123 protein-coding genes, 1 tRNA gene and 3 pseudogenes (1 of these 127 cut by a window edge) are annotated in these 184,022 nt (G+C 45.4%); 99 read left to right on the top strand and 28 right to left on the bottom strand.

The annotated features are described in order from the left end of the window. The 5 genes from FGT79_RS08485 to FGT79_RS08465 form a co-directional block, all read left to right on the top strand. A partial coding sequence (locus FGT79_RS08485) for an S-layer homology domain-containing protein (RefSeq protein ID WP_171056132.1) occupies window positions 1-1,788 on the top strand: 1,788 nt, incomplete at its 5' end. A gap of 132 nt (window positions 1,789-1,920) precedes the next feature. Then, window positions 1,921-1,995, top strand: a tRNA-Ala gene (locus FGT79_RS08480). A 320-nt stretch (window positions 1,996-2,315) separates the two neighbouring features. Continuing rightward, complete coding sequence (locus FGT79_RS08475; protein ID WP_138752252.1) at window positions 2,316-3,470, top strand: response regulator; 1,155 nt, start codon at window positions 2,316-2,318, stop codon at window positions 3,468-3,470. After that, window positions 3,470-6,523, top strand: a complete 3,054-nt coding sequence (locus FGT79_RS08470) for an ATP-binding protein (protein WP_138752251.1) — start codon at window positions 3,470-3,472, stop codon at window positions 6,521-6,523. The genes FGT79_RS08475 and FGT79_RS08470 overlap by 1 nt, the downstream gene beginning before the upstream one ends. 181 nt (window positions 6,524-6,704) lie before the next feature. Then, a complete protein-coding gene (locus tag FGT79_RS08465; protein WP_171056131.1) occupies window positions 6,705-10,070 on the top strand; it encodes an S-layer homology domain-containing protein in 3,366 nt (1,121 codons plus the stop codon). Between the two features lie 258 nt (window positions 10,071-10,328). Here the strand turns inward: FGT79_RS08465 and FGT79_RS08460 are convergent, their stop codons facing one another. Continuing rightward, window positions 10,329-10,553, bottom strand: a complete 225-nt coding sequence (locus FGT79_RS08460) for a substrate-binding domain-containing protein (RefSeq protein ID WP_425465010.1) — start codon at window positions 10,551-10,553, stop codon at window positions 10,329-10,331. 67 nt (window positions 10,554-10,620) lie between these two features. Here FGT79_RS08460 and FGT79_RS31615 point away from each other — a divergent pair. Beyond that, window positions 10,621-10,794: pseudogene (locus FGT79_RS31615) on the top strand (apiosidase-like domain-containing protein); the annotation flags it as partial. A 72-nt stretch (window positions 10,795-10,866) separates the two neighbouring features. Here the strand turns inward: FGT79_RS31615 and FGT79_RS08450 are convergent. Continuing rightward, window positions 10,867-11,691: a helix-turn-helix domain-containing protein gene (locus tag FGT79_RS08450; RefSeq protein ID WP_138752248.1), complete on the bottom strand. Its 825-nt coding sequence runs from the start codon at window positions 11,689-11,691 to the stop codon at window positions 10,867-10,869. A 113-nt stretch (window positions 11,692-11,804) separates the two neighbouring features. Here FGT79_RS08450 and FGT79_RS08445 point away from each other — a divergent pair, with 113 nt between their 5' ends. Then, the gene (locus FGT79_RS08445) at window positions 11,805-14,054 is read left to right on the top strand and encodes an FAD-dependent oxidoreductase (protein WP_138752247.1); all 2,250 of its coding nucleotides are present in this window, start codon (window positions 11,805-11,807) and stop codon (window positions 14,052-14,054) included. Window positions 14,055-14,089: 35 nt separating this feature from the next. Continuing rightward, window positions 14,090-15,556, top strand: coding sequence for a sialate O-acetylesterase (locus FGT79_RS08440; RefSeq protein ID WP_138752246.1), 1,467 nt, complete (start codon window positions 14,090-14,092; stop codon window positions 15,554-15,556). A gap of 93 nt (window positions 15,557-15,649) precedes the next feature. Here the strand turns inward: FGT79_RS08440 and FGT79_RS08435 are convergent, their stop codons facing one another. Continuing rightward, window positions 15,650-16,672 carry an SGNH/GDSL hydrolase family protein gene (locus FGT79_RS08435; RefSeq protein ID WP_138752245.1) on the bottom strand — a complete coding sequence of 341 codons (1,023 nt, stop codon included), beginning with the start codon at window positions 16,670-16,672 and terminating at the stop codon, window positions 15,650-15,652. A gap of 349 nt (window positions 16,673-17,021) precedes the next feature. Between FGT79_RS08435 and FGT79_RS08430 the strand changes: the two genes are divergently transcribed. The 22 genes and pseudogenes from FGT79_RS08430 to FGT79_RS08330 all read left to right on the top strand — a co-directional run bounded on the left by FGT79_RS08430 (window position 17,022) and on the right by FGT79_RS08330 (window position 53,815). After that, window positions 17,022-17,882 carry an ABC transporter permease gene (locus tag FGT79_RS08430; RefSeq protein WP_246096338.1) on the top strand — a complete coding sequence of 287 codons (861 nt, stop codon included), beginning with the start codon at window positions 17,022-17,024 and terminating at the stop codon, window positions 17,880-17,882. Further along, window positions 17,876-18,736, top strand: a complete 861-nt coding sequence (locus FGT79_RS08425; RefSeq protein WP_138752243.1) for a carbohydrate ABC transporter permease — start codon at window positions 17,876-17,878, stop codon at window positions 18,734-18,736. Before FGT79_RS08430 ends, FGT79_RS08425 begins: the two co-directional genes overlap by 7 nt. Before the next feature lie 50 nt (window positions 18,737-18,786). Then, window positions 18,787-20,340 carry an extracellular solute-binding protein gene (locus tag FGT79_RS08420; RefSeq protein ID WP_138752242.1) on the top strand — a complete coding sequence of 518 codons (1,554 nt, stop codon included), beginning with the start codon at window positions 18,787-18,789 and terminating at the stop codon, window positions 20,338-20,340. 113 nt (window positions 20,341-20,453) lie between these two features. Further along, complete coding sequence (locus FGT79_RS08415) at window positions 20,454-21,473, top strand: SGNH/GDSL hydrolase family protein (RefSeq protein ID WP_138752241.1); 1,020 nt, start codon at window positions 20,454-20,456, stop codon at window positions 21,471-21,473. A gap of 71 nt (window positions 21,474-21,544) precedes the next feature. Further along, window positions 21,545-27,364 (top strand): sugar-binding protein, encoded by a 5,820-nt coding sequence (locus tag FGT79_RS31815; RefSeq protein WP_138752240.1) that lies wholly within the window; start codon window positions 21,545-21,547, stop codon window positions 27,362-27,364. A 256-nt stretch (window positions 27,365-27,620) separates the two neighbouring features. Beyond that, window positions 27,621-29,456, top strand: a complete 1,836-nt coding sequence (locus FGT79_RS08405; RefSeq protein ID WP_138752239.1) for a sensor histidine kinase — start codon at window positions 27,621-27,623, stop codon at window positions 29,454-29,456. Further along, a complete protein-coding gene (locus FGT79_RS08400) occupies window positions 29,434-30,903 on the top strand; it encodes a response regulator transcription factor (protein WP_138752238.1) in 1,470 nt (489 codons plus the stop codon). Before FGT79_RS08405 ends, FGT79_RS08400 begins: the two co-directional genes overlap by 23 nt. Before the next feature lie 73 nt (window positions 30,904-30,976). Continuing rightward, a complete protein-coding gene (locus FGT79_RS08395; protein WP_138752237.1) occupies window positions 30,977-31,939 on the top strand; it encodes a zinc-dependent alcohol dehydrogenase in 963 nt (320 codons plus the stop codon). Between the two features lie 611 nt (window positions 31,940-32,550). Next, window positions 32,551-33,717 (top strand): Gfo/Idh/MocA family protein, encoded by a 1,167-nt coding sequence (locus FGT79_RS08390; RefSeq protein WP_138752236.1) that lies wholly within the window; start codon window positions 32,551-32,553, stop codon window positions 33,715-33,717. A gap of 135 nt (window positions 33,718-33,852) precedes the next feature. Further along, entirely contained in the window at window positions 33,853-34,758 is a 906-nt protein-coding gene (locus FGT79_RS08385; protein WP_138752235.1) for a glycoside hydrolase family 43 protein, read from the top strand. Between the two features lie 267 nt (window positions 34,759-35,025). Next, entirely contained in the window at window positions 35,026-35,340 is a 315-nt protein-coding gene (locus FGT79_RS08380) for an FAD-binding oxidoreductase (protein ID WP_246096221.1), read from the top strand. Beyond that, window positions 35,334-35,489 (top strand): FAD-linked oxidase C-terminal domain-containing protein, encoded by a 156-nt coding sequence (locus tag FGT79_RS32540; RefSeq protein ID WP_138752234.1) that lies wholly within the window; start codon window positions 35,334-35,336, stop codon window positions 35,487-35,489. Before FGT79_RS08380 ends, FGT79_RS32540 begins: the two co-directional genes overlap by 7 nt. 52 nt (window positions 35,490-35,541) lie before the next feature. Continuing rightward, window positions 35,542-35,708 (top strand): annotated as a pseudogene (locus tag FGT79_RS08370) (4Fe-4S dicluster domain-containing protein); the annotation flags it as partial. Next, window positions 35,700-35,969, top strand: coding sequence for a hypothetical protein (locus FGT79_RS31600; RefSeq protein ID WP_212758566.1), 270 nt, complete (start codon window positions 35,700-35,702; stop codon window positions 35,967-35,969). The pseudogene FGT79_RS08370 and the gene FGT79_RS31600, both read left to right, overlap by 9 nt. Window positions 35,970-36,385: 416 nt before the next feature. Then, window positions 36,386-37,630: a carbohydrate-binding domain-containing protein gene (locus FGT79_RS08365; protein ID WP_212758526.1), complete on the top strand. Its 1,245-nt coding sequence runs from the start codon at window positions 36,386-36,388 to the stop codon at window positions 37,628-37,630. Window positions 37,631-38,135: 505 nt separating this feature from the next. Further along, complete coding sequence (gene cysD, locus FGT79_RS08360) at window positions 38,136-39,059, top strand: sulfate adenylyltransferase subunit CysD (protein ID WP_246096219.1); 924 nt, start codon at window positions 38,136-38,138, stop codon at window positions 39,057-39,059. Window position 39,060: 1 nt separating this feature from the next. Continuing rightward, window positions 39,061-40,710: a GTP-binding protein gene (locus FGT79_RS08355; protein ID WP_138752233.1), complete on the top strand. Its 1,650-nt coding sequence runs from the start codon at window positions 39,061-39,063 to the stop codon at window positions 40,708-40,710. A 545-nt stretch (window positions 40,711-41,255) separates the two neighbouring features. Continuing rightward, entirely contained in the window at window positions 41,256-42,155 is a 900-nt protein-coding gene (locus FGT79_RS08350; protein ID WP_138752232.1) for an ABC transporter permease, read from the top strand. Between the two features lie 12 nt (window positions 42,156-42,167). After that, the gene (locus tag FGT79_RS08345) at window positions 42,168-43,076 is read left to right on the top strand and encodes a carbohydrate ABC transporter permease (RefSeq protein WP_138752231.1); all 909 of its coding nucleotides are present in this window, start codon (window positions 42,168-42,170) and stop codon (window positions 43,074-43,076) included. 90 nt (window positions 43,077-43,166) lie between these two features. Next, window positions 43,167-44,717 (top strand): extracellular solute-binding protein, encoded by a 1,551-nt coding sequence (locus FGT79_RS08340; protein ID WP_246096336.1) that lies wholly within the window; start codon window positions 43,167-43,169, stop codon window positions 44,715-44,717. Between the two features lie 128 nt (window positions 44,718-44,845). Further along, window positions 44,846-52,657: an Ig-like domain-containing protein gene (locus FGT79_RS08335; RefSeq protein ID WP_138752229.1), complete on the top strand. Its 7,812-nt coding sequence runs from the start codon at window positions 44,846-44,848 to the stop codon at window positions 52,655-52,657. A 105-nt stretch (window positions 52,658-52,762) separates the two neighbouring features. Further along, window positions 52,763-53,815: a zinc-dependent alcohol dehydrogenase gene (locus FGT79_RS08330; RefSeq protein WP_138752228.1), complete on the top strand. Its 1,053-nt coding sequence runs from the start codon at window positions 52,763-52,765 to the stop codon at window positions 53,813-53,815. A gap of 65 nt (window positions 53,816-53,880) precedes the next feature. Here the strand turns inward: FGT79_RS08330 and FGT79_RS08325 are convergent, their stop codons facing one another. Together FGT79_RS08325 and FGT79_RS08320 are read right to left on the bottom strand one after the other, a co-directional pair. After that, on the bottom strand, window positions 53,881-55,467 hold the full coding sequence (locus FGT79_RS08325; protein ID WP_171056129.1) for a glycoside hydrolase family 3 protein: 1,587 nt from the start codon (window positions 55,465-55,467) through the stop codon (window positions 53,881-53,883). 59 nt (window positions 55,468-55,526) lie between these two features. Continuing rightward, a complete protein-coding gene (locus FGT79_RS08320; RefSeq protein WP_171056128.1) occupies window positions 55,527-57,899 on the bottom strand; it encodes a helix-turn-helix domain-containing protein in 2,373 nt (790 codons plus the stop codon). A 291-nt stretch (window positions 57,900-58,190) separates the two neighbouring features. Between FGT79_RS08320 and FGT79_RS08315 the strand changes: the two genes are divergently transcribed. From FGT79_RS08315 to FGT79_RS08290, 6 genes are all read left to right on the top strand, one after another. Continuing rightward, on the top strand, window positions 58,191-59,288 hold the full coding sequence (locus tag FGT79_RS08315; RefSeq protein WP_138752225.1) for an SGNH/GDSL hydrolase family protein: 1,098 nt from the start codon (window positions 58,191-58,193) through the stop codon (window positions 59,286-59,288). Between the two features lie 66 nt (window positions 59,289-59,354). After that, window positions 59,355-60,797 carry an L-fucose/L-arabinose isomerase family protein gene (locus FGT79_RS08310; protein ID WP_138752224.1) on the top strand — a complete coding sequence of 481 codons (1,443 nt, stop codon included), beginning with the start codon at window positions 59,355-59,357 and terminating at the stop codon, window positions 60,795-60,797. After that, window positions 60,794-63,274 carry a hypothetical protein gene (locus FGT79_RS08305; RefSeq protein WP_138752223.1) on the top strand — a complete coding sequence of 827 codons (2,481 nt, stop codon included), beginning with the start codon at window positions 60,794-60,796 and terminating at the stop codon, window positions 63,272-63,274. The genes FGT79_RS08310 and FGT79_RS08305 overlap by 4 nt, the downstream gene beginning before the upstream one ends. Window positions 63,275-63,332: 58 nt before the next feature. After that, complete coding sequence (locus FGT79_RS08300; RefSeq protein WP_138752222.1) at window positions 63,333-64,436, top strand: SGNH/GDSL hydrolase family protein; 1,104 nt, start codon at window positions 63,333-63,335, stop codon at window positions 64,434-64,436. Between the two features lie 207 nt (window positions 64,437-64,643). Beyond that, the gene (glcD, locus tag FGT79_RS08295) at window positions 64,644-66,059 is read left to right on the top strand and encodes a glycolate oxidase subunit GlcD (protein ID WP_138752221.1); all 1,416 of its coding nucleotides are present in this window, start codon (window positions 64,644-64,646) and stop codon (window positions 66,057-66,059) included. Next, window positions 66,052-67,440 (top strand): (Fe-S)-binding protein, encoded by a 1,389-nt coding sequence (locus tag FGT79_RS08290; RefSeq protein ID WP_246096217.1) that lies wholly within the window; start codon window positions 66,052-66,054, stop codon window positions 67,438-67,440. The genes glcD and FGT79_RS08290 overlap by 8 nt, the downstream gene beginning before the upstream one ends. Before the next feature lie 22 nt (window positions 67,441-67,462). Here the strand turns inward: FGT79_RS08290 and FGT79_RS32535 are convergent, their stop codons facing one another. Then, a complete protein-coding gene (locus FGT79_RS32535; protein ID WP_425465009.1) occupies window positions 67,463-67,576 on the bottom strand; it encodes an AraC family transcriptional regulator in 114 nt (37 codons plus the stop codon). A gap of 454 nt (window positions 67,577-68,030) precedes the next feature. On the opposite strand from FGT79_RS32535, the gene FGT79_RS08280 reads away from it, so the two are divergent. The 3 genes from FGT79_RS08280 to FGT79_RS08270 all read left to right on the top strand — a co-directional run bounded on the left by FGT79_RS08280 (window position 68,031) and on the right by FGT79_RS08270 (window position 74,273). After that, entirely contained in the window at window positions 68,031-71,702 is a 3,672-nt protein-coding gene (locus tag FGT79_RS08280) for an S-layer homology domain-containing protein (RefSeq protein WP_171056127.1), read from the top strand. 431 nt (window positions 71,703-72,133) lie between these two features. Further along, window positions 72,134-72,874 (top strand): S-layer homology domain-containing protein, encoded by a 741-nt coding sequence (locus FGT79_RS08275; RefSeq protein ID WP_138752219.1) that lies wholly within the window; start codon window positions 72,134-72,136, stop codon window positions 72,872-72,874. 244 nt (window positions 72,875-73,118) lie between these two features. Further along, window positions 73,119-74,273: an AGE family epimerase/isomerase gene (locus tag FGT79_RS08270; protein ID WP_138752218.1), complete on the top strand. Its 1,155-nt coding sequence runs from the start codon at window positions 73,119-73,121 to the stop codon at window positions 74,271-74,273. A gap of 43 nt (window positions 74,274-74,316) precedes the next feature. On the opposite strand, the gene FGT79_RS08265 is transcribed toward FGT79_RS08270, so the two are convergent. The 3 genes from FGT79_RS08265 to FGT79_RS08255 form a co-directional block, all read right to left on the bottom strand. Beyond that, on the bottom strand, window positions 74,317-75,171 hold the full coding sequence (locus tag FGT79_RS08265; protein ID WP_138752217.1) for a helix-turn-helix domain-containing protein: 855 nt from the start codon (window positions 75,169-75,171) through the stop codon (window positions 74,317-74,319). Window positions 75,172-75,234: 63 nt separating this feature from the next. Then, on the bottom strand, window positions 75,235-76,134 hold the full coding sequence (locus FGT79_RS08260; protein ID WP_138752216.1) for a helix-turn-helix transcriptional regulator: 900 nt from the start codon (window positions 76,132-76,134) through the stop codon (window positions 75,235-75,237). 23 nt (window positions 76,135-76,157) lie between these two features. After that, window positions 76,158-77,018, bottom strand: coding sequence for an AraC family transcriptional regulator (locus tag FGT79_RS08255; protein ID WP_138752215.1), 861 nt, complete (start codon window positions 77,016-77,018; stop codon window positions 76,158-76,160). A 143-nt stretch (window positions 77,019-77,161) separates the two neighbouring features. Between FGT79_RS08255 and FGT79_RS08250 the strand changes: the two genes are divergently transcribed. The 8 genes from FGT79_RS08250 to FGT79_RS08215 all read left to right on the top strand — a co-directional run bounded on the left by FGT79_RS08250 (window position 77,162) and on the right by FGT79_RS08215 (window position 91,227). Next, window positions 77,162-78,916: a DUF4091 domain-containing protein gene (locus tag FGT79_RS08250; protein ID WP_138752214.1), complete on the top strand. Its 1,755-nt coding sequence runs from the start codon at window positions 77,162-77,164 to the stop codon at window positions 78,914-78,916. Between the two features lie 162 nt (window positions 78,917-79,078). After that, the gene (locus tag FGT79_RS08245) at window positions 79,079-79,924 is read left to right on the top strand and encodes a sugar phosphate isomerase/epimerase family protein (RefSeq protein ID WP_171056126.1); all 846 of its coding nucleotides are present in this window, start codon (window positions 79,079-79,081) and stop codon (window positions 79,922-79,924) included. 10 nt (window positions 79,925-79,934) lie between these two features. After that, window positions 79,935-80,936, top strand: coding sequence for a hydroxyacid dehydrogenase (locus tag FGT79_RS08240; protein ID WP_138752212.1), 1,002 nt, complete (start codon window positions 79,935-79,937; stop codon window positions 80,934-80,936). Window positions 80,937-81,472: 536 nt separating this feature from the next. Continuing rightward, a complete protein-coding gene (locus FGT79_RS08235; RefSeq protein ID WP_425465008.1) occupies window positions 81,473-82,324 on the top strand; it encodes an ABC transporter permease in 852 nt (283 codons plus the stop codon). A gap of 46 nt (window positions 82,325-82,370) precedes the next feature. Then, window positions 82,371-83,258: a carbohydrate ABC transporter permease gene (locus FGT79_RS08230; RefSeq protein ID WP_138752210.1), complete on the top strand. Its 888-nt coding sequence runs from the start codon at window positions 82,371-82,373 to the stop codon at window positions 83,256-83,258. Window positions 83,259-83,331: 73 nt separating this feature from the next. After that, window positions 83,332-84,900: an extracellular solute-binding protein gene (locus FGT79_RS08225; RefSeq protein ID WP_138752209.1), complete on the top strand. Its 1,569-nt coding sequence runs from the start codon at window positions 83,332-83,334 to the stop codon at window positions 84,898-84,900. Between the two features lie 209 nt (window positions 84,901-85,109). Next, window positions 85,110-89,819: a heparin/heparin-sulfate lyase HepB gene (gene hepB, locus FGT79_RS08220; protein WP_138752208.1), complete on the top strand. Its 4,710-nt coding sequence runs from the start codon at window positions 85,110-85,112 to the stop codon at window positions 89,817-89,819. Between the two features lie 97 nt (window positions 89,820-89,916). Then, window positions 89,917-91,227 (top strand): carbon-nitrogen hydrolase family protein, encoded by a 1,311-nt coding sequence (locus FGT79_RS08215; RefSeq protein WP_138752207.1) that lies wholly within the window; start codon window positions 89,917-89,919, stop codon window positions 91,225-91,227. A 99-nt stretch (window positions 91,228-91,326) separates the two neighbouring features. Here the strand turns inward: FGT79_RS08215 and FGT79_RS08210 are convergent, their stop codons facing one another. Then, window positions 91,327-93,561, bottom strand: coding sequence for a helix-turn-helix domain-containing protein (locus FGT79_RS08210; RefSeq protein ID WP_138752206.1), 2,235 nt, complete (start codon window positions 93,559-93,561; stop codon window positions 91,327-91,329). 560 nt (window positions 93,562-94,121) lie between these two features. Here FGT79_RS08210 and FGT79_RS08205 point away from each other — a divergent pair. Together FGT79_RS08205 and FGT79_RS08200 are read left to right on the top strand one after the other, a co-directional pair. Next, window positions 94,122-94,991: a YitT family protein gene (locus tag FGT79_RS08205; RefSeq protein WP_138752205.1), complete on the top strand. Its 870-nt coding sequence runs from the start codon at window positions 94,122-94,124 to the stop codon at window positions 94,989-94,991. 300 nt (window positions 94,992-95,291) lie between these two features. After that, a complete protein-coding gene (locus FGT79_RS08200) occupies window positions 95,292-95,555 on the top strand; it encodes an Imm32 family immunity protein (RefSeq protein WP_138752204.1) in 264 nt (87 codons plus the stop codon). 373 nt (window positions 95,556-95,928) lie between these two features. On the opposite strand, the gene FGT79_RS32530 is transcribed toward FGT79_RS08200, so the two are convergent. The 4 genes from FGT79_RS32530 to FGT79_RS32525 form a co-directional block, all read right to left on the bottom strand. After that, window positions 95,929-96,348: a transposase gene (locus FGT79_RS32530; protein WP_171056125.1), complete on the bottom strand. Its 420-nt coding sequence runs from the start codon at window positions 96,346-96,348 to the stop codon at window positions 95,929-95,931. A gap of 27 nt (window positions 96,349-96,375) precedes the next feature. Beyond that, window positions 96,376-96,714 (bottom strand): hypothetical protein, encoded by a 339-nt coding sequence (locus tag FGT79_RS08190; RefSeq protein ID WP_138752202.1) that lies wholly within the window; start codon window positions 96,712-96,714, stop codon window positions 96,376-96,378. A gap of 206 nt (window positions 96,715-96,920) precedes the next feature. Continuing rightward, entirely contained in the window at window positions 96,921-97,703 is a 783-nt protein-coding gene (locus FGT79_RS08185; RefSeq protein ID WP_138752201.1) for an SHOCT domain-containing protein, read from the bottom strand. Between the two features lie 171 nt (window positions 97,704-97,874). After that, entirely contained in the window at window positions 97,875-98,144 is a 270-nt protein-coding gene (locus FGT79_RS32525) for a VanZ family protein (RefSeq protein WP_425464993.1), read from the bottom strand. A 731-nt stretch (window positions 98,145-98,875) separates the two neighbouring features. Here FGT79_RS32525 and FGT79_RS08175 point away from each other — a divergent pair. From FGT79_RS08175 to FGT79_RS08165, 3 genes are read left to right on the top strand one after another with little or no spacing between them, the layout of a single operon-like run. After that, window positions 98,876-101,500, top strand: coding sequence for a hypothetical protein (locus FGT79_RS08175; RefSeq protein ID WP_138752199.1), 2,625 nt, complete (start codon window positions 98,876-98,878; stop codon window positions 101,498-101,500). Further along, window positions 101,478-101,714 (top strand): hypothetical protein, encoded by a 237-nt coding sequence (locus tag FGT79_RS08170; protein WP_138752198.1) that lies wholly within the window; start codon window positions 101,478-101,480, stop codon window positions 101,712-101,714. Before FGT79_RS08175 ends, FGT79_RS08170 begins: the two co-directional genes overlap by 23 nt. Before the next feature lie 25 nt (window positions 101,715-101,739). Beyond that, on the top strand, window positions 101,740-102,735 hold the full coding sequence (locus FGT79_RS08165) for a ketoacyl-ACP synthase III (RefSeq protein WP_246096215.1): 996 nt from the start codon (window positions 101,740-101,742) through the stop codon (window positions 102,733-102,735). A 78-nt stretch (window positions 102,736-102,813) separates the two neighbouring features. Here FGT79_RS08165 and FGT79_RS08160 read toward each other — a convergent pair whose 3' ends face one another. After that, window positions 102,814-104,388: an alpha-L-rhamnosidase-related protein gene (locus FGT79_RS08160; RefSeq protein ID WP_246096213.1), complete on the bottom strand. Its 1,575-nt coding sequence runs from the start codon at window positions 104,386-104,388 to the stop codon at window positions 102,814-102,816. 326 nt (window positions 104,389-104,714) lie between these two features. On the opposite strand from FGT79_RS08160, the gene FGT79_RS08155 reads away from it, so the two are divergent. From FGT79_RS08155 to FGT79_RS08130, 6 genes are all read left to right on the top strand, one after another. Beyond that, a complete protein-coding gene (locus FGT79_RS08155; protein ID WP_138752990.1) occupies window positions 104,715-105,674 on the top strand; it encodes an ABC transporter permease in 960 nt (319 codons plus the stop codon). A 16-nt stretch (window positions 105,675-105,690) separates the two neighbouring features. Next, on the top strand, window positions 105,691-106,575 hold the full coding sequence (locus tag FGT79_RS08150) for a carbohydrate ABC transporter permease (RefSeq protein WP_138752197.1): 885 nt from the start codon (window positions 105,691-105,693) through the stop codon (window positions 106,573-106,575). A gap of 67 nt (window positions 106,576-106,642) precedes the next feature. Beyond that, complete coding sequence (locus FGT79_RS08145) at window positions 106,643-108,307, top strand: extracellular solute-binding protein (protein WP_138752196.1); 1,665 nt, start codon at window positions 106,643-106,645, stop codon at window positions 108,305-108,307. A 95-nt stretch (window positions 108,308-108,402) separates the two neighbouring features. After that, window positions 108,403-110,262 carry a cache domain-containing sensor histidine kinase gene (locus FGT79_RS08140; RefSeq protein WP_138752195.1) on the top strand — a complete coding sequence of 620 codons (1,860 nt, stop codon included), beginning with the start codon at window positions 108,403-108,405 and terminating at the stop codon, window positions 110,260-110,262. Between the two features lie 22 nt (window positions 110,263-110,284). Next, a complete protein-coding gene (locus FGT79_RS08135) occupies window positions 110,285-111,862 on the top strand; it encodes a response regulator (RefSeq protein WP_138752194.1) in 1,578 nt (525 codons plus the stop codon). A gap of 18 nt (window positions 111,863-111,880) precedes the next feature. Further along, window positions 111,881-112,885 (top strand): AraC family transcriptional regulator, encoded by a 1,005-nt coding sequence (locus FGT79_RS08130; RefSeq protein ID WP_138752193.1) that lies wholly within the window; start codon window positions 111,881-111,883, stop codon window positions 112,883-112,885. Window positions 112,886-112,997: 112 nt separating this feature from the next. Here the strand turns inward: FGT79_RS08130 and FGT79_RS08125 are convergent, their stop codons facing one another. Continuing rightward, window positions 112,998-117,464 carry an S-layer homology domain-containing protein gene (locus tag FGT79_RS08125; protein ID WP_171056124.1) on the bottom strand — a complete coding sequence of 1,489 codons (4,467 nt, stop codon included), beginning with the start codon at window positions 117,462-117,464 and terminating at the stop codon, window positions 112,998-113,000. Between the two features lie 389 nt (window positions 117,465-117,853). Here FGT79_RS08125 and cyoE point away from each other — a divergent pair, with 389 nt between their 5' ends. From cyoE to FGT79_RS08045, 16 genes are all read left to right on the top strand, one after another. Next, the gene (gene cyoE, locus FGT79_RS08120) at window positions 117,854-118,774 is read left to right on the top strand and encodes a heme o synthase (protein ID WP_138752191.1); all 921 of its coding nucleotides are present in this window, start codon (window positions 117,854-117,856) and stop codon (window positions 118,772-118,774) included. A gap of 46 nt (window positions 118,775-118,820) precedes the next feature. Then, window positions 118,821-119,543, top strand: a complete 723-nt coding sequence (locus tag FGT79_RS08115; protein WP_138752190.1) for a metallophosphoesterase — start codon at window positions 118,821-118,823, stop codon at window positions 119,541-119,543. Window positions 119,544-119,752: 209 nt separating this feature from the next. Further along, window positions 119,753-120,745: a DUF3137 domain-containing protein gene (locus FGT79_RS08110; protein WP_138752189.1), complete on the top strand. Its 993-nt coding sequence runs from the start codon at window positions 119,753-119,755 to the stop codon at window positions 120,743-120,745. Between the two features lie 108 nt (window positions 120,746-120,853). Then, window positions 120,854-122,017, top strand: coding sequence for a DUF4317 domain-containing protein (locus FGT79_RS08105; RefSeq protein WP_138752188.1), 1,164 nt, complete (start codon window positions 120,854-120,856; stop codon window positions 122,015-122,017). A 58-nt stretch (window positions 122,018-122,075) separates the two neighbouring features. After that, a complete protein-coding gene (locus FGT79_RS08100; RefSeq protein ID WP_138752187.1) occupies window positions 122,076-122,636 on the top strand; it encodes a DUF4256 domain-containing protein in 561 nt (186 codons plus the stop codon). A 303-nt stretch (window positions 122,637-122,939) separates the two neighbouring features. Continuing rightward, entirely contained in the window at window positions 122,940-124,898 is a 1,959-nt protein-coding gene (locus FGT79_RS08095; protein ID WP_138752186.1) for a glycoside hydrolase family 127 protein, read from the top strand. Between the two features lie 43 nt (window positions 124,899-124,941). After that, a complete protein-coding gene (locus FGT79_RS08090) occupies window positions 124,942-126,753 on the top strand; it encodes a cache domain-containing sensor histidine kinase (RefSeq protein ID WP_138752185.1) in 1,812 nt (603 codons plus the stop codon). Between the two features lie 11 nt (window positions 126,754-126,764). Continuing rightward, on the top strand, window positions 126,765-128,339 hold the full coding sequence (locus tag FGT79_RS08085; RefSeq protein WP_138752184.1) for a response regulator: 1,575 nt from the start codon (window positions 126,765-126,767) through the stop codon (window positions 128,337-128,339). A gap of 147 nt (window positions 128,340-128,486) precedes the next feature. Continuing rightward, window positions 128,487-129,893 (top strand): ABC transporter substrate-binding protein, encoded by a 1,407-nt coding sequence (locus FGT79_RS08080; protein ID WP_246096211.1) that lies wholly within the window; start codon window positions 128,487-128,489, stop codon window positions 129,891-129,893. Window positions 129,894-129,996: 103 nt separating this feature from the next. Then, window positions 129,997-130,899, top strand: coding sequence for a carbohydrate ABC transporter permease (locus FGT79_RS08075; protein ID WP_138752183.1), 903 nt, complete (start codon window positions 129,997-129,999; stop codon window positions 130,897-130,899). A 59-nt stretch (window positions 130,900-130,958) separates the two neighbouring features. Beyond that, on the top strand, window positions 130,959-131,744 hold the full coding sequence (locus FGT79_RS08070) for a carbohydrate ABC transporter permease (protein ID WP_246096334.1): 786 nt from the start codon (window positions 130,959-130,961) through the stop codon (window positions 131,742-131,744). Window positions 131,745-131,757: 13 nt separating this feature from the next. Next, window positions 131,758-132,828, top strand: coding sequence for a M24 family metallopeptidase (locus FGT79_RS08065; protein ID WP_138752181.1), 1,071 nt, complete (start codon window positions 131,758-131,760; stop codon window positions 132,826-132,828). A 40-nt stretch (window positions 132,829-132,868) separates the two neighbouring features. Further along, window positions 132,869-133,741: a dihydrodipicolinate synthase family protein gene (locus tag FGT79_RS08060; protein ID WP_138752180.1), complete on the top strand. Its 873-nt coding sequence runs from the start codon at window positions 132,869-132,871 to the stop codon at window positions 133,739-133,741. 26 nt (window positions 133,742-133,767) lie between these two features. Further along, on the top strand, window positions 133,768-135,201 hold the full coding sequence (locus tag FGT79_RS08055) for an aldehyde dehydrogenase family protein (protein WP_138752179.1): 1,434 nt from the start codon (window positions 133,768-133,770) through the stop codon (window positions 135,199-135,201). A 58-nt stretch (window positions 135,202-135,259) separates the two neighbouring features. Beyond that, complete coding sequence (gene rpoN, locus FGT79_RS08050; RefSeq protein WP_138752178.1) at window positions 135,260-136,576, top strand: RNA polymerase factor sigma-54; 1,317 nt, start codon at window positions 135,260-135,262, stop codon at window positions 136,574-136,576. 97 nt (window positions 136,577-136,673) lie between these two features. Further along, complete coding sequence (locus FGT79_RS08045) at window positions 136,674-138,887, top strand: LamG-like jellyroll fold domain-containing protein (protein ID WP_425464992.1); 2,214 nt, start codon at window positions 136,674-136,676, stop codon at window positions 138,885-138,887. A gap of 66 nt (window positions 138,888-138,953) precedes the next feature. On the opposite strand, the gene FGT79_RS08040 is transcribed toward FGT79_RS08045, so the two are convergent. From FGT79_RS08040 to FGT79_RS08030, 3 genes are read right to left on the bottom strand one after another with little or no spacing between them, the layout of a single operon-like run. After that, window positions 138,954-140,165, bottom strand: a complete 1,212-nt coding sequence (locus FGT79_RS08040; RefSeq protein ID WP_138752177.1) for an NAD(P)/FAD-dependent oxidoreductase — start codon at window positions 140,163-140,165, stop codon at window positions 138,954-138,956. Beyond that, entirely contained in the window at window positions 140,162-140,515 is a 354-nt protein-coding gene (locus FGT79_RS08035; RefSeq protein WP_138752176.1) for a (2Fe-2S)-binding protein, read from the bottom strand. The genes FGT79_RS08040 and FGT79_RS08035 overlap by 4 nt, the downstream gene beginning before the upstream one ends. Next, window positions 140,512-140,778 (bottom strand): (2Fe-2S)-binding protein, encoded by a 267-nt coding sequence (locus FGT79_RS08030; protein ID WP_138752175.1) that lies wholly within the window; start codon window positions 140,776-140,778, stop codon window positions 140,512-140,514. The genes FGT79_RS08035 and FGT79_RS08030 overlap by 4 nt, the downstream gene beginning before the upstream one ends. Before the next feature lie 274 nt (window positions 140,779-141,052). On the opposite strand from FGT79_RS08030, the gene FGT79_RS08025 reads away from it, so the two are divergent. Then, entirely contained in the window at window positions 141,053-142,147 is a 1,095-nt protein-coding gene (locus tag FGT79_RS08025; RefSeq protein WP_138752174.1) for a M24 family metallopeptidase, read from the top strand. Here the strand turns inward: FGT79_RS08025 and FGT79_RS08020 are convergent. Beyond that, window positions 142,144-143,154 (bottom strand): sigma-54 interaction domain-containing protein, encoded by a 1,011-nt coding sequence (locus tag FGT79_RS08020; RefSeq protein ID WP_171056123.1) that lies wholly within the window; start codon window positions 143,152-143,154, stop codon window positions 142,144-142,146. The two genes, FGT79_RS08025 and FGT79_RS08020, sit on opposite strands and share 4 nt — an antisense overlap. 84 nt (window positions 143,155-143,238) lie before the next feature. On the opposite strand from FGT79_RS08020, the gene FGT79_RS08015 reads away from it, so the two are divergent. Genes FGT79_RS08015 through FGT79_RS08005 form a run of 3 tightly spaced genes read left to right on the top strand, consistent with a single transcriptional unit; the run spans window position 143,239 to window position 146,328 of the window. Then, window positions 143,239-144,459, top strand: a complete 1,221-nt coding sequence (locus tag FGT79_RS08015; protein WP_138752172.1) for an NAD(P)/FAD-dependent oxidoreductase — start codon at window positions 143,239-143,241, stop codon at window positions 144,457-144,459. Further along, on the top strand, window positions 144,428-145,447 hold the full coding sequence (locus tag FGT79_RS08010; protein ID WP_138752171.1) for a proline racemase family protein: 1,020 nt from the start codon (window positions 144,428-144,430) through the stop codon (window positions 145,445-145,447). The genes FGT79_RS08015 and FGT79_RS08010 overlap by 32 nt, the downstream gene beginning before the upstream one ends. Window positions 145,448-145,464: 17 nt before the next feature. Beyond that, a complete protein-coding gene (locus tag FGT79_RS08005; RefSeq protein ID WP_138752170.1) occupies window positions 145,465-146,328 on the top strand; it encodes a proline racemase family protein in 864 nt (287 codons plus the stop codon). 4 nt (window positions 146,329-146,332) lie between these two features. On the opposite strand, the gene FGT79_RS08000 is transcribed toward FGT79_RS08005, so the two are convergent. Continuing rightward, entirely contained in the window at window positions 146,333-147,223 is an 891-nt protein-coding gene (locus tag FGT79_RS08000) for an AraC family transcriptional regulator (RefSeq protein WP_138752169.1), read from the bottom strand. 347 nt (window positions 147,224-147,570) lie between these two features. Between FGT79_RS08000 and FGT79_RS07995 the strand changes: the two genes are divergently transcribed. After that, entirely contained in the window at window positions 147,571-148,545 is a 975-nt protein-coding gene (locus FGT79_RS07995; protein WP_138752168.1) for a stalk domain-containing protein, read from the top strand. Between the two features lie 63 nt (window positions 148,546-148,608). Here the strand turns inward: FGT79_RS07995 and FGT79_RS07990 are convergent, their stop codons facing one another. After that, window positions 148,609-149,094 carry a nitroreductase family protein gene (locus FGT79_RS07990; RefSeq protein WP_138752167.1) on the bottom strand — a complete coding sequence of 162 codons (486 nt, stop codon included), beginning with the start codon at window positions 149,092-149,094 and terminating at the stop codon, window positions 148,609-148,611. A gap of 69 nt (window positions 149,095-149,163) precedes the next feature. After that, entirely contained in the window at window positions 149,164-149,520 is a 357-nt protein-coding gene (locus tag FGT79_RS07985) for a hypothetical protein (RefSeq protein WP_212758524.1), read from the bottom strand. A 292-nt stretch (window positions 149,521-149,812) separates the two neighbouring features. Between FGT79_RS07985 and FGT79_RS07980 the strand changes: the two genes are divergently transcribed. Next, window positions 149,813-150,616: an acyltransferase domain-containing protein gene (locus FGT79_RS07980; protein WP_138752166.1), complete on the top strand. Its 804-nt coding sequence runs from the start codon at window positions 149,813-149,815 to the stop codon at window positions 150,614-150,616. A 55-nt stretch (window positions 150,617-150,671) separates the two neighbouring features. On the opposite strand, the gene FGT79_RS07975 is transcribed toward FGT79_RS07980, so the two are convergent. Further along, window positions 150,672-151,508, bottom strand: a complete 837-nt coding sequence (locus FGT79_RS07975) for an AraC family transcriptional regulator (RefSeq protein ID WP_138752165.1) — start codon at window positions 151,506-151,508, stop codon at window positions 150,672-150,674. A gap of 199 nt (window positions 151,509-151,707) precedes the next feature. Here FGT79_RS07975 and FGT79_RS07970 point away from each other — a divergent pair, with 199 nt between their 5' ends. Next, window positions 151,708-152,751 (top strand): glycoside hydrolase family 88/105 protein, encoded by a 1,044-nt coding sequence (locus tag FGT79_RS07970; protein ID WP_425464991.1) that lies wholly within the window; start codon window positions 151,708-151,710, stop codon window positions 152,749-152,751. 170 nt (window positions 152,752-152,921) lie between these two features. On the opposite strand, the gene FGT79_RS07965 is transcribed toward FGT79_RS07970, so the two are convergent. Beyond that, window positions 152,922-154,169: a helix-turn-helix domain-containing protein gene (locus FGT79_RS07965; protein WP_138752163.1), complete on the bottom strand. Its 1,248-nt coding sequence runs from the start codon at window positions 154,167-154,169 to the stop codon at window positions 152,922-152,924. Window positions 154,170-154,282: 113 nt separating this feature from the next. On the opposite strand from FGT79_RS07965, the gene FGT79_RS07960 reads away from it, so the two are divergent. The 6 genes and pseudogenes from FGT79_RS07960 to FGT79_RS07935 all read left to right on the top strand — a co-directional run bounded on the left by FGT79_RS07960 (window position 154,283) and on the right by FGT79_RS07935 (window position 160,825). Further along, a complete protein-coding gene (locus FGT79_RS07960; protein ID WP_138752162.1) occupies window positions 154,283-155,683 on the top strand; it encodes an MFS transporter in 1,401 nt (466 codons plus the stop codon). Further along, window positions 155,683-157,734, top strand: a complete 2,052-nt coding sequence (locus FGT79_RS07955; RefSeq protein WP_212758522.1) for a hypothetical protein — start codon at window positions 155,683-155,685, stop codon at window positions 157,732-157,734. The genes FGT79_RS07960 and FGT79_RS07955 overlap by 1 nt, the downstream gene beginning before the upstream one ends. Window positions 157,735-158,022: 288 nt before the next feature. Further along, entirely contained in the window at window positions 158,023-158,772 is a 750-nt protein-coding gene (locus FGT79_RS07950) for a glycerophosphodiester phosphodiesterase (RefSeq protein WP_138752161.1), read from the top strand. Between the two features lie 28 nt (window positions 158,773-158,800). Continuing rightward, window positions 158,801-159,175, top strand: a pseudogene (locus tag FGT79_RS07945) (GNAT family N-acetyltransferase); the annotation flags it as partial. A 158-nt stretch (window positions 159,176-159,333) separates the two neighbouring features. Then, window positions 159,334-159,861 (top strand): HAD family hydrolase, encoded by a 528-nt coding sequence (locus tag FGT79_RS07940; protein WP_138752159.1) that lies wholly within the window; start codon window positions 159,334-159,336, stop codon window positions 159,859-159,861. A gap of 460 nt (window positions 159,862-160,321) precedes the next feature. Further along, the gene (locus FGT79_RS07935; protein WP_138752158.1) at window positions 160,322-160,825 is read left to right on the top strand and encodes an MgtC/SapB family protein; all 504 of its coding nucleotides are present in this window, start codon (window positions 160,322-160,324) and stop codon (window positions 160,823-160,825) included. 168 nt (window positions 160,826-160,993) lie between these two features. On the opposite strand, the gene FGT79_RS07930 is transcribed toward FGT79_RS07935, so the two are convergent. After that, the gene (locus FGT79_RS07930; RefSeq protein ID WP_171056122.1) at window positions 160,994-162,898 is read right to left on the bottom strand and encodes an AraC family transcriptional regulator; all 1,905 of its coding nucleotides are present in this window, start codon (window positions 162,896-162,898) and stop codon (window positions 160,994-160,996) included. Between the two features lie 240 nt (window positions 162,899-163,138). Here FGT79_RS07930 and FGT79_RS07925 point away from each other — a divergent pair, with 240 nt between their 5' ends. From FGT79_RS07925 to FGT79_RS07915, 3 genes are all read left to right on the top strand, one after another. Beyond that, a complete protein-coding gene (locus FGT79_RS07925) occupies window positions 163,139-164,023 on the top strand; it encodes a nicotianamine synthase family protein (protein ID WP_138752156.1) in 885 nt (294 codons plus the stop codon). 957 nt (window positions 164,024-164,980) lie between these two features. Next, window positions 164,981-165,259, top strand: a complete 279-nt coding sequence (locus FGT79_RS32520; RefSeq protein ID WP_484217458.1) for a hypothetical protein — start codon at window positions 164,981-164,983, stop codon at window positions 165,257-165,259. Between the two features lie 208 nt (window positions 165,260-165,467). Continuing rightward, a complete protein-coding gene (locus FGT79_RS07915) occupies window positions 165,468-166,160 on the top strand; it encodes a YfjL-like protein (RefSeq protein WP_138752155.1) in 693 nt (230 codons plus the stop codon). Window positions 166,161-166,323: 163 nt separating this feature from the next. On the opposite strand, the gene FGT79_RS07910 is transcribed toward FGT79_RS07915, so the two are convergent. Beyond that, entirely contained in the window at window positions 166,324-167,178 is an 855-nt protein-coding gene (locus FGT79_RS07910; RefSeq protein ID WP_138752154.1) for a helix-turn-helix transcriptional regulator, read from the bottom strand. A gap of 223 nt (window positions 167,179-167,401) precedes the next feature. Between FGT79_RS07910 and FGT79_RS07905 the strand changes: the two genes are divergently transcribed. Beyond that, window positions 167,402-169,420, top strand: coding sequence for a beta-galactosidase (locus tag FGT79_RS07905; RefSeq protein WP_138752153.1), 2,019 nt, complete (start codon window positions 167,402-167,404; stop codon window positions 169,418-169,420). A gap of 94 nt (window positions 169,421-169,514) precedes the next feature. Here the strand turns inward: FGT79_RS07905 and FGT79_RS07900 are convergent, their stop codons facing one another. Next, window positions 169,515-170,381, bottom strand: a complete 867-nt coding sequence (locus tag FGT79_RS07900; protein WP_171056121.1) for an AraC family transcriptional regulator — start codon at window positions 170,379-170,381, stop codon at window positions 169,515-169,517. Between the two features lie 74 nt (window positions 170,382-170,455). Here FGT79_RS07900 and FGT79_RS07895 point away from each other — a divergent pair, with 74 nt between their 5' ends. From FGT79_RS07895 to FGT79_RS07860, 8 genes are all read left to right on the top strand, one after another. After that, entirely contained in the window at window positions 170,456-172,528 is a 2,073-nt protein-coding gene (locus FGT79_RS07895; protein ID WP_212758521.1) for an alpha-L-rhamnosidase-related protein, read from the top strand. Window positions 172,529-172,696: 168 nt separating this feature from the next. Then, window positions 172,697-176,998 carry an S-layer homology domain-containing protein gene (locus tag FGT79_RS07890; RefSeq protein WP_171056120.1) on the top strand — a complete coding sequence of 1,434 codons (4,302 nt, stop codon included), beginning with the start codon at window positions 172,697-172,699 and terminating at the stop codon, window positions 176,996-176,998. Window positions 176,999-177,353: 355 nt separating this feature from the next. Further along, the gene (locus FGT79_RS07885; RefSeq protein WP_171056119.1) at window positions 177,354-179,102 is read left to right on the top strand and encodes a cache domain-containing sensor histidine kinase; all 1,749 of its coding nucleotides are present in this window, start codon (window positions 177,354-177,356) and stop codon (window positions 179,100-179,102) included. Next, a complete protein-coding gene (locus FGT79_RS07880) occupies window positions 179,095-180,654 on the top strand; it encodes a response regulator transcription factor (protein WP_171056118.1) in 1,560 nt (519 codons plus the stop codon). Before FGT79_RS07885 ends, FGT79_RS07880 begins: the two co-directional genes overlap by 8 nt. Before the next feature lie 172 nt (window positions 180,655-180,826). Next, window positions 180,827-182,164 carry an ABC transporter substrate-binding protein gene (locus FGT79_RS07875; RefSeq protein ID WP_138752148.1) on the top strand — a complete coding sequence of 446 codons (1,338 nt, stop codon included), beginning with the start codon at window positions 180,827-180,829 and terminating at the stop codon, window positions 182,162-182,164. A gap of 49 nt (window positions 182,165-182,213) precedes the next feature. Continuing rightward, window positions 182,214-183,137 carry a carbohydrate ABC transporter permease gene (locus tag FGT79_RS07870; protein WP_425464990.1) on the top strand — a complete coding sequence of 308 codons (924 nt, stop codon included), beginning with the start codon at window positions 182,214-182,216 and terminating at the stop codon, window positions 183,135-183,137. A 5-nt stretch (window positions 183,138-183,142) separates the two neighbouring features. Then, complete coding sequence (locus FGT79_RS07865) at window positions 183,143-183,991, top strand: carbohydrate ABC transporter permease (RefSeq protein WP_425464989.1); 849 nt, start codon at window positions 183,143-183,145, stop codon at window positions 183,989-183,991. 5 nt (window positions 183,992-183,996) lie between these two features. After that, on the top strand, window positions 183,997-184,022 hold the beginning of the coding sequence (locus FGT79_RS07860) for a glycoside hydrolase family 2 TIM barrel-domain containing protein (protein ID WP_171056117.1). Its footprint extends 2,767 nt past the window's final position; 26 of the gene's 2,793 nt are visible here — the first part of the coding sequence; its start codon is at window positions 183,997-183,999; its stop codon lies off the right edge, out of view.

The raw sequence follows: 184,022 nt of genomic DNA, 5'->3' as shown, positions 1-184,022 counted from the left end.
TTAGAGACAGCGCTAAGCGGAACGAACGCGAGCAGCTTCACGGTTACGCAGCCAGCGGCGACAACGCTCGATAGCGGGACGACGTCCACTACTTTTACAGTGAAAGCGAACGACGGTTTAGCGGCAGGAATCTATACGGCTACGGTAACGGTATCGGCGACCAGCATGACGCCGGTGACCTTTACGGTGACGCAGGTGGTGAACGTTCCGCTCACGTACACCATCGATGCATTGTCGAACGAGACGCCGAGCGCGCTGACAGCGGGCTACGCATCGGGAACGCAGGAAACGAAAACGGTGACCGTAACGAGAACGGGAACAGGCGACTTGGAGAGCTTAGAGACAGCGCTAAGCGGAACGAACGCGAGCAGCTTCACGGTTACGCAGCCAGCGGCGACAACGCTCGATAGCGGAACGACGTCCACGACCTTTACGGTAAAAGTAAATGACGGACTCGCCGCAGGGACGTATACGGCTACGGTAACGGTGTCGGCCGCGGGTATGACGCCGGTAACCTTTACGGTAACGCAGGTTATTAATAGTAGGAATAGTGGCGGGACTGGCGGTAGCCCAACTTCTCCGAGTGTCCTAACAGATTTGGATATCGACCAAAACGGCATTATGATTAACTCGGATACAATTGACACCCGTAAGCCGTCCGTCGCTCTTGAGGTTACACCAAAAGACGGCGTTGCCTATGTCAGCTTACCGGCAAGTCTATTAACCGAGTTTGAGAAGAAAAACGCCACTTTTTTCACCGAGATTAAGACGCCTTACGGCAGCTACAAGATTCCCGTCAATCTGGCATCGCTCATTCCGAACCTGCAGGATTTGCTTACGAAGAATGAGCTCAAAGCCGAGGATATCAGCTTCAAGATCAATTTGACCGATAAGTCTGGTGACAAGGACATTCAAGCGGCGGTTGCAAGCGGGTTGCCAAAGGGCCAAGTATTAGGCGCGATTGTGGATTTCAACATCTTAATTATTAACACCAAGTCAGGACAAGTGATCGGAACAGCGGACAAGTTCAGTAGCGCGCTGACGCGAATCATCCCGATGCCAAAGAACATGACCGATATGCCAGAGCAATGGGGCGTATTCCGTTATAACGAAACGACAAAGAAGTTTGAGTTTGTATCCGCTAAGAAAGTGTTGATCGATGGCGCATGGTACGTGACGATCAACTCTTATTCCAACAGCGTGTACGTCGTGGCACAAAATCCGATGAGCTTTACCGATACGTTTAAACATTGGAGCAAAGCATTCGTAGAGCTGGCTGCAGCGAAAGGACTCGTTGAAGGAGTTGGCGACGGGAAATATAACCCTGACAAAGCCGTAACGAGAGCGGAGTTTACCGCCATGATAGTTCGAACCTTAGGACGCGGCGGATCTGTTGGGAATACAGCACCGTATGTAGATGTAAAGCAAGGTGCATGGTACTTCGATGAGGTAGCCAAGGCGAAGGAGCTTGGACTGCTCGGCTTCACGAATGGTACGAGCTTCAAGCCCGATCAACCGCTATCCCGCGAGGAAATGGCGAGCATGTTGGCGGCTGTGATTAATCTTGAAAAGTCGTCGATTGCAAAGGATTCTGTTAACCTGAACGGCTACAAAGATATCGGAAGCGTGGACGCGGCTTACTTGGAGGATGTTCGCACAATGCTTACCCTTCAAATTATGAACGGTACAAGCGCGAATACGTTTGATCCGAAGGGCGATACGACACGCGCGCAAGCGGCGGTTGTGTTCATCAGAATGCTGCAAACGCTAGGTTCAATCGATAAATAAGATTCATGGACAAACCCGCTTGAGCAGAGATAGATCTGTTTAGGCGGGTTTATCCATGTCTATGGTAGTGAAGCCGATCACTTTGGTAGCACGAGTTACGAGCTGGTTGGTCACACTACCCTAGTAAGGCGAGGGGCTTAGCTCAGCTGGGAGAGAGCTTGTATGGCATGCAAGAGGTCAGCGGTTCGATCCCGCTAGTTTCCACCAACACTTTAAACACAAACAGCAGAGATGTTAATTTTTTGTTTTGATTTTGTTACAGCATAATGGTCATGTGGAGTGCTAGGTGTCACTCGTAAGAAAATAGCTTTTAAGAGCCGTATTTATCTATTTCGAAAAACTCAAGAGAATGGTCGCTTGAGTTTTTTTATTTTTGTGTCGGGAATTTCGGTTTGGCTCTTCATACAGTGGTGAAAGTTGTATACGATCACTCTGAAAGAAGGAGATGTGTCATATTTTGCCGAATTACATGCGAAAAGAAGATTTAATAAGTGATCACTTCGAGAGAATGAAGGAGATAAGCCCCAATGATTCGTGTACTGCTCATTGATGACGAAGAAGATGCGCTGGATCTGCTGGAAATATTGCTTAGTCAGATCGGCGGCGTCGAAGTGGTGGGAAGGTATGATAATCCGATTCAGGCGATCGAAGATATCGTACGGTTTCCTGTCGATGCGGTATTTTTGGACAATCAGATGCCAGGAATGAAGGGTACGAAAGCAGCGAGAGCCATCAGAGAGAAGCTGCCGCGAATGCCTATCGTATTCACAACGGCATACGCGGAGTATGCTGTCGAAGCATTTGAAATTCAATCAACCGACTATTTGCTTAAGCCATTTACGAAAGAGAGATTGCAGAACGCTGTCGATCGCGTCCAACAATTAATATCCACATTCTCCCTAGAAGCTCGTCGTAACACGAGTATTCCCTTTACGATTCGTTGCTTGGGAGGGTTTCATATCCAGTTGCCGGACAACAAGGACCGAAAGCTTGCCTGGAAAACGAAGAAGGAAAAGGAGCTTTGTGCCTATTTGATTCATTACGAAGGAAAATCCGTAAATACCGCAACTATCATCGAAGCGTTATGGCCGGGGTACGATCTGGAGAAAGCGAAAACCTATTTCTACACCTGCATGTCCTACTTAAGAAAAAGCTTGGCAGATCATCAAATCCCGATTCAAATCCATAAAGACGCTCAAGGTTTCTTCGCTGCATTGGATGGCATGACTGTTGATGTGACGGAATTCGAGCGCTTGCTGCGTAGCGTATTGAACGAAGAGGTCATGGATGAGCGGTTATACGATTCTATCAACCTGATCTATAAAGGCGACTATATGGATGCCAGTGATTTCGGCTGGGTCGTCGCTAGACAGCTGGAGATCAAGGCAACGTATATTCGCGTGCTTCGCAAGTGGTATGCTTATTTCCGCAGTCAGGGTCAAATGCTGCTTGCGATTGATAGCATGAAGCAAGTGTTGACGCTCGCTCCGGATTCGGAGGCAGACGGACGAGAGCTGATTAAGCTGCATTTGGAAACAGGCAATCGAAATGAGGCGTTGCGTGTCTACATGCAATTGGAACAAGCGGTTCACGTGCAGCTGGGGGCGGAGCTCGAGGAAGGGACGGTTCTTCTGCTTCATCAAACGAAAGACCAAGTGGTATGGCAGGGGCGAGGAGTCTAATGAGAAAAAAACTGGCTGCAGTGGTTGCAACGCTCGTCATTCTAACGGCGACTTATGGCATATTGTTTGCCTATGTATCCTTCCAGAAAAAGCAATCACCTATTGCGGTGAACGGATCGATAGATTTGACTTTATGGAAATTTAAAGAAAATGGCTTAATCCCGCTAGATGGAGAATGGATGTTTTATCCGAATCGGCTTTTAACACATGCAGACTTTCTATCCTCATCTCCGCAAGCTTCCACGACGATTCAAGTGCCCGGTTCGTGGTCGAGCCGAATGAACATGACCGGGATGGCCACCTACCGGTTGAGGCTCCATATCAACAATACCGAAATGATGTACGGATTAAAAACGGCGTCCATTCTAATATCCAATCGGCTTATAGTCAACGGAGAGACGGTTGGCTCCAGCGGGATTCCTGCCGCGCATAGGGAATACTACGCTGTGAATAAGCCCTACGTCAGTTATTTCAAGCTAAAGCCAGGCTGGAATGAGCTCCTCGTTCAAGTTGCAAACTATGAATTTTCCGGTGGCAGCGGCATTAGCAACTCGCTTTTCCTAGGGACTGCTGAGCAAATCTCTGGGCTTCGAGATCGGGCGCTGACGCATGATTGGGTGAATGTTACCGCTTTTCTCATCATGGGGCTCTATTTCGTCGGGCTTTACGCCCAGCGCAAACATGATCGTTCTTTGATCGTCTTCGGTTTAATGTGCATGAGCATTGCTTTATTCATAAGCGTAAGGGGAGAAAGAGTGCTGCTCGATGCGCTCGGCATAATGCCATTCTGGCTGTTTTTTCGCCTCCAGATGATCTCGGCACTCGCGGGCGGCTTCGGATTTTGTTTATATGTGTACACCGCTTTCCGACCGTTTTGCTCCAAAAGGCTTGTCCAAATCACTTTGATCGCGGGGGGCGCCTTCGCTCTCATCTATTTGTGCTTCGCAACTGAGATGGCGACATTTCCGTCCGCGCTGCTGCGTCAACTGACAACGTACTATGTCATTTTCTCATTACTGTATGCTACCTATATATTCGTATTGGCGGCACTTCACAAAGTCGAGGGAAGCAGGTATTTGATTCTTGCGGGAATCGCCTTGAACATACTGACATTAAAGCAGAACATGAGCATCTATCTGGGTATGGAAGTGTATATGCTTGCACCGTTCGAGCCGTTCCTCGTTCTTCTCATGCTTGCTTTGCTTATGTCGCTCCGGTTTTCGAACGCTTTCCATCAAATCGAGGAGTTGTCCGGGCAGTTGCTGAAAGCGGACAAAATGAAGGACGACTTTCTTACGCGAACTTCACATGAGTTCAAGTCTCCGCTCCATGGCGTTATGAACATATCCCGGTCCATGCTAGAAGATGCTGCGTATCCACCGACCGTGAGCCAGAGGGAGAAGATCGAATTAATTATCGGGATCACTGGGAGGCTTTCACAGCTCGTTTACGATATTTTGGATTTCTCCAAATTGAAGCAAGGCGAGCTGAGAATCGCGCCGCTCGCGACGGATGTCCATTCTGCGGTTGAAGTCCAGGTTCGCATTTACGCCTATCTTTGCATCGAGCGAGACATTCGCCTACTGAACCATGTCCCCGCAGAGCTGCCCGCCGCGCTCGCTGATGAGATTCGTCTAAGTCAGATTATTTCGAATTTATTGGACAACGCGGTGAAGCATACGAAAAATGGAAGCATCGTCGTTACAGCCTCAGAGCAAGGAGGCATGATCGAAGTTTCCGTACACGATACGGGAGAAGGCATCGATTCGCGCGAGCTTTCGACTATATTCGAGCCGTTTGCATCGAGCGACGAATCGGAGCACCGCGGATTCGGGTTAGGATTATCCATCGCGAAGCAGTTGATCGAGTTGCAGAACGGAACCATTGCGGTGACTTCGACGCGGGGCGTTGGATCGACATTTACGTTTACGATGCCGGTCGCAAATCGAGGGAAAGAAGGGAAAGCAACCCGTCCGGACGGCAAGACCGCTCAGGTTACGCCGAAGCAAGCTGAATACTCCTTTGTGACACCCTATGTTTTGAATCACAAAGGGAAGCATACGATACTCATCGTCGATGACCAGTTCGTAAACCTGAAGGTGTTGATGGATACGCTGCAAACCTTCGATTATCGCGTCATCGCAGTCAAGAGCGGGTACGAAGCGCTGGAGCAGATCGCTGGGCCGAATCAGATCGATCTCGTCATTCTCGATCTGATGATGCCGGGCATGTCGGGCTACGAGGTATGTCAGGATATTCGCAAACGCTACTCGCTCTTGGAATTGCCGGTTTTAATGGTGACCGCGGCAATTCAGCCGCAGGATAAGGTGGCGGTCTTCCAAGCGGGGGCGAACGATTACTTGCCCAAGCCGTTCGATGTGGAAGAGATGAAGGCCCGAATCGGCAGCTTGCTGGCGGTGAAAGAATCTCTCGGCAAAGCGATTCACCTCGAAGTAGCGTTCCTGCAATCGCAGATCAAGCCCCATTTCTTGTACAATGTGCTTAACAGCATCGTAGCATCCAGCTATACGGATGTGGAACGGTCACGCAAGCTGATCACTGATCTCGCTGATTTCTTGCGAGGCAGTTTCCGCTTCAGCAATGCGGAAGGGAGAGTCGCTTTCGATGATGAGCTTCAATTGATTCGAACGTACGTCAGCATTGAACAGGCACGTTTTAAGGAACGCATTCAGTTCGAATCCGACATTGCGGACAAAGCGTTTGGCTTGCGAATTCCGCCGCTTCTGCTTCAACCACTGGTAGAGAATGCGATCCGCCATGGCATCGGAGATCGCAGAGAAGGGGGTACAGTGCGATTGACCGTGAACGAAACGGATGACGGTAAATGGCGGTTTGTCGTTGCCGACAACGGTGTCGGCATCGTAGCGGAACGATTAGAGACGCTGCTAGAGGGTTCCGGAGCGGGTGAGCCGCAGGGGGTTGGTCTACTGAATATTAACAAAAGGCTGAAGCATGAGTATGGGGTACAACTGCAAGTGGAGAGCGAACTGGGCCGAGGGACGCAGGTGACGATGCTCATTCCGGCTTTGTAGATATAGCGCTCCTGAGTCACATTCATATACCCCAAATGAAGCAGGTTGTCGCCACAAAACGGCGGGACCTGTTTTTTTTGGTGAAAGCTGTCGATTTTTAAGGTTTCTTTAAGGTGTCGTTCATTATGATGAATGGAAAGGTTTATCCTAAATTCAGATAATGAAATGGAGCTGTTCACACATGTTTTTGCGAATCCGTAATCGGATGGCTGTTGTGCTTGTTAAAAAGTTAGCACTGTTAATGATGGCGGTTGTTCTTGTTGGGACTCAAACCGCATGGTTTGCGAAGGAAATTTCTGCTGCGCCAGCTTCGGAAATTGGTGTTATCAAGAAATCCGTCTATTCCGGGCATTCTGGAGCTTCTCTGACATCCGTTGCTTATAATAGGGGACACTTTACTTCTGCATCAGGGAGCTACCTGTACACCACCGCAGACGGAGCATTGTGGAGGTATTATAGTGGATCATCGTGGACCAAATCTACCGTTGGCGGGACGACGGGTTTTGTTGAAGCCAGATCAGGTATTTCTGAGGAGAGTCCCTTTTATGCTTTGAAAAGCAATTCAGAAATTTGGCAGTGGAATCTGCGTGAGAATGACGTCGAAAAAAAGCTATTGACTGTGAAAGAGCAGGGCTTCAACGCAGTGAGTGGCATCTATCTTCCCGCTTCTGAAGGTATCAGCTATTTCGTGACGGGCATTTATGATGAGCATTCCAACGATGATACGCCTCCGAAAGCGGTTGTCTTTGCTTCTCTAAATGGAACCGCTAGTGAAATAGAGCTTTCAGAGACCTCTCTTTTTACCCCGAACAAAATCGAGGTGGCTGGTAATCGCTTGGTTGTCATTGGCGAGGGCTCGCATGCATACGTATACTCGCCGCAAAATGCAAATCCGTGGAGCAAGATTGCCCTGCCTGAGCATGCAAATTACGTAGATATCGCTGGACCTGGATCTGGTAAGCCAGTTGTTGCCGTTGCCAGCGACACGAACAACCTGTACTATGCGGATAGCGTTGAAGGGCCGTGGCATATCGTAGCCTCTCCTTCGGGCTACAAGATGAAGAGCATTGCGTACGGAGACGGTTATTATATTGCAGTAGGAGAAAGCGCCGCAATGTTCTCCAAGGATGGGGTGAACTGGAGTGCTTTCGCGACGCTGACACCTAATGAATTAAACAGTGTTGAATATATTGATTATGGAGAATTTGCGGTAATAGGCGATGCCGGAACAAGGCTGGATATGCAAGCGCCTATCGGGGCGTTTTATTCTCCCAACGACTATACTTTCGACCCGGAAGCGCCGGTTGATTTCGTCGGTTACTTAGACTTGACCTATAACATGAGCTTTTCGAATTTTACCGGAATTATGAATGGGGATACATTGCTCGAGGAAGACCTGGATTACACGCTCGATATCGATGAAGATGATGATCGATATCTGATTACTCTCAAAAAAGAGTATTTGTCGAAGCAGCAGCCAGGCGAGATAACGCTTGATTTCCTATTCAACTTAGGCTATCCGTATCCTGTGAAAATCATGATTAAAGGTCCATCCACGCCGATAACGCCTACGGCGGCAGATGCATCGAAGAATAGCATTGCAACCAGCACGAACAATATTACGGCAGGCAATCCGGTAACGCTGTCGGTAAGTGGAGACAGGCAGCTGGAGCCAGGTGTGGTGATCGGAGACGAGAGATATTTGCCGACAAGCTGGAGTTCGTCCGAGGAAGGTAAAACAGGAGCATTCGATCGGACAGGAGCCTTTTATGTTTCAACCTATACGCCTGCGATCCCAGGTGTTCATACGGTGACGGCAACCTATACGAAGCAATTATGGGATGGATCTGAATGGCAGAATAGTGAAACTTCAGATACCAAAGAGACGAAAATAATGGTTACTCGGACAGCGATGTCGGCAGATGCGTCGAACAACCTCGTGAACGCGAGTCCGAGCACGGCTACGCTTGGCTCGTCTATAGCACTTACGGCGAGCGGGGATCGGCAGGACGTTGAGGTGTTGGTGAGAGGAGACGAGCGGTATGTACCGGTAGGATGGACTTCTACGGAAAGCGATAAATCAGGAACGTTTACGGTTAACGGGGAAAGTTACACGTCAACCTATACGCCTGTGGTCGTTGGCAGCCATACGGTGACAGTAGCCTTCACGAAGCAGAAATGGACTAGCGAGGGATGGGAGGACGTAGGTCAGGATACGAAAACGGCGTATGTGACGATCGGCTCTGGCTCTTCATCAGGTGGTGGAAGCACGCCAAGTTCACCGAGTACAAATGACGATTCTGTCTTCGTGCTGGTAAACGGAAAATCCGAAAATGCGGGAACCGCGACAAAGAGTACGCGGGCTAATCAGACCGTTACGACTATTCACATCGATCAGAAGAAGCTAGATGATAAACTCGCTGCGGAAGGGCAAGGCGCGATTGTAACGATTCCTTTCAGCGCGAAATCCGATGTTGTAATCGGTGAATTAAACGGTCAGATGATTAAAAACATGGAAAACAAACAAGCAGTCCTTGAAATCAAAACGAATACGGCGACGTATACACTTCCTGCGCAGCAAATCAACATCGATGCTATTTCCGAACAAATCGGCAAAGCGGTTGCCTTGCAGGACATTAAGCTGCATATTGAAATTGCCGCAACCAAGACGGACATGGTGAAGGTGGTCGAGAATGCGGCAGCTAAAGGCTCGTTCTCTATTGTTGTTCCAGCCCTAGACTTCACGGTAACCGCTGTTTACGGAGAAAAGACCGTGGACGTTTCAAAGTTCAACGTCTACGTCGAGCGGACGATCGCCATTCCGGACGATGTAGATCCGAATAAAATAACGACGGGTGTCGTAGTTGATCCGGATGGAACGGTTCGCCATGTGCCTACGAAGATCGTTGTCCTAGGCGGTAAGTATTACGCCAAAGTGAACAGCCTGACTAATAGTACCTACTCCATCGTGTGGCATCCGCTCGAGTTCAGCGACATGGCGAAACACTGGGCGAAGGATGCTGTGAATGATATGGGCTCGCGGATGGTTATCGATGGGACAGGTAACGGCTTGTTCAACCCTGACCAAGACATCACCCGCGCCGAATTCGCGGCGATACTCGTACGCGGATTGGGTCTCAAGCTAGAAAGCAGTGCAGCGCCATTCTCCGATGTGAAAGCGACGGACTGGTACGGCAGCGCAGTGAGCACCGCTTATGCATATGACTTAATCAGTGGCTTTGAAGATGGTACGTTCCGTCCTATGGACAAAATAACGAGAGAGCAAGCGATGGCGATTTTGTCCAAAGCGATGGGGATGACCGGACTGAAAGCGAAGCTGGCCGCTCAATCGGCGGACGCGGTGCTTCATTCCTTCGAAGATGCTTCAGACGTAGCTGTATGGGCGCAAAGCGGAGTCGTGGACAGCGTGCAAGCCGGCATTGTAAACGGAAGAAATTCGGTTTCGCTTGTACCGAAGGCTTACATGACTAGAGCTGAGGTCGCTGCGACGATTCAGCGTTTGCTGCAAAAATCCGAATTGATTTAAGTGAATCGAAACTCTTTTAAATATTGAAGGGATACGTTCTCCCTTTGAAAATTACTCGGTGAGTCGGATCGCCGTAGATGAAATCTCATTCCGTCAGGGGACAGATCCGGCACAAGTCTTGCAATGGTCTACATGACCGCGAACAAAAACCGTCTACCTGCACGTGCAGCACACTTCGTTAAACCAAATAACTATGGGAATCAATGCCCTAGCAAAAAGCCCCTATTGGGGCTTTTTGTATGCGTTGAAAGGCTCCGTCTATGATTCTAACAAAGCCGTACTCCATTCCCTTTGCGGAGTTGAAGAGTGTCTCTCTACAAGCTCCGTATCCACAGTAATCTTTGTTTTGATCTGATCTTTGGAACCAATGGATTGCAGGATTAAATCAACAGCCAATTGAGCTAGGCGTTCCTTGGCTACATGGACGGTTGTCAGCTCAGGCATGACAATTCGAGCTTCCGATATATTGTCGAAGCCGACGATAGATGGCGAGCCGTCTTACGAGGATATTCCACATGGCTAGCATTTCCTTGACGCTCCAAGATGGAAGGCGGACGATGTGAGGCGTTATGCCTATTGGGCGGTGTTCGCAGGGGCATTCGGACATACATACGGACACAATGCAGTCATGCAGTTTCATACAGAGGACCGGGGCGTCGACGCATACGGCTGCACGCGGAGATCGGTCGATGAGCTCGATCTCCGTCTCAATCATCACTATTAATATCTAAACGAATGAACCGTTACATCCTCAACTTCCCCGATTTATAAAGCTTAATTAATGACCCCATCAACGCTATACCCGATGCATACGACGATATTCAGAGGGGCTGACCTTCACTTTTTTCGAAAATATCCGGCTTAAATAAAATCCGTTGTTGTAACCGCATGCTTGGGCAATTTGCTCTAATGGCAAATGGGTCTCGGTTAGCAGTGATTTGGCTTTATCGATTCGAAGCTTGGATAGGTAGTGAGAAGGAGCCAAGCCTGCGCTTCGCTGGAACCTGCGGCTAAACTGTACAGGACTTAAGCCGATCTCAGCTGCAAGATTATGCATACTAATATCCTGGTCGCGATTCTGATGAATGTAGGCCTTGGCCTGTTCAATTAGGGGATCAGCAAGCTCATCCACCTGATTGGCTGGTGTCTGGCGGCAAAATTGCCAAATGTCGTTCAAGATATGATTCTGCCAATATAATTTCTGCTCCTCGTTATATCCCGAGTGCTGCTTTAGGCTATTCAAGTTGTCGGCCAGGCGATTCCGGTACTGAATGGTCAGCTTAAATACAGATTCAGACAGCTGCTGCTGAACCGCTTGTTCACGTTCATTCAAGCTGAATTCATCCCTTGAAACCGAGTCGAGGGTAAAACCGATGAAATGGAACGATACCGCATCGATCACGCTGCGATGAAAGGGAAAGCCTGGCGGACAGACGACTACATCTCCCATTCGAGCCATTCCCTCTACTTCCGCTATACGATAGGAGAAGCTCCCGCTCTCCACAGCAAACAGCACCCATAGATCATATGTATCTACATTTAATTGAAACTGGGACTTGCTATCCCAGAAGTTATGGTGTGAAAGAATAGGGAAAAGGTTGGAGCTGAGCAGCGTCATCATTCTCCGCCTCCATGATGAAATAAAGTATATGGTTATATGATAGCGTAGTGCATGTTAAATCACTAGCCTTCATATTAAGATAAAGTCAAATCGATGTATGGAGGTTTAGTCAGATGAAAATGGAGAATGTAAAATCCGATATTACCGTAATTGGCGGAGGGCTTGCGGGTGTTTGCGCCGCCGTCTCTGCTGCCCGTCTTGGTCAGACCGTGTCTTTCATTAATAACAGACCGGTTCTCGGAGGCAATTCCAGCAGCGAGGTCCGTGTATGGGTGTGCGGTGCCACGGCGCATGGAACGCAGCGTTTTGCAAGAGAAACCGGCATCATGGGAGAAATGTTCATCGAGAACCAGTACCGAAACCCCGAAGGTAATCCATACCTGTGGGATCTTGTTGTGCTGGAAACGGTTCGTGCAGAACAAAATATCCGCTTATTCCTTAACACGGATGTGCATGAGGTGGAGGCGGAAGGACCGGAGTTTGACCGCGTCATACAAAGTGTAACAGGATGGATGATGGGCTCGGAGCGAAAAATTCGTTTCGAGAGCAGCATGTATATCGATTGCACCGGTGATGGCCTTGTTGGCTTTCTTGCCGGAGCGAAATACAGAATCGGCCGCGAGGCCAAGGATGAGTACAACGAGGATTGGGCGCCGGAGGTGGCGGATGACATTACGCTTGGCAGCACGCTGCTGTTCTATACGCAGGAGACCGACAGGTCGGTCAAATTTATTCCGCCAAGCTTCGCCAAGGATATAACGCAAACGACGATTCCGATGAAGCGTGTAATTCGAAGCGGAGACTCTGGCTGTCACTATTGGTGGATTGAATGGGGCGGTGAGCTGGATACAGTCCATGACAACGAACGGATTCGTGATGAGCTGTGGTCGGTTATTTACGGCGTCTGGAACTATATTAAAAATTCAGGCCAATTCGATGCGGAAAATATGACGTTGGAATGGGTAGGATCCATTCCCGGCAAACGAGAGTATCGGCGTTTTCTCGGAGATTATATCCTGAACCAGAACGATATTATGGCGCAGGAGCCATTCGAGGACCGTATTGCCTTCGGGGGCTGGTCCATCGATCTTCATCCACCGCAGGGCATGTACTCGGAAGAGAGCGGCTCGAAGCATCAATTCGCAGACGGCATCTACCACATCCCGTTCAGAAGCTTGTATTCAAATAATGTTTGTAATTTGATGTTTGCGGGCCGGGACATTAGCGCGACACATGTTGCTTTCGGCACGACGAGAGTGATGGCAACCTGTGCTGTAATCGGGGAAGCGGCAGGCAGTGGCGCTGCGCTTTCCGTACAGAAAGGGATTACGCCGCGTGTGCTTCACCGCAATTATATGGAGGAATTGCAGCAGGTTATGCTGCGGCAGGATGCATCAATCATTGGTGTGGCAGGCAATGATCCGGATGATTTGGCAAAAACCGCCCTAATTTCCGCATCTAGCATGCTGGAGCGAATAGCATTTGAAAGAGCGACAAGCATTCATGCATTGGATCGCGATGTTGGTATACTGTTCCCGGTTAATCCCGTACTTTCATCCATTGAACTGCTTGTAGATGCTAAGCAGAATGCAACGCTTGAGGTAGAGCTATGGCACACGGGCAAGGGAGAGAATTATGTACCTAAGCAATGGGTGAAATCAGCTTCGAAGTCCGTTGCTGCAGGAAACAACCAGTGGGTTAAGCTGGATTTGGATTGGCAGCCGGAGTCAGCCTGCAATGCTTTTGTAATCGTCAAAGCGAATGAGGCTATAACGCTGAACCGCTCGGATGAGACGTTAGCAGGTGTGCTTTGCTTTGAGAAGGGACCTAAGCCGGTTGTATCCGCATCGCTGGAAGATCATCAGCCCGACCAGCCGATCGTGCAGTGGAGCATGTTCAAATGGAATCGTCGGACGGTATGCTTGCGGGTATCGCCAAATACGGAGTCCTATGCGGTGAGTCAAGTTAGTGACGGTTATGTAAGGCCTTATGCTGGTCCGCATATGTGGGCATCCAACCCGATATCCGCAAATTCCGAGGAATGGATTCAATTAGCCTGGGATAGCGAGCAGGAAATTGATGAGATTCATCTAACCTTTAATAATGACGTAAATGAGGATTTAATCAATCTGCATCATCATCGAACGCCATTTGCTGTTATTCCCGAGGTCGTGCGTAGCTATTGCATTCAAGCTTACATCGCTGGGGAATGGGTTGCGATTATAACGGAGCAGGATAATCACAAACGAAAAAAAGTACATCACCTCATAGAATCGATTACAACTAACCAAATAAAGCTATGCATAGAGTCAACGAATGGATGTCCGCGTGCGGAGATTTTCGAGATTAGAGTCTATGGTTGAGATGATTAAATCAAGGTATAGGAGGTTGATAGGTTATGAATAAGCCGCTAAGTCTCGATCCAATTTTTAATGATCATATGGTTATCCAACGGAATAAACGATTTTTAGTCTGGGGAACAGGGACAGATGGCGATAAAGTGACTGTGACTTGTCGCGGTGTAAGCAGCTTTGCTGTGATACATGAGGGCCAATGGAGTGTAAAGTTTCCAGCTATGGGTGTTGGGGAAGCTTGTGAGCTGATTGTGGAAACAGTTGAAAGCAGCATTAAGCTGGTGGATGTTGTATTTGGAGATGTCTGGTTAGCAGGCGGACAATCGAATATGGAGTGGTCTTTGAGTAGTAGTGATCAAGCTGAAAAGGCTATAGCTGCTGCGGACGAACCTTTATTGCGTTTCTATATGGTGCCGAAGCTAGCTTATGAGCAAGAGGGAGTACAAGTGACAAGCATGTGGAAAACATGCACGCCACAAACGGCAGGGGACATATCTGCGGTCGCCTATTATTATGCGAGAGCGCTGATCGACTCCGAGCAAGTGCCGATCGGGATTATCGCTTGCAATTGGGGGGGAACCTCCGCTTCTTGCTGGGTGGCAGAAGAAGTCTTAGAGGCAGATGCAGAGCTTTCTATTTATACCAAGGAATTTAACGAACAAATGCAAGGCTTTGATTGGCAGGAATTTGAGCAAGTAAGCAGAGAGTATAACGAGGACGTTGACCAGTATAATCGAAAGAACGAAGCGGGATATAAGGGGGAAGAGCTTGGGCAGTATCCTTGGCCGCCTCCATTAAGTCCTCATTCCTTTATGCGTCCTTGTGGATTATATGAAACAATGCTGCGGAAGGTGTTCGCTTTTACGATAAAAGGTGTGATTTATTATCAAGGCGAAGCTGATGTCGATCGATCAGATTTGTATAGTAAATTGCTAGAGTTCTTAATCTTAGATTGGCGCAGACAATGGAAGGATCCAGAGCTTCCGTTTCTATTCGTGCAGCTGCCTATTTTCGATCATAATAATCCTATGGGGGAACAATGGCCGTTGCTTAGGGAGGCGCAGCAGCAAACAGCCGATCGGGTTCCGTTTACTGCAATGGCTGTGATTTTGGAATGCGGAGTACCGGAAGACATACATCCTGTGGATAAGAAGCCGGTCGGTGAGCGTTTAGCTTTGCTGGCATTAGATAAAGTATATGGTAGAGCAGTTAAGAGCTCAGGGCCTGTTTATCGTGAGATCAGAATAGAGGATGGTCATGCTGTTCTACATTTTGATCATGCAGAAACAGGACTGTTGATTCGTGAAGGGAATCGATTAGTCGGTTTTGAGGTAGCTGCTGAGAGTGGTGAGTTCCTGCCCGTAGAGACGGAAATTCATGGGAATACGGTAAGGGTCAGAAGTGATAAAGTCAGTATACCTCGTTTCGTACGATACGGTTGGTCCAATGTCACCTATGCAAACCTGATGGGTGCCGAGGGCCTGCCAGCTGCTCCGTTTCGGACAGTATGATAAGTTAAGATCGTTGTCAGGTGTTAGTCAATAAAATCATGGAAGAGGCCTCCTCAACTCATTGTGAAAATGAGCTCGGAAGCCTCTTTTTTGTTATGTGATATGTTTTTTAATTTCGGAGGCCAGCCTTTGGCTGATGTCCAGCATGCCGAACGGAGAAGGATGAACGAGATCGGCGGAGAGACCTAGATAACCGGGCAGCAAATGGGTGCCGTCGAGATGGATGACTCGAGGCATACGCAGTGCTGCTACTTTATCGCGAACTATATTTCGGAAGACTGTCGCTTTCTGTGGCGATACCAGATCATTGTAATTGGTAAACATATCGATGCAGAAGATCCAGCGGTCCGGGTGGGCGTGCGCGACTGTCTCGATAAAATAATCGATACGTTCAGCGAATGTCTCGGGAGACCATGTACCGATCACATTGATGCCCATCTCAAGTGTCGCTATTTCCCAATCATCACGAGAGGCGATATAATCCGCCATCTCCGGCTCCATATGGGCGCTGCCGGCAAAGCCTAAATTGATGAGATCCATTTTCAGCAATCGAGCGGTATTCATCGCGTAAGTTTCGGAAGGCGCCACGGAACCACCGCCGTGCGTAATCGAGGAGCCGTACGCTAGCATTCGCCGAGAAGGTGTTTGTTCCGGTCTTGGTGGTGAAGTGTCTCCTTCTAAGCTGATGAATAGAGTTGGGCAATCATATGGCAGTAGGATACGAATTAGGCTCGGGTCGTAGGGAATATCGAAGCGTTGCGTTAACTGCCTGAGCTCAGATAGCTGCGGAGAAGCATGCATAACAATCTCGGAATCGGATAGCCCGATATGCTGTGGACACAAATCATACGATCCTTGGAAACCGCCATGATACACCTCGGCAACGCCGTGCAGCGAGATAGCGGAGTTAGGCAGTTTCCGCAGCACGACACGTGCTTTCTCACTGTGCAGATTAAATCGTATTTCCACACCGCAACCATTGAAAGCGGTCCGTTGTGCGTTTTCATTTAAGGCTGATCTTACAACCTCGGGTACTCTGCTAAGCTTCATTCCCTTGTCGTCTTCTGTTGCTACCAATGCTTGTACGTTATACAGCTCGAACTTCTTCATCAACATCAGCTTGCCGCCTCCTTGACTCATCCCTTTTGGATAGACATTAACGCTGAGAATCTTACTTTGTCAAGCTAGTGAAATTAAGACCCTAGGAACAGAAAATAAGAGCATAACTGCACCTCATTTATATTTAAATTATCATTTTTAACTAATTCTGTGATACAGGATGCAGAGATTTATTGATTATGCGAAATTCGTAAACGCGTTATGCTATTAACAAAAGTAGAAGGAGGTGATCAACATGAGTAATGTATCCAGTCAAGAACAAGTATCGAACTTGAAAGGAACTATTACTTTTGAACGAAGATTTCGTTTTTGGAAGGACATATGGCGGAGCCGAGCTTTGTATTTGATGTTGTTGCCAGGTTTGATCTGGTATGTGATTTATAAATATCTGCCTATGTATGGGTTAATCATTGCATTCAAGGATTATGACATTGTGGGTGGGCTTTGGAACAGTCCTTGGAGCGATCCATGGAACAAATATTTCCTGCAATTTTTCAATTCTCCTTATTTTACCGAAATATTGGGGAATACCCTTTTGATCAGTATATATAAGTTGATCTTTGGAACATTACCTCCCATTTTTCTAGCTATTTTGTTCAACGAGTGCAGAAGTCGATGGCTCAAAAAATGGGTGCAAACGATTAGCTACATGCCTCACTTCTTGTCTTGGGTCATCATTTATGGAATCGTAATTGCCCTTTTATCTGAGACATCGGGCATTGTGAATCATTTGCTTGTCAATTCCGGCTTCAAATCGATCCCGTTTATTACCTCAACGGATTGGTTCCGCAGCTTGCTGGTTGGCAGCGATATCTGGCAGAACATTGGATGGGGAGCTATTATCTACATGGCGGCTATGGCCTCAATAGACAACACACTCTATGAAGCCTGTCGGGTGGATGGGGGAGGTCGCTTGCGAATGATCTGGCATATTACACTTCCAGGTATTCAGACGACAATTGTGCTCCTGCTCATCTTGAAGATCGGTCACATTATGGAAGGGAGCTTCGATCAAATCTATATCATGTATAATACGCAGGTGTATAAAGTAGCTGACATTATCGACACATGGGTGTATCGAACGGGGCTTCAACAGATGAATTTCAGCTTGGCATCCGCTGTTGGCTTATTCAAATCATTGATCGGTATGATCCTTATCCTGATAGCGAATAGGGTAGCCAAGATATGGGGGGGATCGATATGGTAAGAGGCCGTTCCGATCGAATATTCGATATATTCATTTATGTCGTTCTAGTATTGGTGGCGATATCTGCCATTCTTCCTCTTCTCTATGTACTGTCTATCTCGCTTACGCCGTATTCAGAAGTATTAAAGAATGGAGGATTTATTCTCTTTCCGAAGTCTATTACTTTCGATGCCTACAAGGAGTTGTTTGCCGACTCGGTCATTCCTAAGGCATTCTGGGTAACCGTGTTTGTAACGGTAGTGGGTTCTTTCATTAACATGGTGCTGACGATTCTGATGGCTTATCCGTTAAGCCGCAGAAAGCTTCGCGGCCGTACGTTTTTTCTAATGATAGTTGTATTCACTATGTTGTTCAGCGGCGGACTTATTCCTACTTATTTAGTCGTTCGAGATACTGGGCTGATGAATACAGTTTGGTCGATGATCGTACCAAGCGCAATCTGGACCTTCAATCTGCTGATTATGAAAAGCTTCTTCGAAAGCTTGCCTGAGGAGCTGCACGATTCCGCGCGGATAGACGGTGCGGGAGAAACGACGGCATTAATAAAGCTGGTGCTTCCTTTGTCCATACCCTCTATCATGACGGTAAGTCTCTTCTATATGGTGGGGCACTGGAATGATTTCTTCTCCGCGGTCCTGTATATTACGAACAAGGAGCTATATCCGCTTCAGGTTATTGTTCGCAATCTATTGCTCGAGAGCTCGAATTTGAGCCAGCAGACGGACGTAACTCTACCGACTGTAACGCTGCAGATGGCAGCTGTTATATCGGCAAGCCTGCCTATTATCCTTGTGTACCCGTTCGTCCAGAAGCATTTTACAAAAGGGATGTTGATCGGTGCAATCAAGGGTTGATTGATAGGAAGCCATTTTTAATACTAAACAATGAAAGAGGTAATCGGAAAATGAAAAAGCAAAAATGGACTTTAAGCGCTCTCGTCAGCATCTTATCTTTATCGCTTGTGTTAGGGGGATGTGCACAAAACGAAAGTAACAATGAAGGTACACCGACTGCATCCCAGGAACCGACCAAAACATCGGAAGCCCAGGCAGCACCAACAAAGCTCGAAATAACGAAAGTTGGTTGGGGAACGAAGCTGCCGGATGCAGGCAATGACTTTATCAAGCAAGCGCTAGACGAGAAACTGAATGTAGATATTACGCTCACTTCACCAGCGTCGCCGGATGATTTCAAAAGCCTGCTGAATACTAGAATAGCTGCCGGAGATTACCCAGACATTATGGAGCTTGACAGCCGCGCCACGCTGCAGATGCTGGCGGAAAAAGGAGCGCTGCTTGATCTTACGCCTTACCTTGATCGATTAGGGGAAGTAAAGACGATGGTTGGGGATGATAGTTTTAAGAAAGGCGTTTTTGACGGCAAAACGTATGCGATCGCTAAAACACAGGCTTTGATGACAACCTCTTATTATATTCGAAAAGACTGGCTTGAGAAGCTTAAACTTGAAGTGCCAACGACAACTGAAGAGCTTCTGAAAGTTGCTAAAGCGTTTACGGAAGAGGATCCGGACGGAAACGGTAAGAAGGATACATTCGGTATTTCCGGGCTTGGTTGGCAAGCATTCGCTCCAGTCTTTGGTTCATTAGGCGTTCCATCTCTGGATATGGCTACTGGCGTTTATATCAAGGATGGGAAATCGATCACTTCTCCGCAGGACCCAAATATGAAAGCAGCGCTTGCTGAGGTTAAGAAATTTTTCGATGCCGGTGTTGTAGATCCGGAAATATTCAGCAATAAAGGTACGGCTGCTTCAGACAAAGGAATTAAAGGCCAGGTTGGCATTGTTTTCATTGATTGGGGTGCATTTATCCGTAAAGAAGGGGCTGAGAATGTTAAAGCAGCGAATCCCAATGCAGAGTGGATTATGGTTCCGACGATTAAAGGTCCTGCTGGTCAAATCGAAGGTCCTTACGATGTAGGGTCAACATCCGGGCTGATCGCATTGTCGAGGACGCTCGAAAAGGATGAGGAAAAGCTGCAAAAAATATTTGACCTTCTCAATTATGTTTCTTCGCCAGAAGGTTCTCAATTAGTACAGTACGGCATTAAGGATAAGCACTTTACGACCGAAGGCAGTAAGGTGAAGATATCAGAGCTTGGGGCTGCAGAAGCAGGCTATATTTGGTTGTATCAATTAACAGGCCGTCCTGAATCTGAATATCTTGCAACAAAATTTGACTACGCAGCTCCTATTATTGATCAAGCCTCCAAGCTGAGCAGGCTGAACCTGTATAACGGCTTCATAGATCTTCCAAGCGATTTTAATGCCGCTGACGCATACCGCTATATTGGAGATTTGTCTATGGAGATTGTATATGGGAAAAAATCGATTGACAGCTTTGATAGCTTGGCTGGTGATTTAAACAGCAAGTTTAATTATCAAGTGTTTATGGATCAGGCTAGCAAGCAGATGAAGGAGCTCGGCTTCATTCAATAATAAACGATCTATTATTGCACCCTGCTTGGCGAATAAACCTCTCTATCAACGTAGTCGCTTCCAGCTTCAAATGATTTCGAGAGGTTTATCGCACTGTATGTGGAAAGGAGGAAATGATGATTTACCAAAACGTAGAGCTGCATAACGTTGCTGAAGTCGTAAGCATACCTGGCAAGGCTGGTGTACTGCTGCAGCGTATACCCAAGGAGGTGTTGGTTCAAGTAAGAGAAGCGGCACAAGCCGAATATAAGCAATCGGCATGCTGTGAAATTCGTTTCGTCAACGACTGGAAACCGGTGAAGGTAACCTTGTCTAGCTGCAGTGATTCTACACGCGCATATTTGTATTTCGGAGACTTCGCGGCTGGTACCTACCTTATAGGCAAGGAGCCGACGACATTGGAGCTTTCTGTTCCGTTACCGGGCTTTTTACCACTGGAGCGGGTCGGACGCGCAGCTGGTTCTTTTGCACCGCAGGTATGGAGGCTGCTCTTTCAAGGCGGAGAGATACATCTCATCCATGTGGATGGCGACAGTGTACGACCACCTCGCAAGGACGAGCTTCCGTCACTGCGTTATCTTGCCTACGGAACTTCTATTACCCAGGGGATTGCTGCTAGTCATCCTGCGCTAGCTTATGTGAAACAAGCAGGCTGGCGATTGCATGCTGATGTGATCAATCTCGGCGCCTCTGGCGCTGCCTATTGTGAGCCGGCGATTGCCGACTACATAGCGGACTGTGATGATTGGGATATCGCTTCGTTAAGCGTCTCGGCTAATATGCTGAACCAAGGCGTATCCGCAGCCCACTTTGAAGAGCGTGCAGGCGATTTCGTACGCAGGATAGCAGCTCAACATTCAAGTAAACCGATCGTTTGCATCGGACTATTCCCTATATTCTATGACCTAGGTCTATGTTGGCCAGATCGTAATTCGTCAGCGACTGCGGACGAATATCGGGCTATACTTCAGTCCATTGCGGAAGATTCTGTGCTGAAGAATGTTCATTATATAGATGGACGAGAGCTGCTGAAGTCTACGTACGGACTTTCACACGATCTACTCCACCCCGGTGACCATGGCATGATTGAAATCGGAGAGAATTTGGCAAAGTTTATGAAGGTGCTTCTCTAGTATCAAGTAAAGTCCTGTCCCGTTTGCCCTATTTAATGCCTTGAGACTTTTAAATAACAGGAGGGTTTGCAATGAATATATTGAAAGCGCTTACCAATCGTCTCTTTATAGGTGTCGGTCTTATGATGCTGTTGTTTGTCTTGTCTGCACCATCCGCCAGCGCTGCAGTAACGGAGCCATACAAATGGAACAATGTCGCTATAGGCGGAGGAGGTTTCGTTACAGGGATGGCCATCCATCCGACGGAGCCGGATCTCGTATATATCCGTACTGATGTTGGGGGGGCTCACCGCTGGGACCCGGTCAATCACAAGTGGATCCAGCTCATGGATTGGTTGACAGAGCCAGATGCTAACTTATACGGCATTGACAGCATCGCTCTTGATCCGTCGGACCCGGATGTGGTCTATGTAGCGGCTGGCACATTCGAATGGCCGAAGTGGGATATTCTGAAATCCACGGATAGGGGAGCTACCTGGACGAAAACCGGATTCTCCAAAAAGCAATTTGCCAATGGGCCAGGCAGGGATTTGGGAGAACGGCTCGCGGTCGATCCAAACAATGGGAATATCATTTTCATGGGATCACGCTTTGACGGGCTGTGGAAAAGCACGACCGCTGCCAGCCCTAATTCGTGGGAGCGGGTTGACGCCTTTCCAACCATCGGCAATGCTCCGTACGGATTAAATTTTGTAGTGTTCGATAAGAACACCGGAACACCTGGGAATGCAACACAGTCCATCTATGTCGGCGTGCGGGGCAGCGGCCTGTATCAAAGCACGAACGGGGGGCAGACATGGGCTCTGATGAGCGGAAGCCCGCTGAACCCCAATCGGGCGGCTGTCGCTTCCGATGGCTCCTTGTACGTGAGCTATAGTGAGGACGTTTCTTCGGGCACTCCTTCAGGCGTTTCCAAGTTTGCAGGTGGAGCTTGGGCGAATATAACGCCGCCAAGTGCGGCCCTATATAATGGCATTACTGTTCATCCGACCAACCCGAACATTGTCATGGCCGCTGTTCAGAATACGCCTACTGGTTGGATTTATCGTTCTACGGACGGGGGGGCAAATTGGGACAGGGTGATGACCGTTGCTCATCCGAACGTTCCTTGGTGGGATTCATTTGCCAACTTTACAGCAAGCCTGACGATCGATCCGGTTAACCCCAATCGGGTATGGTATACCGACTTCGTAGGCACATGGAAAACGGATGATATCACGGCCAGTCCATCACATTGGTACACATACGAACAGGGTCATGAGGAACTAGTGACGTTCGCGCTGCGCAGCACACCAATCGGCGCTCCTCTGTTAAGCGGACATGCCGATATGGACGGCATGCGCCATACGTCATTGACCACTTTTCCGAGCGTCAATTTCTCAAACCCGGACTTAGGCGATACGACCTCGATAGATTTCCAGGAGAGTAACCCGAATTTCATAGCTCGGGTAGGCGGAACTCGCTGGTATGGAACGGGAGGAGGAGGATATTCCACCAACAACGGCGTAAACTGGACAGCATTCGTCAATCCACCGGGTAAGAATGGGCGTGTTGCAGTGTCTGCCGCGAGTGAGACGATCGTCTGGTTACCGCAGGTTGGCGCGCCATTCTATTCAACTGATCGGGGACAAACTTGGAATCCCTCTACAGGCGCGCCAGCAAACTCAATTCACGACTTCTGGACCTGGTATCAGCCACTGGCATCCGACAGGGTAAACAACGACACATTTTACCTCCTAGATCGTTTGACGGGGAAGTTTCATCGTAGTACAGACGGCGGTGTCACGTGGGCGATTGCATCCACCATCTCGGGAACGGAGATCTCGTATTACAGCGTGAAGGCAGCTCCAGGGATGGCTGGCGAAGTGTGGGTCAGTCTTGATTCAGGTGGGCTCATGCGTTCCAGCGATTCCGGAGACAGCTGGGAGAAGCTGCCCAACGTGCAGCGAGCCAAGCTGTTTGCTTTCGGGAAAAATCGGCTTGGATACAACCATCCGACGGTCTTCGTCTATGGTACGGTGGATAATACTGCGGGGATCTTCCGTTCTGACGATTTCGGTGCCAACTGGGTAAAGATTGACGTACCCGACCCAACTGCAAGCAATTTATCGAATACGATGGAAGGTGACCGTCAGGTTTGGGGCCGCGTTTACATCGGTACTGGCGGCTCAGGCGTCTTCTATGGCGAAACTTTGATGAGTGAAGGGACTGATACTGAACCGCCGACGGCGCCGACGAACTTATCATCTCCGTCGCAAACCGCCACTACCTTACTCTTATCATGGGCAGCATCCATGGATAACACCGGAGTAGCGGGATATGAAGTTTACAGGGGCAGCACTTTAATTGGCAGCACCAATTCAAGTACGACATTTACAGCTACGGGTCTAACGCCAAGCACAGCGTATACGTTTACCGTAAAAGCGAAAGACGGAGCGAACAATAAATCTGCGGCCAGCAATATGCTTAACATCACAACAGCGGCTCCTCTCTCGCCTCCGACCAATTTGTCATTGCAGTCGGCTACGGGAACTAGCATTAGCGTGAGTTGGAGCCCGCCTGCCAATCTTACCAACGTTGCCGGATATAACATTTACAGCGGATCTAGGTTTATGGGAACGACAACAGCGGACACGACATTTACCGTCACGGGACTTCTTCCAGGTACGGCGTATACGTTTACCGTCAAATCGAGGGATACCGCAGGCAGTACGTCCGCGTTAAGCAACGCGTTAGTGGCGACCACCCTATCGGGTCCGGGAACGCTTGCCTTCAGCGACAATTTCGAGGACGGCATCGCCGACGGCTGGACCACACAGAACGGAACCTGGGCCGTTGCAGCAGCGGGCGACTCCAAGGTTTACAAGCAATCGACCTGGCAGGCGGCTATGGCTTACAGCACAGTAAATACCAGCACCTCGGATAATTACAGCGTGGAAGCGAGCATCAAAATGACATCGTCTGATCCCGATCCGGCTATTGGCATCGTCGCGAGGTACGTTGATCCGAGCAATCACTACTCTTTCCGTTACAGGGCAGGTAAACTACAAATTGTCAAATATGTAGGTGGCACCTACTCTCTCTTGGCTGAAAAGAGTTTAGCCATGTCCATGAATGTTTCCTACACGTTCACTGCCTTATTAAATAATAAAACCCTTGATTTTTATGTTGATGGGGTTAAGGAATTAACGGTTCAGGACACGAGTCATACCGTGGGGAAGATTGGCTTATTTTCTTATAAAGTAAGAGGGGATTTCGACGAAGTGAAAGTCATTCATGATCGCGACTTCGCGTCTCCGATCTTACCGAGTAATCTAACAGCGCTTGCAAAGAGCGAGATGACAGTAGATCTGTCATGGAGTGCCTCATCGGATAATGTAGGCGTAGCCGAGTATGAAGTATACAACGGCTCGACTTTGGCTGGAACAGTAACATCAACAACCTATACCGTCACCGGTCTCACTGGAGGCACCGCCTATACCTTCACCGTTAAGGCCAAGGATGCGGCGGGGAATGTATCTCTAGCGAGTAATCCGCTTCATGTCACGACAGATCCTTACTTGATTAAACCGAATAAAACACTGGCCTCAGTCACCATTGACGGCATGTTAAATGAAGCTGTATGGACGATGACGAAGACGCTGAGCAAGACCACTTATGGCACTCCAAATCATACCGCGGATTATGGCGTGTTATGGGATAACGAATATTTGTATGTTGGAGTGAAGGTGAACGACAGCCAGCTTCATAACGATTCTGCTGCTGTGTATTTGGATGATTCAATTGAAATTTACATCGACGCTAATCACAATAAAGGCACAACTTACGACAGTTTTGATCGGCAGTTTATTAAGGGCTGGAATGACAGCACACTGTATGAACAAAACGGTCTGTCTACTGGCGTAAATCATGCATGGGCTGCAATCCCAGATGGGTACAGTGTGGAATTGGCGATTCCATGGAGCTCGCTTGGCATTGTTCCAACTGCAGGCATGTCCATTGGCTTCGATGTTGCGGTCAATGATGATGACAACGGCGGTGACCGTGACGGACAGCTGATGTGGGCTGGAACGGGCAGCAACGGGACTGACACCTCCATGTTCGGGGATTTGGAGTTATCATCTGTAACTATCGGGGACACACAAGCGCCAACGGTTCCAACGAATTTGACAGTGCAGTCACATACTGATCGGACAGCGACATTGTCTTGGACGGCATCGACAGATAATGTTGGTGTTACGGAATACGAAATCTATAACGGTAACACGTTAGCCGGAACGGTAACATCGACAATCTATACGGTCACCGGGTTGATGCCAAGCACTTCCTACATGTTTACCGTGAAGGCCAAGGATGGGGAAAACAATGCTTCTGAGAAGAGTAACACGGTTGCCGTTACGATGGACTTATCTTACACACAACTCAATGTTAAGAAAACATTAGATACTGTTACGGTTGACGGATCGTTGGACGAAGCAGTATGGGTCATGGAGAAGCAGGTAAACAAAACCGTGATCGGTACCCCAAATAATACCGCCAAGTTTGGTGTGCTGTGGGATAACGATTATTTATATGTGGGGGTCAAAGTAAATGACGATGACCTGTACAATAACTCCATTAGCACATTCTTAGACGATTCCGTCGAGATTTATGTAGACGGCAACAACAATAAGGGCACTTTCTATGACAGCTACGATCGCCAGTATATCAAGGGCTGGAACGACAACGATTTATTCGAAGTGAGAGGTCTCAAGGATGGCGTACTGCATGCATGGTCCACGATCCCGGGCGGGTACAGTGTGGAGATGGCGCTTCCATGGAGCTCGCTTGGTATTACGCCTTCTGCTGGCATGACCATCGGATTTGACGTGGCAAATAACGATGAAGACGACGGTTTTGACAGGAGCAGTCAGCTGTTATGGTCGGGAACGGTTGACAACTGGAGTAACACGTCTGCGTTCGGGAAGCTGCAGTTATCCTCCGAAACGACGACAGATCTAGCCACTAAGGTTCAGCTCAAAGACAGCAACGGAAATCCGCTGAGCGGCGGTATTGTCTCGTACTATGACGGTGGATGGAAAGACTTCGGCATAACCGATCATACGGGTACAGTAAAAAAAGTTTTGGCGAATAAGAGCTACACCTTCTCCATGAGTTACGAAGGAACGAGCATGCAGAAGGTGCAAAACACCGGAACAGATGCTTTAGTTATCTTTCAGACGGTTAATGTCAGTATGCAGCTAAAGGATAGTCAAGGGAATCCGTTAGACAGCGGCAATGTGAGCTATTATGCTGAAAGCTGGCGGACTATCGGGAATACAAGCGGAGGAGAAATCAGCAAGGAATTGCTACCGGGCTCGTATACGTTCAGCATGACTTATGAAGGAACAAGAACGCAGAAGCTTCAAAATACCGGAATAGATGCCGTAGTTGTCTTCCAGACGGTAAATGTCAGTATGCAGCTAAAGGATAGCCAAGGGAATCCGTTAGACAGCGGCAATGTGAGCTATTATGCTGGAAGCTGGCGGACTATCGGAGATACAAGCGGAGGAGAAATCAGCAAGGAATTGTTGCCGGGCTCGTATACGTTCAGCATGACTTATGAAGGAACAAGAACGCAGAAGCTGCAAAATATCGAGACAGATGCTGTAGTTGTCTTCCAGACAGTTAACGTCAAGGTGCAGCTAAAGGATAGTCAAGGGAACCCGTTAGACAGCGGCAATGTGAGCTATTATGCGGGAAGCTGGCGGACTATCGGAAATACAAGCGGAGGAGAAATCAGCAAGGAATTGCTACCGGGCTCGTATACGTTCAGTATGACTTATGAAGGAACAAGAACGCAGAAGCTGCAAAATACCGGAATAGATGCCGAAGTAGTCTTCCAGATCTGAGAACGAGAAGAGCAGAGTAGTCATGAGAGCTGTTATAATGATTGACTGAATAAATAGGCTCTCTGAGTTTATCTCACAGATAAGCCCAGAGAGTCTCTGCTTTATGTAAAAGATTACGAACTTCGTATTCATTGATATAAAAACTAATTTTGTGTTATTCACTTCAGAATTATGACCATTGTATTGCCTAGATCGCTCATATAAAATGTAGTTGTCACAGCATTTTCCAATCACTTAACAGAGGTTGGAGAGAAAGATGACCATTATGAGAATCGAGGGGCGATACAAGATGATCTCCATACGGCGGTGGCTGCCCTCCAAAATAAAATATAAGCTTTTTTTCGCTATTTTGTTATTTGTGTTCGTTCCCCTATTTATTTTCCAAATTCGCAACTATAGCCAAATCGAAGAAATCCTCCGTCAGAAAGTGAATTGGCAAACAGAACTACAAATCGAGCAAGTGAAGGAGAAATTCAACTTATTACATACGAATCTGTTAACGCATGCCTTAGAAATTGAGAATGATCCGCGATTTTATACTTGGCTCACTCAAGTTGATGACAGCCTAACGGATTTGGATACAAGAAGAATAGAAATAGAAAATGAATTAGCACATATTAACAGCCGCAGTTCGCCGAACAGTGTTTTTGTCTATTATGCGCTTGTCGACAAACAAGGTCATGTCTATACTTCGTACACGCCTCTTAAACGGTTGCGGGCAAATGATGTGTTAAGTAATCGGGGATTAAACCAAATGGCCGAGAGTGGACAATCGCTTATTTGGTTAGAAGAAGAAATGGGGGATATTGGTGTTTCCTCCCATAACGAGCGGCAGCTATCGTTATTGTCCGTATTGCAGCAAGGGAATGAAGAGCCTTTTGGTTATCTGCAGGTTAGCTTCGATTATGACAGTTGGTTGAAATCAATTATACGGGATTTTCCCGTGTTTCAAAATTATTTCTTATTAGATGCAGATGGGCAGATTCTCTCTCGTACGCGCAATAGTGCGAGCTTGGCTGCCGAATGGATCGAGCGGTTTCAGAAACCTTCCAATAAAGCAGAGGAGTACTTCGATCGCAAATCCAATATGCTGTTGAACGTTCAATATTTATCGGTTATGGACTGGAAATTGGTCAGCCAGTTTCCGTTTGATTCCTATATCGGAGACATTAGTGGGATGAAACAGCAATATTTGAAAACGTATACAATTTTCATCGGCCTTTTTGTTCTCATTACATTTGTCATATTATCCAGCTTGACTCGACCGCTTCAGTTGCTTCAAAGGAAAATGGATAAAATTGTGACCAGTAACTTTCGCGACCGCTTAAATGTGAAGCGGATGGACGGGGAGGTACTGGCTTTGGCTCAAAGCTTCAATCGGATGACGGATGATATTTATGAGCTATTTACCAAGCTCAAATTGGAAGAGAAGCAAAAAGAAGCAATGCACTTTCAAATGCTGCTCTCCCAAATGAATCCTCACTTTTTACTTAACACATTAAATATGGTGAAATGGCAAGCCGTCTTAAGTAAGCAGGAGGATATTGCTGAAATCTGTCTGAGTCTGGGCAAGCTTCTGGAAACTAGCCTGAATACGAATGTTGATTTGATATTTGTTAAAGATGAGCTGGAGCTCGTTCGTGCTTATGTCTATATAACTCAAAAAAGATGGCAGTATCCATTTGAAGTTATCTATCTCGTGGATCCCACTCTAGACTATGTGCTTGTCCCCAAGCTGAGTCTTCAGCTGCTTGTAGAGAATTCCATTCATCATGGCTTCTCAAAGCTAAAGGATAAAGGGCGAATCGTCATTCGAATGACGGAATTAGGGCAGAAGCTTCTCATAGAAGTCGAGGATAATGGCATCGGTCTGAAGCACGCGGAAAAGATGAGTATTCTCCGCAATCGTAAGCGAAATGGGATCGGCTTGACTAATTTGCGTGAACGTCTGCGGCTCTTATACAAAGGAGAAGCTTCCTTCTCCCTTGAAGAGCTTTCACAGGGAACGCTTGCCCGTGCGACCATTCCGCTACTTGTCTCGAATCCGTTCTTGGAAGGGGAGAGTCAACTTGTGGAAAGTAATTCTGGTTGAAGATGAGGTTTTTGTAAGGGATGCGATCAAACAGCTGATCTCTTGGCATTCATTAGGTTTCACTCTGGTAGGCGAGGCAGGAGACGGCTTAGAGGCTCTTGAGCTAATAGAGCTGCATAAACCAGATCTCGTCATTTCGGATATTATCATGCCTGAGTTGGATGGGGTGATGCTTCTACAAACGGTACGTCAACAGGGTCTCGAAACCAGATTTATTATGCTGACGTGCATGAGTGACTTTGAATATGCGAGGAAAGCTTTGGAATATGGCGCGTCGGGATATATTTTGAAGCTGTCAATGGATATTCGTACCCTTGAAGAATCGCTCAATAAGGTGAAGCAGGAGCTGGAGAAATCAGCAGTGCAGACCCGTGACAAGCTATTTTTGAACATGCCTGCGATTATTGATCGAATCTGGAGGGTGATAAGTGCAGTACCTGCAGCTCAGTATCGTATGGAATTAGATGTAATTGATGCAGAGCTGAGTAATAAAGGAATTCAAATAAGCGCGATCTGTTCCGTTCTGCATGGGTCAGACCACCTGCCTTCTGTATTTATGAATTGGATTGAGAGGTCAGGAGAGGCTCAAATCTATACGGATATCGGTATTTCAACGATCATTACTTGGTCGCGAAATTCGATGCCAATAGATCTGTTGGAACAGAATTTTTCGAATAGATATGCCTATAGGAATGCCGGCAGTCTGAAGCAAATTCCAGCGCTATGGTCATCCCTCCTTACCGAGCTGAGCGACTATTGGTATGGCGATCAGGTTTTGACACATAGCGGCGAAGAAAGGAATGAGAATGGGGAGATTCTTTGGGAAACAGAACGGCGTCTGATCACAGCTATGGAACAGGATGTTCCTGAAGCAACGAATAAAGAGATTCAAATGGTATGGGAAGAGATGAAGCGGCGCCGGCTTCCCGTGCATAGAGTTAAGCGAATGGCTGCTCATATTGTCAGTCAATATTGCCGGGTAACGACTACGACCTTAAATCCGATTATAGAATCTTATATAGAATCAGCCATCTCGCATGAACAGCTATTATCCGATATGTTAAACGAGATTGTGCAGGATATGAAAGGTAGGAGCCACAAGTCCATTCCTGTAACGGACCATCCGGAAATCAATAAGATCTTGTCCTATATACATGAACATTACGCTGAAAACCAGAACGGCCTGAAGGTTATGGCAGATTATGTGAATATGGATGAAAACTATTTATGCGGCTTATTCCGAAAGAAAACGGGAGAAACACTTATTCAATACCTTCAGCATGTTCGGATCAAGCAAGCGATCCGCTACTTGGAATCGACTGAATTAACAGTAAATGAGATTAGTCAGTTGGTAGGTTTTGGGAATGATCATTATTTTATCAAAGTGTTCAAAAAGCTGTTGCATATGACACCAAATGAATATCGTAAATCAAAAGCATTGCGATAGTTATAGCATTGGTCATGCTTCTAATACGGAACATAGGGTTTAAATAAATGCTTGTTTACTAGGAGGTTATTGGATGAAATCAAGAATTGCTTATTTAGTAGAGCCTAATCAATTTGAAATCAGGGAGACAAAGGCTGTTTATGGAGATGATGAGCTGCTTGTAAAGGTGGAAGCCTGTGGATTATGCACATGGGAATTAAATCACTTTCATGGAAGGATTGGCAAGACACCTATGAGCCTGGGGCATGAATGGGTTGGGACCGTTGTGGAAATGGGAACAAATACGAGTGGTTTTATGATTGGTGATGTCGTCACAGGACTGCCGAATCAACTAACTGGTTTTTCTGACTATATTGCCGTTAAAGGAGCTGCATCCTTTAAAGTAGGGCCACATATAAACCCTGTCCATGCGCTTGGAGAGCCATTGAAATGCGTGATGACCGTTATCCGTGGTGCTGCACCGGAAGCGGGTGATTTTGGAATTATTATGGGTGCTGGACCGATGGGCTTATGGGCTATTCAAGCTTTGTCCGGTAAATTATTAGCTGGCTTGATAGCCGTAGATATTGATGACGAGAAGCTCGCGCTTGCCAAACGTTACGGGGCCACACATACCATTAATGCGAAGCGCGAGCAAGTGCCGGAACAGATTAAGCAAATTACAAATGGTCATTTAGCGGACTTTGTCATTGAAGGAACTGGCAGCGTATCCGTTATTAACGATTGCATCCAGTTGTTGAAGTATGGGCGAGGACGCTTGGTATTGATGAGTGCTTATAAGTCTGCTGGGAGTATTGATATGGAGACGGTTATTAATAAGTCCATTGAGATTCGAGCAACACATCCTGGATATTCTTTGAATGAAGTAGATGATCAACGTCGTGCGGTCTTATTGCTCAATAATGGCGTATTTCAAATGGATCAAATTATAAGCCATGTATTCGAACTGGATGACATTCAAACAGCCTTCGAAAGTCTTGAAAAACGACCACCTGGATATTTGAAAGGTATTGTTGTCCCGAAATTCCTTTTTTGATGACATCTCCATTGGAAGGAATGGCCATGGCAATTACGTGTTTCAATATGAGTCTGGGGAAGACGTGGTGCATGCGATGCTGAAGATTAGAAATACAGTTTTTACCAAATTTGGCCTGCCCATGCAATTATGCATGGGCTTTTATATACCAGAAACGATTAGATTAACAATCATCCTTCCGGCCGCGATGCCAAAGGACGGCGATGGCTGTTTACACTTGAGGCATGGGCAAGTATATGAGTTTTCTCAACCTTTTTCAGTTCGCTTCGTTGCTACGATGGCGTCTATAGCAAGGACGCAGTGAGGCGTTGTATCTTAGTGCTTAGGGGAATATTCGAAGCTTTAAACGGTGGCTGTAAGCGCAAATATGCGCTTAGGGAGTTGAATTGTTGTAGGAATGAGTTCGAACGGAAGTTGTAAGTGCATACGTGTTCTAACAGCAGCCAAGTAAACGTAATGGCAGAGCTTTTTTATGGGATGTAAGGAAGGGCTAATGCTAGATTGCTGGATGCAGCCATATCAAAGAGTCGGTGCGGAGGGCGAGCTTGAGCTACTGCCGATGCACCTGAATGCAAGGGAAACAACCTAATTCAAGAGAGGCGGCAAGGTTAATGGATAAAATTAACATAGGTATGGTTGGCTACAAGTTTATGGGTAAAGCGCACAGCAACGCGTATCGAGCACTTCCGATGTTTTTTCCGAAGTCGGCGGTGAAGCCGGTATTGAAGGTGATCTGCGGACGCGATCCGATAGGCGTCGAGCAAGCTCGCGAGCAGTTTGGATGGGAGAGCTCCGAGACGGATTGGAGACAGCTCGTTCAACGCGATGATATCGATCTCGTCGATATTAACGCGCCAAGCGATGCGCACAAGGAGATTGCGCTTGCGGCTGCAGCGGCAGGCAAGCACTTGTTCTGCGAGAAGCCGCTGGCAATGACACTGGAGGACTCGCGCGAGATGCTCAGAGCGGCGGAGAAGGCGGGCATTAAGCATATGGTCGGCTTCAACTACCGGTTCTCACCAGCGGTTCAGCTTGCAAAGAAGCTTATTGAAGAAGGCCGGATTGGCCATATCTATCACTTCCGCGCCAAGTTCCTGCAGGACTGGATTATCGACCCGGGCTTCCCTCTGGTATGGCGCCTACAGAGGGATATTGCGGGTTCGGGCTCACACGGCGATCTGGGAGCGCACTTGATAGACATGGCTCGGTTCCTCGTCGGCGAGTTCAACGAAGTGATCGGCATGAGCGAGACGTTCATCAAGGAGCGTCCGCTTGCATCGGATGCGTCGGGCCTCAGCGCCAAAGGCATAGAGGAAGAGACGCACGGTGAAGTCACGGTTGATGACGCGACGCTGTTCATGGCCCGTTTCATGAATGGGACGCTCGGAAGCTTCGAAACATCGCGCCTCGCTGCTGGACATCGCTGTGTGAATGGCTTCGAAATCAATGGAAGCAAGGGCAGCATCAAGTTCGATTTCGAACGTATGAACGAGCTACAGGTGTATTTTACGGATGATGCAGAGGATGTTCAGGGCTTCCGCCGCGTAATGGCAACCGATCCCGCTCATACCTATATGTATGCTTGGTGGCCGGCTGGACATTCGATCGGTTTCGAGCATACGTTCACACACGAGGTGCTTGAATTCATGCAAGCAATCGCTGAGAACCGTCAGCCAGTTCCGAATTTCAACGACGGTGTGAAATGCCAAGAGGTGCTCGAGGCGGTTGATCTGTCGATTGCAGAGCGCAGGTGGGTATTGATTAACGAGTTGAGATAGTTGAAATCGTTGCAGGAAAGCAATGACAAGAAGGCTAGAGGAGCAATGAACAGCATGAACTACCTGATCCTGTTAGTAAGCGAGTGCTAAGCAACTAATTGTATTAATAACACTCTAGGAAGGAATGTGAAAACGATGAAAAATGGAACATGCTGGGTAGATGAGGAAGGGAACTTCATTCAGGCGCATGGCGGCGTTATCATTCAGGTTGAAGATACATATTATTGGTATGGAGAAAATAAAGATGCAGAAACGCAGGGAAACCGCGTTCCCTTCTTGGGCTTTTCCTGTTATTCCTCCAAGAATATGCGCAGCTGGCATAATGAAGGCGTCGTATTGCGAGCTGTGGAAGATGACCTCGAGCATGAGCTGAGCACGAATAAGGTAGGGGAGCGGCCCAAGGTGGTTTATAACCAAAAAACTAAAAAATTCGTCATGTGGTTTCATTTGGATGACGCAACATACCATTATGCTCGAATCGGAGTAGCGGTCGCGGACGCTCCGGCAGGGCCGTTCGAGTATCAAGGCAGTTTGCAGCCGAGCAGCAAACACAAGGATAGCAGGGATATGACCTTGTATCAAGATGAAGACGATGCCGTTTATCTGATCTGCAGCACGGATTGGAATGCCACCACGCTGATTTGCCAGTTGAACGAGGAATATACAGGGTTGACTGGCGAATTCAAACTCGCGTTTATTGAGCAGTTCCGTGAAGCGCCGGTGGTTATCAAGGAAAACGGACTTTATTACATGTTCGGTTCCGGCTGCACAGGATGGAATCCGAATGCCATGTTATATGGATCCGCAAAGGAAGTAACGGGATCGTGGCTGCTCATAGACAATCCATGCACGGGGTCGGACTATCGCAAGACCTTCCATGGTCAGACGTCGAACACCTTCAAGTTCAACGGGCAATGGTATATAATGCTGGATCATTGGGACAAGGACGATCTGAGAATGTCGGGGTACAGCTTCCTCCCAGTTCGATTTAACGGTAACGAGGTTGAAATCCCTTGGACGGAGGAGTTCTTGGGGGTATAACCAGTCGACCAGTGTCATATTTTTAGAACAGGCTGATCTTCGGGGAACATGAGGTCGGCTTTTTTTGAGTTTAAGGTGTTATATAAAGATTTTATGTTAAATATGAACATTTCGGATGAATACAGTGAACAACTATAATTTTATTATGTGGATTATGGACTATTTTTTACAAAGGGGACTCAACCATCATGCTGGAGCAAGTAATCATTCAAAAGCTTATCCTGATTGTAGGCGTGTAAAACTTTCGATTTGATCGGGAAGCGTTAGTTGCTCATTCCTACGATGGAACGCCTATGCTCCCAAAGTTTGCCGGACGGTGTTATTTACCCGGAGAGCACGCAGCAGGTGTCAGATATTATGAATGTGCTTGCATCACATCGTATACTGGTAGTATCCCGTAGTTCTGGAACCAATTTGTGCGGCGGAACGGTTCCTATCCACGGTGGTATCGTGATGGTCATGCACCGCATGAATCGAATTTTAGAGGTTAATCAGGAAAATTTAACGGCGACTGTTCAAACGGGAATCATAACGGCAGATTTCATTTCGCATATCGAAGCGAGCATGGTGTCGGCTTGGTAAAGGCTCCATTCCTCGGATGGAAAGTCGGTAAGCCCGGAATCGAAATCATGCGAAGGATCAAGCATGATTTCGATCCGCATAACCTACTTAATCCGGGCAAAATTTTCGGAAAAGAGACGAGAAAAAGAGTGGTGATATCTCGTGGGTGATGCGAACAGGGCGATAGTTCAAAAGAAGCCAAACGTAAAGCTCAGCGATCCTATGGCCCAGACGCTGCATTTGAAACTGGACTATGATCAGTTGACTAATTGCATGCGATGCGGATTTTGTTTGCCGGCTTGTCCGACCTTTCGTGAAACCGGATTGGAGCAGGAACCCCCCGTGGTCGAATTGCTTTAATGAAGGCTGTTGTTGACGGCATGATGGAAGCAGGAGTCGACTATATTGTCTCAAACGTAGGTGGATGTGGAGCTCTCCTTGTGGAGTATGATCATTTTTTGCATGAAGACTTCGAATATGATGCTCTTGCGAAATGGTTTGTTTCCAAAGTGATAGATGTGATTAAAGCTGAGGAAGGCTTGGTCACTGTCCAAGTGGATATCGCTGGCGTTAAATCATTGTATATTCAAGGAGATGTAAAAGGTGATACTGCTGTCTTTGTACCATTGACTACTTCGTATTATAAATAGGTCTTATCTAACAAAGGATATCTCCAGCATTTGAAAGCCGCTTTATGTCACACTTGAGCGTTTACTTAAAGGGGATAATACCAATTTATCAAGCTTTTCCTATTTCATCATACTCAATCCACCTAGCCTGTTGCCGCATACTAGTCATGTGGAGTGTTGTGTGTTGCTGTTGAGGGAGTATTGTTTTGGAGCCACATTTATCTGTCATAAAACGAAAAGATCTCAGGCGAGAATAAGTAGCCTGGGATCTTCTTTTTTGTTCCAATTATTTAAACACGTTTGAAATTTAACAATGAGCCGCTATTTAAGATTGTTTAAAGCTTTCTCAATTAGAATGAAAATAAGACAAGAGGAGAGAACGTCTCTCTAACAAAGTAAACAAGCATACAAATTTAATAAACAAGGAGTGTTCATTGATGAAAACAGAAAAGATGAAAAGAATATGCACCACTACGATTGCCTTATTGCTTAGCATATATGCTGCGGGATGTTCTAATGCACAAGTTGGTAGTAGGGATGCAGCAGCCACTCAAGCAACGAGTACGAACACAAGTATAAGCACTTCGGTATCAAGCGAGACAGCATCACCAAGTGAAACGACTGCAACGGAAGCATCTGCTACAGACACATCGGAATTGTTCAGCGATCGGGACTTGGAGCAGTCAGTGGACCTTGCAGACGCAACGCAGATTAAATTGGTAAGCGATCAAGACGTGACGTTGGATACAGAAGGTGTCTATGTTTTGAGTGGTGAGGTAACAAATGTGACGGTGAAGGTTGAAGTAGCCGAGGATCAAAAAGTTCAAATCGTCCTTGACGGAGTACAGATTATTAATGATGATTCGCCTGCTATTTATGTGAAAGAAGCGGATAAGGTATTCGTTACATCTACGGACAGCGACAATTATATAGAAGTTTCGGGAAGCTATGTGGCGGATGGAGATACCAATTTGGATGCTGTAATTTTCTCAAGGGCAGATTTGACCCTTAATGGAACTGGAAGTCTGAACATTATATCGAATGATGGGAATGGAATATCTTCTAAGGATGATCTTAAAATAACAGGAGGTGTGTACAACATTCACTCCTCTGCAGATGCCCTGGAAGCTAATGATGCTCTTCTTATCAATGATGGAACGATAACGATTAATGCGGGTAAGGATGCCCTGCATAGCGAGAATGATGAGGATGCTTCTCTTGGATATATTTATATTAAAGGTGGCGACCTAAAGATAACTGCTGCCGACGATGGCATCCAAGCCAACAGCTTTGTCCAAATCGATGGAGGTACGATTAATATAGAGACTAGTACTGAAGGAATCGAGGCAACCTCGATTAAGATCAATGATGGTCAGATTACTATATATGCGACGGATGACGGCATTAACGCCTCGCAAAAAATCGAGGGTAACGTGGCAATTGAGGTTAACGGTGGCACCATTAGTGTGAGGATGGGCAGCGGCGATACGGACGCTTTTGATTCGAACGGTGATCTCTTTATTAATGGTGGGACGATAACGGTTGAGGCCTCATCAGCCTTTGATGCAGATGGTACAGCACAATTAAACGGTGGAGATGTTACGGTTAATGGACAAAAAATTACGCAAATCACTCAAACGCGAGGCGGTGGTGGCGGAGGTAGAGGAATGGGTCGCCAATAGTCCCGGCTTGGGTCATGACTTTACTCACGGCGCTGGAGATGACGTGGTTAGGAGGAATTGCCGTCACAAGCTCGTTGCTGAATATGGATGCAGTGTAAAGAAACATTTTTCGCGTAGGAAGCTTACTGGATTTAGGGGGAGCTGTATCGCGTGGATGGCGGATATGAAGCTCGTATGCTAATTTCTGGAAAGGAAATGCTTGAACTTATTATCCGTTGCGAAGATATATTGGCTTCCGAGCAGCAATGCGAAATCTAAGCGGACAATTTTAAGGTTTGGAGAGAGCAGTTCTTCTAAAACGGAGAACTGTTTTTTTTCGCTGCATGCCAGAGGCAGGAACCTTCAGCCTTTGAATTGTGCGCAGTTTCGTTATCCTTTCTAATGAAAATAGTGCCTCCAAAAATAAAGAAAAAACTTTATTCCACTTTGCAATAAAGTGAAAATCTGATACGATATAAATTATAGTCTATAGATTTAGTAAGGATTAAAGGGAGGCACTTTTTTCATGGACAAATTGACACTTGATTCCATAGATGAAATGACACATCTAGATCAACTCGAGGCTGAAGCGATTTATATTATTCGAGAAGTAGCGGCGGAATGTGAAAATCCTGTGATGCTGTACTCGATCGGTAAAGATAGCTCCGTAATGCTGCATTTGGCGCTGAAAGCATTTTATCCGGAGAAGCCGCCGTTTCCTTTCATGCATATTGACACGACGTGGAAGTTCAAAGAAATGATTGAATTCCGCGACCGCAAGGCGAAAGAATTCGGAATCAACATGCTTGTTCACTCCAATCAAGAAGGAATTGATCAAGGGATCAACCCTTTTGATCATGGTTCCGCCTATACGGATATTATGAAAACGCAAGCCTTGAAGCAAGGCTTGGACAAATACGGATTTACAGCTGCCTTTGGCGGTGGAAGACGTGATGAGGAAAAGTCACGTGCGAAGGAGCGGATTTTCTCATTTCGCAATAAAAATCATGCCTGGGATCCGAAAAATCAGCGGCCGGAAATGTGGAAGCTGTTCAACACAAGAATTAATAAAGGGGAAAGCATCCGCGTATTCCCGATTTCCAACTGGACGGAAAAAGATATCTGGCAATATATTCGCAGAGAGAACATTGATATTGTGCCTCTCTATTTGGCAAAAGAACGGCCTGTCGTTAATCGCGATGGTCAAATAATTATGGCGGATGATGAGCGAATGAGGCTCGAGCCGGGTGAGAAGATTGAAATGCTGAAGATGAGATTTCGCACATTAGGCTGCTACCCGCTTACTGGCGGTGCCGAGTCAGATGCGGACACGTTGGATGCAATTATTGAAGAAACACTTGGTGCGGTATCATCCGAACGAACAACAAGGGTTATTGACCAAGAAGAGGCAGGCAGCATGGAACGACGTAAACGGGAGGGCTATTTCTAAGATGAAAAGTCTGCTTAAATTTATTACTTGTGGTAGTGTGGATGACGGAAAATCCACCTTGATTGGACATATGCTTTATGAGGCTAAGCTGTTGTTCGCCGATCAGGAGAGAGCATTGGAGATGGATAGCAGGCTCGGAAGTCGCGGCGGCAAAATTGACTACTCCCTGCTTCTTGACGGGCTGATCGCTGAACGTGAGCAGGGAATTACGATTGATGTGGCATTTCGGTATTTTACGACGGATCACCGTTCATTTATTGTAGCGGATACGCCGGGGCACGAGGAATATACACGCAACATGGCGGTAGGCGCATCCTTCGCGGATCTTGCCGTTATTCTAGTGGATGCAAAAAAAGGGATTATTACGCAAACGAAGCGTCATACAAGGATTTGCGCCCTCATGGGAATTAAGCATCTGGTCTTGGCGGTAAACAAGATGGATTTAGTTGGTTTTGATACGAAAATATTTGATGAAATCAAAGAAGAGTTCTCTCGCCTTACAACGGAATTCCAGTTTGAAAGCATTCAGGTGATCCCTGTTTCTGCAACAGAAGGGGATAATATTACAAAAAATTCGCCGAATACACCTTGGTACGAGGGTCTTGCGTTGCTGCCTTATTTGGAGAGTGTTGATGTTCATTCGAACGATGACGTGAAGCCGTTTATGATGCCTATTCAACGGGTATGCCGGCCGGACCACACATTCCGCGGATTCCAAGGCCAGATTGAAGCCGGCAGTATCGCTGTTGGTGATGAACTGATAACGCTGCCTAGCCGTGAGAAGGCGAAGGTTAAACGCATCTTTGTAACAGACCAAGACAGGAATTCGGCTCATGCCGGACAGCCTGTCACGATTCAATTGGATCGGGAAGTTGACGTTTCACGAGGCTGTGTGTTTACGAAGGACAATCAGCTCCAAGAGGCTGACGGCTTTAGCGCCACGATTCTTTGGATGGATGATTCTGTCCTAACGCCGGGAAAAGATGTTCTGGTGAAGGTAGGCACAAAGGTTCTTCCTGGTACTGTAACGGCAATTAAACACAAAATAGATATTAATACAGGCAATACGATTACAGCCGATCATGTGGTTAAGAATGAAGTGGCTAAATGTGAATTTTCATTATCGGATGGTATTGTTTTTGATGCATTTGAAAAAAATAAAAGCATCGGTGGATTTATTCTCATTGATCGTGTAACGAATATGACATCCGCTTGCGGCGTCATTGAAGAAGCACTTCAAAACTCTGACAGTGCCGACCGGATTGATACGGAAATCACAAGAGATGTTCGTGCCCAGCAAAAAGGACAGCAGCCACTAACGCTTTGGATTAATGGTTCCGTTTCGGATAACTCGGCTCTTGCGAAGGAGATCGAGAAACGGCTATTCGCGAGAGGCTATCATACGATGCTAATCGATAACAGCCTAGGAGAATCTACGCGGCAAATCGCAGGTTATGCCACATTGCTAAACAATGCAGGACTTATTGCATTGGTACTGGCTGGTACTGCGAACGGCAACGACCAAGTCATCGCGCAAGAAATAATCGGCAAAGCCTTTTTGCCAATCGATGTTGCTGTAGACAGCTCTTCGATTGAAGAAGCGGCCAAGGCTGCCGTGAAAATGGTTGTGAAGGCTCTTATTCAAGTTTAGTTTGATGTTAATTTCGATCGGGACATCACGAGAAGTATAGTACGGTTCATATAAAGCTGTATTCAAGAAGCCGCCCTCCACTCGTTGGGGGGCGGCTTCTTCTGCTATGGAGTGTTTCTTATTTAATCCGCATCCAGTGCTGAATGAAGTAGGAGGCTAATCTTTATGAATCCTTATTTTCATTTTCCCACGATTTAAACAAGATTGATTATGTCTCTTTCCTTTAATTCATTTAAACAATTAACTGAATTCATTGCATCAAGCGCATAAACGGATTCCAGAATTCATGCATTTCTAAAGAGCTCAAATGACTGCACAGCAGTCATTTGAGCTCTTTTTTCCTTCTGCAGACCCAATCAGCCCAGCAATTGACTAATTATCGAATAGAACGGCATGAATCGCAGCCCATTCTCCGTCCAGAAAGTCATTTTTCCAAGTAAAATACAATTTTCGTAATATACATTCAGGGCTCGATTATCTACAGTTAGGTTATCACAAACGCAAACGCATTCATCAAAGTCACTCCAACAAGAAGGGGCAGGTACATGAGAATATTTAAGAAAAATTTCAGTTTAACCTTGTTAGCTTTTCCGGGAATCGCGCTTTTGTTTATTTTTGACTATGTACCACTTTACGGGTTATTGCTTCCCTTCAAAGATTACAAATATGATCTTGGGATCTGGAATAGCCCATGGGTAGGCTTTGACAATTTTCAGTTTCTATTTAAGGGCGATGTCATACAACGCGTGCTGAGAAACACTCTGCTCTATAACTTAGCTTTCATTACGTTAGGTACGATGATTTCCGTCACATTTGCGCTGATGCTTCGGGAGATCAGTAAGCGATTTGTGAAGGTCTACCAGACCGTGTTGTTCATTCCGTATTTCATCTCATGGGTAGTAGCAGGGTTTGCATTCCGAGCGCTCCTTGATATGGAATATGGCGTACTGAATAAGGGTTTAGAGCTGTTTGGAATTGCGCCGATTATGTGGTATAACGAGCCGGGATATTGGCCTGTTATTCTTATCGTTGGCGCGGTATGGAAAGGACTTGGGTATGGTGCAGTGATTTATTACGCGGCATTAATGGGAGTAGATTCGGAGTATTATGAAGCGGCCAGAATAGACGGGGCAGGAAAGCTGCGGCAGGCGATCTCGATCTCGATTCCGATCATTAAGCCTATTATTATTATGATGGTTATTCTGCAAATCGGCAAAATTTTCTATAGCGATTTCGGATTATTTTATAACGTAACCCTGAATTCATCCTCACTGTATGCAACGACTGATGTGATCGACACCTTTGTTTATCGATCGCTAGTTGATATGGGCGATATTGGCATGGCTGGTGCAGCCGGCTTCTTCCAATCTACGGTTGGTTTCACCTTGGTCATATTGACGAATTATATCGTGAGAAAAATTAATCGTGAAAATTCATTATTTTAAGGAGAATGTCTCATGATAACACCACGGGTATCTAACACTCGCTCACCCATTAAGCTCAGTTCATGGATTATTCATGGTATTTTTATAGTGGTATGTATCGCTTGCTTGTATCCCTTTCTAGTTATAATAGGCACCTCCTTCCAGAACGAAACGGATATCCTCTTATCAGGGTATTCGATTCTGCCGAAGCAGTTCGATTTGACGGCATATCGCGTTATTCTCCATAATCCTGGTGTCTTGCTCAATGCGTATGTGGTGACGATATTTACAACGCTGGTTGGGACTGTGGCAGGGCTGTGGATTACAACTAGCTTCGCCTTCACGATTTCAAGGAAAGATTATGCCTATCGCAAACAGCTTTCATTTTTTGTGTTCTTTACGATGCTGTTTCAGGGCGGACTGGTTCCTTCCTATATTTTAATGGTCAGCTGGCTTGATTTGAAAAATAACCTCCTGGCCCTTATTCTTCCGTTCCTTATAACAGGCTGGCATGTATTGTTAATGAGGGGCTTCTTGCAAACGCTGCCAGACGCTCTATTTGAATCAGCCAAAATAGACGGAGCAACCGAGTTTACTATTTTCACACGAATCGTGCTTCCCCTTAGTAAACCAGCATTGGCGACACTCGGCTTATTTCTGGTGTTGCAGTATTGGAATGACTGGTGGCTGACTCTGTTGTACATTGATCATGAGGATAAGATGAAGCTGCAATATTTACTCATTCGCGTATTGCGTAACATGGAGTTCTTGAATAGTGCGGAAGCGATACAATACGGCCTGGTTAAGCCAGGACAGCAAGTGCCAAGTTTAAGTGCGCGGATGGCGATGTGTATTCTTGCCGCTGGACCGATGCTGGTCATTTTTCCTTTCTTCCAGCGTTATTTCGTGCAAGGCCTGACGGTTGGATCTGTAAAAGGTTAGTGGAAAAAGGTTTTTCCAGCGCATGGATTTTCTATCCTGTGTCTGTTATATAGATAACATTATATATTTCAGGGAGGTATGTTTGTGAGAATGGTTAATAGAAAGACAAAGAAAACCGTAAACGGCATGATTATGATGGGGATGGCTGTATCTGTGGCTCTTAGCGGGTGCAGCTCGGGTAACAATGAAGTGCCGAGTACCACGAATACAAGTACTGCAGCACCGAAGCCGACTGAAGCGGCCGAGCCGACGAAAGAGCTAGTCAATATTAGTTGGTATATGCGTAAACCGATCGATACGATGAAGGATCAAGAAGCGATTGAAGCAGAAGCGAATAAAACGATTAAGGATGCTGTAAACGCAAATCTGAAATTCACCTTTATTGACGCAGCAAGCTGGGAAGACAAAATGAAATTAATGTCTGCCTCTGGCGAAGAATACGATCTTGTATTTACTGCAAACTGGACGAATCCAATCGATACGAATGTGCAGAAAGGTGCATTTCTTCCATTAGACGATCTCTTAAAGCAATACGGACAGGATATCCTCGCAAAGGTGGATGAACGTGCTTGGAAAGCAGTCACGTATAATGGCAAAATTATGGCGGTCCCATCGCAGTCACCTTTTACCACTCCGCAAGGCATTGTATTCAAAAAAGATTTAGTAGAGAAGTACAATGTGGATTATAAGCAAATAAAAAATCTACAGGATCTTGAGCCGTTTTTAGAGACAATCAAGAAAAATGAGCCTACGATAACGCCGTTATTGGTCACGAAAACGGTATCAGCAGCAGGTGATCATATTGCTGACCATACCATTGTAACGAAAGGGATTCGCTATGATGAAATAGGAAACCAACTCGTCTTCGAAACGGACATACCTCAATACGTCAACAATTATCGCACGATGCATGACTATTATCAGAAGGGCTATGTAGCCAAAGATGCCGCAGTTAAAACGGACTTCACGGCTGAAGCTAAATCAGGGAAATATGCAGTTATGCGTGATTCTGGCGGGTATTCGGAGGATGGTTCGAAATCAACAGCACTGTTTGGCTTTCCAACTGTGGAATCGCTCGTCTATTATCCGATTATATCAACAAGTAATATGGTCGGAGCAGCAACAGCCATCAGCAAGACGTCGAAAAATCCAGAAAGAGCGATGGAGCTGCTCAATCTCGTCTGGAAGGACAAGGAGCTTTCCAACACGCTTGCTTTCGGGCTTGAAGGAACGAACTATACCGTTAAATCGGGTGCCGGGACGGATGACATATCCGTAGAAGCGAAGAGCGGAGCAGAACAAACCTGGGCGATTTGGCATAACTGGCTCGGGCCTCTCTGGGATCAGTGGGATTCCAGCTGGAACTCCAAAGCATCTCTTGAGCTAATGCAAAAAAATAATAATGAAGCAAAAACATCGTCAATCCTCGGGTTTCTGTTCAATGGGGAAGCCGTCAAATCGGAAACGGTTCAAGTAAATGCTGTATATGCGGAAATGCTTCCCATTCTAATCTCAGGCTCGATGTCTGATTATGATCAATTTTTGGGAGAAATGAAGCAACGTTTGGCAGATGCTGGATTGGACAAAATTAAAGTCGAAGCTCAGAAGCAGCTCGACGCGTGGAAAGCACAAAACCAGTAATAAAAACTTGGAACCGGGCTACTCGTAACTCGGTTCCAATTTTTATGTAAAGCAAGTGAAAGGGGGGAGTTTGGGTTTGAGATTTGCCGAATGGATGCAATAAAAATCTAGTAGGAGCGTGATCATTTATGATCAAGAGGAAAAGGGTCGCTGGGGAGATCATTATCGCTTGTATGCTCATGGTACTTATTTATTTTCTACATTCGACTATTGCAAAAGCAGAAGATGTTCCCGTACAGAGCGGTTATCTGGTTGACGAGAGTTTTTCATACACCCATAACGTGACGATGGATGTCTTGCCTTCTGGTTGGGATGTCCGCAAAGCGGGAGGGAGTCTATCCTCTTCGTACCTGAACTGGTTCAAAATAAGTGATACGAATGCAACGTTGCCGGTATCTATGCGAAGACTATTCGTAGAACAAAATGAAGGCGCTATCACAATGGAATATCGCTTTAAGCTATCTGCGATTATGGATGGCGTCAAATGGCAGCTGAGCAGTAACGATACAGAGGCCGTCAGTATTGTGACGCGTAATGGCGAGCTTAGCCTAGAAACCTCTAATGGGGGTATTCAGACTTTGCAATCCTACTCAGCAGGTACGGAGTATGGTGTGAAGGTCATTGCGAATATTGACACAAATTCAGTGGATGTGTACATCAACGGTGTGCTTAAAGCCGCAAATGCAAGCTTCAAGCATGCAGTAACCAGTCTCAATCATGTGCTGATTCAAACAGGCACATCATCGAAAGGCGATATGTTCATTGCTCCTGTTAAAATTCACAAGGGTTATGCAGTCAATGAGAGGTTCATTTCCCTCATGCCGGGTAACCTGCCTGAAGACTGGCAGACCGTTGCTGCAGGCGGAACGATTGCGGTAGAGGAACTGAAAAGCTCTGTGCGACCAGATGTGTTTAGTCTCAAACTGAACGCCACTGAGGCGACTGGTGAGATGAGCCTTAAGAAAAACGTGCCTTCTACTTCGGCGAATACGGTCTTTGAATACAAGCTTTTAATTCCTCAGAAGCAGGACGGATATTCCGCTGAGGTTGTAAGCGGCAGTACGACCGTCATGAAGTTAGTAACTGAAAGCGGCAAGCTCTCCTATATCAATGGTGTAGGTCAGCCTGTGCCCTTCTATGATTATTTGGCTAATCTTTGGTATGCAGTGAAGGTGAAGCTGAATCTAAATGAGACTACGGCTGATATTTACGTAAATGGCAAACTGCAAGCGCAAGGAGTTCCACTTACTTCCAGTTCGACAAGCTTGGATGGCGTCGCATTCAAGGCAGGTGCAGCAGCACAAGGTGTGATATGGCTGGATGATATTCTACTATACGAGGATTTGCCACTTCCAGTCGATTATGTGCCTGCTCCGAATGCTGTGATCTCATCTGATCAAGCGGTTGGTATTCAAGGCTGTCCAATCTGGAGGGAAGGAAATCATCTCGGTTGGGATACGATTACACCTCACTCGGAGCGGGAGCCTTACTTGGGCTATTATGACGAGGGCAATCCAGAGACGGCGGATTGGGAAATTAAATGGATGGTTGAGCACGGCATTGATTACCAAGTCTCATGCTGGTTTAGACCGACTTTCGGGGATGGCGTGCCGATAAAAGAACCTTATTTGCATAACTCGCTTCACGATGGGTTTTTCAATGCCAAATATAGCAACCAAACGAAGTTCGCTATTATGTGGGAAAATGGGGCATCCAAAGCGAAGGATAGCGAAGACTTCCGTACGAATATCGTGCCATACTGGATCGAATATTATTTCAAGGATCCGCGTTATATGGTGATTGATAATAAACCAGTACTCACGATCTATAGCCTTGACGGTCTCTTGCGCGATTTCGGAGGCAGCACGAAGAGCTTGGAACTTGTCAAAGCCGAGATGGATTACTTAAGAAACGCTGTTAAAGCGCTAGGGTTCGACGACCTTATACTGTTGATTACCACTTCAGCGTCGGACCCCACAGTCTTGAGCAATAGAAAGCTGGCAGGATTCGATGCTGTCTATGCGTATTCCTGGGACAGTATGGGCGGGCATGCGGAGGTTCAGAAATCTTATATGACTGCCCAGCGCGATACAGGCATCATTGATGCGCTCCCGATGATCAGTATGGGAAGAGACGATTTGGCATGGGGAGGCCAGGAAGGCTACTATACGACTCCTTCGGAGTTCCAAGCTGTTGCACAGTGGGCAAAGGATACCTTACAGCCATCGATGCCAGCGGGCAGCTTAGGCAAGAAAATGGTAATGCTTGATAATTGGAACGAGTTTGGAGAGGGACATTTCATTATGCCTGCGGGTTTAGCGGGCTTTGGTTATCTTGATGCCGTCCGGAACGTATTCACAAGTGGTACTGCGCATTCGGATGTACAGCCAACGCAAGCGCAGAAGGACAGAATGAACATCTTGCACCCGCGAGGCAGAGTATTGACATTAAAGACACCAACGCCACCAGCTGTGACGGACGAGTACGGTTTGTTCTGGGGTTTCGACACGGATGACGATTCAGAGGGCTGGAGTTTGGAGAAGCAGGTCATCAATGATGAGGTTAGCAATGGCGCTTACTCAGGAACAGCGATTGACATTGATCCTGGCATCCGGTCAGCGGACTACTTGAATATTCAGGCTTCTGATCATCCCTATCTGAGAATTAGAATGAAGAGCAATATAAGCTCCTCAGCTCAGGTATTCTTTATTACCAATGAGGATGGTAACTGGAATGAACGCAAATCCGTAAGCTTTTTCGTGGAAAAGAACAAAACGGGCTATACCGATTATGTGGTCGATATGTGGAAGAATGCCAACTGGGATGGAGTTATTCGTAAGATTCGGTTTGACCCAATGAAGGTTCTTGGAGACTTTAGCATTGATTCGATCGGGGTTGTATATTCGCCTGATACAGGTATTCATGTGAAGGTTGACGGTAAGGAAGCCCAGTTCTATGAGAAGCCGGTTCTGGCTAATCAAACGGTTATGGTTCCAGCAGGGGAAATGCTGAAGCTGATCGGTGCCAGTACGGAATGGGAGCAATCGACACAAACCTTAATTGGCGTGAAAGACGATCACATCTATAGACTAAAGGCTGGTAATCAGACTGCTTATAAGGATAACCAAAGTATCGTACTGGAGCGCGCTTCTGTGTTGCAGCCTTCAGGCGAGCTTATGATTCCAGCAACATTCTTTAATCAAGCATTCGGGTATATTGTGAATTGGGACTCTGATGCTGAGCTTTTAGATATGTATACCGACTCCAAGGTTTGGGAGTTTAACAATCTGGAGGGCTGGACGACCAACAATCAAGTGACGGGAGGCATGGCAGCAGGCGGAATCTATCAGGCAACCGCAACAGGAAACGAGCCTGAGCTGATCTCGCCAGATAACATCAACTTTCCTGCGGCCGTAGTTAAGAGGGTCAAAATAAAGCTTAGGAACGACACGAGCGGCAATGAAGCGAATGTGTATTTCAAAACTTCCGAATCTTCGGAATGGAATCTGCTAAATAAACTGACGACTTTCGTATTGCCTAATGATCCGAGCTTCAGGGAGTATGTGTGGGACCCGAGCAATCATTCGGCATGGAGCGGAACGATCAAACAAATCAAAGTGGTTCCAACGAATGCAGTAGGTGACTTTGCAATTGATGCGATTACGCTGGATACAGCTGCAAAAGTAGCTGTAAAGGGGAATAACATGGTTTCCAATGCAAGTATGGAAGCGGATGTTGTTCCAATCGGATGGGAGACGATAAGAGAGCGGAGCGCGGAGCAATATCATAGCGGAGAATACTCATTACAAGTAACGAAGACAAACCAATACGGAAGCGTTCAGTTTCCAGTGAATGTCGAGAAAGGGAAGGAATATGAGTATTCCGCATGGGTGAGGCTGCAAGCTAATCTGAATCCTGGGAAAATAATTAGGCTATGTCTTGCTTATAGCGTAGATGGTGTAGGTAAGCAGCTCTGTCCTTTCTCGAGCCCAGCACTAAGCAGTACGGAATGGAAACAGGTTAGCGGCACCTATACCATTAATGAAATAGGGAACGTCACGAATGTCAGGATGTATCTATTTACAGACGCGCCAGCAGAAAATGATGTGTACTATTTGGACGATGTAGAAGTTAGGCCAGTTACCTATAAAGAAACGCCTGCTTGGATATATGTGACGGATATGAGCCTGAATAAGAGCTCTGTGTCGATTATGGAAGGTAAAACGGAAACGTTGTTTCCTGTCATTCAGCCAGTTGATGCGTTTAACAAAGCGGTAGTGTGGCATTCCAATGATCCAGAGGTAGCTTCTGTCGATGCCTATGGAAACGTGATAGGACGAAGCTTGGGCGTCGCTCAAATTACGGCAATAAGCGTGGATAGCGGAAAAACGGCCACCAGTACGGTAACCGTCATCGAAAGAACAAACGAAACGGTAACGTTAACGGTGAAGGCCGATGGAACAGGTGATTTTCTCTCGCCGAAGCTGGCGAACGACAGCATTACGGATAGCAGCTCTGAGAAGCAGTATGTGATTTTGATTTATCCAGGCGTGTATACCGAAAAGAATTGGGTGGTAAAACCCTATGTTACTCTGCGCGGTACTGATCGAGATCTTGTTTGGCTGAAGGGAGAGAATAGCGCCTCGGCTACAAATAGCGAAATTACCGAGCAATCGACCTTGTGGTTGAAGGGTACAGCCAATCTAGAGAACCTGACGATTACGGCCAAAAACATGAGGTATCCGCTTCACAGTGAGGATAGCGGCAAAAATAAAGATGCTGTCCACGTTGTAAGAAATGTTCATATTGAGCATTATGGAAATCTGGAAGCGGTCGACTACCGGAAGAATTGGGTGGCTGCTAATCCTGGAATTACGCCTTCAGCGGATATTGATCCAGCTCAGGTGTGGGGAGGTATTAGCGGTAACGGCTCCCATGCTTGGGGTTATGGTTCAGGAAGTGGTGTATCTGAAACGTTCTATGACAGTACCTTTGTTTCCAAGGCTACGGGCTGGTACGTGCACAATCGGGAGGATTTCACGGAACCTCAGATCAATGTTATCAATAACAGCAAAATTGTTTCAACAATAACTTCAAATCCTATTACAATCCAGTCCTTAGGAAGCGGTACACAGGATGAAGTCATCTTCAATAACAGTGAATTTGTGGGAACGTACATGCTACAGAATGATTCTCCGTGGATTTCACAAAAACCTGAGAACCAATATGCTAATCATGCGGACTATAACGTGACTTTCAATAACAGTACACCAATTGGTTATGCAGATGGTCACAGAGGAAGAGCATTGGCTCTGTTCAGCAGTTCGACGGGCAGCAGCTCCAATGTAAAGGTTAGCGGGAATGCAGTAGAAGACATATTGGGCACTTATATTACCCGTGATGGAGGCGGAGGCCTGAAGGGTTACTTATACGGCTATTGGGATATTTCGGGTATTAAAGTCGGTATCAGCTCCAACGTCCAAGTGGATAATACGCTTGGAAGAAGGCTCGGGGATCTAACTGTCAATCCAAAAACGTTGCAGGTGATCTTTGAGAATGGAACGACCAAAATAATCACGTTTAATGAAAATTATACGGAAAAGACCAATGCATATATCATCAATGCGATTAATGGTGCATTGGGCACTTCAGGCTATGCGGCAGAGTATAACGTAACGGCAAACGAGTACTATCCGCAGGTGACTGATAAACAAATGACACTGCTGAATCAAACACAGGTTGGCATTCCTAGATTTGCCGCTGTTTCATTTGACGCCGATAATACGACATTACGCTTAATGACACCAGCTGATTCTGTTGAGAGCTTCATAGGCATTGCACTAGAGCCCATTGCACCAGGACAGTCTGGAAGAGTATTGACGGAAGGGATTATGAGAAAGGACCAACTTTATGGATTTGCTGGAAGCGTCGGTGTGGGAACCAAAATCTCGATTGGAAACCAGGCAGGCAGTTTGCTTGGGAATGCTAACAAACCTGCACTGCTAACAGGTGTATTGACGGATTGGGCTTATTTCAAAGGAATCACGAGCTGGATTGAAGTTGCTGAGGTAAGCCTGAACAAAACCTCACTAAGCCTGACCTTGGGTCAGTCCGAAGCGCTTGCCGTGACGGTATTGCCGACGGATGCGAGCAACGCGGTAACGTGGAGCTCCAATCATCCTAATGTGGCTACGGTTGATGCGACCGGAATCGTGCATGCGAAGAGTGCGGGTACAGCAACAATTACCGTTACGGCTGCAAAAGGCGGAAAATCAGCTACGGCTGTCGTTACGGTGCTCGCTCCTATAGTAGGCAGCAACTTGATTAACGATCCGGGCATGGAAGGGGCAACACCGCTTTATACAGGTTGGGAAATTGTAAGGACGCTAAGTAACCTTGAGGCCCATGGGGGTAGCCAAGCATTAAAGATCACCAAGACAAACCCGTTTGGCAGCATCAACTTTCCCGCTAATATCCAGAAAGGCGAAGAATACTACTATTCGGCATGGGTCAAATTAGCGCCTGAGTCCACAGATGGTGTAGTGCTGCGCTTAGGATTGACTTACAGGCTGGATGGTGTATCGAAACAAAGAATTATTTTCACAAGCGAGCCATTAAGCTCCTCGTCTTGGACGCATATAGAAGGCCTATATACCCTTCCAGAGACAGGCACGGTTACGAATATGGCGATGTACATGTTCACAGATTTACCTTCAGCACTTGATACCTATTATCTGGACGATGTTGAAGTTCGGCCGGTCATTAAGGATACGATGGCTCCAGCAACTACAGCCTCGTTATCGCCTGCTGAGCCGGATGGACCTAACGGCACCTATGTGAACCCAGTCACCGTCACATTGGCAAGCACGGACAGTCTGTCTGGTGTAGCGAGGACGGAGTACAGTCTGGATAATGGAACGACTTGGCAGTTGTATACGTCAGCCGTTGCCTTCGATGAGCAAGGTTCTATTGATTTTAGTTATAGATCAACGGATCGATCAGGAAACGTTGAGCTTTCTCAGCAGATTGCCTTTACGCTGGCTACATCAGCCGTAAGCGTTCAGCTTCAAGACAGCAGCGGCAATCCGCTTAGCGGGGGCATAGTGACATACTATGATGGAGGATGGAAAAGCTTTGGTGTGACGGGCGCTGACGGCAAAGCAAGTAAGAGACTTCCCGCAAAAAGCTATACGTTTAGTATGAGTTATGAAGGGACTTCTAAGGAGTTAGTTCAACATACAGGAACTAACCATACGGTTAGCTTTCAGACGGTTAAGGTCAAGGCACAGCTGAAGGATAGCCAAGGCAATCAGTTGGACAGCGGAAGTGCAAGCTACTATGCAGGAAGCTGGCGGACGATAGGCATTACTGTTGGCGGTGAAGTCAGCAAAGAGCTGCTTCCTGGTTCGTATACCTTCGGTATGACCTATGAAGGGACATATAAGGAGCAAGTACAGCATGTAGGCATTAACCCCATGGTTGCCTTCCAGACAGTCAAGGTCAAAGCACAGCTGAAGGATAGCCAAGGCAATCAGTTGGACAGCGGAAGTGCAAGCTACTATGCAGGAAGCTGGCGGACGATGGGTAGTACTGCTGGCGGTGAAGTCAGCAAAGAGCTGCTTCCTGGTTCTTATACTTTCGGCATGACCTATGAAGGCACGTATAGGGAGCAAGTACAGCATGTAGGCAATAACCCCGTGGTTGCCTTCCAGACGGTCAAGGTCAAGGTGCAGCTGAAGGATAGCCAAGGTAATCTCATAGATGGCGGCAACGCGAGCTATTATGCGGGAAGCTGGAAGACGGTGGGAACTACAGCTGACGGCGAGATCAGCAAGGAATTGTTGCCGGGTACGTATACGTTTGGCATGACCTATGGAGGTGTTTACAAAGAAATGGTAGCTGCGATTACGACAAATCCAATGGTCGTATTTGAGTTATAACCTGATGCGGGACAACAAAACGAAGGTCTACGGATCTTCGTTTTGTTTGCTTTTTATATCCATATCATAGGAACATTGCTCTTTACTAAAGGGAGGAAAGTAGAGATGACAACTATTCATGCCATTGTATTTGAAGGTACAAACAAGGTAGGCTTCGGTACATTTACATTACCTGAGATGAATGATGATCAAATGCTAGTAAAAACACACTATACCTTTGTTTCAAGTGGAACGGAAACACGCGTCCTAGGTGGTCATTATGGTGCTTCTGACAAGTTCCCATTAATTCCTGGATATGCGGCTGTCGGTGAGGTAGTCCAAATAGGCGGAAATGTAAAGGGTTATCGTGTTGGTGATCTTCTGAGTTACAACCCGCAATCGGGTCCCAAGGATATTTATTCGCAATGGGGAGGGCAGGCTAATATGCATCTAGTTGGTGTGGAGGATAAGCCTATTCTGTTGCCAATAGGCTGTGATCCTTTGGACTATGTCGCTAGTCAAGTGGCAGCTATTAGCTTGCGAGGCGTTATGGCAGCGCAGCCACAGCGTGATGAATGTGCAGTGGTCATCGGGCAGGGGGTAATTGGAGCGTTCTCCGCGGGTCTTCTAGTCAGTCAAGGCTGCCGGGTGATTGCTGTTGATTTGTCGGAGTCTAGACTTAAGCGTTCCTTGCGTTATGGGGTTCATGCTTGTGTTCAGGCTTCTGACCCTGATGCCTTGGAGCGTATACTTGCCTATTGTGATGGCGGTGCAAACATCGTTATTGAAGCTTCAGGCTCCTCGCAAGGTGTAACGCTTGCTCACAAGCTGATTCGTAAAACGCCAAATGTGTTTCGTGATCCGAAAACGTATTATGTGAACCCAATTTCAGGCATTGTCGGTCATTGGCCGCGTATTGTTTATCAAGGCACGTACATAGAGAAGCTAAGCCTTGATCCTAGGGTTGATTTGAATTCAGAAGGTGTTCTCCTTCTCATGCCTGGAGATCGGGGGAATGAGGATCGGTTGAATGCCGTGGAGGCCATTCGGCGTAAAGTGATTGATCCTAAGGCTTATATCGACCGCGTTGTTCCTTATACAGAAGCAGCAGCAGCATACGAACAATTGCGTTTACACCCTAATGATGTCTTCTCCGTTGTATTTGATTGGACTTCATAACTAGTAAAGGAAAAAGCCGAGCATCTAACAGATTTATCTGTTGAGATGTTCGGCCTTTTATTGTATTAATCGTGGGCAACCAGCTCTCTATTAATCGGCATGTTGCCAGTAATCGCCTGCACCAGATATTTGGCGGTACTGTCGATATCTCCATAGGTGTTCACGATTGTGTCGATCGAAGCCTCGTATTCCTTATGTACGAAAGAATGGAAGTGGGAAACAAAAATAATCGGTGTATCAAACTTTGTCCAGCCGCCCATCATGTTTCTTGCTACTTCGTCATGCAGTCGAACGACATTCAATCCATAGCTCAGGCGGCTGCCGATGGAGCAAATGATGACATCGTACGTTTTGTCGGCTACGGCCTTAAACAAGGCGTCGGGACCCGGATCGATCCATTGATCCACCGAATGGGAATAGCGGCTAATCTCAAGTTTCATCTTTTCGAACAATTCCCCATAACGCTCGTGATTGTTCATAATGACAGCATGTAAAACTTTTGTCTCCGGTAGAAGAGGATAGGGGATTAAACTTGCACGATCTCTAACGAGCGTAATACTTTGTTTCATGACCTCTTCTGCCAATGCCGCGTGAACCGCTTTATCTGGTGACCGCTTTTGGGAAGCAGATTGTGTGTCTTCGAAAAGGCCAAATTGCTCTTTGAGCGACACAATTCGGCATGCCCGATCGCGGAGTGTCTCAAGAGTCAAGCTGCCGCTATCGAATCGCTTCTCCATCTCTATGTAGAAACGCTCGTCCATTCTGGGGAACAGCAACATGTCACACCCATTGGTAAGTGCGGCCGCACAAGCATCATAGTAATTCATATAGCCGACAACGCCGCCCATTTCAATCGCGTCCGACACGACCAGCCCCTCAAAACCCATCTCATTTCTTAGCAAATCCATCAGCAGTTTTTTCGATACTGTCGCAGGTGGATACAGTCCACGATCATCCGGTTCGTCAAAGGCGGGGAAACCAATATGCCCTGGCATGATCGTCATAGCGCCCTGATTGATCAGAGTTTGGAAAACGTGTCCAGGACCGTTTCTCCACGCATCTGCATCCAGTGGAAGGACAGGTGTCGTCAGATGCTGATCCCAAGAGGAATAGCCGTCACCAGGGAAGTGCTTAATCGTAGCCATCATGCCGTGATCCTGCATTCCTGTCATATAAGCCCCGGCTATCTTAATCGCTTGCTCAGGATTTTTACCTGCGCTTCTAATACTAACAACTGGGCTGTCAGGGTCTACAGCTAAGTCTGCCACTGGTGAGAATGTCCAGTTGTAGCCAAGCTCTCCAGCTTCTATCGCAGTACTTGCGCCAACCTCATAAGCGAGCTCTGCCGAATTGGTCTGGCTAAGCCCCATCATATAGGGAAACTTCGTCGCGCCTAGAATCATATTGCCGGGACCGCATTCGAGATCGCTAACAATAAACGGAGGGATGCTGCAAAAATGTTTAAAGCGTTCGATAATTTGTTGTAATTCTGTCCTCTCCATAGGATGGAAGAACATCGCTCCGAACTCTTCTAGTCGCTCCTTGCCAGCCATACCATAAGTCGGGCAGCAAACTTGGTTTAATAATTGTCTGAATGAGAGCGTTTCCACTAAGTTTTTGGCAGTTTGTGTTTGGTTAATCTTGTACTTCATCGACAGGTCTCCTTTGTTTGTTGAGACTTCTAGCATTGATAGATGGATAACTAGAATTCTCATTCATTTTTTGGGATTTTCAACTGTTTGACATTGTTTTTTAACGCATATTCTTTAGGGGTCATGCCAAAATGTTTTTTAAATAAGCTAAAGAAATAGGTTTCGTTTAATACGCCTATTTTCTCCACAATTTCACGTACGCTACTTTCATTCTCGGATAGGTATTCGGCTGCTTTGGCCAGCCTTGTTTCATTGATATAGTCTGCAACGGATACATGCATAGCATCTTTAAAGAGATTAGCTAGACGTCTTTGGGATATTTTCATAATCGATGCAATGGACGCTAAACAAAGAGACGGATCTTGGAAATGAGTCTCGATATACTCAGCTACCGTTTCTACAACGTAATGATTTACTTTAGTGGTTGTACCTTCTGACTTCGTATGCAAGGATTCTTTAATCGCGCCAAAAATCGTTTCGTGGATACTGTTCAATGTCTCTTTCTCCATGAGTTGAAGTGAAAAGCTGGATAGATCAATAAGAAGAGAGGGCGTTGCCGCATCTGGACTGGATTCGAGCGTCTTCTTGGTCGCTTCCAATAGCCGGAAAGTTGAGGCAAGCGCATTATAGTAGTTGAGCTCTCTAATATCGTCGAACAGCCGTCTCATCGCGTCCTCAATCTCATCTAAGCTGCGTTTACGAAGAGCTTCCTGTAAATGGGCTTCAAGATTTTTTGCATATCCTGTTTTTTGATTATTTTCATTAAGGAGTAATCTCTCGGTATCCAGAATAGCATGATGGCCATAGATAAAGCGGTATACGGTTTGATCAAGTGCTCTATTATAGAGGGTATGTAACGAGTCAATCGTATTCGCTATCGGACTGATTGACGCAGTAAACGTAATTTTATAAAACTGTTGAACAAATTGTTGTGCCTCTTGAATGAATGATGTCAAGTCGCTTTCAAAGCACTCATGCTCTTTAGGAATACTTAGGATGAGAACAACGTGATCATCCTTCAAATCAAGTCCTTCATTAATATAAGCTCTTGAGATCCATTCCGATGTAATGTTAATCATAGCGTAGCGGATCGTTTCCTTATCTTTGGAAGAAAAGCTTCTCTGGAAATCTTTATAGTTGTCTATTTTCAAAAGAAGAACGGCATAGGACTGATCTAAGGGTAAGCTTATTTTCATTTCAAGAAAGATACTTTCCAGCTCAGCGTTATCCAATTTCAAATGTTCGGTCAGTATACGTTTTAACCAGTAGTGCTTCATCACATCTCCGTATTGGTAAATTTGTTGGTCATAAAGGTTTAACTTCTCCATGGATTGTTTATAAACATAATCCAAATAGGATATTTCATCGCCTTTCCCTCTTTGTTCGAAGGTATGGAGGCGTCCAGATGATATGGTTTGCACTAAATTGCCAATAGGACTATAGATTTTACGAGAGATGCTGACGGAAATGACGATAGCCATCACAAGGAAAATAAGTGTGATAAAAATAATACTCGTCTTAAAGCCTTGAATATAACCATACACTTCCAAGGTCGGTTGAATCTTTAATAACGTCATGTTAATACTATCGAGATAAAGGTAGGTTACTAAATACGGCGTGTCCATGTACTTACTTTTGAACGAGCTTTCAGTTTCTAAAGAAGAAGCATTTTTGGTGTGATTCTCAACTTCGTTTTTCAACCACGTTAATTTAGCTGTATTTTCTTGGCTTTCATCCACATCGATATAGTCACCCTGCTGATCCAGCAGATATATATTATTTCCTTGTTGCCGATCAATCATATTAATTTGTTTAATGTTGCCTAGCAGCCATTCTGGTTTGACATTGATAACGAGAGCGCCGTCCGGCTTCTCTGTGGTCATGGACGTTTCATACATAAAATAGGAAAGGACCGGTTCACTTTTGGTCGTTTCATTTACGACCTTGCGGATATCGCGAAAGATGGGTTTTAGTTTCGGCAGCAGCTGATTGGAATCGAATAAAGCTAGCAATAATGGATCATCGAAGAAAATGGGAGAACCTGCATTGTAAAATTGATCAAGGTTCCGATTATACACACTGATCGAGTGAATGTAGGGATAAGAGGAGGTTAGTGAGTTGACGACATTGTTCATGCGTGTGATGACGTCAACGATATTCTCCTCCTCCGCGTACATAATGGAAGTAATGTCGTTGTTTATATAGAGGGACTGCGTGAGCCGGCTCATTGTTTCGTTCATAATGTTCGTATTGTATTTGACCTGAAGCAGTAGTTTTTTACTATTGTCCGATTCCTTCTTGATCATTAAGTTTTGCGCATTCAAATAAATGATGACAGATAGAATCCCAACAATGCAAAGTACGGATGCGCTGATCCACAAGACGATTTTTAAAAGAAAGCTTTTAGAGTCAAATAAGGTAGTTAGTTTCATGAATGATCTTTGCCCCTTCCATGCCTTGTAGAAGTGAGAATAGCTTATATAAAAGTAAATGTAAATATAAATGGCGAATCTCATAGTAATGAACACAAATCGTATAGCTTCTGAACAAAAAGCATTACGATCACAACGAGGTCTACACAATCGCCTCGCTACAATTATTGGAGGTTTCGACGTATTTCAAAGTATACATTCTAGCGTGTGTTAGCTACGTTTAAACTAACGATTTGGCTGCTGCCCAGTGGGCTCGCCATACTCGAAAATTCACGCGGAGATGAATGCATAATGGAGACAATACGGCTTCGAGGACGTTTGACGCAAGTTAAGAGCAAGCTGCAAACGGGACAATTAACGTTGGGTTTCATTGGTGGATCTATTACGGAAGACGGCAACTTAATGCCGAATTGGCCGGAGCCAGTCGCGCGTTGGTTTGTAGAAACGTTTCCTCACGCACGCATCAAAGTGGAGAACGCTGCGATAGGTGCGACAGGCAGCGATTTGGCTGTATTCCGTGCGGAGCGGGACTTAATCAACCACCAATGTGATCTGGTTTTTATTGAATTTGCCGTCAATGACTACATGACACCTTCTGAACATCGGATGAGAGCGAGAGAGGGATTAATTCGCAAGCTGCTGGCTGACGGACGAAGCGAGCTCGTATTCGTCTATACCTACTGTCAGAAAATGTACGAGGACATGTCTCATGGGAAGGTTCCTGCCAGTATCGCTGAATTCGAAGAGTTAGCGGAACATTATGGCATCAGCACGGTTTGGGCTGGACTGCATGCTTGGCAGGAAGTGAGACTGGGCCGCATGACTTGGGATGAGTGGCTGCCAGATGGGCTGCATCCTAAACATCGAGGCAGTCTCAGTTATGGGCAGTGTGTCATTGCTTACTTGGAAAAGGATTTGCTAACGGATTTCAATACGGGAAGTGGCGAAATCGATAAACCGCTCACAATGCCGCTTAATGTTAATCATTGGGGGCAAGCGGATACACTCTCCTTGGATGAGGTTCAGCTGGAAGGACCATGGCTGACTAGACGCGCTAGGGCTCACTTGCCTTGGGTGGATCACATGCTGAGCACTTCTGCGGTTGGCGCGAAGCTATCCTTTTCGTTTGCAGGAAGGGGACTTGCATTGGCCTTCGATTTTGGCAAAAAGTCAGCGGAATTCACCTATAAGCTGGACGGAGGTCATGCGATCACATCTTGTCGCGAACGGCCTAATTGGTGCGCAGACGGAGGCTGGTTCCATATCTATTGGATCGCGAATGAGCTGGAGGAAGGGCTGCATCATATCGAATTGGAGGTCGTCCACGGTAATAGGGAGGACTGCACAGGAACGAATTTTCATTTGGCTTTAATCGGAATAGTGAGATAGAACCGCTAGCGGAATCCGAGGAAATCAGCTTAAACAATAAATCTAAGTATGGGGGATGAAGGGGAAATGAGTAGTGTATTCGAAAAGGTGAAAGCGCGTGTCGGTGTAATAACAGTAGGACATGAGCCGTATTGGGCACAATTTCCGGGGTTGAAAGAGGAGCTTGAGGGCTACGGCCGTGAATTTGAAGAAATGCTTCGGGGGCAAGACGTCGAGGTGGTGTCGGCGGGTTTTGTTGATGGTGTAGATAAGTCTTTCGCTGCATCGTCATATTTGAAGAGTCAAGACGTTGATTTCCTATTTTGCTTCCTGAGCACCTATGTGACGTCCTCGACGGCGGCTACCCCAATTCTGAACTTGTCTGTTCCAACGGTACTTGTGGCCTTACAGCCAAGAAAGCGTCTTGATTATCGCAATACGACGACTTATATGCAGTTAGTTAACGATAATATTTGTTCCCTTCCCGAAATAGGCGGTGTACTCGTGCGAGCGGGAAAACCTGCGGCGGGGATGATTGTAGGGACGCTCTATGACGATGAACGTGCGAAGAAGGAATTAAAAGATTGGTGCTTAGTTGCTAATGCGCAAAAAGCATTCAAATATGCAAAAATCGGCTATCTGGGGCATACCTACGAGGGTATGTATGATATGAACTCCGATCCGACAGCGTTTACGGCTTCCTTTGGTTCGCATGTGCAAATGCTCGAAATGTGTGATTTGGCCAAGCTAGTCAATGGTGTAACCGCTAAGGAAATGGCTGATAAGCTGGATGAAATTAATAGCGTTTTCAAAATATCCGATCCCTTTATTGATCCGGTGACTAGACCGATCAAGCAAGAGGATCTCGATTGGTCAGCTAAGGTCGCGGTTGGGCTGGATAAGCTGATCGTAGAATATGGGTTAACGGGCCTTGCCTATTATTACCGGGGTCTCGACAATAATGAGTATGAGCGGATTGGGTCGAATATGGTGCTCGGCAACTCGCTGTTGACAGGCAAAGGAGTTCCGCTTGCCGGAGAAGCCGATTTGAAGACATGCGCCGCAATGTTAATTATGGATCGTCTGGATGCAGGGGGTTCATTCGCGGAGCTGCATCCTTGTGACTTCGTCGACGATATTGTGCTAGTTGGGCATGACGGCCCTCATAATATTAAAATCAGCGACGGTCAGCCGATCATTCGCGGATTGGATCTGTTCCATGGTAAAAGTGGATCTGGCATTGGTGTTGAGTTCAGCATCAAATCAGGGCCTGTTACGTTGCTCAGTATTTCACAAACGGCTAACGGCAAATACAAAATGATCGCGACGGAAGGCGAATCGATCAAAGGCGAAATTCCGCAGACCGGAAATACGAATACGCGCTGTAAATTTGATTACAGTGTTTCAGAATTCGTGGAGAAATGGTGCTCAGCAGGTCCTACGCATCACTTTGCGCTTGGCGTGGGGCATGTGGGTTCCAAGATCCGTAATGTTGCCAAGGTGCTCGGCATTGAGGTGGAAATCATATGACAACAATTGTAAAACCAAAGCACCCCTTGCAAAGAGTCTCGCTGGAAATGAGCCTGAAGCCTTTCAAGAGTATGGCACCAGAGGCTATCGAAGCTGTATGTACGGAGGCAATCCGCCAGTGGCTTCCTCTGATCGGCATGGCGGACAGCTGTTCTGTACTGTTATGGGTCGCCGATGGAAGCGAGATTCTAGTCTGGGATGGCGACTTGCAGCGTGAGATTGAATGGGCCCGCTATATCGGATATGCCAATGAGCAATTTTTCGCCCAGCTTAAAGAGGACAGCGATCCGCGAATCGGCCAGCCTTATCTCAGCGAAACTGCAACAATCACCTACGGTGATTTGCAATTCATAATCGCCGCTTTCAAAAGAATTGCAACTGATCGTTATGGCATTCGCATGGAGGTAGGAGCGACCTTCGACGCTGGACCTGAATTTGCCTACTCTGATTTCAAATATAAGGATCACCCGGAAATCAACCTTGCTGAAGTAAACGGGCAATTCATCTCGTTGAAAGCGGATTACACGGTCGTATGCGGCTGGTCGAAGCTGAAAGAAGATCATGTGGATTATGCAGCTTATCCTGGCGGCATTCCTGAAGGCACGCCATTTGGCGAGTTTCTGGGGCGGCAGTGTGCAAGCTTTTTGCCGGCACTAGGTTTTGATTATATTTGGTTTTCCAACGGATTCGCGCTTTCGTACTTTCCATGGACTTATTTAGGTGCCAATTACGATGGCAAGCAGCTTGGATTGGTTCAGTATGAAGAGCTGTCGACCAAGACGCTGTCGTTCTGGGAAATATTCAAGCAAGAGTGCCCGAATTATCGAACAGAAATCAGAGGGACCAACTACGGTACAGGCATGGACCTAGCCAAAGACTGTATTCCCTTATTGGATCTGTATGAGAGAAAGTATGTTGAATTTCCGCCGCCAAATTCACCTTGGGGAGCCCTTAACTATGATTTCGGCTTGGAGCTCACAGGCTACATGTCACGTATAGCTATGCTTCCGAGTCAGACCTACCTATTCCGCTTTTATGCGAATGATCCTTGGTTCTGGCAAAATCCGTGGTGGGATTTGTACGACCGGGAGCCGCATGATATTTATTGCCCGCTCACCGTCGCCAGGGTTAACACGGAGGGAGAGTTAGAGAGCCCAGGTATCGTGCAAATCTTAACTATTGATTCGGAAAAAGGCGAGCTGGATGAAGATATCCCGATGGAGGTTATCCCTCATATTAAGAAGGCTTTCAAGGATGCACCTGACCAGCCGGGGATAGTGACATGGTTGTACCCGTTTCGAGAGCTGCATGAAACCATGGCTGAATCAGACGAGCAATCGAGCGACGCGTTCTTCCATGATTGGTTTGTGCGCAATGCGATTAACCAAGGCTTGCCGCTGAATACGGTTGTTAGTACGGATGACTTTTTCGCAATGAATGATGATGCTGTCCATAAGCTTCAAGATACGATCTTATTTACAGCGGCTTTCTGGATTAAAGGGGAGAAAGCGCTGCGAATCATCGAGTATGTCCGCAACGGAGGCAAAATCATTCTATATGGTAGAGTCAAAGATCCGGAGCTGCGCAAACTGTTGAATCTCGGAAACGAGCATGAGCTTGAAGGTGATTTCTCCGTTAGCCTTACCTTGCCAAGAGATACGATCAAGAACGAGGAGCAGCTAAGCGGAGACGGAAATTATAGTTTGTACCATCACTCGCATATTTCAGGCGGTGGGTTAAGTGAAGTTGTGGAAGACCAGGCTGATCTTAATACATTCGTGCATGCAAGTGTGAATCAGTTAGGAGTAGAGCGTGTGTTTACACTAACTAGAGCTTTGCCTGAATGGAATGGAGGAAAAGCGGGGTGGGTGCGCGGCTCGCTGCCGTTCCAAACGGCGGGTGTAACCCATTTGCCGGTTCGACAGGAACAGGAATTTGTGGATTCTTCTCTTTTCGTGCGCTATCTCCTGCAACAATTCGGTTATTCTCTCTACCAGACGAAGGAAGATGCAGCCTCTGAATCAGCATTGCTGTTCATCACAAGGAATGACAACGCATTTATTCTTACCGGCTGTAAGCAGGATACGTCGGTTGGGCTTCAGCTGCAGTTTCCTGATGGTGCTCCACTTATCGTCGGACAGACCGCTATGATTGGGGCAGGAACGGCTGCTTATGCACTTGATCGAACGTTTCATGATGAATGCCGCTTGTTTGTTAAGCAACAGCAGACATCGCGTATCACATGCAGGGAAAATCAGCCTGTTCCAACACGGAAGAAGCGCAGCCGTACGTTCCGAACGATCAGTGTTTACAATCTGGTAGAGGCCGATTTAACGATTTATCCGCCTCTTGCACAGCTGCAAGCCGGCAACGTGGAAGTGAAGCTCGGCGAACAAGATTTGGATTTAACCGGTAAAGTAATCGGGAATCGTATACGACTCACTCAAATTAGCGGGAACGTTGATATTTCATGGTAGGGATCTAATCATCTTGTTACTAGACACAATCGGTCATATGAAAGGCAGGTGAGAATGGATGAATGCATCAAGGGGAAATGAGAAAGAATTGCTCGATCAAAATATGAAAATAGATATGGATACAGGTACAGGTAGTGATTGGAAATGGCATTCGCCTCGCAATGATCCCTTTCGGATAACGGGGCTGCCTTGGCTTGAGCAAGACGGGGTATATCGGAGATTGCCACTTGAGCCAAGTCATCCCATTCGCTCAGAGGTAGATCGACTTGCGAATTATACAGCTGGCGTGCAAATTCGTTTCCAGACAGACTCACCCAAGCTTTCTGTAAGGGTCGTTCTCGCTGACAGGGCGACGATGTACCAAATGCCTGCAACTGCTCAATGTGGCGTTGATTGCTACTTCGGCACAACGGGAAACCAACGCTACGTCAATACCACTCGCTTTGATCATACAAGAAATGAATACGAATCCGTTCTCTATGAATCCCTGCCAAGGGAAATGCGGGATATCACGCTTAATCTGCCGCTGTATCAAGGGGTGAAGGAGCTTTGGATTGGCCTTGATCCTTCTTCATCGGTGGCTGCGTTTCCTGGTTTTGCAAGTGTCAAGAAGGTTCTGATTTATGGAACCTCCATCACCCATGGAGCTTGTGCCTCTAGGCCGGGTATGGCCTACTCCAACATTCTAAGTCGGAAATTTCCGATTGAAATCGTGAATCTTGGCTTCTCCGGCAATGCGCAAGGGGAGCCGGAACTTGCCCATTTGATCAGCCAAATTGATCAGCCGGCTTTGCTTGTTCTGGATTATGAAGTGAATACGCCTAGTACAGAACGACTGAAGGAATCATTGCCTGAATTTATCCGAATTTATCGTTCTCGTCATCCCGAGGTTCCCATTCTCGTCATCACACAGATTCGATTACCGCTGGAAGCCTTTGACGAAAATCTACTTCGCCTTCGCAAGGAACGCAAACAGCTTCAATTGGAAAATGTGGAGCGATTGCAGCAGGAGGGGGATGCTAATCTCCACTTCTTCGATGGTGCAGAGTTGTTAGGCGCTGATTATCAGGAATGCACGACAGATGGTATTCACCCTTCTGATTTAGGCTATTTCCGTATAGCGGAAACACTTGGTCCTATTTTTAAAAAATTGATCTTCTAATAACGTCAGTAAACGAAGGCAGAAAGTTTATAAACACGATCATCATCACAAAGGGCTTGATCCGAAAGTCCATGAAATTTGTAACTAGCCGAGGGTTGTCCGGAGTCGCTTATTTAGAAGCGTTGCGGGTGCAATCCTTTTTTATTTATCGTGCTCGTGATACATGGCAGTTATCGATTATTAATCTATAGATGAGGGGGAATATGCATGCTAGAACAGTCTATCGTTCAACAATTACGCCAAATTGTCGGTAATCAGTATTTTAGAGATGATAACGAGGCGCTAGTCACCCATTCCTATGATGGAACGCCAATGCTTCAAAGTTTACCAGACGGTGTCATTTATCCAGAGAACAAACAGCAAATTTCGGAAATTATGAAGGTGCTTGCTGAAAACAGAATTCCAGTGGTATCGAGAGGGTCTGGTTCCAATTTGTGTGGAGGGACGGTTCCCATTCTGGGGGGGATTGTCATGGTGATGCATCGCATGAACCGGATACTTGAGGTTGATGTGGACAATTTGACAGCAACAGTTCAACCTGGACTCATCACCGCAGAGTTCATATCGAATATTGAGTCCAAGGGGCTGTTCTATCCGCCAGATCCTAGTAGTATGCGAATATCCACAATCGGAGGAAACATCGCGGAGTGCTCTGGGGGACTGCGTGGGCTGAAGTACGGCACGACGAAGGATTATGTCATCGGTCTTGAGGCTGTCCTCGCGAATGGTGAAATAATCCGGACTGGCGGGAAGCTGATGAAGGATGTAGCCGGTTATGACTTAACTAAGCTCTTGGTAGGTTCAGAAGGTACGTTAGCCATCATTACCGAGGCCACTTTAAAGCTGATTCCTCCACCTAGAAGCAAGCAAACGATGCTTGCAATGTTTAATAATCTCTATGATGCAGCCAGAACGGTATCCAAAATTATTGAATCGAAAATTATTCCAGCAACACTAGAGTTTATGGATAATCCAACGATTCGAGTTGTTGACGATTTCGCAAAGCTAGGACTGCCACGTGATATGGAAGCGATTCTATTAATCGAGCAAGACGGTGATCTGGAAGCAGTGGAACGTGATATCAAAATGATTGAGCACATATGCATTGCTGAGAAAGCGGAGCGAGTGGAAGTAGCGGAGAGCCGCGAGCATGCGGAGAGATTACTGACTGCGCGCCGCAGTGCGTTTACTGCGCTAGCCAGACTACGTCCGACTACAATACTTGAGGACGCTACGGTTCCTCGTTCCAAGATTGCGGACATGGTGCGTCGCATTAATGAAATTGCTCTGAAATACGATGTCATGATCGCGACATTCGGTCATGCAGGAGATGGGAATCTCCATCCGACGGCGACGACGGACGCTAGGGACCATGAGGAAGTACATCGAGTGGAACAAGCTTTCGAAGAGATTTTTCAAGCTGCGATTGAGCTGGGAGGAACCATTACTGGTGAACATGGAGTTGGTCTCGTGAAGGCTCCATTTCTGGAATGGAAAATTGGAAAGCCAGGCATAGAAGTGATGCGGGGCATTAAGCAGGCCTTTGACCCGCATAACCTGTTGAATCCAGGTAAATTATTTGCCAAAGAGACAAGGAAGAGAGTGGTGATAAACCGTGACTGAATCTAATCATGCTGCCATCCATAAAAAGCCGACGGTAAAGCTTAGCAGCCCGCTGGCCGAGTCGCTCCATCTGAAGCTTGATTACGATCAATTGACCAATTGTATGCGTTGCGGCTTCTGCTTACCGGCTTGTCCGACGTTCAGAGAAACAGGATTTGAGCCCGAATCTCCTCGAGGGCGAATCGCACTGATGAAGGCCGTTGCTGATGGCATTATGGAACCCGATCAGGCTTTTCAGAATCAAATGAACCAATGTCTTGGATGCAGGGCATGCGAGCCAGCTTGTCCCGCCGATGTCAAATATGGACAATTAATTGAGCAAGCTAAAGATGCAATCGAAGATCATGCTGAACATAGCGTGCCTGTTAAGGGGCTGCGAAAAACGATGCTAAAAGGGATGTTTCCGCATCGCCACCGATTAAAGTGGATGGGACGCGGTCTGTCCTTCTACCAGAAATCGGGATTGCAGAGAGTAGCCAGAGGTATAGGGATTATGCGTGTGTTTCCATCGCACCTTCGGGAATTGGAACAAATTATGCCTGCTGCAACCGGTAGAGGTGTCGTGGAAAGGCTAGGTACCGTATATCCAGCGAAAGGCGAGACCATTGCTAGAGTTGCTTTATTCAGGGGCTGCATCATGGATGTCTTATTTGCAGAGACGAATGTCAATACCGTGAAGCTGCTATCGGAAGCGGGTTTTGAAGTCATTATTCCGAATGAGCAGGTGTGCTGCGGGGCACTTCATGCGCATAGCGGAGAGATGGATTTGGCGAGAGAATTGGCCCGTACGAATCTACGTGTCTTCAAGTCAGCGGGAATCGATTATATCGTATCGAATGCAGGCGGATGCGGCGCCTTGCTGATCGAATACGATCATCTCTTGCATGAGGATGAGGAACATGGCAATCTTGCCGAATGGTTTGTATCACATGTTGTTGATGTTAGCTGGCTCATTCTTGAACGAGGAAGAATTCCACTGTTCACAGACCGATCAGCAACGGCGGAGGTTCCCGTGAAGATTACTTATCAAGATTCTTGTCACCTACGCAATGTGATGAAGAGCTCCGGTTCTCCAAGGCAACTCATGAGGCACATTGCAAACGTCGATTTCGTGGAAATGAAGGAAGCGGATCGATGCTGCGGCTCAGCAGGTATCTATAACTTGACTCAACCCGTGATGGCAGGCCGTATACTTGAGCATAAGATGGAGCATGCAAATCGAACGGAAGCCCACTATATGTTGACAAGTAATCCTGGCTGCTTGCTTCAGATGAAAGCCGGTGTGTTGAAATACGGGAATCCTGAGCATATGGAAGTTAAGCATATTGTCGATTTTCTCTACGAAAGAATGGGTCGTACAAACGAATCCGCAGGCGATTAAATTCGATCCCTATCCCACTCGTTCAGAGGTGTGGGCTTTTTTGTGGCAGCAATCCTAATCGATAAGCAGTTGGGGTAACGCCTATCTGTTTTTCGAACTTGCCGCAGAAATAGGCAGGGTCATTGTAGCCAACAATGAGGATTGACCTGACTTTGCAGGGCTGTCAACTCCGCTTGCAGCTGGGGTTGCTTTTTTTTGCATTTTCCAATTGGCACACACTAAGAAGAAATGAGATTAGCTTGACCGATTTCCCCGACACGGAGGTTCATAATATCGTGCTTAAGGTGTAGTTGAAGATTGAGAAGAGTAAATACAAACTTCGCACATGTGGAGTACTTAGCAATAATGGTACGGAAAGGTGTAACCAACAAATAATCCCGAGTTGTGAATAGATAAGTATAATTGTGGAACTTTTGTGTGTGGTGAGGTAAAAACAATCTGCATGAAATCCGTCAAGGGATTTTTAGCTGTCTTTGAATTTAATGTGAAACTGATATCATTTACAATATTTATGAATAATGATAGACTAATTTAGGTTGTTTATTAAAAATATAAACAATATATCATATTTATTAGGAGGAAATAAAAAAGTGGGTAATTTAGGATTAAGAGTTAAAAGAAACATAGCACTATTATTAATAGCTTTCTTATTTGTAGGGTTATTACCGGCACAAGTTTTTGCTAATGAATCTAATAGTCTTACAGACATTAAAGGTCATTGGGCAGAGGAATCTATTACTAAGGTCGTTCAAGAAGGACTATTTAAAGGAAGTGCAGAAGGTGCATTTGAACCACAAGGTTCAATGACAAGAGCAATGTTTATTACTGTTCTTAATCGATTATCGGAAAAGTTAGATGGTCCTGATGTTGAAGTGAAAGAACAGACCTTTACTGATGTTCCTGCGAATGCTTGGTACGCGAATGCAATAAGTTGGGCAGTAAGTGCAGAGCTTACTGATGGATATGGCAATGGGACTTTCGGTCCTAATGATCTATTGAATCGTGAGCAAATTACAGTATTAATGATAAGATTCCTTACTTCATATATGAATTATGATCTGAGTGACTATCAATCTAGCGCTTTATTTGCAGATAATGAACAAATTAGTTCTTGGGCTAAAGAAGCAGTTTATCAATCAGTAGCACTAGGACTTGTTCAAGGAGAGACCGGCAACTTATTCAATTCTAAAGGTATCGCAAGCCGTGCAGTTGTAGCGGTCATTACTGAGCGTTTCCTTGAAAAGTCAGCTGGTCTTAAAGTTGATCAACCGAGCGTGACACCTGCGCCAACAGCAACGCCACAGCCGACAACAACATCAGGCGGTGGAAACGGCGGTGGAGGCAGTTCCACGATTAAGGTGACAGCTGCTACGATTCAACGTAACAACACGGAAGTGACAGGTACAATTATTCGTTCTGGTGATCAGCTAACAGTTGCTGTAACACCAGCAGGTGCAACAAAAACGGTGAAATGGATTGTTAATGGTAAAGTTAAATTACAAGCGGAAACGTATACGGTTGAAGCTCTTGATGTAGGCGCTGTGATTACAGCAGAGGTAACGGGTACTGGAGCATATAGTGCTACAGTAACTAGTGCGGCAACGGGTACAGTAGTAGCATCAGTAGATCTTGCTAATAAAGATTTAAATAGCGCACCAGTTGTTGTTGCGGATGATGTGATATACCTGGATGAGGGCGGAAATGAGATTTCTCTAAATGCTGCAGATACTGTATCCTTCTCAATAACAGCTTCTGCAACTGAAGTCCCTGAAGTAGAACAAGAAAATGTGGCAGCCGCTCTTGAAAAAGAATTTGCTGATATAGAGCTAGATGTTTCTGCACTTGATATTAAGTATTTTGCAATTGATGCAAAATTATTAGTAGAGTCAGAGGATAGCACATCAACTGAAATCCATCCTGTCGGAAAAACGACATTAACGCTTTCTAAAGGAAATCTTGGATTTAAGGCAGATGAAGATATTAGCCCGTACACGTTCCTAATTGGACATACAAACAAAAAAGATGAGCAGGAGAATTTGGTTGGAAAGGTTGTTGAGATTGACGGTGAACAATATGTTCGGGTTGAGCTTAATGGTCTGAGCAGAGTTTATATTGGTAATATTGCTCCGTTGACGATTACCTTCGATACAGATGGTGGAAGTGAAATTGCAGCTAAAAAAGTTAAGTTAGGCGAAATAACTCCAGTAGTTGCTGCTCCTACAAAAGAAGGTTATTTCTTCATTGGTTGGAATGTTGATTTGAATAAATCTCCAATCTATATGAATATGACGATTAAAGCACTATGGCTTGAGGGAGCATATATTCCAAAAGAGCGTTTGTTACTTGTAGATTCGGGTGGTATTGAGGTAGAAGAATACAGCTTTAATGCGAATGGTGTAGTTAAAGTAGCATTATCTGAATCTACTACTTATGATACTGATCTACAATATACGCTAAATATTAAACCTGCTATATATGCGGCTAAGTATGCACTTCGTGATTCATCTGAGGCTGCTGCTAGTGCAAAAGTTGAAGATGCTGTTGATGTGAATGGAAATATTAATGTTCCAATAAAAATTACTGATGCAAATGCTAAAGTGATTACAGGTAATTATTCTTCGTTCATTAAATGGTTCGATGAAGATGGGAACGAGATTAATTTAGAGATTGTCACTGTTACTGTGGAAACCGATGTACGTTCTGCAACTAGAGAACAAACTTTTGATGTAAATCGTGGAATTGGAACAGTAGAGGTAATGCTGCTAGGTAATGGTGATGAATATGAGGACTATTATTCATTCTTAAATGGCTACTTAAGTGGAAATGCACAATGGAATGACTATACTCTTTCTTTAAATGCTTCATTTGATAAGTATATTTCTGGATCCTCCGGACCATCCGTGAAAATTGATTATAATAATTATGCGGGACTGAAGCTGGTCTTTACTCCTTTCGCAGACGAATCTTATAACAATGTGGTAGCTAAGGCTAGCGCATATTATTGGGAAAAAAATACACAAAAATTTATTGATGTAGATACGAGATTGAATGATAAAGGACTTCTAGAAGTTACAACAAAAGACAATCAAAAAATTCGTGAATTGGCGGGAACATCAAATAGCTTTTATTTTTATGTAACTGTTGACGTTGATGGTCGTAAGCAACAAGTAAATGTGAATATGTATGGTTTAGCTGATGGAGTTGATGATACTACTAAATATATTAATACAGACCAATGGACTGAAGTAGTTGCAGCACTTGCAACATACCCCAAAGTTTATGTTTCATATTACGGAGAAGCTGTAAACCTGAATAATGTGTTAGAGCTGCAACCAAATCAAACTCTTAGTATTCAAAGTTCTAAATTTACGATTGGCTCAGGAGGAGAGCTGCGCTTAGTTGGCAGTGCATACGGTGGAGCATATGTTAATACTAGTGGAGAAATTATTGTATCTATCGGAGGCAAAATTACAACTAACTCGCAGTTAGAAACGCAAAATACTCGCTATTACTCTGGTGTGAGTGCGGAAAGTGGACTTACAGTTGCATCAGGCGGAGAAATTGCTGTACCAGAATACGGGCTATTATCTCTTCGTGGTAAAGCGGGCTTAACTATTAAGCAAGATGGTGCTTTGAATGTTAAGGGTAGTTTAATGATTGATACTCATGCAGAAATTAATGGGGCACTGAATATCATTGGTTCAAATGAAAGTTATATTAACTATTCAAAAGGTGATGTTAGTGTTTATGGAGATCTAGCCATTAATAAATTGTTGGAGGTAAGTCGAAATGGACATTTATCCGTTTCTGGTATGACAACCATTCAAAAAGACAGTGAGCTTCGTTTAACTAAGGGTAACATTAACCTAAACGGAAAAACGTACAACTATGGAAAGATCACTGTACAAGAGGGAGATTTAGTGCTATCAAACGTTGGTTATGCAGTTAATAATGATGGCATCATTGAGCTTGCAGCGAGCGCTGGATTAATTATACCAGGAACTACATTAGTGAATAATAAAACGATTTCAGGTTCTGGTACAATTACGTTGACAGAAGATGCTAATGCGGCCGCAAATTATAATAATGGTATTGAGTATGTAACTGCAGATGGCGCTGTGTCTCCTAGTAACTATACTCGCTATCAGTTTGCTAGTGATCCAGATGCAATGGTAACAGCTATTATTTACGAAAGTAAGATCTCTGGAACAGGCACTGTAGCTCAGCAAATAAAAATTAATACGGTTAAAATTCCTGAATAGTCATTAAATATAAAGTAAATGAAGTAATTTGTGAGGCAGGAGTTCTGTAATATACAGAACTCCTGCCTTATGTTATATACGTTTGTAATTGACGGATTATAATATGAATGGCTGGCAATATTCGATATTTTCGGTTGTTGCTTTGCTAGCTTTGCTTCTTCCGGTCGTTGCCATCCAGTTGAGAACCATCCAGATGATGTTGGTACAGCTTCCTTAGGAGAAACGGGACCTGTTAAGCCTGTTCGCTGCCGTCACGTCGCTTAGAATTAGAAGGGTAACTTAAAAAATTTTTTTTAGTGTGAAAAATAATAGGCTCTTCGATTGTATTACTAATGTAAGGACGTAAGCAGGTAATGAAAAAAAAGCCGAGTTAATCTGAATAATGAATAAAAAGCTAGAATACTAGCTAAAAACTTTATGAGGTGAAAAAAATGAAAACAAAATTCAAAATGATTACTCTTACCGCTGTTACCGCATTATCCTTAACCTTTGTAGGTCAAAGCTATGCAGCTACCAAAAACTTCTCGGATTTATCGAATATCGCTGCAAAGGATAAAATTATTGCCTTACAGGAACAAGGCTTAGTGAAAGGTGTTTCGGATGACTTATTTGCCCCGAATAACACCATCACAGCAGCGCAAGGTGTTCAGCTTATCGTGAATGCCGCGGATTTGAATCTAGATCTAGTCAGATTCCTTGTAGCACCTAAAGCTACGGATTATTTCAAAAATGCAAACAATGATGCTTGGTATGCCAATGCTTTAATTACGGCAAGCGTTAATGGGGTGGTATTGCCAGCCGACCTGGATCTTAACCAGAAATGGACGCGTGAAGAGTTCACTTACCAGCTTATTAGTACGTTTGAAACACATAGCAATTTGCCGATGATTAAGCTTGCTCCTGTTCAGATTAATGACAGCACGGATCTAACTGTTGAATATGATGGAGCTATTCAGCGTGCGCTTGCTTATAACGTAGTGAAACTTGATGAGCAGGGAAATTTCCATCCTAAAGCGGAGATTACTCGTGCTGAGGCAGCGGAACAGATTTACAATATACTCGAATACGTTAAGGCACATCCTGCACCAGCGCCACAACAAGATCAAGAATCAGATACAAATGCAAAAAGATCACCTTCCTCCACAAGTCCACAAATACCAGGTACAATATAGGATCTACAAAATCAGAGTTCTCGGAATGAAAAAGCGGTCTTCCCTAATTGCGGGAGATCGCTTTTTTTTGAGATAGTTGAGGATTAATCTATAGAAGCCAATATACGCAATAATATGGCTAATAAACGCAAGGAATTGACTTATATTTTATATTTAAATAGATATATAGGCCTTTGAGTCCGACTAAGTAGCGACTCAGAAGGTCAGAATGTGATTCTATTATAGAAAATGTGAGGTAAACAAAATGTTGAACGCAAACGACCAAGCATGGGTAAGCCAGGTTATAGACAAGCTAGTAGTGAAAATGGATTGGGTAAGTGAAAAATCCAAATATAAAATCCCTTATACAACAATTAACGGAACGCATGATAACCATGCCAAGGATAACCCTAATGACCCTGAGACGGACGGTATTAACTGGTGGACCAATGGTTTCTGGGGTGGAATGATGTGGCTCATGTATCACGAAACAGGTAATGAAAAGTATAAGGAGATTGCCAATTTCTCCGAAGATGAGTTGGATGAATGCTTCCGTCAATATTACGGTCTTCATCATGATGTTGGATTTATGTGGCTTCCCACCAGTGTTGCCAATTATAAAGTGACTGGCAATCTGGAATCGAGAAAACGAGCAATGCATGCTGCTAATTTGCTGGCTGGCCGTTTTAATCTTGCAGGTGGATTTATTCGCGCGTGGAACGATATGAAGGGAATGGATACAAGGGGGTGGGCGATTGTAGATTGTATGTTTAATCTGCCTCTGCTTTATTGGGCGACAGAGGAATCAGGTGATCCGCGATTCAAGCAAATCGCCATGCAGCATGCGGATACCGCCATGACGGCATTTGTCAGACCGGATGGTTCCGTTCATCATATTGTTGAATTCGATCCTTTTAATGGCGGAGTAGTTAAGACATATGGTGGGCAAGGTTATGAGGATGGCTCCTCATGGACAAGGGGGCAGACTTGGGCGCTGAACGGATTTATGATGAGTTATATTCATACCGGTAAAGAAGAGTATTTGCATACTGCTAAAAAAATTGCACATTACTTTATGGCCAATATACCGGATAACGGCATTATTCCGATCGACTTTAGACAGCCGGAAGAGCCTGCATATGAAGATTCCACTGCTGCAGCTATTGCAGCATGCGGCTTAATTGAAATTTCAAAGGTTGTAGCTGAGCACGAAAAGGATCTTTATCTACATGCAGCACTGAAACTGTTGAAAACGCTTGATGAATCTCGTAGTGATTGGACGAATAAATCGGATTGCTTGTTAATCAACGGTTCTGCAGCCTACCATAACAATAATCATCATACATCTATTATTTATGGAGATTATTATTTCATGGAAGCAATCTTCAAGCTGAAAGGGAATGATTTGTATTTGTGGTAGTCGTTATTAACAAGGAGGGCTCCTTATAAAGCTGCCCTCCTTGTTAGTTCTGTGATTGACTTCGGCTTAATTTTGCATATTTGCCAGGAGAAATGCCGCTAATCTTCTTGAATGTACGAATAAAATTAGCATAATCATTAAAACCGGAAGAATGACAGGCTAAAGAGACGGAATGGCCATCAGCTAGTAGTTGTTTAGCGAGAGCTACCCGTTTCATTAAAATATAATGATAAATGGTCCCGCCTGTTTGGCTTTTGAACATATGGCTTAGATAGAATTTGTCCACGGACAGCTTCTTGGATATTTGTTCTAAAGACAATTCACTCCTCAAATTATTCTCAATATACTGCATGACAGAGTGAATGAAAGAAGAGGTTGCACGGGGCAAGAGACTCTTTACTTTGCCGAAAGCATCATTGGTAAAAACTAAGATTTGGACTAAAAAAGTTAAAGAAAGAACATCGCTGCCATATGTTTTGTGCTCTAGAGCATGAATGAGCTTTGATGAAATACGGATGAATTCCTCGATTTGGGACTCATCCAATTGAATAATATGATCAAATCCCGACTTTCGATTAATGAAGCAGTGGAGTAGATTCGTTTCGGCAGAGCAGAAGGGCTGGATCATGTCCGGCTTGAAATGGATGGTCATTCGTTCATAGGGTTTTCCTGAGAGATTGATTACCTTATGGATTTCGTGATTGTTTATAACAAGTAAATTTCCTCGTTGCAGGTGATAGCAGAATTGATTAATAAATAGGTTAACCTCACCATCTAAAAATAAATAAATCTCGTAATTGTCATGAACATGAAAGTCTTTAGTGGGGGCTATGCTGGATGTGCCATGACTAGCTAACAGATCCTTATGTATGAATTCGTAATATTTCGATGTAGTCATTGGAATCCCTCAGATCAACAATAATCGCAATAAACGGACAAGGTGGATGAAGTAAGTTCAGTGCTAGAAATGATGCTTTCGAAAATCTCCCGGAGTCACTCCGGTTTGTTTTTTAAAGGTACGATTGAAATGACTAATATGATTATAACCGACTCTAGCAGCGATTTGGGTGACATTGAGGTCCGTGCTTCCCAGCAGCTCCATTGCGGCTTGAATTCGAATAGTTGATAAGAGCTCGATATAAGATTTTCCTTTCACCAGCTTGAGCATGTTACTGAAGTAAGAAGGGGCCATTAATGCCTTGGCAGCCACATCCTCTAGATGAAGCTCCTCATCATAATGTGTCTCCATATAAGTGATGGTTGTATAGAAGGCTTCGCGATAAAACGCTAGTCTTTGTGTTTCGTGTGGGCTATGTAATTGGGAGTAATGCTTGTATTGTCTGCCGATCATAACAAGAAGCTTTAACAGCTCAGCTTTAATGGCTAGCCGATAGCCTTCCTCTTGTTCCTTCCATTCGGTCAGGATAACGTTTAGCAGGCTTTCAATGACTGACTGCAGATGTGGAGGAAATGCCAGCTTAGGCATAAGGTCGCTTTCGGATATAAGTGGTCTAATGTAGGCGAAATCAACAAAGGTCTGCATTTGCGCCAGATCGCGAAAGCTCTCATTAATCGCATGGGGCATGAAATCAACCTGAACCATAATGAAATCAATCGCTTCACGGGTGCTAAGGCGATGCTCTTGAAAGGGTGGGATGGAGAAAAGATCGCCCTTTGTCAAAATATATTGCTGACCCGCGGTCCAATGAATACAGCTGCCGGACATCATATAACAAAGCTGCAGGTGCTCATGAGCGTGTGAAACCTGATTCATATTGGTTGAGGTCCTAACTTCTATTTTGAATGGGAAATGATCATCAAGCATCTCTTTATACGTATAGATAGGGTAATCCGCCATCATGTCCTCCGTAATTTGTCAGTCTATTAATCCACATGATTAAACCTCGCTAAATATGCTGTAGGTGTTTGATGATAATATTTCTTGAAAATCCTGCTGAAATAAAGCTGGTCTTGAAAGCCCACTAGGCTTGAGATTTGCTGAATGTTTAAGCTGGTTTGCCGCATAAGCTCGCAAGCTTTCTGTAATCTGAATTTAAGTATGTATTGCAGTGGAGTTTCAGCGGTGATGAGTTTGAATAGCGTCGTAAAGCGGTCATTACTCAGGTGAGACATTTCGGCAAGGTCTCTCACATAAATTTCTTGCGAATAATGATTGTGAATAAATTTGATCGAATGATAGATCTCATTTCTAATCCTGTTGGATGGGTAGGTATCATCGCAGTTAAGCTGCCTTGAAATGATTGAGAATAAATAGGCCAGCTGCGAAGAAGAAGCAAGCTCAAACCCCTTTTTTTTGTCACGTAATTCGTCCATCATTTCTTCAAACACAGCGGTAATCCTATCATCTTGCCCTATAAAGCCAGTATGTTGTTCAGAAAGCCCTGCTTGATGAAGAAGTTCCTCCACGCCATAGCCTGTGAAATGTACCCAATAAGCTAAAAACTCCTTTTCAATACTGTGACCGTAGTGCTGCTCCTCAAAGGGACGATACAAGAAAAAGCTTCCTGGCTGCAAGGTGATCTCTTGTCCCTTTACATATATTTTCATGGGCCCCACAGGATGATAAGACAGGTAAAAGTCCTTGCGGCCTGCCTTTCTGTGGGTCATGCGAGTAAATGATTCAAAGGCATAATAACCGACTGAGTTTATAATCAGATGATGGTTTAAATCTATGCAGCCTTGATCATCTTCATCGGGTACTCGATATAAGTTAGTAAACCTCATTCCTGCACCACTCTCCTAATTGCTTGATCTTAGTTTAACACGAATACGTGAAAAATCCATATTGTTACGGAAATATACTATATGGCTCCATCCCCATCCGAAGGTACACTTTACTAGTAAGAATAACGAAGGAGGAGATTGAAATGAGTATTTTTTTGGGCTTAGAGTATGAAAGCTATAAATATGTATTTGGGATTATGAATAATTTCAAATTGCCTTTTGACGAGAATAAAACGATTTCTCTGACATGTGGCAGGAATGATCGAGCAGCTGTCCAGCTTCTGGTTTATTCCGAGCAGGAAATGCTCGTGAATGTGAATGAAGATGCCAGCTTCTATGAGCGGGGTCCAATCGTAATTGCACGTGTAAGTGTTGAGGTACCGGGCTTAGAGCATGGGCGAGTGAAGGCCAAGCTGATTGGACTTGTAGAGGATGATGATCGGCAATTGAAATCAGATATGGTGATGCAGCAATCCTCTATTTATGTTGAGAAAAGAAGAGTGCAGCCGGTATGGGTTGAGGTCGAGTTCGATCCGGATGTCGCGCCTGGTATTTACACCCCGCAAATTAGCGTATATCAACATAGCATGTTCGAGGATGAGAGGCTGATCCGTACACTAACCTTCGAAGTAAAGGTGATGGATGTCGAGTTAAGCAAGCCAGCGGATTATGCGTTTTATTTGGATCTGTGGCAGCATAATTCCAATATCGCTCGGAAGTACGATGTGGAGCTTTGGAGTGATCCACATTTCGCAATTATGGAAAGCTATATTTCCTCCTTGGCTGATCTTGGGCAGAAGGCCATTACCGTCATTGTCTCGGAAATTCCTTGGTCGGGACAATCCTCCTGCTATGATCGGATAGATCCTGCGAATATGTTTGAATACAATATTGTAAAAGTGACTCAGTTAAAGAATCAACAATGGGTTTTCGATTTCAGCGCATTAAACAGGTATGTGGAATTATGCATGAAATATGGGATTAAACAAGAAATTGAAGTATTCGGCTTACTTAATATTTGGGTGCTTGAGGATGCGGGCTATGGCAGTGTTATGGCAGACCATGGAGATGCCGTGCGAATCCGATATTATGAAGAGGGAAGTCGAACTTTCAAATATATGAAAGAGAAGCAACAGTTCGAGCTTTATGTGGCTGCGCTTGAGAACAACTTTATTGAAAAAGGCTGGATCGATATAGTAAGAGTACTCGCAGATGAACCGTGGGATCTCACGGTTTTCACGCAGCGGCTAAATGCAATGAAAGCTATGGCGCCATCCTTTCAATACAAGGCTGCTATTGGACATGCGGATTTTATCGAAAAGAATATAGAAGGAATGGTAGATTATGTACCTGTCATTGATTGTATGGCTAACGATTATGAGCAAATTATGAAGCTGAAGCAAGGGATAAAAGGGAAACTGCTTTATTATGTGGCCTGTATGCCTCAACATCCTAATACGTTCATAACCTCTCATTTACTTGAGAGTAGACTCATACCTTGGTTGGCGTGGTATTGGAATGTGGATGGCTTCTTACGCTGGAATTATACGGTATGGCCGAATGATCCCTTGAATCGAATTACTTATCATGGTCCATTCTTCCCTGCCGGGGATACCAACTTTGTTTACCCTGGTCGTGATGGCAAGCCGATGCTTACACTCCGTTATAAGCTGCTGCAAAAGGGAATACGCGATTTTGAAATCATAAAGCGTTACGTTGAACAAGGTGGAGACCGAGAGAAGTTGATGCAAAAAATGCAGAAGGTATTTTTATGGAGTGATGTGAAGGAAGTGCATCCAAATGCAAGGAGGAAAAGAGAAGAGCTGTTCTCATTGGACAATCAGGCTTACGATCTTATCATAAGAGATATTCTTGAAGAGATGGCTGGCGCACAATAGTTAATGGATTAAAGGAGGGGCCTGACGTCATCTAGGATGACGTCAGGCTCCCTTTTCGCGGATTTGTGCAAAAGAAACGTGGAAAAGGGAAAGCATTCGTCAATGCGACATGCCACAATGAATAGGTAGCAGGTGATGGGAGAAACAAGGGGGGTATGTAGGATGAAGCGTTTGGCATTCAGCACATTGCCATGCGAAGGATGGTCCTTGGATGAGATGATTGCCTTGGCGCAGACATGCGGTTTTAACGGGATGGAGCTAAGAGAAGGAGTGATGTGGGGAATCTCTACCGAAATGACTCTGGATGAGCGGCATGCGACTTTACACAAATTGGAGCAGGCTAATATGTGTATAACAAATATTGGATCTGGAGTCTGTTTTACCGGAAATGCTGGGGATACAGAGCAATTCAATACTTTTAAAAAGATCATTCAGCTTGCTCATGATTTGAAGGCTGGTAGCGTGCGAATATTTCTTGGTTATTTCAATAACCGAAGTGATAATCCTGTTCCAGTAATTCCATACTCGGAGCTTGCAGCTCAGATCAAGATGGCATGCGACTATGCAGCTGAATATGGTGTTCAGGTCTGGATTGAAACTCATAATGAATTTGCCACTGGGCGATCGCTGCGCAGGCTGCTGGATGATGTGGACAGGCAGAATTGTGCCGTTATTTATGATATTATCCATCCGTTAGAGGAATCTGAAATGCCTACTGAGACCATTGCCATGCTCGGATCGCAGTGTGTACATGTACATATAAAGGATGGCATTCCGTTTGATGATCCGATGGAGCTTAGCTGGAGGTACACAAAGGTTGCTGAAGGCGAGGTACCGATTGCTTCAATAGTAAATCAACTTGAGCAGGCAGGCTACAACGGCTTTTACTCGCTGGAATGGGAAACCACATGGCGTAAGGAGCTGCAGGTTCCTGGTATGGAGCCTTCAATCATTTTCCCAGCCTATGTGGACTATATGCGTGAGATTTTCCAGACTCGAATGAAATGAGGGGTGCTTAGTGAAAACATTAATTGCGATTGCTAATGCTTCATTACGTGAATTATTTTGGCAGGAGGCTACTGTAAACAAGCTTTCCAGCTTTTCCAAGGTTGATTTTATAGCATTAGGTGAGGCATTCACGAGTGATGACTTAGCTGAGCGAATCGGTGATTACGATGCTTGTATCACGACATGGGGTTCGCCGCTCTTTACACCAGAGGTGCTTAAGCGTGCTCAGAAGCTAACGTTCATCGGTCATGGAGCAGGCAGTGTTGCATCAATTGTCACAGAAGATGTGTTTAATACTTCAATTGCTGTGACTTCGGCCAATACCGTGCTTGGTCTTTCGACTGCGGAGTGTGCAGTCTCTCTCATATTAGCAGGAGCATGGAATCATAAAGTCTTTAGCACCACGCTCAAGCAGGGGCAGTGGAGCAACAACAGCCGCGATACAACACTTGGTGTAACAAGAAGAGTCGTCGGCTTGGTGGGCTACGGCGAAATTTCCAAACATGTGATACGAATGCTGAAACCCTTTCATGCAAAAGTCCTCCTAAACTCCAGCTACTGTTCACAGGAGGAAGCGGTCGCTCAAGGCGTCGAGCTTTGCGAGTTGAATGAGCTTTTCGAGCGCTGCGATATTGTTTCGATGCATAATACGTGGACACCTCGCACGCAAGGGATGATTGGGGCGGAGCAGCTGAAGAAGCTGCGTGACGGAGCGCTTTTCGTTAATACCGCACGTGGTCCGATCGTCGAAGAGCAGGCACTGGTGCAAGAGCTCCGTACGGGACGGATTCATGCAGCTCTCGATGTTTACCATCATGAACCGTTGACTGCGGATCATGAGCTGCTTGCAATGCCAAATGTCCTTTGTTTACCGCACATCGGCGGCTTTCACGGGTTGCTGAAGCGCGAGCTTTGCGAGTTCATTGTCAATGAGCTGCACCGATTTGTGCAGGGCAAAGCCTTAGTCGGTCAAGTTACGCTTGATCAATATCGCAGGTTGACTCCTTGGTGAGGTTAACCGGTGAAGGATAAGGTTTGATATAAATATAGAAGTAGGCAGCGAAAACAGACGATGATAAAAAATCGTCTGTTTTTTTGTTACAGCAGACTGTCTGAATTCATTCACAGAGACTATATATTTGGTATTCTAACTCATCCAATTTATCAGATTTTCATTATTTTTATGGTTTTCATTAAAAGGGTGAAGGACTAAGAATAACAGCGATATTCATGATGGAGTAAATCTAATATTGTGAGGGAAAGGGGTGAGATTTCACATATGAACACAGTCAAACAGCCTATACATCGGTTACATCAGAGATTTGATGTTGAAATTGAACAGGCTGCATCATCAGAAATGATCATTTGTCATCATCCGATTTACATGAAAGTTCAACTTAGACTGGAGAAAAGGAGTATGGAGCTAATATGAATCAATCCAGTATAAATCCTCCACCAGTAACCGTACTTTCTAAGCTCCCAGTGCCTAGTAGAGCAAAGAAGCTTAAAGACAGATTGTGGAGAGAGCGTTATTTATTTCTTCTATTAATGCCGGGTCTGCTTTATTTTATCGTTTACCGATACATTCCAATGCTTGGCAACATTATTGCCTTTCAGGACTTTAGCCCATTTCGTGGGTTTCTGAACAGTGAGTGGGTAGGGCTTCAGCATTTCAAGACCATATTCAGTGATCCAGAAGTTGTTCGCGTATTGTGGAATACACTTTGGTTATCCTTTTTGCAAATTGGCTTTGCTTTTCCCGTTCCAATCATTCTGGCAATCATGCTAAATGAGGTTAAGAATGAGCGGTACAAGCGTATTGTACAGTCCATTGTGTACTTACCACATTTCTTATCCTGGGTTGTTGTAATCGGAATTGTGACCATATTCCTCAAGAATGAGGGCATCGTTAACCGCATACTTAGCCCAATGTTAGGCATAGAACCGATCTCATTCCTCCAGCAGCCTGGATGGTTCATGCCCTTGGTTATATTAGAAGTCATCTGGAAAGAGGCGGGATGGGGAACGATTATATTCCTGGCTGCTCTGTCTGGCATTAATCCGAGCTTATATGAAGCAGCGGTTGTAGACGGAGCGAACAGATGGCGGCAGATCTGGCATATTACGTTACCAGCATTACGCAGCACGATCGTCATTTTGTTTATCCTTCGACTAGGTACGGTACTTGATTCAGGCTTCGAGCAGATATTCCTAATGATAAATCCCTTTACGATGGATGTTGGGAATGTGCTTGATACGTATGTCTATTTCAAAGGGATTCAGAATGCGGACTTTAGCTTCGGAACCGCAGTAGGGTTATTCAAGAGTCTAATCGGATTAATTCTAATTCTCGCTGCGAATCGGTTAGCTAAAAAATATGGAGAAGAAGGCGTCTTCTAATAGATTTGTATGTATGTACCGAAGATCAAAAGGTAGGTGTCGATCTATGATTAATCAGAAATCTATGTCAGAGCGATTGATTGACATAATAAATATCATTTTGCTTGGCTTGCTGGCATTAATGATGCTTTTCCCATTCTATTATATCCTTACAATCTCTTTTACTTCCTATGAGGAGTATAAGCTGAGCGAACTAATTCTATGGCCGGATAGATGGGTTACCGACGCGTACACCTACATTCTAAATTCCAAAGAGTTTATTCATTCGATTGGTGTAACCATTTATGTGACTGTAGTTGGAAGCCTTGCCAATATCATTTTGACTGCAACGATGGCCTATGCTATAACTCGTAATATATGGGGCCAGAAGGTGTTTTTGTTTCTAGTACTCTTTACTTTTATATTCAATGCAGGTATGATTCCAACCTACTTGATCGTCAAAGCTACTGGACTCATTAATAGCTATTGGGCCTTAATTATTCCTGGTGCGATTAATTCGTTTAACCTTATTGTCATTCGTCAGTTCATACTCAGTATTCCGAATGAATTAAACGAGGCCGCTTTAATTGATGGAGCGAATGATCTGCAGATTTTCACACGAATCGTATTGCCTTTATCCAAGCCAGCGCTTGCCGCATTCGGATTATTCTACGCAGTAGGGCATTGGAACACTTATTTTAATGCCATTCTGTATTTAAATGAACCATCCAAATGGACTGTACAAGTTATCCTGAGACAAATAGTTATTCTTAACGACACGACCAATTCACTTGCTTCAGCTGCACGAGATGCAGCGAAATCAGGCATTCTGCCTCCCGGGGAAACGATTGGGATGGCGGCTATTCTATTAGCGACCTTGCCTATCTTAATTGTATATCCCTTTCTGCAAAAGCACTTTGCGAAAGGGGTGATGCTCGGTTCCGTTAAAGGCTGATCGTTTCTAAGTGGACAGAACCTAAAGGGCGTCGAAGGAAAGGGTAACAAATATACTAGGAGGGTTCATACAAATGAAAAATCTACTAAAGATAGGGCTGGCTGTATGTTTGACTACAAGCTTGGCTGCATGCTCAACGAGTACAAAGTCAAACACAACAACTACAGATTCACCTGCATCCAATAGCGAAGCAGCAAAGACGATCACCATTTCTTCTATAGAAGGGACATGGCAGATTCCTCTAAGTGCAACTGGAGAAGGGCTGAAGAAGCTAAACGAGAAATTCAATGTGGATTACAAGCCACAGTTTGTCCCTTACGATGAATATGGAACCAAATTACCGGTTGTTATGGCTGCTGGGGATTTGACAGATGTCGTTGGAATGGAGAGTGCAGATGCCAATTTCTTCAAATGGGTAAAGCAAGGAGCTTTTCTTCCGCTGAATGACTACATTGATAAGTATCCGTCGCTAAAGCTTGTTCCAAAAAATGTATGGGATGCGGTTACCGTTGACGGCAAAATTTATGCAATTCCGCAATACTTCCCTGCAAAATATAGCAAGAAGCCTGTGATTCGCCAAGACTGGCTGGATAATCTCAATCTTAAGATGCCGACAACCTATGAAGAGTTGAAGAAAGTGGCGATTGCATTCACGAACGATGACCCGGACAAAAATGGAAGAAAAGATACTTACGGAATCGGGTTATCCAAACAAATCGTATATGGCGCTCATATGGGTGCTCAGTGGGATTCTGGCTGGTATAACAAGAACGAGCAAGGACAATTAATTCCAGGCATCATTTCTGAAGGGTTCAAGGAGCAGACTCAATTGCTCGCGGACTTGTACAAGGAAGGAGCGATTCACAAGGACTGGGCAGTCTCGAAAAATACCGATATCCGTACTGACTTCTATGCTGGCAAATACGGGATTTGGTATGAACAGCCCATGGGAGTGGATCAAGTACTGTTCGAGGGCATGAAGGAGCAGATGCCTACAGCGGAGGTTGCCGTTATCCCAGCTTTCAAACAAGCGGATGGCGAACAAGGGTACACATCGCTTCCAGGTTATTATACGCTGACGATGCTGAATGCTAAGATCCAGAACGATCCGGATAAAATTGATCGAATTCTGCAAATGCAAGATTACTTCCGCACATTCATACCTGTTGATAATCGTAACCCGCAGAATCCTGACTTTGACTGGTTAAACGGCGGCGAAGGCGTGGGCTATGAGATGGTGGACGGAGTCATGGCCTATGATGCAGCACTATATGACAAACGTCCTAGCAGTTATTTTAGTGGTGTACCTGGCTGGGCACCTACTGATGAAGCAAACGAGCCTGGCAAATTAGTGACTAATCCATATACCCAAAGCTTCGTGAATGCGACTGTAGAATTGTTGAAGAACTCCAAGTTCTATATTAATCCTGTAGACCGTATTCATTCAGAGGTTCTCTCGGCAAAAGAATCGGAGCTGAACCTGATTGCTCAAGAATGGCAAACGAAAATGATTGTAGGCCAGGAGCCCGTGTCTAACTGGAGCAAAATGGTGGACGAATACATGAAAAAAGGCGGCAAAGAAATGATTGACGATGTAAATAGAGTGTTAGATGAATCAGGTATTAAAGGAGAATGGAAATAGCATAAATCATCTGGAGCAAAAGCCCGTATACGTCAAGTCAGGCCTTACGGGCTTTTGTAATCGTAGCTTGAATGCGTAATTCGTATTTGAATAGTCTTAGAACAAAACAATAGGCGTTCATCATTTAATGTATACGCTTACATTCGAACTGCTCACGTTTTAGTTTTATTCCAGCCGTTTTTATTACTTTTTGAAAAGGGGTTAATTAAATGATCAAACGTAATTGGCGATCATGTCTTCAGCTTTTCTTATCCTTTCTCATCGTCTTCTCCTTATCTGATGGTTTACTAAGTGGTCAGGAAGTTCAAGCGACTGCGGCTTCATTATCAACCTTGGACACTCCAGAATATGTGGACGATAACTCTTCGACACCGGTGAATTTAGTGGTGAATCCAGGATTTGAATCGGGAGATTCAGGCTGGGAATTCTGGGATGATGCCACCTCCGTGGTTAATAGCAGTGCCCACAGTGGTACACAAAGCGTTAAGGTAAGTGCCGGAGATACAGGATTTGCACAGACTATTACCGTAGGCGTTGAAGAGAATGAAACCTACTATTTCGAAGTCTATGGGAAGGTAGATGGCGGTCAACAGGGTCTCATCAATGTTAGCTCTCGTGATGTAGATAATATGGAGCTCCTTACGACCTCCATGCCAAATTTCACAGCGGCAACGCCAGACTATAAGCTGCGATCTAAAACCTTCACTACACCGCCCGGTACAGAGAAGATTGTCATCTGGACATGGACCAATAATCCTACAGGAAATTATTATTTGGATGATTTTTTGCTAAAAAAACGGAACGATACACCATCAATTGATAATCCATACCCAGCTCCCCCTGTACTGCCGCCAGCCGAGCATCCACGTCTATTCGTTAGGGCGAGTGATCTAGATGAGATCCGCAGCCACCTCATGCAAGCTGAAGTAAAAGATGCATGGGATCGCATGCTGGATGCGGCTGAACAAAGCTATACTGGAGTGCTTCCAGCTCCAATCTCAGGAAAGAATAATATGAATGAAGCGATTATGAAGACCATTCAAGCCAAGGCTTTATTGTATTTACTGCAAGAGGACGAAACAAGTGGTGCACAGGCCGTCAGCATGATGAGCAATTATTTGGATACTGTCGTCTTCCCGCTATACAATTACCGTCCGATGGGTGAAGCCATTACTCTGGGGTCCATTATCTATGACTGGTGTTACCCACTGATGACTCCAGAACAGCGGACGCATTTCATTCAGCGCTTTATAGCTATAGCCGAAGGGATGGAAATTGGATTTCCTCCAGTTGAACAAGGAGCTGTGGTCGGACATGGCAGTGAAGCGCAATTAATGCGAGATCAGCTAAGCGTCGGTATTGCGGTTTATGACGAGAATCCGGCTATCTATAACCTAGTAGCTGGGCGTTTCTTCGCTGAGTACGTGGAGCCACGTAACTATGTATACACTTCTAATGCTCAGCATCAGGGTGATTCCTATGGACCATATCGATATCAATGGGATGTATTTGCCGCATGGATATTCAAGCGAATGGGTGTGGGAAATGTCTTTAATTCCAATCAGCAGATGACTCCGTACGAATGGATTTATGCGCGTCGTCCCGATGGTCAGCTCATGCGCAATGGTGATACGTTTCAATCAGGAAGACCATTAGGTGAATATTGGTTTGATCCAATGACTAACATGCTGCCTGCCAGCTTCTATAGTGATCCTCATTTGAAGAATGAATTTATGAGGCAAGATCGTTACAACAAATCATCCAAGGATGACCTTTGGCTTATTTTATTTGATGACCCACAATTGGGGACCGTAAATGAACAAACACTACCGCTGACTAAATATTTTCCCGAGCCTTCTGGCCAGATGACTGCACGTACGGGCTGGGCTGGCGGTATACAGTCCTCTACTGTCGTTGCGACGATGAAGGTTGGAACCACTTGGTTCGCTAACCATCAGCATCTGGATGCTGGACAATTCCAGCTCTATTACAAGGGCGGCCTTGCTATCGATTCGGGAATCTATGAAGGGATTAACGGAGGGTACTACGATTCCCATGATCTTAATTACAATAAACGAACGATTGCCCATAATACGATGTTAGTCTATGATCCAAACGAAATCTTTCCAGCTGTTTCGAATGATGGCGGACAGCGCTTTGTAGGAGATGGTGATGAACCTGCTACGATACAAGACTTGGATAATTATAAAGTTGCTGACGTCGTTAAACATCAGTTCGGTCCAGATACAATTACACCGGATTACAGCTATATAAAGGGAGATCTTACTCATGCGTATACCTCCAAAATGGAGGATTTCAAACGTTCCTTTGTGTTTCTAAACCTGAAGAATGATGAACATCCCGCTGCGCTTATCGTATTTGATAAAGTGACATCTGCTGATGCCAACTTCAAGAAAACGTGGTTGCTGCATAGCGAGAACGAACCTGACATTTCAGGCGATACAGTGACCCTTACGCGAACAGAGAATGGTTACAATGGCAAGCTGGTCAATCGTACTCTACTGCCGTTAAGTGATAATGCTGAAATCACTAAAATTGGCGGAACAGGTAACGAGTTTGTCGTCGATGGCGTTAATTATCCGCAAGAGCCTTGGTCTGAGGACAGTACAGAAGCGGGAGCTTGGCGTGTAGAGGTTTCTCCTAAGGACAAAACCGAAACGGATGTATTCTTAAATGTCATGCAGGTGATGGATGCGATTGGCGGACCTGTGCCGCTCGCTACAGAGTCGATTAGCTCTAACGAGATGGTCGGTGTGAAAATTGAAGATCGGGCTGTGCTATTTTCCAAAAGCGGTGTTGATATCACGAGCACGGCAAGCTTTGAACTGCCAGCCTCAAACAACGATGTCCGTGTATTGGTGACAGACCTAAGCACGGGCTATTGGACGGTAACGAAAGCTGGGGAAACGTCATCCGTTGAATATGAAGTAACGCCTGATGAGGGTACGTTATATTTTGCTGCTGAAACGGGAGGCACTTATACCCTACAGCATTCTCCAACAAGAACGTTGTCCGTACCTGCAGCGCTTGTAACGATACCGTTGCAAGCGGAGAAGGATGCCGTAGTTATGCAAGTGAATGGCGATGAATTCGCTTATAATTCAGAGTTGGTCTTAAATAATGGTCAGGTAATCATTCCCTATGAACGGTTAGCTGATGAGCTTGGTCTGACAACTGATCTGCAAGGATCGTCCTTGACTATGAGTCATCGCGGAACAACGGTTGCGATGTCTATCTCTAGCACGGCGATAACCATTAATGGTCAACCCGCAACCCTACAAACACCGGTAACCCTAAGGAATGGAGTGGTTTACATTCCTCTTGAAGTCGCCTCTATAGCTCGATGGGCGATGGTGAATTGGGATGAGTTTTCGCGAAAAGCGAAAGTATCTTCGATTCAGCCGCTAACCGAATATAAGGTTGTTGAAATTGAATCCAGTACGAACGCAAATATCGCTTTACAAGCAGCTGATGGCGATCTGAATACCGTATGGACGGACAGTGTGCCCGGCGCCTACTTGGTCTATGATCTCGGTGAAACTCGGAGTTTCAATCATATCGATCTCGCCTGGCTCAACGGACAGGATCGTTATTACCAATACCAGCTGTTGACATCAACTGATGGAATTAATTGGACATCCATATACACAGGAGAGAGTTTCAGAAGTGATGATAGCTATGAAACGACGTACTTTAACCCTGTATCTGCTAGATACGTTAAGCTAATTGGGAATGGATATCGCTCAGATCTAGGAGTCAGCGGTGAAATATCGCTCAAAGAGATGCGAATTGCTACACCTTATTACGCGGTTGAGGCTGTAAGGTCCTCTAGAGGTAAGGGGGAAGAGGTCATTGATGGCAATTTGGGAACCATGTGGACCTCTCAAGGTAAGGGGTCATGGATTGAATTTGATTTGGGAGGATCTTACTCGGTAGCAGGACTAAGCAGTTCCTGGTATCAAGGAGAAAAGCAGTTCTTCGATGTGCTGGTCTCGGATGACCAAAAGCAATGGACGACTGTATTCCAAGGCAGCAACAGTGGAGCAAGGGGCATGGAAGATCACTTCTTCACACCGATCGTAGCAAGGTATGTTCGGCTTGTAGGGAAAGGTGAATGGAATACAATATGGGAAGCAGTCTTGCACAAACCAGCATCAACACCAACACCGACAGCAACGCCAACGGCAACGCCGACAGCGCCACCGACCGCGACGCCAACGGCAGCGCAGATAGCAGCACCGACCGCGATGCCAACGGCAACGCCGACCGCATCAGCTTTGCCGTTCTATAATGCAAAGGTAAGTATAGAAGTTGTGAAGGCTATAGTAGAAAAGGCGAATAATGTACAGCCAATTACATTCAAGGATGTACCTAAAGGTGCTTCATTTGAAGAAACCATCGAGCTTGCAACTAAGCTTGGCATCGTAAAGGGGGATGCAGGCGGTATGTTCCATGCCAATGCTTCTGTAACTAGGGCAGAGTTTGCCACTATGTTAGTAAGGGCACTTGGTTTAGAAGGAACAAGTAACTCGAACTATAAAGATGCCAAGGGGCATTGGGCAGAAAAAGAAATTATGACACTACAAGCAAGCGGTATTACTAATGGTTATTTGGATGGATTATTCAAGCCGAATCAAAGCATCACTAAAGCGGAGATAGTGTCCATGCTCTCCAAAGTAATCAATACGACAACTTCTCCAAAGCCATCTAAGTTTAATGATGTGTCTGGCAGCTGGGCGGAGAGTGCGATTGATACATTATTTGATATCGGTATTGTAAAGGGTGATAGCGATGGTTCATTCAAGCCTCAAGCTAATGCTACTAGGTTAGAGTCGCTGCTAATGATTATGCGTATGCTTAACACTAGTCTTGGTTTATCACTTGACATAGAATCGTAATCTCGTAGGATGCTGCTGATGCGGCAGGTACTGTTCAAATAGTGGCTGCCGCATTGTTTCACATGGATTTGTGTATTTCATTTAGAGGGAGCTGCAAATGAAAACAACGAAGCAAGTTAACAACCTATTGCCGCTATTTTCTTCTGATAAATGGAAATCGTGGACACCTAGGCAGGAAATAGCACCGATATTTAATAGGAGATTAGATCATGACGATACGTGGCTTAGCCTATCTTCTGTAGACGCTTTTCACGCTTACGGCGCTTGGTATTGTGAAGTCAATGACGTACTTGAGGGTACTTCATATGAAATCATGGCTGAATATGAAACGAAGCAGATTAATTATGAATCGGTATCCGTGAATATGATTGTCACTTGGATGGATGAAGTCGGCAAATGGTTGGGGAGAGAGTATGTCGATACTTATGAGGCTGCGGAAGATGGTCTTTCAAGACTGAAGAAGGTATTGGACGCCCCAGTAGGATCAGAAACAGTGAAGATTGAACTTGAATTTCGTTGGGCCACAGGCGGCTCAGTTATTTTTAGGAAAGCATCACTTTGTCCAGTTGAGTCAGCTAGGCCACGTCAGGTTAAGCTGATGACCACCTATATAAATCCATATGGTGAGCATAGATCAGATTTGTCTGCTAATGTACAGGAACTGCTGGATACGCTAGAGCTTGCAGGGCTCGAACAACCAGATCTAGTTTGTTTATCAGAGACCTTATATGATCGATCCTCAGGTTATAGCGTTCAGGAGGTTGCGCAAGCTCTGAATGGTGAGTTAGTGCAAGCTATCTGTCGAAAAGCAAAAGAAATTCGTTCCTACGTTGTGTTTAATTTTTATGAAAAAGATAATTGTAATTATTATAATACAAGTGTTTTAATTAACCGGAGCGGAGAAGTTGCTGGTATGTATCGCAAGGTTCATATTCCGTTGTTTGAAGCTCAGGATGGTGTAACACCAGGAAGTGATTATCCCGTTTTTGAAACGGATTTCGGAACAGTTGGTTTACTCATTTGTTGGGATCAGAGTTTTGTGGAATCTGCTCGTTGTCTGAGGTTGAAAGGTGCAGAAATTGTCTGTATTTCTACGGCAGGCGAATCGAAGATTCAACAAATAGCTCGTGCAGTCGATAACGGCATGTATGTCGTAGTTGCTGGAATTAATGGTGATATCGTAGATGGAGGATCAGGTAAATGGATTGCTGATCCTAGGAGTAAGCCCAGTCGAATCATTAATCCTAATGGAGTAGTTTTAGGTGAAATTGGTCCTGATGATTCTAAAGTGTTAGGCATCGAAATCGATTTAAATGCCAAATTCATGGAATATTGGATGTCGGTAGGGCCAGCTTTTGGAGATAAACGCAACTTGTTTGCTCGTGAAAGAAGGCCGGATACGTATTAGAATGATCTGATATTACAAGAGAATGGAACATGCATGTAGCAAAAGCCTGTACACAAGAGCATGGCTGTGTATGGGCTTTTGCACAGCTTATTTCGTCGCTTAAGGTAACTTGCTTTTACGGAATTCGCTAGGTGTGGAGCCTGTTAGCTTTTTAAACATACGGTTAAAGGAATTAATGTTCTGATAGCCTGCAGACTGTGCAGCATCTTGGATACGAATGTCTGAGTTAAGCAGCAGAATCTTGGCCTTATTGATTCGGACTGAATTTACATAATCTACGAAGTAATCGCCGGTTTTTTCTTTGAAATACGTTGATAAGTAACTGCGTGAGATATTCAGCTTTTCCGCTACAGCATCCAACGTAATTTCCTTATCATAATTCTCTTCAAGATATTCATAAACAAAGTGAATAATATGATCCCGCTTTTCCTTGAGTTCTTTAATTAGAATAGCAGAGCTCTGAATCGTAGAAGAAAGTATGGAGTCGAGCTGCTCATAGTTATAACAAGTCTGCAATTCTGTAAGCGCATGTCGCACGCAGGTAGGGTCTATATTTCGTTGTTGAACAATCTTCTGTGTACGCTGCACGATGGATTCAGCGAATTGAAGGACATTCTGCGCAGTTTCATTACGCTTTTTCATTTTCCCCAGCACGCGTCTTACCAGTTGAATCACATCGGTATCATTCCCGCTGAATAGATTTGTATCTAATTCTTCTTCTTGAGCCTGTGTCAATTGAATATAATCCTCTGAACTCTCTATATCTAAAATAATCTGAGTCTCGTCATTGAATTTGCGCTTTTTAAGCTGCTCAAGGCCGGCTTGATAAGCCTCATTCCAATCCGCTATACCACCTGCAGCTGTAATCGTCAGAAAGCAGTATTTTTTCTCGGCCTCTAGCACATAATTAATTTGCTCAAGGGTGAGTCCGATATTCGGATCACTCATTTCTGAGAATACAATCGATAAGATTTGATCTTTCTCCATTTGAAAGGTTAAGGAATCAGAGTAGGTTTCCGTAATAATTCGATTAACATATTCTCTGATGAAAGAAGTTGCACGCTCCTCATCCACCTCTATTTGATGCAGCATTGACTTGTAACTTACCTTAAACAATAGCAGGACAAATGGACGATCAGATGGGATCCAAGGGGAGTTATCTCCATTCTGATGACGAATTTTCTTCAGCATGTTGGAATAAGCGTAATATTGAAGGAGTGACTCCTTCTCAGACATATCCTGGTGAATATCTCGGCTGGTTTTCAAAATATCACTTATTTTATTATGAATGATGTTGAATTCCTTAATTCCACTTATACGTGGCTCAGTGATGTTCCATTTTTGCATGGCATCAATAATCTGTTTAACGGGTCTATTGATGCGTACGCTAAGCAGGAAGGAGGCGAGCACACTTATAGCAATGGTAAGGATAAGTAATAAAACGAATGAGAAATTCCATCTGATCTGACTCGAGATCGTTGTATCTGGAACCACATGAATATAAGTTAAGCCACTCGTACCCTTCATATAAAAGTAGTAGATGCTATCTTGTATGACATATCCCGACTGCTCCGTGAACTTGGGCAAAGAGATTTGTCCAGAGCGTGAGGAGGAATACAATTGCTGATTCTGATCATTTAGAATATAAAATTGGTCATCAATCGTTTGTCGCAGCTCAGAGTAAATCATGTCTGCATCGGCCATAGCGATTAAATAGAAGTTCGGAATTTGGTCATTCTTGACGATAATGGGAAGTAACATTCGTTCTCCCACTCGTTGATTAGAAACGATCTCAGCAAACGATGACGAAGGAAAAACTTGGAATTTATTAGGTTGTGTGAATTGATCGTTCCAGAATGAAGCACTGTAATCTTGACTGTTGTAATAGCGTTCAAACATGACATCCATATCTGCTCCTCGGCCTTTCTCGAGAACAAATCCGGATTCTTGGTGCATCATGATCACATTATCCAAGTATAATAATCGATTTGATAAAAAAAAGTTGAGCTTCTGCATAGTGGAAGCCGCATTTACATAATCAATCGAATTTCCTTGTATTCCCTGCAAATCTAATGAAAAAGTTAGAACTGAGCTGTGAATCATTGCAATTAGATTCTCATAGTTTTCGGTTATTTTTTGCATGCTGAGCGTATTGTATTTAATAACTTCATCTTTAATACTTTCCTTGTAGAAGACTACAGAAAATAAAATAAAAGATACCAATAGCGCAATAACGATTAGAAAACTGACTAGCAATCGAATAAACAAAGAGGATGTCTTATCCTTGAGCCTGAATGGAGACCACATTCCCATAGGGGACTTAACCACTGACATCTTACCTCACCTACCCTAGGGAATCTTCTCATAAACCTTCAATAATAACCAAAAACATATCCCGAATTGTTCTTTTAAGACCATATTTGAGCGAAGTTTCAGATTTTAAGTTGAAAGCTCTCGCTATTGTCTATGCCTATCCATGTTAATTAATCATGTATTTCTCCTTCATTATATTGTTAGTTATATTAAACCATCAATAGAAGCACGTTAGTATCATCATATTTTTAATTGTTTCACAGATTGTTAAGAATTTATTAAATAGTGCCACAGTAGAACCTTAATAACTGATTTTTTTGAAAATACTAATCGATCCGATCGGTATTGACTGGATTGAAATCCGCATTGAGCAGCAGAATGCTATCCCCATTTCTTCTCAATTCAAGTTCCAGTGAATGGATAATCTCGACAAAATAAGACCTGTAGATTGCCTAGGGTAGATGTTCCTCCTCTGGAAAGATTTATTTGACTTTAAGCCAATAGATATTTAAAATTTTAATGTAAAAAAAGATTTATACGGAGTGGGCGTTAAGAAACAAAACTAGGGAATGAGGTTTAAAATGAAGAAAGAGAGTAAACAGACTGTAGTATTGAGCTCGCTGCTGCGAGGGCTCATTGTGGTTATCGGCGGTTTTATTACGGCCTACGGACTTGAAGCCGTATTAATTCCTAACAACGTATCTGATGGGGGAGTAACAGGCCTTAGTATCGTAGGGTCGAAGTTGTTCGGCTTGCCTTTGGGACTTCTTATTGCGATTCTGAACTTACCTTTCATCTATTTAGGGTATAAGCAGATCGGGAAAAGCTTCGCAATCTATTCGGTGATCGGTATTGCTTCACTTGCTGTGGGTACCATCGTCATGCATCATATTACTCCAATTGTAGAAGGAGATACGCTACTCGTCACTGTTGTCGGAGGTATCATCATTGGTTTGGGTATGGGTCTTGCACTTCGTAACGGCGGCGCGTTGGATGGCATAGATATGTTGGCAGTATTGCTCTCCAGAAAGCTCCCTTTCGGTACGAGTGATCTAATCTTATTCCTGAACGTATTCGTATTCATTGTTGTTTCGACCGTATTTGGTTTGCAAGGTGCTATATTATCAGGAATTGCCTATTTTATAGCTTCCAAAGTGATACATATCGTCGAGGAAGGTTTGAGCGGAGCAAAAACGTTCAAAATCATTACCAAACATCCTGAAACCATGATTGACACCATTCGCGATCGCTTGGGTCGCGGTGCTACGTATAGTGTGGTGCAAGGCGGATATACGAATGAGTATTTTAAAGAAATCACATGCGTCATTAACCGGTTGGAGGAGAGGAAGATGAAAGAAATTATTCGTGAAATTGACGAAGATGCTTTCATTATGGTGTATGAGGTTGCAGAAGTAAAAGGCGGAAGCTTTAAGAAGAAGGATATCCACTAAAATCATTCAGTTTCTATTCCGGGATATTTTTATATGTTGGAGAGACGTTATTTGTGAATGTTTTATCCACCAGACTCAAAACACCAAAACCACGCCTAATTTTGGCATGGTTTTGGTGTTTATTTGGGTCAGTAAAGGGAAAAACGAGGTCTTGACTCCGATTGGTACGATAGAATTTATCAAGGGATGTAGTACTTTCAGACTGGAACACATCTGATTCTTGAAATAGTGGTTCCGAACGCTATAAGACTGGTAAAATGATGTAGATGTAAGTAATTACATATTGTTGGAGGGAAGTACATGAAGAAACTTATGATCGAAATTCCTGAGTATTCGCCTGAAGAAGGATTAAAACTTCTATGGAATGAAGATTTTATAATTCATACATCCATAAATAATGACTGTGTGAAAATCGTCGCGAATGAAGCTGGTCTAATATCACTTGCCAATCACTTGCTGAATCTTGCACAAGCAAAAGTTCCGATGGGTGCCCACATTCATTTAGACGTAATGAATTCATTAGAGGATAATTCATGTGAGTTGATATTTGAGAAAAATGTATAAAAGTATATTTATTTCCAGTCCTTATGATTAACCATAATTTATATCTGAGATTAATCCATAATTCACTGTAAGGAGACGATGTAATCGAATCATCCATTCTACAGATAGTCGACCAACAAGCAGTAAGCGAGCAAATCGAACAAACGAAAGATGAGCATGACGAGGGAATTCTTGACTTGAGCCATCAAATATCCATTTGAGCAACACAAAGACGATCATCGCAGAGAATAATTGGCCATAGACGGCGTTTTCAGTCGTACCAAATAACGTTGGAATGTTTAAATGTTGTTTAATCCAACGAAAAAAATTCTATTTTGCCAGCGGGCTTTATAGATCAGAGCGATTTTCTCAGCTGTAACGCCTAACAAATCAGTCACGACGCGAACTTCTCCCCCTCAAAATCACGAAAAATGATCACGCGGTGACGATGCTTAGAACGACACTGCGGCGTTCCCAACTGGCAAGTGATATTTCGAATGACTTGAAAATCTGCAAGGACTTGACGCTTTAGCGCATAGGGTTTTTCGAAATGGACATTGTCACGAAGCCGGATGACATAGGATTGACCCTCTTGTTTGTAGCGATCCAGGCGTTTCAATTTGTCGTAAGCTCGGTCCATTACCATAATAAAGTTGGGGTTTTCCAAGGATTCGCATAAAGGGCCATCATGCCTTGCACCAATGCTTTCCGTAACGCTAAACGGCTGTCCGTTTTGAGCCCATAATGCGAAATGCAGTTTAACTGCCGCCTTTTCACCGTGGTAAGGTGCCCAGGGTAAGCGAGTTTTTCCCACTGTGATAGTTGTTGAGTCAATAAGCAATCATTCTTTTGGGAAGACCAGCTTGCGCCTCGTTTCAAGATTATATTTGCGAACAAGTAGCTGAAATAGCTCCTTAAATACAGCGAACGGTACATCAGCTGCTTTTCCGGAAAAACAAGAATAGTGAACGGGAGACAGGCCACTAGAAGCAGCGTGATCCGGGGCGAAACGATAGCCCGGCCATTCCTCACTGGCTGCGGCAACCCAATAGTGAAGCAACTGATAAAGGGTGAATTTTCGCGCCGTATCGACATAGCCAACCGTCTTCACTATGGTTTCGACTTCTTCGGGCGTAAGGACAGTTTGAAGAATGGGGAGAATCGTGTTAGACTTTTTCATGGAGTCGTAACCTTCCGATCTGTTTGTAGGGGTACAAACATTTTACCGGGTTGACGGCATTTTTTCTACCATCTAGTGGTTAATCAACAGGCCTGTTAATATAACTGTATATAATACGGTTTGAATTTTCAATATTGCTCCACTTGAAACTACTATTTCATTAATATTAAAAAAGCGACCATTTTATGATCGCTTCGCCTTACTATCTATTGACTTAACAATCTAATCTTCTGTTGATTAAATTCCTCATGTGTCATTAATCCATCTCTTACCAACATGGAAAGCTTCGTCAATTCATCGGCAACCGAATTTCCCTTTGAATTATTACTGGGATCTGAACGTTCGGCATCATCAACTTGTTTAATTAAAAATGATAATATGTTATGCCAATGAGTTACTTTGCTTTCAGCATCTTTAAAGGATAAATTATCTTTTTGGGCTCCTTTTGGAAAGCTTCCAAAAGTAATTGTATGAAAAGATTTTGCTATGTCGTTTACAACTATCTGCAATAGAATTTTTTTAACTTGGTTTTCAGTTGTTCTCGCAGCACTCAAACCACCAATAATTGCTCCGGTTTTTCCAGCCAAAAATCCACCTAATAAGGATCTTCCAATAGTAGTCATACTTGATGCAGTGCTTACTGTGTTGCCGTCTAAAATGATTGATGATTGTAAAACATTCGCATACGAGTAAACAGCACATTTATAACTAAATAGATTATCGACAATAACAGTACTTGTATTAATTTCCTGATTATAAACAAAAGCCACCCTTTTGCTAGTTTCATCAATAGCAATATAGTTTTCTCTGTCATTGGATACATAATCTTGTGAAACATTAAAATTCCCAATATCATTGATCATATCTTTAATTTGAGTATCTAGTTTTTTGTTTAAAAGAATTCCTGCTTTTATCAAACTTACAAGAGAAACTACAAGAAAAATCAATGTACCGAAAAGACCGATTAAAAAAACAATAAGATTCGTCAATATAACTCCTAAGACCAATATTCCAGTAAATATCATCATAAGAATTGTAGATGGATTTTTATAACTGATAGTAAACTCCCCTTAACTTTTTAGGCATATTATACCTTAAAGACGACAATTTGTCTTATGAAAACAGTATTTTAAGGCACCGTAGAAAACAAAAACCGCTTATTAGGTGGTTTCCATTTGCTTATTAGATTTTATTTTAAATATCTGAAACTTAGCAACTATTATATATGCTAAGTGACCGATAACACAGCCAGTTATATTCAAAATAACATCATCCACATCTGCAATACCCAGATAAGTTACGAATTGAATTATCTCTATTGCAATAATAATAAATAGGGAAATTAAGAACTTTTTTAAGAATGATGGCTTACGCATTATGAGCGATATTAAAAGATCCATTGGACTAAAAGCAATTACGTTAAAACACAACAAAATAATTGCATTTGTATCTGATTACTCTAGAAAGCTCTTAAGAGATAAGTATATCGTTTTAAAAGGTTCGAAATTATAATTCCATTATCCGTCACTCCTATTGATTTTGACAAAACCAATTCTTCTTTCAATCTCACCAAAGCTACCAAAAAACTTTAATGTTACAAAATTGAACAACAATAGTTTGTGTATTCCAAATTATCATTATAAGCGCTAATTTTTTATTTGAAGATGAATCAATCGAATTCAAAAAGGAATGCCGGCGTTACGAGGAAACACAATTGATAAAGAAGCTGATGGAGCTTTAGTTCTATCGTCTTTTTTTGCCCATATTCCGTAATATAAGATTCAAATAGCTCATCCCTAACCTGAGAACCTCACAATTCAGTTACACCGTCATATTGACAGCGATCCCAAAAGGTTCGTATGATGAAGATACCATTTACTGTTAGCCTCTATCTATAATTACGATTCCGTCAATTACATGCTGCCATGTAGGATTGGAGGGAAATGACGTTCATTGCATCTAGAGAAACTCCTCAATTAAATCATCCAGATCGACCCTCATTGAACGGCTAATGACTACACGACCCACATACATTTCACACACCTACAAGTAGAACCGATCCGCATTCTAGTACAGAGAATGAAGCGCCAAAAGATTCAGATAATCAATCATCTCACACAACTAATTCGTTACTATTAAAACGATATAGGAGATAGAACTAATGCGGATATCCGAATCAAGTAAAGAAAAGGTAACGTATTCATTTGTCGATAATCAAATAAAAATTAAACATGCTTTGCTGGCAGGTCCTTTTGTTAGTCCACCTGACAATGACATACTAAACCATCAACTATCGCATTTGTTTATGGATGGCGATTGCGTAATAGACGATGGAGGAGTGGTATTGCTTGCCGATGGTACACCGCTTCCGATCGCTTATTATGACACGCTGGACGATGATGGCGAGCTTAATATACTGTCCTTAGGTTTGAAAAGTAATAAGGAACGTATTCTTATCCTCTTTACGATCTACTGTGAAGAACCCAAAAGTGTATTACTCCAAAAAATAATGAATTACTGCAAGATATGGATTGATGATCAACTGCTCCTTCAGGGCGACAATTATGATGGAAGAGGCGAGATCATCTTCCCCTTAGCAATGGGGGAGCATACGGTTATGCTTGAGTACAATTCGATATTTAATAAAGGATTGGTCCTTTATGATCTGCCTTTCGATGAGATATCGATCCATGCGCAGATGAATTGGCTCAGGGAGTATGCGGAGAATTCGCTAATGAATAAGGTGGATATTGTCCAGACTCGCGCAGACCGAAGGGAAGAGGCAGTCCACGAATTCATGGTGTTACCGAAAGATTATATCCATCTTTCAGCTAAGGATAGAATCACCGTACATATGTATGACGGCAACGAAAATAGCATAAACCATTTTACAACAGGTATGCTTGAGCGAGTCCGTTTGGATTTAGTCGAGTATCGAAAGTCTTATCCGGATAGTCCATTTCTCAAGCTTGTAGTCCAATACGATACGGGATCGGGAAAACGAGAAGAGACCAGTTATGTGCTCGTGAATGACTGGCGCATCAAGCTGAACGGGCTCCTGCAAACCTATCAACATGAAACCAAATATTTGAATTTGGGATTAGAGGACAAAATTAATTTCGAATACAGGTATAAGGAAGTTTGTGAATTATTGTCTGACAACATAGCCTATGCAGAAGATTTGAGAGAGATCATTGATGAAGTGGAGATACTGTCTAAACTATTAGACGTTTATCGCACTGGGGGAAGGTGGAACGATTTTCTATTCCAATGCAGGGATGTTGTGAATGTCTATTACCATTCCCAAATCGACAGCTCTGTTGAGAAATACACGATAGCACTGCCCCATTCATATGACCAAAATAAAGCATATCCGGTATTGTTTCATTTGCCTATACGCAGATACGCCCAACCCTTTGTATACAACCCGATCAAACAAATGCTCACAAGCGGAGATGAGTTTATATTCGTTGTTCCGAGCGGCAGAGGCGTAACGTTAGGCAGTTATATTGGTGAAGCTTCGTTTCTAGAAGTATACCAATTAATCATGTGTAAAATGAACATAAACTTAACTCGCATTTATATGTATGGCAATTCGAATGGAGCTTATGCCACATGGGCTATTGCACAAGCAAATCCTCATCTCTTCACGGCCATATTAGTCGACGGGGGTTCTCCATATCGACCAAATTTAGCCAATGTATCTCATATGGAAGTTATTCACTTATGTGGTACGGCAGATCATCCTCATATTGAGCATTTTCATCAGATCGCGTCACTAACATCATATAGCAAGGAGCACTATACAGGCATTTTATTAGCGGATCTTAATCATTTTGATGCAGAGTTTTATACGCTATGCCCGTCAGTATTGAAGCTATTGCTTAGTAAGAGCATGGATTGTTCAACGATGCGCATTCAGTTCAGGACGGAAAGACAGAGACATAATCAGACACGCTACATCACGCTGAATGAAATATCAAAAGAATGTGAGTATGCCGAGCTAACCCTTGATAAAAACGATATACAGTTTTCGGTTGAATTAACACATGTGAATCGTTTTACTATTGCATTTGATGATGAATGGTTTAAGTATATTCATATTAATGAGAAGCCGTTCGACGTAGGAGATTATGGTTTTACTTCATCACTTACGTTCCAGCTGGTAAATGATACGTTTGAATTAATCAATACCGACAAGCTGGAGAACCGCTATTCATGCCAAGGTATGGGACTGCTGGACATTTATCTAGAGGACTTCCAAACCTTTGTACCGCTATTAGAGGATCATACTCAGGGCGTTATTGAAAAAACAGCCAATGCTTTTTTGAAACCGGTTACGAATACATGGCGGCCAGAGATCCATGTGAACTATCAGAAGTATTATTATAAAGATTTGAAGCTAGAGAGCCTAAGATTGCATACGTTGCTATTTTGTGATCATCGGAATGAAGAGCTCACTATTCGGTTGCGAGCGCTATGCGGTTTGTATTTTGATCCATATGGCTATCAGTTGTCATCTGGCGAATATATCGAGGGATCTTATATCTTGGTGGTTATGACTAGACAAATGCTGGATCCGAGCAAGAAGCTCATGTTTTTGTATACCAATGATTACGAGCTTTTGGATAATAGCTTTCTAAGCGGGAGCCTTATGCTGAATGGCTATGTAAATGGTCGAAACAAATATTTGAACAAGCAGGTTTTACTGTATTCAGAGAATGGCGTAAAGAGTTTTGACATTGACAATGAGGAGAGATCTAATGAGCGACCAAGCTATGTTTGAGAAGCTAGAGAAAATCATTAATGGCTATAACGAAAATGGTGAAACGGATTTGGACCAGGTACTTCAATCCATTGATTCTCTTGATTTTGTTGCCCTTTCTATCGATATAGAAGCTGCTTTCCGAATCAAATTTGATTTCAGTAAGGTGCATCAAAAGGATCTGAATTCTCTGGATAAGCTGAGCTCGTTCATCAGAGAAAGAACGTCAGCATAAAGATTGCGAAGGGGAGACGATTCATGTGATTACATGTCGGATTAGTCATGTCGAGTATTTTGTTCCGAATCATAAGGAGTTTAATGACCCTAATAATCCGTTGACGAATAAAATTGGCATTCTATCTCGAAACATTGCATTGAAGGAACAATATGCGTCAGATCTTGCTTTCGAGGCGGTAGCGAAGCTGTTCAATCAGGGAGTGAACAAGGAGGAGATCGATTTTTTCCTCTATTGCACACAGTCTCCCGATTACATTCTTCCTTCTACGGCCTGCATTCTTCATGAAAGATTGGGTCTGCCTTCCGAGTGTGGTGTTATGGAATTTAATCATGGCTGCTCAGGCTATATTTACGGGTTGTTTATGGCGAAAAGTCTGATAGGGTCAGGCGAAGCCAAGAAGGTGCTTTTAGTAACCTCAGATACCTACAGTAAATACATTAATGAAAAAGATAACAGTGTAAAGCCCATATTCGGTGACGCTGCTGCAGCGACTCTAATTGTTGGGGATGAGGGGAATCATCGCGATGGTCAGGGGATCGGCAAATTTCATTTTGAAACGGATGGAAGAGGCGGGAAAAATTTAATAATTCCTTCCGGTGGATTGCGACATCCGATAGGACCGGAATCGTGGGTCGAGCATGAGGATGAAAGAAATCATATTCGCACGGATGCGAATCTTTATATGAACGGTCCGGAAATTTTCAAATATGCATATGAAGAAATTCCAAAAGCGGTCGATCGCCTGCTAACGAAGCAAAATCAATCGCTGCAGGATTATGATTATTTTATATTCCACCAAGCTAATTTATATATGATTGATAAAATACGTCATCGTCTTCAAATTCCTAAGGATAAATTTTCGGTACAGCTGAGCGATTTAGGCAATACGGTGTCTTCAAGTATTCCGATTGCTTTAAAACGGGATTTGTCAGAAGGACGTATAAAGGATCATCAAAACATACTATTGGTTGGGTTCGGAGTGGGCTATTCTTTGGGAGCATGCTCCATTCAATGGTAATGAATAAACCGTACACGGCCTGTTGGCTATGTACGGTTTATTTTTATCATACAAATGGAACCTGAGCCCTTTAACGACCTACAAATGATATTTCCTTATTAAATAAGTGGGCGTACAGCTCCATGCATGGCAATAGCTATTGATCATTGGATTGCCATAAGGAGAGAAGGATTTATTCGTGGGATCGTATAGCTCCCAGAACGTATCAGCTCCATCGTTGATCATTTCACCCCAGTAGCCTTTCATTTGATCGATGGCGACTTCTTTATCACCTGAAAGAATAAGCGCCTCAACTAAATGGTGGTACAGGTAAGGAGTGGTGACACCTACAGCAGGTTTCACTTCCAACAAGTGATTAAGCAGCTCTTTATTTCTCTGAGGCTCCCATACCTCCGCGAGAACCATCCAGATTTGGCTGGCCCAAGAGACTTGACGGTCTGCACCACTTATGAAGAAGCCTAATGCTTCATCCCATAAATGCTCTTTAGCCGAATCTACAATCAAATCGAGCTGCTGCTTCAACCTTAATACAGTATCACTGCCAACTATCTCGGCTATTTGTATCGCTCTGCGCAGAGCGTAGATCAACACGCCTTGCGTTGATGCTTGCTTGTTCAATTCCTGATTCCAATCGATGAAGGAATACCATGTATTTGAATCACGAACGAGATGTCTTTCATCCAAATAGTCAAAGGCGATCTCGATTTGTCTAAGTGCTGATGGCCAAAGCTCCGTCAAGGTTTCTAGATCCTGCGTGGCAGCATAGTAGTCGTACAAGGTGTTGACAAACAAAATCGAATAGTCGAGAAGGTACGTATCATCAGCGATTAGATCCGCAAACGTAAACACGTTGGCCGTAATTTGTCCTTTGTCATTAGGGAGACCGGCGAACAAATATAGATTGCGTTTCACTAGTTCGTTATTTTTGAAGGTCTCATAGTTCGCCAAGGCTTGAAGCCGAAGATCCCCTAGCCATAGTCTGCGGTCTCGCTTAGGACCATCCTCGAAGACGATTTGCATGCAGTCCTGCAAGGTTTTGATACTGACCTCATCCATTTTCTGAATAAGCTCATCTGAATGCTCTAATGGTGTGACCTTGCTGATATCAGCAGAAGTAACCGTGCGGCATACGATTTTGTCGAAGGAGACACGGTATTTCTGGGAAGCTGCGATCACCTCAAACTTTACATAGCGGAAGCTGTAACGACGAGGCAGAGAGATAACCCCAGGCAGTACATCGACATAGAACACTGCTTCTTGCAGCCAAGAGCTGCTGATCCAGCCTTCATAAGAGCTGAAGGGTTCAGCCATCTCGATCGGCATTTCACCGAAGGTAATTCTAAGATGTAGAGGCGCATCCGGCGGGCTTCCGACTGGACGGATGTGAATGTCATCCAGATATCCGACAAGATGTGTGCCAAAGTCCAAAATAAATTGATCACCCTTGCCAAAGCTTTTCACACTTAGTCCTTCAGCAGATTCCAAAATATTCGCTCTCCATCCATGTACGACAGAGGCATCCGATACTACATCTATAAGATGGACCGGATGGACTTCTGTACGAATGAGCTCCGGTTTTAGCTGTTCCGCTTTTGCAATAAAATCATCATTTCTAATAATCGTATGATCCTTCATAACTTGGATGTTGGCCACGTATATTGCCCCTCTCAGTAAATGATCTCCTATTCATTTAAATGTTTTCTGACTCATTCATCAATGATGCTAGTACAGAAAAAACTATTCATTTTACAGTTTTCGCATCTTTTCCGTTCTGTAACAACGCGAAAATAATCGAATATTAAAGTAAGCCTATTTTTTCATTCGTTTTGATTGCTTCCTTGGAAATTTAGCAAAGAAAGCGCACCTAAAATTCTGCAACTATAGCTGTAATTTAACGCCTTATATTACGGAATTCAATGCCATACAATAGAGACATTCAGTTACTGGCTTGGAGGAATAACATAATGGAGGCACAGCACATGGAGTCGAATTCAAGTATTCACGCACCAAGCTCTTTTCCAAAAAAAAGGGGAAATAAACTTCTGAGAAAGCTTGTGAATCAGCGTTATTTGCAAGCAATGGCGTTACTCGGAGTAGCTTGGATGGTCATATTTAATTATATTCCTATTTATGGGATTATTATTGCCTTTAAAGAATTCAACATTATTAAGCCGATCTCGGAGGCGCCGTGGGTTGGCATGGATCATTTCAAAGCTTTTTTGGAAGATGACAATTTGAAGTATGTCATTAGGAACACATTGGGTATGAGTTTTCTTAAGCTTCTAATTGGCTTTCCGCTTCCCATTCTGTTCGCCTTATTTCTAAATGAAATTCGGTCGATACGCTTCAAACGATCTATTCAAACGATCTCCTACTTACCTCACTTTTTATCATGGGTCATTCTAGGCGGCATTATGACGACTTGGCTGGCAGATGTGGGGATTATCAATGATGTGCTCCTATGGCTTCATATCATAAACGAGCCAATCGTATTTTTGGCTGAGCCTAGCTATTTCTGGGGACTTGCTATTATCTCGGATATTTGGAAGGAGCTTGGGTGGTCGGCGATTATCTATTTGGCGGCGATTGCTGGGATTTCACCCGAGCTTTATGAAGCGGCAACGATTGACGGTGCCGGAAGATTTCAAAAAATGTTTTATTTGACGCTGCCATCCATTAAAGGAACGATATCTATTCTGTTCATTCTGGCAGTCAGTGGAGTGCTGAACTCGAACTTTGATCAGATCATGGTACTTAAAAATCAACTTAACGAGTCTACCAGTAATGTAATCGATGTTTATGTTTATCAGGTCGGTCTTCAGCAGGCCCGTTATTCCTATTCGACGGCAGTTGGATTGATCAAATCTATTATTGCTCTAATTTTACTGTTGACTGCCAATTTTGTATCTAAACGCCTAAACAATACATCCTTATTCTAGAGCAGGAGTGTGCAGCATGTTTTCACTAAAGCGAAAAACCTATGGTGAACGAGCTTTCGATTTTATAAATATTTTGCTAATGCTATTTGTATGTTTTGCTACGCTTTATCCGATCTGGTACGTTTTGGTCAATTCGCTTAATGAAGGCACTGATGCGATGCGCGGGGGGATCTACTGGTGGCCCAGACAATTTAGCTTCGGCAATTATAAAGCGGTATTTGATAACTCAGGTATTATGACAGCGATGGGTGTCACGATTGCCAAGACTCTGATCGGTACGATTACACATGTTTTATTTACCGCGATGGTTGCCTATGCCTTATCACATAAGGATTTAATCGGTGGCCGGATTTATCTGCTAATCGGCACGATGACTTTATTTTTCAGCGGAGGACTGATTCCTTCTTTTCTCCTAATTCGGGACTTAGGCCTTTTCGACAGCTTTTGGGTTTATATTATCCCTGCGATGTTTAGTTTCTTTAACTTAATTATATTTATGACTTTTTTTCGAGAAATTCCCGATGCGTTAGAAGAGGCAGCTAAGATTGACGGAGCTAATGACTTTGTTATTTTCGTCAAAATCGTACTTCCGGTATCGATGCCAGTTCTGGCTACTATCGCTTTGTTTCAAGGTGTATTTCAGTGGAATGATTACTTCGCAGGTATGATATTCATTAACAATCCTGATTTGCAGCCTATTCAAACCTACTTGTATCGCATCATTGCGCAATCCAGCTCCAATCAAATGGCAGCCGATGCGGGGATTGTAAACAAGACAGTCACTTCACAATCTATCAAACTAGCAACGATGGTTATTACCACCATGCCGATCGTAGCAGCATATCCGTTCCTGCAGAAATACTTTGTGCAAGGCATGATGATTGGTTCAGTAAAAGGATAACGGTTACATTTCTTGTTTAACGACAAGATGGTAATATATAAATCATTATTGATAAGGGGATTGAAAGATGAGAAGAGCTCGAAAGTACCTAATGGCCGCATTCAGTTTGCTGCTATGTTTCACTATCGTTGCATGTTCATCGAACAACGGAAAGAGCAACAGTAACAGCAATGGTTCAGTCAATGAAAATGCTGAAGCTAGTACAGCAGATCCGAACGAACCGGGTTGGAGAAGTAAAACGGATCCCATAACATTTGACTGGTACATCAATTTCTCATGGTTCGGTGCCAAGTGGGGCGAAGATCTAACAAGCCAATACATTACGAAAAAAACGGGAGTAAGCGTTAATTTCATCGTCCCTCCAGGTAATGAAAATGAAAAGTTGAATACGATGATTGCCTCAGGCGATTTGCCTGACTTTATTACCATTGACGTGTCTAATGATGCTGTCAAAAAAATGATTGAAGGAGAATTGGTACTGCCGCTTAATCAATTGGCTGATCAATACGATCCTTACTTCTATAAGGTTGCCGACCCTGCCAAGCTGGCATGGTTAAAACAGGATGATGGCCATGTATATGGTTATCCTAATGCATCTTCTTCATCCGAGGATTTCAAGAAATATGGTCAGAACTTTACTTCTGCACAAACCTTCCTTGTGAAGAAAGATATGTATGAGGCCATCGGTAGTCCTGATATGAGAACGCCGGAAGGCTTCCTGAATGCATTAAAAGCAGCGAAGGAGAAGTTTCCCGAAGTGAATGGACAACCTCTTATTCCACTTGGGCTCCAAGAGTTTACTGATGTTGGGAACAACGCGCTCGGTGATCATCTCATGAACTTCCTTGCTTTGCCGAGAGAAAAGGATGGTAAGGTTTATGATCGTACGACTGATCCTGATTATGTTGCTTGGCTCAAAACTTTCCGAGAAGCAAATGAACTAGGTCTCTTATCCAAAGATATTTTCATCGATAAACGCCCTCAAATGGAAGAAAAAATCGCACAGGGACGCTATTTCGCTATGATTTACCAGCGTACTGACATGTCAGCGCAAAATGCAACATTGTATCAGCAAGACCCTAATAGTGTATATATTGCGGTAGACGGACCGGCAAACACGAATTTGGATCAGCCGACGCTCTCTGGCCCTGGAATTGGCGGCTGGACGTTAACGATGATTTCCAAAAAGGTGAAGGATAAAGAAAGAGCTATGCAATTCTTGTCTTATATGGTTAGTGAAGAAGGGCAAAAAGACGCTTCTTTGGGAGAGAAGGGCGTAACCTATGACTCCATCGATGGTAAAGATCAATTGAAGCCTGAAGTTGTGGAGCTAATGAATAAAGACGGTGCTGCATCAGGAAAAAAATATGGTGTCAGTTATCAATATTGGATGCTGATGGACACGAATATGAGAATGCAGTGGGATCCGCCAGCAGCCGAGCCAGGCAAACAGGTTGAGGATTGGACGAAAGGGAAAACAGTAAGCTTCAGTTTATATGATGGGATTAATCCGACAGGAACCTCAGAAGAGGGAATCATTGCAAATAAAGTGAATCAACAATGGGGCAAGGTGCTTCCGAAGCTAATGTTCGCAAAGCTGGATAATGAATTTGATAAAATTTTTGCTGACTATCTCGAATTCCGAAAGGATGCCGGATACGAAAAAGTAGAAGCTTATCAAAATGCACAGATTGAAAAAAATAAAAAGAAAATGGAAGAATTGAACCAGTAACGGGTAGTGGAGAAGTGGAGAGTGCCGGAAACCATCAGGTTTCCGGCTGCTTCATGTTATGATATTGGCATGACGATGGAAGGTGGCATAGAACCATGAAGCGGTTATTTACCTTATTAGATAGGCTAAAACATGCATTTGACAGCCTGTCCATACAAACAAAGCTGATTGGAGCATATATTCTTGTTTTCCTCGTTCCCGTCATTGTTCTCTCGAACTATTTGTTTAATGAATTTTATGAAACTACGATTAAAGACATCATAAAAGAAAACCATTTCGTGATGGAAAGTGAAATACAGGAAATGACGAACAAAATGGATATCATGGAAAGAACGGCTCAGCTAACGGTTTCTGATGACAAACTGCTTGATTATGCGAGTACCGATAGAGATTTGCCTGTCTCAGAATTAATGGAGTTCGAATCAACTTCTTATTCCTATCTTCAAAGAGTGTTATTCAATAACCCAGATATTGCCAATATTCATTTTTTCGTAAGCAATCAATATGTGAATGAAATATGGCCAGTCATTTATAAAGAGGCAAGGGTGAAAGAAAGGTCTTGGTACAAAGAGGCTTTTGAGGATAAGGAAAGTGTGATCTGGAAAATATTAATGAACGAAAAGGATGTTTTAGATCGCAACCCGGTGGAGAGTAAGCAAACCAATTCTTATGTATCATTTATTAGAAAAATCAATTACCCGTCTAACCGCTATTTGGGAATTATTAAAGTAGATATGCAAATTGAGGATTTTTTCAGCAGAGCGTATAGCAATATTTTGGACAGGCAATCGTTGTTTTTTATATTAGATAAGCATAACGATCAATATACGAACATGACAACTACGTTTTCAGAATCTACACAGAATAAGATGCTAGCGGAGATCAGAGCACAACAAACGAGCGGAAACACGTCCTTTCTGTTCTCGGACGAGGGGTCAGAGTATTTATGTGTAATTGGGCACATTGATAAACTTAATGTTGATATGGTTAATGTTATTTCTCTGCAAGCTACTTACTCGAAAGTAGATCACACTAGAAACACGGTCATACTCGTTGTCGCAGTCCTGCTTATCCTTCTGGCGATTACCACGTTTTTTATGCAATCTATTGTATTGAAGAAGCTGCATATTTTACGCGACTCTATGAAAAAAGTTCGAAAAGGTAACTTCAATGTAGATATTCAGGTCAAGGGTGGGGATGAAGTTGGAGAGTTAGCCCATCATTTCAGACAAATGCTGAAAAAAATAAATGAACTGATTGTGGAAGCAGTTGATCGGAGTGCAGCTACAAAAGAAGCAGAGTTACAATCGTTGCGCAACCAGATTGATGCTCATTTTCTGTATAACACACTGGAAAATTTAAAAATGCTTGCAGAAATCGAGAGTCAATATACGATCTCGGATGCCTTGACCTCGCTCGGAAGTATTATGAGATACAATCTGAGATGGACCAATGACCGCGTACAATTGCGACACGAAATTCAGCATATCGAGCATTATATCTCCATCATGAATATTCGTTATGACGATAAGTTGATGCTTGATATTGAAATACCTGACTTGTATATGGATCATGAAATATTGAAAATGTCCTTGCAGCCCATCGTAGAAAATGCGGTAAAGCATGGCATATATACGGACCTAATGAAAAAGGACATGTTAAGAATACACATTCATGCGTTCATTCTCGAAGAGTCATTTTATGTGGAAGTGACCGATAACGGAATCGGGGTATCAGCGGATAAGCTTCGTAATCTTCGTGAAAAGCTGGTCATAAATGATGAGGAGTTTAAAGCTGCGATTCCAGAAGATCATATGACGAAGCAGGGGAGTAGCGGCATTGGACTTCGAAATGTAAATCAGCGAATCCAAATGTATTATGGTTATGAAAACGGTTTGCGAATCGAGAGCGAGCAAGGGGAATATACCAAAGTGAAGGTTAAGATGCCCTTATGAAAAAGTAGAAGGGAACGGTTTCATGAGAAAACTACTGATTGTGGATGATGAAAAAAACATACGGCTCGGTTTAAAAGCGATGATCGAGAGGGAGTTTAAAAACGAGTATGAAATATACGTAGCTTCCAATGGTCCAGAAGCACTGCATATAATTGAAACGATGAATATAGAAATTCTGATAACAGATATCTTTATGCCGGAGATGGACGGGCTTCAGCTCATTACATTACTTCAGGATAAACCGAACAAGCCCGTTATTGTTATCGTTAGTGGCTATGATGATTTTTCATATGCTAAAGCAGCTATTCATTATGATGTGAAGGAATATTTATTGAAGCCGGTCGTTCGTGAAGAACTAAGTCTTACTATTAAACGCATTGAAGAAGACTTGGTGCGTAGAGAAAAAGTGTCAGAAGTGCTATCTGCTTCGGCGCAGCAGTTGGAAGCGCATAAGGAAAGTCAGATGTATTTTTATTCAACAAACCTGTTATTGGAAGCAGAGGAAGTGCGGAATAAGTTGTCTGCTATAGGTCTCCATTGGCTCGACTCTGGCTTTCGAGTCCTGATCATCAAGTATGCAGGAGATTTGCAGAAAATTGGAGCTGGTGTGTTCAAAGCGCAAGTGGATGGTCTGCTGGAGAAAGTGAAGCCAGCATTGACGTTCCAAATCACTCGTTTTTTTGATCGCAGCGGCCGAGCGGTCATTCTGACAGAAGGAGACTTATCATTCAAGGACCTAGCAGCTCAGATCCCACTCTCCGAATATGATTATATGTTAGCAGTGAGTGGTTTTCATATTAGGATAGAAAGCTTTCCTATTGCGTATGAGGAAGCTGCCCAAGCGTTGAAATATACATTCCTTCGATCAACTCCTGGAATAGAGTGGTATGAGAACATTAAGGAACGAAGCTGTGATTTCGACGTCCCCGTCGATCAGATAAAAATGATCGCAAATATGCTGGGCGCGGGTCGGGAGAAGGAGCTGATTAAGCTTCTGCAAGAAGTGCTGGACATTAATAAAGTGCTCACCTTGGATATCCAGTTTACTGAAGAGATCAGTAAAAATCTGAATGAATTAGTATTTGATTATGTCTTTCATCTATATGGCAAAGAATCGGTCGATATTTTGAAACGTTACAAAGCAGTGGGGGATATGTATAATTTCGCATATTTTCAAGATTACTATCGCGAAGTGGAAGGTCTCATCATGCTCGTCAATGAGTATATTAAAACACTTAAATCCGCTAAAATAGACAATAAGGAAATAAAAGATGCCTTACAATATATTCATGAAAACTATAATAAAAACATCAATATGACGATCATTTCCAACATGGTTTCTTTCAATTACTATTATTTCAGCCAAGCGTTTCGAGACTTTACAGGTGAAAATTTCGTCAACTACATTAAGAAATATCGGATTGGTAAAGCGAAACAGTTACTGGAAACAACGAATGATAAAATTTATGAAATCGCAGCAAATGTCGGCTTTGAGAATACTAAAAATTTCAATCGGGTATTTAAGGATATCGTTGGTGTTAGTCCTATGGAATATCGTAACCAGAAGGAAATATTGATGGGAGATGTAAAAAAAACGTAAAAATGGAGGGTTATTTCATTGGATCATTTCCAATTGGATCAGTATTTGCGGCAGCTTGATTCCATTGAGCAAATTCAGGTAATTACTCGCTCCAACGTCAATGAATTTGATGGAAAAGAGCTGAAAGCAGAGAACAGTAGTACGGTTCCCCGCATGAAAGAGGAATATTTTTTTGATCAAGGACCGATTTTCATTAGCAAGCATCATCGCTTTGCTCCGATGCCATTGCATAACCATACCTTTCTCGAGTTGAATTATATGTTTTCGGGACAATGTAAGCAGGAGATCAATGGGAATTTGGTTCAAATCAGCCAAGGCCAAGTATGTATGCTGGATAAGGATGTCCTTCATCGTATTTATCCCCTTGGAGAAAATGATATTCTAATTAATATTATAATTAAAAAGGATTCGCTATTGTCGAGATTACTCAGCAGGTTGAATCGAACCGGAATCGTGTCTAGCTTCTTATCTAACGCCTTATCCGAGAATCAGAGTCATGACCGTTATGTATTGTTTCACTCGGAGAATCGACTTCAACTGCATAATCTCATCAAGGATATGATGTGTGAGTACTTTGATGCGGATGATCTGTCGATGGATATGGTTGGCTACTATATTCCGCTGGTGTTTACCGAACTCATGAGAGTATATCGAACGGATAAAAATTTCGAGCTCAACCATACGAACGGGCAAGGGAGCATCATCGATATTTTGCACTATATCGAACAAAACTTTCGAGATTGCACATTAACGGGGTTAGCTGAGGCCTTTGGATTTAATGCGAATTACCTGGGAAATATGCTGAAGGAACGGACAGGTCAAACCTTTCTAGCTTTGATTCAAACTCAGCGTATGGTGCAAGCTGTTCATTTATTAAAGGATCCGGATAAAAAAATTGATGAGATTGCCTATGAAATCGGATATGAGTCACCAGGTTTTTTCTACAGGAAATTCAAGGATTATTATGGACAAACCCCGAATCGTTACCGTAAATCGATGGAAACTGAGAAGGTGATGAGTTAATTTTTGTGAAACATTGCCTGTGCAATGGGTGCGGCAACGAATGAATATTTCAAAAGAAAAGGGTGTCCTGTCGTCATTTCCGATGACTACTGGGGCACCCTTGCTTGTTGGCTTAAATCAAATGAGAGCGTTGAAGGAGACGTTCGATAAGCACTGCTGTCTCTGCACGTGTAATGAAGCCTTTTGGTGCAAGAATGGTAGCTGATCTTCCCGTAATAAGGCCTGCTTCTAAACTGTCAATAAAGCTAGTTTTTGCCCATGTGGAGATCTCTCCTTGATCAATAAACGGCTGAAGCACTTCACTGTCATTTGCAGCAGGTGATTTCGGTTTCAGTCCTGTTAAAGTCATTGCCTTACTCATCATTATCATAGCTTGCTCGCGAGTCACTAGCTCATTCGGACGGAAGGAGCTGTCTGAAAAGCCGCTTATTAACGAATACTCGTGAGCGCTTTGAACGACTGTGCTGAACCAATCGGTTACATCAACGTCCGTAAAGACAGGTGTCTCACTTAATTGCTTTATCCCCAGTGCTCGCACCAACAATGCAACAAATTCCGCGCGTGTAATGCTCAGATTTGGATAATACTGATTGGCACCATCACCATTCATAATCATTCGTGCACCCATATTGTTAATGGATTCTTTCGCCCAATGCTTCTCAGTATCTGCAAACGCGACTGGACTCGAAACAAGAACGTAGGTACTGTTGGTTAAGCTATTCATGATTGCAAAGAGCTTTCCGTTAATGGTAACTAACTTCGTTGGGATATGGCGAACCGTTCCGTTCTTTTCTACAACGACTCCTGTGGAAATTTGTTTCGGATCAATCTCATCGGGAATTAGGAATGAGCGTTCCACATATTGATTAAACGTTGAAATTTCCTCTGTATGATCTCCGTATGAAGCGAAAACATTGAAATCGAGTGGAGGAGCGAGCAGCTTAAATGCACCGTTCTTTGCTGCATGCTCAACCATATGGATCATATCCGTTGAAGGCACTGCGATCTCTAGCCTCACTATAATGTCTTGTGGAGCAGTGTCTTTATTGAATCGAGCTAAAATATTGTCTATATTGATTCGTATCGCAGGCAGAGTAAATGCAGCATGTTCGGTCCGAATCTCTATAATCGCCTGTTTTTGTTCCATTTGCTTAACGAGTTGTGCGCTTAATTGACCGGCAATGACAGCACTGTCGCTAATTACGGGTATCGAGAAAGTGATGCCAGCTTCTCCTGCGTTAAGTTGCTCAGATATGACCTCTTCATTCAAAACGATTGTGGTCATTTGTTTCCCGTTAATCGTATCAGTCGTCGCCATTCCGGCGTTAATCGTATTTCCGTTGATCATGACGGCTGCAGCTTCCATGTGGGAATTAGTGTGAGGTGATGAGGTATTGTTATTCCCTCCACCATGATTTGGCGATGGCCCTTCCGGTGTTAACCCGCTTACGTCCAAAACAAGAATGGTTTCGGATGCACCCGTCATATAATCTTCCGATAGAGCGACACCATTTTCTATGCTGCCATTTTCATAGTTAAAGAGATCTGCAACTTGCTTTTTGGCATTGTCATTCAAAGAAATGGTCATTGTATTCCAAGTAATATGGACGTTTGCTACCATGGAGGCGTCAAGAACCAAGCTGTTGTTTGACCCTTTAAAAATCATCTTGCTCCAATTTAGTGCGGAAAAATCATAATTTTTGCCTGAAAGCGTTAAATGACCTGCTAAACCATCATAGGCTGCCGTTCTAGTCTCTGGAACACGTTCTACGTTGTACAATTTAATACCTGATTTTTTGGCTTCTCCTTTCTGAACACCTTCTCCTAAACCATTAATAATATGGTTAGTCCCGCCATTAGCGCCTAGAGAAACGATAGCAGCATGTTTCACTGTTGACCCATCGGGAACCTCCATTGCATTTTCGAGTTCAACCCATTCCGGATTTTTGACGAAAACATCATAAATACCTAGCGCTACCGCATAATGAGATTTCACATGATCAGACACTTTATAGGATGCATATCCTTTGACTGTGCCGTTATGGCTCATATAATCGGCTTGGGATGGCGGATCATAAGGGATTTCACTCTGATAGAAAAATGTTTTTCCATTCTCACCGTTCCACACTGTTTGGTATTCCTGAAAGTGTTCTACAAACAGCCCGTAGATCGTTACGTCGTCTCCATTAACGATAACGCCATTTTTTGCAACGTTCTTTGTCCAACCTGTACTGTTTGCATGCATCCCATGATCGGCACGCCATAGCCAGAAGTGGTCTCCAATAACATCATTGCTGTTGATTTCCACGGAAACCTCCGCTTTGCCATCAACGGCTCCTCCAATACGGGTGAATACATCTGCCAAAAGTGTTGGATTCGAGCTGTGGTCAGCAGATGAGCCTTCAGGTCCCACTTGTAGTAAATGCTCGGAACCAGCTTCACCGGCATCAATTAATAGGCCAGCAACAGTGACGCCGCCTACATCCGCAATTTGCATGGCATCGTTCCCGCTTGTAGGAATAATTGTCGTCATTCCAATTCCCAAAACAACGGTATTAGCACGGTTTACTTTAATCGGTTTATCGATCTTGTATATTCCAGGTGTCAGGAGCAAATGCTTGCCTTGATCTAACGCAGCATTGATTGTATCGGCTGTATCAACGGCTGCCCTTGCTACATAGAAGTCATTAATGGATATTGAAATACCTGCGCCGGGGTTTCCATCTGACCAAGATACACCACTTGTGTTTTCCCTTATGCTTGGAACGAATACATCGTATTCACCGCTGATTTGATTCATATAAAGGAAAGGCTTTTCTCTTACGATCGGCGTTTGATCCTCGACGGTGTAAGACGCATAAGAAGTCGTATGCCAGTCGGTTGATTCAGGAGGTGCATGATCCACGCCGACAAACAGCATATTCCAAACCCCTCCAAACCAGCTGGAGGTGAAGGTGTTATTTCGCAGGAAATATTGTTGCTGGGAATATGAACCGGTCTGACCAGTAACGAAGCTGTCTGCCAAGAAGCCTCCGCTAGCATGCTTTTGATTATCGTCAAATTGTAATTTTCCGTTCACATAAAGCCTTCTGGCGGGTGCCGCCTGTGATGCTGCCCACATCACTTCGCTCTCAGGATCTCCAGCATCCATTCCGATATTTTCGACGGAACGCCAAAAATTCGTCAATGAATTGTATTCGGAAGCAGCTACCTGTATCTTCGGAACGATGGTCTCAAGTGGAGTAGCGCCTAAACCATAAACAGACGTATAATAGCCAACATCGATTGGATTAATGTTATAGTTTCCTGGCTTAAATAAGTAAGCATAACGATCGGTGCTAAATTCAGCCAAAGCCATCGGTTTCATCTTCTTAGCCGTTTCCGCTGTCATGCTGTTGATAATTGCGTGATCGTCTGTTGGGCTGTAGATGGTCATTGTATCCCCGAATAGTTTTCCTTCCAAGGAGACATCCTCAGAAAAGTCTGACCTATCGCCATTTTCTTTCACAAAGCGCACCTTGTAGTAGTAACGATATTTCTCACCAGTAACATCGTCGGTAAAAGTTGTAGTCTCTGTATGAGCATACAGCGAATAGCTGCTATATTTTCCTGTTGCTCGATAAATTTCGTAGCTGGAAGCATGCTCTTCCTCCGACCATGAAAGTGTAATGAGGCCATCGGCTTCGGCAATAGCCAATTCAGCCACAGCCAGCTTGGTTTTCATCGAAAGCACGCTGCTAAACTCCGATTCACCAATAGGGTTGATTGTTTTTACTTTATAGTAGTATGTTACATCTTGAAGTAATTCATTATCTTCGAAAGAGTAAGCACCTGTTGTAGAGCCTATTCTCACATATTCACCGTGTTCATTATCTGATCGGTATATATCGAAGCTTGAGTAATTGTTGTTCAAGGTCGACCATTTGAAAGAGAGAGAGTTCTCTTGGCGATCTACCTCAGTCATATCGATTGGTGCATTTGGCACTGTATTAAAATTCTCCTTAAATAGATGTATTTCAGAAACAGACCACGGTGCTGCGCCTGGCTCTTGATCAGCCCCGTCCGTCAAGGCTTGAAGCCAAATACTGCGTGCGGTTATCGTTTCTTCTAGTTCGACCGTAATCGTATCTCCCTCCATACTATAGTCTGTGTACTCTCCAATTGTTGTTTTCGCTTGAGGAACATCAGGCGGGGAAGACAAAGCCGTATTGGCATATTCCAGCTTGAATTTGTAAGGCATTTGTCCATTTTCTTTGGCTTTGAATTGTATTTTTTTGAATGATTCCTCCCGATCCAAACCAATCATGACTAGGTCTCCATGTGTATATACTTCTTCTGTCGTAAGTGGGGAGTTGCTGCCTTCAGATTGTAAATGCCCATTGACCAGTTTTTTTGTCTTATCTACATTCCAATCGAAATACCAACTACCCCAGACGAAATCTCCATAATAGACATCACCAGTAGCCATGCTGATTTCTTCGTATTCCGTTGCAGCCGTCACCGTTGTCAGACTTCCGAAGCTTGACAGCATCGATAAGCACAAACAAATGACCAAAGTTATCGAAATTCCCTTTTTCAAAAAAAATCCCCCTTCGTATTCGTTTTGTGTAACATATTTTCTTGGGTAACGACTCAAACTAAACCGAATTAAATGACTCATTACGTTTTAGAAGCACGGGCCAACTTCATTGTATCCGCTTTCAAATGGCCGATATAGGTCCTATATTTTAGGTGTGGTGTTGGTATTTAAGATGTTGCTAAGTGATTGAGGAATCTTGTGAGAAACGGAGTCTATTTATCGTTCCGATTGGGACATACTCTCAAGCGTAAAGGGACTCACAACTGAAATATTCACAAAAGAGACATAGTTTTTTGACAGTATGATGAGGGTTCGTTGAGGAATCGTACATAAACGACAGGGTATGGTAACCTATAGAAGTGAAATTACCGAGAGGAAGTGTCACTGTCATGCAATACCAAAGCAATACGATAAGTATCGAGCGCGTTCCGATCTCCATCACAAAGGTACTTTTCGAAACGATAAAGATAGGCATTATTAAATCAAACCTCATCGCGATGATCGCTGGGGTGAGCATGGCGATGTTCATTCATGACCTATCGTTTTTTGACAAAATGGGTCATATCTTGTTGGTGTTAATCGGATCTGCTCTAGTAATCGGAGCAGCCGGCGTCTTCAATAATTTATATGACCGCGATATCGACAGCATTATGGAACGGACGAAGAATAGACCAACGGTATCTGGAATTGTTGATACTAGGAGCGGGCTATTCATGGGGATTTGGATCGCACTCGGCGGTCTATTCGCCCTATATATGGCTTCTCCGCTATCTGCGTTCCTCGGATTTCTAGGGCTTTTTCTTTATGTCGTGCCTTATACGATGTGGACGAAACGTAGAACCATATACAACACGGAAGTAGGAAGCTTGTCAGGTGCGATGCCTCCGCTAATCGGTTGGGCCGCCATATCACCTGATATTTGGCATTCAGGTGCCATTGCCTTGTTCTTATTAATGGTTATTTGGCAAATGCCACATTTTTACGCGATCGGGATTCGCCGCATGGAGGAATACCGGGCGGCTAACATTCCGATGCTGCCGGTCGTCAAGGGTATTCGGAGAACGTACTTGCAGATGAACGTGTACTTGGTTGCCTTGATCCTATGCAGCTTCTTGTTTTGGTCCTTCAATCCTTATATCGCTGTCGCGAATGCACTCCTCAGTTTGGGATGGCTCGTTCTGAGCATGGTCGGATACCGTCAGAAGAAGGAAGATAAATGGGCTCGTTCGATGTTTATTTTCTCGCTGAATCACATTACGGTTCTGATGTTGATGATCATCATTTACTCAATCGGTGCTCCCTTGTTATAATGGAATAGTTGTCTCTCATAAGTAATCAGGAGGTCCATGTATTAGGATGAGGAGAACTATTGTTATTTCAGATATTCATGGCTATTATCAGACTTTCATTGCATTGCTGGACAAGGTTCAGTACAACGCGATTCAAGATCGGCTTGTATTGCTTGGCGACTATGTCGATGGAGGACCTTCGTCAATGAAGGTTGTACAGCATGTAAGAGGATTGGCTAAATTAAGCGGGGTAAGCGCAATTGGCGGAAACCATGACGATATGTTTCTGAATTGGCTGGATGATCGAGATTACATCCTTTCTCCATATACCTCAGCCCGTAATGGAGGCATGCAAACGATTCGTTCCTTCTGTCCGTGGTATGAGGATGAGTCGGATGATGAGAAGGCACGAAGTTTTATCAAGCAGAAGTACGCCACTGACATTCATTTCCTTCGGAATTTAAAGTATTTCGTGGAAGACCAACACCATATTTATGTGCATGCTGGTATTGATCCGCAATTATCACATTGGCGCTATACTTCAATTAAGGATTTTCGTTGGATTAGAGGGAAGTTCCACGCTCATGATGGCATATTGCCGATCTTTAAAAAGATTGTGTTCGGGCACGAGGTATCCGCTAGACTTCATAAATCGATGGTATTTGAGCCGTGGTTCGGGAAACAAATGATCGGTATAGATGGCGGAATTAAGTTCGGCTATCAGCTAAATGCTCTGATCATTAGCGATCAACAGGCATATACTTTTGCAAGCATAGAGTGCAAGGACTGAGTTGTTAAGGCAACAAGTTCGATTCGGAAACGCCACTTTGTTGAAGGTGGCGTTTTTGGCATGAGTGCAGCAGCTGAAAGGTATTAAAAATGTCAGGCATGTAATCATGTGGATTTACTGTGACAATGGAAGAAATGAACATATGCTCTCTAATAAAAAACGGAAAAAGCCGATATAACTAAAAAAATGGGTAAAGGAGAAATGGGTTCATGCTTCCCACTTATGAAAAAGTAATGACTGATATCAACCTTCCTTATGATGAGCTGAGGTACATTAAAGCAGAAACGAACCAAAAGCTGCTTAAGGCAGCTGCTGTATTTTTGATTTTTACGATTATTTTAATGGTTACTTTTCAAACTGTGGAATATTCTCTTCTAACGATTTTTATGATCGGTGTATGGATAATCTCCTTATGGTATAGCATTCGTGTTTTCCGCAAAGGGCGGGCCGTCTACAATGCGGAGCTAAAGCAAGCAGCAATAGGAGCCTTAGCAAATAACATGCTCAAGTTTGCGAAGCTGCCAAATGAAACAGAAAAGTATGAAAAGTACTGCCATTATGTACATAATGCACGCATTAGCGATGAATGGATTGATGCGAGTGAGCTGTTCGTTTTTGGAAAAAAGCATACTACCGGAGAGGATTATTTTGAAGGGAAATATGGCTTAACCGAATTTCATATGTCTGAATTGAAAATGACAATAGATGAGGTCTCCGATTCGGATGGTTATAAAACTACTGCTTTTAAGGGTGTATTATTTATAGCTGATTTCAAAAGAGACTTCGAGGGCCTAACGGTAATAGAGACGAATTTCATGAAGTCCAACAGTACAGTGGGTAGCTTTGTTGCAAAGAAGCTTCAAAAGGCGGCTTCGACAACTAGCAAAAGAGCGAAGGCTATTGCGATTGAGCATGCTGAATTTAGTCACTATTTTACTGTTCGTACAGATAACGAAGCAGAAGCACACTCTATTCTAAGCCCATCATTTATGTCTCAGCTGCTTGATTTCTGCAAGAGACATACAAGCCCGATGATGATCTCCTTCCATCATTCTTCTATGTTTGTTGCGGTATGGTCACATAAAAACTTTATTGACAGCGGCATTAAGAAAAAGCAAGGTGAGTATGATCTGCGGAGTGTGTACGATCAGATGGCTGTTTTTTTCCATATGATCGAGGATCTTGATCTGAATAATAGATGAGTAATGGAGAGCAAGGCTCAAGCGAAAGAGTGCTGCCGTTACAAATTTCTTATACAATCGTTTATACTGGTAAGGCGATATCAACATATAGGAGTTGTCTGACGGAACATGATAAAGAAAGAACTTGCACATATTCGCAAACAATTTAAGCTGGATAATGATCTGCTCAGCCTATTCGACATTCTTAATGTGTACATCATGAAAGAAAGCAATGAAGTCTATCATTACGAGCGTCAGCCTTTTGTCCTGTTGGATAGAGAGAAGCAGGAGCTGTACATGAGCAATTTCAAGAAACTACTGACAGGCGAATTGGATCAGAAGTTATTCGAGTTAAAGTTTATGGCTGAGGCTGAGGACCCTTCGCAGGTGCTCCTCCATCAAGCATTGGTAACCGGCAATTCGGAAGAATGGAATGATCTGATGATGCTGATGGTGGAGAAAATGTTGGCGGATACGAAGTATGAACGGGATACGGTAGTTACGTTCGTCCGCGGACAATATTTTCGGCCAACCAAAGAAAAGAATGAAGAGTCCGGGGGGAGCGAGAAGGACGAGCTGTTCGTAAATCCGTTCATTCTGTGCAGTGTGAATGCTACAGAGCAGCAACGGAATATCCTCATGTTCGATTATGTTGAGCGGGAGTTCAAGTATAACGTTTTCGTTGATCCGATCATTAAATTAAATGCTCCGGAGCAAGGGTTTTTCTACCCTAGCGTGACGGACAATTATTCTGACGTGAATCGCATTATGTATTGTGCGGGGAAATCAAATGAACCGAATCCGTATTTTATTGAGCAGGTCTTGAATGCCGAGATATCAGTGACGGCGCAGGAAGAACGAGCTATTTTTGAGGAAATTGTAAAGGAAGTGGCAGGAGAACAGCTTGATGCCGCAACGCTCGCGCAGGTGTATGAGGAAATTCACCAGATCATCGTAACGGGTGAGGAGGAGGATCCCCCTAAGTTAGACTATAAGGATGTGGAACTTATGCTGACTGCAAGCGGCGTCGAGAATGTGACCACAGAAAAGGTGGAACGTGCGTTCCAGACGGTTGTCGATGACAAAAATTATGAGCTCAAAGCGAGCAGCGTCATTCCGAAATTCACTTCAAAGTCGATTAAGATCGATACGAAGGTAGCTGCGATTTCCGTGAGTCCTCAAGATTTAAAGTATGTGAAACAGGTTAATTATAGAGGTAAACGATGCATCTTAATCGAAGTTGACGAAGACGTGGTCATTGAAGGATTTACACTTAGTACGGAGACATTGTAAGCTCATCAGCGGCACCGAATAGAGAGGGGTCAAGCGTATTATTATAGAAGGAACGAACATGACAAAAAAGGAACTGGCACCTGAGCAAGCTGAAGGGCTGCTTCAAACATTAAAAGGCCGATTTGAGAAAAATACAAACCGCCATGAAGACCTGCTATGGGCCGATATTCAAGTAAAGCTCGAAGCTAATATTGAAAAATTGTGGTCGCTCAATGAAATGGAAAAAACCGGAGGCGAGCCGGATGTTGTTGGTTATGATAAGCAGAGGGATGAGTATATTTTTATTGACTGCTCAGCTGAAAGCCCTAAAGGCCGCAGAAGTGTTTGTTATGACCATACAGCGCTGGAATCAAGGAAAGAGCATAAACCAGCCAATAGCGCTGTGAATATGGCTAATGACATGGGTATTGAGCTATTAACAGAAGAACAATATCGGAAGCTGCAGGAATTCGGAAATTTCGATTCGAAAACTTCGAGCTGGGTGATAACAACTGCTGATATTAGGAAACGTGGCGGAGCCCTCTTTTGTGATCGCCGCTACGACACTGTCTTCGTGTACCACAATGGCGCAGAGTCCTACTATGCGGCGAGAGGCTTTCGTGGCTTGCTAAGGGTTTAATGTAATAAATGACATGTTGATTATACACAAATTAAAATCAGTTAATCGGCCTTCGTCCTGCATGCAATGGGACGGAGGCCGTTTATTTTGCTTGTAATTATTTGTTATAGTTGTGTCTCCTTGCATACGAGTCAATCAATTGATTATGCAAATCGAGGATTGCGCTCAAATAAGCCTTCTTGCTCAAACGTATAATAGTCGGTTTTATCTACCAATTGTATTGTTTTGACGGACTGACAGCGCTCTCTCCGCATGTTAATTTGAAAGAGTCAGCCATTCCATGTACGGCGGGGGGATAAACCAATGAGAAAAATGAATCCGGTAGCGGTTTCGAAAGCGACTATTGAAGATCGCTTCTGGAGTCCTAGACAGGAGCAGGTGAGGGACGTTGTCGTGCCTTATCAATGGGAAGCGCTTAATGATTGGATTGAAGGGGCAGAGAAAAGCGGTACAATCGCTAATTTTCGTGCTGCTGCGGAAGGCAGAATTGGCGGACATCACGGCTTTGTGTTTCAGGACAGCGATTTGGCGAAATGGTTGGAGACGGTCGGCTTCGTGCTGCAGCAGAAGCGTGATGAGGGGCTGGAGAAGCTCGCGGACGAAGCCATCGAGCTGATCGCAAGCGCACAGATGGATAATGGCTACATTGGCACGTATTATCAGCTCCAGAAGCCTGGAGAGCAATGGGAGAACGTTAGGGACGATCATGAAATGTATAATGCGGGACACTTCTTGGAGGCCGCGGTCGCCTATTACGAAGCGACGGGCAATCGAAGAATACTCGAAATTATGTGTAAATTTGCAGATCATATTGTCTCGACTTTCGGAGCTCAGGAAGGGCAGTTGCCGGGCTACTGTGGTCATCCGGAAATCGAGCTTGCACTAGTTAAGCTGTATAAGCTGACCGGTAATAAGTTATATTTGGAGACGTCACGGTTTTTCGTCGAGGAGCGGGGACGGGAGCCCAAATATTTCGATGTTGAGCTTGCGAAGAGGCTCGCCGCCGGGCGCAAGGAACGTGTTGATCGCAGACCGATGGACTATTTTCAATCGCATGCACCGATTCGCGAACAGGAGACGGCGGACGGACACGCTGTGCGCGCTGTGTATTTATTTGCTGGAGCAACCGACATCGCTGACGAATATGGCGACGAATCGCTGTTAACTGCGGTCAAGTCGCTGTGGGATAATGTCGTGCAGCGCAGAATGTACGTGACGGGAGGCATAGGCTCCTCCGATTATTATGAAGCATTCTCGTTCGATTATGATTTGCCGAATGATCGCGCATATGCCGAAACCTGCGCCGCGATTGGTTTCCTAAATTGGGGACAGCGCCTGCTTCAGATCGAGGCGGATTCGCGCTACGCCGACGTAATCGAACGGGTGTTGTACAACGGCTTACTAAGCGGCATTTCGCTGGACGGACGAAGCTACTTTTACGTTAATCCGCTAGAGGTTTGGCCCGTCGTCAGCGGTCGAAGGGACGATATTCCAAGCGCGAGAACGCGCAGGCAGCCTTGGTTCGGCTGCGCGTGCTGCCCGCCGAATATTGCCAGATTCATTGCTTCCTTGAGTAGTTATATCTACTCGGTGAATGAGAATGAGCTGTACGTGCATCAGTATATTGGCAGTCGCACTGAGCAGACGTTCAAGGGCGACAAAATCACCATTAGCCAACAAACGGACTATCCTTGGACAGGAAATGTCGTGCTTGAGATGTCCGGCGGTACGGCGGAATTCGCGCTTGCGCTTCGTCTACCTTCATGGTCCAAGCGTACGATTATACGCTTGAACGGCGCCGAGCTTGAAGCTTCTGGCATTATAGAGAAAGGCTATGCCAAAATCCACCGGGTATGGAACGAAGGTGACATCGTCGAGCTGGAGCTGGACATGAGCGTTGCCCTGGTGAGGCCGCATCCCGAGCTTAGGGAAGCCAGCGGTAAAACGGCCGTTCAACGAGGCCCTGTCATTTATTGCTTGGAGGAAGTGGACAATGGCGCCAATCTTCGAGATTTGCAGCTTTCCGCTAGCGCGGCATTCGATGGGTCGTTCGTGCAGGGTCTGTTGGGAGGCGTTTATGTCATCGAGTCGAAGGATGCTTGGCGAACAGCTTATGACGAGGTGTCCTCCGATTTGTATACAACAAAACGTTATGCCAAGCATCGCACGAAAGCTACGTTTGTGCCGTATTATGCTTGGGCCAATCGCGACGAAGGAGAAATGACGGTTTGGATACGAGAGCGAGAGCACGATTACGAATAAAAGTCCTTCAAATCGAATGGAACGAATGGAAGGCGGACATTGAATGAAAATAAGGCGAGGAAACGTTTGGACAATCCGTACGATACGCGGTAAATTTCTCATGCTTACCTTGCTGCTTACGGTCGTGCCGATGTTCGTCCTTACCTTTACTTTCCACCGCATAGCCGTGCACTCTCTCGTCGGCAAGGCGGAGGAGCGTGCCACGCAATCGAGGCAAATGAGCGAGAGCTTCTTGAACCGCACAATTGCCGACCTACACGATTTGACTAACGCTATTCTAGGCAACCCCGAAGTACAAGCGATCTTGCAACTACGCCCGAAGGATGATTACGAATTTCTTCGCAACGTGGATCGGGTGAATAAAATCATTCGAGCGCAAACGCAGACGAAATCCTACATTATATCCACACTTATCTATGCCCCCGGAGGCGGCGAGCATCAGTCGTTCTATCAAGGAAACGATTCGATCCGTTTCGGGGGTCTCCCTACTGAGCTTGAAGCCCGCATTTACTATGATCAGCTGCGAAGCGACAATCGCATTATGTGGCACGACGGCTCTCCCTTTCATGGCACCCTAGACCCGTCAGATGATAATGAGCATCTGTACGTCGGCAAGCTGCTAAGGCAGACGGAAGGAAATTACGAAGACATTGGATTTCTAATGCTGGAAATCGAGAAGGTGCATTTTTTTAGCGGCATATCGGTATTGAATCCCAATGAGAAGGAACAATTCTGGATCGTAGACAGCGGAGGTAATCCGGTCTATCAAATGCCAGAGGACGCGATAGCTGATCATCGCGCCTTGCGTGAAGTCGCGGTAGAGGCGGAAGCCTCCCCGACAAAGGATAAAGGCTGGACGAGCTGGAATGGCAAACGGACGATGGTCTCTTATGCACCACTCGCGGCGAATCAATGGACACTGCTGCATTTGGCGGATGGAGATGCGTTGTTCAAGGATGCCAATCAGATCGGCAGATGGACAATTGAAACTTTTCTTGTGGTGCTGCTGATCGGCTGGATCGTTACTTATCGGATGAGTGATACGATCAGGCGTCCGCTTCGCAGGCTGCGCCGCTTGATGAGCACGACGAGTGGCATGGCTGTCGTTCTGCCGCCCTTCGATCCGTTGGACGAGGTTGGTCAAATTGGTGATCGATTCGAGCGAATGATGCAGGAAAACAAAGAGCTGAACGACAGAGTATATGAGGCGCTGCTGTCACGGAAGGAAGCGGAATTTCGGGCTCTGCAGGCGCAAATCAATCCCCATTTTCTATACAATACGTTGGAATCACTGAATGGGCTGGCGCTTGCGAACGGACAGAACGAGATGTCCGAGGTTATTGGAGCGCTCGGCAAATTTTTCAGAATAGCGCTTAGTCAGGGAAGCGAGGAAATTCGCGTCGCTAATGAAGCCGAACATGCTGGCGCGTATGTGCGCGTCCAGCAATTCCGCTTCAAGGACAAGTTGGAATGGATATCGGAGATTGATGAGAATATTTTGCACTGCCGCGTACCGAAGCTGATTTTCCAGCCTATTGTAGAGAATGCAATCTATCATGGCGCAAAGCGGAGAAAGGACATCGTTTACTTGATGCTGACAGGTGTACGGGAGAAGGAGCGTCTGCGCTTCTCGATCAGCGATGATGGGAACGGCATATCCGAGCAAAGGCTTGATGCAATTCGGCGAACACTGGACGGGCAGCTGGAAGAAGTTGATGCAATTGGATTCGGCCTAAGAAACGTTCATGAACGACTTCGACATTATGGCTCCGAATACGGCGTTCAAATCGCAAGCGAGCTCGGAAAATATACGACGGTTACTTTGTACGTTCCAATTCATGAGGAGCAGTCCTAGGAGGGGATACGATGCGTCGATTGTTGATCGTTGACGATGAACACCATATTCGTGAAGGCTTGAAGCATTTGATTGCGCAAATGGAGCTTCCTATTCATGTGGCGGGAGCTGCTGAAGATGGGGAAACGGCGATTCGCCTATATGAGGAGCTGAAGCCGGACATTGTGCTGCTTGATATTAACCTGCCTGATTTCAGCGGGCTGGATGTGGCACGCCGTATTCGGGCGATAGACGATGAGACTCAGCTGCTGTTTCTCACTGGCTATAATTCTATGGATTTCATTCGAGAGGCGATTACGCTCGAAACGGTCGATTATATGCTCAAACCAATTACGAAAGAAGAACTGGCGTCCGGCCTGCTTCGAGCGGAAGAACGACTGCTCAGACGCGGGCGTACAGACGAAAGCAGTGATGCAAGGCGGAGCCGGGAACTTCATCGCATGCAGGAATATGCAATGCTGGATTTGCTGCTGCAGCGGCGGTCGTGGGGAGACGCCGTTGAGGCGCTCCGTGCCGCCCGTTCACCGCTTGCGGAAGCAAAGCCGCCTTTCTCGGTGCTGTGCTGCGAGATGGATATTATTCCGACACGCCTGTCGACGGCCGATGATCGTCAGCTGTACGGTGTAGCATTCGCGAAGCTGTCAACGGAAGCAGCACAGAACTGTGCTGCAGCATATGGAGCAGCTGCCTCTCCAGATCGGATGCTCATCGTGCTGTCTGCCGCTGGCAAAGAGACGGTAATCGAGGCAGCCAAGAGCGTACGTGCCGCCGTTCAATCGTATATGGACATATCAATCACGATAGGCACGAGCCGGCTTGTACCAGAGCTCAAGCTGCTGCCAGAGGCCTACACAGAAGCTGTCCATGCTGCTGAGCACAAGGGCTGGATAGGTGATGGGCAGATCATTCCCTATGAGAGCGTGCAGATCGCGGCCACGAACAACCGAAGCTTGCTCGACAAGGAATTAATACTGTTAACCGAAATTCGTGCAGGGAACGATGGGGCGATTGCATCCATTCTGCAAGAATGGACGGCGCAGTTCGCCGGGCTGCCCTCGCGTCAAGTGAAACTTATGGCAACGCAGCTCGTGCTGTATGTCATGCGCGTCGTTCAGGACTTTCCGCTGCCGGATAGGAGCGGGCGTTTCTGCCGCGATCCGCTTCTCGAAATGTCTCGAATGACGACTGGGAGCGAGATCGTGGCTTTTATATCCGACTACTTCGAGAAGGTCGGGCAATGGATCCGTGAATCACGGGAATTTGCGGTTCCCAAAATGTTCGAGGATGCCCGTCATTGGATTCGCGAGCATCTGCACAAGGAGGCGAGTCTGAATGGGCTCGCAGACTATTTGCATCTAAGCCCAAAGTACGTCAGCTCACGCTTCAAACAGGTAACCGGCGAGTGCTTCGCTGATTTTCTAGCCCGTGTTCGTTTCGAGAGGGCTCGAGAGCTGCTGCTTGATCCAAGGCAGAAGGTGTCAGCGATTGCGGAAGCGGTCGGATACACGGATACGAATTATTTCAGCATCGCTTTCAAGAAAAATATGGGCCTGACGCCTTCGGAATTCCGCAAACGATATCTCTGATCAACAGAGATGTCGATTTTGTTTGTCAGGGGTAGAAACAATCGAACCAAAACAAAGAGGACATGGAGCAACCTTATATAGGCAGCCGCCGAAAAACCAGATAATAAATGCGTAAGATATATTTCCATATGGAGAGGGGATCCCTACATGATGGTCATAAGCAGACGAAAGTGGTTTTTCCTATTGTTAGCAGTTTTGCTTGCTGTACTTAGTGCATGCAGCTCAAACGGCGGCAACAACGAGGCGACGTCGTCGCCAAGCGATTCACAGACGCCGGCAGAAACGAGCGAAGCACCCAAGGAAACGGTCAAGCTGAAGTTCATGTACTGGGGCAGCACGGATGAGAAGAAGGCCATGGAACAGATGATCAAATCGTTCAATGAATCCCATCCGCATATCCAGGTAACGGGAGAGCATGTTCCGGGCGATTATAACACGAAGATGAATACGCTAATGGCGGCTAATGAGCTTCCGGACGTCGCCTATCTGGGTGACGGCTTGACGAACAAATGGGGAAGCGAAGGCAAACTGCTTGATTTCAGCCAATACTACGACAAATACCCTGAGCTGCAGAATAAGCTTAAGGCTTCCTATTTGTTCACGGAGCCGGGCAAAGCCGTTGCCAATTTTACTGCGCTCGAAATTATGGTTCTGTACTATAACAAAGACATTTTCGCGGAAGCAGGAGTTTCCCTCCCGCCTTCTGATCCAACACAGGCTTGGACATGGGATGAATTTGTCTCTGTTGCGAAGAAATTGACGAAGGACAATAAAGGACGGAATGCAGAGGATCCAAACTTTGACGCGAAAAACATCGATACCTACGGTTTCTCGTTCGGTACGGACCGCGGCACGTACGGCCCGCTGCTCGAGAGCAACGGCGGGGGCATTCTGGACGAATCGGGCAAAAACTATGCGCTTAACGAGCCGGAATCGGTCGAAGTGTTCCAGAAGCTGCAGGATTTGATCTACGTCCATCACGTCTCTCCGAACTTAATTCAGCAGCAGAACATGCCGGATAACCACGTTCGTCTGCAAACGCGCAAAGTCGCGATGGTGCTCGACGGAACGTGGGCGCTGCTCGACTTGACGAACAACAAGAAGCTGAACTATGGCATCGGCGTCTTGCCGAAGCTGAAGGAGCCTAAGACGGTCATTCTGGCAGGCACGACGGTCGTATTCAATTCCACTAAGCATCCTGCAGAAGCGCTGGAGTTTTATTTGTACCACAACAATCCGGATCAGGTAGATCTGTATAGAACAGGCCTCTGGATGCCGACGGAGGAGAAATATTATACGGAGGAAGCAGCCATTAAGCAGTGGACCGACAATCCGGCGCATCCGCCTGAGTTTCAGCAGGCAGGTATTGCATACACGAAGGGCTATGCTGTCAAATCCCCTTCAACCGCGATCAAAAACTGGCCGGAAATTAACAGCAAGCTTACGCCGGGACTCGATCTCATCTGGACGAACAAGAAGACCGCTCAAGAAGCGCTTGACGAGCTGAAGCCGCAGATTGAGCCCCTCATTCAAGGAGAATATCCGAACGAATAATCGTCAAGCGATCAGCGTACGAGGTGGAAAGCGGTGGCTGCCGCCGTTTTCCGTCCCTCTAATTGCTGCATCGTTCACTTATTCGGGAAGGAGGGAGCTAAGTATGAGTCGCAACAAATCTGGACTGCTCAAGATGGAACGGCGCTGGGGCATGCTGCTCGCGCTTCCGGTCACGCTCGGATTGCTTCTTTTCGCTATAGGACCGATCATTGCGTCTTTCGGCTTCAGCTTGACCGATTGGCAAATCGGCGGTCAATCCTCATTCGTCGGCTTGGACAACTACAAGACGATTGTAACGAATGATCCAGTATTTACGAAGTCGCTATTCGTAACGGTCTATTATGTGCTGGCGACGGTTCCAGTGGCCATTATCGCCGCATTCGGGCTGGCGATGCTCCTTAACCGCAAGGTAAAGGGCTTATCGATTTTCCGAACGATCTTTTTTTTACCTTCCATCGTCCCTCGAATTGCGAGCACGATGCTCTGGCTGTGGCTGTTCAACCCCGATTTTGGCTTGCTCAACTCCATGATTGAATTTGTAGGCTTGCCAGGCAGTCAGTGGATTTATGCCGAGGAAACGGCAATTCCATCGATTGCGCTTATGAGCGTGTGGGGCGTCGGCAATTATATGATTATTTTTCTAGCGGGACTGCAGTCTGTTCCGGCACATTTGTACGAGGCGGTCGAAGTGGACGGGGGAGGAGCATGGCGCAAGTTTTACCATGTTACGCTGCCTTCGATGACGCCGACGATTTTCTTCAACATGGTCATGATGCAGATTGGAGCTTTCCAAAGCTTTGACAGCGTATACGTCATGACACAGGGCGGGCCGAATAATGCGACCTTGCTCTATGTAGTCTATCTCTACCGCGTTGCCTTCACGGAAACGAAAATTGGCTATGCTTCAGCGTTGTCTTGGATATTGTTCATCATTATCGTTGTTCTGACGCTTATTACGTTCAAGACGTCACGCAAATGGGTGTATTACGAAGGGGGAGGAAAGTAGTGAGCCGAAGGAATCCCCGCATTATTACTTATGTGACGCTCATTGTGCTTAGTCTGTTGATGATTTTGCCGCTTATATGGCTGGTCAGAAGCTCCTTGATGGATAACGCGCAAATCTTTATTTTCCCGCCGGAGTGGGTGCCGAGTCCTTTCCGTTGGAGCAATTATCCGGAGGCGCTTACGGCCGTTCCGTTCAGCCGCTTCTTCCTGAACACAATGACGCTTGAATTGATTACAGTGAGCGGCGTTCTTGTGACAACGATTATCTCCGCCTATACGTTCGCAAGGCTAAGGTGGCCGGGCCGCAATATCGTGTTCGGTGTGCTGATGGCAACCGGCATGCTGCCTGGAGCTGCGACGCTGATTCCGATGTTCGTCCTATGGCGGGAAGTAGGAGCACTTGATTCGTTCGTTCCGCTTGCGCTTCCTGCCTGGTTCGGTGCAGGTGTATATACCGGTCAAGGCGTATTCGCGATATTTCTGATGCGTCAATTTTATATGTCCATCCCACGCGAGCTTGATGAGGCGGCCTATATGGATGGAGCAGGTCCCTTGACTGTGCTTTGGCGGGTCATCATTCCACTCTCCAAGCCTGCTCTGCTCGTCATAACTGTGTTTTCGTTCAATGACGTTTGGAATCAATTTCTAGAGCCTACCTTGTATCTCAGCTCGGAGTCTAACTTTACAATGGCGCTTGGTTTGGCTTCCTTCAAAGGGCTTTACAATGCGCAGTGGGGTTATTTGATGGCCGCATCGGCTACGATGGTCGCACCGATCATTCTGCTCTTCTTCCTTGCGCAGCGCTATTTTATCGAAGGCATTACGCTTACGGGCATTAAAGGCTAAGGGAGGACTTCGGATGATGAATGCAAGGCTGTCACGGCTGCGATCGGTGCTGAAGGAGAGAAGTCTTGAAGCGATCCTTATTTTCCATGGTCCGAATCGCCAATACATTTCTGGGTTTAACGGGTCTTCCGGATATGCGGTCGTAACTGGCGAGCACGCGCTGCTGCTTACGGATTTCCGATATGTCTCGCAAGCAGCGGAGCAAGCGCCAACCTTCATCGTGAAGCGGCATGGTGATCAGCCTTTCGAGTCGATAGCGGACCAAGTCCGCAAGCTCGGTATTCGCGAGCTCGCCGTCGAGGGCAATCGATTAAGCATGGCACAAGCCGAGCGACTGAAGGAGAAATTAACGGGCATTGCGTGTGTACCGACTGAGGAGATCGTGGAGAAACTACGCAACGTGAAGGATGTAGTTGAAATCGCTTCGCTCCGGGAAGCAGCTCGCATTGCGGACGAGGCGTTCTTTCAGCTATTGCCGCTTATCCGTCCTGGCACAACCGAGAGAAAAATTGCGGCGGAGCTGGAATACCGTATTCGACTGCTTGGCGCGGAATGCGGATGGCCGGGATTCATCGTTGCCTCAGGTTACAGGTCGGCGCTGCCGCACGGTGTGGCTAGCGCCAAGGAAATCGGCAATAACGAATTCGTTACGCTCGATTTCGGCGCAATCGTGAACGGCTACATGTCAGATGTGACGAGGACGGTATTCGTGGGCAAGCCGAATGAGAAGCAGCGAGAGATATATGATGCGGTGCTAGCTGCAAATGAAAAGGCGATTCGGGGCCTGCGTCCCGGCATGAACGGCAAGCAGGGTGATGCGCTCGGCCGAGATGTCATTGACGCGCGTGGTTACGGTGAATATTTTGGACACGGGCTCGGGCATGGCATTGGATTGGAAATTCACGAGCAGCTTCGATTATCGCAGCAAAGCGATTCTATTCTTGAACCGGGCAATGTGTTGACCGTTGAGCCGGGCGTATACATTCCGAATGTCGAGGGTGTTCGCATCGAGGATGATGTTCTCATTACGCCGCATGGTGCAGAAGTGCTCACATCAAGTCCCAAAGCGCTAATCGCGCTCTAAATCGAACGGCTTGCGCCGTTGTACTGAGGAGGAAGCAAGTATGAGTTTGTTTTCCGGTGTATATGTCGCTATCGTTACCCCTTTTGATGACAAAATGAACGTGGACGTTTCCCGTCTGAAGGAGCATGTTGACTGGTTGATTCAAGAAGGCGTCGATGGCATCGTCCCGACTGGATCGGTGGGGGAATATGCCACTTTGTCAGTTGAGGAGCGAAGGACGGTAGTCGAGGCTGCAATTGCAGCGGCTGCAGGACGGGTGCCTGTTATCGTCGGAACGGCCGCAGCTTCTACGGGAATGGCGGTTCAATGGGCGGAGCATGCCAAGCAAGCTGGTGCTGCCGGTATTATGGCATTGCCGCCAATCAGCTACAGACCATCGGAAGCCGAAGTATTCCATCACTACGAATCGTTGTCCGCTGTGGGTCTGCCTATTGTGGTCTACAACAACCCGCATGATTATCCGACGGACATGAAGCCTGCTTTTCTGCAGAAGCTGTCCGCAATTGCGAATGTCGTCGCTGTTAAGGAGTTTTCAGGTGATATCCGAAGAGTTCATGATATTCAAAGGTTGACCGATCTGCAGATTATGATCGGCGTAGACGATCTGGCTATGGAGGGCGGACTGCTCGGAGCAACGGGCTGGATCGCTGGTCTTACGAATGTATTGCCATCGGAGAGCGTTCGCATGTTCAAGCTTGCTCAGCAAGGACGATTGGAAGAGGCGATCGCTATTTATCGCAGATTGATTCCGCTATTTCATTGGGATGCGAACCCGCGCCTCGTTCAGGCGATCAAATATAGCTTGGAATTAGCAGGTCGGCCAATGGGCTTGACCCGTCCGCCGCGCCTGCCTTTAACGGAAGCTGAGCAGAACGACATTCGGGAGGCGTATGTGTACGCGACTAGCGAATAGGCAGAATTCAGAAGGGGGGAAGCGGCATGGAATCAAGAAACTGGATTGGCGGAGAATGGAGCAAGCCGGAAGCGGGCACGCTCGAAATACGTAATCCCTCTGATTTAACAGAAACGGTGGGGTATGTTCACTTATCAGGCAAGGCGGAATTGTTCGCCGCGGTTGATGCGGCTCGGAGCGCTCAGCCGAAGTGGGCGGCGATGACGGGTGCCGCAAGAGGGGACAGTCTCTACCGCATGGCTGGCCTGCTGGAAGCGCATGGTGCTGAGCTTGCGAATCTGGCCAGCAGCGAAATGGGTAAACCGATTGCAGAGATGCGCGGAGAAGTTGCACGCGGCGTCCAATTGCTGCGCTATTATGCAGCGGAAGGCGTACGTGCGAACGGACAGCTCATTCCTTCGGCCTTCGCAAACGTGAAGCAGTATAGTGTTCGTGTCCCGCTTGGGGTGGCTGCGGTCATAACGCCGTGGAATTTCCCCGTGGCAATTCCGATATGGAAGATCGCCCCTGCATTAATATGCGGCAACACGGTCGTGTGGAAACCGGCAGAGAACGGCTGTTTGACCGCGGCCAAGCTAGCGGAAATATTCTCCGATGCCGATTTACCTGCAGGTGCCCTTAATTTGGTTATCGGGAAAGGCAGCGTCGTTGGCGAAGCTCTGCTGAAGGAAGCGAAGATCGATGCAATCAGCTTTACCGGCTCTTCTGCGACGGGGCTGCGGGTCGCAGCGGCAAGCGCTGCGCGGAATTTGAAGTATCAGACGGAGATGGGCGGCAAGAATGCCGCTGTTGTCCTGCGCGACGCCGATCTTGATGCCGCGGTTGCGGCTGTCGTAAGCGGAGCTTTTCGTTCGGCGGGTCAGAAATGTACGGCGACGAGCAGAGTGATTATCGAAAGGGCGGTTTATGATGAGTTTGCATCCAAATCGGCTGAAGCAATTACTAAGCTGCGCATGGCAAATGCGAAATCCGAAGGGGCATATCTCGGTCCCGTTGCCTCATTGGAGCAATTCAAAACGGTAAGCCAGTACATGCAGACCGCGCTTGCGGAGGCGCGTACCGTCGCTGTCGGCTCTAGTGCCGTTGGAGAGGAAGAAGGGTATTATATCTCTCCGCTGCTTGTGGAGGGAGTAGGGGCTGATCATCGACTCGTTCAAGAGGAAGTGTTCGGTCCACTCGCCGTGATGCTCCCCGCCGATCATGTTGACGAAGCAATCAGGCTTGTCAATCAGACTGTTTTCGGTCTTAGCGCCTCTGTATTCACGAAGGATTTGAACAACGCATTCCGATTTCTGGACGAAGCGGAAGCGGGTATGGTGCGCGTCAATCAGGAGACGGGAGGCGTCGAATATCAGGCACCCTTCGGCGGAATGAAGGAATCCAGCTCACACAGCAGAGAGCAGGGGCAATCCGCTCTTGATTTCTATACTCATATGAAGACCTGTGCAATTCAATATTGATAATGTGCGATGCAAGAAGCAGGTCATGGATTCCAGTTCGGAGAAAGGAGCATGAGCAATGACGATGGCGAGCTCTTCAATGAATATGCTCATGCTGCCGCAGCTTCGCTGCGCGCTTGCGCCGGAGCTGCGGCAATCGCTTACGCTGCTGCAGATGACGTCAGTTGATCTATTCTCTTATTTGCGGGAGGTCGAGCAGGACAATCCGTTGATACAGTTGGAGGATGTAGAATGGCTTTCGTATGAAAGCAAGCAGCGGCGAGGTGTTGGTTATAGGACTGATGGTGCCGATATCGCGGCGTTCCGTACCGAGAGGGAAACGCTGGAGCAAACGCTGCTCACCCAGATTAGACTTACTGACGCGCCACTGGAGGTAAAGCGGGCAGCTGCCTTTCTGGCAGGAAGCCTGGATGAATCCGGTTATCTGGACATTGGGCTAAATGAGGCAGCCGCCTGCATGGGACTTGTGATTGGTGTTGTCGAAGCAGGACTTAGGTTGCTTCATACGCTTGAGCCTGCAGGTATTGCCGCCACATCATTGAAGGAATGCTTGCTGCTGCAAGCATCCCGCGACACCTGCGCGCCGACGTTTGTCGAGGAACTAATTCAGAGGCATCTCGGCGATATCGCCAAGGGACGCTTCAAGGTCATCGCCAAATCGCTCAGAATTTGTGAGCAGGAAATTGAATATGCCGTTCGGTATTTGCGTGGCCTTCATCATCGTCCGGGACTTCGCTATGGACATTCAGACGTCTCGTATGCAATAGCAGAGATTAAGCTGCGAAGAACAGCATGCGGTATAGGCTTCGCTGTTCGCGATACGGCTCCGTTCCGGGTAAGCTATCACGCTTCTGCTCTTGATACGAGAGTGGGTTCTCTCGAATGGCGTGCTTGGGTCGCAGCCAAACGAAAAGAAGCTGCCGCATTGGACGGAATGCTGCGCTTTCGGAAGAGCACATTAATTGAAATAACCGCTGCTATCGCTGTGCAGCAGCATCGATTCATGGATGAAGGCACGGCTGCGATTCGTCCTTTGAAGCTGGAGCAGATCGCCGCCGAGACTGGCTTCCATCTTTCGACCGTCAGCCGCGCCGTGCGAGGGAAATACGTAGACACGCCGTTCGGTGTGCTGCCTATTCCTTTGTTTTTCTCCTCCGGTTTAATATGTGGCAGCGGAGAAGAGGTATCCTCGCGTGCGGTGAAGCACCGTATCCGAGGGTTGATCGCAGGCGAGAACAAGCGGCGCCCATTTACGGACGCGCGCCTTGCCGCCTTGCTTCATGAGGAAGGAGTGAGCATCTCTAGACGAACCGTTGCGAAGTATCGGGAAGAGGAACGTATTCCTCCATCGACTTACCGAGCTATGACACAGTAAGCATAACCAACTTATGAAGGGGGGAATGCCGATGTAATCACAGCAAGGCTAGTGGAAACCTGCTTCGAATTCGAATAAGGAAGAGGAGGCTCAAGGAATGGAACAACGTGTAATGCAAGGCAAGCGGAGCTTTACGTTCAAAGCAGTTGTGTCTGCTATATTGGTCGGGGCGCTTCTAGCCATGATGCTCTTCACGGGTCCGCCGAGACCGGTTCATGCCGCGGCGAACTACGCTGAGGTCGTCGATATTTTCGGCCGTACGGTGAACGACAACGGCATCGAGCTCGTGGATTGGCAGGGCTATCTGGCTAACCCGTACATTAAGCTGACGGTTAAGCCGCCGACAAGTGCGGTATTCCCTGTTACGATCAACTTGACGACCCAAGGCACCTCGCGCCTGATGATGAACAGACCGAGTACCATGTCAGCGACAGGTGCAGCCAAAACGTTGACGTTCGCTAATGCAGCAGCAACTCAGGAATTCAACTTGGCTATCCATCCTGACCGGGTCGGCGGAAACGGAGAGATCGAGAATCATACGCTGACTTTGCAGGTGGTTCAAGGAAACAACGCCACCAGCACACAAACGATTGCCATCCGGGTACTCGATCAGGATGACAATGCCGAGCCAACGATGCCACTCAAATTCGACTACCGTTTCGATACGATTACGAATATATTCGGCAATGCTGGTGTGAAAGCTGCCACGGAACAAGCGATCAAGGACTGGTTCTACTTTTTCGATGAAGCCTCTTACGACACGGTACCTTCCGGCGCGGAGCAGATGTGGCTGCCTGGTGATAACTGGCAGAACTCCATCTCGGTAACGAACAATGCCGCGTACAACGGCATGTGGATCTTCCTGCGCGGAATCAACGATCCGTACTCGACCGGATTCCCCGCCATTAATGGCAACTATCACAAACGAGCAGGCGTTCAAGTACCGGGACCCATTCCGCGTTCACTCGCAACGATATTGGATTTCTATACGGGATTTACGCCGTTTACTTCGCTGAACGATGAAGAATATTACTTAACGCAGATGCCTGGAGCTTCTTGTACCTCCAACTGCCAGACTGATTTGCTCGGCTTAATTGCTCATGAATTTGGTCATGCAGTCGCCTTTCACAGCGATTGGCCTGGTATGGCAGCGTATGTCGCAAGCGGCGGAACCAACGATGCTGAGGTTATTGCTTATCAAGGCAACGCGGTGCCGCTCGATACCAGCTACCACATTCCGGAAGCGAGCTCTCAGAACTGGGATCGGCTGAGCGGGCAAAGCGGTGGACGCAGCCATATGTTCCATCCGAAAAGATGGATGATGACGAAGCTCTCTCTGCTGATTGCAGAGAACGCAGGCTGGAAGCTGAAAAAAACGCTAACGCCATTTCTTGCTCCATCAATCGTCACAACGTCGCTGCCAGGAGGTACGAAGGGTTCATCCTATTCACAGACGCTCACGGCGAAAGGCGGCGTGCCGTTCTATGATTGGACTCTGGCAAGCGGATCACTTCCCCCAGGCCTGACACTCGATCGGTTTAAAGGGACGGTTAGCGGTACGATCTCGAGCAGCGCACCGCAGAACAGCTATACGTTCACGGTGCAATTACGGGACTATGACTCGCTCAGCGCACCGGTCACGAAGACTTTCACAATCAGCCTGAACGGCACTCAGCCGCCTTCTGAGCTGACTGCGCATTACTTATTCAATGAAACGAGCGGAACGTCAGCCGCTGACGCTTCTGGCAACAGCTTGAACGCGACACTGAGCGGCGGTGTAACATGGACCGCCGGCCATGCGGCCAATGCTGTTCAGTTGAATGGAACGACAGGCTACGGCAGCCTGCCTAGCGGTATAGTCAGTGGGCTGAATGATTTCACAATCGCGACTTGGGTCAAAGTAGACAATACATCAAACTGGACTCGCATATTCGATTTCGGTACTGGGGCAACGTCGAACATGTTCCTGACACCGCGACCAGGCGGGGCAGGGCTGCGTTTCGCGATTACGACGAGCGGCAGCGGCGGGGAGCAGAGGTTATCGACAACGACGGCGCTCCCGACAGGCGTGTGGAAGCATATTGCGGTGACGTTGAACGGGACGACTGGAACGCTTTATGTAGACGGCGTGTCTGTGGCGACGAATACGAATATGACACTCAAGCCTTCTAGTCTCGGCAATACGACGCAAAACTATTTAGGTCGTTCACAATATTCTGGCGACGCCTATTTGAACGGGGGATTAGACGATTTCCGCATCTACAATCGCTCGCTGAGCGGAGCGGAAATTACGGCTCTCTTCAATAGCTGACGCGCATAATGACAAAAGCCGCCTTCCGGGTTGTAAGACCCTGGAGGCGGCTTATTTGTATACTCGTTAGACGAGCTCTGATTGGTACATTTTTGCTCGGCTTGTAGCAATGTCGGGATGAAACTGAATGAGTGCTTCTTGTCTTGTCCGCTTAACTTGCTCCATCGAATCTTTGATTTCAGCTTCGCTGGGAGCTTTCTTCGCTGCGGCGCTGGCCGCGATGGATAGTCCAGCTACCCTGCCTTGCGCAATCGCGACCTTTGCGCTCTCTACGCCGGTAATGTTGCCGGCAACGTAGAGACCTGAGAGCGGCGTTTGCATGTTCTCACTATGCACCGGAATATGCCCGCCGAGCTCGGACATGTAACGAAAAGGACAGCCGGCGACGGCGGCGAGCTCCGCCAGCGGGTACAATCCGCCTGCGATACAGACGAAGTCTGCTTCCACGAAACGCTCGCTGCCTGCAATAAGCTCTCCCTGCACAGTAATGTCGGCGACGAGCACACCTTCTACGGCGTCCCGTCCGACGATTTCAATCGCGCAGCGCCGAAGCTGGAGCGGGACGCCCAGCATGCGTATCCCTCGCTTGGGATACAGGTGGAGTGCTAGATTGTGCAGCATGCTGCACTGAAAAAACCTCGCGCCGTATTTGAGCATGGCGTTAGGCGCTAAGTCCGCGAAGCGCAGCAGTGAGCTAAGCACGGCATCTGGATCGGAGGCTTTGCCACTGAGCGCATTGCGGGGCGGCAGAACGATTGCAGCCAATTCAATACCGGCCAAGCGCAGCTCAGACACGATGGCCATGGCGAGTACGTTCATGCCGATGACGACACCACGATTACCGGCACGTACACGATGCACATTGGTCATGACTTGTACAGCTCCAATCGACATAACGCCTGGCAGCGTCCATCCCGGCAGCGGGTTTGCCGATTCAGCTGCACCTGTAGCGAGCAGAACAAAGGGAGTACGATAACAGCCTTTGTTCGTCCATATCGTCCAACGGTTATCGTTAGTCCTCTCGAGGGCAGTCACAGACACGCCTGTTTCCATATCTGCGCCTGCTTCCAGAGCATCAAGTACAAGTAATTCAGCTTCCCGAATGCCGTTCCACCAAGCACCGCCAGGCTCTTGATGCAGCTGGCCGAGCAGACGTCCGCCAGGCTTCATGAATTCGTCCAGCAGCAGCACCTTCAAACCAGCTTTTGCAGCAGAGCTGGCTGCTGTGAGGCCTGCTGGTCCAGCGCCGACGATGATAAGATCGTAGACGGAATTCATAAGTCAGGGCTCCCCTCTGTTTTCGTTTCCTGCCGGAACGGCGTTGGCAGGACGGTTCCCGAGAGGATGCTCATGCGGTCCTTCACTAGCGTTAGACAGGCGCGAACGCTGGATATTCCGTCAATCGTTACCCGGCATTCCATGCAGTGTCCAATGTTGCAGTAAATACCTCTAGGCGAACCGTGCTCCTCATGGAGCCTCAGCGTGCGAACGCCGCCAGCAAGCAGTGCGGAGGCGACGCTATCGCCTTCGCGTGCCGTATATTCAATTCCGTCAAAGCTGAAGGACAGGGCAGCAGCGCGTGGGAGAGGACCCAGTACGGGATGATGTTCAATTCTACCGTAGCTCATGACGATTGCCCCCATTCGGCGAAAGATACAGGACGAACGGGAGGCTGAACCTTCAGCGGGAAATCGGTGAGAGAGTCACCTTCTGACGGCATCGTTAAGCGGTCCAGCAGCGGCCGGCATGTTCGACCGCCGCATATTCCCATACCGGCACGCGTGCGCAGCTTAGTCTCACGCGCAGAGCAGGCATGCTGACGTATGGCTTCATGAATTTGCTCCAACGTGACCTCTTCGCATCTGCAAACGATTATCGACGCATCTTTCATATTAACGGCCTCCTTGTGATTCGGAATTGCTACTCTAAGAACCTGCAAATTTCATGCCATCCGAAACGACCACAAGTGTAATTTCACAAATAAAGAGCATGTACCATCTTCCAGCAGCTATTTAAAGTTTCATTCATAAAGCTCTTGCGTTAATCCAGGAGGTTCAAACAAAATTTCGCAATCGGGTTGCGCGTGGCATCGTTTTTGCAGTGCTAATGATGACGGGGACGTTGCTGTCCCAAACTGCTTAATAAGGAGGGAGGCTATTTTGTTTATGTTGTACAGAAACAGAAGGAATGTGCTGCAGGAAAAGCTTGCGAAAAGGGCTATCGAGGCAGCACTCGTCATATCGCCGGCGTCAATCGCTTATTTGACGGGATTCCGATCGGATCCGATGGAACGATTCATGGCGCTATGGATAAAGGCGGATGGAACAACGACATTGTTTGTTCCGCAATTGGATGAAACGAAGGCAGGTGCAGTGCAAGGAATTGACAGGCTGGTGCCCATACCGGACGGCAGGCCAGCGACTGAAGCATTGAGGGAAGCTTGCGGCGGGGAGCCTAAGTGCTGCGGTGTCGAAAAAGACGCGCTGACGTGGAAAACAGCTGAACAACTGGCTGAGCTATGGCCGAATACGGAGTTTGTCGATATTGGCGAAGTTGTTGGACAGATACGCGGCCGCAAGACGCGGGCAGAGGCAGACCTCGTGAAAACGGCGGCAGGTTTCGCTGACACTGCTCTCGAAGCGGCATTAGGCCACTTTCGCCGAGGGATGAAGGAGAGAGAGTTGGCCGAGGAAATTGACAGGCAGATTGTGCAGGCAGGAGGGACTGGTTCTGCATTCAAGACGACCGTGCTGGGGGGCAAGCGTTCTGCCCTGCCCCATGGGGAAACCGGAGATTACGCAATTGTCGAGGGTGATATTCTGCTCGTCGATATGGGGGTGATTCATGAAGGCTACTTATCGGATATGACGCGAACGTTCCTTGTCGGTCAAGGGACAGCGGAGCAAGAGAAAATTCACGAAACGGTGTTGGAGGCCAATCGGCGGGCGATTGCAGCACTGCAGACGGGTGCGCCGCTGGCGTCGGTTGACGAAGCGGCAAGGTCGTGGATTCGAAGTTGTGGCTACGGAGACTACTTTCCCCACCGCGTAGGCCACGGTCTCGGCACAGAAATCCATGAGCCGCCTTTCGTACACGGCTGGAATGAACAGCTTGTCACGACCGGCCTGCTGATCACAATCGAGCCGGGCATTTACATCCCCGGTGTCGGCGGGATTCGGATTGAAGATGATCTGTATGTAAATGAGAATGGCTTCGTAGAGCAGTTAACTGGTTTTTCTAAGCAATTAAGACGTCTTTAATTCAGAGAATCATTGCCAAACAAGGTGCTAATCCGCTTATAGAGTGTCATCCGCGAGATGCCGAGAAGCTGAGCGGCTGCCTGCTTGTTGCCGTTCGTTTCCTTGAGTGCTGACTGGATAAAACGGCGTTCATAATTTCCCAGCCAATCTGATAAAGCACCTTGCCTTGGCAAAGGAGGGCCTTGCCCAGCTTGCTGCTCGGAGAGGGGCGACCACTGGCCAGCGCTGCGCAGCACTGCTGGAGGAAGATGCTCATTATTCAGTGATTCGCCTGCGGACAACACGCATAAACGCTCGATTGCATTGCGGAGCTCGCGGACATTGCCAGGCCATGGATGCTTAATAAGCAGAGCTTGCAGTCCATTGTCTAGTGGCTTGGTGTATCCGAACTGTCTCGCGAACGTTACGGCGAGAAGTGGAATGTCCTCGGAACGGTGCCGCAGGGGTGGGATGTCCAGCTCTATCACGCTTAGCCTGTAATACAGATCCTCCCTGAACTTTCCTTGTGCTACAAGCTGGTTCAGATCACGATTTGTTGCGGCGATGAAGCGGCAGTTTGAGTGGAGAGTGCGTGTACCGCCGACCGGATAATATTCGCGGTCCTCGAGCATACGCAGCAGCTTCGTTTGCAAATCAAGCGGCAGTTCACCGATTTCGTCCAGAAACAGCGTGCCGCCTCGAGCGAGCTCGATTTTACCGGGTTTGCCGCGTGGGTCAGCTCCCGAGAACGCGCCTTTCTCATAGCCGAACAGCTCGCTCTCGGCTAGGCTGGCCATCAAGGCGCCGCAATTGACCGCGACGAACGGGGAGCCAGCCGCTTCACGAAGCGCATGAATGCCCCTTGCGAACACTTCTTTGCCGACCCCCGTTTCTCCCGTGAGCGTTATGGTAGCAGTAGTATGCGCGAGCTTGCGGGCTGTCTCAATAACAGTGAGCAATGCTGCACATTCCCCGATCAGATTATGGAATGGATCGGACTGATGATGCTCGGAAGCTGTTGGCTGCAACGATGGACCCTCCCTTGAAAAGTGTATCTTAATTATTACACTGTAAATCAAAAGTGTAAATATATGTATGGGCAGGTGAAGCTTATGACCGTTAAACGGCATGCAGACGTGCTGGTGTTGGGTGGCGGCATTATTGGCGCGTCCGTGTCTTATTTTGCGGCTAAGACTGGATTGTCCGTCGCCATGCTTGAACGCGGTGAGATTGCGCAAGGTACATCGTCGCGATGCGACGGGAATATTCTCGTTATCGATAAGGAGCCTGGCTTTGACAGCCTCATGTCGATTGAAAGTCAGCGCATTGTAGCAGAGCTGACACGAGAGCTGGAGCAGTCATTCGAATACCGGGCTCCCGGCAGTGTGTTCGTGTGTGAGACGGAATTGGAAATGGAAGCGGCGAGAAGCTGGGTAGAGCGGCAAGCGGGGCTAGGACTGCCGTTTCGAATGCTCGACCGTTACGACATACGTCAGGAGTCACGCTATTTCGCTGATGATCTTCCCGGTGGACTGGAATGCAGCTCTGACTCGACAGTGAATCCATATTTGCTAACCTATTCACTCTCGGGCGGAGCGAGACGGCTTGGGGCGGAAATCTGTTTGGGTACAACGGTACAGAACGTGACTAAACTAAGCGGGAAAGGTTATGCCGTTGAGACGGACCGAGGCACATGGGTCGCGGAAAAGGTTGTCAACGCAGCTGGCTGCTGGGCGCCAACAATTGGGGGAATGGTTGGAATAGACATTCCGATTGTTCCGCGCAAAGGCCATCTCATTGTCGCATCTAGGCAGCAGCCTGTGGGTAGGCGCAAGGTGATGGAGTTCGGCTATTTGATGTCCAAATTCGGCGGCTCTCGTCAAGTCGATCGCTTGACTGAACAATACGGCGTGGCTCTTGTTTTTGAGCCCACTGAAAGCCAGAACTTTCTAATTGGATCCAGCCGGGAGTTTGTCGGTTTCGATACGGAAGTAAAGCCGGATGTCATTGCCTGCATGGCTAGACGGCTGCTCCGCTTTTATCCTGCCTTGTCCGATTTTCAAATCATCCGGACATATACGGGCTTGCGTCCTTGGACGCCCGATCATTTGCCAATTGTATCCGAAGTGGAAGACTTGCCGGGCTTCTATATTGCGGCGGGACACGAAGGAGACGGCATCAGCCTGGCTGCTGTAACCGGAAAGCTGATGGCGGAGCTGCTTACGGGTGCCATGGCGACATGCATTCCGGCGGAACCGCTCCGATTCAGTCGATTCCATAAGAAAGAAGGGGATAGCGGATATGAACGCAAATCAGGTGTTTCGCACGATTGACACGCATACAGGAGGCAATCCGACACGAACCATTATAAGCGGCATGCCTAAGCTTGAGGGAGTTACAATGGCGGAAAAGATGTTTGATATGAAACAAAATCATGACGGCATTCGGCGTCTGCTGATGAACGAACCACGCGGGCATGAGGTGATGTCTGGTGTTTGCCTCGTGCCGCCATGCCATGAAGAAGCGGACGTTGGTGTTATTTATATCGAAACAGGCGGCTACTTGCCGATGTGCGGACATGATACGATCGGGTTTTGTACCGCTTTGGTTGAATGCGGACTTGTTCCGGTAGAGGAGCCAGTCACGGTGATTAAGCTGGATACCCCAGCTGGTCTTGTTCGTGCGGAGGTGATGGTTAAGGAAGGAACCGCTATTCAAGTGGCTTTCCGTAATATTCCATCATTTCTGCATAGCGTGGGCAGTGTTAATGTTCCGGGGCTCGGAGACGTGGCATACGAGATTGCTTACGGCGGCAATTTCTTCGCGATCATAGATGCCCGTACAATAAGCTTGCAGCTTGAGCCCTCGAATGCGGCAGCAATCGTGCGGCAAGCTGTTCAGATCAGGCATGCGATCAATAAAAGCTTGGTCGTCGAGCATCCGGTATCTCCGTTTATACGAGGGGTAACGCATGTTGAGTTCTACGGCGATGCCCGCCATCCGGCGGCCGATTTGCGCAATGCGGTCGTCGTGCCTCCAGGAGGCATCGACCGCTCGCCTTGCGGCACGGGCACATCGGCAAAGCTGGCAGCGATGTTCGCGCAGGGCAAGATCGGTATCCGCGAGACGTTCGTATACGAAAGTATCGTTGGCTCGCTGTTCAGAGGCAAGGTGGTGGAGCAGACGATGATTGGCATGCAGCCAGCCGTCGTTACCGAAATTGCCGGAACTGCGCGGATAATGGGCATGCATACGTTTTATTCCAATCCGGCAGACCCGTTGAACGAAGGTTTTCTGTTCGTACCTCCAAACGACCACTGAGAGGAGATGGCGCACTTATGAAATTTAGTAGAATAGCCAAATCGCTGGATGTCCATGTCGCTGGCTGGCCGCTTCGTGTTCTGTTCGATGCTCCGGAGCACCGTGAGGTAGAGTCACTCTCGGGAAAAGCGTTGCGACTATGGGAAGGGGAACGTTCGGCACTACGCTGGCTGCAGCACGAACCGAGAGGGCATACTGCGATGCGTATCGGTGTTGTTACATCATCGCGAATAGGCGATTACGGCTTGATGATATTCGATTCGGCAGGTCCATGCCTAGTGGATGGAATGGATGCGCTGGGCGCTGCTTGGGCTTTGACGGAATCCGGGTTGCTGGCAAATACCGCTGGAATCATGTTTGAGACAGAGAGCGGATCGATTGCGGTTGGTTCAGTAGATGAGGAAAAACGACGATCTGCCGTTTGCCGGCTGCTATTGTCCGAGCTTGATGCTTACACGGTTGTTCGCGCTTCAGATGTCGGATTGTCGCTTCAACCCCATAATGCGTATGAGATTGAGCAGTATATGGGAAGCTGCGAAGACGGTGGAGGAGCCGCATTGCTTGCAGAGGAGCGCGACGGCAGTGAATGGGTACTCGCCGCGATGGGCCGCGATGGTTGCTTGTTTCGCGCTCCGAACAGGATTGCGATTGGAGCGATGCTCTCTAAGCTGCGCGCGGAGGGGGCGAATGTCGATGTCCCCCATCGCTTCATCGGACTTGCGGGCGGAGCAGTCGAATGCATAGTCTTGTCTGCTGACCATATTGGGTACGGCAATGAGGAATTAGTCTGGACTTTGACCGCCAGCGCTAGACTGATCGCTTCGTGCGAATTCATTCTTGATCCGCAGGATGCGCTTGGGGAAGGTTTTCTATTGAGATGACCATTTATTCGACGTTCATATGCTTGAGGTAGTAAGCGTTCCGATAGCCCGTTGGCGTAAGATGCTCGTGTTTGCGAAATAGGCGAATAAAATATTTCTCGTCCGGAATGCCGACATCATGCGCAATTTGTTTCACGGTGCGCTTGGTTCCAGCCAGCAGCGACTTCGCTTTGAACATTTTTTGTGCCAAAATATATTCATGAAGATTTCTACCCAAAAAGCGCTTGAACTGTCTGGACAGATAGTCCCGATTGTAACCGTATTTGTCAGCGATAATGGAAGCCGTAAGCGGCTCTGCCGTATGGATGCGAATCCATTCTACGATTTCGGCTACTAGCGGATCAGGCGGTATGGGTGCGCCGAGTGCATGGCCCGATTCCGCCTGCTCGGCGAGCTCTAGAAACAATGAAGTCATCCGATAGTGCAGTGCGGAGTAATGAATAAGCTTAGAATTGGCAAGATGCTGGAGCTGGTGGAACAGGATATCAATTTTATCTGGATGGCCGCATTGGAAAAATAGAGGCAAATAGGCGTATTCGTTAATAGCAGCCAGCTGCTCTTCGGCTTCCCATCGACTTCTATCCTCGAGCCACTCGTCCTCTCCACAAATTCGCGCATTCTCGGGACATAGGAAATGTACCCAATAAAATGTAAGCTCGCCCTCGCTCGGCTGGTAGCCGAAGTGAGTTTCACCTGGCAGCAGAAGCAGCATGTTTCCCGGTCCGACTTCAAAACATTCGTTCTGCTGCTGTATATATTGCGTTCCCTTGACGCCAACAATAATTTCATAGCTGTCGATCCTGCGGCGTGAATGCGTCCAAGAGCGAAGCGAATGCAAATGTCCTGCTGAAATAAATTGTAACGGCTGACGTATGTCCGTTCTCAGGAACTGCAAGTAGGATCACTCCTTCCAGGTGGTTTGAAGCGATTTCGATCTATGATTCTATTCTTTTACTTATTCGACAGTGATCACTTCAAATTCCTTCCAAGTGGAAGTTTTGGTTTTTCTAATTTAGCTATAGGATAAAGAAAACTGGAAACAAAAGCGATCGGAAGAACCAGTCACGCGGTGGATTCTATCCGAAAAACATGAGTTGAACTTTTATAATCGTAGAATACTATTTCATTCTCATCATTAATCGACAAAGTAGGTCTAGGGACGTATAAACTTTCATCTGTATATATCTACCAAATTAGGACTTGTGATATACTGATAGAAAATATATCCAAGGAGCTGTCCATATGTCCAAAAAAATGCTGATTTTCATCTGCGCATTCATTCTGCTCTTTCAAACGAATGTGTTCGCAGCACAAACGAAAAGTGCTGAGGTTGAAATCAACAAGTTTAAAGTAAAAGTAAACAATGTAGATGTAGCGAATAATAATCTTTTGTATAATAATACGACCTATGTAACGATTCGTGCGGTAGCTGAGATGATGAAACTGCCTGTTAATTTCTATAAAGAGACGAAAACGATATACATCGGAACTGTACCCGAAGGGGAGGTACCAGCTTCAATTCTGTCCACTTGGAGCACAACTGCGCCTGCGAAGTCTTCCGTTACACTGGAGAAGCCGAGGAAGGTGAAGATCAATTTGGCTCTGAATGAAGTAGCTATCAAAGTGAATGGCAAGAAGCTCTCATCAGATAATATTGTTTTCAAGGGGAGTACATACGCTCCAATGAGAGTTGTTGCTCAAATGCTAGGTTATGGGGTGAACGTACATGTTCCTACCTCGACTGTATACATTGGAGAGGTTCCTAAAAATATTTCATTTGAAATTCCTAAGCCTACGAGCACCAGCACCGGGAAAATGTATCATGTGGCAGCAACAGGCTCGATGAAAGGCTGGCAGCTTCTGAAAGGTCATAAGTACGAAGGAAAGCTGGAGATTTATTATAAGATTAACGGTACAATAGTATCTACTCAGGTGAAAGATATTCAGAAGATAGATTTGAACAAAAAAATTACATGGATCGATGACAGCGGTAAAAAGAGACAAAATACGGTGAAAGAAATTTATACGATGTTTGGAACATTTAGTGAATATACATCCGATTGGTTCTACGAGAAATTCGGTGAGCTTTATACGGACTGGCTGTTATCCAGCACAGCTGACACTAGTGGAATCGTCGATGACTATTTGGAGGCTACTGGGCAGATCGAATCCTCCGGGAGCTTTGTTACACTTACGCCAGACGCGGTTTTTGAATAACAATAGAAGAATGCAGTATGAAAAAGGTCAGGTACACGATATGTGTATCTGACCTTTTTCATGTTACGGAAGGTATTTCATTTTTTCTAGGATAGCTGTACGCTCTCTCGGCGGATTTACTTCTTCTGGATAACCAACACCAAATACCCCGATAACATCATAGCCTTCTGGAACAGCAAGTATTTCACGGATTTTCGGAGCAACTGCCAGAGATGACCAGAAGGTTCCAACGCCGTCTGCCCACGCAGCTAAGTTAAAGTTTTGTACAAAGCAAGCGGTGGCTACTGTGTTTTCTGTTGTTTCAATTTCATTGGCTCCGTGTTTGGAGAGAATGGCAAGTACGATAGGAGCATTGAAGAAGTTCGTTTTGTGATTTAGCTTTGTTCTGGTAGCCTCACCAACCCAATACACTTCCCACGGCTCAGTCATTTTATGATTAGGAGCCATTGTACCAGCTTGCAGCCACTTATTGATTAGTTCCTTCTGTACAGTATCTGATTTGAAACTTTTTGTATTACGACGAGAGTTGATGATTTCTATAATATCCAAATGAGAGCGCCTCCTTGTGGTTTTGAATTTTTAAAAATAATGTTCTGCTGGGTTGTGTCTAGTGGGGTATTATTCGTTTTCCCCAGATACGGTGTCAGGTACATGTTGATCATGTGCGAACCCGTTCTTTGCGAGCTCGTTTATGCCGTCCTTTTGGTCATCATGAAGACCGAATAGATCAATAAACTCGTTCCGAACCATTTCAATTGCTTTCAATTCTCCAGCTATTACCTGATGGATCGTCTTCAGCTCAGGCTGTTCCAGCTGTTCGATAAGCGTTGTGCGCTTCACGTCTAACCTTTGCAAAAATTCAAGCGCGCGCCCCCGTCGAAATGTTTGTGCTCCTGTATGCCTAGATCCCCGGCCGCCATGTCCCTCGTGATGTCTGCCATGTTTTCGATGTCCTGGATGCTCTTCATGTCTCATTGCAATAAACCTCCGTTTTCTTTGTTAGGGTATATTTCTAATCATGCATCATACTTTTATTTAGTGTCGGTGTATACAATTGTATACCGATGTATTCGTTTGTGTCAACTCAGCTACGATTATCTGAACTCGAGTTTTTAGAATCGGTCTTGTTAGCCCCGTTACAACTTTAAAAACCTTGCTGAAATTGTACTGGTTATTGTATCCTACCAAGGTCACTGTAATTTCTAATTTGATGTTGCAAGTATTGCAAGGCATTTGCTGTACATTGAAGAAATGGGGCGTGTTTTGATTGGATATCAAATTGTTTTGCGAAGGTATTAAGCTTGAACCTGCTGCTGCGCAGCAAGTGTATGCATATCATATGGAGGATGAAACGTATGAAGCACATAAACAACATTTTTATGTGGACTATGGATCCTTCTTTGAAAGTGTTAAGCAAACGGTGAGCTATCGAAAATTATTACTTTATTTATTAGTCCGGTTTGGGGTAGATGCCTATGCGGAATACCGAATTCGAGGGATCAGCGATGAAGTCTACTATGACACCTTCTCTGACATTCACATTTGGTGTACGGTTTGTGTGCGTGAGTATGGTGAATACGGCATCGAGGAATATAACTGGCTGCAGGAGCATGTACAGCTTCGGTTGTTCCGACTCGGAAGACTGCAATTCCAGCCTATTGCCTTTGACCGTGAATTAGTAGTAAATGGCCGCAAAATAGTTAAAAACCAAATCGTATGTAATGTGCATATCCCGTCTGGAGAGCCGTTAACGCCTCAAGGCGTAGAGAAATCGTTAGAGCTTGCGCGAGCTTTTTTCAGAGGGGTAACTCCGGTTTATGTTTGTCATTCATGGCTGCTTTACCCAAAGCTGACCGAGGTCTTAAGCGCTACTTCAAATATTTTGCAATTTCAAACATTGTTCAATATTTATGATGTAGATCTAGAATCAAAGGAAGCCGAGCAAAGAATATTCAACAAGGTAAATGCCAATCCCTCCGAATATGATGAGTTAACAAGCTTGCAGCGCAGCGCGAAAGCCTATCTGGTAGCTGGTCATCCACTCGGAAGTGGATTTGGTATCATACTGTAATGGTGAAAGACGACTTCCTTCTTAAGTGAAGGAGGTCGTCTTTTTACTACATGCCTTAATTTGTCCCCGTGCCGTGCAGCCTTCGGTACGTTTCTGGTGTTATGCCTTCCTTTCGCCTGAATGTAGCTACGAAATGGCTCGCATCGCGGAAGCCGACTGCTTCGCCAATTCGGCGTACCGTCCAGTCTGGCCGGGAAGGAAGCCATTCCTTCGCTTTACGAATCCGCAATTGAATTAAATAAGCATAGGCCGTCTGGCCAAACAGCTCCCTAAACTTTTCGTTCAGCTGCCTCTCACCGATATGAAGCTTGGCGGCCATTTCTATAAGCCCAATTCCGGGATCAGCGAACTCCTCCTCGAGCCAGTCCAGCAGCAGTTGAACACGCTCCAGCCGTTTCGTAATGGATGGCCGGTTGTCCGTTCTGGCATCGGTTCGCAGCAGCGTAAGGAATTTGTACAAATCCGATGAAAATTGCCATCCCGATGGGTCGCCTCCAGATTCGGCGGTCGCTAGCATATCAACTAATAACTTTGAGATTTGGTCATTGCCAGATTCCCATTGGAATCGCTCCGCTATGTTCCAACCGAAGGATTGGACGAAGCTCGCTGCCATGCTCCCATGAAATGTAATAAATCCTGTATGCCAATAGCCATTTTTTGCTTCGTAACGATGAGGAGTTCCCGTCGTTAGCAATACTCCCGTGCATGCCGTCATTTTCCACACTTGTCCATTCGTCGATAGCTCTCCTTCGCCTGCCAGCGTTTGAAGCCAGTGGAAATAGGGGTAGCCATTTGGGCGATCCATCATTTCTTGTTTAGGACTGACTCCAATTGATTCAAGCTGCAATGGCAGCAATTCCGCGGGTGAAGGCGGAACGATACGTTTTTTCATAATAAACCTCCATATTCTTATATGTATTTTCTGTTTTTTTATATAGGACCTTATAAAATTAAGTATTACAATGAAAGAGTATACTGCGGTTTTATCATACAAATCATGGAGTGACAAGTGGATTAACGTGATTATGCTGAAATTTTATATGGCGGGATTAGGGTCCCGATTCGGGTCTATCTAAGAGAGGATGATCAAGTTGAAAATTAGCGCAAAAGAGAGCGAATTGAAGCAAGTCGTCGGACGTGTGGCGGAGTACACATTCGGCATGGATCTGACTTGGGATTGGCCGGGCGGAGTGGCATACTACGGCGTTAGTCGGGCTTACGAAGTGACGGGAGAGCAAGCCTACTTGGATCGCATGATCGCGTGGGTGGACGAATATATTGAAGCGGGATTGCCTGTCTGGACAGTAAATACGTGCGCAATGGGGCATATGCTGCTCACTTTGTACGAGCAGACGAAGGACGAGCGGTATGCGGAGCTTATTTTCAGCAAGATTGATTATTTGGAGAATAAAGCACTGCGTTTCGGCGATCGGGTGCTTCAGCATACGGTGTCAGCCAACAACGATTTCCCCGAGCAGTGCTGGGCAGATACGTTGTTTATGGCGGCTTATTTCATGCTGCGTACAGGCATTATGTTCGATAAAAAACATCTTGTAGAAGACGCGCTGCATCAATTTTTGTGGCATATCAATTATTTGCAGGATGAGAATGACGCTTTGTGGTACCATGGCTACAACCATATCAAGAAGGATCATATGTCCGGCATGTATTGGGCGCGGGCTAACGCATGGGCAGCCTATACGATGTCTAGAGCGGCTCGAATATTGCCGGAAGCTTATCTATACCCTCCTATGATGCATATATGGAGTTCCTTGCGCGATCAGCTTGCCGCAATCAAGAAGCTGCAGAAGGAAGATGGCCTCTGGGGTACCGTGCTTGATTATCCGGAGGCTTACGGCGAAGTGTCGGCTACGGCGGGTATCGCGGCAGCTATGATTACGCAAGGAAACCCGCTGCACGGGAAGCATGTGCAGAAAGCGCTTGATGGCTTGCTAGGGAACATCGCAGACAACGGCCGCGTAAGGAATGTGTCGGGAGGAACTGCGGTTATGAACGATATTGCCGGTTATCTTGGCATCGACCGAAAGTGGGCTCAAGGTTGGGGGCAGGGACTTGCACTTGCTTTCTTAGCCTCAGCTATAGATGATATTAATAAAGAGCAGGACGAGTCTTGAAGACAAGACTGCGTGTATGATGCTGATAGTCACATTCAGTGTGCTTAACGCGAATATTCCTGTTTATGTAAACCTCTAATAGGACTATTAGAACCAGCCCTGTGCGTAGCGCAGGGCTGGTTTGCCATATGAAGACGCCTCTCGTTACGGGAAAGAAGAAGCCGTCTCTCTTACCTGTTTAAATGCTGACGGTTTCGGTATTGCTTTGGTGTCATTCCTGCGTATTTTTTGAACGCCTTTACGAAATGGGCTTGATCGTAAAAGGTAAGCCGATCACCGATTCTCGAAATCGTGTCGTTTGAGTGTTCAAGCAGCTTCTTGGCCTCCTCGATTCGTTCCCGCTGGATATAACTCATCAGAGTCAGACCAGTTTCCTTCTTGAACAGCTGGGACAAATAGTGAGGGTTAAGCCCAGCTACCTCAGAGAGCAGCTGCAGGGTTAATTCCTCGAAGAGATGATTATAAATATATTCTTTGCTCTTCTGGATCGGTTTAGAATGGTTGCTATTTCGGCATTGATTGACCCGATCGGCAAAATCCGAAATCGCAGTAAAAACAGCTGTTTCTATCGCGCCTAATTCGTGCAGTTCCTCGATATGCTGAACATGCAGGTCGCATAACGTCATTGCTAGTTCTTGATATAGGCCTCCTTGGATGGCTGCATGGCTGCTTAGGGCAATTCCACAAATCGCAAGATTTTTGACGCTGCGAATATGACTCCGTTTCGACTGAACTCCGACATGGTTGTTCTCGCGAGTTGCTTTTACTAATTGTTTCATTAACTCGTTTTTGTCACCACGTGTAATAAGCTCAAGCATCTGATTTACGCCAACGATTCCGTCATGGAAAATAGAATACTCCCGTCGATCTGCCAGCTCCAGTTCCTTTTCCTGCTGTTGAGCAGCTAATCTGAATTGCATCGTCGATTGGAGAACGTCCGTAATGTCAAGTGCCTCATGGTTCACGATCCAATTGGCCAATACGCAAATATGAAGGAAACGAAAGTGATCGATAAGCGGCAGCCTCTCGATGTAATCCACCCATTTCTCCCTATCTTGGACCGGGATACTGTGCTCAATCAACCAGGCACTGTTCAATTCATTGGCATTCCACCTGGTAGTCGGTCCTATGACGACGACAGCTATACATTGCCCGTTGCGAATGACTGGCACTACGGCAAACTGTTCCAAATCATGGATCTCAAATATAATCGGGTGCTTTAGTTCTATTCCCTTCGCCGCGGCAGTACGGAAGAGATCAGCCATATCCGTGAAGGTTGGATGAGCGGAAAGCTCGACGCTCCAGATGAGTTCCTGATGATTGTCGACATGCCATTTGCAGAAAACAGGCAGCTGCGAGCTTATATGAACGCATTTACATAAATAGTCCAGCTCAGTTAGATCGCTTGCGAAATCCATTCATTTATCCTCTTCTCGTACAATTATTATACGTAACATACCATACTTTACGAAATTCGTGTGCCATAATTCAATGTAAAGGCTTACAAGAAAGCATCTTGAGGGGGAGTTTTATGGCATCTACAGAAGCAATGGGACCAGGCGTTAACGACGATGGCGAGAGGCCGAGGCTTACACTAAGCGAAAAGATTGCGCTAGTAATCGGGAACGCACCGAACACGTTTCACTACCAAATCATTCAAATGTATTTATTGTTTTTTTACACGGATTTTATGAAAGTCAGCCCGGCCTTCATTGCAGCCTTATTCCTTATTACTCGGTTTGTGGATGCGCTTCTGGCCCCGATTTTTGGTGCAATGCTGGATAAAATGACTACACCATGGGGGAAATACACGCCTTGGTTCCTCATTCTAGGCGTTCCTTTCGCCATCTCGGGATGGCTAACCTTTACAGTTCCAGACCTAGATGAACCAGGCAAAATGGTTTATGCTGCCGTGACCTATGTGATTTATAGTCTGTTCGCTTCCATTATCACGATTCCAAGCCAAGCTGTGGTACCGGCCGTGACCAAGAGAATAGAAGAAAGGATCACAATCGCTCAGCTAGGTTTCCTGTTCATTCTCTTCGGTGCGCTAATTGTACAGGTTGGAACGGTGCCGTTGTACAAAGCGTTAGGCGGAGGTGATGATGCGAAGGGGTTTTCTGTATTTATGGCAGCTGCAGCAGTCGTAACGATTGTGATTTCTGTTTTTCAATCGGTACGAGTGAAGGAAAGATATCTTGTAGCTGTAAAAAAAGACAAAAAAACACCTTCTTTCAGACAAATGTTTGCTGCTACGTTCTCGAACAAGTACGCAATCATTTTATACGTCTATTTGTTCTCAAGCGCCATATCTTCCGGCATTCGTTCCGGCGTCCAGATTCATTTCTACAAATATTTTTTCCACAATGAAGGCTTGATGGCGATTATCGGTATCGTTGTTTTGATTCCTACGCTGGTTGGCGTAGCTTTCAGTCAAAGGATAATTAGGCGTTTCGGATTGAAAAATACGGTGCTTGCAGGCGTAATCGTCAATCTTGTTACATGTCCGGTCTTTTTATTTATCCCATCGGATACGACTGGTCTTGTGCTGCTTATTGCGGTATCTGTTGTTACCAGCCTCATTGGCGGATTCGCAAGTCCGGCTCAGGGAGTGATGATGCCCGCGGCAATCGATTACACGGAATGGAAGAGTGGGTTGAACTTAAACGCGTTTATGAGCTCGTTCAACGGCTTCATCCAAACCTTTGCGACGGCGTTATCTGGAGCGATTGCAGCAGGCGCGCTGACGGTGATTGGATACGTGCCAGGTGTGGAGCAAAGCGACGGAACATTGTTCGGACTTAAAGTACTGATTGGGGTTCTGCCCGCTGTATTCGGAGCATTCGCAATCTGTATGATCTGGTTCGATCTAACGGAAGAAAAGCAGACCCAAATATCAAAAGAACTTGCAGAAAAAAGGAGAAATGAATAATGTCGACTCACGATATGCATCAAACAAATAATGAAAATACGTTATATGATGGTCAACAGGACCCGCAATTTCAGAACCCTTATGTAGATATTGACGAGTGGAGAGAGGAGCCTGTGCGTCATCGGTATGTTCATGGCGGATTTACGGGCACCGAGACAAGGTTTTCGTTTTATTTTCCGCTCGAAGAGAACTATAAAGGACGTTTCTTTCAGTCGGTCTACCCTGTGCAAGGGAGCGAGAACGCGGCCCAATTCCAGATTGAGGGCATCGACAACAAAATTGGCTTTGCCATAACCAGCGGCTCTTATCTGGTAGAAACCAATATGGGAGGCGCGTCTTCCGACGTTACACTCGTCTATCGGGCAAGCGCTGCGGTAGCGCTATATTCGCGGGTGAAAGCGGTGGAGCTATTCGGATCACATCGTCCGTACGGTTACATTTATGGAGGGAGCGGCGGCGGATTCAAGACGATGAGCTTCTTGGAAAATACGACCGGTATATGGGATGGAGCCGTTCCCTTTGTGATCGGAACGCCGATGGCGATTCCCAACGTGTTTACGGCTCGCGTCCACGCTATGAGAATTCTTAAGCACAAATTCCCTAGTATTATCGATGCAATCGAACCCGGGGGCAGCGGAGACATGTATGCTGGCTTGAACGGGGAAGAGCGGCAAGCTCTTGAGGAAGTGACGAGGTTGGGCTTTCCTCCCAAAGCATGGTTTGCTTACGAAGAGATTGGCGACGGCGCCCTCACGGTTCTGACGCCTGCTGTGATGAAGATGGATTCCGGCTATTTCGAAGAGTTCTGGTCCGTTCCTGGCTATCTTGGCGCCGATCCCGAAAGCTCAGCATCGAAAGCCCGTATTCAATTTAGGACGGTCATAACAGAGATTGTGCGGCCGAGCAAGCAGGGGACATCTGGAACTTCTTCTGCAAACAATATGGGCGTAGACGAGGCTTGGAAAATGCTTACGGAAGCAGAAGAGAACATTCCTTACTTTAAAGTGGAAAGGGTGCCGGGACCAGAAGCTTATCTCGATGGGGCGTTCATTCGAGTGGTAAGCGGAGAGGCTGCTGGACTGAAAATTCCACTCGGACGAATCAATGGAAACGTCGTTACGATCGGGTCGGCGTTTGGGTTTTTCGCATCGGTTCAAAGCCTGGAAGCTATTAAAGAGGGTGACGAGCTCGTGCTCGACAACTCGGATTATATCGCCATTCAAACCTATCATCGGCATCAGGTTCCGTCCAGAGACTATGCTGTATGGGATCAATTCCGAGATGAGAACGGCGAGCCATTGTATCCGCAGCGTTCGTTTCAGGTTGGGCCAGCCGTAGCTTTCGGAGGAGCCGGATCGCTTCAAAGCGGGCGGTTTCAAGGAAAGATGATTGTCGTGCAGACGCTCATGGACGAGAGCGCATTCCCTTGGCAAGCGGACTGGTATCGCAGCAAAGTGCAAGAACATCTCGGTGAGAGCTTGGATGAACACTTTAAACTTTGGTATGTTGATCACGCTTTGCATGCCGATACCAGCTCGGACGGCGCGCTCGACGAGCTTCACATCGTAACGTATGTACCCGCGTTGCATCAGGCGATGTTGGATCTGAGCGACTGGGTGGAGCGGGGCATTGCGCCGCCAGCCAGCACGAACTATGAAGTTGTCGATGGGCAGGTCGTTGTCCCGGTCAGCGCAGCGGAACGCAAAGGCATTCAACCTGTAATAGATCTCATGGCTAATGGGAGTGTGCGTGCAGAGGTTTCAGTTGGCGAGACTGTATATTTCGAAGCAACGATCGAAGTCCCGCCGAATACGGGGGAGATTGTGACTGCTGAGTGGGATTTTGAAGAAAAGGCGGACTTCTCGGTAAAAGCGGAATTACTTCATCTAAATGAAGAAAGATCGCAAGCCAAGGCGAATGAGACATACGTATTCTCCAAACCCGGCACGTATTTTGTCGTATTGCGAGCCGCATCGAATCGGAAGAGTGGGTACAATGATTTCTATACGCAGGTACCGAATTTAAGCAGAGTGCGGGTCGTTGTGAAGTGAAAATTTAAAGTTGAAGTTGTAGACCGCTAACGTGGAGTGAATCCACATTAACGGTCTTTCGTTGTCTTACAATTATTTTTGATTAATGGAGTTGTATAATCACAGGGTTGTTAAAACGAGGGTACATTTTCGTTTATCAGTTGATCTATAATGTACGTGTGCATTATGATGGTGACGACATCACTTCTGTATGGCAGCAAGGGTTTAACCCCTCTTCCTTATTTCAACAAATGAGTGACGTTAGTCTATTTCAGTCGAGCCGCAAGATTAGAAAAGAGGAGAACAGTAATGACATTTCCTTTGGTTACGGCCCATACCGGCTGCATGGGCAAGCTGGACAATACGATCGACTCTGCTTTAGCGGGAATTGCGTTCGGAGCCGATATTGTTGAGGATGATATTCGCGTAACAAGAGATGGTATCCCGGTGCTATTCCATGATGAATTTGTATTGCTGAAGGATGGTACACGTATTCGTATATCTTCATCAACGTACGATGAGCTTAGGCATTTGGATATCGTTCCGGCACATGCGGAAAGCAGTGTATCGATCCGGATCGGAACGTTAGATGAGCTGCTTGCGACCGTTCAGAGCGCAGGCTGCCGTGTGAATCTGGATATTAAAGTGAATGAAGCGATTGCGCGATCAGCGGATGCTGTGCGGAAGTACGGGCTGGAGCAGCGAGCTTTCCTGAGCGGCTGTGACGCGAATAGGGCGCTTGTGGCGAAAGCCGTGGCACCATGGCTTCCGAGGCTGCTTAATGCCGATGCGGAATTGTTCCGAACTCTGCCAAGCTCAGAGGCAGTAAAGCGTACCATCGATACCGCGATGGCCGCCTCCTGCTTCGGAATCAATATTCAGCAACTCTATGTTCAGGAGGAACTGCTCGCATCTGCAAACGAATGCGGATTGTTAATCTATGTGTGGACGGTCGACGAGACAGACCAGATGGCTGCTTTGGCTGATAGGGGCGTTCACTCCATCACGACCCGCCGTGTTGATCTGGCGATGCGGCTTAAGTCGGTTGTTGAAGACTAGAACTTATGGTTTTAAGTTCGGCTATGACATTGAGGAAAACATAGGCGAGCAAGCTCGAAAATTTCCTGTCGTATTAAAGGAAAGCGGAAAAGTATGTGGTCACATTGTTTTTCATAAATATTTTGGTGAGCATACCTATGAAATCGGTTGGGTTTTTGATCCGAGCATTCACAATAAAGGATACGCCTCAGAAGCAGCTGGAGCCATATTGAAATATGGATTTGAGCAAATGAATTTGCATCGTATTATTGCTACATGTCAGCCAGAAAATATTCCATCTTATCGGGTAATGGAGAAGATCGGAATGAGGCGAGAAGGTTATTTTAAGAAATGTATCCCTCATGAGAATGAATGGTGGGATGAATATTACTACGCTATATTGCGGGAAGAGTGGAAACAATAGGGTCTATAAACTTAGGGTTGATTTGCGCGTTGCATCTATGTATCATTAGATTAAGCGCTTTACCTGGTATAAATAGAGCTTGCTTGATCTTTATGAAAGCGTTGTTTCATGATTGCTGAATGCATTGGCAAATTGACATGGGAAAGGTTGTATGACAAATGGACAAAAAATTAATCGTATTTTTGGATAGCGGTGATACGATTATCGATGAATCTACGGAAGTAAGGGACGATGAGGGAATCGTTCTTCACGCAGAACTCATTCCAGGTGCAGATGTCATGGTTAAGACGTTGTACGACAAAGGCTATACACTTGCACTGGTCGCAGACGGCGATGCGCAATCATTCAAAAACGTATTTAAGCAGCATGATCTATACAATTATTTTACAACCATGATCTACTCCGAAACGGTGAAGGCAAGTAAGCCGAGTCCACGAATGTTCAAAGCTGCCGTTGGCGCTTTGGATTTGTCCGAAGCGGATTATCCCCGCATTGTCATGATCGGCAACAATTTGAGCCGCGATATGAAGGGCGCCAATGCACTCGGCATGGTTAGCATCTTCCAAAGCTGGACGACGCGATACTCTCACGAGCCTGCGGACGAGCTGGAGCGACCTACGTTTACAGTACGTGAGCCGCTTGAACTGATTGAACTCATAGATCGACTAAACGCTGAGCTTGTCTAATACGTACAGCAAAGCTGTTTATTGCGAAGTTGAGCCCTTCAAGTTGACTGAAGGGCTATTTCTCTGTCTGCGACAGGCTATAGAACAGCTCAAATTATTCATTGCTCCAACCTCCGGTAAGCGTACCATACTGAAAAATTGGTGAAAGAAGTACCCCAACTGAGCGAATTAAGCTATAATTATTTCACAGCATATCATCTCACGGAGGAATTAAAAGCTTTTAAGCGTTCATCACAAGCTTGTATCGAAGCTTTACTCTAATGGCTTAGAGGGGCCGCTTGCCCAAGCGATGAAGGAGCATCAAATGCAGCTTCAGCTGCATATGGTACAATATAAGCCTAACACACTCCGCTGGACATATGACTTATGGCTATAATGAAGCAAAAAATAATTGAACGAAGCTCTTGCTCGCCGGTCCCCGGTTGAAACGAGGGTGTTTCTGAGTAAATGAGGCGGGTTTATGACACAGTTTATTTCTTTCATTGTTGATTTTTTCACCGAGTTTGAAATGTATTTCCGCATTCTCATTAGTGCCATTCTGGGGCTGTTGATCGGTTTTGACCGTACGCACAAGCATAAGCCTGCTGGTGTGAAGACGTATACGTTCGTCACAGTCGCATCTGCACTGATCACGATTATCTCGATTGAGAGCGTGGCAAGATACGGCCATATGCATGAGCGAACGATGATGGATCCGATGCGCTTGACGGCTCAGATTGTTTCTGGTCTCGGTTTTCTTGGAGCGGGACTTATTATGAAAACAGGCTTCGAGGTGAAGGGGCTAACCTCTGCGGCGATGATACTATTCGCTGGCGGGGTTGGAATCGGCATCGGGGCAGGGTTCTATGGTATCGTCATATTCACAATCGTGACTGCGTTTTTCTTTATTCGGGTAGGCGGTTGGATCGAGAAGAAGGAGCATGATCGGCTTCACGCCAAAGACGATATTGATGTCGTTGAATAAGTCATGCAGTAACAAGAATGCAGAGCTGGTCTTGATTGAAAGTTCCTAATAGGAGTAATCGTACTGCTAGCTAATACAATGTGGATGATCGCAAAACGCCCCGCCTCCTTTATCGGAAGCGGGGCGTTTTGTTTATGCTAGGAGTGAGTGCTTATTGCTTGCAAAGGACTACCGTGGTTTCACAAGCGCAGCTTCCACCAGCTCCAGCGATTTGTTTTTGATATTCGGATAATCCCCAAATACCCATTGCGGCATGATGTGTACATTGCCTTGTTGAACGGCTTTCAGACTGCTCCAAACCGCCGATTGCTTCATCTCAGCCAGCAGCTTCTCGGCATCTTCATCATGGCTGACCGTAGATTTGCCTACTGTCATGAATAGATGATCGGGATTCAGCTCTGGCAGCACTTCCAGCGACAAAGTAGTGTAGCTCTCTTCCTGATTTTCGAGCTGTGCAACATAGGTTAAGCCCAAATCCTTGGTAAGCGTAGCAGCTAGATGTACATTGGGGCTTGCAGCCTGCATATCCTTTTGGAGACGCACAAACAAGAAGGTTTCATTAGGAGCTACATGCCCAGCTATTTTTGCTTTAATGTCTGCCGCTTTATGATCATATTGCTCAAGCCAAGCCGCAGCTTCCGCTTCCTTGCCGATTGTGCTGCCAATGTCTAAGATTTCCTCACGCCAATCCCCATCACCACGAAAGACTAGAACAGGGGCGACCTTGCTTAATTGCTCGTAAACATTCTGCTCGATATGGCGGGCGATAATCAGATCTGGCTCTGTTTCGACAGCCGCTTCGAGATTGATTTTATCTCCTAGAGGCAGAATAGACTCGTTTTGTACCTCTTTCTCCAAATAAGGCAGCACGGTCGATCCACCATAAGTGGTGGTCGCGTATGGTTTAATGCCTAGCGCATATAAAGTATCCAGAATACGGTAGTCTGCTGCAGCGATTTTGCTTGGAATGCCGGTAATTTCCGTTACGCCCATTGCATGCTCGTATTGGACACGCTGTGTTGACGGAGAGGCTGGCGATTCTGCGCCGCAGGCACTAATCATGATCATCATACAAAGCAGCAGCGCTGCAGCAAGTGGTGTTCTAAATTCTTTTGACACGTTGGAATCTCCCTTCTTCACTCGAAACTCGTTGTTAATGGTACGAGATTTAGTATAGGGGAGAGTGGACGAACGCCATATGGACGATTTGAGCCTCTTTATTGGAACATCCGGTAGGCACGATTGTGCAGCCTGCTTCCGAAACTGTCCGGGAACAAGTCCAGTGTGCTTTTTGAATCTTTTTATAAAATAAAACAAGTCGCTATAACCAACGCTTTGGGCGATATGCTGAATTGTTCCATCCGTTTCCAGCAGCAACCTAGCGGCCTTTTCCATACGGACATGGATGAGATAGTCAATCGGGCTGCGTCCCGTCTTGGTTTTGAATTTCTTCGATATATATTGGACGTTGTAATTAAACTCCTGTGCAATACTCTCGAGCGTGATTGCCTCCAGCATATGCTCCTCGATGTAGCGGATCATCTGATCTACAAGGTCGGGCTTGTCGGTCAACATGGAGGGATTATCCAATTGGCGCAAAACCTCATGCATAAACAAATAAAAAATCGATTTCGTTCGAAAGCGGGACAAATCGCCCCCATTCAACCAGGCATCATACATATCACGGGCATGTTGCTGCAGCAGTAACGGATATTCTGGGACAAAGCCAATGGGAGCGGTCATTGTATTGTCCACTGCAGACTCTGATGAAGGAAGAGTATGAAGGTATGATGTAGGATCGCTTTTATACAAAATCAAATAATATTCCATTTGCTCCACACTGTGTATTTGTAGATGAAGACCTTTGCCGCCATGCAGCAAGCAGCTGCGTGCCAGAGTAAAGGTGCTGCCGTTAATCATTGCAGTTCCCTGCCCTCTGCACAGCAGCAGAAAGGCGTTAGCCGGAAGTGGGTAGGAAGGCAGAGCTTCTCCAGGTAGTAAAATAAAGTGTCGAATATCAAATATATGGAAAGATGAATGGACCCAATGCTGGATAAGACGGTGATGATTCATAGGTTCCTCCTGAACGGGCATAGCAAAAGATGTAGTCTTCAGTATATGTGATAATCATTCTCATTTCAATTCATTTTCAGTTCTAAATGGGCGATAGTCTGTGATTGCTATAGGATCATCTAATAATTGCCTATTGAAGCTGATTACGGAATAACTCGTCCGAGCATTCGTCTACAAGTTTGATCATACGAATATATTCTTAGAGTGAAGGTGGATGTGAATGAAGGAGGAATAGAGAAAATGGAGCGTTTTTCAACCGTTACGACTATACATAATGGCGATGATGGTGGCACGACAGACATGGAAAAGGTTAATGGCTTTATCGATTTTATCCGCGAATTAAATGAACTTCTTCATACAGAGGATGACTTATCTCCTGCTAATCACCAGGTGACGCAAATGATTGGACGTCTTTCACAGCAATTGCGCACGTACTATTCTCCCGAGGAAATCAAGGCTGTACTTAGTCATGAATATATGGCAATGAACCAGCGTGTGCTGCAGGATAAGCTGTCAGAAGCCGAATTTCAAGTTGAGCTGGCTGATTCTCGAGCTATTTGCGATGCAGAAGGGCCCGTTCTGGATAACATCACGCGGTTGCCTTATTGGACGATATACATGGCGCTAGTTGGCGAGGAGTTGTCCATGCTTCGCCAGTTGATTCGGGAAGACGGGCAGAGTGAAAATACGCCGATTGTGTTTGTTGGCAGCGGGCCGATGCCGCTGAGTCCTATTATTATGCACCTATTCGGAGATGTGGAGGTCATTTGCCTGGATATCGACCCAGCTGCGTGCGAGGTGTCAAGCTCTTTTCTTGCGAAAATGGGATTAGAGGATAAGGTGAAGGTCGTGATGGAGAATGGATGTGCGTTCGATTACAGCGCTTATAGCCGAATCTTCGTGGCAAGTCTCGTGAGAAATAAGCAGGCAGTGCTTGAGCGTATTAGTTGTACCTCCTCGGAGCCCCTAGTAGCTGTTCGGACAGCTGTTGGGATGAAGCAGATTATGTACGAAGCGATTGATGAATCCCAGTTGAGTGAGCAGAGGTGGAGAATTGTAGGACGAACTTGTCCGGAGGATGGAGTGGTAATTAATTCGACTTTGTTTTTGGAGCGGATTAGCTGAGGGGCCTTATTATTCGCATTAAGCCTGGATAGCACTGAAAAGACGAATTGATAGAAGGTACTGCTCTCCCAAATTGTTAATGGAGCAGTGCCTTTTTCGCTGTATACTAGAAGAATGAGTTGGGGAGTTTAATAACAATTTTCATGAGGAGAGAACAATGAGAATCATATACAGTGTGGCTGTATTTAAAAACATTAAATCAAATAAGCTTTTAATGTTTCCAATGGGATTTGATAAAGATGGAATTAGGATTAGAATAATAAAGCAACGTTTGTTGAGTTTCCGTATACAAACGAGGGTATAGGGAATCTATTAGAAGGTAAATTTGATATTATAATCAGTGAAAATTACACGTTAGACGATTTAAATAAACCTATAATTGAGATTGCTACAGGAGGAAGCTATTCTAGATTTGTAAAGGACAATTTGTCGATTTCTTCTTTGTTTGAACCTAAAGTGGGGTATACTTTTAAACCATTAATGCGAAAGAAGGACGGCTCATACAATTGTTCTTGATTTAATTACGAAAGTCTAGGAAAGTCAATTCCTTTAATAGTAAGGGGCATATCCTTTTGGATATCTAAGGAAGAGGTAGCGAATAGGGTATCCTTATCCATGTGATTGGTCCTTTTAGTGAATTTTGGACGGGAACTACCTGTCATTCCATTGTAAAGGATCTTTTTTATGTCCAGATAACGTAATCACTGAACATATTGAAAATTCCGAGAACATTTATGCAACGCTAGTGGGTCATTTTATTAATGAGGATACGTATGAAGGGGAATTAACGAATCCGCTTAGTTTGAATTTATATACTTATGTGCATAATAATCCGTTGATGATTGTCGATCCGAGCTTCTTGTATCTCTTTGTCATCATCGACTGGTACAGCCGCAAAATCATCGAACATGGGCTCTTGAGCACACTAGAGAAAGCGTTTGTTATGCCTGCCTGAAAGTGGCGTTGGGGCGCTGTCAGCCCGAAATCATGAACAGCGACCAAGGCAGCCATTTTACAGATGCAGATTACCTGGAGCTGCTTAGCGCACACGATGTGAAAGTATCCATGGATGGCAAGGGTCGTGTGCGTGATAACAGTCGCACGGAACGCTTTTTTCGCTCGCTCAAATATGAGGAAATCTACCTGAATGAATACGAAAATCACCGGGTTTTTCTCAGAGCGATTACAACGTATCTACGCTTTTATCATACCGAATGTTCCCATCAAGCGTTTTGATATGCCAAGTCGGATAAAGTCTATGCGCGGGCCGTTAATTAGGGCTCGCTCCCCTATCACAATCAAAGGAGGACATAACTTATTTTCTCTGAAATCGTGTCTTGACAATGGGGGCATTACATATCTTCTTCTAGTTTTCTGGAAACTTTGTTACTGAGTTTGAATGAGTAAGTAAATGCCAGAGAACATTCTTGTGGGAGGCAAGGCAATGAAAAAAAATATATTATGGATAATGACAGTTATTATTATCTTCATGGTTATTTTATTTTGGATTTTTTCCTTATTTTATGGAACTCCGTGGGGAAAGATTAAATTTAAACATGATGCAAACGAATATCTGAAAAAAAATTATTCTCATGAAATGGTTCTTAATTCTGATGTGATATACAGCTTTAAAGAAAATACATATTCAGTTGAAGTTAGTCCAGTAGAATTAAAGGATATAAAATTTGGAGTGTGGCAAAATCCAAATAATAAAAATGAACTTATCGATAATTACTTTATATATTATTGGACTTTTCAAGTAAACAATGAGTTAAGTAAGTATCTTGATTCAACATTTCTAAATGATAAGGTTAGTGGGAAAATAATAATTCAGAATTCATCAGCATACGAAAAAAATGAAAATACTAAAAGTGCCCCACCTAATTATCATGAGATTAAAAAGTATCTGCAAGAAGGTACGTATATATATATTGACATAGATAAAGAAATAAATAAGAGAAATTTGGCGGAAGAGCGCGATTTGATTTATAAAATATTAAATGTTATTAAGAAGAATAACTACCTTTTCAATTATATTTTTGTAGAATATACTAAATCATCTGATATTTATTTTGAATTAGATTACGAAGAATTTAAGCAGATTGAAAATAGTTCAGATATAAGTGGATATATATAAAAGGGTTGAGATAAATGAAAAGCCAGATATGAGTATATGAAGTGCACCCCCTATAATTTCATCGGTTTAATCAGGGGGTTTATCCAATGTCTATCATAGGGGTGCACTTCACTATTCAAGAAGCAGTCAATACTAGACGACCGTTTCTTCCTGCCTCAAATTATTACTCATCCCCAATCCTATGCAAACTTCGAAATTGTACAGGCGTCATCCCCTCTAACTGACGGAAGCATGAGCTAAAGTAGCTAGCCTGCGAGAAGCCTGTTTCCAGTGCGATCTGTTTCACGGATAGTCCCGTTGAAGCAAGAAGGCGCTTCGCTTGGACCAGCCGGGATTCCAATAAGAAATCCGGAAACGATTTACCGAACGTCTGGCCGAATTTGCGACTGAAGTAATGGGTGCTGTATCCAGCAAGAGCTGCGGCTTTCTCGATCGAGAAAGGCTCTTGGCTATGCGATCGAACGTAATTGGCAACGGCCCGAATTTTGTCTGATGCATAATTAAGCGGAACATTTAGTCGATCAGAAGTGTTCAAAAGCCTTGTCAGAAGCTCGTATAAAGTTGAAGCGACGGTGTATTCATCATCAATCTGATAGGCTTCGCCTAACGTCAACAATTTCTCGAGTAAGCTCTCGACGGGTGATAAGTGAGATAAGGAAAATAACCATGGCTCATCAAGGCCTCTGCTGTCTAATAGCTCCTCCAATCGCTCCCCATAGAAATGAACCCACCGAATGCTCCAAGGTTCGCTTGCATCCGAGTAATAGCTTTGTCTCATACCAGGCCCATAGAGAAAGCCTTGCCCCTTCAATAGCTCATAACGCTTACCTTCTGTTGTCACGTATCCTTTGCCATCAAGCACAATATGCAAATTGTAATTGCGGTGGAGATTAAATTCTTTGGTTTGGAATTCACGGTTGACAATATGATCGGGATAATTACTGAAACCGCCTATATAATCCGGGAAGCATACATGTCTGGTGAATAAGGGTTTTGGCAGAAAATTGTGCTCGTTCATAGCAACTCCTTGAATCGCATTATTTTAAATGAATAGTATTATATATACGCTTATCTAATAGGTTAAAAACAAATCTATGACAATATTTTAATACAGGTCGCATCTTTTTGTCATTTATTCATGTCCGCTTGTCTATTAAAATAAGGTTACAGATTCCTTCGAGTATAGGGTGTTGAAGGAACCTATTCAACGATAAACAGGTGAATAAAAGGAGAGCTGAGAGATGCAGCAATTATATTACGGTGTAGCTTACTATGATGAATATATGCCTTATGAGCGGCTTGAGGAAGATATTCGAATGATGAAGGCTGCCGGCATTAATCTCGTCCGCATTGCCGAATCGAGTTGGAGTACGCATGAACCGCAAAATGGCGTCTTTGACTTTTCCAGTGTTGACCGTGTGCTCGATGCGATGCATAAAGCAGATATTCACGTTATTGTCGGAACGCCGACGTATGCTGTGCCGACATGGATGGTGAAAGAGCATCCAGAGGTGCTCGCTGAGACGCCGAGGGGGCCAGGACGCTATGGCGCGAGGCAGATTATGGACATTATAAGCCCAGCGTATCTTTTCTATTCAGAGCGAATTATTCGCAAGCTTATTGCAAGAGTGTGCAGCCATCCTGCCGTAATTGGTTATCAGGTAGATAACGAAACGAAGCATTACGAGACGAGTGGTCCTAACGTACAGCTCCGCTTCGTCAAGTATATGAAGGAGAAATTCGGTACGATAGAGAGGCTGAATAAGGAATTTGGCCTCGATTATTGGAGTAATCGCATTAATAGCTGGGAGGACTTCCCTTCTGTTGTAGGTACAATTAACGGCAGTCTCGGTGCCGAGTTCTCTCGTTTCCAGCGTCAGCTCGTTACTGATTTTCTAGCTTGGCAGGTTTTGATTGTGAATGAGTACAAGCAGCCTGGTCAGTTTGTGACACATAACTTTGATTTTGATTGGCGCGGTCATTCGTTTGGTGTCCAGAAGGATGTCGATCACTTCGAAGCAGCCAAGGCACTCGATATTGCGGGAGTCGATATTTATCATCCATCGCAGGATGAACTGACTGGCAAGGAAATCTCATTTGGCGGGGATTCCACTCGTTCGCTAAAGGGTAAAAATTATTTCGTGCTTGAGACACAAGCGCAGGCGTTCCCGAATTGGACGCCTTATCCAGGTCAGCTTCGTCTACAAGCCTTCAGCCATCTCGCTTCTGGGGCCAATATGGTTGAATATTGGCATTGGCATTCAATTCATAATTCGATTGAAACGTATTGGAAAGGCTTGCTCAGTCATGATCTGGGAACGAATCCAACGTATGAGGAAGCAATGACGATTGGCCGAGATTTCAAGCGCCTATCTGCTAATCTTATTAATCTGAAAAAGGAAAACAAAGTTGCAATGCTTGTCAGTAACGAGGCGTTAACCGCAATCGAATGGTTCAAGCTGCCTGGCGGTGAAGTGCGTTATAATGAAATCGTTCGCGTGCTCTATGATCAGCTGTATGAGATGAATATTGGCTGTGATCTGCTGTATCCAGGCTCGTCCGATAGCTTTGGCAGCTATGGTCTGATTGTGGTACCAGCACTTTATGCGGCTTCGGATGAGCTGCTTGAAAAGCTGAATCAATACGTCGAGAATGGCGGCCATGTTGTCTATACGTTCAAGAGCGGGTTCGCAAATGAACAAATTCAGGTTCGAGCCAGCATGCAACCAGCCATAATTGAGAAAGCGTGCGGCGTTCAATATAGTCAGTTTGTAGAACCTAATGAAGTTTCGCTAAAAGGAAATCCTTTCGACGTTGAAGTGGAGTCTAACCGTGTTAATGTTTGGATGGAGCTGCTTACGCCAACAACGGCTGAGGTGCTTGCTTGGTATGATCATCCGCACTGGGGGAAATATGCAGCTATAACGGAAAACCAATTTGGCCTTGGTACGGCAACCTATATCGGTTACATGCCAAGTCCAGAGGTTGCAGGGAAAGTATTGGAGAGAGCTTGCAAGGCTGCAGGATTAATGGGTGTTGATCAGGAGCTGCGCTTTCCATTGATCGTTAAGAACGGGATAAATGAAGCAGGACGAGCCATTCGTTATTATTTCAACTATTCTAGCAGTCCGAAGTCTTTCACTTACCCACATGGTGGCGGAATCGAACTGTTGTCTGAGCGGAGTATTACTTCCGGCGAATCAATCGAGTTAGATAGCTGGGGATTTGTCATTGTTGAGGAGACCACAACTTCTGTATAACCATTAATAATTAGTTAGCACTACTAGTACAACTCAAAACGAGATGAAGCCTGATAGATCAAGCTCTTAGATCTATCAGGCTGTTTTGCGTCCATTAGGTGAAAGAAGCTTTACGATACTCTGTCGGGGTGAGGCCAACCGTTTTTTTGAATGCGGAGTTAAATGAGTCAATACTGCGATAACCGACCGCATCCGCAATCACGTTTATTTTAAGTCCGCTGCTGCGCAGCAGTTCACAGCTTTTCTGTATACGAAGATTTTGGAGAAAGGAACCAAAGGTTTGTCCGGTATGTTTGAGGAAAAGGCGCTGGAGATGTCTTTCGCTCCAGCCTGCAAAGCGGGATAGCCCCGACAGCGTTATTGCCTGATTAAAGTGTTGATCCAAATAATAAATGACATCATTAAAGTCAGCAGATTCATGTGTTAACGGATTCTTATCGCCATATCTCCGCCTATAAACCGTGACGATGAGCTGGCTTAATAGCGTATATAACATCGTTTTGGAGCCGGTATCTCGCACGGACATTTCACGATACAGCTTCTGCATGATGATTTCGATAGACCCATCCCGGTCGTAGACTGAAAAGTAGGACATGGTATTGTTTCCTAGGCTGAACAAATGCTCTTGAACAGGCTGCTCTTGCAGGCTGGATAGCTCGGTCGCCAGATGAGTGTCGAACAAGCAATTGTACACAATAGGAGGTTTACTGGAACGCTCGGAGGTAGACGGCCTGAATACATGAGCGACACCAATCGGGATGATAAATAGCCAGCCTTTGTGAATGGGGAACGTCTCTTGCTCAATATGGTGAAAGCCACTCCCCTCGGCAACATAACAATACTCGATAAAATCATGCTCATGGTATGGAACCATGAAGTCCTCGGTATATCGGTTTACCCACATATGCAGATTGTTCGGGAGAAAAATATGACTGCTGAACACTTGGTGTTTGCGATCCATCGAATCATTCCTCGTATCGTTAGTACGAATAGTATAGCTTAACTTCATGCAGATGTCCTTATTGAAGGGATTAAATGTCTATATTAAAGGGAAACGTACGGCTTGCAATTGATATAATGGCTGTATTAAACAATTTCCGCTCTCAGCAGGAGCTGCGAAAGGATGAGGACGATTTGAACAAAAAACCTGTGTGGATTTGGTATCCTGGCGATTTCGAAATCTTTCATCATTTGCTGCTAAACACTAGGCGCGAAGAACGCCATCATTACTGGCCGGCCTTTTGGCGATTGGACGACTGCTATCACAATGTGCGTTTTCGTAAACAGGTGCATTGCGACAATTCGGAGGAAATGACCGTATATGCCCATGGTATCGGACACGTGATGGTCGATGGGCGGAAGCTCCCCTTCGGCAACCCTGTTACTCTAACGCCTGGCGAGCATGAGATTATCATAAGTATTGCCCGTACGGACGGATTGCCATGTGTCTATGTGGATGGGGATCAAAGTGCCAGCGACTCGACTTGGGAGGCAAATAATTTCAGCTTCGACTGGCTTCCTGCCGGTTGTAACGAGCTGTATCTGAATAAAGAAGATGACCCTAACCTATTTGCATTTCATTATGAGGAAATAAAGCCTGTATCGATAGAGACAAGAGTGGACGGCATTCTGTACGACTACGGACAAGAGACCTTTGCAGCTTTATCATTCGAGCAATTGCAGTCGCCTAACGAGATTTTGCTATTTTACGGAGAATCAATCGAAGAGGCATTAGATACGGAGCACAGTATTTTAATTGATTCGGTTCCTGCGGGTAGCGATGCCTATCGCTGTCCTCCACGGGCATTCCGGTATGTGTTTATTCAGGGGGCAGAGACGGAGCTATTCAAGCTGACCGCTTGGTATGAGTTTTTGCCATTTGATCAAAAAGGAAGCTTCACTTGCTCGAATGAGATGGTCAATCGAATATGGAATACGGCAGAATATACGTTTCACTTGAACAGTCGGGAGTTCTTCCTAGATGGAATCAAACGAGATCGTTGGGTGTGGTCCGGTGACGCTTACCAAAGCTACTTGATCAACAACTACCTTTATTTTGATACGGATATTACGAAGCGGACAATTATTGCATTGCGCGGCAAAGACCCGATTGTGAAGCATATCAATACGATTCTTGACTACTCCTTCTACTGGATTATGAGTATTGAGGCGTATTATCAAGCAACGAAGGACATGGACTTTATTACCTTTATCTACCCGCGAATGAAATCCATGATGGATTATTGTATCTCGCTTGCGGACGCGGACGGTTTCATCCGAGGCAGAGAGGGAGATTGGGTCTTCATCGACTGGGCGGAAATCGACAAAACCGGTGCCGTGAGTGCTGAACAAATGCTGTTCGCGGAGAGCTTGAAGGCGACATGGGCATGCGGCGAACGGCTTGGCCTTGGCGAAGAACGTTATATGAAGCGTTATGATGAATTGAAAGAAAAAATTATAACATCCTTCTGGGACGAAGAGCGGGGAGCGTATATAGACAGCTCTGAATCGGGCAAACGCAACGTTACCCGTCATGCCAACATATTCGCGCTGCTGTGGGGATATGCGGATAAGGAGCAGCGGGAGAGTATTATCGCAAACGTGATGCTCAACGATGCCGTGCCTCAGATCAGTACGCCTTATTTCAAGTTTTATGAGCTGGAGGTTATGTGCAATATCGGCCATCTTGCGTATGTCACCGATCAGATCGAGCAATATTGGGGCGGCATGCTTCAGCTTGGGGCGACTACATTCTGGGAGGAGTATAATCCCGAAGTAACCGATCTTGAGCGTTATGGCATGTATGGTGATCGTTATGGCAAAAGCTTATGTCATGCATGGGGAGCGAGTCCGATCTATTTGCTAGGGCGGTATTATTTAGGTGTGTATTCTACCTCAGCAGGATACGACACCTTCGTTGTAGAGCCTCAGCTTGGCGGATTAGAATGGATTAAAGGAACCGTTCCGTTAAACAAGGGAACGGTATCCGTTGAGCTTTCGAAACAAACCTTGCAGATCGTCACGAATCAAGCGGGAGGAACCGTACGTATTCATGGGAGGGAGTATCCGCTCACGAAAGATATTCCCTTTGAGTTGAGCCTAAACTGAGCCATTTTATGGAATTGCCGAATAGCGACCTGCCACTTACCCTCTTATTGTTAAGAGGGTTTTGTGCGTTATAATTACATGGCTTAGTCGAAGTTTGTCATTTTCTCGTCATTGGTGTCTGTTATGCTTATTCGCGCTAGGAGCAGACATCATAGAGGAGGAATTGTATTGAGTTATACGTTTAAAAGAGCAGTATCCAGCATGCTAGCTATGTTACTGTTGCTAGGTGGGTTTAGCGGGCTGTTTGTTGGAGGAGACAAAGCGCATGCAGCAGTATTTGCTGGGGGGACAGGTACGGCAAACGACCCTTATCTAATTGCAACGGCAGCTCAGCTTGACGAGGTCAGAAATTATTTGGATTGGGGTCTCTATTTTGAACAGACCGCAGAGATTGATTTAAGTGCATACGCGAACTGGAATCCGATTGGGTATCATACATTCAATGGTTATGGGTATGATGATAAAAGGTTTCAAGGAAACTATGACGGTAATGGGTTTAAAATTAAAAATTTAAAAATAGATAGAGATGCAAATCAGGTGGGGTTGTTCGGAATTATACAAGGTGGTTCCTTGAGCAATATGATTCTGGAGAACGTGAATGTTAAAGGTCAGAAAAGTGATCAAACGGGTAGTGCTGTTGGTGCCCTGGTTGGAAATAACTACGGGTCAACGATTCGTAATAGTCATGTAACCGGAACAGGCGTTGTCACTGGCGCAGGTCCTGCTAGTCAAGTAGCTGGACTAGCAGGAGTAAACACTGGAACCATAGTAGACAGTTACACGACCATTAATGTAACGGGACTCGGTTTTGTAGCAGGGCTGGTAGGACAAAACCAAGGTACCATTAGCCAAAGCTATGCGACTGGAAATATAACAGGAACAGCGGATTATGTAGGCGGTTTAGTTGCCTATAATATGGAAGGACCGATTAGAAACAGCTATGCGACGGGAAGTGTGACAGGTGTAAATAATGTAGGTGGTTTGGCTGGAATTAATAACGGTTATTTTGGCGGGACCGTCGCGAGCAGCTACTCCACAGGCGTAGTAACCGGAACTGGATTTGATGTTGGTGGCTTGCTGGGAATTTATGCTGGAACGGGATCTGCATCTTTCAGCGGCAGCTTTTATAACAGCACAACATCAGGGAAATCGGATACGGGAAAAGGTGATCCTAGAACAACCGCCCAGATGCAGGATGCAGCCACATTCGGCAGCTGGGATCCTTCGGTTTGGTATTTTGTTGCTGGTCAATACCCGCAACTATGGAAGGGTGCGTTGACGCAAGGAACGGATGGCGGTACAACAAAGCTGAGTTATTTTGACAATGGCATGGAGTATTCGACGGATGGTAGTACCTACACGCCTTTCACAGGTACTTCAGATGATATTAGTGCAAGTATCAACGATATTATTACGGTACGGTTAACAGCCAATCATTCGGTATCAAAAACATGGACGGTAAGCAGTGCGGACATCAAGCCAGCGGCGGCACCAGAAGCAAGCCTGGTAGCTGGAACGAATCCGAGTACAACGAAGTTAATCGATATGACAGATGAGCTGGAGTATAAAATTAATGAGGGCTCATACGCAGCGGTTAATGCTGATGAAACAAGCGTGGACAATATTTCTGTCAGCGCAGGAGATCAGATTTATGTACGAACAGCGGAAACAAGCGATCAACCGGCATCTTACGAACAAGTATTGAATGTTATTGCAGAGAATATCAAGCTCGTCACCATTACTAGCTCTGAGATTAATGGAGTAACGGTGCCAGCAGCAGGTGAAACACCGGTAGCAACATTAGCGGATACGACCGAGTACTCAGCAACGATTGCTTGGTTACCTGCACATAGCACATTTGCTACGAATACAGCTTATACAGCAACCATAACGATTACGCCGAAGAATGGATATACAGTAACAGGCGTAACGGAGGATTTATTCGAAGTCTATGGAGCAACAGCATCGAATGATGCGGATGCAGGCATTATTACAGCACTGTTCCCAGCAACAGATGCCACAGTTGCTGCAGCCATTACTGGAGTAACGGTGCCCGTAGCAGGAGCGACGCCAGTAACTGAGCTGGACGCACCAGCTTACACAGCAACGGTTAACTGGTCACCAGTTCATACAACCTTTGCTCCTAGCACAGCGTATACAGCTACTGTCTCTCTTACTCCGAAAGAAGGATACACATTAATTGGTGTAACCGATGACTACTATACGGTTGCTGGAGCACAAGCATCCAATGAAGCGGGTTCAGGTGGTTTAACAGCAGCATTCCCAGCAACAGCTGCGACCATTACAACGGCAACCATTGCTGGCATAACGGTTCCAGAGGCGGGAGCTGTACCTGTAACAACTTTGACAGATACAAGTGAATACACAGCAACGATTGCCTGGTCACCTGTTTCTGTCACTTTCTCGACCTATACAGCTTATACGGCAACCATTACTGTTTCACCAAAAGAAGGCTATACATTAACTGGCGTAGCGGAAGACTTCTTTACTGTAGCTGGAGCAATAACGACAACTAGTGCTGCGGATTCGGGTGTTGTTACGGCGGTATTCCCAGCAACAGCTGCGACAATCACAACGTCAGCCATTGCTGGTGTTACTGTACCAGTAACAGGAGAAACACCAGTAGCTGAGCTGCCGGAAACGGATGATTATACAGCGACGATTACTTGGTTGCCTGCAGGCAGTACATTTGCTGGCAATACTGCATATACAGCAGCCATAACAATCACGCCTAAACCAGGGCGTACATTAACAGGTGTGGATGAAGACTTCTATACCGTACAAGGAGCGACATCCACAACAAATAATGTGGAGACAGGCGTTGTTACAGCGGTATTTCCAGCAACAGCGACCGTTATTTCTGCAACAGCGATCACAGGTGTAACGGCACCTGTATACGGCGAAATTCCCGTAACGACTCTAGTGGAAACAACAGCGTACACAGCCGCAATTAATTGGTCGCCGGAAGCTGTACAATATGCGCCAAATACAGCTTATACAGCAACGATTACGATTACACCAAAGGCTGGATACACATTAACAGGTGTGGAAGCGAACAGCTTTACTGTAGCTGGAGCAACAGCAACTCATGCAGCGAATACAGGCGTTGTAACAGCGGTATTCCCAGCAACTGCACCGGCGAGTACGGCGGCAACGCTGACATCGACTATAGGTACAGTGAGCATAGGTGGAACTGCCAATGAAACGATTACGGGCATACCATTCGGAACGACGTTAACTGCTGTTGTGAATGCAATTACGCCAGCAGCACAAGCATCGTTCGGAGTGTTTGAAGCTGATGGGACAACTGTAGCAACAGCTTTGGCAACGGGTATAAAGGTAATCGTCACAGCACAAGATGGAATTACGAAGGTTACGTATGTAGTGACAGTGAATGCTGCACCGCCAACAGACGGTCCATCACCGACACCTGTAACGGTACCAACGACACCATCATCAACAGCTGTCACAACACCAAAACCGATTGAAACCGTCACATCTACAAATGGTTCAATTACAGTCCCAGCTGGCAGTGCAGGCAAAGTTAGCTTAGGCGATGACGCATCAATTGCTATTCCTGAGGATGCGACAGGCAAAGAACTGAAAGTTACGATTGAGAAAGTACAGAATACGCAGAGCTTGCTAACGAAGGAAGAGATTCTGCTAAGCTCCGTTTTCGAAATACTGAAAAACTTTTCAGAGAACTTCAATAAGCCGGTTTCGCTGAGCCTCGTCTTCAATCCGACAAGCCTAACGAATAACCAAAGAGCTGCTATATTCTACTATGACGAAGTGAAAAAGATATGGGTTGAGGTCATAGGCAGCAAAGTAAGCGGCAATACAATTACCGTAACGGTTAATCACTTTACGAAGTTTGCGGTACTCGCTGTGGATACTAATGCAGTGAACGTTAGCTTTAGCGATATTTCTGGACATTGGGCAGAGGCAAATATTAAGCAAGCGGTTAGCAGCGGTATCGTGAATGGCTACCTAGATGGTACGTTTAAACCGAGTGAAATTGTAACGCGCGCAGAATTTGTTGTGATGCTGATGAACATGCTGAAGCCACAGGTTGAAGGAAAGGCTTTGACTTTCACGGATACAGCAAGTATTGGGGCATGGGCTCAGCAAGCAGTTGGACAAGCTCTGCAAGCAGGTATTATTAACGGTTACGAGGATGGAAGCTTCCGTCCGAACGCACAAATTACACGTGCCGAGATGGCAGCAATGGTCGCGATCGCATTAAGTCACGCTAGTGAAGCGAATGCGATAACTGGATTTGCTGATGATGAAAGCATTCCGACATGGGCGATCGGCAGTATTGCTTTCATGAAGCAGTCAGGTCTAATGCAAGGAAAAGGCAATAATGAATTTGCCCCTAAAGACCTTGCAACAAGAGCTGAGGCAGTGACGGTTCTGCTGAAAGTATTGGCACAGGAAACGAAATAATACAGTGTTGATACTCAGGTTGGGGAACATCTCATAATGGCAAAGAAATGAACTGAAACCATTGTGGTCCATTGCTAAAATAGCGCCACAGGCACTTACGCCTGCGGCGCTATTTGTCGTCTATGATTAACTAATATGTTCTTCAATAAGTGATGGGTCAGTGCATGTCATCCAAGGATGGCTGCATTGACAAGCTTCGCATTACGATATCATACTGAATGAACAAATAAGCGGAAGTTCTTAATGAAAGCGCTACCTACTCTGGTGAGGTTTAAACATACGAACGAAAATTAAAATTCGGGACGATAAACATCAGAAGGCAAAAGGAATAATGGATGAACTTAAGGAGGGCCATATGCTCAAAATGGTAAACAGAATGAAAATAAAGCATAAATTAATTCTCATTATGCTGCTCCTCACTGGAATCGTGTGCGCTGGCTTCGTTGTCGCTATGACGCTATCGTTCAAAACTTACGATGAAATGCTGTATGATCACGCCTCACGGGCGATGAATTTATCGGTGTCGGGAATCGAGAATGAGATCGGAAATATTGAGAAGCTATCCGTGAACATGGCGCTTGATTCTCGTATTCAGGAGCAGCTAATCAATATAAGGGGAGTATTATCGTCTTATGAACGTGTAAGAAGAATGACGGATTTCAAGAGCAAAGTTCTTCAATACATGTTAACGGAGAAGAGCATTTCTTCCATCCGCTTTCTAAATACAGAAGGGTACAACTTTTTTGTCGGACAAAATAACGTAACGAACGACGAGAAGTTAGTGCAGGACATCGTTGACAAGGCCCATCTCAGGGAGGGCGCAGGTGTATGGATTGAATCAGGGGATGACTTAATCTCAGCCAGAGAAATCCGTTCCATATTTGATCCGATTCTGGAACCGCTCGGTACACTTATTTTTCGCGTCGATTACGACGGTTTGGTCGAAAGGCATTTCCGGCCGACAATGAACCAGTCTGCACAATTGTTTGTCATTTCGAATTCAGGGGTGCTGTATCGTCCCAATGGGGAAGCGTTCAAGAGCTTTTCGATTGAATCGGTTCAGTTCCCTGAAGAACAAGGGTTTCTTCTTGAAAAAATCGAGGGCAAAACCTATTTCTTAGCCTATACGCGATCATCCTCTACGGGGTGGAAGTACATTAGTCTTACTCCTTACGATGATATTTTCCAAAAGAAAAGGGCTGTGCGCAATACGATTATTACTATTGTAGTAATCATGGTAGCCGTGGCATCCGTAATAAGCTACATGTTCGCGCGAACATTGACTAGACCAATCGTTTTATTAACAAATCAGATGCGGAATGTGGAGAAAGGCGATTGGAGCGTATCGACCCTTGAGACTAATTCTGTCCCGCGAATGGATGAGATCGGCTATTTGCACAAAAGATTTCAAAACATGGTTCGAAATATTGAACAGCTTATCGATGAAAACTATAAAAAACAGATCGTAATAAAAGACACGGAATATCGAGCGTTACAAGCGCAAATTAATCCGCACTTTCTTTATAATACGTTAAGCTCCATTAACTGGATGGCGAGATCGAATAATGACGAGATTATATCGACGATGGTTGAGTCGCTAAGCCGAATATTCCGGGTTTCCATAGACGATAAACGGACGATGGTTACGATCAGAGAGGAACTCGAGCTAATCGAAGGCTACATGTATATTCAGAAGGTGCGTTATGCGGACAAAATCGAATTTGTAGTAGACGTTCCGGAAGAGGTTATGGCATCTCAGATACCCAAGTTTACGCTGCAGCCTATTGTCGAAAATGCGATTCATCATGCAGTTGACCAAATGATCGATGTATGTCGAATTGCGATAAAAGCGGAAATCGACGAAGAAAATCAGGAATTGACCTTTATTATTTCGGATACCGGTCCTGGGATGGATATGACTTTCTTAGAAGCTCTGCGACAATTTAACGTCGAAGCGAAAGGAACGGGAATCGGCTTGAAAAATATATATGACCGATTGCAGATTATTTACGGAGAGCGTTACCATTTTGAAATCGAGAGTGCTCTGTCGGAAGGGACAAGCATTCGAATTACGATACCAAAAGGAGAAGACAGCTATGTATAAAGTGTTGATCGTAGATGATGAGAAGCTTGCAAGAGAAAGTATCGCGAAGTTGATCGTATGGGAAAGCTACGGTTTTGAATTGTTAGGCACTGCTAGCAATGGGGAGGAAGCGCTGAACCGCTTGCGACAGGAGCCCGCTGATATTGTCATCACCGACATCCGAATGCCGCTTATGGATGGACTGCGTTTGATTGAACTGCTGAAGGAGGAGTCTCCACGAACCGAATACATTGTGTTATCTGGGTATGGGGATTATGACTATACAAGTGTAGCCATGACGCATGGTGTAAAGCATTATCTTCTAAAGCCGTCTAACGAGGTGAAAATCTTGGAAGTGCTCCAGCAAGTCGTTGTAGAGCTGGAAGAAAGAGCAGAGCAACAGCAATTTTATGAACGGCTGCAAAGCGATTTCAGCAAGGTGCTGCCTCATGTGAAGGACCAACTGCTGCGGGATATTGTCCTAACGGGTATTTACAATAAGCAGGACTGCGACTACTTTATGGATTTGTTCATGATAAGGCAGCAAATGTTTAAACTGCTGCTGTTTACATTTCAAGAAACAACCGAGTATTTCCAGAAATTTGCCCTTAAAAATATTGCGGAAGAAGTGTTCGAGGCAGGTGGTGCGTATTTGACGACTATCGTTCAAGACCACGTATTGCTGCTCGTCAGCTCTGATGATTTTTTGCCGTTATCAGAGAAGGTTAAGCTGGTACAACGAATATACAAAGCTTATTACAAGCTTGAATTGATTGTCGCGATTAGCGATGAAGGCGGTTTCTATAACATTCGCCCTATGTATGAGCGTGTGAAGCATTGTTTGAGTTTGGGATCTGCCTTCCAGGAGGGATACATTGTTACGCCGCAGGATGTGTTGACCGCCGGGAGAAGTCTTCCGGTAGATTCGGCCATCTTGTCGGAACGGCTGACATCAGCCGTTCAATCAGGGCGCTTAGACTTGGTTGAAGATACGATACAACATGCTATTCGTTCCTTTGAGACGGGTCTTTTTGATCGGAAAGAAGCCAAGCATTTTTGCCTGGATCTGTTTCTAACTGTGATTAGGCAAACGGAGGAAGGACTGGATGAATTCGTCCCGAAAATTCCTATTTTGTATGAGATAGCATCCTTGCGAGGGGCATTTCAGTTTCTAGAGGAAACGGCCATTGAGCTGGCCAAACGAAATTCAGGACTAGCGGCGAAGAAGCAAAATGATCTGATCGATTCTGTTTTGCAAATCGTTGGCGAAAATGTAAGTAACCCGGAATTGTCCTTAAAGTGGATTGCGAACGAGCTTCTGTATGTCAACGTGGACTATCTGGGGAAGCTGTTCGCGAAGCGGATGGAAAACAAATTTTCCAACTATCTCGTTCAATTGCGAATGGAGCTTGCCAAAAAATATATGGAGCAGGAAAACGAGCTAAGGATATACGACATTGCCGTTATAGCAGGTTATCCTGAAGACGCACAGTATTTCAGCAAAGTGTTCAAGAAATATACGGGAATGACGCCAACTGAATATGTAGGAGCCAACAGGCGAAATACGAATTAAATCGGTCTTTAGACATATTGGTCGATTTTTTTCAAGAAGAACCTCTATTTTTTCCATGTCGTCAATTGTTCGCAGGATGTATTTTATAAGTAGAGCGATTGGTGTAAGTCCAGGCCTGGATACGCAAATCCGTTCATCACTCACAACAATCCAAACAAAGGGGCGCTAAAAAATGAAAAGACGTTTTTCGGTAATGATGCTCTTGGTGCTAGCATGCGTACTTGCGCTTGCAGGATGTTCGGGCGGTAATTCGGGCGAAAAACCTGCATCGACAGAAACGGTTAAAGATACAGAAGGCAATGGTACGAAAGCGGCAGACCTTCGCGTAATTTGGTGGGGGAATCAAGATCGCCACGATATAACATCAAAAGTTCTCAACATGTATGCAGAGGCTAATCCGGGAGTAACTTTCTCACCTGAATACCAAGGCTTTGATGGTTATTATCAGAAGCTCACATTGCTGGCTGCTTCGAATAACATGCCTGACATTTTTCAGTTTTATGTAGGTGCAAGCGATGCCAATCAGTTTATGGACAAGGGATTGGTAGAACCTTTGGATTCGTATATCGAGAGCGGTATCATCGACGTATCCAATATCGGAGAAAGCACACTGTCGGGCGGAAAAGCGTCAGACGGCAAAATATATGGTATTCCTCTTGGAGTTAACGCAAGGACGATGATCGTAGACCCTGCCGCCTACGAGAAGGCCGGACTTACCATTCCAGAAGGCGGATACGCCAATTGGGAAGCACTTTATGAAGATTTGAAAAAGCTGAAGGAAGTTACTGGCTACTACGGCGCTGAAGATTTGTTCAACGTAACCTTTGCCCTCCCTTATTATGCTCGCCAGTTCGGTCAGACGGTTAGCGCAGAAGAAACAGGAATAGGCTTTGATGAAAAAGTATATTCGGATTTCTTTACTTATCGAAAACAATGGGCTAAAGAGGGGTTGATTCCAAAAATGGATGCCTCGATGTCGGTGAAAAACCCAGAGGAGTCATTTTTGGTGAAAGGCCAATCGGCTGTCATGGTTGCATATACGAATCAGTACCCTGGTATCGTGAAGGCGGCAGGACGACCGCTCCAGATGATTCTTATGCCGGGACCGAACTCAGATAAGGCGATGGACGTACGTCCAGGCCTGCACTTCTCCATATCCGCTAATTCATCCAACAAGGAAGCAGCGGCGAAGTTCATTAGTTATTTTGTTAACGATATTGAAGCGAACAAAGTGCTGAACGCGAATCGGGGCATGCCGATTACGAGCCAAGTGCGCGCATCCTTAGCCGAGCAGTTCGAGCCTGACATGAAAGCAGTTGTTGAATACATGGATATAGTGACTGAGCATAGCGGTCCACTTGATCCACCCGCACCTACAGGGTCTACGGAAATTGAGGCTTTAATGATCGATTTGGAGCAGCAAATTATGTATGATCACATTTCCATTCAAGATGCGTATGCGAAGCTTCAGAAGGATGCAGCAGGAATAGTCGCAAAACATAAGAAGTAATAAACAAAGCGGCCGGTTTCTTGGGATTTTTTCAAGGAATCGGCCGTAGATGGGTATGGTGACAATGATGGCACAACAAATTAGAAAGTCGAGCGGTAATGAGAACGGAGCGGGCTACTTATTTATTTTGCCTTGGATTATTGGTTTTATCGCATTTACGGCAATTCCGTTTATATGTTTATTTTACTTTACTTTTACTAAATATGATTTATTATCGTCACCGAAATGGACGGGTTTAGACAATTTCATTCGCATGTTCACAGCGGATGATAAGTTTTTGACGAGTCTGAAAGTTACCTTCATCTACGTTCTGACAGCCATACCGCTTCGTCTCATATTCGCATTATTGATTGCGATATTGCTGAATATGAAGATTAGGTTCGTTGGACTATATCGAACAGCTTTCTACATTCCTTCGATTATCGGAGGCAGCGTAGCAGTTGCTGTTATGTGGGGGCAATTATTCGGATTGAACGGAGCCGTGAATGCGGTCATTGAGGCAGTATTCGGATTTCGGCCGAACGTATCATGGATCGCTCATCCTGATACCGCACTATGGTCGCTTATCCTTATGGCGATTTGGCAATTCGGGTCTCCCATGATTATTTTTCTTGCGGGATTAAAAAACATTCCCGATTCTTATTACGAGGCAGCGGTTGTGGACGGTGCGAATGCCTTTCAGCGGTTTGTCAAAATTACACTTCCGCTGCTAACGCCGATTATTTTATTCAACCTTGTCATGCAGATCATAGGTGGATTTATGACCTTTACACAAGGACTCATCATTACCGACGGCGGTCCGCTGGATCGCACCTTATTTTATCAACTTCATGTATACCGACAAGGATTCGAGTTTCTTGACATGGGTTACGCAGCAGCGCTTTCTTGTTTCTTGCTCGTAATTGTCGCCATCTTAACTGCATTGGTCTTCAAAACGTCGTCGGCATGGGTACATTACGAGTCGAAAGGATAAAGGGTATGATACGAAATTCTAAATTTTCATGGACGAAGCTAATGATTCAATTGATGTGTCTCGTCATCGGAGCCGCTTCTCTATATCCCATCGCTTGGATGATAGCAAGCTCGTTTAAAGAAAGCTCTCAAGTGTTCGTGAGCGCACATTCACTCATTCCGGCAGCGTGGGATTTCTCGAACTATTCGAACGGTTGGAAGGGCTTCGCTGGCATTACTTTCGGGACATTCTTCAAGAACACATTCATCATCGTATGTACGACCGTTCTTGGAACTATTGTTTCTTGCTCTTTAGTCGCTTATGGGTTCGCGAGAGTGAAATTCAAGCTGAAGGGCTTCTGGTTCGGAACCGTCATGCTTACGCTGCTATTGCCAGGTCAAATTGTACAAATTCCGCAATACATTATTTTTCATCAGATGGGCTGGGTCAACACGATCTATCCGCTGGTCGTTCCGGCTTTCTTCGGTTCTGCCTTCTTTATTTTTCTAATCATGCAGTTTATTCGTACGATTCCGTATGAATTGGATGAAGCAGCGAAGATTGACGGCTGCAGTCGGTTCGGCATTTTCTCACGTATTATATTGCCTCTTATTAAACCTGCATTGGTAACGTCTGCCATATTCGAATTTTACTGGTCATGGGATAACTTTTTTGGAGCGTTGATTTATTTAGGTAAGCCACAGATGTATACGGTCAGCGTTGCGCTTCGACTGTTCGCCGATCCGAGCTCAGGTACGGATTGGTCTGCAATGTTCGCGATGGCTACACTTTCTCTCATTCCTCCGATACTTGTGTTTTTTATGTTCCAGCGTTACATCGTTGAAGGCATTAGCACGACTGGTCTGAAAGGGTGATGATTATGGCGAAGAGCATTCGAGATAAAAT

The organism is Paenibacillus sinopodophylli (assembly GCF_005930355.1).
Classification (GTDB): domain Bacteria; phylum Bacillota; class Bacilli; order Paenibacillales; family Paenibacillaceae; genus Pristimantibacillus; species Pristimantibacillus sinopodophylli.
This window is presented reverse-complemented; position numbering and strand designations above follow the sequence as displayed.

What these genes read in the sequence shown, in the direction of transcription:
- FGT79_RS08475 (WP_138752252.1), top strand. Translation starts at nt 2,316, where the DNA reads ATGATTCGTGTACTGCTCATTGATGACGAAGAAGATGCGCTGGATCTG.
- FGT79_RS08470 (WP_138752251.1), top strand. Translation starts at nt 3,470, where the DNA reads ATGAGAAAAAAACTGGCTGCAGTGGTTGCAACGCTCGTCATTCTAACG.
- FGT79_RS08465 (WP_171056131.1), top strand. Translation starts at nt 6,705, where the DNA reads ATGTTTTTGCGAATCCGTAATCGGATGGCTGTTGTGCTTGTTAAAAAG.
- FGT79_RS08450 (WP_138752248.1), bottom strand. Translation starts at nt 11,691, where the DNA reads ATGATGACGCTGCTCAGCTCCAACCTTTTCCCTATTCTTTCACACCAT.
- FGT79_RS08445 (WP_138752247.1), top strand. Translation starts at nt 11,805, where the DNA reads ATGAAAATGGAGAATGTAAAATCCGATATTACCGTAATTGGCGGAGGG.
- FGT79_RS08440 (WP_138752246.1), top strand. Translation starts at nt 14,090, where the DNA reads ATGAATAAGCCGCTAAGTCTCGATCCAATTTTTAATGATCATATGGTT.
- FGT79_RS08435 (WP_138752245.1), bottom strand. Translation starts at nt 16,672, where the DNA reads ATGTTGATGAAGAAGTTCGAGCTGTATAACGTACAAGCATTGGTAGCA.
- FGT79_RS08430 (WP_246096338.1), top strand. Translation starts at nt 17,022, where the DNA reads ATGTTGTTGCCAGGTTTGATCTGGTATGTGATTTATAAATATCTGCCT.
- FGT79_RS08425 (WP_138752243.1), top strand. Translation starts at nt 17,876, where the DNA reads ATGGTAAGAGGCCGTTCCGATCGAATATTCGATATATTCATTTATGTC.
- FGT79_RS08420 (WP_138752242.1), top strand. Translation starts at nt 18,787, where the DNA reads ATGAAAAAGCAAAAATGGACTTTAAGCGCTCTCGTCAGCATCTTATCT.
- FGT79_RS08415 (WP_138752241.1), top strand. Translation starts at nt 20,454, where the DNA reads ATGATGATTTACCAAAACGTAGAGCTGCATAACGTTGCTGAAGTCGTA.
- FGT79_RS31815 (WP_138752240.1), top strand. Translation starts at nt 21,545, where the DNA reads ATGAATATATTGAAAGCGCTTACCAATCGTCTCTTTATAGGTGTCGGT.
- FGT79_RS08405 (WP_138752239.1), top strand. Translation starts at nt 27,621, where the DNA reads ATGACCATTATGAGAATCGAGGGGCGATACAAGATGATCTCCATACGG.
- FGT79_RS08395 (WP_138752237.1), top strand. Translation starts at nt 30,977, where the DNA reads ATGAAATCAAGAATTGCTTATTTAGTAGAGCCTAATCAATTTGAAATC.
- FGT79_RS08390 (WP_138752236.1), top strand. Translation starts at nt 32,551, where the DNA reads ATGGATAAAATTAACATAGGTATGGTTGGCTACAAGTTTATGGGTAAA.
- FGT79_RS08385 (WP_138752235.1), top strand. Translation starts at nt 33,853, where the DNA reads ATGAAAAATGGAACATGCTGGGTAGATGAGGAAGGGAACTTCATTCAG.
- FGT79_RS31600 (WP_212758566.1), top strand. Translation starts at nt 35,700, where the DNA reads ATGATGGAAGCAGGAGTCGACTATATTGTCTCAAACGTAGGTGGATGT.
- FGT79_RS08365 (WP_212758526.1), top strand. Translation starts at nt 36,386, where the DNA reads ATGAAAACAGAAAAGATGAAAAGAATATGCACCACTACGATTGCCTTA.
- cysD (WP_246096219.1), top strand. Translation starts at nt 38,136, where the DNA reads ATGGACAAATTGACACTTGATTCCATAGATGAAATGACACATCTAGAT.
- FGT79_RS08355 (WP_138752233.1), top strand. Translation starts at nt 39,061, where the DNA reads ATGAAAAGTCTGCTTAAATTTATTACTTGTGGTAGTGTGGATGACGGA.
- FGT79_RS08350 (WP_138752232.1), top strand. Translation starts at nt 41,256, where the DNA reads ATGAGAATATTTAAGAAAAATTTCAGTTTAACCTTGTTAGCTTTTCCG.
- FGT79_RS08345 (WP_138752231.1), top strand. Translation starts at nt 42,168, where the DNA reads ATGATAACACCACGGGTATCTAACACTCGCTCACCCATTAAGCTCAGT.
- FGT79_RS08340 (WP_246096336.1), top strand. Translation starts at nt 43,167, where the DNA reads ATGGTTAATAGAAAGACAAAGAAAACCGTAAACGGCATGATTATGATG.
- FGT79_RS08335 (WP_138752229.1), top strand. Translation starts at nt 44,846, where the DNA reads ATGATCAAGAGGAAAAGGGTCGCTGGGGAGATCATTATCGCTTGTATG.
- FGT79_RS08330 (WP_138752228.1), top strand. Translation starts at nt 52,763, where the DNA reads ATGACAACTATTCATGCCATTGTATTTGAAGGTACAAACAAGGTAGGC.
- FGT79_RS08325 (WP_171056129.1), bottom strand. Translation starts at nt 55,467, where the DNA reads ATGAAGTACAAGATTAACCAAACACAAACTGCCAAAAACTTAGTGGAA.
- FGT79_RS08320 (WP_171056128.1), bottom strand. Translation starts at nt 57,899, where the DNA reads ATGAAACTAACTACCTTATTTGACTCTAAAAGCTTTCTTTTAAAAATC.
- FGT79_RS08315 (WP_138752225.1), top strand. Translation starts at nt 58,191, where the DNA reads ATGGAGACAATACGGCTTCGAGGACGTTTGACGCAAGTTAAGAGCAAG.
- FGT79_RS08310 (WP_138752224.1), top strand. Translation starts at nt 59,355, where the DNA reads ATGAGTAGTGTATTCGAAAAGGTGAAAGCGCGTGTCGGTGTAATAACA.
- FGT79_RS08305 (WP_138752223.1), top strand. Translation starts at nt 60,794, where the DNA reads ATGACAACAATTGTAAAACCAAAGCACCCCTTGCAAAGAGTCTCGCTG.
- FGT79_RS08300 (WP_138752222.1), top strand. Translation starts at nt 63,333, where the DNA reads ATGAATGCATCAAGGGGAAATGAGAAAGAATTGCTCGATCAAAATATG.
- glcD (WP_138752221.1), top strand. Translation starts at nt 64,644, where the DNA reads ATGCTAGAACAGTCTATCGTTCAACAATTACGCCAAATTGTCGGTAAT.
- FGT79_RS08275 (WP_138752219.1), top strand. Translation starts at nt 72,134, where the DNA reads ATGAAAACAAAATTCAAAATGATTACTCTTACCGCTGTTACCGCATTA.
- FGT79_RS08270 (WP_138752218.1), top strand. Translation starts at nt 73,119, where the DNA reads ATGTTGAACGCAAACGACCAAGCATGGGTAAGCCAGGTTATAGACAAG.
- FGT79_RS08265 (WP_138752217.1), bottom strand. Translation starts at nt 75,171, where the DNA reads ATGACTACATCGAAATATTACGAATTCATACATAAGGATCTGTTAGCT.
- FGT79_RS08260 (WP_138752216.1), bottom strand. Translation starts at nt 76,134, where the DNA reads ATGATGGCGGATTACCCTATCTATACGTATAAAGAGATGCTTGATGAT.
- FGT79_RS08255 (WP_138752215.1), bottom strand. Translation starts at nt 77,018, where the DNA reads ATGAGGTTTACTAACTTATATCGAGTACCCGATGAAGATGATCAAGGC.
- FGT79_RS08250 (WP_138752214.1), top strand. Translation starts at nt 77,162, where the DNA reads ATGAGTATTTTTTTGGGCTTAGAGTATGAAAGCTATAAATATGTATTT.
- FGT79_RS08245 (WP_171056126.1), top strand. Translation starts at nt 79,079, where the DNA reads ATGAAGCGTTTGGCATTCAGCACATTGCCATGCGAAGGATGGTCCTTG.
- FGT79_RS08235 (WP_425465008.1), top strand. Translation starts at nt 81,473, where the DNA reads ATGCCGGGTCTGCTTTATTTTATCGTTTACCGATACATTCCAATGCTT.
- FGT79_RS08230 (WP_138752210.1), top strand. Translation starts at nt 82,371, where the DNA reads ATGATTAATCAGAAATCTATGTCAGAGCGATTGATTGACATAATAAAT.
- FGT79_RS08225 (WP_138752209.1), top strand. Translation starts at nt 83,332, where the DNA reads ATGAAAAATCTACTAAAGATAGGGCTGGCTGTATGTTTGACTACAAGC.
- hepB (WP_138752208.1), top strand. Translation starts at nt 85,110, where the DNA reads ATGATCAAACGTAATTGGCGATCATGTCTTCAGCTTTTCTTATCCTTT.
- FGT79_RS08215 (WP_138752207.1), top strand. Translation starts at nt 89,917, where the DNA reads ATGAAAACAACGAAGCAAGTTAACAACCTATTGCCGCTATTTTCTTCT.
- FGT79_RS08210 (WP_138752206.1), bottom strand. Translation starts at nt 93,561, where the DNA reads ATGTCAGTGGTTAAGTCCCCTATGGGAATGTGGTCTCCATTCAGGCTC.
- FGT79_RS08205 (WP_138752205.1), top strand. Translation starts at nt 94,122, where the DNA reads ATGAAGAAAGAGAGTAAACAGACTGTAGTATTGAGCTCGCTGCTGCGA.
- FGT79_RS08200 (WP_138752204.1), top strand. Translation starts at nt 95,292, where the DNA reads ATGAAGAAACTTATGATCGAAATTCCTGAGTATTCGCCTGAAGAAGGA.
- FGT79_RS08190 (WP_138752202.1), bottom strand. Translation starts at nt 96,714, where the DNA reads ATGAAAAAGTCTAACACGATTCTCCCCATTCTTCAAACTGTCCTTACG.
- FGT79_RS08175 (WP_138752199.1), top strand. Translation starts at nt 98,876, where the DNA reads ATGCGGATATCCGAATCAAGTAAAGAAAAGGTAACGTATTCATTTGTC.
- FGT79_RS08170 (WP_138752198.1), top strand. Translation starts at nt 101,478, where the DNA reads ATGAGCGACCAAGCTATGTTTGAGAAGCTAGAGAAAATCATTAATGGC.
- FGT79_RS08155 (WP_138752990.1), top strand. Translation starts at nt 104,715, where the DNA reads ATGGAGTCGAATTCAAGTATTCACGCACCAAGCTCTTTTCCAAAAAAA.
- FGT79_RS08150 (WP_138752197.1), top strand. Translation starts at nt 105,691, where the DNA reads ATGTTTTCACTAAAGCGAAAAACCTATGGTGAACGAGCTTTCGATTTT.
- FGT79_RS08145 (WP_138752196.1), top strand. Translation starts at nt 106,643, where the DNA reads ATGAGAAGAGCTCGAAAGTACCTAATGGCCGCATTCAGTTTGCTGCTA.
- FGT79_RS08140 (WP_138752195.1), top strand. Translation starts at nt 108,403, where the DNA reads ATGAAGCGGTTATTTACCTTATTAGATAGGCTAAAACATGCATTTGAC.
- FGT79_RS08135 (WP_138752194.1), top strand. Translation starts at nt 110,285, where the DNA reads ATGAGAAAACTACTGATTGTGGATGATGAAAAAAACATACGGCTCGGT.
- cyoE (WP_138752191.1), top strand. Translation starts at nt 117,854, where the DNA reads ATGCAATACCAAAGCAATACGATAAGTATCGAGCGCGTTCCGATCTCC.
- FGT79_RS08115 (WP_138752190.1), top strand. Translation starts at nt 118,821, where the DNA reads ATGAGGAGAACTATTGTTATTTCAGATATTCATGGCTATTATCAGACT.
- FGT79_RS08110 (WP_138752189.1), top strand. Translation starts at nt 119,753, where the DNA reads ATGCTTCCCACTTATGAAAAAGTAATGACTGATATCAACCTTCCTTAT.
- FGT79_RS08105 (WP_138752188.1), top strand. Translation starts at nt 120,854, where the DNA reads ATGATAAAGAAAGAACTTGCACATATTCGCAAACAATTTAAGCTGGAT.
- FGT79_RS08100 (WP_138752187.1), top strand. Translation starts at nt 122,076, where the DNA reads ATGACAAAAAAGGAACTGGCACCTGAGCAAGCTGAAGGGCTGCTTCAA.
- FGT79_RS08095 (WP_138752186.1), top strand. Translation starts at nt 122,940, where the DNA reads ATGAGAAAAATGAATCCGGTAGCGGTTTCGAAAGCGACTATTGAAGAT.
- FGT79_RS08090 (WP_138752185.1), top strand. Translation starts at nt 124,942, where the DNA reads ATGAAAATAAGGCGAGGAAACGTTTGGACAATCCGTACGATACGCGGT.
- FGT79_RS08085 (WP_138752184.1), top strand. Translation starts at nt 126,765, where the DNA reads ATGCGTCGATTGTTGATCGTTGACGATGAACACCATATTCGTGAAGGC.
- FGT79_RS08080 (WP_246096211.1), top strand. Translation starts at nt 128,487, where the DNA reads ATGATGGTCATAAGCAGACGAAAGTGGTTTTTCCTATTGTTAGCAGTT.
- FGT79_RS08075 (WP_138752183.1), top strand. Translation starts at nt 129,997, where the DNA reads ATGAGTCGCAACAAATCTGGACTGCTCAAGATGGAACGGCGCTGGGGC.
- FGT79_RS08070 (WP_246096334.1), top strand. Translation starts at nt 130,959, where the DNA reads ATGATTTTGCCGCTTATATGGCTGGTCAGAAGCTCCTTGATGGATAAC.
- FGT79_RS08065 (WP_138752181.1), top strand. Translation starts at nt 131,758, where the DNA reads ATGATGAATGCAAGGCTGTCACGGCTGCGATCGGTGCTGAAGGAGAGA.
- FGT79_RS08060 (WP_138752180.1), top strand. Translation starts at nt 132,869, where the DNA reads ATGAGTTTGTTTTCCGGTGTATATGTCGCTATCGTTACCCCTTTTGAT.
- FGT79_RS08055 (WP_138752179.1), top strand. Translation starts at nt 133,768, where the DNA reads ATGGAATCAAGAAACTGGATTGGCGGAGAATGGAGCAAGCCGGAAGCG.
- rpoN (WP_138752178.1), top strand. Translation starts at nt 135,260, where the DNA reads ATGACGATGGCGAGCTCTTCAATGAATATGCTCATGCTGCCGCAGCTT.
- FGT79_RS08045 (WP_425464992.1), top strand. Translation starts at nt 136,674, where the DNA reads ATGGAACAACGTGTAATGCAAGGCAAGCGGAGCTTTACGTTCAAAGCA.
- FGT79_RS08040 (WP_138752177.1), bottom strand. Translation starts at nt 140,165, where the DNA reads ATGAATTCCGTCTACGATCTTATCATCGTCGGCGCTGGACCAGCAGGC.
- FGT79_RS08035 (WP_138752176.1), bottom strand. Translation starts at nt 140,515, where the DNA reads ATGAGCTACGGTAGAATTGAACATCATCCCGTACTGGGTCCTCTCCCA.
- FGT79_RS08030 (WP_138752175.1), bottom strand. Translation starts at nt 140,778, where the DNA reads ATGAAAGATGCGTCGATAATCGTTTGCAGATGCGAAGAGGTCACGTTG.
- FGT79_RS08025 (WP_138752174.1), top strand. Translation starts at nt 141,053, where the DNA reads ATGTTGTACAGAAACAGAAGGAATGTGCTGCAGGAAAAGCTTGCGAAA.
- FGT79_RS08015 (WP_138752172.1), top strand. Translation starts at nt 143,239, where the DNA reads ATGACCGTTAAACGGCATGCAGACGTGCTGGTGTTGGGTGGCGGCATT.
- FGT79_RS08010 (WP_138752171.1), top strand. Translation starts at nt 144,428, where the DNA reads ATGAACGCAAATCAGGTGTTTCGCACGATTGACACGCATACAGGAGGC.
- FGT79_RS08005 (WP_138752170.1), top strand. Translation starts at nt 145,465, where the DNA reads ATGAAATTTAGTAGAATAGCCAAATCGCTGGATGTCCATGTCGCTGGC.
- FGT79_RS07995 (WP_138752168.1), top strand. Translation starts at nt 147,571, where the DNA reads ATGTCCAAAAAAATGCTGATTTTCATCTGCGCATTCATTCTGCTCTTT.
- FGT79_RS07985 (WP_212758524.1), bottom strand. Translation starts at nt 149,520, where the DNA reads ATGAGACATGAAGAGCATCCAGGACATCGAAAACATGGCAGACATCAC.
- FGT79_RS07975 (WP_138752165.1), bottom strand. Translation starts at nt 151,508, where the DNA reads ATGAAAAAACGTATCGTTCCGCCTTCACCCGCGGAATTGCTGCCATTG.
- FGT79_RS07965 (WP_138752163.1), bottom strand. Translation starts at nt 154,169, where the DNA reads ATGGATTTCGCAAGCGATCTAACTGAGCTGGACTATTTATGTAAATGC.
- FGT79_RS07960 (WP_138752162.1), top strand. Translation starts at nt 154,283, where the DNA reads ATGGCATCTACAGAAGCAATGGGACCAGGCGTTAACGACGATGGCGAG.
- FGT79_RS07955 (WP_212758522.1), top strand. Translation starts at nt 155,683, where the DNA reads ATGTCGACTCACGATATGCATCAAACAAATAATGAAAATACGTTATAT.
- FGT79_RS07950 (WP_138752161.1), top strand. Translation starts at nt 158,023, where the DNA reads ATGACATTTCCTTTGGTTACGGCCCATACCGGCTGCATGGGCAAGCTG.
- FGT79_RS07940 (WP_138752159.1), top strand. Translation starts at nt 159,334, where the DNA reads ATGGACAAAAAATTAATCGTATTTTTGGATAGCGGTGATACGATTATC.
- FGT79_RS07935 (WP_138752158.1), top strand. Translation starts at nt 160,322, where the DNA reads ATGACACAGTTTATTTCTTTCATTGTTGATTTTTTCACCGAGTTTGAA.
- FGT79_RS07930 (WP_171056122.1), bottom strand. Translation starts at nt 162,898, where the DNA reads ATGAATCATCACCGTCTTATCCAGCATTGGGTCCATTCATCTTTCCAT.
- FGT79_RS07925 (WP_138752156.1), top strand. Translation starts at nt 163,139, where the DNA reads ATGGAGCGTTTTTCAACCGTTACGACTATACATAATGGCGATGATGGT.
- FGT79_RS07915 (WP_138752155.1), top strand. Translation starts at nt 165,468, where the DNA reads ATGAAAAAAAATATATTATGGATAATGACAGTTATTATTATCTTCATG.
- FGT79_RS07910 (WP_138752154.1), bottom strand. Translation starts at nt 167,178, where the DNA reads ATGAACGAGCACAATTTTCTGCCAAAACCCTTATTCACCAGACATGTA.
- FGT79_RS07905 (WP_138752153.1), top strand. Translation starts at nt 167,402, where the DNA reads ATGCAGCAATTATATTACGGTGTAGCTTACTATGATGAATATATGCCT.
- FGT79_RS07900 (WP_171056121.1), bottom strand. Translation starts at nt 170,381, where the DNA reads ATGGATCGCAAACACCAAGTGTTCAGCAGTCATATTTTTCTCCCGAAC.
- FGT79_RS07895 (WP_212758521.1), top strand. Translation starts at nt 170,456, where the DNA reads ATGTCTATATTAAAGGGAAACGTACGGCTTGCAATTGATATAATGGCT.
- FGT79_RS07885 (WP_171056119.1), top strand. Translation starts at nt 177,354, where the DNA reads ATGCTCAAAATGGTAAACAGAATGAAAATAAAGCATAAATTAATTCTC.
- FGT79_RS07880 (WP_171056118.1), top strand. Translation starts at nt 179,095, where the DNA reads ATGTATAAAGTGTTGATCGTAGATGATGAGAAGCTTGCAAGAGAAAGT.
- FGT79_RS07875 (WP_138752148.1), top strand. Translation starts at nt 180,827, where the DNA reads ATGAAAAGACGTTTTTCGGTAATGATGCTCTTGGTGCTAGCATGCGTA.
- FGT79_RS07870 (WP_425464990.1), top strand. Translation starts at nt 182,214, where the DNA reads ATGGGTATGGTGACAATGATGGCACAACAAATTAGAAAGTCGAGCGGT.
- FGT79_RS07865 (WP_425464989.1), top strand. Translation starts at nt 183,143, where the DNA reads ATGATACGAAATTCTAAATTTTCATGGACGAAGCTAATGATTCAATTG.